This is a genomic window from Bacillus sp. LH1, assembly GCF_057924895.1.
The window spans coordinates 1321662-1552347 of sequence record NZ_CM175007.1; the positions used below are offsets into that span (position 1 = coordinate 1321662).

253 protein-coding genes, 1 pseudogene, 5 riboswitches and 3 other annotated features (2 of these 262 only partly in view) are annotated in these 230686 nt (G+C 35.5%); of the genes and pseudogenes, 192 read left to right on the forward strand and 62 right to left on the reverse strand.

Going from position 1 to position 230686, the window contains the following annotated elements; all coding sequences use genetic code 11:
* Positions 1–247, forward strand: the end of a protein-coding gene (locus ACX9TM_RS06930; RefSeq protein ID WP_006917704.1) for a DUF1648 domain-containing protein. 365 nt of this gene lie to the left of the window's left edge; only the last 247 of its 612 coding nucleotides appear in the window; its start codon lies beyond the left edge, outside the window; it ends in the stop codon at positions 245–247.
* 40 nt (positions 248–287) lie between these two features.
* On the opposite strand, the gene ACX9TM_RS06935 is transcribed toward ACX9TM_RS06930, so the two are convergent.
* The 4 genes from ACX9TM_RS06935 to ACX9TM_RS06950 all read right to left on the reverse strand — a co-directional run bounded on the left by ACX9TM_RS06935 (position 288) and on the right by ACX9TM_RS06950 (position 5541).
* Positions 288–1115, reverse strand: coding sequence for a CAP domain-containing protein (locus tag ACX9TM_RS06935; protein ID WP_000747596.1), 828 nt, complete (start codon positions 1113–1115; stop codon positions 288–290).
* 455 nt (positions 1116–1570) lie between these two features.
* Positions 1571–2899, reverse strand: coding sequence for a (Fe-S)-binding protein (locus ACX9TM_RS06940; protein WP_000209620.1), 1329 nt, complete (start codon positions 2897–2899; stop codon positions 1571–1573).
* Positions 2896–4308 carry a glycolate oxidase subunit GlcD gene (gene glcD / locus ACX9TM_RS06945; protein ID WP_000890755.1) on the reverse strand — a complete coding sequence of 471 codons (1413 nt, stop codon included), beginning with the start codon at positions 4306–4308 and terminating at the stop codon, positions 2896–2898. Before glcD ends, ACX9TM_RS06940 begins: the two co-directional genes overlap by 4 nt.
* Before the next feature lie 117 nt (positions 4309–4425).
* Entirely contained in the window at positions 4426–5541 is a 1116-nt protein-coding gene (locus ACX9TM_RS06950) for a CdaR family transcriptional regulator (protein WP_000898641.1), read from the reverse strand.
* 136 nt (positions 5542–5677) lie between these two features.
* Here ACX9TM_RS06950 and ACX9TM_RS06955 point away from each other — a divergent pair, with 136 nt between their 5' ends.
* The 9 genes from ACX9TM_RS06955 to ACX9TM_RS06995 all read left to right on the forward strand — a co-directional run bounded on the left by ACX9TM_RS06955 (position 5678) and on the right by ACX9TM_RS06995 (position 13989).
* On the forward strand, positions 5678–6652 hold the full coding sequence (locus tag ACX9TM_RS06955; protein WP_001234151.1) for a YncE family protein: 975 nt from the start codon (positions 5678–5680) through the stop codon (positions 6650–6652).
* On the forward strand, positions 6645–7316 hold the full coding sequence (locus ACX9TM_RS06960; RefSeq protein ID WP_001046398.1) for a response regulator transcription factor: 672 nt from the start codon (positions 6645–6647) through the stop codon (positions 7314–7316). Before ACX9TM_RS06955 ends, ACX9TM_RS06960 begins: the two co-directional genes overlap by 8 nt.
* Positions 7317–7319: 3 nt before the next feature.
* Positions 7320–8720, forward strand: a complete 1401-nt coding sequence (locus ACX9TM_RS06965; protein WP_000494796.1) for a sensor histidine kinase — start codon at positions 7320–7322, stop codon at positions 8718–8720.
* 381 nt (positions 8721–9101) lie between these two features.
* Positions 9102–9791, forward strand: coding sequence for a FadR/GntR family transcriptional regulator (locus ACX9TM_RS06970; protein ID WP_254904515.1), 690 nt, complete (start codon positions 9102–9104; stop codon positions 9789–9791).
* A 168-nt stretch (positions 9792–9959) separates the two neighbouring features.
* The gene (locus tag ACX9TM_RS06975; RefSeq protein WP_000869148.1) at positions 9960–10679 is read left to right on the forward strand and encodes a (Fe-S)-binding protein; all 720 of its coding nucleotides are present in this window, start codon (positions 9960–9962) and stop codon (positions 10677–10679) included.
* Between the two features lie 16 nt (positions 10680–10695).
* The gene (locus ACX9TM_RS06980) at positions 10696–12117 is read left to right on the forward strand and encodes a LutB/LldF family L-lactate oxidation iron-sulfur protein (RefSeq protein ID WP_000061930.1); all 1422 of its coding nucleotides are present in this window, start codon (positions 10696–10698) and stop codon (positions 12115–12117) included.
* A complete protein-coding gene (locus tag ACX9TM_RS06985; protein WP_000147187.1) occupies positions 12117–12827 on the forward strand; it encodes a LutC/YkgG family protein in 711 nt (236 codons plus the stop codon). The genes ACX9TM_RS06980 and ACX9TM_RS06985 overlap by 1 nt, the downstream gene beginning before the upstream one ends.
* Before the next feature lie 113 nt (positions 12828–12940).
* Positions 12941–13663 carry a prepilin peptidase gene (locus ACX9TM_RS06990; RefSeq protein WP_000495726.1) on the forward strand — a complete coding sequence of 241 codons (723 nt, stop codon included), beginning with the start codon at positions 12941–12943 and terminating at the stop codon, positions 13661–13663.
* 14 nt (positions 13664–13677) lie between these two features.
* Positions 13678–13989, forward strand: coding sequence for a cyclic-phosphate processing receiver domain-containing protein (locus tag ACX9TM_RS06995; RefSeq protein ID WP_001103770.1), 312 nt, complete (start codon positions 13678–13680; stop codon positions 13987–13989).
* Positions 13990–14016: 27 nt separating this feature from the next.
* On the opposite strand, the gene ACX9TM_RS07000 is transcribed toward ACX9TM_RS06995, so the two are convergent.
* The 7 genes from ACX9TM_RS07000 to phaQ all read right to left on the reverse strand — a co-directional run bounded on the left by ACX9TM_RS07000 (position 14017) and on the right by phaQ (position 19487).
* On the reverse strand, positions 14017–14868 hold the full coding sequence (locus tag ACX9TM_RS07000) for a formate/nitrite transporter family protein (RefSeq protein ID WP_000893025.1): 852 nt from the start codon (positions 14866–14868) through the stop codon (positions 14017–14019).
* Between the two features lie 202 nt (positions 14869–15070).
* On the reverse strand, positions 15071–15865 hold the full coding sequence (locus tag ACX9TM_RS07005) for a TerC family protein (RefSeq protein ID WP_000383314.1): 795 nt from the start codon (positions 15863–15865) through the stop codon (positions 15071–15073).
* 295 nt (positions 15866–16160) lie between these two features.
* Positions 16161–17480 carry a TrkH family potassium uptake protein gene (locus tag ACX9TM_RS07010; protein ID WP_000822360.1) on the reverse strand — a complete coding sequence of 440 codons (1320 nt, stop codon included), beginning with the start codon at positions 17478–17480 and terminating at the stop codon, positions 16161–16163.
* A 109-nt stretch (positions 17481–17589) separates the two neighbouring features.
* On the reverse strand, positions 17590–17775 hold the full coding sequence (locus tag ACX9TM_RS07015) for an alpha/beta-type small acid-soluble spore protein (protein WP_000241212.1): 186 nt from the start codon (positions 17773–17775) through the stop codon (positions 17590–17592).
* A 147-nt stretch (positions 17776–17922) separates the two neighbouring features.
* The gene (locus ACX9TM_RS07020; RefSeq protein WP_001067916.1) at positions 17923–18366 is read right to left on the reverse strand and encodes a MaoC family dehydratase; all 444 of its coding nucleotides are present in this window, start codon (positions 18364–18366) and stop codon (positions 17923–17925) included.
* 101 nt (positions 18367–18467) lie between these two features.
* Positions 18468–18992 carry a polyhydroxyalkanoic acid inclusion protein PhaP gene (phaP, locus tag ACX9TM_RS07025; protein ID WP_000448594.1) on the reverse strand — a complete coding sequence of 175 codons (525 nt, stop codon included), beginning with the start codon at positions 18990–18992 and terminating at the stop codon, positions 18468–18470.
* A 42-nt stretch (positions 18993–19034) separates the two neighbouring features.
* Complete coding sequence (gene phaQ / locus ACX9TM_RS07030; protein WP_000939955.1) at positions 19035–19487, reverse strand: poly-beta-hydroxybutyrate-responsive repressor; 453 nt, start codon at positions 19485–19487, stop codon at positions 19035–19037.
* A 198-nt stretch (positions 19488–19685) separates the two neighbouring features.
* Here phaQ and phaR point away from each other — a divergent pair, with 198 nt between their 5' ends.
* The 5 genes from phaR (at position 19686) to ACX9TM_RS07055 (ending at position 24896) form a co-directional block, all read left to right on the forward strand.
* A complete protein-coding gene (phaR, locus tag ACX9TM_RS07035; RefSeq protein ID WP_000566942.1) occupies positions 19686–20168 on the forward strand; it encodes a polyhydroxyalkanoic acid synthase subunit PhaR in 483 nt (160 codons plus the stop codon).
* Between the two features lie 150 nt (positions 20169–20318).
* Positions 20319–21062, forward strand: coding sequence for an acetoacetyl-CoA reductase (locus ACX9TM_RS07040; protein ID WP_000250409.1), 744 nt, complete (start codon positions 20319–20321; stop codon positions 21060–21062).
* A gap of 84 nt (positions 21063–21146) precedes the next feature.
* Complete coding sequence (gene phaC, locus ACX9TM_RS07045; protein ID WP_000206336.1) at positions 21147–22232, forward strand: class III poly(R)-hydroxyalkanoic acid synthase subunit PhaC; 1086 nt, start codon at positions 21147–21149, stop codon at positions 22230–22232.
* A gap of 94 nt (positions 22233–22326) precedes the next feature.
* Positions 22327–23523, forward strand: coding sequence for an NAD(P)/FAD-dependent oxidoreductase (locus tag ACX9TM_RS07050; protein ID WP_000772575.1), 1197 nt, complete (start codon positions 22327–22329; stop codon positions 23521–23523).
* 23 nt (positions 23524–23546) lie between these two features.
* Positions 23547–24896, forward strand: a complete 1350-nt coding sequence (locus tag ACX9TM_RS07055) for a TrkH family potassium uptake protein (RefSeq protein WP_001204705.1) — start codon at positions 23547–23549, stop codon at positions 24894–24896.
* A 38-nt stretch (positions 24897–24934) separates the two neighbouring features.
* Here ACX9TM_RS07055 and ACX9TM_RS07060 read toward each other — a convergent pair whose 3' ends face one another.
* Positions 24935–25270 carry a DUF3905 domain-containing protein gene (locus tag ACX9TM_RS07060; RefSeq protein WP_000726025.1) on the reverse strand — a complete coding sequence of 112 codons (336 nt, stop codon included), beginning with the start codon at positions 25268–25270 and terminating at the stop codon, positions 24935–24937.
* Positions 25271–25418: 148 nt separating this feature from the next.
* Here ACX9TM_RS07060 and ACX9TM_RS07065 point away from each other — a divergent pair, with 148 nt between their 5' ends.
* The 11 genes from ACX9TM_RS07065 to cbpA all read left to right on the forward strand — a co-directional run bounded on the left by ACX9TM_RS07065 (position 25419) and on the right by cbpA (position 38014).
* Positions 25419–25571 (forward strand): hypothetical protein, encoded by a 153-nt coding sequence (locus ACX9TM_RS07065; RefSeq protein ID WP_000240799.1) that lies wholly within the window; start codon positions 25419–25421, stop codon positions 25569–25571.
* A gap of 228 nt (positions 25572–25799) precedes the next feature.
* A complete protein-coding gene (locus ACX9TM_RS07070; protein ID WP_000750893.1) occupies positions 25800–26876 on the forward strand; it encodes a putative 2-aminoethylphosphonate ABC transporter substrate-binding protein in 1077 nt (358 codons plus the stop codon).
* A gap of 19 nt (positions 26877–26895) precedes the next feature.
* Complete coding sequence (locus ACX9TM_RS07075) at positions 26896–27897, forward strand: putative 2-aminoethylphosphonate ABC transporter ATP-binding protein (protein WP_065381899.1); 1002 nt, start codon at positions 26896–26898, stop codon at positions 27895–27897.
* Positions 27898–29655, forward strand: coding sequence for a putative 2-aminoethylphosphonate ABC transporter permease subunit (locus ACX9TM_RS07080; RefSeq protein ID WP_000425519.1), 1758 nt, complete (start codon positions 27898–27900; stop codon positions 29653–29655). It begins immediately after the preceding gene.
* A 21-nt stretch (positions 29656–29676) separates the two neighbouring features.
* Positions 29677–30471: a phosphonoacetaldehyde hydrolase gene (gene phnX / locus ACX9TM_RS07085; protein WP_000687397.1), complete on the forward strand. Its 795-nt coding sequence runs from the start codon at positions 29677–29679 to the stop codon at positions 30469–30471.
* A 15-nt stretch (positions 30472–30486) separates the two neighbouring features.
* The gene (gene phnW, locus ACX9TM_RS07090; protein ID WP_065381900.1) at positions 30487–31584 is read left to right on the forward strand and encodes a 2-aminoethylphosphonate--pyruvate transaminase; all 1098 of its coding nucleotides are present in this window, start codon (positions 30487–30489) and stop codon (positions 31582–31584) included.
* Positions 31581–32765, forward strand: coding sequence for a saccharopine dehydrogenase family protein (locus tag ACX9TM_RS07095; protein WP_000862128.1), 1185 nt, complete (start codon positions 31581–31583; stop codon positions 32763–32765). Before phnW ends, ACX9TM_RS07095 begins: the two co-directional genes overlap by 4 nt.
* Before the next feature lie 40 nt (positions 32766–32805).
* Positions 32806–33588 carry a DeoR/GlpR family DNA-binding transcription regulator gene (locus ACX9TM_RS07100; RefSeq protein ID WP_000117666.1) on the forward strand — a complete coding sequence of 261 codons (783 nt, stop codon included), beginning with the start codon at positions 32806–32808 and terminating at the stop codon, positions 33586–33588.
* 420 nt (positions 33589–34008) lie between these two features.
* Positions 34009–36309, forward strand: a complete 2301-nt coding sequence (locus ACX9TM_RS07105) for an NEAT domain-containing leucine-rich repeat protein (RefSeq protein ID WP_025921764.1) — start codon at positions 34009–34011, stop codon at positions 36307–36309.
* A gap of 325 nt (positions 36310–36634) precedes the next feature.
* Entirely contained in the window at positions 36635–37264 is a 630-nt protein-coding gene (locus tag ACX9TM_RS07110; RefSeq protein WP_000896006.1) for a class II aldolase/adducin family protein, read from the forward strand.
* 126 nt (positions 37265–37390) lie between these two features.
* Positions 37391–38014 (forward strand): cyclic di-AMP binding protein CbpA, encoded by a 624-nt coding sequence (cbpA, locus tag ACX9TM_RS07115; RefSeq protein ID WP_001264208.1) that lies wholly within the window; start codon positions 37391–37393, stop codon positions 38012–38014.
* Positions 38015–38197: 183 nt separating this feature from the next.
* Here cbpA and ACX9TM_RS07120 read toward each other — a convergent pair whose 3' ends face one another.
* Complete coding sequence (locus ACX9TM_RS07120; RefSeq protein WP_001234107.1) at positions 38198–38968, reverse strand: divergent polysaccharide deacetylase family protein; 771 nt, start codon at positions 38966–38968, stop codon at positions 38198–38200.
* A gap of 475 nt (positions 38969–39443) precedes the next feature.
* Between ACX9TM_RS07120 and ACX9TM_RS07125 the strand changes: the two genes are divergently transcribed.
* The gene (locus tag ACX9TM_RS07125; protein WP_000495536.1) at positions 39444–39725 is read left to right on the forward strand and encodes an aspartyl-phosphate phosphatase Spo0E family protein; all 282 of its coding nucleotides are present in this window, start codon (positions 39444–39446) and stop codon (positions 39723–39725) included.
* Between the two features lie 29 nt (positions 39726–39754).
* Here ACX9TM_RS07125 and ACX9TM_RS07130 read toward each other — a convergent pair whose 3' ends face one another.
* Positions 39755–41251, reverse strand: a complete 1497-nt coding sequence (locus ACX9TM_RS07130; RefSeq protein ID WP_065381901.1) for a DUF3149 domain-containing protein — start codon at positions 41249–41251, stop codon at positions 39755–39757.
* 195 nt (positions 41252–41446) lie between these two features.
* Between ACX9TM_RS07130 and ACX9TM_RS07135 the strand changes: the two genes are divergently transcribed.
* From ACX9TM_RS07135 to ACX9TM_RS07150, 4 genes are all read left to right on the forward strand, one after another.
* Complete coding sequence (locus ACX9TM_RS07135; protein WP_000203336.1) at positions 41447–41893, forward strand: MarR family winged helix-turn-helix transcriptional regulator; 447 nt, start codon at positions 41447–41449, stop codon at positions 41891–41893.
* Positions 41894–42049: 156 nt separating this feature from the next.
* Positions 42050–43744, forward strand: a complete 1695-nt coding sequence (locus ACX9TM_RS07140) for a M3 family oligoendopeptidase (RefSeq protein WP_065381902.1) — start codon at positions 42050–42052, stop codon at positions 43742–43744.
* Positions 43745–43881: 137 nt separating this feature from the next.
* Positions 43882–44415 carry a DinB family protein gene (locus ACX9TM_RS07145; RefSeq protein ID WP_000941961.1) on the forward strand — a complete coding sequence of 178 codons (534 nt, stop codon included), beginning with the start codon at positions 43882–43884 and terminating at the stop codon, positions 44413–44415.
* Between the two features lie 108 nt (positions 44416–44523).
* Positions 44524–44640, forward strand: a complete 117-nt coding sequence (locus ACX9TM_RS07150; protein WP_000038355.1) for a DUF6254 family protein — start codon at positions 44524–44526, stop codon at positions 44638–44640.
* 11 nt (positions 44641–44651) lie between these two features.
* Here ACX9TM_RS07150 and kinB read toward each other — a convergent pair whose 3' ends face one another.
* Positions 44652–45860 carry a sporulation sensor histidine kinase KinB gene (gene kinB / locus ACX9TM_RS07155; RefSeq protein ID WP_000964154.1) on the reverse strand — a complete coding sequence of 403 codons (1209 nt, stop codon included), beginning with the start codon at positions 45858–45860 and terminating at the stop codon, positions 44652–44654.
* Positions 45861–46066: 206 nt separating this feature from the next.
* Positions 46067–46110: riboswitch (PreQ1 riboswitch) on the forward strand.
* A gap of 93 nt (positions 46111–46203) precedes the next feature.
* Between kinB and queC the strand changes: the two genes are divergently transcribed.
* The 4 genes from queC to queF are packed head-to-tail and all read left to right on the forward strand — an operon-like array spanning position 46204 to position 48582.
* Positions 46204–46866 carry a 7-cyano-7-deazaguanine synthase QueC gene (gene queC / locus ACX9TM_RS07160; RefSeq protein WP_000711595.1) on the forward strand — a complete coding sequence of 221 codons (663 nt, stop codon included), beginning with the start codon at positions 46204–46206 and terminating at the stop codon, positions 46864–46866.
* The gene (queD, locus tag ACX9TM_RS07165; RefSeq protein ID WP_000368414.1) at positions 46866–47357 is read left to right on the forward strand and encodes a 6-carboxytetrahydropterin synthase QueD; all 492 of its coding nucleotides are present in this window, start codon (positions 46866–46868) and stop codon (positions 47355–47357) included. The genes queC and queD overlap by 1 nt, the downstream gene beginning before the upstream one ends.
* Positions 47350–48066, forward strand: coding sequence for a 7-carboxy-7-deazaguanine synthase QueE (gene queE / locus ACX9TM_RS07170; protein WP_000036294.1), 717 nt, complete (start codon positions 47350–47352; stop codon positions 48064–48066). The genes queD and queE overlap by 8 nt, the downstream gene beginning before the upstream one ends.
* Positions 48067–48084: 18 nt before the next feature.
* Entirely contained in the window at positions 48085–48582 is a 498-nt protein-coding gene (queF, locus tag ACX9TM_RS07175; RefSeq protein ID WP_001986050.1) for a preQ(1) synthase, read from the forward strand.
* Positions 48583–48630: 48 nt separating this feature from the next.
* On the opposite strand, the gene ACX9TM_RS07180 is transcribed toward queF, so the two are convergent.
* Positions 48631–48816, reverse strand: a complete 186-nt coding sequence (locus tag ACX9TM_RS07180; RefSeq protein ID WP_001165082.1) for a YkvS family protein — start codon at positions 48814–48816, stop codon at positions 48631–48633.
* Positions 48817–49076: 260 nt separating this feature from the next.
* Here ACX9TM_RS07180 and ACX9TM_RS07185 point away from each other — a divergent pair, with 260 nt between their 5' ends.
* Entirely contained in the window at positions 49077–49232 is a 156-nt protein-coding gene (locus ACX9TM_RS07185; RefSeq protein WP_000461432.1) for a hypothetical protein, read from the forward strand.
* Between the two features lie 88 nt (positions 49233–49320).
* A complete protein-coding gene (locus ACX9TM_RS07190) occupies positions 49321–49923 on the forward strand; it encodes a hypothetical protein (RefSeq protein ID WP_000703101.1) in 603 nt (200 codons plus the stop codon).
* A gap of 35 nt (positions 49924–49958) precedes the next feature.
* Here the strand turns inward: ACX9TM_RS07190 and ACX9TM_RS07195 are convergent, their stop codons facing one another.
* On the reverse strand, positions 49959–50537 hold the full coding sequence (locus ACX9TM_RS07195) for a GNAT family N-acetyltransferase (RefSeq protein ID WP_065212133.1): 579 nt from the start codon (positions 50535–50537) through the stop codon (positions 49959–49961).
* Between the two features lie 334 nt (positions 50538–50871).
* On the opposite strand from ACX9TM_RS07195, the gene ACX9TM_RS07200 reads away from it, so the two are divergent.
* The 11 genes from ACX9TM_RS07200 to ACX9TM_RS07250 all read left to right on the forward strand — a co-directional run bounded on the left by ACX9TM_RS07200 (position 50872) and on the right by ACX9TM_RS07250 (position 60431).
* Positions 50872–51066 carry a hypothetical protein gene (locus ACX9TM_RS07200; protein ID WP_000356684.1) on the forward strand — a complete coding sequence of 65 codons (195 nt, stop codon included), beginning with the start codon at positions 50872–50874 and terminating at the stop codon, positions 51064–51066.
* A 100-nt stretch (positions 51067–51166) separates the two neighbouring features.
* On the forward strand, positions 51167–51484 hold the full coding sequence (locus ACX9TM_RS07205; RefSeq protein ID WP_000502205.1) for a hypothetical protein: 318 nt from the start codon (positions 51167–51169) through the stop codon (positions 51482–51484).
* A 477-nt stretch (positions 51485–51961) separates the two neighbouring features.
* The gene (nrdI, locus tag ACX9TM_RS07210) at positions 51962–52321 is read left to right on the forward strand and encodes a class Ib ribonucleoside-diphosphate reductase assembly flavoprotein NrdI (RefSeq protein ID WP_000959447.1); all 360 of its coding nucleotides are present in this window, start codon (positions 51962–51964) and stop codon (positions 52319–52321) included.
* The gene (nrdE, locus tag ACX9TM_RS07215; RefSeq protein WP_001215839.1) at positions 52308–54392 is read left to right on the forward strand and encodes a class 1b ribonucleoside-diphosphate reductase subunit alpha; all 2085 of its coding nucleotides are present in this window, start codon (positions 52308–52310) and stop codon (positions 54390–54392) included. The genes nrdI and nrdE overlap by 14 nt, the downstream gene beginning before the upstream one ends.
* 81 nt (positions 54393–54473) lie before the next feature.
* Complete coding sequence (gene nrdF / locus ACX9TM_RS07220) at positions 54474–55442, forward strand: class 1b ribonucleoside-diphosphate reductase subunit beta (protein WP_001203029.1); 969 nt, start codon at positions 54474–54476, stop codon at positions 55440–55442.
* Between the two features lie 216 nt (positions 55443–55658).
* A complete protein-coding gene (locus tag ACX9TM_RS07225) occupies positions 55659–56039 on the forward strand; it encodes a GntR family transcriptional regulator (RefSeq protein ID WP_000687522.1) in 381 nt (126 codons plus the stop codon).
* A complete protein-coding gene (locus tag ACX9TM_RS07230; RefSeq protein WP_000137738.1) occupies positions 56036–56734 on the forward strand; it encodes an ABC transporter ATP-binding protein in 699 nt (232 codons plus the stop codon). Before ACX9TM_RS07225 ends, ACX9TM_RS07230 begins: the two co-directional genes overlap by 4 nt.
* Positions 56731–57522: an ABC transporter permease gene (locus tag ACX9TM_RS07235; RefSeq protein ID WP_000080432.1), complete on the forward strand. Its 792-nt coding sequence runs from the start codon at positions 56731–56733 to the stop codon at positions 57520–57522. The genes ACX9TM_RS07230 and ACX9TM_RS07235 overlap by 4 nt, the downstream gene beginning before the upstream one ends.
* A 14-nt stretch (positions 57523–57536) precedes the next feature.
* Complete coding sequence (locus tag ACX9TM_RS07240; RefSeq protein WP_000528788.1) at positions 57537–58439, forward strand: ABC transporter ATP-binding protein; 903 nt, start codon at positions 57537–57539, stop codon at positions 58437–58439.
* Complete coding sequence (locus ACX9TM_RS07245) at positions 58439–59215, forward strand: ABC transporter permease (RefSeq protein WP_000475456.1); 777 nt, start codon at positions 58439–58441, stop codon at positions 59213–59215. The genes ACX9TM_RS07240 and ACX9TM_RS07245 overlap by 1 nt, the downstream gene beginning before the upstream one ends.
* 202 nt (positions 59216–59417) lie before the next feature.
* Positions 59418–60431, forward strand: a complete 1014-nt coding sequence (locus tag ACX9TM_RS07250; protein WP_000558808.1) for a CPBP family intramembrane glutamic endopeptidase — start codon at positions 59418–59420, stop codon at positions 60429–60431.
* A 28-nt stretch (positions 60432–60459) separates the two neighbouring features.
* Here ACX9TM_RS07250 and ACX9TM_RS07255 read toward each other — a convergent pair whose 3' ends face one another.
* Positions 60460–60642, reverse strand: a complete 183-nt coding sequence (locus tag ACX9TM_RS07255; RefSeq protein ID WP_000707107.1) for a DUF3913 family protein — start codon at positions 60640–60642, stop codon at positions 60460–60462.
* A 100-nt stretch (positions 60643–60742) separates the two neighbouring features.
* A complete protein-coding gene (locus ACX9TM_RS07260) occupies positions 60743–61195 on the reverse strand; it encodes an Lrp/AsnC family transcriptional regulator (protein ID WP_001175498.1) in 453 nt (150 codons plus the stop codon).
* 126 nt (positions 61196–61321) lie between these two features.
* Here ACX9TM_RS07260 and ACX9TM_RS07265 point away from each other — a divergent pair, with 126 nt between their 5' ends.
* From ACX9TM_RS07265 to ACX9TM_RS07275, 3 genes are all read left to right on the forward strand, one after another.
* The gene (locus ACX9TM_RS07265) at positions 61322–61732 is read left to right on the forward strand and encodes a carboxymuconolactone decarboxylase family protein (RefSeq protein WP_000439756.1); all 411 of its coding nucleotides are present in this window, start codon (positions 61322–61324) and stop codon (positions 61730–61732) included.
* A 10-nt stretch (positions 61733–61742) separates the two neighbouring features.
* Positions 61743–62297 carry a cysteine hydrolase family protein gene (locus ACX9TM_RS07270; protein WP_000184427.1) on the forward strand — a complete coding sequence of 185 codons (555 nt, stop codon included), beginning with the start codon at positions 61743–61745 and terminating at the stop codon, positions 62295–62297.
* Between the two features lie 86 nt (positions 62298–62383).
* Positions 62384–62782: an SseB family protein gene (locus tag ACX9TM_RS07275; protein WP_000435265.1), complete on the forward strand. Its 399-nt coding sequence runs from the start codon at positions 62384–62386 to the stop codon at positions 62780–62782.
* 33 nt (positions 62783–62815) lie between these two features.
* Here the strand turns inward: ACX9TM_RS07275 and ACX9TM_RS07280 are convergent, their stop codons facing one another.
* On the reverse strand, positions 62816–63736 hold the full coding sequence (locus ACX9TM_RS07280) for a S66 peptidase family protein (RefSeq protein ID WP_000640079.1): 921 nt from the start codon (positions 63734–63736) through the stop codon (positions 62816–62818).
* 115 nt (positions 63737–63851) lie between these two features.
* On the opposite strand from ACX9TM_RS07280, the gene ACX9TM_RS07285 reads away from it, so the two are divergent.
* Positions 63852–64940 (forward strand): NAD(P)H-dependent flavin oxidoreductase, encoded by a 1089-nt coding sequence (locus tag ACX9TM_RS07285; RefSeq protein WP_000495279.1) that lies wholly within the window; start codon positions 63852–63854, stop codon positions 64938–64940.
* 21 nt (positions 64941–64961) lie between these two features.
* Here ACX9TM_RS07285 and dltD read toward each other — a convergent pair whose 3' ends face one another.
* From dltD to ACX9TM_RS07310, 5 genes are all read right to left on the reverse strand, one after another.
* Positions 64962–66137, reverse strand: coding sequence for a D-alanyl-lipoteichoic acid biosynthesis protein DltD (gene dltD / locus ACX9TM_RS07290; RefSeq protein WP_001030268.1), 1176 nt, complete (start codon positions 66135–66137; stop codon positions 64962–64964).
* Positions 66134–66373 carry a D-alanine--poly(phosphoribitol) ligase subunit DltC gene (gene dltC / locus ACX9TM_RS07295; RefSeq protein WP_000807310.1) on the reverse strand — a complete coding sequence of 80 codons (240 nt, stop codon included), beginning with the start codon at positions 66371–66373 and terminating at the stop codon, positions 66134–66136. The genes dltD and dltC overlap by 4 nt, the downstream gene beginning before the upstream one ends.
* A gap of 68 nt (positions 66374–66441) precedes the next feature.
* Positions 66442–67617 carry a D-alanyl-lipoteichoic acid biosynthesis protein DltB gene (dltB, locus tag ACX9TM_RS07300; protein WP_000127933.1) on the reverse strand — a complete coding sequence of 392 codons (1176 nt, stop codon included), beginning with the start codon at positions 67615–67617 and terminating at the stop codon, positions 66442–66444.
* Complete coding sequence (dltA, locus tag ACX9TM_RS07305) at positions 67614–69128, reverse strand: D-alanine--poly(phosphoribitol) ligase subunit DltA (RefSeq protein ID WP_000770505.1); 1515 nt, start codon at positions 69126–69128, stop codon at positions 67614–67616. Before dltA ends, dltB begins: the two co-directional genes overlap by 4 nt.
* Before the next feature lie 12 nt (positions 69129–69140).
* Positions 69141–69287, reverse strand: a complete 147-nt coding sequence (locus tag ACX9TM_RS07310; protein WP_000440293.1) for a teichoic acid D-Ala incorporation-associated protein DltX — start codon at positions 69285–69287, stop codon at positions 69141–69143.
* 337 nt (positions 69288–69624) lie between these two features.
* Here ACX9TM_RS07310 and amaA point away from each other — a divergent pair, with 337 nt between their 5' ends.
* The 5 genes from amaA (at position 69625) to ACX9TM_RS07335 (ending at position 72779) form a co-directional block, all read left to right on the forward strand.
* Positions 69625–70794: an N-acyl-aliphatic-L-amino acid amidohydrolase gene (gene amaA / locus ACX9TM_RS07315; RefSeq protein WP_001082783.1), complete on the forward strand. Its 1170-nt coding sequence runs from the start codon at positions 69625–69627 to the stop codon at positions 70792–70794.
* 230 nt (positions 70795–71024) lie between these two features.
* Complete coding sequence (locus ACX9TM_RS07320) at positions 71025–71195, forward strand: hypothetical protein (protein WP_162494647.1); 171 nt, start codon at positions 71025–71027, stop codon at positions 71193–71195.
* Positions 71188–71634: a flavodoxin gene (locus ACX9TM_RS07325; RefSeq protein ID WP_000041153.1), complete on the forward strand. Its 447-nt coding sequence runs from the start codon at positions 71188–71190 to the stop codon at positions 71632–71634. Before ACX9TM_RS07320 ends, ACX9TM_RS07325 begins: the two co-directional genes overlap by 8 nt.
* 24 nt (positions 71635–71658) lie before the next feature.
* Positions 71659–72432: a hypothetical protein gene (locus tag ACX9TM_RS07330; protein WP_063220225.1), complete on the forward strand. Its 774-nt coding sequence runs from the start codon at positions 71659–71661 to the stop codon at positions 72430–72432.
* A 185-nt stretch (positions 72433–72617) separates the two neighbouring features.
* The gene (locus ACX9TM_RS07335) at positions 72618–72779 is read left to right on the forward strand and encodes a hypothetical protein (protein ID WP_000651086.1); all 162 of its coding nucleotides are present in this window, start codon (positions 72618–72620) and stop codon (positions 72777–72779) included.
* Positions 72780–72781: 2 nt separating this feature from the next.
* On the opposite strand, the gene ACX9TM_RS07340 is transcribed toward ACX9TM_RS07335, so the two are convergent.
* Positions 72782–73684 carry an aminoglycoside phosphotransferase family protein gene (locus tag ACX9TM_RS07340; RefSeq protein WP_065382131.1) on the reverse strand — a complete coding sequence of 301 codons (903 nt, stop codon included), beginning with the start codon at positions 73682–73684 and terminating at the stop codon, positions 72782–72784.
* A gap of 83 nt (positions 73685–73767) precedes the next feature.
* Here ACX9TM_RS07340 and ACX9TM_RS07345 point away from each other — a divergent pair, with 83 nt between their 5' ends.
* Entirely contained in the window at positions 73768–74292 is a 525-nt protein-coding gene (locus ACX9TM_RS07345) for a hypothetical protein (protein ID WP_000715254.1), read from the forward strand.
* A gap of 81 nt (positions 74293–74373) precedes the next feature.
* Here the strand turns inward: ACX9TM_RS07345 and ACX9TM_RS07350 are convergent, their stop codons facing one another.
* From ACX9TM_RS07350 to ACX9TM_RS07360, 3 genes are all read right to left on the reverse strand, one after another.
* Positions 74374–74523, reverse strand: coding sequence for a hypothetical protein (locus ACX9TM_RS07350; RefSeq protein WP_000743742.1), 150 nt, complete (start codon positions 74521–74523; stop codon positions 74374–74376).
* Positions 74524–74541: 18 nt separating this feature from the next.
* The gene (locus ACX9TM_RS07355; protein WP_000341062.1) at positions 74542–74715 is read right to left on the reverse strand and encodes a hypothetical protein; all 174 of its coding nucleotides are present in this window, start codon (positions 74713–74715) and stop codon (positions 74542–74544) included.
* Between the two features lie 76 nt (positions 74716–74791).
* Complete coding sequence (locus tag ACX9TM_RS07360; RefSeq protein WP_000665546.1) at positions 74792–76150, reverse strand: MATE family efflux transporter; 1359 nt, start codon at positions 76148–76150, stop codon at positions 74792–74794.
* 186 nt (positions 76151–76336) lie between these two features.
* Here ACX9TM_RS07360 and uppP point away from each other — a divergent pair, with 186 nt between their 5' ends.
* A complete protein-coding gene (gene uppP, locus ACX9TM_RS07365) occupies positions 76337–77128 on the forward strand; it encodes a bacitracin resistance undecaprenyl-diphosphatase (protein WP_000796256.1) in 792 nt (263 codons plus the stop codon).
* Between the two features lie 29 nt (positions 77129–77157).
* Here the strand turns inward: uppP and ACX9TM_RS07370 are convergent, their stop codons facing one another.
* Together ACX9TM_RS07370 and ACX9TM_RS07375 are read right to left on the reverse strand one after the other, a co-directional pair.
* Complete coding sequence (locus ACX9TM_RS07370; RefSeq protein WP_002023667.1) at positions 77158–77745, reverse strand: thioredoxin family protein; 588 nt, start codon at positions 77743–77745, stop codon at positions 77158–77160.
* Between the two features lie 33 nt (positions 77746–77778).
* Positions 77779–78209, reverse strand: a pseudogene (locus tag ACX9TM_RS07375) (regulatory YrvL family protein).
* A 160-nt stretch (positions 78210–78369) separates the two neighbouring features.
* On the opposite strand from ACX9TM_RS07375, the gene ACX9TM_RS07380 reads away from it, so the two are divergent.
* A complete protein-coding gene (locus ACX9TM_RS07380; RefSeq protein WP_000081432.1) occupies positions 78370–78789 on the forward strand; it encodes a MarR family winged helix-turn-helix transcriptional regulator in 420 nt (139 codons plus the stop codon).
* A gap of 154 nt (positions 78790–78943) precedes the next feature.
* Positions 78944–79099 (forward strand): hypothetical protein, encoded by a 156-nt coding sequence (locus tag ACX9TM_RS07385; protein ID WP_000184928.1) that lies wholly within the window; start codon positions 78944–78946, stop codon positions 79097–79099.
* Between the two features lie 22 nt (positions 79100–79121).
* Here the strand turns inward: ACX9TM_RS07385 and ACX9TM_RS07390 are convergent, their stop codons facing one another.
* A complete protein-coding gene (locus tag ACX9TM_RS07390; protein ID WP_000814809.1) occupies positions 79122–80357 on the reverse strand; it encodes a dicarboxylate/amino acid:cation symporter in 1236 nt (411 codons plus the stop codon).
* Positions 80358–81543: 1186 nt separating this feature from the next.
* Here ACX9TM_RS07390 and ACX9TM_RS07395 point away from each other — a divergent pair.
* Positions 81544–82887 carry a TrkH family potassium uptake protein gene (locus ACX9TM_RS07395; protein ID WP_000383524.1) on the forward strand — a complete coding sequence of 448 codons (1344 nt, stop codon included), beginning with the start codon at positions 81544–81546 and terminating at the stop codon, positions 82885–82887.
* Positions 82888–82922: 35 nt separating this feature from the next.
* Here the strand turns inward: ACX9TM_RS07395 and ACX9TM_RS07400 are convergent, their stop codons facing one another.
* Positions 82923–83297 carry a hypothetical protein gene (locus ACX9TM_RS07400; RefSeq protein ID WP_000136542.1) on the reverse strand — a complete coding sequence of 125 codons (375 nt, stop codon included), beginning with the start codon at positions 83295–83297 and terminating at the stop codon, positions 82923–82925.
* A 188-nt stretch (positions 83298–83485) separates the two neighbouring features.
* On the opposite strand from ACX9TM_RS07400, the gene ytfJ reads away from it, so the two are divergent.
* Both ytfJ and ACX9TM_RS07410 read left to right on the forward strand, forming a co-directional pair.
* The gene (gene ytfJ, locus ACX9TM_RS07405) at positions 83486–83953 is read left to right on the forward strand and encodes a GerW family sporulation protein (protein WP_000204234.1); all 468 of its coding nucleotides are present in this window, start codon (positions 83486–83488) and stop codon (positions 83951–83953) included.
* Between the two features lie 108 nt (positions 83954–84061).
* A complete protein-coding gene (locus tag ACX9TM_RS07410; RefSeq protein WP_000608227.1) occupies positions 84062–84151 on the forward strand; it encodes a hypothetical protein in 90 nt (29 codons plus the stop codon).
* Positions 84152–84503: 352 nt separating this feature from the next.
* On the opposite strand, the gene ACX9TM_RS07415 is transcribed toward ACX9TM_RS07410, so the two are convergent.
* Complete coding sequence (locus ACX9TM_RS07415; protein ID WP_000101022.1) at positions 84504–84743, reverse strand: YkuS family protein; 240 nt, start codon at positions 84741–84743, stop codon at positions 84504–84506.
* Positions 84744–84825: 82 nt separating this feature from the next.
* A complete protein-coding gene (locus ACX9TM_RS07420) occupies positions 84826–85065 on the reverse strand; it encodes a DUF3911 family protein (RefSeq protein ID WP_000752514.1) in 240 nt (79 codons plus the stop codon).
* 413 nt (positions 85066–85478) lie between these two features.
* On the opposite strand from ACX9TM_RS07420, the gene ilvE reads away from it, so the two are divergent.
* From ilvE to ACX9TM_RS07520, 20 genes are all read left to right on the forward strand, one after another.
* The gene (ilvE, locus tag ACX9TM_RS07425; protein ID WP_001005486.1) at positions 85479–86375 is read left to right on the forward strand and encodes a branched-chain-amino-acid transaminase; all 897 of its coding nucleotides are present in this window, start codon (positions 85479–85481) and stop codon (positions 86373–86375) included.
* Between the two features lie 15 nt (positions 86376–86390).
* Positions 86391–86618 (forward strand) — a binding site (T-box leader).
* Between the two features lie 72 nt (positions 86619–86690).
* Positions 86691–88391 (forward strand): acetolactate synthase large subunit, encoded by a 1701-nt coding sequence (ilvB, locus tag ACX9TM_RS07430; protein ID WP_000095868.1) that lies wholly within the window; start codon positions 86691–86693, stop codon positions 88389–88391.
* The gene (gene ilvN / locus ACX9TM_RS07435) at positions 88388–88897 is read left to right on the forward strand and encodes an acetolactate synthase small subunit (protein WP_000822952.1); all 510 of its coding nucleotides are present in this window, start codon (positions 88388–88390) and stop codon (positions 88895–88897) included. The genes ilvB and ilvN overlap by 4 nt, the downstream gene beginning before the upstream one ends.
* Before the next feature lie 26 nt (positions 88898–88923).
* Positions 88924–89934 (forward strand): ketol-acid reductoisomerase, encoded by a 1011-nt coding sequence (gene ilvC / locus ACX9TM_RS07440; protein WP_001151740.1) that lies wholly within the window; start codon positions 88924–88926, stop codon positions 89932–89934.
* 1 nt (position 89935) lies between these two features.
* The gene (leuA, locus tag ACX9TM_RS07445; RefSeq protein ID WP_000809600.1) at positions 89936–91456 is read left to right on the forward strand and encodes a 2-isopropylmalate synthase; all 1521 of its coding nucleotides are present in this window, start codon (positions 89936–89938) and stop codon (positions 91454–91456) included.
* A 77-nt stretch (positions 91457–91533) separates the two neighbouring features.
* A complete protein-coding gene (gene leuB / locus ACX9TM_RS07450) occupies positions 91534–92598 on the forward strand; it encodes a 3-isopropylmalate dehydrogenase (protein ID WP_000415363.1) in 1065 nt (354 codons plus the stop codon).
* Positions 92598–93992 carry a 3-isopropylmalate dehydratase large subunit gene (leuC, locus tag ACX9TM_RS07455; RefSeq protein WP_063220220.1) on the forward strand — a complete coding sequence of 465 codons (1395 nt, stop codon included), beginning with the start codon at positions 92598–92600 and terminating at the stop codon, positions 93990–93992. The genes leuB and leuC overlap by 1 nt, the downstream gene beginning before the upstream one ends.
* Positions 93970–94551: a 3-isopropylmalate dehydratase small subunit gene (leuD, locus tag ACX9TM_RS07460; protein ID WP_000433187.1), complete on the forward strand. Its 582-nt coding sequence runs from the start codon at positions 93970–93972 to the stop codon at positions 94549–94551. Before leuC ends, leuD begins: the two co-directional genes overlap by 23 nt.
* A gap of 310 nt (positions 94552–94861) precedes the next feature.
* Positions 94862–96124, forward strand: a complete 1263-nt coding sequence (locus tag ACX9TM_RS07465; protein WP_000170300.1) for an ATP phosphoribosyltransferase regulatory subunit — start codon at positions 94862–94864, stop codon at positions 96122–96124.
* The gene (hisG, locus tag ACX9TM_RS07470; RefSeq protein WP_001244493.1) at positions 96100–96735 is read left to right on the forward strand and encodes an ATP phosphoribosyltransferase; all 636 of its coding nucleotides are present in this window, start codon (positions 96100–96102) and stop codon (positions 96733–96735) included. The genes ACX9TM_RS07465 and hisG overlap by 25 nt, the downstream gene beginning before the upstream one ends.
* Before the next feature lie 11 nt (positions 96736–96746).
* Positions 96747–98036 carry a histidinol dehydrogenase gene (gene hisD, locus ACX9TM_RS07475; protein WP_000402933.1) on the forward strand — a complete coding sequence of 430 codons (1290 nt, stop codon included), beginning with the start codon at positions 96747–96749 and terminating at the stop codon, positions 98034–98036.
* Positions 98036–98620, forward strand: coding sequence for an imidazoleglycerol-phosphate dehydratase HisB (gene hisB, locus ACX9TM_RS07480; protein ID WP_001249949.1), 585 nt, complete (start codon positions 98036–98038; stop codon positions 98618–98620). The genes hisD and hisB overlap by 1 nt, the downstream gene beginning before the upstream one ends.
* Entirely contained in the window at positions 98621–99250 is a 630-nt protein-coding gene (gene hisH / locus ACX9TM_RS07485) for an imidazole glycerol phosphate synthase subunit HisH (RefSeq protein WP_000560360.1), read from the forward strand.
* Positions 99223–99942 carry a 1-(5-phosphoribosyl)-5-[(5-phosphoribosylamino)methylideneamino]imidazole-4-carboxamide isomerase gene (gene hisA / locus ACX9TM_RS07490; protein ID WP_063220219.1) on the forward strand — a complete coding sequence of 240 codons (720 nt, stop codon included), beginning with the start codon at positions 99223–99225 and terminating at the stop codon, positions 99940–99942. The genes hisH and hisA overlap by 28 nt, the downstream gene beginning before the upstream one ends.
* A complete protein-coding gene (hisF, locus tag ACX9TM_RS07495) occupies positions 99936–100694 on the forward strand; it encodes an imidazoleglycerol phosphate synthase cyclase subunit (protein ID WP_000880108.1) in 759 nt (252 codons plus the stop codon). The genes hisA and hisF overlap by 7 nt, the downstream gene beginning before the upstream one ends.
* On the forward strand, positions 100691–100996 hold the full coding sequence (gene hisI / locus ACX9TM_RS07500; RefSeq protein ID WP_000803956.1) for a phosphoribosyl-AMP cyclohydrolase: 306 nt from the start codon (positions 100691–100693) through the stop codon (positions 100994–100996). Before hisF ends, hisI begins: the two co-directional genes overlap by 4 nt.
* Before the next feature lie 10 nt (positions 100997–101006).
* The gene (gene hisE, locus ACX9TM_RS07505) at positions 101007–101330 is read left to right on the forward strand and encodes a phosphoribosyl-ATP diphosphatase (protein WP_000426358.1); all 324 of its coding nucleotides are present in this window, start codon (positions 101007–101009) and stop codon (positions 101328–101330) included.
* 12 nt (positions 101331–101342) lie between these two features.
* Positions 101343–102359 carry a histidinol phosphate phosphatase domain-containing protein gene (locus ACX9TM_RS07510; RefSeq protein ID WP_000861839.1) on the forward strand — a complete coding sequence of 339 codons (1017 nt, stop codon included), beginning with the start codon at positions 101343–101345 and terminating at the stop codon, positions 102357–102359.
* A gap of 68 nt (positions 102360–102427) precedes the next feature.
* On the forward strand, positions 102428–102595 hold the full coding sequence (locus ACX9TM_RS07515) for a YozQ family protein (RefSeq protein ID WP_001118878.1): 168 nt from the start codon (positions 102428–102430) through the stop codon (positions 102593–102595).
* A 144-nt stretch (positions 102596–102739) separates the two neighbouring features.
* On the forward strand, positions 102740–103711 hold the full coding sequence (locus ACX9TM_RS07520; protein ID WP_001062858.1) for an NAD(P)-dependent oxidoreductase: 972 nt from the start codon (positions 102740–102742) through the stop codon (positions 103709–103711).
* Between the two features lie 30 nt (positions 103712–103741).
* Here ACX9TM_RS07520 and pssA read toward each other — a convergent pair whose 3' ends face one another.
* The gene (gene pssA / locus ACX9TM_RS07525) at positions 103742–104443 is read right to left on the reverse strand and encodes a CDP-diacylglycerol--serine O-phosphatidyltransferase (RefSeq protein WP_000285417.1); all 702 of its coding nucleotides are present in this window, start codon (positions 104441–104443) and stop codon (positions 103742–103744) included.
* Positions 104444–104631: 188 nt separating this feature from the next.
* Positions 104632–106518: an LTA synthase family protein gene (locus ACX9TM_RS07530; protein WP_000939078.1), complete on the reverse strand. Its 1887-nt coding sequence runs from the start codon at positions 106516–106518 to the stop codon at positions 104632–104634.
* Positions 106519–106772: 254 nt separating this feature from the next.
* On the opposite strand from ACX9TM_RS07530, the gene ACX9TM_RS07535 reads away from it, so the two are divergent.
* The 12 genes from ACX9TM_RS07535 to ACX9TM_RS07590 all read left to right on the forward strand — a co-directional run bounded on the left by ACX9TM_RS07535 (position 106773) and on the right by ACX9TM_RS07590 (position 117783).
* Positions 106773–107168, forward strand: a complete 396-nt coding sequence (locus tag ACX9TM_RS07535) for a DUF3888 domain-containing protein (protein ID WP_001228822.1) — start codon at positions 106773–106775, stop codon at positions 107166–107168.
* Between the two features lie 89 nt (positions 107169–107257).
* Positions 107258–107439, forward strand: a riboswitch (Lysine riboswitch).
* 180 nt (positions 107440–107619) lie between these two features.
* Positions 107620–108936 carry a diaminopimelate decarboxylase gene (lysA, locus tag ACX9TM_RS07540; protein WP_059303995.1) on the forward strand — a complete coding sequence of 439 codons (1317 nt, stop codon included), beginning with the start codon at positions 107620–107622 and terminating at the stop codon, positions 108934–108936.
* A gap of 115 nt (positions 108937–109051) precedes the next feature.
* Positions 109052–109160, forward strand: a riboswitch (SAM riboswitch).
* A 73-nt stretch (positions 109161–109233) separates the two neighbouring features.
* Positions 109234–109377, forward strand: a complete 144-nt coding sequence (locus ACX9TM_RS07545) for a YezD family protein (RefSeq protein ID WP_000116158.1) — start codon at positions 109234–109236, stop codon at positions 109375–109377.
* Positions 109378–109464: 87 nt separating this feature from the next.
* Entirely contained in the window at positions 109465–110169 is a 705-nt protein-coding gene (locus ACX9TM_RS07550; protein ID WP_000959022.1) for a phosphoadenylyl-sulfate reductase, read from the forward strand.
* Between the two features lie 39 nt (positions 110170–110208).
* Positions 110209–111345 (forward strand): sulfate adenylyltransferase, encoded by a 1137-nt coding sequence (gene sat, locus ACX9TM_RS07555; RefSeq protein WP_000029491.1) that lies wholly within the window; start codon positions 110209–110211, stop codon positions 111343–111345.
* A gap of 12 nt (positions 111346–111357) precedes the next feature.
* Entirely contained in the window at positions 111358–111951 is a 594-nt protein-coding gene (gene cysC, locus ACX9TM_RS07560; protein ID WP_000380499.1) for an adenylyl-sulfate kinase, read from the forward strand.
* A gap of 11 nt (positions 111952–111962) precedes the next feature.
* Positions 111963–113585 carry a nitrite/sulfite reductase gene (locus tag ACX9TM_RS07565; RefSeq protein ID WP_000119621.1) on the forward strand — a complete coding sequence of 541 codons (1623 nt, stop codon included), beginning with the start codon at positions 111963–111965 and terminating at the stop codon, positions 113583–113585.
* Positions 113586–113595: 10 nt separating this feature from the next.
* Positions 113596–113796 carry a DUF3906 family protein gene (locus ACX9TM_RS07570; RefSeq protein WP_000366914.1) on the forward strand — a complete coding sequence of 67 codons (201 nt, stop codon included), beginning with the start codon at positions 113596–113598 and terminating at the stop codon, positions 113794–113796.
* A gap of 84 nt (positions 113797–113880) precedes the next feature.
* Positions 113881–114657 carry a uroporphyrinogen-III C-methyltransferase gene (cobA, locus tag ACX9TM_RS07575; protein ID WP_000521262.1) on the forward strand — a complete coding sequence of 259 codons (777 nt, stop codon included), beginning with the start codon at positions 113881–113883 and terminating at the stop codon, positions 114655–114657.
* A 1-nt stretch (position 114658) separates the two neighbouring features.
* Positions 114659–115414: a sirohydrochlorin chelatase gene (locus ACX9TM_RS07580; protein ID WP_063220216.1), complete on the forward strand. Its 756-nt coding sequence runs from the start codon at positions 114659–114661 to the stop codon at positions 115412–115414.
* Entirely contained in the window at positions 115389–116003 is a 615-nt protein-coding gene (locus ACX9TM_RS07585; RefSeq protein WP_000283356.1) for an NAD(P)-binding protein, read from the forward strand. Before ACX9TM_RS07580 ends, ACX9TM_RS07585 begins: the two co-directional genes overlap by 26 nt.
* A 64-nt stretch (positions 116004–116067) precedes the next feature.
* Positions 116068–116316 (forward strand) — a binding site (T-box leader).
* A 111-nt stretch (positions 116317–116427) separates the two neighbouring features.
* Positions 116428–117783: a sodium-dependent transporter gene (locus ACX9TM_RS07590; RefSeq protein ID WP_000665430.1), complete on the forward strand. Its 1356-nt coding sequence runs from the start codon at positions 116428–116430 to the stop codon at positions 117781–117783.
* Between the two features lie 27 nt (positions 117784–117810).
* On the opposite strand, the gene ACX9TM_RS07595 is transcribed toward ACX9TM_RS07590, so the two are convergent.
* The gene (locus ACX9TM_RS07595; RefSeq protein WP_001096001.1) at positions 117811–117969 is read right to left on the reverse strand and encodes a hypothetical protein; all 159 of its coding nucleotides are present in this window, start codon (positions 117967–117969) and stop codon (positions 117811–117813) included.
* A gap of 101 nt (positions 117970–118070) precedes the next feature.
* Positions 118071–119336, reverse strand: a complete 1266-nt coding sequence (locus ACX9TM_RS07600) for a murein hydrolase activator EnvC family protein (RefSeq protein WP_000726086.1) — start codon at positions 119334–119336, stop codon at positions 118071–118073.
* Positions 119337–119831: 495 nt separating this feature from the next.
* Between ACX9TM_RS07600 and gltP the strand changes: the two genes are divergently transcribed.
* The 9 genes from gltP (at position 119832) to ACX9TM_RS07645 (ending at position 127611) form a co-directional block, all read left to right on the forward strand.
* Positions 119832–121106 carry a glutamate/aspartate:proton symporter GltP gene (gene gltP / locus ACX9TM_RS07605; RefSeq protein ID WP_000821134.1) on the forward strand — a complete coding sequence of 425 codons (1275 nt, stop codon included), beginning with the start codon at positions 119832–119834 and terminating at the stop codon, positions 121104–121106.
* A 68-nt stretch (positions 121107–121174) separates the two neighbouring features.
* Complete coding sequence (locus ACX9TM_RS07610; RefSeq protein ID WP_000824664.1) at positions 121175–121693, forward strand: ribonuclease FAU-1 family protein; 519 nt, start codon at positions 121175–121177, stop codon at positions 121691–121693.
* A gap of 120 nt (positions 121694–121813) precedes the next feature.
* A riboswitch (SAM riboswitch) is annotated at positions 121814–121919 on the forward strand.
* A 94-nt stretch (positions 121920–122013) separates the two neighbouring features.
* Positions 122014–123330, forward strand: coding sequence for a Na+/H+ antiporter NhaC family protein (locus ACX9TM_RS07615; RefSeq protein WP_000665496.1), 1317 nt, complete (start codon positions 122014–122016; stop codon positions 123328–123330).
* A 181-nt stretch (positions 123331–123511) separates the two neighbouring features.
* The gene (locus ACX9TM_RS07620) at positions 123512–123868 is read left to right on the forward strand and encodes a lmo0954 family membrane protein (protein WP_000808640.1); all 357 of its coding nucleotides are present in this window, start codon (positions 123512–123514) and stop codon (positions 123866–123868) included.
* A gap of 47 nt (positions 123869–123915) precedes the next feature.
* Positions 123916–124578 carry a PspA/IM30 family protein gene (locus ACX9TM_RS07625; protein ID WP_000814124.1) on the forward strand — a complete coding sequence of 221 codons (663 nt, stop codon included), beginning with the start codon at positions 123916–123918 and terminating at the stop codon, positions 124576–124578.
* A gap of 106 nt (positions 124579–124684) precedes the next feature.
* Positions 124685–125425 carry a cell wall-active antibiotics response protein LiaF gene (gene liaF, locus ACX9TM_RS07630; protein ID WP_000716095.1) on the forward strand — a complete coding sequence of 247 codons (741 nt, stop codon included), beginning with the start codon at positions 124685–124687 and terminating at the stop codon, positions 125423–125425.
* On the forward strand, positions 125425–126480 hold the full coding sequence (locus ACX9TM_RS07635) for a sensor histidine kinase (RefSeq protein ID WP_000744329.1): 1056 nt from the start codon (positions 125425–125427) through the stop codon (positions 126478–126480). Before liaF ends, ACX9TM_RS07635 begins: the two co-directional genes overlap by 1 nt.
* A complete protein-coding gene (locus ACX9TM_RS07640) occupies positions 126477–127109 on the forward strand; it encodes a response regulator (RefSeq protein WP_000598707.1) in 633 nt (210 codons plus the stop codon). Before ACX9TM_RS07635 ends, ACX9TM_RS07640 begins: the two co-directional genes overlap by 4 nt.
* Positions 127110–127272: 163 nt before the next feature.
* Complete coding sequence (locus tag ACX9TM_RS07645) at positions 127273–127611, forward strand: DUF3922 domain-containing protein (protein WP_119683145.1); 339 nt, start codon at positions 127273–127275, stop codon at positions 127609–127611.
* Positions 127612–127635: 24 nt separating this feature from the next.
* Here ACX9TM_RS07645 and brnQ3 read toward each other — a convergent pair whose 3' ends face one another.
* Positions 127636–128991 carry a branched-chain amino acid transport system II carrier protein BrnQ3 gene (gene brnQ3 / locus ACX9TM_RS07650; protein WP_001099135.1) on the reverse strand — a complete coding sequence of 452 codons (1356 nt, stop codon included), beginning with the start codon at positions 128989–128991 and terminating at the stop codon, positions 127636–127638.
* Between the two features lie 54 nt (positions 128992–129045).
* Positions 129046–129304 (reverse strand) — a binding site (T-box leader).
* Positions 129305–129576: 272 nt separating this feature from the next.
* Between brnQ3 and ACX9TM_RS07655 the strand changes: the two genes are divergently transcribed.
* On the forward strand, positions 129577–129786 hold the full coding sequence (locus ACX9TM_RS07655) for a hypothetical protein (protein ID WP_000880630.1): 210 nt from the start codon (positions 129577–129579) through the stop codon (positions 129784–129786).
* A 40-nt stretch (positions 129787–129826) separates the two neighbouring features.
* On the opposite strand, the gene ACX9TM_RS07660 is transcribed toward ACX9TM_RS07655, so the two are convergent.
* Entirely contained in the window at positions 129827–130603 is a 777-nt protein-coding gene (locus ACX9TM_RS07660) for a class I SAM-dependent methyltransferase (protein WP_065381882.1), read from the reverse strand.
* Between the two features lie 108 nt (positions 130604–130711).
* Here ACX9TM_RS07660 and ACX9TM_RS07665 point away from each other — a divergent pair, with 108 nt between their 5' ends.
* Positions 130712–131566 carry a YhfM domain-containing protein gene (locus tag ACX9TM_RS07665; protein ID WP_000677061.1) on the forward strand — a complete coding sequence of 285 codons (855 nt, stop codon included), beginning with the start codon at positions 130712–130714 and terminating at the stop codon, positions 131564–131566.
* Positions 131567–131673: 107 nt separating this feature from the next.
* On the opposite strand, the gene ACX9TM_RS07670 is transcribed toward ACX9TM_RS07665, so the two are convergent.
* Positions 131674–131871 carry a hypothetical protein gene (locus tag ACX9TM_RS07670; protein WP_001053356.1) on the reverse strand — a complete coding sequence of 66 codons (198 nt, stop codon included), beginning with the start codon at positions 131869–131871 and terminating at the stop codon, positions 131674–131676.
* A 151-nt stretch (positions 131872–132022) separates the two neighbouring features.
* Between ACX9TM_RS07670 and ACX9TM_RS07675 the strand changes: the two genes are divergently transcribed.
* The 3 genes from ACX9TM_RS07675 (at position 132023) to hmpA (ending at position 135121) form a co-directional block, all read left to right on the forward strand.
* A complete protein-coding gene (locus ACX9TM_RS07675; protein ID WP_000794503.1) occupies positions 132023–133120 on the forward strand; it encodes a site-2 protease family protein in 1098 nt (365 codons plus the stop codon).
* 114 nt (positions 133121–133234) lie between these two features.
* Positions 133235–133753, forward strand: a complete 519-nt coding sequence (locus ACX9TM_RS07680) for a hypothetical protein (RefSeq protein WP_000735227.1) — start codon at positions 133235–133237, stop codon at positions 133751–133753.
* Between the two features lie 159 nt (positions 133754–133912).
* Positions 133913–135121, forward strand: coding sequence for an NO-inducible flavohemoprotein (hmpA, locus tag ACX9TM_RS07685; RefSeq protein ID WP_000947336.1), 1209 nt, complete (start codon positions 133913–133915; stop codon positions 135119–135121).
* Between the two features lie 17 nt (positions 135122–135138).
* Here hmpA and ACX9TM_RS07690 read toward each other — a convergent pair whose 3' ends face one another.
* Positions 135139–135651 (reverse strand): Crp/Fnr family transcriptional regulator, encoded by a 513-nt coding sequence (locus tag ACX9TM_RS07690; protein WP_000600589.1) that lies wholly within the window; start codon positions 135649–135651, stop codon positions 135139–135141.
* Positions 135652–135821: 170 nt separating this feature from the next.
* Between ACX9TM_RS07690 and ACX9TM_RS07695 the strand changes: the two genes are divergently transcribed.
* Positions 135822–136049, forward strand: coding sequence for a hypothetical protein (locus ACX9TM_RS07695; protein ID WP_000883008.1), 228 nt, complete (start codon positions 135822–135824; stop codon positions 136047–136049).
* Between the two features lie 293 nt (positions 136050–136342).
* Here the strand turns inward: ACX9TM_RS07695 and ACX9TM_RS07700 are convergent, their stop codons facing one another.
* From ACX9TM_RS07700 to ACX9TM_RS07710, 3 genes are all read right to left on the reverse strand, one after another.
* On the reverse strand, positions 136343–137143 hold the full coding sequence (locus ACX9TM_RS07700; RefSeq protein ID WP_000455762.1) for a sulfite exporter TauE/SafE family protein: 801 nt from the start codon (positions 137141–137143) through the stop codon (positions 136343–136345).
* A 117-nt stretch (positions 137144–137260) separates the two neighbouring features.
* Positions 137261–138259 (reverse strand): inorganic phosphate transporter, encoded by a 999-nt coding sequence (locus ACX9TM_RS07705; RefSeq protein WP_000380272.1) that lies wholly within the window; start codon positions 138257–138259, stop codon positions 137261–137263.
* A gap of 11 nt (positions 138260–138270) precedes the next feature.
* Entirely contained in the window at positions 138271–138891 is a 621-nt protein-coding gene (locus ACX9TM_RS07710) for a DUF47 domain-containing protein (RefSeq protein WP_000231449.1), read from the reverse strand.
* A gap of 311 nt (positions 138892–139202) precedes the next feature.
* Between ACX9TM_RS07710 and ACX9TM_RS07715 the strand changes: the two genes are divergently transcribed.
* Positions 139203–141245: a transglycosylase domain-containing protein gene (locus ACX9TM_RS07715; RefSeq protein ID WP_000769242.1), complete on the forward strand. Its 2043-nt coding sequence runs from the start codon at positions 139203–139205 to the stop codon at positions 141243–141245.
* 124 nt (positions 141246–141369) lie between these two features.
* Here ACX9TM_RS07715 and ACX9TM_RS07720 read toward each other — a convergent pair whose 3' ends face one another.
* The 3 genes from ACX9TM_RS07720 to ACX9TM_RS07730 form a co-directional block, all read right to left on the reverse strand.
* Positions 141370–141798, reverse strand: coding sequence for a hypothetical protein (locus ACX9TM_RS07720; protein WP_001265569.1), 429 nt, complete (start codon positions 141796–141798; stop codon positions 141370–141372).
* Positions 141799–141993: 195 nt separating this feature from the next.
* Positions 141994–143898: a Gly-Xaa-Xaa repeat protein gene (locus tag ACX9TM_RS07725; RefSeq protein ID WP_148663864.1), complete on the reverse strand. Its 1905-nt coding sequence runs from the start codon at positions 143896–143898 to the stop codon at positions 141994–141996.
* 241 nt (positions 143899–144139) lie between these two features.
* The gene (locus ACX9TM_RS07730) at positions 144140–145411 is read right to left on the reverse strand and encodes an ATP-binding protein (RefSeq protein WP_065382303.1); all 1272 of its coding nucleotides are present in this window, start codon (positions 145409–145411) and stop codon (positions 144140–144142) included.
* A gap of 139 nt (positions 145412–145550) precedes the next feature.
* On the opposite strand from ACX9TM_RS07730, the gene ACX9TM_RS07735 reads away from it, so the two are divergent.
* Positions 145551–146396, forward strand: a complete 846-nt coding sequence (locus tag ACX9TM_RS07735) for a DUF72 domain-containing protein (RefSeq protein ID WP_065382302.1) — start codon at positions 145551–145553, stop codon at positions 146394–146396.
* Between the two features lie 214 nt (positions 146397–146610).
* Here ACX9TM_RS07735 and ACX9TM_RS07740 read toward each other — a convergent pair whose 3' ends face one another.
* The 4 genes from ACX9TM_RS07740 to deoD all read right to left on the reverse strand — a co-directional run bounded on the left by ACX9TM_RS07740 (position 146611) and on the right by deoD (position 150321).
* The gene (locus ACX9TM_RS07740) at positions 146611–146805 is read right to left on the reverse strand and encodes a DUF3924 domain-containing protein (protein ID WP_001094860.1); all 195 of its coding nucleotides are present in this window, start codon (positions 146803–146805) and stop codon (positions 146611–146613) included.
* Between the two features lie 121 nt (positions 146806–146926).
* Positions 146927–147457 carry a tyrosine-type recombinase/integrase gene (locus tag ACX9TM_RS07745; protein WP_000806236.1) on the reverse strand — a complete coding sequence of 177 codons (531 nt, stop codon included), beginning with the start codon at positions 147455–147457 and terminating at the stop codon, positions 146927–146929.
* A gap of 107 nt (positions 147458–147564) precedes the next feature.
* On the reverse strand, positions 147565–149379 hold the full coding sequence (locus ACX9TM_RS07750) for a sensor histidine kinase (protein ID WP_065382301.1): 1815 nt from the start codon (positions 149377–149379) through the stop codon (positions 147565–147567).
* 234 nt (positions 149380–149613) lie between these two features.
* A complete protein-coding gene (deoD, locus tag ACX9TM_RS07755) occupies positions 149614–150321 on the reverse strand; it encodes a purine-nucleoside phosphorylase (protein WP_000110703.1) in 708 nt (235 codons plus the stop codon).
* A gap of 177 nt (positions 150322–150498) precedes the next feature.
* Here deoD and ACX9TM_RS07760 point away from each other — a divergent pair, with 177 nt between their 5' ends.
* Positions 150499–151287 (forward strand): DUF8832 domain-containing protein, encoded by a 789-nt coding sequence (locus ACX9TM_RS07760; RefSeq protein ID WP_065382300.1) that lies wholly within the window; start codon positions 150499–150501, stop codon positions 151285–151287.
* 4 nt (positions 151288–151291) lie between these two features.
* Here ACX9TM_RS07760 and mprF read toward each other — a convergent pair whose 3' ends face one another.
* Positions 151292–153871, reverse strand: a complete 2580-nt coding sequence (gene mprF / locus ACX9TM_RS07765; protein WP_000010848.1) for a bifunctional lysylphosphatidylglycerol flippase/synthetase MprF — start codon at positions 153869–153871, stop codon at positions 151292–151294.
* A gap of 184 nt (positions 153872–154055) precedes the next feature.
* On the opposite strand from mprF, the gene ACX9TM_RS07770 reads away from it, so the two are divergent.
* The 14 genes from ACX9TM_RS07770 (at position 154056) to ACX9TM_RS07835 (ending at position 167109) form a co-directional block, all read left to right on the forward strand.
* Positions 154056–154445 (forward strand): hypothetical protein, encoded by a 390-nt coding sequence (locus ACX9TM_RS07770; protein ID WP_000584367.1) that lies wholly within the window; start codon positions 154056–154058, stop codon positions 154443–154445.
* Positions 154446–154467: 22 nt separating this feature from the next.
* Positions 154468–154959 (forward strand): YpuI family protein, encoded by a 492-nt coding sequence (locus ACX9TM_RS07775; protein WP_000064519.1) that lies wholly within the window; start codon positions 154468–154470, stop codon positions 154957–154959.
* 105 nt (positions 154960–155064) lie between these two features.
* Positions 155065–155979 carry a superoxide dismutase gene (locus ACX9TM_RS07780; protein ID WP_001075741.1) on the forward strand — a complete coding sequence of 305 codons (915 nt, stop codon included), beginning with the start codon at positions 155065–155067 and terminating at the stop codon, positions 155977–155979.
* 112 nt (positions 155980–156091) lie between these two features.
* Positions 156092–157216 (forward strand): D-alanyl-D-alanine carboxypeptidase family protein, encoded by a 1125-nt coding sequence (locus tag ACX9TM_RS07785; protein WP_001252635.1) that lies wholly within the window; start codon positions 156092–156094, stop codon positions 157214–157216.
* Complete coding sequence (gene spmA, locus ACX9TM_RS07790) at positions 157209–157805, forward strand: spore maturation protein SpmA (RefSeq protein WP_000247811.1); 597 nt, start codon at positions 157209–157211, stop codon at positions 157803–157805. Before ACX9TM_RS07785 ends, spmA begins: the two co-directional genes overlap by 8 nt.
* Positions 157802–158332, forward strand: coding sequence for a spore maturation protein SpmB (gene spmB, locus ACX9TM_RS07795; RefSeq protein WP_000029514.1), 531 nt, complete (start codon positions 157802–157804; stop codon positions 158330–158332). Before spmA ends, spmB begins: the two co-directional genes overlap by 4 nt.
* Positions 158333–158621: 289 nt before the next feature.
* Positions 158622–159350 (forward strand): 23S rRNA pseudouridine(2605) synthase RluB, encoded by a 729-nt coding sequence (gene rluB / locus ACX9TM_RS07800; protein WP_000440556.1) that lies wholly within the window; start codon positions 158622–158624, stop codon positions 159348–159350.
* Positions 159351–159456: 106 nt separating this feature from the next.
* Positions 159457–159978, forward strand: a complete 522-nt coding sequence (gene resA, locus ACX9TM_RS07805) for a thiol-disulfide oxidoreductase ResA (protein ID WP_000742192.1) — start codon at positions 159457–159459, stop codon at positions 159976–159978.
* A gap of 121 nt (positions 159979–160099) precedes the next feature.
* Positions 160100–161725: a cytochrome c biogenesis protein ResB gene (resB, locus tag ACX9TM_RS07810; RefSeq protein WP_000910522.1), complete on the forward strand. Its 1626-nt coding sequence runs from the start codon at positions 160100–160102 to the stop codon at positions 161723–161725.
* 14 nt (positions 161726–161739) lie between these two features.
* Positions 161740–162897 carry a cytochrome c biogenesis protein ResC gene (resC, locus tag ACX9TM_RS07815; RefSeq protein WP_000250083.1) on the forward strand — a complete coding sequence of 386 codons (1158 nt, stop codon included), beginning with the start codon at positions 161740–161742 and terminating at the stop codon, positions 162895–162897.
* 303 nt (positions 162898–163200) lie between these two features.
* On the forward strand, positions 163201–163917 hold the full coding sequence (gene resD, locus ACX9TM_RS07820) for a DNA-binding response regulator ResD (protein ID WP_000426861.1): 717 nt from the start codon (positions 163201–163203) through the stop codon (positions 163915–163917).
* Entirely contained in the window at positions 163917–165692 is a 1776-nt protein-coding gene (gene resE, locus ACX9TM_RS07825; protein WP_000964677.1) for a sensor histidine kinase ResE, read from the forward strand. Before resD ends, resE begins: the two co-directional genes overlap by 1 nt.
* A 136-nt stretch (positions 165693–165828) precedes the next feature.
* The gene (locus tag ACX9TM_RS07830) at positions 165829–166410 is read left to right on the forward strand and encodes a cob(I)yrinic acid a,c-diamide adenosyltransferase (protein ID WP_000781269.1); all 582 of its coding nucleotides are present in this window, start codon (positions 165829–165831) and stop codon (positions 166408–166410) included.
* Between the two features lie 84 nt (positions 166411–166494).
* A complete protein-coding gene (locus ACX9TM_RS07835; protein ID WP_000866117.1) occupies positions 166495–167109 on the forward strand; it encodes a peptidoglycan DD-metalloendopeptidase family protein in 615 nt (204 codons plus the stop codon).
* Positions 167110–167273: 164 nt separating this feature from the next.
* Here ACX9TM_RS07835 and ACX9TM_RS07840 read toward each other — a convergent pair whose 3' ends face one another.
* Positions 167274–167960: a hypothetical protein gene (locus ACX9TM_RS07840; RefSeq protein WP_000710837.1), complete on the reverse strand. Its 687-nt coding sequence runs from the start codon at positions 167958–167960 to the stop codon at positions 167274–167276.
* Between the two features lie 248 nt (positions 167961–168208).
* A riboswitch (FMN riboswitch) is annotated at positions 168209–168348 on the forward strand.
* A gap of 162 nt (positions 168349–168510) precedes the next feature.
* Between ACX9TM_RS07840 and ACX9TM_RS07845 the strand changes: the two genes are divergently transcribed.
* Positions 168511–169089, forward strand: coding sequence for an ECF transporter S component (locus tag ACX9TM_RS07845; protein WP_000810855.1), 579 nt, complete (start codon positions 168511–168513; stop codon positions 169087–169089).
* A 121-nt stretch (positions 169090–169210) separates the two neighbouring features.
* On the opposite strand, the gene ACX9TM_RS07850 is transcribed toward ACX9TM_RS07845, so the two are convergent.
* Positions 169211–169459 carry a ferredoxin gene (locus ACX9TM_RS07850; RefSeq protein ID WP_001151993.1) on the reverse strand — a complete coding sequence of 83 codons (249 nt, stop codon included), beginning with the start codon at positions 169457–169459 and terminating at the stop codon, positions 169211–169213.
* Positions 169460–169757: 298 nt separating this feature from the next.
* Between ACX9TM_RS07850 and ACX9TM_RS07855 the strand changes: the two genes are divergently transcribed.
* The 12 genes from ACX9TM_RS07855 to ACX9TM_RS07910 all read left to right on the forward strand — a co-directional run bounded on the left by ACX9TM_RS07855 (position 169758) and on the right by ACX9TM_RS07910 (position 179723).
* A complete protein-coding gene (locus tag ACX9TM_RS07855; RefSeq protein WP_065382313.1) occupies positions 169758–170819 on the forward strand; it encodes a YpbB family protein in 1062 nt (353 codons plus the stop codon).
* Complete coding sequence (gene recQ, locus ACX9TM_RS07860) at positions 170809–172338, forward strand: ATP-dependent DNA helicase RecQ (RefSeq protein WP_000762973.1); 1530 nt, start codon at positions 170809–170811, stop codon at positions 172336–172338. Before ACX9TM_RS07855 ends, recQ begins: the two co-directional genes overlap by 11 nt.
* Positions 172338–172901: a CPBP family intramembrane glutamic endopeptidase gene (locus ACX9TM_RS07865; RefSeq protein WP_001025780.1), complete on the forward strand. Its 564-nt coding sequence runs from the start codon at positions 172338–172340 to the stop codon at positions 172899–172901. Before recQ ends, ACX9TM_RS07865 begins: the two co-directional genes overlap by 1 nt.
* 22 nt (positions 172902–172923) lie before the next feature.
* Positions 172924–173403 carry a LysM peptidoglycan-binding domain-containing protein gene (locus ACX9TM_RS07870; protein WP_001231553.1) on the forward strand — a complete coding sequence of 160 codons (480 nt, stop codon included), beginning with the start codon at positions 172924–172926 and terminating at the stop codon, positions 173401–173403.
* 66 nt (positions 173404–173469) lie between these two features.
* Positions 173470–174246, forward strand: coding sequence for a metallophosphoesterase (locus tag ACX9TM_RS07875; protein WP_000637791.1), 777 nt, complete (start codon positions 173470–173472; stop codon positions 174244–174246).
* Positions 174246–175121 carry a MerR family transcriptional regulator gene (locus tag ACX9TM_RS07880; protein ID WP_001142718.1) on the forward strand — a complete coding sequence of 292 codons (876 nt, stop codon included), beginning with the start codon at positions 174246–174248 and terminating at the stop codon, positions 175119–175121. Before ACX9TM_RS07875 ends, ACX9TM_RS07880 begins: the two co-directional genes overlap by 1 nt.
* 77 nt (positions 175122–175198) lie before the next feature.
* Positions 175199–175807 (forward strand): genetic competence negative regulator, encoded by a 609-nt coding sequence (locus tag ACX9TM_RS07885; RefSeq protein WP_001235402.1) that lies wholly within the window; start codon positions 175199–175201, stop codon positions 175805–175807.
* A gap of 311 nt (positions 175808–176118) precedes the next feature.
* Positions 176119–177405: an NAD-specific glutamate dehydrogenase gene (gudB, locus tag ACX9TM_RS07890; RefSeq protein WP_000225173.1), complete on the forward strand. Its 1287-nt coding sequence runs from the start codon at positions 176119–176121 to the stop codon at positions 177403–177405.
* A gap of 80 nt (positions 177406–177485) precedes the next feature.
* Positions 177486–177695: a hypothetical protein gene (locus ACX9TM_RS07895; RefSeq protein WP_000426763.1), complete on the forward strand. Its 210-nt coding sequence runs from the start codon at positions 177486–177488 to the stop codon at positions 177693–177695.
* 92 nt (positions 177696–177787) lie between these two features.
* Positions 177788–178024: a DUF3961 domain-containing protein gene (locus ACX9TM_RS07900; RefSeq protein WP_001983018.1), complete on the forward strand. Its 237-nt coding sequence runs from the start codon at positions 177788–177790 to the stop codon at positions 178022–178024.
* Between the two features lie 79 nt (positions 178025–178103).
* Positions 178104–178634 (forward strand): peptidoglycan recognition protein family protein, encoded by a 531-nt coding sequence (locus ACX9TM_RS07905; protein ID WP_001240655.1) that lies wholly within the window; start codon positions 178104–178106, stop codon positions 178632–178634.
* A 108-nt stretch (positions 178635–178742) separates the two neighbouring features.
* The gene (locus ACX9TM_RS07910; RefSeq protein ID WP_001168522.1) at positions 178743–179723 is read left to right on the forward strand and encodes a YpdA family putative bacillithiol disulfide reductase; all 981 of its coding nucleotides are present in this window, start codon (positions 178743–178745) and stop codon (positions 179721–179723) included.
* Between the two features lie 35 nt (positions 179724–179758).
* Here ACX9TM_RS07910 and ansA read toward each other — a convergent pair whose 3' ends face one another.
* Positions 179759–180733 (reverse strand): asparaginase, encoded by a 975-nt coding sequence (ansA, locus tag ACX9TM_RS07915; RefSeq protein ID WP_000822010.1) that lies wholly within the window; start codon positions 180731–180733, stop codon positions 179759–179761.
* A gap of 180 nt (positions 180734–180913) precedes the next feature.
* On the opposite strand from ansA, the gene ACX9TM_RS07920 reads away from it, so the two are divergent.
* From ACX9TM_RS07920 to ACX9TM_RS07935, 4 genes are all read left to right on the forward strand, one after another.
* Positions 180914–181087, forward strand: a complete 174-nt coding sequence (locus tag ACX9TM_RS07920; RefSeq protein WP_000738057.1) for a YpfB family protein — start codon at positions 180914–180916, stop codon at positions 181085–181087.
* A gap of 129 nt (positions 181088–181216) precedes the next feature.
* Complete coding sequence (gene cmk / locus ACX9TM_RS07925; RefSeq protein ID WP_000361252.1) at positions 181217–181894, forward strand: (d)CMP kinase; 678 nt, start codon at positions 181217–181219, stop codon at positions 181892–181894.
* Between the two features lie 334 nt (positions 181895–182228).
* Positions 182229–183377: a 30S ribosomal protein S1 gene (gene rpsA, locus ACX9TM_RS07930; protein WP_000229559.1), complete on the forward strand. Its 1149-nt coding sequence runs from the start codon at positions 182229–182231 to the stop codon at positions 183375–183377.
* Positions 183378–183389: 12 nt separating this feature from the next.
* Positions 183390–184439 (forward strand): type 2 isopentenyl-diphosphate Delta-isomerase, encoded by a 1050-nt coding sequence (locus ACX9TM_RS07935; protein ID WP_000251036.1) that lies wholly within the window; start codon positions 183390–183392, stop codon positions 184437–184439.
* Between the two features lie 306 nt (positions 184440–184745).
* Here ACX9TM_RS07935 and ACX9TM_RS07940 read toward each other — a convergent pair whose 3' ends face one another.
* Positions 184746–184880: a YpzI family protein gene (locus ACX9TM_RS07940; protein ID WP_000513900.1), complete on the reverse strand. Its 135-nt coding sequence runs from the start codon at positions 184878–184880 to the stop codon at positions 184746–184748.
* Positions 184881–184997: 117 nt separating this feature from the next.
* Between ACX9TM_RS07940 and ACX9TM_RS07945 the strand changes: the two genes are divergently transcribed.
* The 29 genes from ACX9TM_RS07945 to ACX9TM_RS08085 all read left to right on the forward strand — a co-directional run bounded on the left by ACX9TM_RS07945 (position 184998) and on the right by ACX9TM_RS08085 (position 209551).
* A complete protein-coding gene (locus tag ACX9TM_RS07945; RefSeq protein ID WP_065382322.1) occupies positions 184998–185609 on the forward strand; it encodes a YphA family membrane protein in 612 nt (203 codons plus the stop codon).
* The gene (locus ACX9TM_RS07950; protein ID WP_000141596.1) at positions 185602–186495 is read left to right on the forward strand and encodes a YIEGIA family protein; all 894 of its coding nucleotides are present in this window, start codon (positions 185602–185604) and stop codon (positions 186493–186495) included. Before ACX9TM_RS07945 ends, ACX9TM_RS07950 begins: the two co-directional genes overlap by 8 nt.
* Positions 186492–186677 carry a capping complex subunit for YIEGIA gene (locus ACX9TM_RS07955; protein WP_000979059.1) on the forward strand — a complete coding sequence of 62 codons (186 nt, stop codon included), beginning with the start codon at positions 186492–186494 and terminating at the stop codon, positions 186675–186677. The genes ACX9TM_RS07950 and ACX9TM_RS07955 overlap by 4 nt, the downstream gene beginning before the upstream one ends.
* Before the next feature lie 124 nt (positions 186678–186801).
* The gene (gene der / locus ACX9TM_RS07960; protein WP_001125893.1) at positions 186802–188112 is read left to right on the forward strand and encodes a ribosome biogenesis GTPase Der; all 1311 of its coding nucleotides are present in this window, start codon (positions 186802–186804) and stop codon (positions 188110–188112) included.
* 18 nt (positions 188113–188130) lie between these two features.
* Positions 188131–189153 (forward strand): NAD(P)H-dependent glycerol-3-phosphate dehydrogenase, encoded by a 1023-nt coding sequence (locus ACX9TM_RS07965; protein WP_000161763.1) that lies wholly within the window; start codon positions 188131–188133, stop codon positions 189151–189153.
* A gap of 115 nt (positions 189154–189268) precedes the next feature.
* Entirely contained in the window at positions 189269–189520 is a 252-nt protein-coding gene (locus ACX9TM_RS07970) for a stage VI sporulation protein F (protein ID WP_000369754.1), read from the forward strand.
* Between the two features lie 267 nt (positions 189521–189787).
* Entirely contained in the window at positions 189788–189991 is a 204-nt protein-coding gene (locus tag ACX9TM_RS07975) for a DUF2768 domain-containing protein (RefSeq protein WP_001289008.1), read from the forward strand.
* A gap of 63 nt (positions 189992–190054) precedes the next feature.
* Positions 190055–190765, forward strand: a complete 711-nt coding sequence (locus tag ACX9TM_RS07980) for a hypothetical protein (RefSeq protein WP_000713407.1) — start codon at positions 190055–190057, stop codon at positions 190763–190765.
* 245 nt (positions 190766–191010) lie between these two features.
* Positions 191011–192489, forward strand: coding sequence for a stage IV sporulation protein A (gene spoIVA, locus ACX9TM_RS07985; protein ID WP_000416519.1), 1479 nt, complete (start codon positions 191011–191013; stop codon positions 192487–192489).
* Between the two features lie 299 nt (positions 192490–192788).
* Positions 192789–193061, forward strand: a complete 273-nt coding sequence (locus tag ACX9TM_RS07990; protein ID WP_001043860.1) for an HU family DNA-binding protein — start codon at positions 192789–192791, stop codon at positions 193059–193061.
* A 120-nt stretch (positions 193062–193181) separates the two neighbouring features.
* The gene (gene folE / locus ACX9TM_RS07995) at positions 193182–193751 is read left to right on the forward strand and encodes a GTP cyclohydrolase I FolE (protein ID WP_001151482.1); all 570 of its coding nucleotides are present in this window, start codon (positions 193182–193184) and stop codon (positions 193749–193751) included.
* Between the two features lie 183 nt (positions 193752–193934).
* On the forward strand, positions 193935–194669 hold the full coding sequence (locus ACX9TM_RS08000; protein ID WP_000332847.1) for a heptaprenyl diphosphate synthase component 1: 735 nt from the start codon (positions 193935–193937) through the stop codon (positions 194667–194669).
* Positions 194670–194707: 38 nt separating this feature from the next.
* Complete coding sequence (gene menG, locus ACX9TM_RS08005; protein ID WP_001187674.1) at positions 194708–195421, forward strand: 2-heptaprenyl-1,4-naphthoquinone methyltransferase; 714 nt, start codon at positions 194708–194710, stop codon at positions 195419–195421.
* A 31-nt stretch (positions 195422–195452) separates the two neighbouring features.
* Positions 195453–196415: a heptaprenyl diphosphate synthase component II gene (gene hepT / locus ACX9TM_RS08010; RefSeq protein ID WP_000776077.1), complete on the forward strand. Its 963-nt coding sequence runs from the start codon at positions 195453–195455 to the stop codon at positions 196413–196415.
* 124 nt (positions 196416–196539) lie between these two features.
* Positions 196540–196986, forward strand: a complete 447-nt coding sequence (gene ndk, locus ACX9TM_RS08015; protein ID WP_000415883.1) for a nucleoside-diphosphate kinase — start codon at positions 196540–196542, stop codon at positions 196984–196986.
* Between the two features lie 264 nt (positions 196987–197250).
* A complete protein-coding gene (aroC, locus tag ACX9TM_RS08020; RefSeq protein ID WP_001269384.1) occupies positions 197251–198423 on the forward strand; it encodes a chorismate synthase in 1173 nt (390 codons plus the stop codon).
* Entirely contained in the window at positions 198423–199508 is a 1086-nt protein-coding gene (aroB, locus tag ACX9TM_RS08025; RefSeq protein ID WP_000526819.1) for a 3-dehydroquinate synthase, read from the forward strand. Before aroC ends, aroB begins: the two co-directional genes overlap by 1 nt.
* Positions 199509–199640: 132 nt before the next feature.
* A complete protein-coding gene (hisC, locus tag ACX9TM_RS08030) occupies positions 199641–200753 on the forward strand; it encodes a histidinol-phosphate transaminase (protein ID WP_001264019.1) in 1113 nt (370 codons plus the stop codon).
* Positions 200754–201081: 328 nt separating this feature from the next.
* The gene (locus ACX9TM_RS08035) at positions 201082–202344 is read left to right on the forward strand and encodes a tetratricopeptide repeat protein (protein ID WP_001168671.1); all 1263 of its coding nucleotides are present in this window, start codon (positions 201082–201084) and stop codon (positions 202342–202344) included.
* Positions 202345–202417: 73 nt separating this feature from the next.
* Positions 202418–202954, forward strand: a complete 537-nt coding sequence (locus ACX9TM_RS08040; protein ID WP_001095925.1) for a ReoY family proteolytic degradation factor — start codon at positions 202418–202420, stop codon at positions 202952–202954.
* Positions 202955–203108: 154 nt separating this feature from the next.
* A complete protein-coding gene (locus ACX9TM_RS08045) occupies positions 203109–203567 on the forward strand; it encodes a YpiF family protein (RefSeq protein ID WP_000871313.1) in 459 nt (152 codons plus the stop codon).
* Positions 203568–203707: 140 nt separating this feature from the next.
* Positions 203708–204220, forward strand: a complete 513-nt coding sequence (gene qcrA, locus ACX9TM_RS08050) for a menaquinol-cytochrome c reductase iron-sulfur subunit (RefSeq protein WP_001290418.1) — start codon at positions 203708–203710, stop codon at positions 204218–204220.
* Complete coding sequence (gene qcrB / locus ACX9TM_RS08055) at positions 204221–204895, forward strand: menaquinol-cytochrome c reductase cytochrome b subunit (protein ID WP_000932700.1); 675 nt, start codon at positions 204221–204223, stop codon at positions 204893–204895. It begins immediately after the preceding gene.
* Between the two features lie 43 nt (positions 204896–204938).
* Positions 204939–205706, forward strand: a complete 768-nt coding sequence (gene qcrC / locus ACX9TM_RS08060; protein WP_000554603.1) for a menaquinol-cytochrome c reductase cytochrome b/c subunit — start codon at positions 204939–204941, stop codon at positions 205704–205706.
* Between the two features lie 119 nt (positions 205707–205825).
* Positions 205826–206416, forward strand: coding sequence for a lipoprotein heptaprenylglyceryl N-acetyltransferase LhaT (gene lhaT / locus ACX9TM_RS08065; RefSeq protein WP_025709269.1), 591 nt, complete (start codon positions 205826–205828; stop codon positions 206414–206416).
* Between the two features lie 25 nt (positions 206417–206441).
* Positions 206442–207128, forward strand: a complete 687-nt coding sequence (gene lit / locus ACX9TM_RS08070; RefSeq protein ID WP_000414378.1) for a lipoprotein intramolecular transacylase Lit — start codon at positions 206442–206444, stop codon at positions 207126–207128.
* 106 nt (positions 207129–207234) lie between these two features.
* Positions 207235–208023: a sporulation protein YpjB gene (gene ypjB / locus ACX9TM_RS08075; RefSeq protein ID WP_000831584.1), complete on the forward strand. Its 789-nt coding sequence runs from the start codon at positions 207235–207237 to the stop codon at positions 208021–208023.
* Positions 208024–208124: 101 nt separating this feature from the next.
* A complete protein-coding gene (locus tag ACX9TM_RS08080) occupies positions 208125–208808 on the forward strand; it encodes a zinc metallopeptidase (RefSeq protein WP_011109966.1) in 684 nt (227 codons plus the stop codon).
* 101 nt (positions 208809–208909) lie between these two features.
* Positions 208910–209551 (forward strand): uracil-DNA glycosylase, encoded by a 642-nt coding sequence (locus ACX9TM_RS08085; protein ID WP_065381957.1) that lies wholly within the window; start codon positions 208910–208912, stop codon positions 209549–209551.
* A gap of 28 nt (positions 209552–209579) precedes the next feature.
* On the opposite strand, the gene ACX9TM_RS08090 is transcribed toward ACX9TM_RS08085, so the two are convergent.
* A complete protein-coding gene (locus ACX9TM_RS08090) occupies positions 209580–210461 on the reverse strand; it encodes a YitT family protein (protein WP_000202121.1) in 882 nt (293 codons plus the stop codon).
* 492 nt (positions 210462–210953) lie between these two features.
* Here ACX9TM_RS08090 and ACX9TM_RS08095 point away from each other — a divergent pair, with 492 nt between their 5' ends.
* The 7 genes from ACX9TM_RS08095 to ACX9TM_RS08125 are packed head-to-tail and all read left to right on the forward strand — an operon-like array spanning position 210954 to position 216508.
* Positions 210954–211295 carry a nucleotide pyrophosphohydrolase gene (locus ACX9TM_RS08095; RefSeq protein ID WP_002108639.1) on the forward strand — a complete coding sequence of 114 codons (342 nt, stop codon included), beginning with the start codon at positions 210954–210956 and terminating at the stop codon, positions 211293–211295.
* Positions 211295–212095, forward strand: coding sequence for a dihydrodipicolinate reductase (dapB, locus tag ACX9TM_RS08100; protein ID WP_000658813.1), 801 nt, complete (start codon positions 211295–211297; stop codon positions 212093–212095). Before ACX9TM_RS08095 ends, dapB begins: the two co-directional genes overlap by 1 nt.
* A gap of 14 nt (positions 212096–212109) precedes the next feature.
* On the forward strand, positions 212110–212505 hold the full coding sequence (gene mgsA / locus ACX9TM_RS08105; protein WP_000684765.1) for a methylglyoxal synthase: 396 nt from the start codon (positions 212110–212112) through the stop codon (positions 212503–212505).
* An 11-nt stretch (positions 212506–212516) separates the two neighbouring features.
* The gene (bshB1, locus tag ACX9TM_RS08110) at positions 212517–213221 is read left to right on the forward strand and encodes a bacillithiol biosynthesis deacetylase BshB1 (protein WP_000015673.1); all 705 of its coding nucleotides are present in this window, start codon (positions 212517–212519) and stop codon (positions 213219–213221) included.
* Entirely contained in the window at positions 213218–214363 is a 1146-nt protein-coding gene (gene bshA, locus ACX9TM_RS08115) for an N-acetyl-alpha-D-glucosaminyl L-malate synthase BshA (RefSeq protein WP_000768305.1), read from the forward strand. Before bshB1 ends, bshA begins: the two co-directional genes overlap by 4 nt.
* Complete coding sequence (locus ACX9TM_RS08120) at positions 214350–215543, forward strand: CCA tRNA nucleotidyltransferase (protein ID WP_000439321.1); 1194 nt, start codon at positions 214350–214352, stop codon at positions 215541–215543. The genes bshA and ACX9TM_RS08120 overlap by 14 nt, the downstream gene beginning before the upstream one ends.
* Complete coding sequence (locus ACX9TM_RS08125; protein ID WP_001192063.1) at positions 215528–216508, forward strand: biotin--[acetyl-CoA-carboxylase] ligase; 981 nt, start codon at positions 215528–215530, stop codon at positions 216506–216508. The genes ACX9TM_RS08120 and ACX9TM_RS08125 overlap by 16 nt, the downstream gene beginning before the upstream one ends.
* A 127-nt stretch (positions 216509–216635) precedes the next feature.
* Here the strand turns inward: ACX9TM_RS08125 and ACX9TM_RS08130 are convergent, their stop codons facing one another.
* Positions 216636–217025 (reverse strand): cupredoxin domain-containing protein, encoded by a 390-nt coding sequence (locus ACX9TM_RS08130; RefSeq protein WP_065212122.1) that lies wholly within the window; start codon positions 217023–217025, stop codon positions 216636–216638.
* Positions 217026–217507: 482 nt separating this feature from the next.
* On the opposite strand from ACX9TM_RS08130, the gene panB reads away from it, so the two are divergent.
* The 10 genes from panB (at position 217508) to ACX9TM_RS08180 (ending at position 226675) form a co-directional block, all read left to right on the forward strand.
* On the forward strand, positions 217508–218344 hold the full coding sequence (gene panB / locus ACX9TM_RS08135; protein ID WP_000851108.1) for a 3-methyl-2-oxobutanoate hydroxymethyltransferase: 837 nt from the start codon (positions 217508–217510) through the stop codon (positions 218342–218344).
* Positions 218344–219192, forward strand: a complete 849-nt coding sequence (gene panC / locus ACX9TM_RS08140) for a pantoate--beta-alanine ligase (RefSeq protein WP_000707025.1) — start codon at positions 218344–218346, stop codon at positions 219190–219192. Before panB ends, panC begins: the two co-directional genes overlap by 1 nt.
* A 12-nt stretch (positions 219193–219204) precedes the next feature.
* Positions 219205–219588 (forward strand): aspartate 1-decarboxylase, encoded by a 384-nt coding sequence (gene panD / locus ACX9TM_RS08145; RefSeq protein ID WP_000490184.1) that lies wholly within the window; start codon positions 219205–219207, stop codon positions 219586–219588.
* Positions 219589–219719: 131 nt separating this feature from the next.
* The gene (dinG, locus tag ACX9TM_RS08150; protein WP_065381958.1) at positions 219720–222524 is read left to right on the forward strand and encodes an ATP-dependent DNA helicase DinG; all 2805 of its coding nucleotides are present in this window, start codon (positions 219720–219722) and stop codon (positions 222522–222524) included.
* 250 nt (positions 222525–222774) lie between these two features.
* Positions 222775–222945 carry a YpmA family protein gene (locus tag ACX9TM_RS08155; RefSeq protein WP_000412179.1) on the forward strand — a complete coding sequence of 57 codons (171 nt, stop codon included), beginning with the start codon at positions 222775–222777 and terminating at the stop codon, positions 222943–222945.
* 7 nt (positions 222946–222952) lie between these two features.
* A complete protein-coding gene (locus ACX9TM_RS08160; RefSeq protein WP_000758739.1) occupies positions 222953–223456 on the forward strand; it encodes a cell wall elongation regulator TseB-like domain-containing protein in 504 nt (167 codons plus the stop codon).
* A gap of 18 nt (positions 223457–223474) precedes the next feature.
* Positions 223475–224662, forward strand: coding sequence for an aspartate transaminase AspB (aspB, locus tag ACX9TM_RS08165; protein ID WP_000761560.1), 1188 nt, complete (start codon positions 223475–223477; stop codon positions 224660–224662).
* Between the two features lie 120 nt (positions 224663–224782).
* Positions 224783–225490, forward strand: a complete 708-nt coding sequence (gene dnaD, locus ACX9TM_RS08170) for a DNA replication protein DnaD (protein WP_000728542.1) — start codon at positions 224783–224785, stop codon at positions 225488–225490.
* Positions 225491–225505: 15 nt separating this feature from the next.
* The gene (gene nth / locus ACX9TM_RS08175; protein ID WP_000933030.1) at positions 225506–226153 is read left to right on the forward strand and encodes an endonuclease III; all 648 of its coding nucleotides are present in this window, start codon (positions 225506–225508) and stop codon (positions 226151–226153) included.
* A gap of 3 nt (positions 226154–226156) precedes the next feature.
* Positions 226157–226675, forward strand: a complete 519-nt coding sequence (locus ACX9TM_RS08180; RefSeq protein ID WP_000442650.1) for a YpoC family protein — start codon at positions 226157–226159, stop codon at positions 226673–226675.
* Between the two features lie 26 nt (positions 226676–226701).
* On the opposite strand, the gene ACX9TM_RS08185 is transcribed toward ACX9TM_RS08180, so the two are convergent.
* The gene (locus ACX9TM_RS08185; RefSeq protein ID WP_001283092.1) at positions 226702–229395 is read right to left on the reverse strand and encodes a PBP1A family penicillin-binding protein; all 2694 of its coding nucleotides are present in this window, start codon (positions 229393–229395) and stop codon (positions 226702–226704) included.
* A 66-nt stretch (positions 229396–229461) separates the two neighbouring features.
* Complete coding sequence (recU, locus tag ACX9TM_RS08190; RefSeq protein WP_000155598.1) at positions 229462–230064, reverse strand: Holliday junction resolvase RecU; 603 nt, start codon at positions 230062–230064, stop codon at positions 229462–229464.
* 103 nt (positions 230065–230167) lie between these two features.
* On the opposite strand from recU, the gene ACX9TM_RS08195 reads away from it, so the two are divergent.
* Positions 230168–230686: the 5' portion of a DUF2515 domain-containing protein gene (locus tag ACX9TM_RS08195; RefSeq protein WP_000495658.1), read on the forward strand. 507 nt of this gene lie beyond the right edge of the window; the window shows 519 of its 1026 coding nt (coding positions 1–519); its start codon is at positions 230168–230170; its stop codon lies off the right edge, out of view.

Genomic DNA, 230686 nt, shown 5'->3' on the forward strand with positions numbered 1-230686 from the left:
TTTTATGCTGAGTAAAGAATTTAAGAAAATAAAAGGCAAAGAAAAAGAAAAAGATCCAATTAAATTACAAAAAATTTGTTTAGTGAGTAGACGGATTTTTCAAGTGATGGCATGTGGCATATTGTTTTCATTGTTTTTGAACTTAGAGTGGGGATTTTATGTATTGCTTAGTGTAATAAGCTGTGGATCTATGTTGTTTATGTTATATATTTTCTATTCATACATAATAGAAAGCTATGAAACTTAAAAAAGAGTCTTCTCATTATGAGAAGACTCTTTTAATCTATTTACTTCGTAATAAATTGTTGTGTCCAGTAGTTGCCGCTTTCTACATAACCAACACCGATGTGAGTGAAGCCGTTATTTAAGATGTTTGCACGGTGTCCAGCGCTGTTCATCCAAGCTTGTACTACTTCTTCAGGTGTACGTTGACCTTGAGCGATGTTTTCGCCTGCAGATGTATAAGAAATACCAAATTTCTTCATCATGTCAAACGGAGACCCGTATGTAGGGCTGTTATGATCAAAGTAGTTGTTTTTTTGCATATCTTCAGACTTAATACGTGCTACTTTGCTTAATTCAGTATCGATTTTTAGTGCTGGTAAGCCTTGTTTTGCACGCTCAGCGTTTGTTAATTCAACAACACGTTGTTCAAACTCGCTTAAAGATTTTGCTTCTTCAGCAGGCTTTTGCTCAGCTGGTTTTTGTTCAGCAGGTTTTTGAGTATTGTTGTTTTCAGCAGGCTTTTGAGCTTCTGGTTTTTGAACTTCTTCAGCAGGCTTTTGCTCGGCAGGTTTTTGCTCAACTGGCTTTTGAGTTTCTGGCTTAGCTGTTGGTTGCTCAGTTACAACATTTTCAGTAGGTTGTTGACCAGGAATGAAGCAGTTTGGTTGGAAGTTTCCTTGTTGCCATTGTGCTAATGATTCAACTCCCATAGATTGTAAGAATGCTTGTAATTCTTGTTGACTCATTTGTTTCATCATTACTTTTGAATGCTGAATATTTTGAACCTTTACGTTAGATGGTTGTACTGTTGCAGCTTGTGCATCTAGAGAAGATACTCCTAAAGTAAGAGCTGTTGCAGCAGCTACAGATAATAAAACACGCTTTTTCATGATGTGTGTCCCCCTATATAAAGTTTTAATTTGTTTTCACACGATTTGTTTTTGACAGCCTGTCTGACTGACAAATTCATCGTAGCATACAATTTGCGAGAAAAAAGATGGAAAAAAATTCATAGACTTTAAAATTACCTAATTTATCCTAAGAGAAGAAGGGAGCAAAAATAAGAGAAATATAGAGTATAAAAGGAATTTATAGTGTTTTTATACTTGGTTTTAAGAGGGGGTTTTTGGATAAAGTTACCTAAATAGAAAATGAAGAATCCTATTGTATCAATGGTTTGAACGTTTTTTTGAGGAATATAATGGATTGATTTTTACAAAACTGTAATGTTTCTGTTGTTCTTTTTTATAATAAAGTAACATATTTTTAATGTTGTAGCAGACAAAAAAGCGGCTATCTCTTTACATAGACGAAGGAGATAGCCGTTTTCCTATTATTACGTATGTTACGAGTTAGTTTCAATTGCTTCTAATAATAAATCCACAATGTGAATTCCTCTCATTTTATGAGAAAGCCCTTCTCGCTCAATACCCAATTTCATTTGTAATAAACAACCTGGATTTGCAGTAACAATGGTTGCTGCTTCTGTTTCATGCACACGGTCCATTTTGTAATCTAGAAATTCCATTGATAACTCTGAATGAACAATATTGTAAATACCAGCAGAGCCACAGCAGCGGTCGGCATCTTTCATTTCTCGATATGTTGCACCTTGGATAGCCTCTAGTAACATACGAGGTTCAGAAGATGTGCGCATAACATTGCGTAAATGACAAGAGTCTTGATACGTAATAACTTGCGGCGTGAGTCGTAAGTCAGTTCGCTTATGGAAGTCTAGTTCTACTAGTATAGCAGTAATATCTTTAATTTTAGAAACAAACTGCTTAGCACGTTCAGCCCAATCCGGATCATCTTTTAAAAGATAATCATAGTCTACGAGATAAGCCCCGCAACCACCTGCATTCGTAATAATATAGTCGATGTTTAAATCTTCGAATGCTTTTATATTTCGCTTTGCTAATTCTTTTGCTCCACTCTTTTCACCAGCATGTCCATGCAATGCACCGCAGCAACTTTGTGTTTTTGGAATAACGATATCACAACCAGCTAATTGAAGAAGTTTCATCGTTGCGTTATTTGTTTCTAAAAACATCGTATCCATTAAGCAGCCTGTGAAGAATGCAACTTGTTTTTTCTTTGTACTTTCTGCAGGTAAAAATGAAGGACGATCTTTCATGGCTTTCATTTTAGGGACTTTTGGTAAAACGAGATCCATCGTTGCAAGTGTTTCAGGGAATAACTTCATAATCCCTGTTTTATGTGTTAGCGTTTGTAAACCAGAACGTTGATAAAATCCGATTAGTCCAGTTAATGTTCTCATTCGATTTTGATGGGGGAATAGTCCTTCAAAAACGACTTTTCGAACAGCTTTCACTGGCACTGAGAATTTTTTATTTTGATTAATAATATCACGAGCTTCTTCTAATAAATGTCCATAATTTACACCAGATGGACAAACAGGTTCACAAGCACGGCAACCAAGACAAACGTTTAATGTATGTTCAACATCTTCATCTGGTTCGATTAAACCATCAACGACTGCTTTCATTAATGCGATACGTCCGCGTGGTGAATGTGACTCTTTATATCCGGATTGAATGTAGGTAGGACAAGTAGGTAAACAAAAACCGCATCGCATACAGTTTAGTAATTCATCTTCACTTAATCGTTCTTTAAATTCTTTTTGAATATTTTCTTTATTTAATGTGGTCATTGCTCAACCACCACTCTTTTTCGAGTGTCTTTCGCGAACATTTTTCCAGGATTCATAATGTTATTTGGATCGAAAGCTTGCTTTATTCCTTGCATAGCTGCAATACCTTCTTTACCTAATTTCATTTCTAAATATGGAGCTTTCATTGCACCAACACCATGTTCACCAGTAATTGTGCCACCAAGTTCAATTGCTTTCGCAAATATTTCAGCAAAAGCTTGTTCAGCTCGGTGCATTTCTTCTGCATTACGAGCGTCTGTCATACAAGTTGGATGTAAATTACCATCACCAGCGTGTCCAAACGTACAAATAGGAATATTATATTTTTTTGCAATGGCATTAATAGCTTCAACCATCGGAGCGATTTGTGAACGTGGTACAGTCGCATCTTCTAATATTGTAGTAGGTTTTAATCGTGCGAGCGCTGATAGAGCACTACGGCGAGCGGTACGAAGCGCATCTGCTTCTGTTTCGTCTTTTGCAATACGAACATCAACTGCATTCATAGAGCGGCAAACATTAGCCATGTTTTCAATATCTCGATTGACTACTTCGGGAGGGCCGTCTTGTTCAATTAATAAAATTGCTTTTACATCTGTAGGTAAACCGATTTGCGCAAACTCTTCTACTACTTCAATTGTCGGTTGGTCTAAGAACTCCAGTGTTGCTGGAATGATTTTATTTGCAATAATAGAAGAAACAGCACGTGCAGCTTCATTAATATCTTCATATAGTGCAAGCATTGTTTTCTTTGTTTCAGGCATAGGAACGAGTTTTAATATAGCTTCTGTTACCACGCCAAGTGTTCCTTCAGAACCGATAAATAAACGAGTTAAATCGTAACCAGCTACATCTTTTGCTAATTTACCACCAGTGCGAATAATATCGCCATTTGGTAAGACAAGTTCAAGCCCCATTACATAATCACGTGTTACGCCGTATTTCAAACCGCGTAATCCACCTGAGTTTTCATTAATATTACCGCCGATTGTAGAAATTTTCATCGAGCTTGGATCTGGTGGATAAAATAAACCTTTTTCTTCTACCGCTTTAATAATATCAAGTGTAATGACACCAGCTTGTACAGTAATTGTTAAGTTTTCTTCATCAATTTCTAAAATATTGTTCATATGGCGGAAAATAAGGACGATACCGCCTTCAAGTGGACATGTTCCTGCGCAAAGATTTGTTCCAGACCCGCGCACATACACAGGAATTTTGTGAGTGTTACATACTTTTAACACTTCAGCTACTTCATTTGTATTACGAGGAGCAATGACTGCATCAGGCATTGCTTGGAAGTTTGGAGTGGCATCATAACTATAAGTTAAACGCCCCATATTGGATGTATCTACATTATCTTCGCCAACAATAGATACGAATGAATGAATAATTTGTTTTTCTAACATTGGAAATCCCCCTCAAACTGTTAACGTGTTTAGTTATAATAAACAACGTGGTAACAGTGCTTTCATTATAATGATAAAAAAGTCGAGGGATTCTTTCTATGTATAATCATCTAAAGATTAATCTGTTTTATCGTTCTTTTTTGTATGATCATCTAATAGGAGGAGTGCGAAGTATAAAACGTTTAAGTCTTTGAATTGTTTTGGATCAAGTCCTGTATGTTCTTCAATCTTTTTTAGCCTGTAATGTAATGTGTTAATGTGTATATGTAATTGTTTAGCCGTCTGTTTATAAGATTGGTTATAATCGATAAATAAGCGCAAAGTATGTATAAGCTCAGGAAATGATAATAAGTTTTCGATGGTACGCTCTAGAAATTGTTCACGCGTTTCGGCAGAAATATCTTGTAAACACATTTCTAAACGTAAATCTTCATTAAATACAATTTTTTTCGTTTCCAATGATACAGAAAGAGCGCGTAATGCTTGTTCGTAACATATGTTCATATTGTTTGAGGTAACTGTTTGTCCAATCCCGATATATAAAGAAATAGAAAATAAAGTTTCGCAGTCTTGTTTTAACCGTTTTAAAAATTGATAAGTTTGCTCTTTTGAGCTCGTTGCTGTAAATAAAATAAAACGATCATTTCCCCAACGAACAAATAGATGCTCTTTTGTTAAAATATTACGTATGTGTTGCCATATTTTACGCTGGAGCATCGTGTCATTTTTGCCAATAGAAAACAAAATAAGTTGTTTTTTCTTATATAAATCAATGCCAAGTGTTTTGGCGCGATCAAGAAAACTCGGGGACCACTCTGTATTTTGAAGCCAATCAAAGACAAAAGCTTCATAAGAACGGTGCTCAAGTTCTAGTTGCTCTAAAAAGTAGTTTTCATGAATTAATAATTCGGTCATCTTACGCAATATTTCTCCGTAGCGTGAAATATTTTCAGGTTCTCCTGTAATCCCAATGACACCAATTACTTCATCATGAAATAATAAAGGAAGATTCATCCCAGCCTTTACACCTTGCAATCGCCTTTCATCTTCTTTTGTAATGATGACGGTTTTCTTTTGTTTGGCGCAGCGGAGTGCACCTTCATGAAATTGACCAATTCTTTCTGTATCTGTACTTGCGATAATAACGCCTTCTATATTAATGATAATAATATTTTCTGTAATTAGTCTGCGTACTTCTCGTACAATTTTATTCGCTAAATCAGGAAATAGCATAATTGACACACCTCAAATTCTATTTGTTGTACATTATATATGTAAATTGAGTAAGAAAGAGAAATTTCACACTTTCCACACATTTATTTGTTATTTTACAATTATAACGAAATCATCCGAAGATGGAGGGAATCTTTTGAGAAAGTATGTTTTTCTTCTCTGTTTTTTATTTCTACTAGTAGGGTGTCAAGGAAGTTCATATACACCAATTGCTAAAGATAAAAATGTTATTATAACTACGAATATAAAAGAAGGCAGCATTAGTTTTATTGATAAAAAAGATAAAAAGTTAATTACGACATGGGAACTAAATGAGCCAATGGCCGGAATCACACTGCTTCCAAATGGCGATGAAATACTTGTATACGGTAAGCAATTAGAATATATGTATGTATATTCACTAGCGGAAGGAAGGCAAGTGGGAAAATATAAAACTGGAAAGGGCATTGTAAATGTGGTCGTATCAGCAGATAAAAAACAATTATTTGCTGCTGATCAAAATGTTCAAAAGGTAAGGTTCTTTACGATAAATGGGAAAGAGACAGGAAATGTTTCAACAGGAAAAGGGCCTATAACGATGGTAGAGTATCAGAATCGGTTATCTGTACTAAACTTTTATGATACGAAACTAACGACAATTGATACGAAGAAAAAAGAAGTTATTCAATCCTTTATGATTCCGCCAGCATCAACAGGAGCGACGATTAGTCCTGATGGGAAAGAAATATGGATTGGCGGACATGGTGATGGAAATCAAGTAAATGAGAAAGTGTTAGTGTATTCTTTACAGAGTGGAGAAATGGTGCGTTCTTTACACGCTCCATTCATGCCTGTGAATATAACGAAGGATAGTAAGTACGTATATGCACTCAGTCATGGGTCGAATACACTTAGAAAGTTTGATATTAGCACATATAAAGAAATAGCTTCTGTAGAAGTAGGGTCGAATCCATTTGCATTTTTTGAGAGCGGAGCAGAAGGGTATGTAGCCAGTTATGATAGTGATGAAGTGTGCGTTATAGATATGAAGAATTTGAAAATAAAACAAACAATTAAAGTCGGAAAAGGACCGTTTCAACTCATAGAGAGGGAAGGGAAGGACAATGAATAAATATAGAGTGCTAGTTGTAGATGATGAAAGTGATATGAGACAGCTTGTTGGAATGTATTTGGATAACTTTGGATATGAGTGGGGAGAAGCTGAGAATGGAAAAGAGGCTCTTAAAAAACTAGAAACGGATCATTATGATTTCGTTGTATTAGATATAATGATGCCAGAAATGGATGGACTTTCAGTTTGTAAAGAAATTAGAAAAACGTCAGATGTGCCGATTATATTTTTAACGGCAAAAGGTGAAGAGTGGAATAGGGTGAACGGCTTACGTATGGGAGCAGATGACTATATTGTAAAACCGTTTAGTCCTGGTGAATTGGTTGCCCGTATGGAAGCTGTGCTAAGAAGATATACAAAGCAAGAACAGCAAGAAGAGATTCAATTTGGACCAATTCTTATCAATGAAAAAAGTAGACGAATAGAGGCGGGTGGTGAGCCGATTTCTCTTACTGTAAAAGAGTTTGATTTATTATATTTTCTTTGCCAACATACAGGACAAGTATTTAGCCGGGAGCAATTACTTGAAAAGGTATGGGGATATGATTATGCCGGAAGTACAAGAACGGTAGATACGCATGTGAAAACGATGCGCTTGAAGCTTGGAGAAAGTGGAAACTACATTCAAACTGTTTGGGGTGTAGGCTATAAATTTGAGGTGTAACGTATGTTTACGATGGTACAAAAACTTTGGCTTACAGTAGTATGTGCAGTATGTGTAACAGTGTCCTTTCTTTATTTCGTATCTTTATACTCGTATGAAAAATTATACGTTGATAATTTAAAAGCTTCGTTAGTAATGGAAGGAAAAAGTCTTGCTGCTCAATATGATAAGCGTGAAGGAATATCAACTTTTGAAGAGAAAGTAAGATCGTTTGATCAAATATCTAGTTCAGACGTTATTTTCGTGTCTAATCCGCGTGATTTAAGCGCATGTTTGCCTTTTGATGTGCATCATCATTCTCTTATAAGTGAAGGAGATAGGCAAACGCTATTAGACGGGAAAACTGTGACAAAAATAGGATATGAAGAACATTTTGACCGTAATATTATGGGGGTTGTCATCCCTGTATTGGAAAATAAAAAATTAGTCGGAATTGTCTATTCGTATATTCCTTTAAAAAGTATAAAAGATTTAATCTATGATATGGGTCTTATTTTAGCACCGTTAGCAATTGCTATGATTTTAATTACGATATGGGTTGGAAGGAAAATTATAATTGCAATTACGAAGCCACTTTCGCAAATGGAGCGGGTTGCAAATCATTTGGCTACGGGAGATTTTTCGGAGCGGATTACAGTTTCTTCAGAGGATGAAATTGGACGATTAGGAAAAGCATTTAATAAAATGGCAAATTCATTAGAAACAGAAGATGTAAAGCGTAAGGAATTTTTAGCAAATGTTTCGCATGAACTTAGAACACCACTTAGTTATATAAAAGGGTATAGCGAGGCTATTTTAGATGGTGTTGCAAAGGGACCGCAGCAGGAAAAAGTAACGCAGCTAATTCATAAAGAAGCAGGTCGTATGCAGCGTCTCGTTCATGACTTGTTAGACTTAGCACAATTAGAAGGTGAGCACTTTCCGTTAAAGAAGCAACCTATCGTTTTTTCACAGCTGATTGAAGACGTATTAGATACGTATGAGATTAAGTTTATAGAAAAGGAAATTCATATTTCAACCAATTTAAATCCAGAGGTCATTGTCATGATTGATGAGGATCGTATGCAACAAGTGCTTCATAATGTGTTAGATAATGCGATACGGTATACAAATCAAAAAGGAAATATCGTTATAACTTTAGAGCAAATCGATGATTACTGTGAATTAAAAATAAAAGATACAGGAATTGGTATTGATATAGAACATTTGGAGAATCTTGGAGAACGCTTTTACCGAGTTGATAAAGCGAGAAGTCGTCAACACGGTGGAACAGGTTTAGGCCTTGCTATTGTGAAACAAATTGTTCATATACATGGTGGACAGTGGAAAATTGAAAGTGAAAAAGATAAGGGAACAACGGTTATTATTAAACTGAATGTACAGGATGAGGGGAGCATGTTCTAATTTTTAGGACATGTTCTTTATATTGAAGAAAATATTTATCCCGCTATTCGCCGGGCAGTAAGACCCTCACCTCAAAATTCAACGGAAGCAAAGAAGTTAGGTGGAGGCCCTGCTGCCCGTAAAAGCCCGATTGGTGAGAGCTAATAATCAGTGGGCGATGAACAAAACCCCACTGATTAAAGTTTCACTTTATACGTAAAAATATAAATTAATATGTAATAAATATCGAAAATTTGACTATTTTATGAACAAAACATTTGTACTTCTTATCAATTCGGTCTAAAATAGTTATGATGCAAAGTTCTTATAAATCGTTTCAATTGTTGTTTGGAAGATACTGAGGTGATTTAACTGGAGTACAAATCTATTAAACCGAAAAAAATTTACGAAGAAGTATCTGAAGCTATTTTAACAATGATTAAAAATGGTACGTTAAAACCTGGTGACAAACTACTCCCTGTGCATCAATTAGCTGAGCAGTTTCAAGTTGGCAGATCTGCTGTTCGTGAAGCGCTAAGTGCGCTAAGAGCGATGGGCTTAATTGAGATGAAACAAGGAGAAGGTACATATGTGAAGAACTTCGATTCTTCTTCATTAACGAAATCATTAAACAATAGATTATTAATGAAGAAAGAAGATATTTTGAATTTATTAGAAGTACGAAAGGTGCTTGAAGTGGGGGCAGTTCGAGTAGCGGCGGCAAAACGTACGGAAGATAACTTACAAAATATGAAACATTGGTTAGATGAAATGGCAAAGAGCATTGGAGATGAAAAGGCTGGCGAAAAAGCCGATTTTCAATTTCATATGGGAATTGCAGAGTCTTCGCATAATAACATTTTGCTTGAACTCATGAATCATGTTTCAGAGATGATTGCTGAAACAATTGGTGAATCAAGACGCATTATTTTATATGGTGAACAAACGACATCAGAACGACTTATAGAAGAGCATCAAGTTATATATGATGCGGTGTTAAAACAAGATGTAGAATTAGCGCAGCAAGCAATGCTAGATCATTTAACAAATGTAGAACATATTGTCACAGGTAAAAACGATATAAATTCGTAATTTAATCTTTTAAAAATTTAATTTTCTGATAAAATAGAGAAAGATTAAGTAAGCGTTTTCTTTAGAAGAGGGAGAGGATAGGCCATGGTTGAGCCTATTTCTTCTCTACTAAGTCATCTGATGACCATATGTTTGTTGGTGAAGTTGTAAAAAGGGGGAGTAATAGTTATGAAAGTTACTTTATTTGTTACTTGTTTAGTCGATATGTTTGAAACAAATGTCGGCAAAGCAACAGTTGAAGTGTTGGAGCGTTTAGGTTGTGAAATTGAATTTCCAGAAGCACAAGTTTGTTGTGGGCAGCCTGCTTATAATAGCGGCCATGTAGAAGCAGCAAAAGAAGCGATGAAACATATGATTGAAACTTTCGAAGATGCAGAATATATTGTTACGCCATCTGGTTCTTGTGCGACAATGTTTCATGAGTATCCGCATGTTTTCAAAGATGATCCAAAGTGGGCTAAACGTGCACAAAAAGTTGCTGATAAAACTTATGAATTTACACAGTTTATTGTAGATGTTTTAAAAGTTACAGATGTTGGTGCAAGTTTACCAGGGATAGCTACTATTCATAAATCATGTCATATGACGCGTATGCTTGGAGTAAAAGAAGCACCAGGAATTTTATTATCAAATGTAAAAGGATTAACTGTGAGAGATTTGCCAAACGTGCAAAATTGTTGCGGGTTTGGGGGAACGTTTTCAGTTAAGATGACTCCAATTTCTGAGCAAATGGTAGACGAAAAAGTAGATAGTGTCATGGAAACAGGTGCAGATTATTTAATCGGTGCAGATTGTGGGTGTTTGTTAAACATTGGCGGACGTATTGAGCGTTTAGGAAAAGAAGTAAAAGTAATGCATATTGCTGAGGTACTGAATAGTCGCTCATGAAGGGGGAACATAAGCTATGTCTATGAAAATCAGTGAGAAAAAATTTAATGATCGCGTTGGTGATGGAATTCAAGATTCGTTTATGCGCGGAGCAGTATCTTCTGCACAAACGCGTTTATATACGAATCGCTTAAAAGCTGCAGATGAATTAGGAAACTGGGAAGAGTGGCGTGAACTAGGTGAACAAATTCGTCAACATACGTTAGAAAATCTGGATTATTACTTAATGCAGTTAAGTGAAAATGTATCAAAAAGAGGCGGACACGTGTACTTTGCGAAGACGAAAGAGGAAGCTGCAAAGTATATTCAAGACGTTGCCAAAAAGAAACAAGCGAAAAAAGTAGTAAAATCAAAGTCGATGGTAACAGAAGAAATTAGTATGAACCATGCGCTTGAAGAGATTGGCTGTGAAGTATTAGAGAGTGACTTAGGAGAGTATATCTTGCAAGTAGATAATGATCCACCTTCACATATTATTGCACCTGCACTTCATAAAAATAGAACGCAAATTCGCGATGTATTTAAAGAAAAGCTAGGCTATGAAAATTCTGATGACCCATATGAAATGACAAAGTTTGTTCGTAAACAACTTCGTGAGAAATTTATGGATGCAGAAATTGGTGTAACTGGTTGTAACTTTGCTGTTGCCAATACTGGATCTCTTTGTTTAGTAACGAATGAAGGTAATGCAGATCTTGTTATGTCAATTCCTAAAACACAAATTGCGGTAATGGGTATGGAACGTATGGTTCCGACAATGGAAGAATTAGATGTTTTAGTTGGTTTACTATGTCGTAGTGCAGTAGGTCAAAAATTAACAAGTTATGTAACAGTAGCAGGACCAATTCAAGAAGAGGAAGTTGATGGACCTGAAGAATTCCATTTAGTGGTTGTTGATAATGGTCGCTCTCAAATTCTTGGATCTGAATTCCGTTCCGTATTACAATGTATTCGTTGCGCTGCTTGTGTTAACGTATGTCCTGTATATCGTCACGTTGGTGGACATTCATATGGATCGATTTACTCAGGACCAATCGGTGCGGTATTAACACCGCTTCTAGGTGGATATGATGATTACAAAGAGCTTCCTTATGCATCTAGTTTATGCGGAGCATGTACAGAAGCTTGTCCAGTAAAAATTCCATTGCATGATTTATTATTAAAACATCGTCAAGTCATCGTTGAGCAAGAAGGTCGTGCACCACTTGCAGAAAAACTAGCGATGAAAATGTTTAGTATGGGTGCTTCTTCAGCTGCTTTATATAAAATGGGTTCAAAAATGGCACCAGCGGCAATGAGTCCATTTACATCTGGTAATCGTGTATCAAAAGGTGTTGGACCACTTAAAAACTGGACGGATATTCGTGAATTCCCAGCTCCAAGTAAAGAACGATTCCGTGATTGGTATAAAGATCATAAGAAAGGCGGGGATAAATAATGACAGGATTAATTCAAAACCGTGATGCCTTTCTAGATAACATTGCAAAAGAACTTGGGCGCGCACGTAAAACAGAAGGTGTAGAGCGTCCAGTATGGAAAAGTAATGTGAATATAGAAACGTTAAAAGATTATTCACAAGAAGAATTACTAGAAGTGTTTAAAAAGCAATGTACAAACATTCATACAACTGTAGTAGAAACGACAAATGACCGTTTAGGTGAAGACCTTCAAAAAGTAATCATGGAAAACGGCGGGGGACCTATTTTATTATCAGCAGATGATCGTTTTGATGCATATGGTTTAACATCTTTATTTAAAGAAGAACTTCCAAAGCGAGACGTTGAAGTAAACGTATGGGATCCAGAGAGAAAAGACGAAAATATGCGTTTAGCTGAAAAAGCGAATATTGGTATTGCATTTAGTGATTATACATTAGCCGAATCCGGTACAATTGTTGTACAAAGTCATAAAGGGCAGGGACGTTCTTTACACTTTTTACCGACTGTATATTTTGCTATTATTCCACGTGAAACACTTGTGCCTCGTATTACACAAGCAGTTCAGGATATGAACTCACGCGTAGAAAATGGGGAGACAGCGGCATCTTGTATTAACTTTATTACAGGGCCAAGTAACTCGGCTGACATTGAGATGAATCTTGTTGTCGGAGTACATGGACCATTAAAAGCAGTATATTTCATCGTATAAAAGAGGGGAAAGCAGGCCGGAAAATGGCCTGCTTTTTTAGTAGAATAAAGGATAATATGAAGTAGAAGTTCTCTCCTTTTTTTGCTATGTTTTTTGGGAAAGGAGAGGAAGGGATGTTCACTTATTTATATGCACTGTTAGCAGGGATGGTGTTTGGTTCTTTTTTTATGTTAGTTGCGGTGAGGGTTCCATTAGGTGCGTCTATTATTACCCCGCGTTCACATTGTTATTATTGCAAATATGTGCTAAGGCCAAAAGAACTAATCCCCATCATTTCATTTTATATACAAAGAGGCTGTTGTACGAATTGTAAGAGGAAAATTCCAATTATATATGTAGCATTTGAATGTATAACAGGAAGTATATTTCTTCTTACCGTGTATATGATTGGAATAGAACGAGAACTTATTATCATTTTATCCCTTTTTTCGCTACTTCTTATTATTTCAGTTACAGATTACTTATATATGTTAATTCCTGATTGTATTTTAATTTCGTTTGCGGTTTTACTCATTCTCGAAAGTGTTTTTGTACAATTAGTTACTTGGACAGATAGTATAGTTGGTAGTGGTGTTATATTCCTTTTGTTATATTGCATGCAAAAGATATATCCAGAAGGGCTTGGCGGAGGAGATATAAAACTACTTTCGTTACTTGGTTTTATAGTAGGAGTGAAGGGAGTTTTTATCGTTTTATTTTTAGCATCTTGTTTTAGTCTTTGTTTTTTCGGGATTGGTATCGGATTAAAACGTATAGAAGTACGAAAGCCAATTCCATTTGGTCCTTTTATTAGTCTTGGGGCAATGTGCTATGTATTAGCTGTTTATTCAAATTAGAGAGGGAATCGAAAATGAACGTATATATGGATGATCAAAGAAGTTGCCCGTTCGGGTATGTGTCCGCAACTACAGTAGAATGTGCCTTGCAAATGGTTCGGGATTATGATGTGAATATTCTTTCCCTTGATTATAATATGGGCTGGGGAGCAAAAAATGGACTAGATTTTGTAGAAGCTTTTTGTACAGAGGGATTATATGTAAATGAAATTCACCTTCATACGAATGATGTCATCGGTATGCACAAGATGAAACAGAGAATGGATAAGGGAAAGGAAGAAGGAGAAATTAATCCTCACCTTGTTGTTAAATACGTGGGAAGCTAAAAACTCCAAAGTAAAACTTTGGAGTTTTTAGTGTTTCATATGTGCTTGTAAAGGAATAATCTCTTCTTGTTGAGCTACTGCGATTTCAGTTTCTTCCTGTTGAACTTCAGGTGTTTTCTTTGTTAAGTAGTGGTATACCATACCGACAAATACTGATCCGCCAATAATGTTACCGATTGTAACAGGAATTAAGTTATGAATAGCACCTGAAAAAGAAATTGTCTCAGGATGCGGTGAAACTAAAGATAAAGCAAAGAGTGATAAGTTTGCAATACTATGTTCGTAACCAGATAAGAAGAATGTGAAAACAAGTAGCATCATGACTATTATTTTTGCTGTGTCACCTTTAACCTGAGAAGGTAAGAAACAAGCAAGACATACGAGCCAGTTACATAAAATGGCTTTAAAGAATAACTGCATTGTAGGTGTGTTCATCTTTCCTTCAACGACTTTATTCATTAAGTGACCGTGATCAATTGCTTCAAAAATTCCAGTTGCGTAAAATAGTAAGGCAAAGAATAACGCGCCGGCTAAGTTACCTGCATAACAAGCAACCCAGTTACGTAGTGTATCAGAAATCGTTGTTTCTTTTCTTAAAGTTGCTACAGTAAAGTACATTGTGTTCCCAGTAAACAATTCAGCACCGCCATATATAATAAGTACGAGAGCAATCCCGAAAAACATAGAAGCAGCTAAATAAGTTGCTGGTGAATCTGCAATGTGAAAAAAGTTACCTAATTTAAAACATAGTACAATAATAAAACCGATATAAATACCCGCAAGTGCAGCACGAATGAAATATTGCATTGGGTTTGTATCTAGTATTTTCTTTTTGCTTTTAGCCAGTTTGACAACATAATCTAGTCCTTGTTCTAGCATGAGTAATACGCTCCTTTAGTAAATCTTCTATAAATACTCCTTATATGAATAAAGTACATGGAATTGTTCTCACTTTCAATAAGTTTGTGCAATGTTTCACAAAAAGGACATACATACATTAAGAAAACGTTTACAAAAGGTAGTATAATGGAATTTTTTCTGGACATTGAGAGGAAGAAAGAAAAAAGAAAAAGCGCTGTAATTACAGCGCTTTTTCGTCTAAATTCTTTTCTACTTTTACTTCTACTTCTTTTGAGAAGAACCAACCACCAACTGCGATTCCGACTAATACAATCCAGAATGTAAGCTTCCACGGAGTGGATTCTGGGAATGAATGTGGAATTACATTTAATGCAGGGTGTGCTAATGTATAAACTGCTAGCTTCACACCAACCCAACCTACAATTAAGAATGCTGCGGTTTCAAGTCCTGGTTTACGTTTTAAGATTTGTACGAAAGCAGTTGCTGCAAATCGCATAATGATTAATCCGATAAGTCCACCTACAAAGATAACAGCGAATTGCCCAGTATCAAGACTACCAATTGTACCTAATCCTGTTTTTGGTAAAGTCATTGCTAGTGCAACAGCAGCTAAAATTGAATCAACTGCGAAGGCGATATCAGCAACCTCAACTTTAAATACAGTCCACCAAAAGTTCTCTTGTTTTTTCTTTGCTTCTTTTTCTTCTGTTTCTTCATCTGTATTCTTTTTAACATATGTTTTAAATAAGTGATTACCAGCGATAAACATAAGGTAGATGGCACCAATTGCTTGCACTTGCCATACATCGACTAAGAACGAAATCATAAATAACGATCCAAATCGGAAAACAAATGCCCCCGCTAATCCATAAAATAGTGCTTTCTTTCGTTTTTCTTCTGGTAAATGTTTTACCATAATTGCAAGAACAAGAGCGTTATCAGCCGCTAAAATCCCTTCAAGTGCAATTAGGATGAGTAATACCCAACCATACTCCAATAATAATGATACATCCATGTACATTCTCCTCTCATTTCTATAAGTTCTAAATAAGTGAAGAATTTCCCCACTATTTAGTTTCCCCATACTCCTGCCTATTAACTTTGGAAAAATCTGGAAGTGAATGCAAAAAAGACCTCTGCCGTTAATAGGCAAAGGTCTTGCTAGACATATGTAATAAAAAATGCCAACAAAGCCGGAAGAACTAAGTTCTACGTAATGACGACTTTGTTTCCAAGAAATATTCTTGGACGCTACTCCCCTTTGGAGATATGTTATTGTATTCTCATTATATGGATAATTTATACGGTTGTCAACCTGTTAAAATATCTTCATTCGGATATTTTATTTTCAGGTTCTTTTTACGAGCAAATGAAAAAGCCAATGTTAAAGGACCCATTTTCCCGAAAAACATCATAAAGATAATAATAGCTTTTCCGATTATAGTTAAGTGGGGTGTTAAATTCATACTGAGGCCAACAGTCCCAAATGCTGAAAATACTTCGAAAGCACTCATCAATAGAGGAACTCGCTCAGTAATACTCAAAATTAAAATAGCAAAAAAGATAAATGAAATTGAAATAATAGTAATGGTTAATGATTTGACAATGAGAGTATCTTTAATGGATTTTTTAAATACGACAATATCCTCTTGTTCTTGTAAAAATTTAAATACGCCAAAAAATATGATTAAAAATGTTGTTAACTTAATCCCACCACCAGTTGAAGCGCTACCAGCACCAATAAACATAAGGAGCATCATTAATAGGAGAGAAGGTTTTGACAATGTAGAAATATCAACAGTATTAAACCCGGCAGTTCGCGTTGAAATTGCTTGAAAATAAGAGGCCAATCCTTCTTCAAATGGGGTAAAACCTCTCATAGAAAGGGAGTTATGGAACTCGAATATAAAAATAAAAAGGGTAGCAATAATGTTGACGATTAGAGTAGAAGAGAGCATAAGTTTTGAATGTAGTGTAAGGTTTTTAAAGTTTTTCTTTCTTTTTATGTCTACGATTACTGTAAAACCAATTCCACCTAAGATGATGAGAGAGGAAATGACGAGATTGACAAGAATGCTATGAGAATGGGACATTAAATTATCGCTCCACACAGAAAAGCCAGCATTGTTAAAGGCTGAGATTGAATGGAAAAAACTATAATAGATCCCTTTCATAACCCCATATTTTGGTACCCATTCAAAAGAAAGAATTATAGTAGCGATACATTCGACTGTAAAAGAGAATAAAAATAATGCTTTGGCAAGACGGATGATGCCGCCGATATTCGTTTGATTTAATGCTTGTTGCAGTAAAATTCGATTTTGAAGACCGATTTTTCTTCCGAGCATAATCGCAATTAAGACAGCAAAGCTCATAATGCCAAGCCCGCCAACTTGTATAAGCGTTAAAATGACACATTGTCCAAACAAAGTAAATACTTTTCCAGTATCTACAACACCAAGCCCAGTAACAGTACAAGCGGAAACGGTTGTAAATAAGGCATCGAGCCATGAAATGGACGTTGTCGTAGCAATGGGTAGTTTTAATAAACATGTGCCGACAACTGATAATACAAGAAAAGACAAAGTAAGAACGCGGGGAGGGCTCATGCTAATATTAATCCGTTTCATTTTACAGATCGCTCCTTTCGTTTTGATTAGTATGTGAAAAAGCACCATTATGTATGTTGAAAATAGAAAGAGGCAGAGAATATCTGCCTCTAAGCCATATGTTATATTATTATCCACGTAATTGTTGTTGAGCTAAAGCAACAAGACGTTTTGTTACTTCACCGCCAACTGAACCGTTAGAACGAGATGCTGTATTAGATCCTAAGCTTACACCAAATTCTTGTGCAATTTCATATTTAAATTGTTCAAGTGCTTGTTCTGCACCTGGAACTAATAATTTGTTTGTTTTTACCATGTTGATACACATCCTTATGAGTAGTCCAGTTCAGCTAAGTTCTTATCTAAACTGGTAACATTATTTTATGTGGAAACGACGTACTCATACGCGGAAGTAATCGGTGCGATTAGAAGTTCTTGGATAGAAAAAAGAGTAGCAAATTTGCTACTCTTTTTTTAGTATTGTCGCTGTTCCTTCCACGACAATATCATCTGATTGATTATATATGTTTGTTTGCAGCGTAATGATTTTTTTATCATCACGCTTTTTAATAACCTCTGCCACAACGCGAAGTGTATCACCGATTTTGACAGGGGCACGGAATGAAACATTTTGAGATAAATAAATCGTATTTTTGCCTGGGAGTTTCGTTCCAAGGATGGTAGAAATAAAACTCGAAACGAGCATACCGTGAGCAATACGTTCTTTAAACATTGTCGTTTTTGCAAAAGAATCTAAAATGTGAATAGGATTCACATCCCCAGTCAATTTTGCAAAATTGATAACATCTTCATCTGTAATTGTTTTTGTAAGGGATGCTTGATCACCGACTTGAATCTCATCATAGCGAAGCTCCGGAACAGTTTGTGCTTCTTGAAATGGATTCATTTTGTCCTCCTTCTTTTCCATATCGAAAAATGTTAGCCATCTTGATGTAGTAGGAGGAAGAAAGAGTTTTGTTTGTGCTGCGGTTAGCTCCCACATTTTTCTTACTTGATGGAAGTAAATAGATTTTTTGAGTTTTCCTCGAACTTTTTTGCGAGTTCCAACTGTTTTGACTTGAACTCTTCCAAAAAACCCTCTAACTGTTTTTGAGCCTCTTCACGTTGTAATTGTTGTTGCTCAATAAATTGTTTTGTTGTTTCTTCAAATTGGCCGCTTGTTTGGGTAAGAATTGACAATGATGTTTTTGTAGGAGAAACAGTAAGCTGATGCATATGAGCAGAAAGTTCCTTCCATTTGTCCTGCCACTCGTTAATTTGATCATTTAAGGAGTTTCCAGTTAATTGTTTCACGTAATCTGTATATTGGTTATTGAACTGAGCAGTGAGTTGTTGTAGTTCTTTTTCTAGTTCATCTACTCCTGATGTTAATTTATGCAAAGCGTCTTGTTGTTGTTTTAATGTTTCTAAAGTAAGTTGCTCTAATTGCTTCCCAGCTGAAGAGAAAAGGGAAAGTGATTGAGACCAGTTTTTCCAAAATGCATCGACTAATTCGTATGGTTTAGTTTCCATTGTTTGACCCCCAAATGTTTTTTTGCATATTGTGAACGCAGATTACTCTGCTGTACCACCAGGTGAAGATGAAGAATCCTTTTCATCCTTTTCTGGAGAAGTAGAAAATGGAAAGAATGCATTGGTGTATAACGTGAAAAACGTTCGCAACATATTTTGATAATGTTCAAAAGAAGTCGCACATGTTGTTAAATATTGCTCTCCATATTCAGTTAAAGAATAAATTCTTTTTGCCGGCCCTCCATCGCTTGTATCCCAAGTAGAAGAAATAAGGTTTTCTTTTTCTAATTTGCGTAGTGTTCTATAAACATTACCTTGGTCAACAGAAGAAAAGCCGATATCCATTAGCATTTGAATAAGTTTGTAACCATGAAGACTCCAGTCTTTTAGACAGAGAAGTAAGAAGGGAACTAAGAAGTTTTTTGGCATGGAGTTTGGTTGTTTCGCTTGGTTGCTCTCCAAACTTTCGCGTTGTTCTGGTTCATTTTGTAGCATGATTGTGCATCACCTCATGAATCAGTTAGATGGAATTTTTTGCTTATAAGTGCAATTTACACCTATCTGTTTTTAAAGTCAACACATTTGTTAGAAAATAGAAAAAAATAAAATATAGACTTGAAGTTTTATTCAGAATATTAGAAAATAGTGAATAGGTTGAATTGTTTCAAAAACGAAAAAGGGAGTGTAGGTAAAGTGATTGATCAAAAATTCGATCCACTACAAGCATGGAAAAATGCTTATGAACAAACCGAAACATTTTGGGGAAAAGCGCTCAATGAAACAATTAAAACAGAAGAATATTCTGCTTGGATGGGCAGCGTTCTAGATTTGAATTTGTTTTATCAAAAAGCATTAAATGATACGACAAAAAACTATTTAGAACAAGTAAATGTGCCGACGAAAGAGGATATCGCAAGAGTGGCTACGCTTGTTATTAACTTAGAAAATAAAGTAGATAACATTGAGGAGTTTCTAGAGGAGAAAGTAGATTCTTTAGGGCAAGCTCCTACATTAAAGCGTGATGTAACGAAAGTAAAACAAGATATTCGTACGCTTGAAACAAAAGTAGATCAAATTTTAGAATTGCTAGAAAAGCAAAATGCAGTACTAGCTAAACTACAAGTACCTGTAAAAGAAGAGGTAAAGCCTGCGAATAAACCAGAAAATAAAAAATGATAAAAGCGCTTGTTTATAACAGATAAAAGAGAGAGGGAGAATCTCTTTTCACGTATAAACAGCGAAACATAATTATATATGGACTCTATAGTATGAGTACCAAAATGATTCATAACAATCGTTCACAAATTCATTTAAGGGGGAAAAGAAATGGTTCAATTAAATGGAAAAGTAGCAATCGTAACAGGTGGAGCAAAAGGAATTGGAAAAGCAATTACAGTAGCATTAGCACAAGAGGGAGCGAAAGTAGTTATTAACTATAATAGCAGTAAAGAAGCAGCTGAAAATTTAGTAAATGAATTAGGAAAAGACGGACATGACGTTTATGCAGTGCAAGCGGATGTTTCTAAAGTAGAAGATGCAAACCGACTTGTAGAAGAAACTGTGAATCATTTTGGTAAAGTTGATATTCTTGTTAATAATGCTGGTATTACAAGAGACCGTACATTCAAAAAGTTAAATCGTGAAGATTGGGAGCGCGTAATTGACGTGAATTTAAGCAGCGTATTTAATACGACAAGTGCGGTTCTTCCATACATAACGGAAGCAGAAGAAGGAAGAATTATTAGCATTTCTTCTATTATTGGTCAAGCAGGTGGATTTGGCCAAACAAACTACTCAGCAGCAAAAGCGGGTATGTTAGGATTTACAAAATCATTAGCGTTAGAACTTGCAAAAACAAATGTCACTGTAAATGCTATTTGCCCAGGATTTATTGATACTGAAATGGTAGCAGAAGTACCAGAAGAAGTACGTCAAAAAATCGTTGCAAAAATCCCGAAAAAACGTTTTGGTCAAGCTGATGAAATTGCAAAAGGTGTAGTATACCTATGCCGTGACGGTGCGTATATCACAGGTCAACAATTAAACATTAACGGCGGATTATATATGTAATGAAGTAAGAAAAAAGTGCATATCCATAGCAGGAATGCACTTCTTTTTTTTAAGAAGGAAATCGACCAAAAAGGAGATAGAAAAATGACTACATTCGCAACAGAATGGGAAAAGCAATTAGAGCTATACCCAGAAGAGTACCGAAAAGCATACCGCCGAGTGAAAAGGGCGAGTGAAATTTTATTACGTGAACCAGAGCCGCAAGTCGGATTAACGCCGAAAGAGGTTATTTGGACGAAGAATAAGACGAAGCTTTATCGCTACATTCCAAAACAAGAAAAAACACAAAGAGTTCCAATTCTGTTAATATATGCTCTTATTAATAAACCATATATTATGGATTTAACTCCTGGAAATAGTTTAGTGGAATATCTAGTGGATCGTGGTTTTGATGTATATATGCTTGATTGGGGCACATTTGGTTTAGAAGATAGTCATTTGAAATTTGATGATTTCGTGTTTGATTATATTGCAAAAGCAGTAAAAAAAGTAATGCGAACTGCAAAATCGGACGAGATTTCTTTACTTGGTTATTGCATGGGTGGAACGCTAACTTCTATTTATGCAGCGCTTCATCCGCACATGCCAATTCGTAATTTAATTTTCATGACAAGTCCTTTTGATTTCTCTGAAACAGGATTGTATGGTCCTTTATTAGATGAGAAATACTTCAATTTAGATAAAGCGGTTGATACATTTGGAAATATTCCGCCAGAAATGATTGATTTCGGAAACAAAATGTTAAAGCCAATTACGAACTTTGTTGGTCCATATGTTGCTCTAGTAGATCGTTCAGAGAATGAACGCTTCGTCGAAAGCTGGAGATTGGTTCAAAAGTGGGTTGGTGATGGTATTCCGTTCCCAGGTGAATCATACAGACAGTGGATTCGTGATTTTTATCAAAATAATAAATTGGTTAAGGGTGAACTCGTTATTCGCGGACAAAAGGTAGATCTTGCAAATATTAAGGCGAATGTCTTAAATATTTCCGGGAAACGTGATCATATCGCTTTGCCATGTCAAGTAGAAGCATTACTAGACCATATTTCTAGCACAGATAAACAATATGTATGTTTACCAACAGGGCATATGTCTATCGTTTACGGTGGAACAGCTGTAAAACAAACATATCCGACGATTGGAAATTGGCTTGAAGAGCGTTCTAATTAAAAATAAAAAATCCAACTAGCCTATGTTAGTTGGATTTTTTTATGAAAAATAACAAAACATAGAAAGGAGAAATTTATATTTTAGGAGTATAATTATGAAACTTATGACAGGTAAGTTGTTTTGGAATACAGGAGTTTCAGTACCTTGTTATCCACCGTTAGGAAATGATATGATATGTGATGTGCTTGTAGTCGGAAGTGGCGAAGCAGGTGCCCATATAGCGTATTCTTTAGCGAAAATAGGTATGAGTGTAATGCTTATTGAAAAAAGAGAAATTGCATGTGGTAGTACATTTGCAAATGTAGGTGTATTACAGTTTCTTCATGATAAATCGTTAACCTCACTTATCCATACATTTGGTGAAGAAAAAGGGGTACGAGCATATAAACTGTGTTACGAAGCGTTACGGACAATGGAGAAAGTGGTACCTACTCTCGATATTGATCCCTATTTTATTCCGAGAAGTAGTTTATATTATGCAAGTAAAAGTGAGGATGTCTCATTTTTACAAGAGGAGTACAATACGTTACAGAATTATGGATTTCCTGTTGAGTATTTTACAGAATCTGATATTAAGAAACGTTATCCTTTCATAAAACAAGCGGCATTATATACACACGGTGATGCCGAGGTGAATCCGTATTTATTAGCGCACAGTCTTTTGCATAAAGCAAATCAAATGGGAGCTAATATATATGAACATACAGAGGCAATACATATAAAAAAACGTAAAAATGATTTAATTTGTTACACGAAAACAGGAAATCAAATTGTAGCAAAGAATATTATTATGGCGACAGGTTATGAAGCGCTTTTTGGAAAGAAAGAAAGAAAAAATACAACAGTAGACACCTCTTATGCAATTGTAACAAATGAAATAGATCAGTTTGAAGGCTGGCATGAGCGATCGTTAATTTGGGAAACGGCACGGCCCTACTTATATTTTCGAACGTATCGAAACCGCATTATTGTAGGCGGATTAGATGAAGCGCTGCAAATTCAAACAATTGGTGATACGAAATTATTGCATAAGCGTGATATCCTTATTAATATTGTAAAAGAGATGTTCCCGCAGTATAAAAATATACAGGCAGACTACTATTGGGCAGCCGCGTTTGGTGGTACTCATGATGGTCTCCCCATTTTAAAAGAAGACGAAAAGATACATAATTTGTTTTACGCATTGCCGTATGGAGGTAATGGAACTGTATATGGAATGGTCTTTGCCAAATTATTTGAGCAGTTATTTACAAATAAAGAAAGTAAAGATTTTTCTTTATTTAATCGATAGAAAAAAGGTAGCGAAGTGATGGAATGAGAGATATAAAAAAGTTTTTACAAAAATTACGTCCTGTACAACTCATCGTTTTGTTTTATTTGTTAGCAGTAGTTGTATCGGTGATATTGCTTAGTTTACCGTTTGTTACGAAGCCTGGTGTGAAATGGACATTTATAGATGCGCTTTTTACATCGGTTAGTGCGGTAAGCGTTACGGGACTGTCTGTTATTACGATTTCAGATACGTTTACTACAGCAGGAATTATTGTTTTAGCCCTTATTCTACAATTAGGCGGCTTAGGAATTATGGCGCTTGGTACATTTGTTTGGATCATTACGGGGAAAAAGATTGGTTTGCAAAGAAGAAGATTAATTATGGCAGACCATAATCAAGGGAATTTATCGGGTCTTGTAGAATTGATGCGTTCTATTTTGATTGTAATTATTTCAATAGAACTTATTGGAGCAATCCTATTAGGTACAAGATTTTTACTTTACTTTCCGACTTGGAAAGAAGCTTATTTTCACGGTTTCTTTGCAGCTGTTAGTGCGACTACGAACGGCGGATTTGATTTAACAGGACAATCATTAATTCCTTATAAAAAAGATTATATTGTTCAAATGATTCATATGTTACTAATTATTTTAGGAGCGATTGGTTTCCCTGTGCTAATGGAAGTGAAACAATTCCTTAGTAAAAGGAGACAACAATTATTCCGTTTTTCATTATTTACAAAATTGACGACAACAACATTTTTTGCACTCGTTGTTGTTGGTACAATTATGATTTTTTTACTGGAGAGAAATCATTTTTTAGTAGGAAAGTCATGGCATGAAACTGTATTTTATACATTATTCCAATCTGTGACGACGCGAAGTGGTGGACTTGCTACGATGGATATACGTGAATTGTCACAACCGACGCTTTTATTTATGAGTATATTAATGTTTATAGGGGCATCTCCAAGTTCGGTTGGGGGCGGAATACGTACAACAACATTTGCTGTTAGTATATTGTCACTATATACCTTTGCAAGGGGTGGTAGAACAGTTAGAGTCTTCAAACGTCAGCTACATGAAGAGGATGTACTGAAAGCATCTGTCGTTATGACGATGGGGATTTTGTTATGTGCTACTGCGCTATTCATTTTATCTATTACGGAAAATGTACCGCTTATGAGCTTAATTGTTGAAGTTTGTTCTGCTTTCGGAACGACGGGACTATCAACAGGTGTTACGCCTGATTTAACAACTGTTGGGAAACTTGTACTTATTGTGCTTATGTTTATCGGACGCGTTGGTATTTTAACATTTATTTTAGCTAGTGGTGGAAGGGAACAACCACCTCGCTATAAATACCCGAAAGAGCGGATTATTATTGGATAGTATGAAACCATTCTACCTACGTTAGGTAGAATGGTTTTTTAGTCGTTAATTCCAAATTGTGGATGCATAAAAGCTTCATTTTTATTATCCGCTTCGTTTTTTAGCAACTCTTGATTTTCTTCTGAAATCCACCCAATATCATTTGTAGGATGGATCCACTCATCGCCAGCCATAATGGCAGGATCTATTTTATCACTCCAATTGTTAAGTGGACTGTTCTCGGAATTATATTTACTGTCTCCAATTACAACATCATATTGATTCACAAAAGGTTGTTGCATCGTTTTTCCTGTTCCTTTAAAAGATGGAAAATTCATTTGATGCGGGAGCGTTTCGTCTAAAATTGGTGATTGAATCTTTTCTTTTTTCTTCAAAATTATCGCTCCTTTTTATAATGATTTCTTCATACGTAGTATTTCCATCTAACGCCTCTTATGTACTTGTTAACACTTGCCAGTAATAATTATTTTAAGTTGTTTCAAACTAGAGTAGAAAGTGATTTCTTGAGAGCAGGTGAATGTATTGGTAAAAAGAAAAGTGAAACAAAATGCGGCAATCAATAATAATAAAACTCCGAAAGAAAGCTTACCAGATGCAGAATTTGCATTAGAGTATGAAGGAGAAAATAGCGCAAAGTATGCTAATCGTAATTCAAAAAAAGGGAAACAAAAATGAGGCGTTTTTTACAAACGCCTCATTTTTTTGTGGGATTATAAAGGTTTTTTTAATTATTTGTAAATTTAGTGTTTTCTATTAGCAGAAAAATGCGAAAAAACATAGAAGTAGCAACGTATTACACAAAAACAAACAACAAACAAAAGATTAATGTTGGTTTAATACTGCTTTTACACTAGTTGTTTATATTTGAGTTGTACATAAGATTTGTAAAAGGAGAGAGAAACAGTGAAAAAAACAATCTTTAAAGCTGTAGCGACTGGAATGGTATTTTCGTTATTAATGGGGTGTGGTGCAAAGAAGGAAGAAAGTGCTGGAGCGAAAGTGAAAGATGACAAATTATCTGGATCATTAACTGTTTACACAGCAATTGAAGAAGAGCTTGTACCAATTTATCTTGATTCCTTTAAAAAGAAATATCCTGATGTGAAATTGAACATTGTACGTGATTCAACAGGAGTTATTACTGCGAAATTGCTAGCTGAAGGGAAAAATACACAAGCAGATGTTGTATGGGGAACTGCGGCATCAAGTCTATTAGCTTTAGATAAAAAAGATATGTTAAAAGGATACTCTCCAAAAGGAGCAGATCGTGTTCTTCCGCAATTTAAAGATGATAAGCAACCTGAAAAATGGGTAGGAAATACTGCATTTATGACGGGGATTGCTGTAAATAAAGAAGAGTTAAAGAAGAAAAATTTACCGATGCCAGAATCATATGAAGATTTAACGAAACCAGAGTATAAAGGAACACTTGTTATGCCACATCCAGCATCATCTGGAACAGGATTTTTAACAGTTTCTGCATGGCTACAAATCATGGGTGAAGATAAAGGCTGGGATTACATGAAGAAACTTCATGATAATATGGCAAGTTATACGCATTCAGGATCAAAACCAGCGAAATTAGCAGGAGCAGGTGAATATCCAGTCGGTGTATCAATGGTTTATAGTGCTTTAAAAGAGAAACAAAAAGGTGCACCAGTTGAAGTTGTACTGCCGAAAGAAGGATTAGGGTGGGAAGTAGAAGCGAACGCACTTATTAAGAAAGATAATGCGAAAAATGATAAATTAGCACAAGCATTTTTAGATTGGGCAATTACTGATGATGTAATGAAGTTATACTTTGAGAAAAATGGATTTGCGACAATTAAAAATGATTATAAACTTCCAGAGGGATTCCCGAAAGATGTTACTGAAAAATTATATAAAAAGAATGACTTTAAATGGGCAGCAGAAAATCGTGACAAAATTTTAGAAAAATGGGAAAAAGAGTTTGGCCAAAAAGCAGAACCGAAAAAGTAAGTGAGTGGGAGAGAGAAAAATGAGCGAATATTTATCAATTCAACACATTCAAAAACAGTTTGATGCATTTACAGCGTTAAAAGATATTTCTTTTACTGTGAACAAAAATGAGTTTGTTTGTTTATTAGGCCCGAGTGGCTGTGGGAAAACGACGTTGCTTCGCATTTTAGCGGGACTAGAGGAACCAACGACTGGCAGTATAGCTGTGAATGGAAAAGATATTACAGCATTGCCTCCTGGAAAGAGAAACTTCGGAATGGTTTTCCAATCGTATGCTTTATTTCCGAATTTAACAGCACTTGAAAATATTGAATACGGCTTAAAGACAAAAAAATATGGGAAAGCAGAAGTGAAAGAGAAAGCGCTAGATGCGTTAAAACTTGTAGATTTGCTGAATGTAAAAGATAAATATCCTGCTCAAATGTCTGGTGGACAACAGCAGCGAGTAGCACTTGCACGTGCGCTCGCTCTGTCTCCAGATATTTTGTTACTCGATGAGCCGTTATCAGCTTTAGATGCAAAAGTGCGTGAAAAATTACGTAGGGAAATGCGTGATATGCAAGAGAAAATAGGAGTAACGACGATTATGGTAACGCATGATCAAGAAGAGGCATTAACGATGGCTGATAAAATTGTTGTAATGAATCATGCGGAAATTATGCAGATTGGAACACCAGAGGAGATTTATCAAAGACCAGCCAATCCGTTTGTGGCAGATTTTATTGGTTCTATTAATTTCTTTTCGAAAAATAACGAAGAACATGCAATTCGTCCTGAACATGTAACAATTGTACAAAAGGACGGTATTAAAACAGTTGTGGAAAGTATGGAATTTCGCGGATCTGTATATCGGACGGAAGTGCGAGTCTTAGAAGAAAACACACACCTTTATAATGAGAAAATTGTAGTGGATATATTAGCATCAGAAGTAGAAGCAACGGCTATTAGAAAAGGAAAGCCGATTCAAATCTCTTTCTCAGAAAATCATATGTTGTCATATGGAAAGAAGGTCATTGTATAGATGGAGATGTTAGAAAACTATAAGGTAGAAAGTACGAAAAAAAAGATTAAGAGAAGTATAGGGAAAGAGGAATGGATCCAACGGCTCGTAATTATCGGTATGATTTTTTCTTTCCTTATCATACTTGTATTACCGCTATTACAACTATTTACACAGGCTTTTTATAATAAAGATGGAGTTTTCGTTGGTTTAGCGAATTTCAGTAAATATTTCACAACACCAACTTTAGTGCAGTCTTTACAAAATACAGTATGGATTTCGGGCGCAACAACAATTATTTCAGTTGCAATCGCATTCGTTTACGCATATGCAATTGCCCGTACGAATGTTTTTGGAAAGCGTGTATTTCAGTATGTAGCGTTATTACCATTGTTCGCACCAACGATGATGCACGGTATAGCACTTACATATTTATTTGGTAATCAAGGGCTAGTAACGAAAGGAATGTTTGGTTTATTTGAAGGTATACAAATCCCTTTATATGGACCAATAGGAATTGTAATAGCTGAAGTTATGTATACATTTCCACAAGCCTTTCTTATATTGCTAATTGCCTTCCAAGGATCTGATTATCGTTTATATGAAGCTTCTAATATGTTAGGGGCGAGTAAAACAAAGCAATTTTTCACGGTTACTTTACCTAGTGTAAAGTACGGATTAATTAGTGCAATGTTTGTTGTGTTTACACTTAGTTTTACTGATTTTGGGGCACCAAAAATTGTTGGTGGTCAATATAATGTGCTTGCTACTGACGTATACAAACAAGTAATTGGACAGCAAAATATGCCGATGGGTGCAACTGTCGGAATGATTTTATTAATCCCAGCTATATTCGCATTTGTAGTTGATCGTATTACGCAAAGAAAGCAGGCGAATTTCTTATCTTCAAAAGCAGTACCATACAGAATAATAGCTAATAAGAAAAGAGATGTAATCTCATTCATATATTGTAGTGTGATTACACTTATGATCATTCTATTATTTGTTGCAGTTGGTATTGCTGCAAGTGTGAAAGTATGGCCATATAATATGAGTTTTACATTTGAGCATTTTAATTTTTCAAGTTTAACAGGAGATGGACTTGAAGCATTTAAAAATAGCGTAATTGTTTCAGCAGTTACAGCAGTTATTGGGGCGATTTTAACATTTGTATTCGCATATGCAATTGAGAAAATAGACCAGCTACAATTTTTCAGAAAAACAGGTTACTTTTTCTCTATAGTGCCGTTAGCGATACCAGGTTTAGTACTCGGATTAGGATATGTCTTTTTCTTTAGTCAACCAACGATTCAAATTCTTGGACTATCAGTAACGAATCCGTTTCATTCTTTATACGGAACAATTGCTGTATTAGTACTAGTAAATATCATTCATTTTTATTCTGTAACATTTGTCACGGCAACGACTGCCTTAAAGAAATTAGACCGAGAGTTTGAGCTTGTTTCGCAGTCGATGGGTATTCCGTTTTATAAAACATTCTTCCGAGTAACAGTACCAATGTGTTTACCAGCAATTTTAGAAATGGTCATGTACTATTTCGTAAATTCGATGGTAACTGTGTCAGCGGTTGTATTCTTATACGCAGCTGACTTTAAACTAGCGGCCGTATCAATCGTAAATATGGATGATGCAGGAAATGTAGCGCCAGCAGCTGCAATGAGTGTACTTATTGTTGTTACAAATATTGTAGTAAGAGTTGTATATGAATGGGGAACGAAAGCACTTCGTAACCGAACGTCACAATGGCAAAAAAGATAAGTGAGAAGGGTGATGGATTGAATGAAAATAGAAGCAGTTATTTTTGATTGGGCAGGTACGACAGTTGATTACGGATGTTTTGCACCGCTAGAAGTATTCATGAAGATTTTTCAAAAACGTGGCGTTGAAATTACAGCAGCAGAAGCACGTAAGCCAATGGGATTATTAAAAATAGATCATGTAAGGGCACTAACAGAAATGCCTCGTATTGCGGATGAGTGGAAGCGTGTCTTCGGTCAATTACCAACAGAAGCAGACATCCATGAGATGTATGAAGAGTTTGAAGAAATTCTCTTTTCTATTTTACCAAGTTATGCTACGCCGATTGATGAGGTAAAAGAAGTAATCGCTTCTTTACGTGAGAGAGGCATTAAAATCGGTTCAACAACGGGCTATACGAGAGAAATGATGGAAATTGTAGCAAAGGAAGCAGCGTTACAAGGATATAAACCTGATTTTCTTGTTACGCCAGATGATGTTCCAGCAGGCCGCCCATACCCATGGATGTGCTATAAAAATGCAATGGAACTTGGTGTGTATCCGATGAACCATATGATAAAGGTAGGGGACACAGTATCAGATATGAAAGAAGGTAGAAATGCTGGAATGTGGACAGTTGGTGTAATTCTTGGAAGTAGTGAGCTCGGTTTAACGGAAGAGGAAGTGGAGAGTATGGATTCGGTAGAGCTTCGTGAAAAAATAGAAATAGTTCGTAATCGGTTTGTTGAAAATGGGGCTCATTTTACGATTGAAACGATGCAGGAGCTCGAAAACGTAATGGAACATATCGAGAAACAAGAACTTATTATTTCATAAAAGGGGTACGGGATCATGAATGAAAATCACTACTTATTATTAACACCAGGACCATTAACGACAACAAAATCAGTAAAAGAAGTTATGCTATACGATTGGTGTACGTGGGATGTTGAATATAATACGATGGTGCAAGAAGTAAGAGCTAAACTTGTATCGTTAGCGACGAAGGAAGAAGAGAAATATACAACAGTGTTAATGCAAGGAAGCGGTACGTTTTCAGTTGAAGCAGTAATTGGCTCTGTTATTCAGGGAAATGGGAAGCTTCTCGTTTGTACAAATGGTGCGTACGGTAAGCGCATTGTACAAATGGCAGAGATGTTACAGATTGATGTAGTGGTCAGCCAAACAGAAGAGTGGGAACCTACTAATATTGTAGAAGTAGAAAAGTTATTGGAAGAAGATAAAGAGATTACGCATATTGCAGTTGTTCATTGTGAAACAACGACAGGCATTATAAATCCAATTGTAGATGTATGTAAATTAGGAAAGCAGTATGGAAAGGTTACAATTGTTGATGCGATGAGTAGTTTCGGCGGGATTGAAATAGACATTGCTGATTTACAAATTGATTTTTTAATTAGTAGTGCGAATAAGTGTATTCAAGGGGTTCCTGGATTCGGATTTGTAATCGCAAAACGTGATGAATTATTGAAGTGTAAAGGGCAAGGACGCTCTTTATCTCTTGATTTATATGATCAGTGGGAAACGATGGAAAAACAAAATGGGAAATGGCGTTTTACTTCACCTACACATGTTGTACATGCTTTTTATCAAGCGCTACTTGAGTTAGAAAAAGAAGGTGGAGTAAGAGCACGTTACAATCGATATTACAACAATCAAAAACTACTAGTGAATAGAATGGGAGAAATCGGATTTAAGCCACTAGTAGATGAGAAATATCAATCTCCTATTATTACATCTTTCATTTATCCAAAAGGGGAGTTCGAGTTTCAACAGTTATATAACGAATTAAAATGCTATGGATTTGTTATTTACCCTGGGAAAATTTCGAAAGTAGATACGTTCCGGATTGGAAATATAGGTGATGTACATGAAGAAGATATTAATCGCTTAGTTGATAGTATTGCTAAAGGAGCTGTTATTGGGTGAAAGTATTTTGTTTAGGTGGAGCAGGTAAAATTTGTCGTGAAGCTATTTTGGATTTAATTCAATTTTCATCTTTTGAGACGATTACTGTAGCCGATTTTAACGAGGAAGAAGGCCGTAAAGTAGTAGAATGGCTCAACGATCCTCGTGTTGATTTTGTAAAAGTAGATGTAACGAATCACGAGGATACGGTTGCAAAAATGAAAGGTTATGACATTGTATTGGATGGTACGACGATAAAGCTAAACGGATTGTCGACTCGCTGTATTGCAGAAGCAGGCTGCCACGGTGTGAACTTAAATGGATTTGGTGAAGAAAATGAATCGCATGCTATATTTGTTCAAAATGAAAAAACATGTTTGCCTGGGTTTGGCATGACGCCAGGTGTAACGCAAATGATGGCAATGCATGCAGCAAATCAACTGGATACTGTAGAGTCTGTCCGCGTAAGTCACGGTTCGTATCGTCCGATTGCTTTTTCTGCTTCAATTACAGAGACAACGACATATGAATATGATCCACATTTACCATCGCGTACAGTGTATGAAGATGGTGAATTTAAACAAGTACTTCCGTTTGCGCGTCCGAGAGAAATAGAATTGCCAGCGCCTTATGGTAAGGAAACGCAGTATATCATTCCGCATTCTGAAACGATTACGTTAGCAAAGGCACTAGAAAATAAAGGTGTCAAACTGATAGAGACGAGAGGAACTTGGCCGAAGCAAAATATGCAACTTGTACGTGCTTTATATGATTACGGCATATTGCGTAATGATCAGATTGAAATAAACGGGAAAGAAATAGGCATTATGGATTGTATTTCGCAGTATTTATTGCAATCGAAAGAAGGACAAGAAACAGAGCTTTATGGTTATGCACTTCATGTAGAAGTAATAGGTATGAAAAATAATGAGAAGCAAAGACATGTGTTATATCATACACATCCGTTATCTGATGGTTCTGTTGTAGGATGGGAAAAATTAAGGGCGTATACGAGAAACGTCGGTATTCCATTTGGGATTGCTGCAGAGTTAATTGCAACTGGAAATGTAAGTAGGGTGGGTGTTGTTACGCCTGAAGAAGCTTTTGAAAATCCACAATTAATTTTTGATGAACTAGCAAAGCGCGGTATTCATATTCATGAAGAAGTTTCTACTTATAAAGAAAATTATAACTTTGTATAAGCAAGGAAGCTTATGAGGGAGATATAAATGAGGTGAATCTATGTCTGTAGTAGGAGAAGAAAGAAAGCGAACCATTCTTGAAAAGGTAGAATTTAAAGGAAAAGTAAAGGTTTCAGAATTAGCGAGAGAATTTGCTGTATCAACAGAAACGATTCGTCGATATTTAGAAGAATTAGATCGTGAAAAGAAGCTGAAAAAAGTGTATGGTGGAGCTGTTCAACTTCCAGGCGCTGGGGTAGAGGCGCCAATGTTAGAAAGAGAAATGTTACATATAGAAGAGAAGAAAAGAATTGGTTATAAAGCAGCGACATTTGTAGAAGATGGTGATGTCATTGCAATTGATGATGGAAGTACACCGCTTCAAATGGTTCCATACCTTGTTCATCGTAAAAACTTAACGATTGTAACAAGTTCATTTCCAGTCGCAACACAATTAATTTCTTCTATTAATAAAAAGATGTTTCACGGTGAAGTTTTATTTATAGGTGGAAAAGTATCTCCAAAGCATTCGCGTGTATCAGGGTCTATTTCTCAGCAAGTAATACAGCAATTCCATTTTCATAAAGCGTTCGTTTCGATTGATGGGTTATTACCTAGTTTTGGAGTTTCCAGCTTTGAATTAGAGAAAGCGAAATTGTCAGAGGCGATGATGAAATTAGCTGAGAAGACATATATTTTATGTGATCATACGAAGGTAGGCGTGAAAGGGAATTATCGTATAGCAGCATTTTCACGTATTCAACATGTAATTTGTGATAAAAAAATGCCATATAGTTTTGAAGAAGAACTTATGAAGCATAATATTCAGTGGACAGTTTGTTAAATAAAGTGAAAGTGCCTAAACTCCCGCCTAATTTTTAGGAGGGAGTTTTATTGTCTGCAAATCGTAAAATAAAAGATTTGCATTTATGCAAAAAGTGGACACATTTTCTCATCTCTTTCATATAATTTACCAATACAAAAAAAGTTGGTCGAAGGAAAGAAGGGAGAACATGTCAGAACGAATATATAATAAACTTGTATTGTACGCGAATATTTTGCAAAAAATTGGTGTCATCAATGAGAAGGAAAAAAGTGAAATTCTTCATACGATAGGTAAAAAAGCCCTTTGAATAAAGGGCTTTTTATTTTTTATCTTTAAAAATATAAATTTAATGTAATATTCTCATTGACAATGATAATGATATTCATTATCATTTATTTGTGGGTAATTGATAAGGGTTATCAATTATAAAAATTGTATATGATAGGGGATATTATTTTGAAAAAAAATTATATGAAGGCGCTAGTAGTAGCGACAACATTAGCAATTCCATTTGCTACGTATTCTACTCCAGCATTAGCGGCATTAAAAGTTGAAGCAAATCAATCGGTAGCAGCAGCGAGTGATCGCACGTATGATACTGAAATTAAAATATATAAGGACCAAAAAGACGAGCCATCTATGGTTTCTCAATATATAAAAGATCCTAAAGTAACGATTGCAGCTGGCAAAAAAATTGTCACTGTAACAATGCAAGATAGCGATTATTTTCAATATCTTAGAATAGAAGATAAAAACCAGCCTGGTGTATTTCATGATGTGAAGGTTTTGTCAGAAGATAAGAGGAAGAATGGAACGAAAGTAGTTCAATTTGAAATTGGCGAGTTTGAGAAGAAGCACAATATGCAAATGCATATACTTATTCCAGCTATTGGATATGATCACAAATATCAAGTTCAATTTGAAATTAAAGATCCAACTGTAGGTAACAAAGAAACAGAGAAACCAGATGATAACTCTAATTCAGGAAATACGGAAACGGATAATCCAGTTGATAATCAAAATATGATAACAGATAACAAATTAAGAGAGCTTGTTAATAAAAAAGTATTTAATAGAAAAGATTTAAATACACCAATTACGAAAGAAGATTTATTACAAGTAAAGGATTTGTTTTTAAATACAAATGAGATACTTGATTATAGTGCATTAAAATATATGCCAAATTTAAAATCTTTAACAGTTGCGAATGCGAAGATAAAAGACCCGTCGTTCTTTGCGAACTTAAAGCAATTAAATCATTTAGCTTTGCGTGGTAATGAATTTGCAGATGTAACGCCACTTGTTAAGATGGATAATTTAGAATCTCTTGATTTAAGTAATAATAAAATTACAAACGTTGCACCACTAACTGAAATGAAAAATGTAAAAAGTTTATATCTATCAGGCAACCAAATAGAAGATGTAACAGCATTAGCGAAAATGGAACAACTAGATTACTTGAATTTAGCAAATAATAAAATTAAGAACGTTGCTCCATTAAGCGCTTTAAAAAATGTAACATACTTAACTTTAGCAGGTAATCAAATTGAAGATATTAAAGCGTTATATTCATTACCTTTAACAGACTTAGTATTAACACGTAATAAAGTTAAAGATTTATCTGGCATTGAGCAAATGAAGCAATTAGAAGAATTGTGGATCGGGAAAAATGAAATAAAAGATGTTACTCCTCTAAGTAAGATGACACAGTTAAAACAATTACACTTACCTAACAATGAGTTAAAGGATATTACTCCATTATCAAGTTTAGTAAACTTACAAAAGCTTGATTTAGAAGCGAATTATATTTCAGACTTATCACCAGTTAGTAATTTAAAAAAATTAGTATTTCTAAGTTTTGTTGCAAATGAAATCCGTGATGTCCGACCAGTTATAGAACTAAGTAAGACGGCTTATATTAATGTCCAAAATCAAAAAGTATTTTTAGAGGAAACAGAAGTAAATAAAGAAGTAAAAGTACCTATATATGAAAAAGATGGTGAGATTTCTACGAAAATCCGTCTGAAGAGCGATAATGGTACGTATAGTAATGGTGTAGTGAAATGGAGTACACCAGGTGAGAAAGTATATGAATTTGGTGTGAAAGATCCATTCGCGGATACAGGAATCTTCTTTACAGGATCTGTTATTCAAAATGTAGTAGAAAGTAAAGACGGTAATACATCTAAAGAAGATGAGAAAACAGAAGTGGTAGAATTTAAAGATGTACCAAAGGGACATTGGTCAGAAGAAGCAATTAATTACTTAGCGAAAGAAAAATTATTTATAGGCTATGGAAATGGTGAATTTGGATTTGGTGATAACATTACTCGTGGACAAGTAGCACTTCTAATACAAAGGTATTTAAAATTAGAAAATAATCTAGAACAAAAAACGGCATTTACAGATACGAAAGGAAATATGTATGAAACGGCTATTGATGCAGTGGTTCAAGCTGGAATTATGACAGGCTATGGAAATGGTATGTTCCGTCCAGATGGAGTATTAACTCGATATGAAATGTCAGTAGTACTACAAAGAGTATTTCAGTTAAAAGAAAATGAAAATAGTGCAGAGAATTTTAAAGATGTACCAAATGGCCATTGGGCGAAAGGATATGTGAAAGCTTTAGTGGATAATAAAATATCAAAAGGCGACGGGGAAGGGAATTTTTTAGGAGATAATTTCGTAACACGTGAACAATACGCACAGTTTTTGTATAATGCAATAAAGAAATGAAGTGAAACTTTATTCAGTGGGGGTTTTGTTCATTCCCTACTGATTAGTAGCCCTCACCAATCGGGCTGCCCGTTAATGCGGAATAAAAAATGAGGAAAATACGCTATTCTTTAATTAAAGAATAGCGTATTTTTTATGTGCAAAATGAAATAGATAGGAGTATAGACATATGAATAGCCTATTTTAAAGAAGAACCACGAAACTATATTGACAAAAAAGCGTTCTCATGTGATAATTCAATTAAATTTTTAGAATAATCAAAAAATATTCCTTTTACATAGAAAGGATTCGAACCTTATATGAATATTATGTCGGGGGTGACGAAATGTTATTTTTTCTGAAGAAATGGAATGAATTAAAAGATGTGAAATCTGAATTGGCACTTCGTGATTGGTTTTATGGTACCAAAATTAGCTTATCGCTATGTACGTCAAAAGAGCCGTTAACATTTTTAGTAAATGTTGAGGGAAGAGATAAAGGGCTATTTTCGGAAGAAGATTTTATTGTCGTAAATTGCATGTGCGAGTCAGTATTTGAAAATGAAGAAAAACCAGCTGCAGAGTCATTTATGCATGCGGATATTTATAAAAAAAGTAGTGCAGGATGTATTTTACAAGTGCAGACTGTAGATAGTCATTTAATATCAGAGTTATATGGGGAAGAAGGAGAAGTAACGTTCGATAAACGCAGTGTGGAGCGTGTTTTCGGAAAAGAAGGTATAACAGAAATGACAATTCCAATTGTAGAAGATGAAAAAAAATTCGCTGATTTATTAGAAAGCAATGTTCCGAATTTCATTGAAGGTGGAGGAGTAGTTCTTGTTCATAATTACGGCATGATTGTGTGGGGAAAAACGCCAGAAGAAGCGAAAAAATGGCTAGAGGGTATAGAATATTTAATGAACTATCATGTAAAGTTATTAATGATTAAGGGTGCAAGGAGCTCTGTTATATAAAAATGGATGTGATATGGCTACAAGTTAATAAACAAATGAAAGCGTTTTAAAAATAATTTCACTCATAAAATATAGGTCTCCTTATTATATATAGATTACATGTTGACATGTAAGGAGGAACATATTTTGCGAGTTAAATATCATTTTCTGCCAAAGCAGCAAGTAACATTTTGCAAGATAAATGATTCTGGTGAAGAGGCACTGCAAATGATGAACGAAACGGGATTTCGAGCCATCCCGGTATTAGCAGAAGATGAGAAGAAATTCACGGGGATTATTTATAAAGTAGATTTATTAGAAAAAAAATGCAATAGCGGATTAGAGCATGTAAGTGCAGGGGATATGCTTGATGATTCCAATGCATTTATTTTTGAAAAGGATTCATTCTTCAGAGCTTTTTATGTAATTCGTCGGCTTCCGTTTTTAGCCGTGCTAAATGATTATAATGAATTTGTCGGTATGTTAACGCATTCGAATATATTTGATGTTATTGAAGATTCATTTGGTATGCGAACAGGTGGTTATATATTAACAATTGCAACACAAGATTGTAAGGGAACGATTAAAGAGCTTGGGACATTGTTAAAAGCATATAATATCGGTGGCCTATTTACGTTAGATAACGGTGATCAATATATCCGCCGCGTTATTGTAAATATATCAGATGAGTTAGATGAAACAAGATTAAAGCAATTAATCGGAAAAATAGAGAAAAAAGGATTCAGAGTGAGTCATGTAGATTATATTTAAGTTAAAAAAAGTACCTATCTGTTATATACAGATAGGTACTTTTTTGTCCCGCCATTTGTGGGCAGTAAAATCCGAGCCTCAAAATTCAGCGCAAGTAAAGAAGTTAAGTGGGGGGACGGATTGCCCATAAAAGCCCAATTGGTGAGGGCTGATTAAAGTTTCACTTTATGTGAGTAATGAACTTTATTTTGAAACAGGGGGCGGGGATAATGCTAGATCAGATAAGAAAATAAAGTCTGCATGCTCACGAATTTTAGGGATAGAAGTTTCAATAACGCGTGATGTAATTTCACCTGGAGGGCCCACATGCCCGATAGCTACCATAATAGGTTTTTCTTGAATTTTTTTGATGAGTAATTGGGCTTGTTTTGAAATATGTCCTGCTGTATACACATCATCAAAAAATAGTTGGTTTTCAATAATAGGAACTCCTAATTCTTTTCCGATTTTTGGGACGACACTATTAGGATTCGTTTTACTATCTAAGTAAAATAAACCGTGTTTTTTACAAGCAGCAAGTATAAGGCGAACAATTCTTTCATCCGCTGTTACTTTTGACCCCATATGATTGTTCATTCCAATTGCATGCGGTACTTCTTGAATCGCTTGTTCAAGTCGGTTGTTTATTTCTTCATCGCTTAAATCAGTTGTAATTGCTTTCGGCCCAAGCCATTCTTTTTTACCTTTTATAGGTTCCATTGGCATATGTATAATAACTTCATGGCCTTTCTTATGGGCAGCTATTGCATCTTCTTTTGTGGAAGGAAGAAAAGGCATAACAGCAACAGTGAGTGGAATGGGAAGTGATAACATTTGATTAGTCCCCTTCATATTATTTCCGAAATCATCAATGACAATAGCAACTTTATTCGTATGAGCATTTGCTTGAATAGGAAATAAGAAGGACGGTAAAAACAAAACAATGATGAATAATGCAATCGTATATTTTCGCATATAAATATTTCCTTTCTATTGTTATCCCGCTATTTGTGGGGAGTAAGACTCCCACCTCAACATTGGGCTGGATAGGTGGGAGATTCACTGCCTACCCGATTGGTGAATGCTAATAATCAGTGGGGGCTGAACAAAAAACACTGATTAAAGTTTCACTTTATCAATCATCATTATGTTTTGCTTTTTTATATAAATTAAACAAAAAATGTCGAAGAAAAGTAGGTGGAAAATTAAGAATCCACGGTTTACGTAGCATTTATAAAAAAACAAGATGAAAAAAATGTCTATTATTGCGAATGTATTTACAAAGATAGAATAATTTGTAATAATTCTCAAAGTGAGGGTAAAGATTTGTAAATTACAGGGAGAAAATGTTAAAATTTCTGATTCTTCAAATTTGCATATGATTAAGTAGTTAAAAAAGTCAATGGAGAAGTGAAGTTAAGAGCATGGAAGTATAATAAGGGGGATATGGATGTTTACTGTAAAAAGGAAGTACACATTAGAAAAGCTTTCACGTGATATTCATATGAAACGTGAAGAAATGATTCAACTAGGATTAACAAGTGGGCTAAATAGCAGGGAGACAATTCAAGTTAGTCAAGAATTGGACAAGCTTATTTTACAATATCAATGTTATAAAGAAAAACAAACACCGAAATGGTTTTCAATTATAAAAATACCTATTTTCCAAATCGGGTATGAAGGAAAATCAAATAATTTTTGGCGAATGCTTGTGGCTGGTTTTATGAAATAAGTATAATTACCCTTATAGGATAAGGATAATTATACTATGTGTAACGGAATTTCGATATGAACTGTTGTTCCTTCGTTTTCTGTACTGTCAATAAAAATATGCCCATTATACATCTCTACAATTCGTTTACATATGACAAGTCCAAGACCTGTTCCAGTATCTTTATTAGTAAAGAACGGATGAAAGAGGTGTTTTTGAATATGTTGCGGAATCCCTTTTCCAGTATCTATAATCTGCAATTGTGCGTGTGTTTCATTGTTTTTTACTACAATGGTTAGTGTATCACTAGAAGTCATGGCCTCAATTGCATTTTTTGTAATGTTTAAAACCACTTGTTTCATATGGTCTTTCGAACAACGGATATGAACAGGATGGTCTGGCAAATGTAAATGGAATACAATGTTATGTAAATTCGCCTCAGATTGAATAATTAATGCTACCTCATTTAGAATTTTTCTTACATCATACGTTTGTTCGATGATGGCGGTTGGCTTTCCGAGAATAAGAAATTCACTTACAATTTCATTGATTCGCTCTATTTCTTGTTCAATTACGGAAAAGTAGAACTGATCTTGCTCATCTTTATATTTCTCTTTTAATAGAGCGACGAGTCCTTTAATTCCAGTAAGAGGATTACGGATTTCGTGTGCTGTACTCGCTGCAAAAGTTCCAACTAATTCAATTTTTTGTAGTTCATTTTGTTGCCTTTCAATTTTTGTTTGACGTTTTAACAACATATATTGAGCAAGTAAAAATAAAATAGACATTAAAAATAAAGTAGCTATACACTCTATTGCAACCCACTGGTATAAGGTTTTTTGATGAATAGGTAATGGAGAAACAGAGACCTTCCAATTTAATCTTTGGAGTGGGGTAGTAAGCATATTAGAATGCGTATCACTTGTGTCGTTATTATCATCGGTTAGAAAAACTACATCATGTTTATCAGTTACCTCAAAATGGTATTGTGGTTTAATGGCATTTAAAGAAGATGAAATGTAATCAAAGCGTAAACTAGCTAATAATAATCCTGAGAGCTCCTTCTGTTTATTAAATATGGGGGCAGCAATCATAATAGCTTTATGTCCAAGAATGCGATCAGTAATGACTGATGATACAGTGGTTTTTTTAGTTTGGAGCGCGTCTTGAATATATTTACGGTCTGAAACATCTATAGGCTTTGATTCATCTTCAGATGCGATTGTAATGACTCCTTCTGGTGTAGCGTAATATAGACCAGAAAAGCGTGCATCGTTTCCATCTGTATCATGTACAATTTGTTTAATACCATTTATATTACCAGTCTCGGTGCCTACAACTTTTGCAAGCATGTCTAAAGCAGAAATTGCTTCACCAAGATGATGATCCAAATAATCTCTATATAAAAAGAGAACTGTATGAGCAGATAATTTGTTTTCCTGTTTCATTTTATATGTATGATACGAATAAAATGTAGCACCAATCCCTATTGTCGGTAGGATAACAAGCAATATATATACAATTATGCTTTGGAATTTGACTTTCAAATGTGGTACTCCTTCTTTTTTTATTATCATTATATATAAACTATGTTAAAATTGTCATGTTTTTATTCAAGAATGATTCTTAATATATTAGGGGAGAGGAAATGGATGAGTGAATGCTCATTCGGAATCCACAGGAAGTATGAACTGGCATTTTCTTTTTATTGCTGAGAATTTAAGTGAAGGGTTGAAAGTTGTATGACATCAAATAATGAACGAGAAGATATTTCTCAATCTTTAAAAGTATTTATTGCATTATCTCGTGTACATCGTTCTGTTATGGATACTACAAATAAATCTATACAAAGTAACGGGTTAAATCCAACTGAATTTGCTGTATTAGAACTGCTATATCATAAAGGCGGTCAACCACTTCAGCAAATTGGTGAGCGTATTTTAATAGCTAGTGGCAGCATTACATATGTTGTAGATAAGCTGGAGAAAAAGGGATTAGTAAAGAGAATTCCATGTCCGAATGACAGACGTGTTATTTACGCGCAATTAACTGAGTCTGGCGAGAACTTTATTGCTTCTATTTTTCCGGGGCATGAGAAAGTTATACATCAGTCTTTTGAAATGTTAACGAAAGATGAAAAAGATGAATTACTTGATTTATTAAAAAAAATTGGGAAGTATGAAAAATAATATGTTCCAAAGGAGCTTTGGATAAATAAATCCAAGGCTTTTTTATTTGTAATGAGCTCAGGGCAATCACTGCCGAAATTTGTTGAAAATTAAGAGGGAATTCAAGAATACGTATTGAATTATAATAAAGGTATGTAATGGAGAGGAGGCTCGTTCATGTCATTTAAAGACTATGAATATAAACGCCCAAATATTGAAGAGTTAAAAGAGAAATTTACTGTTGCTTTAGAGAAGTTTGATAACGCAAAAACTGTAGAAGAACAAAAACAAGTCATTCATTCAATTAATGAGATTCGCAACGATTTTGGTACAATGGGAAACCTTTGTTACATTCGCCATTCTGTTGATACGACGGATACTTTTTATAAGGAGGAGCAGGATTTCTTTGATGAATTCTCTCCAGTTGTACAAGGATATGGTACAAAATATTATAAGGCACTCATTAATTCTCCATTTCGTGAAGAATTAGAGGCGTATTATGGAAAACAATTATTTGCTCTAGCAGAATGTGATTTAAAAACATATTCAGATGAAGTCGTGAAAGATTTACAATTAGAAAATAAATTATCATCGCAATATACACAGTTATTAGCATCTGCAAAAATTGACTTTGCTGGAGAAGAAAGAACGTTATCGCAACTGATTCCGTTTATGCAAGGAAAAGAAAGAAGCGAACGTAAAGCAGCAAGTGAAGCATACTACGGATTTTTAGCTGGAAATGAGGAAGAACTAGATCGTATTTATGATGAGCTTGTTAAAGTGAGAACGAAAATCGCAAAATCTTTAGGTTTCAAAAACTTTGTTGAACTTGGATATGCAAGAATGTACCGTACAGATTATAATGCGGAGATGGTGGCTAATTACCGTCAGCAAGTGCTAGATTATATCGTTCCCGTTACAACGGAATTAAGAAAGCGACAACAAGCACGTATCGGTGTAGAGAAGTTAGCTTATTACGACGAAAACTTTGAGTTTGCTACAGGTAACCCAACTCCAAAAGGAGATGCGGATTGGATTGTTGATCATGGAAAGACAATGTATAAAGAGTTATCGGCTGAAACAGATGAATTTTTCAATTTCATGCTAGATAATGATTTATTAGATTTAGTTGCGAAAAAAGGAAAAGCTGGTGGCGGATATTGTACATATATTGAGAATTATAAAGCGCCATTTATTTTCTCAAACTTCAATGGAACATCTGGTGACATTGATGTATTAACACATGAAGCAGGTCATGCTTTCCAAGTATATGAAAGTCGTAAATTTGAAATTCCAGAATATAATTGGCCAACATATGAGGCGTGTGAAATCCACTCTATGAGTATGGAATTCTTTACATGGCCATGGATGAAGCTATTCTTTGAAGAAGATGCAAATAAATATTACTTCTCTCACTTAAGTTCAGCACTTCTGTTTTTACCTTATGGTGTATCTGTTGATGAATATCAACATTATGTATATGAAAATCCTGAAGCATCACCTGAAGAGCGTAAGACAGCATGGCGTAACATAGAGAAGAAATATTTACCACATCGTGATTATGAGGAGAATGATTATTTAGAGCGCGGTGGTTTTTGGCAACGTCAAGGGCATATTTATAGCTCACCGTTCTATTATATTGATTACACGCTTGCTCAAATTTGTGCGCTACAATTTTGGAAACGTGCAAGAGATAATAGACAAGAGGCGTGGGAAGATTATGTGAATCTGTGCCAACAAGGTGGAAGTAAATCGTTCTTAGAATTAGTAGAGGTTGCAAATTTAACATCACCATTTGCTGAAGGCTGTGTGAAAAGTGTTATTACAGAAATTGAAGCATGGTTACATGCGATTGACGACACAAAATTGTAAAAAACATGCGCTTTTTTTCACATGTTTAACATCGACATAATGGGAAAATGATGAGATAATAAAAGAAAATTCAGAATACTAAAGGGGTGTTTCTAATAAGGAGCACCTCTTTTCACCAACAAAAGGGGGGAACAAGTATGCTTCAATCTAATATGGATGTAAGTTTAGAAAGTTTAGTAAACTCATTACAGGCTACTCGAAGCACGCTATTATCAGAAATTGAAATGTTAAATGACACAGAAGTGAATGTAAAGCCACGCCGTGATAAATGGAGTATTATTCAAATTTTACACCACTTGCATTTAGTTGAACAATCTGTCACGTCTGCCCTTGTATATGCTTTACAAAAAAATGAAAGAAACATGACTCCATTTAAAGACCTCCAACTTACGCTTGATCGCACACATAAACGAGAAGCTCCTCAGCAAATGCAACCAACAGAAACTTTAATGAAAAAACAGCAAGGAATTCAATTGCTAGAACATTCACGCCAAGAACTATTACACGCGCTTCATAGTGTTATAGATGAAAAAGATCTATTTGAAAATGGATTAAAGCATCCTGTTTTTAATGATCTGAATTTGTATCAATGGGTTCAATTTCTTGATTTGCATGAACAAAGACATCTTACGCAGTTAAAAGAGGCGAAACATGCAATTTTGCAACGCTAAAGTGGAAGAAGTGGGAAACCACTTCTTTTTTGATACGTGCATAGTTTTCTTTCTTATTTTGGAATACTACATGGAGAAATAAGAAAGAAAAGAAGGAGTTGAAAAAACATGTCTAAGAAGAAGCGAGAAGAAGAGCGCGCCTGGAAAGCACGTAAAGAAAATCAACAACCGCACGGAAAAGTGAAAGCTTTTGCTGAATTAGTTGAAGGAACAGAAAAAACGTGATGAGTATTTCATCACGTTTTTTGTATGAGTGGAAAAGTTAATAAAAAGGTTGTACCGATTCCTTTTTCACTTATAATATCAATTTTTCCATTCATAGCTTGAACAACACTGAATACGACCATCATTCCAAGTCCAGTACCTTTTTCTTTCGTTGAATAAAAGGGCGAACCAAGACGTTTTACTTGTTCTGAATCCATACCGACTCCTGTATCTTTTATATATAACTGAATATGCTTATGATCAGGAACTAATGTGAAATAAAGATCACCGCCTTTTGGCATAGCCTCAATGCAATTTTTTAAAATATTTAATAAACATTGATTTAGTTTTTGCTTTTCTCCAGCGATAAAAAAAGAAGTGCTTTGCTTTATATAATGAGTACGTACATTTGTTAAATTAGCAAGCGGTGTAATTAGCGACAATGCATGTAGTAATTCTTCTTCTAACTGTAATATTTGTTCTTTTTCAATGCTTGGTTTAGCAAAGGTTAAATAATCTGTAAGAACATGATTTGCTTGTTCGATGCCATTAATGGCAATGTCGATATATAATTTTCGTTCCTGCTCAGTGCATGTATCTGATTGTAACAGTTGTAAAAAACCTTTCGTTGAAGTTAATGGATTGCGAATTTCATGAGAGATAGACGCTGCCATTTCACCAATTAAATGAAACTTTTCAGCATTTATAAGTTCATTTTGGAGACGAACCTGAGTTTGTAATATGTGTAGTAAATATAAAATTAGAATCGTACCAAGCATTGAACATAATTCATACACAATAATATGCGGTATATAATCAGTCTTATTTGTAACCTTTGAAAGGAAGAAGGGTATCCAACTAAATCCGTATGTGAGACTGTAGATAATAGCAAGTGTTATTTTTATACGATTAGAAGTTCGATTGAAAAATTTATATGTTAATAATAGAACAATAAATAGAAGAACAGAACCGATAAGAGATGGGAAAACACCTACCCCACCTAATAATAAGCGATATATGTTTAATACAACTAAGATAGAACCACCAGCAATAGGCCCTCCCGTTAATGTACCGACAATTAATACAATATGGCGCATATCAAATTGAAAACCATTATTTGTTTTTGCTGCAAATGTAATACAGAGTACGGTAGCGAGGCAACAGAGTACAATGAATATAGCTGAATTTAATTTAGGAGAGCGTTTCCCTTTTTGATTCCAAAATAAATGATATACGAGCATTGTAATCAGGATGAATAATATATTTAAAAAGAGATAAATAATAAAGGATTTCAGTGGGATGCCTCCTCTCTTCTTATATTAAATTAATCATACTATAAAATGAAAGAAATGAAATAATAAATAGCGGAAAAATCAGAAATTTTTACGCTAGTATACAATATGTTACAATAAGCTATGTCAATGAAAGAAGAAATTCCGTGCACCGTGCGGGAGAGGTTCGCGAACTCCCTCTATAAAAAACTATGGAAACAACAATATCCTTAGGTATTGTTTTGTTTTTTTATTGTGACAGTTCAAGAACGTTCTTTCTTCTTATTTATAGTAGAGAAGGAGAATGAGTGAAATGAAAAAAGAAAAAGCAGTTGTTGTTTTTAGTGGAGGACAAGATAGTACGACATGTTTATTTTGGGCAATAGAGCAGTTTGCAGAGGTAGAAGCTGTAACGTTTAATTACAATCAACGTCATAAGCTAGAAATTGATTGTGCAGCGGAAATTGCAAAAGAACTAGGAATAAAGCATACGGTATTAGATATGAGTCTATTAAATCAACTTGCTCCAAATGCGTTAACGAGAACGGATATGGAGATTACACATGAAGAAGGTGAATTGCCATCGACATTTGTAGATGGACGAAATTTACTCTTCTTATCATTTGCTGCTGTATTAGCAAAACAAGTTGGAGCACGTCATATTGTAACGGGTGTATGTGAAACTGATTTCAGTGGTTATCCAGACTGCCGTGACGTGTTTGTGAAATCGTTAAATGTTACTTTAAATTTATCTATGGATTACCCGTTTGTCATTCACACGCCACTTATGTGGATTGATAAGGCTGAAACATGGAAATTATCAGATGAACTTGGAGCATTTGAGTTTGTTCGAGAAAAAACATTAACATGTTATAACGGAATCATTGGTGATGGTTGCGGTGAATGTCCAGCATGTCAACTTCGTAAAGCAGGATTAGATACGTACCTACAAGAACGCGAAGGAGCGAACAACTAATGGATAACTTTTTTGGATTTCGCATCGTAGAGAATTTGCAAAAAATGGACAAGGATATTCAGCGTAAACAACTCAAATACCATAATAAAAGAGTAATGGTCAGCAAGGAATTTACATTTGATGCAGCACACCATTTACACTGTTATGAAGGGAAATGTAAAAACTTACATGGTCACACATATAAAGTTGTATTTGGAATTAGTGGATATGTAAATGAAATAGGTCTTGCAATTGACTTTGGAGATATAAAAGAAATTTGGAAGAATGAAATAGAAATTTATCTAGATCATCGTTATTTAAACGAAACGTTACCTGCAATGAATACGACTGCTGAAAATATGGTCGTTTGGATTTATGAAAAGATGGCAGAAGCACTAACAAAAGAGAATAGAGTGAACGAATATAAAGGAGCCCGCGTTGAATTTGTTCGTTTATTTGAGACGCCGACTAGTTATGCGGAAGTAAGACGGGAGTGGATGCTTGATGAGTAAAATCCCTGTCTTAGAAATATTCGGTCCGACTATTCAAGGTGAAGGAATGGTTGTAGGGCAAAAGACAATGTTTATCCGTACAGCTGGTTGTGATTATAGCTGTGCTTGGTGTGATTCTGCTTTTACGTGGGATGGATCAGCTAAAGATCAAATTAGACAGATGACACCAGAAGATATTTGGGATGAGCTTGTTGCAATTGGAGGAGAAAATTTTTCTCATGTTACGATTTCAGGTGGAAATCCGGCATTATTGAAAAATATTGAGTTTCTTCTTTCTATATTAAAAGAAAATGGAATGCGAACGGCAATTGAAACGCAAGGGAGTAAATGGCAAGATTGGTTACTTCAAATTGATGAGATAACAATTTCTCCAAAACCACCAAGTTCAACGATGAAAACAGATTTTCAGAGATTAGATGCTATTATTCAGAAACTAGCAGGAAAAGATATTAGTTTAAAAGTAGTAGTATTCGATGATCATGATTTTGAATATGCAGTTAAGATGCACGAACGTTATCCAAAGGTACCATTTTTCTTACAAGTAGGAAACGATGATACAAAAACAGTGGATGATGCGATGCTTATAAAAAAATTATTAGATAAGTATGAATGGCTGATTGATAAAGCTGTAAATTGTAAAGAGATGAATGATGCAAAAGTATTGCCTCAGCTTCATGCGTTAGTATGGGGAAATAAGCGCGGCGTATAACGAGAAGGGATGTTTAAAATGACAGGAAGATTAGATGAAGATTTAAAAGATGTAACATTACTAGGGAATCAAAATACAAAATATTTATTTGAATATAGCCCAGAAATATTAGAGGTATTTGATAATAATCATCCAAACCGTGATTATTTTGTAAAATTCAATTGTCCTGAATTTACAAGTTTATGCCCGAAAACAGGACAACCAGATTTTGCAACAATTTATATTAGCTATATTCCAGAGCAAAAAATGGTAGAGAGTAAATCTTTAAAGTTGTATTTATTTAGTTTCCGCAATCATGGTGATTTCCATGAAGATTGCATGAACGTTATTATGAACGATTTAATTAAATTAATGGATCCACGTTATATTGAGGTATGGGGGAAATTCACACCACGTGGTGGCATTTCAATTGATCCATACTGCAACTACGGGCGCCCAGGGACGAAGTATGAACAAATGGCTGATTACCGCATGATGAACCACGATCTATATCCGGAAACAATTGATAATCGTTAATAGAAAGAAAGGGCCTGTATACTATACAGGCCCTTTCTTTCTATTATATTATGCATTTTGATTAATGACAGTATAGTTTTTATGACTTACAACTGTAAGAGGTTCCATATCTAGTTCTCTAAAATTCTTCATAATTGTTATATCAACAATAACAGAGTTTTGATTTACTTTTTGAACACGGCCTTGCATTCCACCTTTAAATTCGATGATATCTCCAGTTTCTGCGATCTGCATAAGCAACTCTCCTTGTTACAGTTTTCCCAAAAAAAGAATAAATTTGGTTTTTTTTATTTCCTCCTATTTTGAACCATATTTCCTACTTTGTAAATGTTTCCAAAGTAAAAATTCGAAAAATATTCACTTTTTGTAAGAAAATATGTAGAAAATCCATGTTTTTTGAAAAAAATAGCAAAAATGCGAGAATCTTTATATCGAGGTATAATGAAAAAGTAGAATAACCTGCTGAAGTGGGAGAAATTAGAGGCGGTAAAATGATGTTTGAATTTGTGGGGAGTGTTATAGCTTTAATTTTATTTTTATTTTCTTATATGCATTTAAAAAAGATTCGTCAATATGATACGAGTACATATTTTGATGGGATGGATGGTATCCATGCTTCGATAACACATGATAGTGGTGGGGAGATGTAAAGGTATATAACTTTATTTTCTTGCGTGGTATGATGTTTAGAACTAGTGCATAATAGAGTTCATAAGTGATGAATGGAGAGTGAAAAGAATGAAGATTTCTTTTATTCGTCATGGTCGCTTAGATTGTACTATAGAACCAATGACGGTTACATCCTTTCATGAATGGATAAAAGGATATGACTTACATACTATAACAGAAAAACAACCTATACCATTGGAAACAAGAGAAGCGGTTGAAGTAGCGAAATTGATTGTAACGAGTGATCAAAAGTGTGCTGTACAGTCAGCAGCTGAATTAATGGATTCTTTATGTTTTATACAAAATTCTCTTTTTAGGGAAGCGGCAGTTCCGGCGAGCTTTTATGCGCCAAAATGGTTGAAGTGTAAACTTAACGTATGGATGTGTATTGGACGAGCATTATGGATACTTGGTTACCATAAAAATGTTGAATCTTATAAGGAAGTAAGAGAGAGGGCAAGGCAAGCAGCTTACGTATTACATCGTTATGCTCTCGTACATGGAAGTATTGCTCTTGTAGGTCATAATTATTTTAATTCGATGATTGGAACGGAGCTGAGGGCAATGGGATGGTCTGGTTCGCCTATTTTGCATAGAAAGCCATGGGGATGTACAACATATACGTTTCACGAGGCGATGGATGGAAATATATTAAATACGAATTTAACATAAAAGCACACGATTTATATAAATCGTGTGCTTTCTTTTTAAGATACAGAAATTTTGACGTTTAATGGTTTTACGAGATGAGCATAAGGTTCGCCTACTAGCATAACAATTTCATCTTTTTTATAACCTAACTTTTCGTATAGTGAATAGGCGCGTGTGTTTTCTAAATTAACAAGTAAAGCGATTTTTTCATGCCCTTTTTCAGTTGCATAGATTTCGGCAGCTTCAATTAATTTAGAACCGATACCTTTTCCGCCGTGTGCACTTGAAACTGATAGTGTATCAATGTAATACTCATCAAGCTCAGCTTCTTTTTCTAACGTAATTGATTCATCTTTATGTAATTTTCTTAAGTGATGTACAATTGGTGCGTCAAGCTGTGTTGCTTCACTACCGTGATAAGCGACAATAACTCCAACTGCACTCTCGTCTTGTTCATAGACAAAACAGTTTTCGTAGCTCAGACGGTTATTTTCTTTTGAGAACCATGTCTCAAGTCCTAGTAATACTTCTGCTTCATCTGTGCTACCTGTGATTTTTTCAGCAATTTCATGCAGAGCATTATACAATAAAGGAGCTATTGCCATTGCATCTGTCTTTTTTGCTTTCCGAATCATAGTATCCCTCCTAGTTCTATTTGTATATTGTAGCATAGTGGTATGGAACTTTGCATAATTGAATGCCGAAATGTTTGATATAGAGAAGTAGCTATGTTAGTATATGATATTTAGTGGACATATAGTAAAACGATATTGTTTGCGAAATAACGAAAATAAAATCATGACATAACAACGAGATAAAGTGAAACGTTAATCAGTAAGATTTTTTGTTCATTCCACGACTGATTAGTAGTCAACACCAATCGCACTACCTGCAAATAGCGGGATAAATTTACAGTTGTTGACCTATAGAATATACGATAAAATAAAATATTGCAGAGAGGTGAAATACATGGATAAAGAATTAGCAAATACAATTTTAGATCAGCTAAAAAATGGTGAAATAAAGGAGTATGTTGTTACGAAAGATGTATTTTATACGTTCAGAGAAGTTGTTGTAAATAGAGAAGACTTTAAGCATTTCATTGGTAACGCACAGCGAGGCGGGCAAGTGATTTATACATATTCAGAAACGCCACGTTCATAAAGAGGAATTTTGATCAGCAGGGCATCTCTCACTGATTAGTAGCCTTTCACCAATCGGACGTTTAATGCGGGATAAATAAAAGATAAAGGAGAGGGGAATTATGGGCGATTTTAAACAAGGCATTTTACCACATTGGGATTATATGTGGAAAGATAGAGCCGGCAATCGATTTATGGGAATGGTTATGTATCCAGAGAAACGAAAATGTTCAGCAAAAATGCTTCAGAAAATAAAAAGAGCATATGAAGAAGCAGTAGAAATTAAAGTAACTGTACAAGTTCGACATACATATCAGTACGTAGAAGGAATGATTGTATACTTTGATGAAGAGGCTCCGGTATGTACAATGATTGATAAAGATGAAAATCCGCATCATATATTTGTAAAAGATATTTTGCGCATTGAGCACTCTGAATAAACTTTTCATAAATAAATTGAAGTTCCATAATAATAATCTTTTTCTATAATAGTTATCTTTTAGTATGTAACGAGAAACGAAAGTATATGTATAATATATTTAATAAGGTAAATTTGATAAATGTAATCGTTTTTTAGAGCAGATTATAGTTTCATATCTGTTCTTTTTTGCGTGATGCTGGAGAAATATATTTCTTCAGCATCTAACGTTTTATGACAAAATATATTGTTAACTTTTTTAAAAATAAGGTTAAATTCGTTGACAACTTTTTTGAAAAGCACTTTATTGACATGAGTTTTAGAATGTTGTTTCATAGTCATTGTATTGAAAAAAAACGGCTATCATGTCGAAAAGTAAAAGTTAAAAAAAGAAAGAATTTATACATATATCTTGTGTCTTATTTTGAAACGTAATACAATATATAGAGAAATCAAGAACAACATATAGAGAATATAGATTTGAGAGGGAGGGTCGGAAATGTTAGTTGCATATGATTCTATGACAGGAAACGTGAAGCGTTTCATTCACAAATTAAATATGCCGGCCGTTCAAATTGATGAAGATCTAGTAATAGATGAAGACTTTATTCTTATTACGTATACAACAGGTTTTGGCAATGTACCAGAACGTGTTTTAGACTTTTTAGAGCGCAATAATGAAAAATTAAAAGGCGTATCTGCAAGCGGCAATCGTAACTGGGGAGACATGTTCGGTGCAAGTGCTGACAAGATTTCTACTAAATATGAAGTGCCTATTGTATCAAAATTTGAGTTATCTGGAACAAATAACGATGTAGAATATTTTAAGGAAAGGGTGCGGGAGATTGCGACACATTGAACTGAATAATGAAATCACGCAAATGCAGGACGGTTTTTATCAGCTTCATAAAGATAAAGAGGCATTAGAAGTCTTTATGGAAGAAGCTAGAGAGAATACCGTTCCTTTTAATAGCGTGGCAGAGCGAATGGAGTATATGAAAGAACATGATTACTATTACAACGTTCTGGACGAGTATAGCTTGGAGGAAGTAGAGGAAGTATATAACATCGCTTATGGTGAAAACTTCGAGTTCCAATCTTATATGGCAGCATCTAAGTTCTACAAAGATTATGCGTTAAAAACGAATGATCAAAAACAATACTTAGAAAGCTATGAAGATCGTGTAGCAATTGTTTCATTATACTTAGGACGCGGTGATGTTTCGAAGGCAAGACAATTCGCAAGCATGATTGTAAAACAAAACTACCAACCAGCGACACCAACCTTTTTAAATGCGGGAAGAAGCAGAAGAGGAGAAATGGTGTCTTGTTTCTTGTTAGAGATGGACGATAGCTTAAATTCGATCGGCTTTAACATTAATACTGCGATGCAATTATCGAAAATCGGCGGGGGAGTAGCTTTAAACTTATCTAAGCTACGCGCACGCGGTGAGCAAATTAAAGGTATCGACAACGCTGCAAGTGGCGTAGTACCTGTTATGAAATTGCTTGAAGATTCGTTTTCATATGCGAATCAGCTTGGCCAACGAAAAGGTGCCGGTGCAGTATATTTAAACATTTTCCATTGGGATATTATTGAATTCCTTGATACAAAAAAAATAAATGCCGATGAGAAGAGCCGTATTCAGTCTCTATCAATCGGAATTATCGTTCCAAGTAAGTTCTTTGAGCTTGCTGAGAAAAACGAACCTTTCCATGTTTTCGCGCCTTACACGGTGTATAAAGAATACGGAAAGCATTTAGATGACATTGATATCGATGAAATGTACGATGAATTAATGAGCAATCCGAAAGTGAAGAAGAAGCCACTAGATATTAGTGCACGTGATATGCTTATTAAAATCGCTATGATTCAGCTTGAGTCTGGTTACCCATACTTAATGTTTAAATCAAATGCAAATAATCAACATCCATTGAAGGATATTGGAACTGTGAAGATGTCGAACTTATGTACAGAAATCTTCCAGCTTCAAGAAACTTCAGAAATAAATGATTACGGTACAGATGACATTATCCGTCGTGATATTAACTGTAACTTAGGATCGTTAAATATCGTAAACGTAATGGAAAATAAAGAAATTCGTGAAGCAGTTCATGCGGGAATGGAAGCTTTAACAGCTGTTTCTGATATGACGATTATTCCGAATGCACCAACTGTGAAAAAAGCAAATGACGAGCTTCATTCAGTTGGACTTGGAGCAATGAACTTACACGGATATTTAGCAAAAAATAAAATCGCTTATGAAAGTGCAGAAGCGAAAGAATTCGCTCGTACATTCTTTATGATGTTAAATTACTACTCTATTGAGAAAAGTATGGAAATCGCTACAGAAAAAGGCGAGACATTTAAGGACTTCGATAAATCTGATTATGCGAATGGCACATACTTCGAAAAGTATGAAACGACAGATTACAGCCCAGTAACTGAAAAAGTTCAGCAACTATTTGAAGGAATTCATATTCCAACAAAAGAAGATTGGACAAGTTTAAAAGAGCAAGTGCAGAAGAATGGTTTATACAACTCATATCGTCTTGCCATTGCTCCAACACAATCAATCAGTTACGTTCAAAATGCAACTTCAAGCGTAATGCCGATCGTAAGTCAAATCGAATCAAGAACATATGCGAATGCGACAACATATTATCCAATGCCGTATTTATCAAAAGATACGTTCTGGTACTATAAATCTTCTTACGATATGAATCAGTTTAAATTAATTGATTTAATCGCAGAAATTCAAGAACATATTGACCAAGGAATTAGTACAATTCTTTACGTTAATAGTGATATTTCAACACGTGAATTAGCACGTTACTACATCTATGCACATAAAAAAGGCTTAAAGAGTCTGTATTATACGAGAACACGTAAATTAAGCGTGGAAGAGTGTGTGGCTTGTACCGTTTAATATAAAAAGTGAGACATGATGAGCAGGGTTTTCTGAACCCTGCTCATGCTTAGTTATCATATTTAGAGAAGGGGCGATTTAATGCGTGCGGTAAACTGGAACAAAAAAGAAGATGATTTTAGTTTAATGTTTTGGAAGCAAAACATCGCTCAGTTTTGGACAGAAGAAGAAATTGCGGTTTCGTCTGACAAAAATACTTGGGTGCAATTATCGAAAGAAGAGCAAATTGCTTATAAGCGTGTATTAGGTGGTTTAACACTTTTAGATACGAAACAAGGTGGCGAAGGAATGCCACTTGTACTGGTTCATCTTGAAAATTTACAAGCGAAAAGTGTATTAGCTTTCATGGGAGCTATGGAAGAAGTACATGCGAAAAGTTATAGTCACATTTTCACAACATTAGCTACAGAAGAAGAGATTGATGATATTTTTGACTGGGTAGACAATCATCCGTTACTTGAGAAAAAAGCTGGTATTATTACTAGTTACTATCGTCGTTTATTAAAGCCTGAAGTAACAAAAAAAGAGTTATACATGGCAATGGTAGCAAGTGTGTTCTTAGAAAGTTACTTATTCTATAGCGGATTCTTCTATCCACTTTACTTAGCTGGTCAAGGAAAACTAACAGCAAGTGGTGAGATTATCAACTTGATAATTCGTGATGAGTCAATTCACGGCGTATTCGTCGGTATTTTAGCACAACAAATCTTCGCAGAACTTTCTGCAGAAGAGCAACAAGAAGTGCAAAAAGAAACACAAGAGTTATTAATGGAACTATATGAAATTGAAATGGCCTATACAGAAGAAATTTACACTTCTATCGGTCTTGTAGAAGATGTAAATCGTTTCGTTCGTTACAATGCGAATAAAGGGCTTATGAACTTAGGACTTGAGCCGAAGTTTGAAGAAGAAGAAATTAACCCAATCGTTTTAAATGGTTTACGTACAGATACGAAAAACCATGATTTCTTCTCTGTAAAAGGAAATGGTTACGTAAAAGCAACGAACGTTGAAAAGTTAGCTGACGATGACTTCGTGTTTAACTTTTAATATAGGATTATAAAGAAAAACTGTCTTATTCATTGATAAGACAGTTTTTCTTTATAATTTTGTTTACATAACACTATTATTTTTGTATAGCGATTTATATTTGGGAAGTTCTATTCGTTTAACGGATAGAACTTTTTTGTAATTAAATGGGTATTTACAAACTTTTTGTATCGGTGTATTATTTAACTAGTACACTAATACAAAAGGAGGGAAGAAATGAAAATAGAGTTTTCTCCAAATACACCAATTTACATTCAGGTAATGGAATACATAAAAAATGAGATCGTAACAGGACATTTATTACCTGGTGATAAAATTCCCTCTGTCCGTGAATTAGCGAGTGAATTACAAGTGAATCCAAATACGATTCAGCGTACATTTCAAGAGCTAGAACGGGATGGAGTTGTTGTCACACGTAGAGGAATGGGACGGTATGTAACGAATGAAGGGGAGAAAATTATGGAGCTGCGAAAAGAGATGGCGAAAGAATTACTTCATTCTTTTATAGATGGAATGGACAATTTAGGTTTTTCAGAAGAAGAAATTCTTACAATTCTTCGTTCTTCATTACATGATAAGAGGGAGGAGAGCCAATGACAGAGCTATTGAAAATAGAAAACTTATGGAAGAGATACGGATTAAAAGCAGTGATCCGTGAATTAAACATAGAGATTACGGAAGGGAAAATCGTTGGGCTTGTTGGAGATAACGGGAGCGGGAAAACGACGTTATTGAAAATGATTGCAGGCTTGCAACACCCTTCTGAAGGTAGTATTACAATAGACGGTAAAAAGGTAGGGTTACAGACGAAAGAAATTGTTTCATTTATGTCCGATAAGCCAATCTTTGATGATTGGATGACTGTAAAAGACGCTTTATTTTTCTACCGAGATTTTTATAAAGACTTCGATATTCAAAAAGCGGTAGATACGATTGCAGAATTTAAAATACCGTTAGAAGAAAAAATTACAGCATTGTCAAAAGGTATGGTTGAGAAGCTGCAGATTATTTTAACGTTTTCTCGAAAAGCGAAGCTATATGTACTGGATGAGCCATTGGGCGGGATTGATCTTGTTTCTAGAGAACATGTACTTGAGTTAATACTTAAATTTTATCGTGAAGATTGTACGCTACTTATATCGACTCATTTAATAAGAGAAATCGAAAATATATTCGATGAAGTAATCTTTTTGAAAGATGGAGAAATAATATTGCATGAAAATGTGGAAGAACTACGATTTCAAAAGGGTAAAGCAGTACATGAGCTGTTTAAGGAGGCCTATGAGAAATGAGTCAGCTTTTTCTTTATCTATATAATTGTAATAAGAGAAAGATAGCCATTATTTACTTTGGTTTTATTACAGTTTCATTAATTCTTTTATTTAATATGAAAGGAGTTTCAGGAGTTAGAATTTCAGGTAGGCAAGATATAATTATTATTATATTCTTTATCGTACTAGGTATAAATGGATTTGCAATTCTTTTAACAGGTATATCGTCTTTTCGGAAAATGTTAAAAAACTCTATGCTACGTTATACTTCTATTTCAGCAAAAAAGTATATATGTGCAAATAGTTTATTCTGTGTACTACTCTTTATGATTTTGCTAGGAATAGGAATCATTTTTCTATACTATTTTTCTTTAAATATTTACAATGGAAAAACTAATTTAGGTATTCAGCAAGCAATACACAGTTTATATAATTATGGAATATTACATCATATGTTATCTATTTTCTTATGGGGACTAGATTTTCTTAATATGCTAGTTTCTATTTATTTCATTATAGTAATTGTAAAACTATTAAATGTGAAATCATCTATGAATAAAGTTGCTTGTTTAGTTTTATTCGTCATTTTTACCGCATTTAATGGAGGAATAACGTATATTTTTCAGCAAATAGAAAAGTATGTGTTTGCTATAAATAATATTGGATTTATAGATCAAAATGGTTTTTTAAATACATCATTTTATTCTGGTACAGAGGTTACAATTTTAAATCTATTTTTTAATTGTTTATTAACAATTATATTACTAGTAGTTACAGGTCACATAGTCGATAAAAAACTAGAAGTCTAAAGGAGGAATCAGCATTGGGAAACGTAGTAGTAAAGTTAGAGAATGTTCGAAAAAAGATTGGTGGAACGGAAATTATTCGTGGTTTATCATTTGAGGTTCGTGAAGGAGAAGTATACGGATTCCTTGGACCGAACGGTAGCGGTAAGACGACGACGATCCGTATGATGACAGGTCTTATTTCAATGACAGAGGGCGATATTACAATTTGTGGACATAGTATTCGCTCGGAGCGTGAAAAGGCACTAGAGCAAATTGGAGCGATTGTAGAAAATCCTGAACTATATGATTATATGACAGGAATGCAAAACTTAAAGCATTTTGCGAACATGGCCATTACACCAATTAGTAAAGAGCGCATTGCTGAGATTGTAAAGCTTGTTGAGTTAGAGCATGCGATTCATAAAAAGGTGAAAACATATTCACTTGGTATGAAACAACGTTTAGGAATTGCACAGGCATTACTGCATCAGCCGAAAATCTTAATTTTAGATGAACCGACAAATGGATTAGATCCAGCTGGTATTCGCCAAATTCGTGATTATTTACAACGTTTAGCGAAAGAAGAGAATATTGCTGTAATCGTATCAAGTCACTTATTGAGTGAAATTGAATTAATGTGTGATCGCGTCGTTATTATTAAACAAGGTGAGTTTGTACAAGAGTACAACTTACATGAAAAAGTGAAACATGATGAGGCAGTCGTTGTAGCGTTTGAAGTAGATGAAGTTCAGAAAGCAAATGAAATCATTAAAGGTAAAGCAAAAGGGAATGTAATTGTAGCATCTGTAACAAAAGACAACATTCCGCAACTTGTAAAAAAACTTGTTCATGCTGATGTGCTTGTATACGGAGTTACTGTTCAAAATAAAACGTTAGAGGATGAGTTCTTAGCGATTACTGGGGGAGTGAAAGCGTAATGTTTAAATTAATTCAAAATGAATTTTTAAAGTTGCATGCGAAAAAAGGTATGTATATTTTAATGGGTGTCATTGCGGCACTCGAAATTTTAGGTACTTTAGCAATGTTGAAGTGGGGAAAAGGTGATGAGTTTAAGGGATCATATTTAGATTATGCAAACTCAGAGATTGGCTTAATTGTTTTATTTACAACGATTTTTGGGATTACACTTGCTGCCCGTACTCTTACTGATGAGTTCCAAAAAGGTACAATTAAACAATTGTTAATCCGTCCAAGAAAAAGACTTGCAGTTTTATTTTCTAAATATATTACAGTGTTATTAGCAATGTTATTTATCGTATTAGCTGGTATGCTAATTGCAATGATTATTGGCGGTATTGTAATGGATGGTAGTAAAACAGAATTAACATTAGGAATCGTTATGAAGTCCACTTTATATCAACTACTTTCACCGTTCTTTTTTGCAACACTTGCATTTTTCCTAGCAAATGTCTTTAGAAAATCTGTATTACCATTAATTATTACGATGTTCCTATTCTTCTTACAAGGTGCAATTAATATGGTATTAATAATGTTTGCAAAAGGTGTAGCGAAGTTTGTAGTATTCAACCATTTGGATTTAAGAGCTTACGATAGTAATAAATTAATCAATGGTGGAATGGAACCAACATTTACAGAATTTACGTTTACAACTTCATTATTACTTGTAGCTGCATACTTTGTTGTGTTACTTGTAGCATCAAGTGCATTATTCCAAAAACGTGACGTATTATAATAAAAGAAATCCCCGCTTGTAAAAACGGGGATTTTTATTACATAAATTTCACTTGGATTGCAACTTGAAGAACAGCGATATGGTATTTTAAGAGCTATGTTGTTTGAAAGTAATTGAGAAAAATAGGAAGAGTTTCAACTATATTCATATTATAATGTAGTTATCCGACCATTTACTTTTACTATCTTTGGAGGTGTTCTATATGCACTATGCATTTTCACGTATAAGGCTACGTAGCTTTTTTGGATGGATGATTATAGGGGTGTTCCTTATAATGATACCATTAGGTCTAGCAAATGTTTCTGAGAATACGATGGAGGTTATTTCACAAATAACTGTATTTTTTGTATTTCCGTTACTTTGGCTATACGTAAAAACAAATAAAAATAATATTGTATTTAACAGTTTTTTTGATAAGCCAGGACGTTTATCTTGGGGATTAATTGTATTAGCAACGATAATGGGGATGATTTTTTCAGTTGGCATATCTCAGATTCAATTTTACATATTAGCACATACGTTACCGAATTTCTTAGTTACTATGCTAGAAGACGGAAATGTTATTAATACGAGTAACGTATATATGACGATATTTACTTTCATTTCAGCATGTGTGTTAGCACCTATTATGGAAGAGGTTATTTTTAGGGGATTTTTCTTACAGCGAATGGCTCATAAATGGGGAATTAAAAAAGCTGTAATTATATCTTCAATTATTTTTGGCCTAGGACATTTTGATGTTATTGGTGCGTTCATGTTTGGTGTCGTTATGTGTCTTTTATACATAAAGACAAAAAATATATGGACGAATATAGCTGTGCACGCTCTAAATAATTTGATTGCAACAAGTATGCAATTTTTCGGTGGAGAAGAAAGTGGTACAATCTCAATTACTGAATTACAAGCGCAAAGTAATTTATGGATTGGTATCGGTCTTACAGTTGTTGGATTACTATGGTTAATTCCGTATGTTTGGAAACAATGGCGTACAGTAAAAGAAGTTGGCGTGCCACCAGTACGTTTTATAAATGAGCAAAAAGTAGTGAATTCATCACAAGAAAATGAAGTGTATAGTCAAGTGATCGTAACCGATAGATTGATGGCCATAGAGTTACCAGATGAGGCTGTAAATAAGCTTCGGTTAGAAGAAAATGATTATGTAACAGTAGCTGTAGAAGAAGATAAAATCGTTATAAAGAAAGCACATAATAGATAATTAAAAAGTAGCTCTTAGGAGCTACTTTTTAATTTGTAATAATTTCTACACGAAAATTATTACCGTTCTTTACATATTTAATATCTGTAACAGTGCGGACTGTCTTTAAAATCTCCACTTTTTCACCAATTCGCGGGATGGTCGGAACATTGTCCCAAATACCAAGCAAGTCATCTAATTGTGCCGTTTTTTCATAAAACCAGATTTTCAATGTAAAGCCCCTTTCTCGAATATTATGTATTTTAATACATAATATATTATTTTTATTCTTATTGTAAGGGGTTTTTTTATAATTTATGAATAAAAATAAATTAATCTTCTGGGAAGATATGTTCAATATCAGGAGTAAGAGATACTTCTGATAATACGATATGAGAAACTGTCGTTGCATATGAAGAAACATCATTGATAAATTCTTCAAGTTCAACGAGTGAAGGAACAGAAATTTTTACAATGTAGCATAAGCTTCCTGTTACTCGGTAACAAAAACTTGCAGATGGATAAGACTGAATAAACTGTTGCATACGTGTTGTATCACCATTTTTTAAAGTGATTTCTAAAATACAATCTAAAACTAGTCCTGCTTTTTTATAGTCGATATCGATTGTATATTTTTGAATAACGCCTTCACTTTCAAGTTTACGAACACGTTCTGCAGTAGACGGAGCAGATAAGTTTACTCGTTTCGCCAATTCACGCATAGAAAGGCGACTATCATTATATAATTCATTTAAAATTTTTCGATCAACACGGTCTAGTTGCATTTGTAAATATACCTCCAGTAAAATAATGATTTTTGTAAAGGGAAAATATAAATTAAGATTCATATGAAATGTAAAGTGAACGTTATTTATTTTACAATAAAACAGAAGGAAATAGGAGGGGAAATGATGGAGAGAATTTCATTATCAAATGTAGGAGATACAAAGTTTCAAAAGTTATTAGGGCATAATTCGGATATATTACACTCGTGGAGTACGTTAGAAGATACACTGTACAATAAAGGAACTCTTTCAGCAGAGTTGAAGGAGCAAGTGAGAAGAACATTAGCGTATGGGAATGAATGTCCGTACTGTATGGCAAAGGGAAGACCTGATGATGTGCAAAAGGCAGAGGAGATTGGTGTAGCTGTTACTTTTGCGCATACATTTGTTCATGACCGAAAAGCAATAGATGATACTATGTTTCACGCTTTAAAACAATATTGGACAGAAAAAGAAATTGTAGAGCTTTGCGCCTATGTTTGCTTTATTACTGCGTCACAACAACTTGGTTTTCTATTTCAATTACAGCCAAATTAAGGGGGAAATGATGACAAATCAAATAGCACTTATCATAATCGATGTACAAAAGGCATTTCAATTACCAGATTGGGGCGAGAGAAATAATATTTTTGCTGAAGAAAACATGAGAATTTTGTTAGAAGAATGGAGAAAAAGGGAACGACCAGTTTTTCATATTCAACATGTAAATAAAGAAAATGCTCAGTCAATGTTTTATGAGAGAGCGGAAACGGTAAACTTTAAAGAAGAAGTGCAACCACTACTTGATGAAGTGGTTATTCAGAAATTCGTTAACAGCGCGTTCATTGGGACAAATTTAGAAGAGCAATTAAGAAAGAACAAATGTAATGCAGTAGTGGTTGTAGGATTAACGACAAATCATTGCGTGGAAACTACGACACGAATGGCAGGGAATTTAGGATTTACAACATATTTAGTGAGTGATGCAACGGCTACTTTTAACCGTAAAGGTTTAGATGGTAAGGAGTATAGTGCAGAGGATATTCACAATATGACACTTGTAAATTTACATGAAGAGTTTGCTACGATTGTGACGACAAAAGAAGTGTTAAAATTATTTTAAGAAAATAATTGCGAATTATGTAGAAAAAAATAAGAATATTTCGTATAATCTAAGTACAATCATTTTGAAAATAGGGGTGGCATCATATGGAGCAAATTTCAGTAAAGAAATTAGAAGAGGTACTTGTTGTAGCAGGGGATGATAAACAGAAGCAAAAGGAATTTTATGAATTGCTCTTATCTACTGAGTTTTATGTTGCTGGTTCACTAGAAGCAGAGGACGGGGCAACAGAAGGAATACTTCGTTTGCGTCATTTCCAAGGAGAAGGTAGATGGATTGTTCCGTTCTTTACACAAATGGAATTTGTAAAAGATGTGTTGCCAGAAGGAACGCCCCTTATTACGATACGTGGGAAAGAGTTATTTGGTAGCATTGAGAAAGATGCTACAGCTGTATTAAATGTTGGCACTGATATAAGTAAAACATTTATTCCAGAAGAAATTGCAGATATCGCATCTGGACGAATTTTTAATTATTATAAGTAAAAGGAAAAGCGTAATCGCTTTTCCTTTTACTTTTTAATTTGAATATGAAGTGGCTATACCAGAAGAAATAGAGACTGTTTTATTATTCGTGTTTATTGTCGCTGTAGCTCCAAGCGGAATACCGATGTTTGGACTTATATGTCCAATTGGTAAATCGAATAGGACAGGTATATGATATGGCGCGAAATATTCATATAATATTGTTTGCAAAGATTGAGAGGGCTTTGAAGGAGTGCAGTCGTGACAACTTGTGAAAATAACGCCCCTGCATTCATTAAACTTTCCAGATAAAAGTAGCTGATTTAACATACGGTCAATGCGGTACGGTTCTTCACCAATGTCTTCAAGTAATAAAAGTGTATTGTTCGTAATTATCTCGTAGGGCGAGCCAATTATACTTGTTAACACAGCTAAATTTCCTCCAACTAACGTACTTGTAACTGTACTGTGAGAGCTAGGTACGATACATTCTGATGCAGATAAAATGGTTGAATACGGATGGAATAGCTGATTAAAAGAGGATAAAGATAGGGAATCAATACCTTTTCCTAGTTCTTCAATCATCGGACCATGAAATGTTATAAGCTTTGCATAACGTGAAACAGCAGTATGTAAAGCTGTAATATCGCTATATCCCCAAAAGATTTTTGGATTTTGCCTAATAACTTCATATTGAATGTGAGGAAGAAGACGAGCACTTCCATAACCACCTCGTGCACAAAAAATTGCCTTCACTTCATTATTTGTAAATGCTTCATGTATATCGTCAAGCCGAACTTGATCACTTCCGGCTAAAAATCCATATTTCTCGTAAACACTCTTCCCGATTATTACGGATAACCCCATCTCTTGTAATACATTCACACCTTTTAATACACTTTCGATTGTAGGTGGACCAGATGGTGCAATAATCATTACTGTATCACCTTGTTTTAATGCATTTGGATAAATCATTAAGCTCAGCCTCCTTCTCTTTCAATATATTCGCTTCATATGAAGTTCAACCCTTGCAAAAGCAGGGGAAAGCTTATCAAATAAAGAAGATATAAAGGAAATAGGAGGGGAAATGATGTTTACAAGTCGAGTAACAGACATATTAAAAATTGAGTATCCCGTTGTTCAAGCCGGTATGGCAGGCGCGATTACGACGCCAGAACTTGTTGCAGCAGTAAGTAATAGTGGAGGATTAGGGACGCTTGGAGCCGGCTATATGAGCCCAGAACAAATTCGTGAAGCGATTTATAGAATAAGAGAACTAACAGATAAGCCTTTCGGTGTTAATTTACTTGTAACGAAAGAGATAGAAATAGAAGAAGAGAAGGTAAATGAGGCGAAAGTATTACTAAGCGGAGTGAATAGAGAATTAGGTATAGAAGTAGAAGGAACGTTAAAGCTTCCAAAAAGCTATAAGGAACAATTACAAGTGCTATTAGATGAAAAAGTACCGGTCGTTAGCTTTGCATTTCAAACGTTAGAAAAAGAAGAAATAAATGATTTAAAAAGAAGTGGAATAAAAGTTATCGGAACAGCTACCCATGTGAAGGAAGCGAAAGTACTTGCTGAACTAGGAGTAGATATTATTATTGGGCAAGGTAGCGAAGCAGGAGGGCATAGAGGAACGTTTATTGGGAAAGAACGAGATGCTATGATTGGTACTTTTGCGTTAATACCTCAGTTAGTAGGGGTTATTCCGCATATCCCAATTGTCGCAGCAGGTGGTGTAATGAACGGACAAGGGCTTGTTGCGGCATTGGCACTAGGAGCAGAAGGTGTTCAAATGGGATCAGCCTTTTTAACAAGTGAAGAGAGTATTACGCACGATGTGTATAAAGAAGCGGTTTTGCATAGTACAGATACGAGCACAACTGTAACTCGTGCGTTTTCCGGGAAATATGCACGCGGTATTCGGAATGAATTTATAGAAAGACATGAAGGAAAAGAAGAAGGGCTTCCGGTATATCCAGTGCAAAACGTATTAACTTCTAAAATACGCCAAGAGGCAGCGAAGCAAAATAAGGAAGAATATATGTCACTTTGGGCAGGACAGGCAGCATCATTGGCACGAATCGAATCAGCTCAGCATGTAGTGGAGCGAGTTATGAAAGAGGCGGCGAATGCAATCGAGCAATTACAAAATATATACAAAAAGACCACTTGAGTAATTCAAGCGGTCTTTTCGTTAGTTTGCTTTATAAAATTGTTGGATGGCTTCGTCGATGTAAACCCAGCCTTTCCAACCTAAGTGCATATGATCTTTTAAGAAGTATTTATCGTATTCATGATTTGAGAAGTCGGCAATTGGATAACCAGCTTTTTCAATTTGCTCATGAACTTTCTTATAGTATGCTTCGCGGCGTTCTTTCGGGAAGCCAGCGTAGTCGTACCAAGGACCTTTGACAGGAACAGAAATGAAGAGTGGTTTTGCACCAGATTGTTTTAATAAATCAAGTACAATTTGTAAATCTTCATATTCTGGCGATTGGTCATAAGCATCATTTTTTAAGTAACCTTCACGTTGCTTTAATTTTTTCTTAATTTTGCTATTGAAGTAACCATCTTCGATACCATATTCATTAGATCCAGATTCTGCTGCACCTGTTTGATCCGCATGTTTACGAGCCTCTTCCCAGTTCATTTGTTTTAATGAAGGATCGAGCTTCTCTTTGTGCGGTTTAATATTAAACATAGCTGTAAATAAATCTTTACGATCTAAAATGTTACGATAAATATAAGCGAAAGGTTTAGCAGCAAGTGCTTTTACTTTATACTTCGTATCATCATAAGCGATACCTTCAAGCGAAATTTTTAATAAAGTTTCTTTTTTTACAATCTCAAAGTTTAATAAACGCTTTGCAATTTGTTTTTTCATTTCAGGTTTTAAATCATTGTTGAAAATGAAGTGGTAACCTTGTTGTTTTGAAAAGTTAGGTGCAAAGTGCGTTTCGTCAATACCTTGTGGTACAAACCATTGCGGAGAAAGAACGAATACCATTTTCTTATCTTTCAATTGATCCATTGTAGATGCGAAGTTTAATACATGTACAAGGTCTTGTGTTCCGCCGCGTCCAAGAAGGAATGGCGTAAATCCTTCAGGCTTTACTTTAAAATAATTAGATGGATGGAAAGCATCCATACGTGCGAATTCCGATGAACCGTACATCGGAAGATATTTTGGATCTGCTAACATCTTTTGCTGTAAAATCATACTTTGAATTTTTTCTTCTTTTAAAGAAGTAGCAGCTTGTTCTACTTTTTCATCACTTAAAAGTGGAAGTAGGAAGCGCGTTGGAATAAGTAAGAATACAGCAAAAAGGGCCAATGCTAAAAGCATCGGACCAAATTTTGCTTTGTTCATCGGATTTCTTCCAACTTTTTAATAACCATGTTTGGTGTAGCCCACTCGTCACGGTCAAAATCAGAAATAGAAACTTCAATATCTAAACGCTCTTGGAATTCAACTAATAAAGATACTACAGCGAAAGAATCAAGGATACCTTCTTCAAATAATTGAACATCTAAGTTTTCTTTCACAATATCGTTTTCACATACTTCTTCTAAAATATCTAATACTTGCTCTTTGAATTCTGCCATTTTTAAAATCTCCTTTATATCCGAAATATATTATATGTGCAACTTCTTAATGGAATAAGAAGGGTGCATTAAAAGTATCTGTTAAGGTGTCCAGAGAAGATTAGGAAACCGAAACATACAACGTGGAACGTAATTACAATCGCAAGGATGTGTGTAAATTTATTGTTTGGCCAAAACTTATGCTTCTTGTTTTTTCGTTCAAAAATATCGAATAAAATAAACAGTGCGGCATGGTATAGACCATAAATAACATACTGCGCAACAGCGCTTCCTTGGATGTGCCAAATTCCCATAATGAAGAAGTTTAAAAATGCCCCGATATACGAAATAGTGTAACGGTTCTTAATTAACTTTTTCTTCGTTGCAAAAAAGACGAAACGCATGTAAATAAAATCACGGAACCAGAATGATAAACTCATGTGCCAGCGGTTCCAGAAGTCTTTAATATTACGACTAAGGAATGGCTTATTGAAGTTTTCTGGCGTTTTAATTCCCATCATATAACTTACACCAATTACAAAAGAGCTATAACCAGCAAAATCAAAGAATAGATATAAGCTATAGCTATACATGTAAATCATATTTGAAAATATTGTATCGTGTTGAGCGAATGCTGGATCCATACAATATTGCTTTATTAAGTAAGCAATAATAAATTTATACAAGAAACCTTGGAAAATACGATTTAGTCCTGTATATAGTAAATTTTGATATTCTTCAGCGCTAGGTGGCTTTTGAATATCTTTTTGGAATCTTCGGTAACGATCGATAGGTCCTGTTGAAATTGCAGGGAAGAATAAAACGAATTCCCAGAAGTTAAAGAAAGAAAGCTCTTTAATTAAACCATCACGAACTTCAAATACCATTTGAACTGCTCTGAATGTTACGTAAGATATACCTAGGAAAACAACAAGTTTTAACTCAGGTAAAAACGATGCAAACGGCGCGATTTTTGCCAAAATAAGAGGCAAAATCGATAAAATAACAGCTATGCAAAATGTGAATGTACTATTATTTTGTTTTCTTAAAATTAAGTAGCCTTTAATAAGGACATATTGCCAAATAATAAATGCAGCTAGCATCATTGCTTGCTTTGGTTTATCTGAGAAGATAATAGCAATCATGACTAATGTTAAAACGGCATTATATTTGCGCAACATTTTACCTTTTAATCCAGCTATGATAGTAGGTATTAATAAAATGCCCACTATAGCGAAAAAATAAAATGATCCATATGCGGTCATGCTGTAACCTCACTCAATAATTTTTTGCGATCTACCTTTCCATTTGGTGTCATTGGAATAGAAGATTGATACATGAATTTACGTGGAATCATGTAGTTTGGTAATCGCTCATTGAGTTCTTTTTTGATTGCAGATGTTAATTTGAATTCTTTTTCAAATGAATGTTCTCCAGGAACAACAACCGCTAATAAATAATCGTATTTCTCACCTTTTTTAATTGGAACGATAACTGCTCCTTCTACGTAAGAACACGCACGAAGGTGATGCTCAATTTCTTCTAATTCCATTCGATAACCATGCAGCTTAATTTGGAAATCAAGACGACCATTATAGAATAGAAGACCATTTTCAACATAGCCAGCATCGCCTGTTTTATAGGCGCGCTCACCGTCAATCATAGTAAATGCTTTTTCTGTTAATTCAGGGCTTCCTAAATATCCAACGCTTACGCTTGGACCGACAATTACGATTTCACCTTTTTCACCATCAGGTGCGATCGTGCCATCTTCTTTCATAATAAGAAGGCGACAGTCTGATTTACAATAGCCAACTGGAAGTGATTTGTATTGATCAAGCACTTCTTCTGTAACGTGAATACCTGTTACAGCGACAGTAGCTTCTGTTGGACCATACGTATTCATAATTGTTGCTTTAGGGAAACGTTCAATTAATTTTCTAGCCACTTCATTTGGTAACACTTCGCCGCAGAATAAGAATGTTTTCATGTTCGGTAGCATACTCTCAGAGAAAGATGCTTCCATTAAACACATTTCAGCGAAAGAAGGTGTGGAAGTCCATACTTGAATATCCGATTGCTCTAAAGAAGCAAACAAGTCTTTTGGACGCGCAATCATATCTTTATCGATTGCCCAAAGTGTACCACCTGTTACTAATGATGGGTAAATATCCATTACAGATAAATCGAATGAGAAAGGTGCTTGGTTTAAGAATACTTGCCCTGTTTGTAAGTTGAAATCTTCTACAGCCCATTTTGTAAAGCTAACAAGGCAGTTATAAGTAATCTGAACCCCCTTCGGATTACCTGTGCTTCCTGATGTGTAAATAATGTAGAAATTCTCATCACCTTTTACCGCATGTTCAGGATTTGGAGTGTTCCCTTTATGAGTAAAGAAAATATCTTTTAAGTTGTCTTCACTTACGATGCGAACTGGTAAATCAGTTACAGTTACTGCTGTTGCCGATAAAAGTAATTTCGCACCAGAATTTTCAGCAATACGTTGTACACGATCAGCTGGGATAGATAAATCTACAGGAATGTAAGCATGTCCAGCTTTTACACATCCTAAAAAGTTAATAATCATTTCAGGTTGCATATGGCCATACACCATAATTGGTGAACGATCGTCTGGATACTCAGAAGAAATCCAATGTGCTAACGCATCAGAATCTTCCTTTAATTGTTTGTACGTAATTTTCGCATCTCGCCAAACAAAAGCGGTTTGATCAGGCGTTTCTGCAGCCCACTTTTCAATTTGTTCTAATAACTTCATAACGTTCCCACCCTAGAATTCATTGTAAATAAATGTACTTGTGTTTGTATCATGGAATCCATACAACCAAAGCAATGCAAATAAAATTGCAAGATAATAAACCGTCTTTGCAACCCATTGTGTGAGTGGTCGAGACCATATCTCTTTTAATCTTTCCATGTCTTTCCCTCTCTTAATGAAATAATAGCTCTTTGTAGGTATCATGTCCTACATTATTGTGAAAAAAACAAAATCCCACATTTTAGGTAAAAATAAGTCAAAAGGCTCTTTTCTGATATTAGCACTAAATACTAAAAAAGAAAATCCCTAACTTAGCAATTATATTACATTCAGCATGAATTTGTAATGGGTTTGACATGTAAATAGAAAGTGGATTGTGTGAATACATAAAAGTGGACTATAAGAATACGTAAAAATACAGTGTTTGTTTTTATTAATCATTTAAGACGGAGTAAACTTTTAAATTTCTAGTTCTTTTGAAAAGGAGGAAATTATCATGAATAGAGTGTGGAAGAATCTAATTTCGGAAGAAAATATCGTGAAATGGAGAAGGCATTTCCATAAGTATCCGGAATTATCATTTCATGAAAAAGAAACTTCGCAATTTATATATGATACATTATGCTCATTTTCTTCTTTTGAAGTAACGAGACCGACGAAATATAGTGTACTAGCAATTAAAAGAGGTGTGAAGCAAGGGAAAGTAATTGCGATTCGAGCTGATATAGACGCTTTGCCAATTCAAGAGGAGACAAGTAAATCTTATACATCTGTGAATAAAGGAATGATGCATGCATGTGGGCACGATGCTCACGCAGCTATTTTATTAAGCACAGCAGAGGTGTTATCAAATATAAAGGAAGATTTTGCAGGTGAGATTCGTCTATTCTTTCAGCACGCAGAAGAGGTGTATCCAGGCGGGGGACAAGAAATGGTTGAGGCAGGTGTAATGGACGGTGTTGATTATGTAATAGGTTTACATGTTATGTCAGGACTTGAGAGTGGAAAGATAGGAATTGCATATGGACCGATGATGGCAGCTCCAGACGTATTTACAGTTGAGATTCAAGGCAAAGGAGGACATGCGGCGCGACCAGAAGAAACGATAGATCCTATTGCTATCGGAGCACAGATTATTACAAATCTACAACATATCGTATCAAGAAATACAAGTGCTTTTATGCAAAGGGTTGTTTCAGTTACACAATTTCATGGGGGAACGGCTGACAATATTATTCCTAGTACAGCAACTTTAATGGGAACTGTTCGTTCATTTAATCAAGCATTGAGGGTGGAAGCAGAAGGGAAAATCGAGAAAATTGTGAAAGGAATTACAGAAGCACATGGAGGATCGTATACATATACGTATCGATATGGATATGATCCGGTTATTAATGATGAATATATTACGAAAATAGTAGAAGAAAGTGCACTACATTTGTTTGGGAATGAGCGTGTTGTGAAGCTTGAACCTTCTATGGGTGGAGAAGATTTTTCAGCATATTTAAGAAAAGCACCTGGTTGTTTCATTAAATTAGGAACAGGTAATGAAAATATATATACTTGTTATCCACATCATCATCCGAAATTTGACTTGGATGAATCAGCATTAATTTGTGGAGTGGAGCTATTTTTAGAGACGACTATAAGATTACTAAAATCATAGAAAAACAAAAAAAGGCAACTGCACTCTATTGCAGTTGCTTTTATTTCTTTCCGTCAGAGAGGGCTGAGAAAGAACTATGCTCATTCATAGTATATGAATAGCTAACGGACAAGCTTGTACATTTTAATCATTTTTTTAAAAATAGTTATTGACATTGATAATCAATGTCAATTAATCTAAATATAGTTGGAATTGATAATTATTATCAATAGAATGGATGCGACATGTTAATGAGAAAGAATTTTCACCTTCTGCGGAGGGGATTAAAAGATAAAAATAAAGATGTTGATCAGCATATGAAATGGCAAAGAAATGTAATTCGGTCTGAATATGTAGATGAGAAGAAGAGCATTCAAACAGAAAAAGAGATACAAAGTAAAGGGAGAGGTTCAGTTGAGTAAGTTAGTAATGATTTTTGCAAGTATGAGTGGAAATACAGAGGAAATGGCTGACCATATTGCCGGCGTAATTCGTGAAACAGAAAATGAAATTGAAGTTATTGATATTATGGATTCACCAGAAGCTTCTATATTAGAACAGTATGATGGAATTATTTTAGGTGCATACACTTGGGGAGATGGCGATCTTCCTGATGATTTCTTAGATTTTTATGATGCAATGGATTCTATTGATTTAACTGGGAAAAAAGCGGCAGTATTCGGATCATGTGATTCGGCTTATCCGAAATACGGAGTGGCAGTTGACATTTTAATAGAAAAGCTACAAGAGCGCGGGGCAGCAGTTGTGTTAGAAGGACTAAAAGTAGAATTAACGCCAGAAGATGAAGATGTAGAAAAATGTTTACAGTTTGGAGCTGAATTTGTAAAACACCTTTCTTAATGGCAGAAGGGAGATGAAGAGCAAGTGCATGAGAAAATCTCAATCAAAACGATGACAGATTATCATTTGTATGATTTTATGCGTTGTCCGCATAAATTTTATTTTCGTCACATAAAAAGAAGAGAACCTTCTTCATTTGAATGGCAACAAATAGCACAAATGATTGTCAATCAAATTATTAACGAGTATTACACGCTACCTGCGGGTCAACAAACGAAAATTGTACTTTTAATATTAATAGAAAAGTATTGGAAAAAAGTAAGGATTGATATGTTTGCTTCGAAGACGGAGTACTATATTGTATTAGCGAAGCTAACGGATCACTTATTACAGTTCGTTGAAAAGGATGATAGTCAGACACCACCATTGTTTTTATACGAGAAGTTTCAAACATATATGGAAGAGTTAGGTGTCCACATGTCATTGACATTTGAAGTTGGTGAGTGGAGTGCTGAGTCGTTTGTAATTAAAAAGTATGTTGTCGATGCAGATGAGGAAATGCTTGCTCTTTGTCAGAAGCTAATGACAGTATTCAGTTATAAAGCTTTCGGAGTTCTTCCAGGAAAAATTGAAGTTGTTAATTTAATAGAAGGAACTAAGTATGAGTACATTCCGAAACAGGAAGATATTATAACTGGAATGGCTGATTTATCTAGAATGAAAGAAATGTTAGAGCAACCTGAGCATTATACAGAGCGTCATTTTCGTTCTGAGTGTATAAGTTGTGCGTTTCGTAGTGAATGCCAAGGGGAAGAAGTAAAGACAGAAGCGAAACAGAAGAAAAATATAGTTCATTAAAGGATGCAACTTTGCATCCTTTTTTGTTATTGACATGAAAAGCTTTTCATCATTTACGGTATATTTGTAGCAGATTTTAATAAAGTGAAACTTTAATCAGTGGGGGTTTTGTCAATCACCCACTGATTATCAGCCCTCATTAATCGGGCTACCCACAAATAGCAGAATAAAGGGAGGAATAATCAATGAAAGATGAAACAAAAGTATTTCAATGGTTAAAAGAACAAAATGCTCCTTTTGAAATTCAACTGCAAATTTTACAGGCGTTTCAATTGTATAAAGTTATTGTTGAAATGGATAAAAAGTTAATGATGTATGAGGAGAGAGTATATAGGGAGAGAATGTAATCTCATCCCTGTAATATCGTTTTTAGCTGTTCTGTGCCTGTAATGAATTCGAGTTCATTCTCTGACTCAAAGTTATAAATAATATTATGTAGTAAAGGACTGTATTGATAAAAGGTAGTAATACGATGAATGAGTAATGGATCATGATGAGAAATAAGTGTACTGTACTGTTCATATACAGATGTAGTAAACTCATCTCCGAAATCATAATATAGTCCTGCAAAATCAAAAGCAGGATCGCCAATTTGCGCATCACCAAAATCGATAACACCTGAAATGCGTTTGTTCTGCTTGTTAAATAAAATGTGATGATGTGTAAAATCAGCGTGAATGATTGTATTTTGAAATTTAGATGTAGCTAGACAGGCAAAGAAATTCTCGAATAAACGATTTAAGGCTGATTTCTGGAACGAAGTAAGATTGTTAGTAACATACTGATTTAATTTAGTTTGTAGCTCTTTCCAGTAGGTAAGTGTTTTTTCAATAGGGAATCCTAACGCTGTAACACTTTTTAGAGGAATACTATGTAGAGCAGCAAGGAAAGTAGCTAATTGTGTAATAATTGCTTTCAGCTTTGGATCCTCCAGCGTGGCAACTGTTTCTGTTTTTAATGGTTCACCATGAATGAGAGTATAGTAACTACAAAGAGGAACCTCATCAGATTCATTTTTATAAATTAGGTGATATTGTGGAACTTCGATTTCTTGTAGTGATTGAGTGAGAATTGCGCATAGTTCTTTTTCTAACGGAATTCGCATCGCATATTCCTGTTTTCGCGGGAAACGAAACAGTAGCTCATCATTTACTATAACTGCTACATTATCCCATCCTTCTTCATTTTGTTTATATGAATGTATAGAAAGATTAGGCAAAGCTTCTTTTATATAATGTTTGTAAGAGTCCATAATTGTTCCTCGTTTCTGAGTTAAGTTATTCTATTTTATGATATCAGAATTTTCTTTCTATATGTTAAAATATATCTATTATTATGAAGAAGGGCGGGAGTATTACGAAAAAAAGACTGTTAATCATTTCTCTATGTATCGCTTTTGTATTGTTTTGGTCATATAAAGAGGAGGTTTTTGCTACCTTTAAACCGATTGATCAGTACGAGTTAAATAAGGAGTTAAAGAACAAAAGTATAGAAAACTTAACTCATAATGAAATGAAAAAGGTAGGAGAGCATTTTGTGACCGAGCAACTATCAGTGTTTGGGTCTACTAATAAAGAAGATGTGAAACGAAAAGGTGAAGAACTATTTTTAAATAGAGGGTATGAACAATTAATGGGAAATTATTATCCAAATCGTTTTCAAGATTTAGAGTATAAATTTACAAACGAGGAGATACGTGAAGAGACCAATGAGAGTTTTCTTTATCAAGCTGTAGCGTACGTTGCGGGTACTGAAAATGGTAAGAGTAAGAGAAGCGAAATGAAATTGAATTATGAAGTGAAAATTGTAAAGGTTAATAATATATTTATGGTGCTAGAACAAAAGCAGCGCGTACAATAAAGGAAATTCATTGCTCAATAGAACATTTGAGGGTGTATTACTTAATGCGGAATAAAAAGACCCTTAAGGAATAAAGGGCCTTTAAAGATTTTCATTTTGTTGACCAAGTTCTTTTTGAGCAATATATAAATTCCCTTGCTCGACTTGTTTAAGAGTATGAACAGAATCTCCTGCATATCCTTTTTGTGTTTTAACAGTTCTTTTTGAACGATTGGAATCTTGTTTCTTCATATAATAGGCCACCTTTCATCAAAAATAAACGAAAATGATAAGTATGAGTAATACAGCAGCGAAAATGGTAATGCCCATTAAAAACGAAGTGTTTTTATATTTAGGTGGCTTATGTACATCTTGCCGATATCCAGGTGAAATTTCAGGGGCAAATTCTTCATCGAATGATTGCTTTTTTTCTTTGTCGTCCATATGTACCCACCTTTCTTTTTCATTATATTATACGTTACAAGAAAAAATATGCATAAAGAAAACAGCCGCTTTATTATTAGCGGCTGTTTTGTGTTGTATATTTTCGTTGTACTTGAAAGAGACGGATAAGTAGGAAGGCAGCGCCAAATGCTAGACCGATAATAAGACCGATCCAATAGCCTTTCGCGGCCCATTCTGTATACGTCGCTAATATGTAACCTAGTGGTAGACCTATTATCCAATAAGCAATTAAAGTCATAATTAGAGCAACATTTACATCTTTATAACCACGCAAAGCTCCTTGTACAGGGGTTGCAATTGCATCTGAAATTTGAAATAAAATTGCAAAGATAAGAAATTCTTTTGCTAAATGATGAACTTTTGCATCTGTCGTATAAATAGAAGCAATTTGATCATCAAAGAAGTAGAGAAGAATCGAATATAATAAAGCAAAGGCAAGGGCTAATCCAATTCCAATCAGTCCGTATTGTTTTGCATTATCGTAACGTTTTGCTCCAACTTCGAATCCAACCGCAATAGTCATTGCCATTGCTAAACTTAGCGGAGTCATATATAACAAGGAAGCAAAGTTCATAGCTGCTTGGTGAGCTGCAATAGTTGTCGTACTAAAATTACTCATCATGAGCGTTACCGCAGCGAAAATACTCGTTTCAAAAAAGATAGCAAATCCGATAGGGACGCCAAGTTTTAAGAATGCTATCCAACTCGAAAGAGAAGGTCGGTATAATTGTTTGAAAATGTTGAAAGAGGCAAAAGGCTCTTTCGTCTGAATAATAATGACTGTAATAATTAAAATGCACCAATATGTTGCAGTGGAAGCAATTGCTGCTCCGACACCACCGAGCTTTGGGAAACCGAAGTTACCAAAAATTAATAGGTAATTTAATATTACATTAATTGGTAATGATAATAATGTAATAATCATCGTTGTTCGAGTTTTTCCTAATGCATCAATAAATCCACGTAAAACAGTGTAAGTGAATAAAGGTATAATTCCTATTGCGATAATACTTAAAAATTGAGCTGCAATACGTTCCACAGGTTCTTCTAAGCGCATGCCATTTAAAATAGGTGAAACGACGAAAAAACCGATGAGGATAACAACGAAGCTAGCACAAATTGCTAAATAAACTGCTTGTATGACAACGTGGGGAACGTCCTCTTTTTTCTTGGATCCAACGAGCTGTGCAACAATGGGAGTAGTAGCCATTAAAATTCCTGTTAACCCCGTACTAACTGGAATCCATATACTTGTTCCAATTGCCACACCTGCTAAATCAGTTGGACTTGCATGTCCTGACATCGTTGTATCAAAAAAACTCATCGCAAATAATGACATTTGCGTTACGAAAATCGGAAAAAATAGTAATACAAATTGCTTTAACTTTTGTGAGAATGAAGTAGTTTCTTTCATAAAATCCCCTTTCCGTATAAAAAAACAAACTCTTACTATCATACAATTTAATCAAAGATTAGAAAAGAAATACGCGCCTATAACATATGAAGCCAATAAAAAAAGGATGCACTTTGAAAAGGGATAAGGTATTATGATAAGGTGTGAAAAAATTACATATTATTTGTTATTAAGGAGGCACTACTTGTGGCTGATTGGTTAATTGGTTTAATCATGGGTGCTGTTGAAGGGTTAACAGAGTTTCTACCAGTATCATCAACAGGACATATGATTTTAACAGGACATTTAATTGGATTTGACGATGAGAGAGCGAAAGTTTTTGAAGTTGTTATCCAATTGGGATCGATTTTAGCAGTTGTTGTTATATTTTGGAAGCGTCTATGGTCGTTAGTTGGAATAGGTAAAGTAACAGACGGACCATCGTTAAATTTATTACATATTATTATCGGGATGATTCCTGCCGGGGTACTTGGCGTATTATTCCATAGCACTATTAAAGAGGTTTTATTTGGTCCAGGACCAGTTGTTATTAGCTTAGTAGCCGGTGGTATTTTAATGATTGTTGCTGAGAAGTTTTCGAAACCAAGTACAGCAAGAACGTTAGATGAAATCACATATAAACAGGCATTTACAATTGGAATGTTCCAATGTTTAGCTCTTTGGCCAGGATTTTCTCGTTCTGGTTCTACAATAAGTGGTGGTTTATTAGCTCGCGTGTCGCATACAGCGGCAGCTGAATATACGTTCATTTTAGCGGTACCGATGATGGTAGCTGCAAGTGGCTTAGATTTAATTAAAAGCTGGGATGTATTAAGCTCAGCAGATATAACGCTATTTGTAACAGGATTTGTAACTGCATTCGTTGTTGCGATGCTTGCAATTGTTTCATTCTTGAAATTATTATCTCGTGTAAAACTAACACCGTTCGCTTATTATCGTTTCATTTTAGCTGCGGTATTCTATTTCTTCATTATGTAATAAAAAAACCTGCCGAGCTCGGCAGGTTTTTATTTTACTACTTTTTCCATCATGTTTTCCATTACATGTTCCCAAAGAGAAGTATCATCAGCTAATGTAGCACGGAAATTAGCATACATTTCTTTTTGTTTTTCTTCGAAAGTTGGATCTTCTTTTTCAGGTAATGTAGCGCGCATTGAAGTTACTAATTCTTGTACTTTTGGAGCGCGTGGTCCCCAAACAGCTTGTTCATTTCCATCTTTATCAATGAAAATAAAGATTGGAATCGCACGTGCTGTTCCATTTGTTAAATATTGATCCATTAATTCTAAGTTTTCATCGCGAATTAATAAACTCATATCAATATTTGCAACTTCAGAAATTCGTTTCATAACAGGTACGCATAAAAGAGCATCGCCACACCAATCAGCAGTTAATACGATAACACGCCAGCCATCATTTTGACGTTCTTCTAATACAGGAAGTAATTCATTTGGAATTAAAAAATTATTGTAAATGTGTAGTAGCTCGTATTGGTTTACTTGCATTTCATTCACATATGTATCAAAGGACATACCTTTATCAGCCCATTGTTGTAAGTTCATAATTAACACCTCTTTAGTAAGATTTGCTTTCATTGTACCAATTTTTATATAGAAAAGCTTGTATTCTTACTCTTTCTTGTCACTTAATAATTTATTTAATAGAAAAAAGAATAGTACGACACATAATTCAGTTAAGTTGGACATTTGTACGCTTTCTATCCAATCATCAGCAGTATGAATGACGAACCAATCTAGTGTAATTTCAATGAATGAGAAAAGAGTGAGAGAAATCCAATTTGACATGTTTTGAGTCAATGGATATAGCAGCGCTTTGAAGAAACTGAAAATAAATAATGTAATACCATCTAAGAAAGTGATTAATAAAAAAAAGAGAAGTAAAGCAGTACGTGAACTATACGCTATACCTGTAATTTGAAAGATTCCTACATATACAAAAAATATAAATGTAAAAACTATAATGAGAAAAGAGCAATAATACTAATGATAATTGTTTTATCTTTTAGGCTGAGATTTGAGAACCTATCCTCCTCATGCATTAAAATACCCCTTTTTCTGGAAGTTGACTTCATTTTATCATGAAATACATATTAAAAAACTACGAATTATGGGAAAATAAGGTGACAAAAAGTAAGATTTCATGTAAAATTATTAATAAGGTTTTTATTTAACTAAATGAAATAAAAGGAGCTGTCAATGTTGTCTCAAAATCGAGAGCAATTAATGGAAGAACTATCGACAAATGTGTTTGCTATGTTTCGCACGTTGCGTAATGATATCGGAAAAATATTTGGTGGTTACATACCGTGGAATGAATTCATCGTCCTAAGAATATTAAATCGTACGAATAAAGAAATGGTATCGCGTGTAGCAAATGAATTAAATGTGTCGAATAGTCATATTACAGCTGTTACAGAAAAATTAATTAATAAAGGTTTTGTAACTCGTTCACGTTCTACATCAGATCGCCGAGTTGTGTATTTAGAGATTACAGAACAAGGGAAAGATTTAGTTGCGAAAATGGAAGATGCGAAAAAACAATATTTACAAGAAAGATTCTCTGCACTTTCAGAAGATGAAATGAATGTAATGATTTCAATTTCCAAAAAACTTATTTAAGTGATTATAAACAAGAAAACGCTTACGTGATAAAATAGAAGGTCTTCCTTATAGATGGGAGATCTTCTTTCGTGTGTAATAGATGTTAATAAATAAAATGTGTATGAAAAAAGATAGAGCGCCATACTACTAATACAAGGAAGGAGGGAGAAATATGACGAATCGTAACGGTAGTAAAGGGAGCGGTAATCAAGGATCACCAAAGTCCGGCCAGTTTAATCAGGAATTTAGCACTGAATTTGAAACTGGTAATGATAATAAAGGGAAAGAATATCGTTCTAAAAAAGGGAGTAAATCAAAAAAGGAGTGAAATAATTCACTCCTTTTTTGATTTACGATGCTGCCGATTGATCCGTATTATATTTTTCTTCTGATTTTGCGACAATCATTGCGCAAATTGCATCACCAGAAATGTTTACAGCTGTTCTAGACATATCTAGAATACGGTCAATACCGATAATTAAAGCGATACCTTCTACTGGTAGATTTACTTGATTTAAAACCATTGTAAGCATTACAAGTCCAACACCAGGTACACCAGCAGTACCGATACTAGCTAGTACAGCAGTTAATACGACCATAGCTAATTGCGGTAATGTAAGTTCAACTCCGTATACTTGAGCGATAAATACAGTGGCTACTCCTTGCATAATGGCAGTACCATCCATATTAATAGTTGCCCCTAGTGGTTGTACAAATGAGCTTATCGCTTTTGGAACGCCAAGCTTATCTTGTGCTGTTTTCATTGCAAATGGAAGCGATGCATTAGAGCTAGATGTACTAAATCCAATTGCCATTACTGGTCCGAAATGTTTAAAGAAACGAACAATACTTTCTTTTGCTAATACCTTTAATAAGCCGCCATATACAAAGACCCCGTGAATAATGAGTACTAACATAACGACAATCATATACTTGAACATCGCAGCGACGCCTGCAAGCCCCATTTTACCAACGGATGAAGCGAGCAAACCGAATGTTCCAATTGGGGCTAATTTCATAACGAGATTAACAAGATACATCATTAATTCGTTGCCCTGTTCAAGTAATGAATGGATACCTTGAACTCGTTTTCCTAAAATAGCTATACCGAGTCCAATCAATACGGCAAAGGCAATGATTTGTAACATGTTTCCGTCAGCCATCGCTTTTGCTGGGTTATCTGGTACGATATTTAGCAATGTGTCGACGAAAGATGTTTCAGTTTTTGCACCTTCATACTTAAGACCTTCTGTTTTAAAATTACCGCCAGCTCCTGGTTTTATAATAAGTGCAAATGTAACCGCTATAGAGATGGCAACCGCAGTTGTTACGAGAAAGAATGAAATTGATTTTAAACCGATTCTTCCAAGTTGTTTCGGATCTCCAAGGCCGGCAGCACCAAGTACGATAGAAATGAACACAACAGGAACAACTAGCATTTTAATAAGTCGAATAAACAATTGACCAATTGGGTTGAACACATATTGATTTAGTGGCTCAAAGATAGATGGAGCAGCTAAATTTAGAGTGAGTCCAACAACTAGACCTAGAAATAATGCGATTAAGATTGCTTTTGTTTGTTTCAATAAAATCCCCCCTTTTGTTTTTGCGAAATTTCTTTCTAAAGTAATTATACCGAAAAAATACCTAATTTGACAATATTTTCTGAATTTTTCATTTTTGTTTAAGTGTAGATAGACCGATTTTGTGTTTGGAAAATAAAATAGACCATCACATAGGATGGTCAAGGGAAGGGGACAATTTATGTCAATTTAATTAGGGATGGAAGTTGCTTTAAGACACTGGGGAATGTCTTATAAATTAGGGAGGAACAACTTCGATACATATACTATAAAAGATAGGTGTGACTCTCATGTGAACATGGGGTGAAAGAGAGGGGGAGTTTTAAATAAAAGATAGAAAGACAAAAAAATAAGACCATCATATATAAGATGGTCAAGGAAGGGGACAATTTATGTCAATTTAATTAGGGATGGAAGCTGTTCAAAGACACTGGGGAATGTCTTATAAATTAGGGAGGAACAACTTCGATACATATACTATAAAAGGTAGATGTGACCTCTGTGTGAACATAGAGTGAAAGAGAGGGGGAGTTTTAAATAAAAGATAGAAAGACAAAAAAATAAGACCATCATATATAAGATGGTCAAGGAAGGGGACAATTTATGTCAATTTAATTAGGGATGGAAGCTGCTATAAGACACTGGGGAATGTCTTATAAATTAGGGAGGAACAGCTTCGATACATATACTATAAAAGGTGGATGTGACCTCTGTGTGAATATAGAGTGAAAGAGAGAGGGAGTTTTAAATAAAAGATAGAAAGACAAAAAAATAAGACCATCATATATAAGATGGTCAAGGAAGGGGACAATTTATGTCAATTTAATTAGGGATGGAAGCTATTCAAAGACACTGGGGAATGTCTTATAAATTAGGGAGGAACAGCTTCGATACATATACTATAAAAGGTGGATGTGACCTCTATGTGAACATAGAGTGAAAGATATGGGGATTTGAAAAATAGTACATATGAAATTGTTATTGCTAGCAATATTGAGTTAGGATATAGAGTTTTCCGGCATAAAACGAAAAGGAATCTGAATATAAATAAAAGTTGTAATCTATGAAAAAAAGGATTATGCTCAACTATATTATGAGAATATAAGGTTTGTCCCAATTATTTAAGGGCTTTTAAAAAGCTTTTTATTGTATGAGGGGAAAGCTTCACTTTAATAAGGGAGTTAGTGATATGGACGTAACAAAAAAACAAGGGCTGTATAATCGTCTTATACGATTAAACCCACCACAAATATTAGCATTAGGCTTTTTCTGCTTAATTGTGGTTGGCGGTTTGTTATTAAAATTACCATTCGCAACGAAAGTACATATTAGTTGGGTAGATGCTTTCTTTACAGCAACGTCAGCAGCGACCGTAACTGGTTTGGGAGTAGTGGATACAGCAAGTACATTTACGATGTTTGGCGAAATTGTTATTATGTTTTTAATTCAAACAGGTGGTCTAGGCCTTATGACAATTGCCATTTTAATTGTTTGGGTACTAGGTAAAAAAATCGGATTACGCCATCGTTTATTAATTGGAGAAGCATTTAATCAAACAAATATAGGTGGTCTTGTAAAATTAGTAAAGCGTGTCTTTATATTTTCGATTTGTATTGAACTTATTGGGGTCATCTTTTTATCGTTTCGCTTTATTCCAGAGTTTGGTTTTGGAAAAGGTTTATACTATAGTATTTTTCATGTAATTGCATCTTATAATAATGCAGGATTTGCTTTATGGCCAGATAATTTAACAAGATATGTAGGGGATCCCATTATTAATATTGGGATTTGCTCTTTAATTGTAATTGGGGGACTTGGTTTTACCGTATTAATTGATATATGGTATAGCCGCAGTTTTCGAAAATTATCACTTCACTCAAAAATAATGATTATTGGAACAGTAGTGCTAAATATTATAGCAATGATTGTGATTTTTGTATTGGAATATAATAATGTGAAGACGTTAGGGAATTTATCTTTAAATGAAAAACTATGGGCTTCCTTCTTTCAAGGTATTACTCCGCGGACAGCTGGATTTAATACGGTTGACTATGGAGGTATGGAAGAATCATCTATATTATTTACGATGATTTTGATGTTTATTGGTGCAGGAAGTGTATCGACAGGTGGAGGAATTAAATTAACGACGTTTGTTATCTTAATTACATCTGTCCTTTCTTTCTTTAGAAAAAAGGAGGAAATTGTTTTATTTCAGCGTACAATTAAAATGTCAACAGTAACGAGGGCCTTAGCGATTGCTGTTGCCAGTCAAATACTTATTTTAGCAGCGGTATTCATATTAATGCTTACAGAAAACTTCAGCTTTATTCAATTATTATTTGAGACAATATCAGCGTTTGGCACAGTCGGATTAACGATGGGAATTACTGCAAAGCTATCGGCATTCGGAAAATGTATTATTATGTTTGTTATGTTCTGCGGATTAATTGGACCATTAACACTTGTGTTCTCTTTAGCGCGACCAGCAAAACAAAAAATAAAATATCCATCGGAAGATGTGTTTACAGGATAAGGTATCCCGCGTTAAGCGAGATACCTTTTTCTTTTTTAGAACAGGGAGAACAATAGACCAATAAGTGCTACTCGGAATAAAATTGCGATAAGTGCAGCAATTCCACCGACAACTGCAGCGATACCACCAGTTACAGTAGCTCCGCGATTATAAGCGTAAATACCGAGTAAAACAGAAACAAGACCAAATAGTGTTGGAAATGTAAATAGCGATAAGATAGATAGCGCAAGAGCGATAAAACCAGCAGTTGATCCAGCAGCGGACGATTTTACAACATCTTTATCGTCTTTATCATTGTAATCATAATCAATGCGTTGTGGTGCAACCTCAGCGGCGTACTCTTCTTTATAGTCACTATAATCACTATCTATTCTATCTTTTCTTTTATAATCATCAAATTTCTCAGTCAAAGTCATGACTCCTTTCATAACAAGGTTCAATAGTAGTATGTATCTCTTTTTCTTTTTTATCCCGCTATTTGTGAGAGTCGAGCTACGTACACATCCCACTGATTAAAGTTTCACTATACCGGAGCATGTACAGGGAGTAGTATCTTTTAAAAGGAGGAAAATGTTTTCTTGAAATAGGAAAAGTTAGTATGACTTCCTCTATTTTGGAAAATATAAAAAGGAATAATGAGGAAAGGGTGCAATACATAATGGAACATCCAATTGAAAATTTAATGAAAACGGCAATGACAAATTTAAAAGAAATGGTAGATGTAAATACAATTGTTGGGAGCCCGGTTTCAACAGCTGACGGAAATGTAGTATTAACAGTATCTCAAGTGGCTTTTGGTTTTGGAGCTGGTGGAAGTGATTTTAAAGGGGATTTCATTACTGAAAAACATAACGGTGGGCAAAATCAGCATAAAGAGAACAAACAAGGGCATCCATTTGGAGGAGGAAGCGGGGCTGGGGTTTCCATTAGTCCAGTAGCTTTTTTAGTAGTTGGTTCTAATGGGGTGCAAGTATTACATCTCAACAGCAGTACACATTTAATTGAAAAGGCTTTAAATACTGTACCAAGCACTGTAGATAAATTTGTGAATGGTCGTCAAAAGTGAACTTGCATTTTTTAGGAATTATGATATATTAGAAAAAGTGCACTTTAGGATGATCGGAATAATTGAAATGTAAATATATATGATGTGTGGAATAAGGGAGAGGAATTTATGATTAATATCAAAAACTTAGTAGTTGGCTTATTTATGTTAGTAAGCGGCTTTGTTGTATATGTAATAAAAGAAAAAGCTCCATTCTAAAACAGACAAACCGTTAATGTCTGTTTTTAATTTGCGGAAAAATATTGACAAGTTATTGTATTGGTGTTAGAATTTTAATTCGTGTCTCGGTTACAGCTAGTGTAAAGTAAATATCTCTTATGAATGCAATACGAAAAGTTTGCGAAAGATCGGGTAATTTTATCAACAACTTTTGTGAACAAACCCTATAAATTGTATTTGTAAGCTATATATGTATACTAGTGAATCAAGGAGCGGTCAGTGGAACCGTAATGATGAGAGAGAGGTAGGGCTTTCATCCAGTATATGTTACTTTCCCGTTAGGTGAATATAAAAAAGAGGACTCCTTTTAAAAGGAGTCCTCTTTCATTTTTTAAGTGCGACTTTCAACTTGTTGACAAATTTCATCCGTTGTTAAACCGTGAGCTGTAATGACTGATCCTTTAATTGATGTATCTGCAATGCCCATCACATTAGAATCTTGCCCAGTTACAACGCAACAATCACAACCTTGTGCATCCTGTTCTGAGTTAAGTGTAACAACTTCATGACCTTGTTGCTGAAGAGCTTGTTGAACGTCTGTTAATGAGTTTTCAACGCCAATTCTAGCCATAATTCTCACCTCCTACCATCTAATTGCTAGTATGCTCAAGTTCACTGCATTTATGAAAAGACGGTAGGAAGTAAATCTTTGTTTAGTCGTTATATACGCCAGTAAGCATTTGACTAACGAATTGATCGTTTAATGTATCTTGGGCAGAAGAAGTATTTGAATGGATGTCGATTGAAGCAATAAAATGATTATGTTCTTGCGTATTTGGTTCTACCTCTACGTAATTATCGAATTTACAAAAACCTTTCGTATCCATTAGATCAAATAATTGCAGCATTTCTACTACCTCTTGTCTAGTTCCTTTAATTTGTACACACGCCATATTTATTTCCTCCTTCATTTTGACAAATTGTTTTTTAAAAATAGGATTATGATTACGAAATGAAAAATATGAATGTTATTTTTAGACAGCGCTATTTTTGTTATTTTCCCCCTTTTTCAGCAAAAGTCGTTATATATTCCCGGATTTATAAAATCGGACGTCCGTTTATTGAATACAATAGATTCGCATCAATTGATGAAAATCCTTCTTTTAAACAAATATTTTTTTAGTGGAAATTGGCGAAAAAAATTTTTGACTTTTTGTAAACGTTAACAATGTTGTTAAATCAATATAAGTAAAGAAGTACGTACGATTAAAAATTATAAATTTTCTAAAAATTCACTTGATTTATTTAGAAAGGAGAGTAAACTAGGAAACAATAAAAAATTCATAGAACATAGGAGGCGCTTCTAGTGAATGAGCAATGGATTTTCTTAAATGGAGAATTTGTTCCAAAAGATGAGGCAAAAGTTTCAGTATATGATCATGGCTATTTATATGGCGATGGAGTGTTTGAAGGAATTAGAGTTTATAGCGGTAATGTTTTCCGTTTGAGAGAGCACCTTGTCCGGTTGTATGAATCAGCAAAATCAATCCTTTTAGAAATTCCATATTCATTAGATGAAGTAACAAATATTGTTGTTGAGACGATTCGACAAAATAAATTATCTAATGGATACATTCGCCTTGTTGTATCAAGAGGAGCAGGAAATCTTGGATTGGATCCCGATTCATGTAAGAAGCCGAATGTAGTAGTAATTGCAGAACAATTATCTTTATTCCCACAAGAATATTATGAGAAAGGGATTCCAGTTGTAACAGTTGCAACGCGCCGAAATCGTCCCGATGTTTTATCCCCTCAAGTAAAATCTTTAAATTACTTAAACAATATTTTAGTTCGTATTGAAGCGAAATTAGCTGGAGTACAAGAAGCACTTATGTTAAATGATCAAGGATATGTAGCTGAAGGCTCAGGAGATAACGTGTTTATTGTTAAAGGAAATAAATTAATTACACCACCAAGTTCTGCTGGAGCGTTAGAAGGTATTACACGAAACGCCATTTTAGAAATCGGCGAAAAACTTGGATATGACGTAAGAGAAGAGTTATTTACAAGACATGATGTATATGTAGCTGATGAAGTGTTTTTAACAGGAACAGCTGCTGAAGTTATTGCTGTTACGACAGTAGATGGTAGAACGATTGGCTTAGGGCAAACAGGTCCACATACGAACCGTTTATTAGAAGAGTTTCGTAAGTTAGTTGTAGAAGATGGAGAGAAAATTTACGAAGAAAATAAAGTTGGATAAAAACTTTTTTAACATAAGAAAGCGTTGATAGGGAGGAGTAGTTGATTGTGAAGCCTCACAGAGAGTCGGTGGTTGCTGAAAACCGATGGTTCACGTCGACGAACATCGCCCTTGAGTGCTAAGCTAAAGCATTTGTCTAGGCTTAGACGGTAGCTCCGTTATTAGCTAGATCCATTTATGGATCACTGAGGCAAGAGTATTCTTGCAAAGAAGGGTGGTACCGCGAAATCTTTCGTCCCTTCAGCACATAGCTGGAGTGTGGACGTAGGATTTTTTTATTGTATAAAAGTTTGAAAAAGGGGGCTTATAAGAACAATGTCTTCAAAAACGGAAGAGAAACTGGCAACTGGTGCACAGCTATTGTTAGAAGCGCTAGAAAAGGAAGGCGTAAAAGTGATTTTCGGTTATCCGGGTGGTGCCGTTTTACCTCTCTATGATGCACTGTATGATTGTGAAATTCCGCATATTTTAACAAGGCATGAGCAAGGGGCAATTCACGCTGCTGAAGGGTATGCCAGAATTACAGGGAACCCAGGGGTTGTAATTGCAACGAGTGGACCAGGTGCTACAAATGTAATTACGGGTCTAGCGGATGCGATGATTGATTCATTGCCACTTGTTGTATTTACAGGCCAAGTAGCAACAACGTTAATTGGGAGCGATGCTTTTCAAGAGGCGGATATTATGGGACTTACGATGCCAGTGACAAAACATAACTATCAAGTGCGAAAGGCCTCAGATTTACCTCGAATTATTAAAGAAGCATTTCATATTGCTAAAACAGGAAGACCAGGACCAGTCGTTATTGACCTTCCGAAAGATATGGTAGTCGAGAAAGGTGAGCGATGTAGCAATGTACAAATGGATTTACCAGGATATAACCCTAATTATGAACCGAATCTACTTCAAATAAACAAATTACTACAAGCAATTGAAACCGCAAAAAAACCGTTAATTTTAGCTGGAGCAGGTATACTGCATGCGAAAGCTTCGAAAGAATTGACAAGTTTTGCCCGTAAATATGAAATCCCTGTTGTGCATACGTTACTTGGACTGGGTGGTTTTCCACCAGATGATGGGCTATTTCTAGGGATGGGGGGAATGCACGGTTCTTACACAGCCAATATGGCGTTATATGAATGCGACTTACTCATTAATATAGGTGCGAGATTTGACGATCGTCTTACTGGGAATTTAGCTTTTTTTGCTAAAGGGGCGACTGTTGCACATATCGATATTGATCCAGCAGAAATTGGGAAAAATGTGCCAACAGAGATTCCTATTGTTGCAAGTGCTAAGCGGGCGTTAGAAGTATTGCTTCAATCAGAAGGAAAGAAAGAAAATCATCATGAATGGCTCTCTTTATTAAAGAGTAGAAAAGAAAAGTATCCATTCTCTTATAAACGAAATTCTGAAAGTATTAAACCTCAATACGCGATTGATATGCTATATGAAATCACGAAAGGAGAAGCGATTGTAACAACAGACGTTGGGCAACATCAAATGTGGGCAGCACAATACTATCCGTTGAAAAATCCAGATAAATGGGTAACTTCTGGCGGATTAGGAACGATGGGGTTCGGATTTCCAGCAGCAATCGGTGCGCAAATTGCAAAGAGAGATGAACTAGTTATTGCAATTGTTGGTGATGCTGGGTTTCAAATGACTCTGCAAGAATTAAGTGTATTAAAAGAACACGCTTTACCCGTTAAAGTATTTATTTTAAATAATGAAGCTTTAGGAATGGTAAGACAATGGCAAGATGAATTTTACAATCAAAGATATTCACATTCTTTATTGCCATGCCAACCAGATTTCGTCGCTCTTGCGAATGCGTATGGTATAAAAGGTGTTCGTATTGACGATCCACTTCTTGCAAAGAAGCAAATCCAGCATGCGATCGAATTACAAGAGCCAGTCGTAATCGATTGTCGTGTACTTCAATCAGAGAAGGTTATGCCGATGGTTGCACCAGGAAAAGGTGTTCACCAAATGGAGGGAGTGGAAAAAGGGTGAAGAGAATTGTTACAGCGACAGTTCGAAATCAAAGTGGTGTGTTAAACCGAATTACAGGGGTTATGACACGAAGACATTTTAATATTGAAAGTATTTCAGTAGGTCATACAGAATCATCAGATATATCGCGAATGACGATTGTTGTACACGTTGAAAGTGAACAGCAAGTTGAGCAGTTAATTAAACAACTTCATAAGCAAATCGATGTTCTGAAAGTATCAGATATTACAGAAGAAGCAATGATTGCTAGAGAGCTTGCTCTTATTAAAGTAGCAACTTCTGTAGCGAGGGCAGAATTATATAGTTTAATTGAACCATTTCGAGCCGCTGTAATAGATGTTGGGAAGGATTCCATAGTTGTGCAAGTAACAGGTACGCAAGATAAAGTAGAAGCGTTAATTGAATTACTTCGTCCATACGGTTTAAAAGAAATTGCTAGAACAGGTGTAACAGCATTTACACGTAGTATGAAAAAACAAGATAAGCAAGTTATGTTAATTCAATAATCATTTAAATATAGGGGGAAATGAAAATGGCAAAAGTTTATTATGAGAAAGATGTAACAGTAAATGTATTAAAGGAAAAGAAAGTAGCAATCATCGGATATGGCTCGCAAGGTCATGCGCATGCGCAAAATTTACGTGATAACGGATTTGATGTAGTAGTAGGTTTAAGAAAAGGTAAGTCTTGGGATAAAGCGAATGAAGATGGGTTTTCTGTATATACAGTAGCAGAAGCAGCGGAAAAAGCTGATGTAGTAATGATTCTATTACCTGATGAATTACAACCAGAAGTATATGAAGCTGAAATTGCACCAAATTTACAGGCTGGAAACTCTCTCGTGTTCGCACATGGATTTAATGTTCACTTTGATCAAGTAAAACCACCAGCGAATGTAGATGTATTTCTAGTAGCGCCAAAAGGACCGGGGCATCTCGTACGCCGTACGTTCGCCGAGGGAGGGGCTGTTCCTGCATTATTTGCAGTATATCAAGATGCAACAGGAGTTGCGACTGAAAAAGCACTTTCTTATGCTGACGGAATTGGAGCAACGAGAGCTGGTGTATTAGAAACGACGTTTAAAGAAGAAACAGAAACAGATTTATTTGGAGAGCAAGCTGTACTCTGCGGCGGAGTAACTGCACTTGTAAAAGCAGGATTTGAAACGTTAGTTGATGCGGGATACCAGCCTGAACTTGCATATTTTGAATGTTTACATGAACTGAAGCTAATCGTTGACCTTATGTATGAAGGTGGACTTGAAAATATGAGATATTCAGTTTCAGATACAGCGCAGTGGGGAGACTTCGTATCAGGACCACGCGTTGTGACTGAAGATACGAAGAAAGCGATGGGGGCAGTATTAGCAGAAATTCAAGATGGTACATTTGCAAGAGGCTGGATTGCAGAGCATAAAGCAGGAAGACCAAATTTCCACGCGACAAATGAGAAAGAGAATGAACATGAAATCGAAGTAGTAGGACGTAAATTACGTGAAATGATGCCTTTCGTACAGCCGCGAGTAAAGGTAGGGATTAAATAATATGAAGCAGATTTTGTTCATGGATACAACGCTTCGTGATGGCGAACAATCACCAGGAGTAAATTTAAATGAACAAGAGAAGTTACAAATTGCTAGGCAATTAGAGAGGCTTGGTATTCATGTAATGGAAGCTGGATTCGCGGCAGCTTCCGAAGGTGACTTCCAATCGGTAAAACGCATCGCGAATACAATTCAAAACGCTACGGTTATGAGTTTAGCTAGAGCGAAAGAAAGTGACATTCGAAGAGCATATGAAGCTGTGAGAGGCGCTGTATCTCCTCGTCTACACGTATTTCTAGCTACGAGTGATATTCATATGAAATATAAACTTTGTATGTCAAAAGAAGATGTGTTAAATAGTATTCATCGCTCGGTTACGCTCGGAAAATCATTATTTCCGACAGTACAATTTTCTGCAGAAGATGCGACAAGAACATCGAGAGCATTTTTAGCTGAAGCAGTAGAAATTGCGATTCGAGCAGGAGCGAATGTAATTAATATTCCGGATACAGTTGGATATACAAATCCGGAAGAGTATTATTCTCTTTTTAAATACTTACAAGAATCCGTTCCATCATATGAAAAAGCGATTTTTTCTTGTCATTGTCACGATGATCTTGGTATGGCGGTAGCAAATTCGTTAGCTGCGGTTGAAGGGGGAGCAGTGCAAGTAGAAGGAACGATTAATGGCATTGGAGAAAGAGCAGGGAATGCAGCGTTAGAAGAAGTTGCAGTAGCTCTTCATATTAGAAAAGATTTTTATAAAGCAGAACCTTCGATGACTTTAAAAGAAATTAAGGCGACGAGTACATTAGTAAGCAGGTTAACGGGTATGGTTGTACCGAAAAATAAAGCAATCGTTGGAGCGAATGCATTTGCTCATGAATCAGGCATCCACCAAGATGGGGTTTTAAAAGAAGTAACAACTTATGAAATTATCGAACCAGCGCTTATAGGAGAATCTCAAAATCTCTTTGTACTTGGGAAACATTCTGGCCGTCATGCGTTTACGGAAAAAATGAAAGAGCTTGGTTATGAATTTACAAATGAAGAGCGAGATGCGGCATTCGAAGCATTTAAAAAATTGGCGGATCGTAAAAAGGAAATTACTGAGGAAGATTTACGCGCAATTATGCTTGGTGAAGCAGCATTTGCAGCCCAGCAATATAACATTACGCAATTACAAGTGCATTTCGTATCAAATAGTACACAATGCGCAACAGTTGTGCTGAAGGATGAGGAAGGAAATGTATATGAAGATGCAGCCACTGGTTCTGGTAGTATTGAAGCGATATACAATGCGATTCAAAGAATTTTAGGATTAGAATGTGAATTGGCAGATTATCGCATACAATCTATTACACAAGGTCAAGATGCACTTGCTCACGTTCATGTTGAATTAAAAGAAGGTAGTCACCAAATATCAGGTTTCGGAGTTGCGCAAGACGTATTGGAAGCGTCGGCGAGGGCTTATGTCCATGCAGCAGGGAAATTAAAATCTCTTATAGCGCTTGTGAAATAAATAATTGATAGGTGAGAGAAGCTTTCCTCACCTATCAAATTAAAGTTCTGAAAATTCAGTTAAAAGGAGTGTTAAAAATGGAAAAACGTATCGTTTGTTTAGCTGGTGATGGTGTCGGTCCAGAAGTAATGGAGAGTGCGAAGGAAGTATTGCATATGGTAGAAAGGCTATATGGACATCATTTTCATTTGCAAGATGAGTACTTTGGTGGTATTGCTATCGATTTAACTGGGCAACCATTACCACAGCGAACACTTGCCGCCTGTTTAGCGAGTGATGCGGTTTTACTTGGCGCAGTAGGTGGACCAAGGTGGGATAGTGCGAAAGAAAGGCCTGAGAAAGGATTATTAGCATTAAGAAAAGGACTCGGTGTATTTGCGAATGTTCGCCCTGTAACGGTAGAAAGTGCAACTGCACATTTATCACCATTAAAAAACGCTGATGAAATTGATTTCGTTGTCGTTCGTGAATTAACAGGCGGAATTTATTTTTCTTATCCGAAAGAGCGAACGGAAGAAGTGGCGACAGATACACTTACGTATCATCGCCATGAAATTGAACGTATCGTTTCGTATGCTTTTCAATTAGCAAATAAGCGGAAGAAAAAAGTAACATCTATTGATAAAGCGAATGTTTTAGAGTCTAGTAAATTATGGAGAACTGTGACAGAAGAAGTAGCACTTCGCTACCCAAATGTGGAAGTAGAACACATTTTAGTAGATGCAGCAGCTATGGAATTAATTCGGAATCCAGGAAGATTTGACGTTATTGTAACGGAAAATTTATTTGGTGATATTTTAAGTGATGAGGCTTCAGTATTAGCTGGATCATTAGGAATGCTTCCATCAGCAAGTCACGCTGAAAAGGGACCTTCATTATATGAGCCTATTCACGGATCAGCACCGGATATTGCGGGGAAAAATAAGGCGAATCCAATTGCGATGATGCGTTCTGTTGCAATGATGCTTGGGCAATCGTTCGGATTAACGAGAGAAGGAGATGCAATTGAAGAAGCAGTTTCTGCAGTCCTTAAATCAGGGAAATGTACAGCAGATATCGGGGGGACTGAAACGACAACTTCATTTACAAAGGCAGTTATTCAAGAAATGGAAGAGCAAGCGTTAGTAGGGAGAGGAAGATAATGGGAAAAAGGTTACTAGATAAGCTTTGGGAAAGACATGTAGTTGCGACTAATGAAAATGGATTGGATTTATTATATATCGATCTACATCTTGTTCATGAAGTAACGTCACCGCAAGCCTTTGAAGGCTTGCGGCTTACAAATCGAACAGTCCGCAGACCAGATTTAACATTTGCAACGATGGATCATAATATTCCAACGAAAGATGTTTGGAATATTACCGACCGCATTGCGAAGCAGCAACTAGATACACTTCGGCAAAACTGTAAACAATTTCAGGTGCCATTAGCGGATATCGGAGATGAAGAGCAAGGGATCGTTCATGTAATAGGACCAGAACTTGGACTCACACAGCCAGGAAAAACGATTGTTTGTGGTGATAGTCATACAGCAACACACGGTGCTTTTGGCGCACTAGCGTTTGGTATTGGTACGAGTGAAGTGGAACATGTATTGGCAACGCAAACGTTATGGCAACGAAAGCCGAAAGCGATGGGCATTGAGTTAAAAGGAAAGTTACCGCAAGGTGTCTATGCGAAAGATATTATTTTACACCTTCTTTCAAAGTACGGAGTAGCAGTTGGAACAGGTTACGTAATGGAATTTTACGGAGAGGCCATTCATGCTATGGATATGGAAGAGAGGATGACGCTTTGCAATATGGCAATTGAAGGGGGAGCAAAGGCTGGCATTATTGCACCAGATGAAAAAACGTTTGCTTACGTAAAAGGGCGTAAATATGCACCGAAAGACTATGAATCTATTAAGGAAAAATGGTCAGAACTTTATACAGATTTAGATGCAGTTTATGATTTACATATTCTAGTAGATGTTACGAATTTAGCGCCGTACGTTACGTGGGGAACAAATCCTAGTATGGGTGTTCGGATCGATGAGAAATTGCCAGAAAAGCATGATGCAAATGATGAAAGAGCGTTTTCTTATATGGGATTGAGTCCCGGACAAAGTACGTATGACATTCCAGTTCAACATGTTTTCATTGGCTCTTGTACAAATTCCAGGCTTTCTGACTTAGAAATTGCTGCATCTGTCGTGAAAGGTAAAAAAGTAAAAGAAGGTGTGCGAGCACTTGTTGTACCTGGATCTCAAAGGGTAAGAGAAGCAGCGATGCATAAAGGATTACATCGCATATTTGAAGAAGCTGGATTTGAATGGAGAGAGCCCGGATGCTCAATGTGTCTAGGTATGAATCCAGATCAAGTGCCTGAAGGAGAACATTGTGCCTCTACGTCCAATCGCAATTTTGAAGGAAGACAAGGAAAGGGAGCACGAACGCATTTAGTTAGCCCGGCAATGGCGGCAGCGGCTGCGTTATATGGTCATTTTGTTGATATTAGAAAGGAGAGTTATGATGGAGCCATTTCGTATTCATAAAGGTACTGCCGCAGTACTGATGAATGATAACATTGATACAGATCAAATTATTCCGAAGCAATATTTAAAGAGAATTGAAAGAACTGGGTTTGGGAAGTTTTTATTTGATGAGTGGCGATATGATAATAATCGCCAAGAAAACCCTAATTTCCCGCTTAATGCACAAGAAAGAAAAGGAGCCAGCATATTAATCACAGGTGATAATTTTGGATGTGGCTCGTCTAGAGAACATGCTCCATGGGCACTTGCTGATTATGGTTTCCGCGTTATTATCGCTGGAGGATTTGCCGATATCTTTTATATGAATTGTATGAAGAATGGCATGTTACCGATTGTAATGGATAAAGATATGCGTGAACAACTTGCAAAAACAGATGCGAGGGAACAAATTACAGTTGATTTAGAAAATGAAATAATTATAACGAATATGCATAGATTCCATTTTACAATCGAGAAAATGTGGAAAGAGAAGTTATTGAATGGTTTAGATGAAATTAGTATTACAATGCAATATGAACAAGAAATAAAAGAGTATGAAAGAAAAGTGGCTTTACATTAAAAAAAGTGACGGAATATTAAAAATGTATTTACATTCAAAATTAACTGTTATATACTATGTGAAAATCAGAGGAGAAAGGGAGTAAGTATTATGAATACAATAAAATCTATTACAATGCTTACACAACTACATCATCATACATGAAACCCTTGAACCTAGCGTGAAAACGTGTAGGTACAAGGGTTATTCCCGTTGTACCTACACTCTACTGAAGAGCCTTGTAGGTATTTTGTCTACAAGGCTCTTTTTATTTTCGGCTTAGGGGAATGAAATAGGCATACATTAGAAGGGGAAAGGTGTGAAAATTTAGATGACAAAATGGAAACGAGCAAACCCGAATGGAACGAGAGATTATTTATTCGAAGAATGTACGTTAATTGAAGAAGTGGAGCAAAAATTAAGGCTTACTTTTTTAGAGAGAGGTTATGAGGAAATAAGAACACCTACAATTGAATTTTATGATGTTTTTGCATTTCAAAATAGACCGATAGATGAAGAGAAGATGTATAAATTTTTTGATGAAAAGGGAAGGATTATCGTTTTACGTCCAGATATGACAATTCCTTTAGCAAGAGTGATTGGAACACAGAGATGGGATACGCCACTTAAAGTGACGTATAGCGGGAATGTATTTCGAGCGAATGAATCCCATTCTGGAAAATATAATGAAATCGTACAAAGTGGTATTGAAGTTATCGGGATTGATAATGTAAGAGCTGAAATTGAATGTGTAATAAGTGTCATTCAAGCACTTCAAAAGTTGAATGTGCAATCTTTTACAATTGAGATTGGGCAAGTACAGTTATATAAATGTATTGTAAAAAAGCTCTCCATCCATGATGAAGAAGAAAGAGTACTTAGAACGTATATAGAAAGTAAAAATTATGCTGCCCTCTCAAATTTTATCGGAGAAAAGAAATTAGATCGATGCGATGAGACAGTAAGATTACTTGAGAAATTACCAAGGCTATTTGGAAATTTAGAAGTTATTGAGGAGGCAGAAAAGCTTGCTTCAAGTAATGAAATGAAAATGGCAATTGCAAGAGTAAAAGAAATGTATGAAACAATTGAAACGTTAGGATATGGTTCTTACATATCAATTGATTTGGGCATGATTCAACACTTAGATTACTATACGGGTGTTATTTTCAAAGGATATATATATGAAATTGGAGAAGAAATCGTTAGTGGCGGAAGATACGATGAGCTAATTGGGAATTTTGGAGAAATGCTGCCAGCTGTTGGACTCGCGGTACAAGTAAATCAAATTGTGAAGGCGCTGCAAGAGCAGCAAGAACCATATGAACGAAATCAAATTGATATTGTGATTCATTATGAGTTAAATAGATTAGCGGAAGCAGAAAGGTTACGAAATTTACTTCGAAAGGATGGGAAAAATGCTTGGTTATCTCTATTCTCTAATTTAAGCGATACCTTTCAATTTGCAAGAAAAAATAAAATAGGAACGGTCGTTGAGGCAAAGAATGAATACTTAGTGGAATATGTATGGAATGAGAAATGGGTAGTCCAGAAAGAAGGAGAGGCTTCATGCGTAACATTCAAATTGCGTTAACGAAAGGAAGATTAGAAAAACATGTCATTCCACTTTTTGAGCAGATTGGAATTGATTGTTCCGAGCTCAAAAATAAAGGTCGGAAGCTTGTATTTCAAAGTAAAAATACAAATGTTTCATTTATTTTAGTAAAAGCGGTTGATGTTGCTACTTATGTAGAACATGGGGTAGCTGATATTGGCATCGTTGGAAAAGATATTTTAATGGAAAACGAGAAAGATATTTATGAAATGCTGGATTTAGGAGTGGGAATTTGTAAGTTTTGTGTTGCTTCTATTCCTACGTATAATCCGAAGAGTTACCGGAAGAAAAGAATCGCTACGAAATACCCCCATATTACTTCTACTTATTTTCATGATAAGGGAGAGGATGTAGAAATTATTAAGATAGAAGGTTCTGTAGAAATCGCTCCTCTTCTTGGATTGGCAGATGCGATTGTAGATATTGTTGAAACAGGAAAAACATTACAAGAGAATGGACTCATTGTATTTGAGGAAATGTACTTTATATCGGCTCGGATGATTGTAAATAAGGCAGCCTTAAAAACTAAAAAAGACGAAATATTCAGCATTATAAATATGATGGAGCAAGAAATCTTATCAGGGAAATAGGAGGATTTAAAATGGAAATCATTTATGAAGAATTTAAGGAGGCATTATCTAAAATAAAAGTGCTAAGAGAAAACGCTAATATAATAGAAGAAACTGTTCAAAGAAGTGTAAGAGAAATCATTAGACATGTAAGGGAAGGGAAAGATGAGGCTTTATCTTTCTATACAAAAAAGTTTGATGGTGTAGAGATGAAAAATTTTCGTGTAAGTGAAGAAGAAATACAGCAAGCGAGTATGTTTGTAGAGAATTCATTTTTAGAAGCTTTAAAAGAGGCGAAGAAAAACGTTGTTTCGTATCACGAAAAGCAAAAGAAGCACTCAATATTCGATTGTGAAAGTAAAGGGATAATTAGAGGGCAACTCATTCGGCCGTTAGAAAATGTAGGTGTATATGTACCGGGTGGGACAGCCTCATATCCTTCTTCAGTATTAATGAATGTATTGCCGGCGAAACTCGCAGGTGTGAAAAAGATTGTAATGGTAACACCGCCGAGGAAAGGAGGAATTGATCCACATATATTAGCTGCTGCAGATCTTGCGGGAGTAGATGAAATTTATACGATAGGTGGCGCACAAGCAATTGCTGCTTTAGCATACGGGACGGAATCGATTCCGAAAGTGGATAAAATAGTTGGACCGGGAAATTTGTACGTCGCTCTAGCGAAACGAGAAGTATACGGAATAGTAAATATCGATATGATTGCTGGTCCATCAGAAATTGTAGTTGTCGCGGATGAAACAGGTAATGCAAAATATATCGCAGCGGATTTATTATCGCAAGCAGAGCATGATGAGAGAGCAACGGCGATTTGTATTACAACGAATATGGAACTAGCTAAAGAAGTAGAAAAAGAGGTAGAAAGACAGTTAGAAACGTTACCAAGAAGTGAAATTGCACGTGAATCAATAAATAGAAATGGAGCCATCTTTATCGTTCCTTCTTTAGAGGAGGCGCTAAAGTTATCAAATGAAATTGCTCCAGAACATTTAGAGTTACATATAAAAGAACCAATGAATGCTCTAGATTATGTGAAACATGCAGGCTCTATTTTCCTTGGGCCATATTCACCTGAACCGCTCGGGGATTATTTAGCGGGACCGAATCATGTATTACCAACGAGCGGAACGGCAAGATTTTTTTCTCCGTTATCAGTCGATGATTTCGTGAAAAAATCAAGTTTTATTTCTTATACGGAGGAAGCATTAAAAAATGTACAGCATCATATTGTAGAGCTTGCAAATAAAGAAGGGTTACATGCACATGCGAGAGCAATCCAAATAAGGTTTGAGGAGGAAAAATAATGCGTCAGTCCAGTCAAGCACGTGAGACGACAGAAACAAAAATTAAATTAAATTTGCAGCTTGATGAAAGTACAAATGTATCTATTCAAACAGGAGTTGGTTTTTTCGATCATATGCTTACTTTATTTGCTAGACATGGAAGATTTGGATTGCAGGTTGAAGCAGAAGGTGATGTATTTGTCGATGCACATCACACCGTTGAAGATGTTGGAATTGTACTCGGAAATTGCTTGAAAGAAGCATTGCAAAACAAAGAGGGAATTAATCGTTACGGTTCTGCGTATGTACCGATGGATGAATCTTTAGGATTTGTCGCAATTGATATAAGTGGACGCTCATATTGTGTATTTCAAGGGGAATTAACAAATCCGAAGCTCGGGGATTTTGATACAGAATTGACGGAAGAATTTTTTAGAGCAGTTGCACATGCTGCCAATATTACATTACATGCGCGCGTTCTATACGGAAGTAATACACATCACAAAATTGAAGCATTATTTAAAGCTTTTGGTAGAGCGCTTAGAGAAGCGGTCGAAAAAAATGCCAACATTACTGGTGTAAATTCAACGAAAGGAATGTTGTAATTGATTGCCATTATAGATTATGGAATGGGGAATATTCGCAGTGTAGAGCAAGCATTAAAATATATTGGCGCAGAGTACATTGTAACGAGTGATAAAAAAGAGATATTGAGAAGCGATGGCGTGATTTTACCGGGAGTAGGTGCATTTCCGAAAGCGATGGACGTATTAGAAGAAAGAGATTTAGTGTGTGTACTAAAAGAGGTTTGTGATATAGGAAAACCACTCCTCGGTATATGTTTGGGCATGCAGCTTTTATTTGAACGAAGTGAGGAACTAAAAGATTGTAGCGGGTTAGGTTTACTACCAGGGGAAATTCGTAAGTTAAAAGTTTCGTATAAAATTCCTCATATGGGATGGAATGAATTAAGGAAGGAAAGAGAATTTCCGCTTTGGAATGGATTAGTGGATGGTTCTTTCGTGTATTATGTTCACTCATATTACGCGGATTGTCCAGATGAAATTGTATGCGGAGTAAGTGATTATGGAATGCAAGTACCAGGGTTTGTCGCGAAAGGAAATGTATTTGGTGCACAGTTTCATCCAGAAAAAAGTGGCGAAATTGGCATGCAAATATTAAAAAATTTTCAAGGGGTGGTAGAAGCATGGAAATCTTCCCAGCTATCGATTTAAAAGAAGGACGATGCGTTAGACTTTATCAAGGAGAGTTTAGTAAAGAAACGGTGATGAATGAAGATCCAGTAGCGCAGGCGATCATATTTGAAAAGCTTGGAGCGGAAATACTACACATTGTTGATTTAGACGGTGCAATTGCTGGCGAGTCTTTAAATTTGCCCGTCATTGAAAAAATCTGCAAGGCGGTACGTATTCCTGTGCAAGTGGGAGGAGGAATTCGTTCACTTGTAACGGTGGAGAAGTTATTGTCAGCAGGTGTAGAAAAAGTGATTTTAGGAACAGCAGCTCTTTATGATAAGTCATTTTTAGAGGAAGCAGTTCGTCTATATAAAGAGAAAATCATTGTTGGAATTGATGCGAAAAATGGTTTCGTAGCAACGAGAGGTTGGCTTGATCTATCTGAAATTTCTTACGTTAGTTTAGCGAAACAAGTGGAAAGTTTAGGTGTTCAAACGATTGTGTTTACAGACATTTCGAAAGACGGGACGCTTGCAGGTCCAAATTTTGAACAATTAGCGATACTTCAAAAAAGTGTGGGCATTCGTCTCATCGCCTCTGGAGGAGTGGCATCTATTCAAGATGTGAAAAAGTTAAATGATATGAATATATATGGTGTCATAATTGGAAAGGCGCTTTACGAGAAAACGATTGATTTAGAAGAAGTATTACAGGTAACGAAGTTATGTTAGCGAAACGAATTATTCCATGTCTAGATGTGAAAGAAGGGCGAGTCGTAAAGGGTGTAAATTTTATAGGATTACAAGATGTCGGTGATCCGGTTGAAATAGCTGAAGCATATAACGAGGCAGGGGCAGATGAAATCGTATTTTTAGATATTACGGCGACTCATGAAGGAAGAAAAACGATTATAGATGTTGTAGAAAAAACAGCAGCAAAAGTATTTATTCCTCTTACGGTTGGCGGGGGGATATCAAGTGTGAAAGATATGTACAATTTACTAAGAGCTGGGGCAGACAAAGTTTCAATAAATTCAGCGGCAGTGCGAAACCCGAAGTTAATAGAAGAAGGGGCAGAACACTTTGGATCACAATGTATTGTCGTGGCAATTGATGCTAGAAAAGTAGCAGAAGGTAAATGGAACGTATATGTCAACGGCGGAAGAGTTGACACAGGAATGGATGCCATAGAATGGGCGAAGCGTGTTGTTAAACTTGGGGCAGGTGAAATTTTGTTAACGAGTATGGATGCAGATGGAACGAAAAGCGGATATGACCTTCGTTTAACAGAAGAAATTTCAAAAAGTGTTTCTATTCCAGTCATCGCATCAGGAGGCTGTGGTCATACGGATCATATTATAGAAGTTTTTCAAAAGACAACGGTTGATGCAGCGTTAGCGGCATCCATCTTTCATTATGGTGAGGCGACAGTGCAGAGTGTAAAGCGAAAATTAAGAGATGCAAATATTGAGGTGCGGTTATGAAACCTAATTTTTCAAAAGGATTAATACCGGCAATTGTCATCGAAGAAGGTACGAAAGACGTTTTAATGCTAGCTTATATGAATGAAGAAGCATATAAAAAAACGTTAGAGACGAAAAGAACATGGTTTTATTCTCGTTCGAGGCAGTCGTTATGGAATAAGGGGGAAACATCAGGGAATGTTCAATATGTGCAATCTTTATATTTAGATTGTGATCAAGATTCAATTGTTGTGAATGTGAAACAAGTAGGACCTGCTTGTCATACGGGAGAGAAGACATGTTTTCACTATCAAATTATATAGGGGGATACATATGGAAAATGCCTTTAAGTTGCTGTATAAAACAATTGAAGAACGAAAGGGAAGCCCACTTCCTGAATCGTATACAAATTATTTATTTTCAAAAGGAGAAGATAAAATTTTAAAGAAGATTGGTGAAGAGTGTGCTGAAGTAATTATCGCATGTAAAAATAATGATAAAGAAGAAGTAGTGAAAGAAATGGTTGATGTATTTTATCACTGTTTCGTTTTATTAGCTGAAAAAAATATTGCATTGGAAGATGTGATGCGAGAGGTGAAAGAACGAAATGGAAAGCTTTCGAGAGTTGGGGATAGAAGGGAAATAGATACATTATAAGGGGGAATGTATATGAAAGTAGATTATCATCTTCACTTAGAAGAAGGACCGTATTCAATAGGATGGCTTGCTAAAATAAATGAAGCGTTGGAATGTTATGAACCGCTTCAAGAAAGACATTCTATTGATTGGCTTATGAAAACACAAGAGCGTTTGCAAAAGCGTGTGAAGGAAGGGCCATTTACAACAGAATGGATAGATCTATATTTAGAAGAAGCTGTGCGAAAAGGAATAAAAGAAGTGGGAATTGTTGATCATCTATATCGTTTTCATGAAGCAAAAGGATATTATGAAAAATATGTAGATATTAGTGATTCTAAGCTCGGTCGTATACAGAAAGAATGGTTAGATCAAGTAAGGGTAGTTTCACTGTATGATTTTACAAAGGCAATTGAAGAGGCGAAAGAACGATGGGGGAAAAGAGGTGTCACACTTAAACTTGGAATTGAAGCGGATTATTTTATTGGTTGTGAAGGAGAGTTAAAAGAATTATTAGAGCTAGGAGACTTTGATTATGTAATTGGTTCCGTTCATTTTCTAAATGGCTGGGGATTTGATAATCCAGATACGAAAGAATATTTTGAGGTGCATGACCTACGCGCATTATATGATATGTTTTTTAAAACAGTTGAGAGTGCGATTCGTACCGAGTTATTTGATATTATCGCTCATCTTGATAATATAAAGGTATTTAATTATCGATTGGATGAGAATGAACAGCTTTCTTATTATGAGGAAATTGCCTGTGCATTAGTAGAAACGAATACGGCAACAGAAATAAATGCAGGATTATACTATCGTTATCCTGTTCGTGAAATGTGCCCAAGTCCACTATATTTACAAGTATTAGCTAAGTATGGTGTTCCAATTACGATTTCTTCGGATGCCCATTACCCAAATGATTTAGGGAATTATGTACAAGAAAATGTACAAACATTACGAGCTCACGGTGTTACTCAGGTTGCAACATTTACGAAGCGAGCAAGAGTAATGAGGTCGCTTGAAGAAGAAGTAACAAATTCAAAATGAAACGCAATTTTTTGATGAAAACTGTCCTTTTTGTTCAAAATAAGAAAGAATGAAAAGGAGGGTAAGAAATGGCGAAACAACAAAACAAACAAAATGTACAAGGTGCACAGCAACAAGCTTATACTTCTGAAACGAATGCTGCATCTCAATCGGTTATTGAGGAGCAAATTAGCGATACGGTTGCAGAAGGAACTATTGATGTGAAGCTTGGAAAAGAATCGCAGGAAAAAGCGTAAGAAGAGGGGAGAGTTGCATCTCCTCTTTTTTCATGGAAAAGTGTCGATTTTCAAAACTATAATCAAATTCCTTGGTTTTTATATGTGGATTTCTTACAATGAAATATAAGAGATGTCTTATTTTCTATAGAAGAGGTGTTAGTAGTGGCAAAAATATTAGTAGCGGGAAAAATTCCGGAAATTGGATTAGAACTATTAAAAGATCATAATGTAGAAATGTACAATAAAGAGGAGTTAATTTCTATAGATGAATTAACAGAGCGTGTAAAAGATAAAGATGCATTGTTAAGTTTACTTTCGACAAAGGTGCCAAAAGAAGTTATTGATGCAGCGCCTCATTTAAAGATTGTTGCAAACTATGGTGCTGGTTACGACAATATTGATTACACGTATGCGGGCGAAAAAGGAATTGCAGTTACGAATACACCGAAAGTATCAACGGAAGCGACTGCAGAATTAACATTTGCACTTCTTTTAGCAGCGGCGCGTAGAATTCCTGAAGGGGATACGTTATGTCGTACGACTGGATTTAACGGATGGGCACCGTTATTTTTCTTAGGACGAGAAGTCCATGGTAAGACAATCGGAATTATAGGTCTTGGAGAAATCGGGAAGGCTGTTGCAAAACGTGCGAAAGCATTTGGAATGGATGTTTTATATACAGGGCCAAATCGTAAGCTTGAAGCTGAAAGTGAACTGGGAGCAACGTATGTGACGTTGGAAGAATTATTACAAACAGCAGACTTTATTACAATTAACTGTGCTTATAATCCGAAATTACATCATATGATTGATGAAGAGCAGTTTAAAATGATGAAGAAAACAGCGTATATTGTAAATGCTTCACGTGGACCAATTATGAATGAAGCAGCACTTGCTCATGCATTAAAAACGAATGAAATTGAAGGAGCAGCTCTTGACGTGTTTGAATTTGAACCGAAAATTACAGAAGAGCTAAAAGAATTAAAGAATGTAGTACTTGCTCCACACGTAGGGAATGCAACATTTGAAACTCGTGATGCGATGGCTGAAATGGCTGTCAGAAATATTTTAGCTGTATTAAACGGCGAAGAGCCAGTAACACCTGTAAATCAAAAGGTATTAGTTACAAAATAAAAAGAAACCTTCCGGACTCGGAAGGTTTTCTTATTTTTCTTTATTCGCTTTTTTAGACGGTCTTTGTCTAATGAATTGAGATAACATGTACAAAATATATAGTGGAATGGCAATGAATAAGAAAACAGAAAAATTTCCAAATCCTGTTTGATACATTGTAATAATGATTCCAACTAAAAATAGTGTAATAATGATGCTATATCGTGGAATTGGTACATCTTTTAAACTTGGGATACGAATGCGGCTCACCATTAAAAATGCGAACGTTACAAATACGGTAATAAGAACGATTTTTGGAATGGTATGTGAAAATAATGTTAAGAAAGCAACAAGCCCTCCCGCTGCTGTAATCGGTACTCCAGTGAAATATTTCATTGAAGTAGAAGATGGTGTTACATTAAATCGTGCTAAACGATATGCTCCGAAAAGAGGGAATAATCCCGCTATGTATAATCCGATGATTCCGTAGTTTGAGAAAGATGTGTAATACATTAAAACAGCTGGTGCTGCACCAAATGTTACGACATCTGCAAGCGAGTCGAGCTCTTTTCCCATTTGTGAATCAACACGTAATAAACGAGCAACACGACCATCAAGACTATCTAACATCATCCCGATAAGTACTAAAATAGCAGCTGATTTATAATATCCTAAAGATGCATAGCCGATTGATAAAAATCCGCTATATAAATTTCCGAGCGTAAATAAGTTTGGAATAGCTGCTCTATACAAAATCTGATCCCTTGCTTTCTGTAATAAATTCTTAATTAGTGTATGAAAGTTTACTTATTTTATCATACCATAAATTTATTCCTCATACGAAAGAAATTACCAATTTGTGAAAGATTTCATAGAAGGATGGTTCGAAAATTAAGTGAAAATAAAAAGAGGAAGCAACTTGTATAAAGTTGCTTCCTTTACTATTCAAATTTCGTTGTCATCGTTCCGGTTTTATATCGATTATTAGGATCGAAGCGTAATAAATCTCCATAAATTAATTTATCGGAGAGTTTTAATTCTGTTTTTGCTTTTTCAATATACGGCTGACATAACGTCATGTCAGCTTCTTCACCCGTACTTCTTTTGTAGCACATATTTTTTGTATAAACATACTCTTCAGAAACAAAGCTACCATCACGCATTACCATAAGCGGGTCTTTCTCTTTAATAAATAAGTCAGTTCCAAATTCAACGGATTTATTTGTTTTAATACCAAGTAAATGAAGGAGCGTTGGCTTAATATCAATTTGACCGGATACTTTAGAAACAACTTTTCCTTCTTGGCCAGGCACATGAATAATAAGAGGGACTCGTTGTAATTGCATAGAATCGAATGGTGTAATAGTATCTTTTCCTAGGAACTGTGCCATAGCTGCGTTATGGTTTTCGGAAATACCGTAATGATCACCATAAATGACAATAACGGAATTATCATATAATCCTTCTTCTTTTAATTGTTGAATAAATAATTTAAGAGCTTCATCTGTGTAACGAACAGTTGGGAAGTAGCGGTTTACAACACCACTTTCCGAGTTGAATTCATCAACATATTGATCTTCCGGATTTAGAAGAAATGGAAAATGATTTGTTAATGTAATAAATTTTGTATAGAACGGTTGCGGTAAAGATTTTAACTTTGGAATAGATTGTTCAAAGAACTCTTTATCTTTTAATCCCCAACCGACAGACATTTGCTCCGTTCCTGCGTAATCATTTAAATTAAAATAACGATCATATCCAAGCGCAGGATACATTACATCCCGATTCCAAAACGTTTTATCGTTTGAATGGAAGACGGCAGAAGAATATCCGTATTTCTTTAATTGTTCTGGTGTCGCTGTGTATTCATTTGTTGCATGAGTAAAGAATACAGAACCACGATCTAGCGGATAAAGTGAGTTTTCAACGATAAATTCAGCATCAGAAGTTTTGCCTTGTCCAGTTTGGTGATAGAAGTTATCGAAATAGAAACTATCCTTAATAAATTCATTTAAAAATGGTGTAATTTCTTTTCCATTTATTTTTTTATTAATAACAAAGTTTTGTGTAGATTCCATTGAAATTAAAATTACATTTTTACCTTTTGCAGCTCCAAATAAGTTTTTATCAACTTGTTTGTCTTTTGAGTCTGTATAGTTTTTAATTTCAGAAAACCCATCCCCACTTGCAAATACACGCTCAGCTGAAGACTTGGATTGAAGCGTAATGTCAAATAGATGGTATGTGTATAAACCTAAATTCTTCACGACAGTTTGACGGTCAAATGAGCGCGAGAACATTTGTGGTTTATAAATAACTGATACAACAATTTGTAGTGCTAATAAAGCTGTTACACCGCTAAAGAAAGTTCGCTTCTCTGAGCGGGAAAGTGGTGTTTTGTCGCCAAATGATGGGAATTTACGTGAAATAAACATTAAAATAATTGCATCTGCAAATAAAAGTAATGTTTTGTACGTAAAGAGTTCTTTTATACTTGTCCCTAAATCAGCCATATTGTTTGTTTGGAATAAAACCGGGAAAGTAACGAAATCGTTATAGAACCCATAAAACATTGCGTTTCCAAATAAAATAAATGACAGTATAAAACTGATTCCAATTATAATTCGGTTTCGGTGCTTAGATGCAAGTAAAGCTAAGCCGAAAAATAAAAGTAACGCAGCTAGTGGATTGATAAAAAGCATGAATTCTTCAAAGAAATTATCAATTTTAATATCAAATGCTAGCTTGTACACAATATATGTTTTAATCCATAGTAAAACGACTGCAACGAGTGCAAATCGCAGTTTTGGAAACAGATGTTGTAGCATAATATACTCCTCTCCTAAAAAGCATGACAGTTCTTGTGAGTCAGTTTGCTTAACGACTCATTTTATATATACGAACAGTCCTTTGTTATTATGATTATTATACTATGAGTATCATTATACGAAAATAAAAGAAGGTTGTGGGCTTTTTTATAATAATCGAGTAGAAAAAGAGTGGTGGGAGACAATAAAACAGAATTTCTATGTATGATAATTATCGTACGCAGAAAGAATCGCGTGATAATACGGAGGTTATAATGCGAAAATTATTATATTTTATAGCATGCAGTAGTGTTATACTTTTTACTTCACCGAGTGTGTCGGTAGCCCAATATGATGCACCTCTTATGGAAGATGCACTTTATTCTGTTTTATTTCCAAAAATAAATAAAGCAATTGAAAAACAATATGGAAGTTTGAAACCTTATCAATGTCCTAAAATTATTAGTTTAAAAAAAGTGTATAGCGGTACATATTTATTTCAAGCAAGTATTGAAGTGACAAAGTATGAACGTGTTGCTGGGAAAATTGCTCCACCATTTGAGAAGGTAACGATTACATTTAATAACGAAGAAGGCGAATGGGAAGTGACAAAGATTTCAGTAAAGCGCTTACCAAATGATACGAAACTAAACTGTGAAAAAACAATATAAAAAATTGTTTGACAAATAAAATGGTCCTTTGGTATTGTTAATAGCAACAATTAGATGTTTGAAAATTAAATAGACTTACCTCATCTACTCTCAAAGGTAGAGGCCGCGATAGGAAAGAGTAAGCTATGGGAGATTTAATGGAATCTGTGATCATAGGTTGAAAGGGACTATTGCCGAAATATAAGAATAACCATCTTATTCATATATTGGGACTGCATTGAATAAATGTAGTACTGTCATAAGATTTATTTTATGGAGAGCTATTTGGAGATGTTGATGCGGTTTCTTATTTTGAGGAGATAACAACTCGTTTATTTTTTCAATATATATTTTTCCTAATAAGAAACGCGTGTGAACATTGTTCCGCGCGTTTTTTGTCTATCTAAAAGCGTGCTGCAATGAATAGAAGATTGGGGTTATGAGTTTTAGAGGAAATAAGGGAGGAATTTAAATGTATTTACACGGCACAAGCCGAATTAATGGGCAAGGACACTTAGAAATTGGAGGGTGCGATACGACGCAGCTAGCAAAGCAATACGGAACACCACTTTATGTATACGATGAAGAGTCTATTCGAGGAAAATGCCGAGCATTTCATCGTGCTTTTAAAGAAAGTGGTTTCTCTTATCAAGTAGCATATGCAAGCAAGGCGTTCTTGTGCATGGAGATGTGCCGAGTAGCTCGTGAAGAGAATATGTCATTAGACGTTGTTTCTGGGGGAGAATTATATACTGCGCTCCAAGCAGGATTTCCGGCATCACGTATTCATTTTCATGGAAATAATAAAACAGAAGAAGAAGTAGTGATGGCTCTTCAGGCGAATATCGGTTGTTTTGTCGTAGATAATTTCTTTGAATTAGAAGTTTTACACGATTTAGCGATGCAACATGGGAAATTTGTGAACATATTAATTCGTGTAACGCCTGGAGTAGAGGCGCACACACATGAATATATTACAACAGGTCAAGATGATTCGAAATTTGGATTTGGTGTTTCAAATGGTCAAGCAATGCAGGCAATTGGATTGGCTTTACAAAAATCCAATTATAATGTGCTAGGGATCCATTCACATATTGGGTCGCAAATATTTGAAACAGCTGGTTTTGTTCGAGCAATTGAAGTTCTTCGCCAATTTTTAGAAGAAGTGAGAGAGCAAACAAACTATGTAGTAAAAGTGTTAAATGTAGGCGGGGGATTTGGAATACGTTACACAGAGTCAGATACACCATTAACTCTTGAGACATATGTGCGAGCTGTAACAAGTGCAGTGAGAGAACAATTTACTGTATGTGAATATCCATTGCCAGAAATATGGATTGAGCCAGGCCGTAGCATTGTAGGTGATGCTGGGACAACAATTTATACAGTTGGATCTGTGAAAGATATTCCTGGTATTCGGAAATATGTATCAGTCGATGGTGGAATGACAGATAATTTAAGACCTGCTTTATATAATGCGCGTTATGAAGCGATGTTAGCGAATCGAGCGAATGATGAGAATGAGGAACTCGTTTCGATTGCCGGGAAATGCTGTGAGAGTGGAGACATGTTGATTTGGGATATTCATTTACCGAAAGTCGCTGCTTCTGATTTACTAGCAGTTTCCTGTACAGGAGCATACGGGTACTCGATGGCGAATAATTACAATCGGATTCGAAGACCAGCCGTTGTCTTTGCAAAAGGCGGAACATCGCAAGTAGTTGTGGAACGCGAAACATATGAAAATATTATTGGGAACGATCGCATACGTATTAAAGAGCTTGTCTAAATAGGAAAAGGAGTTGTTCGAATGGGCAATTCCTTTTTTATAAAATAAAATAATTAAAATATATCGGAAAACTAGGATTGAAAAAAATCAGAATTGTGATAAAATACAAATACAAAGCTTATCAAGAGAAGCGGAGGGAACTGGCCCGAAGAAGCTCGGCAACCTGCTTATAGAAAGCAAGGTGCTAAATCCAGCAAAATGGGATCCATTTTGAAAGATAAGGTAAAATATATTACCGAACAGTCTTTTCGAAATGGGAAAGATTTTTTTTATGAATAAAAAAGGGGGGCTGTTCGCGTGAGTGTACGGGAACATTTTGATGAAGTATCCGAGAAGATTGAAGCGATGCTTGCTGATATGAAATATGGTTCAATTACAATTGTTGTGCAAGATGGAAAAGTAATTCAGTTAGAGAAAAGTGAAAAAGTACGTTTAAAGTGAAAAGCGCTGACTAGAAAAACTAGAGGCGGTTTTAACCTATTTTCATTAGGTTAAAACCGTCTTTTTGCTTTTACAGGGGGAAAAAACATGTTGACGTATGAAACGTGGGAAGAAAATGTTGTTTCGTTTTCGGAAGAAGATGAAACAAAAGGTGCGTTATCAGTATTAAATTGGGCTTATAAAGAATATAAAGATGAGGTTGTCTACGCATGTAGCTTTGGGGTGGAAGGTATGGTATTGCTGCACATTATAAACCAAGTAAATCCATCTGCTAAAGTTGTATTTTTGGATACAAATGTTCATTTTCAAGAAACGTATGAATTAATTCGAAAAGTGCGGGAACGATTTCCTTCATTGAATATTATAGAAAAACAGCCAGAACTTACACTTGATGAACAGGCGAAGTTGCATGGTGAAAAACTGTGGGAGAGCAATCCGAATCTTTGTTGTAAGATTAGAAAAATTTTACCTTTAGAAAAATCATTAGTCGTGGAAAAAGCATGGATATCGGGCTTAAGAAGGGAACAATCAGAAACACGTAAGCATACAAAGTTTATAAATCAAGATCATCGTTTTCAATCTATTAAAGTTTGTCCACTCATTCATTGGACGTGGAAAGAAGTTTGGCGATATGTATACAAACATAGCTTGCCGTATAACCCGTTGCATGATGTTGGCTATCCAAGTATTGGGTGTGAGAAATGTACGTTACCTGTAGGGGATGGTGGCGATTCAAGAGATGGTAGATGGGCTGGAAAAGTGAAAACTGAATGTGGTCTTCATTACCAATAAGATGAATCTTGAAATAAAGCTAAGAGAGGATATAGAAAAATGAGCATAGTAAACGAATTAGTAAACCGTATAGATGAGACATATGACGTATCACAAATTGAAAAAGAAATTAAATTAGACAATATTGCGTTAAGTGATTTAGAACTATTGGCGACAGGTGGATATAGCCCCCTTACTGGTTTTTTAGGGAAGGAAGATTATGATTCTGTTGTAGAAACGCTTCGTTTAGCAAATGGTAGTGTGTGGAGTATACCAATTACATTACCGGTAACAGAAAAAGTCGCAGAAAGCCTGAAGGCTGGAGAGGAAGTAAAGCTTGTCAACAATGGAAATATATACGGTGTCATTCAAATAGAAGATATTTTTGTACCAGATAAAGAAAAAGAAGCGTTACTTGTATATAAAACAACGGATGAGGCTCATCCAGGAGTGAAAAAATTATATGAACGACCAAACGTTTACGTTGGAGGAACTATTATTCTAACAAAACGCTTTGAAAATAATCAATTTCCTTCTTATCATTTAGACCCAATTGAAACGAGGGAAGCATTTAAAAAACGTGGGTGGAAAACAGTGGTCGGATTTCAAACGAGAAACCCGGTACATCGTGCCCATGAGTATATTCAAAAATCTGCTCTTGAAATTGTAGATGGTCTCTTTTTAAATCCGCTCGTTGGAGAAACGAAATCGGATGATATTCCTGCTGATGTAAGAATGGAAAGCTATGAAGTACTTCTTCAAAACTATTATCCGAAAAATCGTGTCTTTTTAAGTGTATTTCCTGCTGCCATGCGTTACGCAGGACCAAGGGAAGCGATATTTCATGCGTTAGTAAGAAAGAATTTTGGATGTACCCACTTTATAGTAGGGCGTGATCATGCTGGAGTAGGAGATTATTACGGAACGTATGAAGCGCAAGAAATCTTCACAAATTTTACGATAGAAGAGTTAGGAATTACACCACTATTCTTTGAGCATAGTTTTTACTGCACGAAATGTGAAGCGATGGCTTCAACGAAAACATGTCCGCACGGAAAAGAAGATCATGTTATTTTATCGGGTACAAAAGTAAGAGAATTATTAAGAAACGGTGAGATTCCGCCAAGTACATTTAGTCGTAAAGAAGTAGTGGAAGTGCTAATTAAAGGCTTGAAAAAAGAAGTAGTAACAGAATAGGGAGAGAACGAGATGGATACGAATATTACTTGGCATACAGCTTCGGTTTCAAAAGATGAGAGAAGAGTGAAGAATGGACATCATAGTTTTGTAATTTGGTTTACTGGTTTATCAGCTTCGGGTAAATCTACAGTAGCGAATGCGGTCGCTCGTAAACTGTTTGAAAAGAATATTGGAAATTATGTGCTGGATGGGGATAACATTCGCCACGGTTTAAATAAAGACTTAGGATTTTCTGAAAGTGATCGCATGGAAAATATAAGACGTATTGGCGAAGTGGCAAAGTTATTTGTAGACCAAGGAGCAGTTGTCCTTACAGCATTTATTTCACCATTTCGAGTAGACCGCAAACAAGTAAGAGATTTATTAGCGGCAGATGAATTTATTGAAATTTTTGTGAAGTGTCCGATTGAAGAGTGTGAGAAACGTGATCCGAAAGGACTTTATAAAAAGGCAAGAAAAGGTGATATTAAGGATTTCACAGGTATTGATTCGCCTTATGAAGAGCCAGAGCAAGCGGAATTAATTGTAGAAACGCACAAATATTCTATTGAAGAATGTGCAGAACAAATCGTGAAGTACTTACAAGAGCGTAGTTTTATATAGGGGGATAAACAATGAGTTATGAAAAAGTATGGGCTAACAATGAAAAATTAAATCAGACCGAGAAAAATAAATTAGAAAAAGATGGCTTAGAAATTTTTAATGATATTCCTTACTATGCGGAAAATGGTTTCGAATCTATTCCGAAAGAAGAGTGGGATGCCTTTAAATGGGCAGGCTTGTATTTACAAAGACCGAAAGAAGCTGGTTATTTTATGATGCGGGTAAATATTCCGTCAGGGATTATTACAAATGCACAGGCAGAAGTACTTGCTTCTATCGCTGAAGATTATGGACGTAATGTAATAGATATTACGACGAGACAGGCGATTCAGTTTCACTGGTTAGAAATTCAGCAAATTCCAGATATTTTTAAAAGATTAGCAAGAGTTGGGTTATCTTCAGCGGGGGCTTGTGGTGATATAACGCGGAATATTACAGGTAATCCGCTTGCTGGCATTGATGCAAATGAACTATTCGATACAACGCATATTGTAAAAGAAGTATATGATTACTTCCAACATAATGAAGAGTTTTCTAACTTGCCACGTAAATTTAAAATGTCTATTAGTTCTAATATTTATAATTCAGCAAACGCAGAAATTAACTGTGTTGCATTTACGCCTGCAACGAAAGAAATAGATGGTGAGAAAAAAGTTGGTTTTCATATAAAAGTAGGTGGAGGATTATCAGCTCGACCGTATTTAGCTGATGAATTAGATGTATTCGTTTTACCAGAAGAAGTGAAGGCGGTGGCGATTGCGATTGCTACTATATTCCGTGATTTTGGATATCGTGAAAAACGTCATTTAGCTCGGTTGAAATTTCTTGTTGCGGACTGGGGAGCAGAGAAATTTAAAGAGAAACTAATAGAGTATACAGGGCCTTTACAAAGTAAAGGGGAAAGTGCACTCAAAGGATGGAATGCAGGCTATTTTTATGGTGTTCAAGACCAAAAACAAAAGGGATTAAAATATGTAGGTTTTAATGTACCGGTAGGTCGTTTACATGCAGAAGAAATGTTTGAGATTGCAAGAATCGCAAAGCAATATGGAAATGGACAAATTCGTACATGTAACTCGCAAAACTTCATTATTCCGAACGTTCCTCCGGAAAATGTAAAAGGATTACTTAGTGAACCGCTGTTTGAAGCGATATCTGCTAGCCCGAAATCATTTATTGGTCATGCGGTTTCATGTACCGGTATTGAATATTGTAATCTTGCACTAGTAGAAACGAAAGAAAGATTACGAAAAATTGCAGAATACTTAGATACACAAATTGCACTCGATGTTCCAGTTCGAATTCATATGGTAGGCTGCCCGAATTCATGTGGTCAACGTCAAATTGCTGACATTGGGCTACAAGGGGTGAAAATGAAAACGAAGGAAAAAGGTATTGTTGAAGCGTTTGAAATATACGTAGGTGGAACATTGTTAGATGGCGGTGCCTACAATCAAAAGTTAAAAGGAAAAATAGATGGCGAGGATCTACCTGATGTACTCGCATCATTTATAAGTTATTTCAAAGAGAATAAATTACCAGCCGAAACATTTTATGATTTTGTAGGTCGTGTTGGTGTAGATACATTACAAATAGCGTTAAATAACGTGCTAGAAGAAGTAATAGCGTCTTAGGAGGGACGATATGGATTTATATCGATTTGAAGCTGTGTTAGTAAATAGTATTGTTCCGATTGTTGTTGTTGCTCAAAGTGAAGAACAGGCATTTAAGCTTGCGGAGATTGAGCTTGAAAAGCATTTTTTACCGTTGCCAGAGGTAAAAGAGATTTCTTTGTTTGAAAAAAAGAAGATTCGAAAAGGTGGGGCATTTGTTATCCATGAGTAGAGATCAGTAATACGAAAAAATAAAAACTTCCATTCTTATATACGAATGGAAGTTTCATTTTAATAGAAGAAATGAGGAGAGATGATGGGGAAGGTTTATATTGTTGGAGCGGGTCCTGGCGATCCAGATTTAATTACTGTTAAAGGGTTGAAATGTATTGAGAAGGCAGATGTTATTTTATACGACCGACTTGTGAATAAAGAGCTGCTTTCATACGCAAAGCCTGACGCGGATTTAATTTATTGTGGAAAACTCCCGAATTATCACACGATGAAGCAAGAGACAATTAACACGTTTCTTATTAAGTATGCGAAAAAAGGAAAAGTTGTAACGAGGCTTAAGGGTGGCGATCCATTTGTGTTTGGTAGAGGGGGAGAAGAAGCTGAAGCATTAGCAAAGCAAGGTGTACCATTTGAAATCATTCCTGGTATTTCAGCTGGAATAGCTGCTCCTGCTTATGCGGGCATTCCAGTGACGCACCGTGATGCAAGTGCAAGTTTTGCTATTGTGACTGGGCATAGGAAAGAAGGTGCTGAAGAAGAAGTGAAATGGGAAAGTTTAGCGAAAGGTGTAGAGACTTTAGCGGTATATATGGGGGTTAGTAATTTGCCCTACATATGTGAGCAACTTATGAAGCATGGAAAAGATAAAAGTACGCCAGCTGCTATTATTGAGCAGGGGACGACGTCTATGCAACGCACAGTTGTTGGAACGTTAGGGACAATTGTAGATGTTGCGAAAAAAGAGCAAATTCAAAATCCGAGTATGATTGTAATTGGAGAGGTTGTCCGTTTTAGAGAAAAAATTCATTGGTTTGAGAAGCAGACAGAAAATGCTTATCAAGTAAGTGGAGTGTTGTAAAATGAAAGCCGTCTTATATATATGTCATGGAAGTCGTTTGAAGACAGCGAAAGAAGAGGCGATTCAATTTATTACATCGTGCATGAGCCGTATAGAAGCGACTATTCAAGAAGTTTGTTTTTTAGAGTTAGCGAATCCTTCTATTGAAGATGGTTTTCGTACATGTGTGAAGCGTGGGGCCACTGAGATTATTGCTATCCCTGTTTTTTTATTAGCGGCAGGTCATGTAAAAAAAGATATCCCTTTTGAATTGGAAAAGTTAACTAATCAATTTTCGGATGTTAAAGTTACCTATGGTAATCCGTTTGGTGTATCAGAAACACTTGTTAAATCGGTGTATAGCGGAAGTGGCATCAAACAGGAAGATAAAAATGAAGTGACGTTACTTCTTGTTGCAAGAGGGAGCAGTGATCCTGAAGTATTAAGAGATATAAACTGGATTGCTTCTTTATTTCAAACAAAAGAGAAGGTTAAAAAAGTAGAAGTTTGTTATTTAGCGGCTGCAGAGCCAAAATTTGAGGAGAAGTTAAAGGAAGTTGTAGAACGAAAAGAAAAGAACATCGTTGTACTGCCTTACTTGTTATTTACAGGTTTACTTATGAAACATATTGAGAAAGAAGTGCGCCAATATGAAGTGGAAGAGATAAAAATTAGTCCATATTTAGGGAAGAATGAAGCGTTTCAAGATATGTTAATTCAGAAAACGACGGAGTTATTGAAAGGAGATCAGTATGTATCCACTTACAGTGCGAGTTAATGAGAAACGCGTTGTTGTTATTGGCGGGGGAAAAGTTGCAGGATTTAAAATTATTCCTTTACTCAAACAGGGTGCGGATATAGTTGTGATAAGTCCAGAATTAGATGCGAATTTAGTAAAACTTGTGGAAGAAAAGAAAATTCGTTGGTACCAAAGAGAATATGAAAAAAGTGATATTAAAAGTGCTTTTTTAGTTGTTGCAGCGAGTAGTGATTCAATATTAAATGAACAAGTTGCTGAAGATGCCGCTGAGAATCAATTAGTAAATGTTATTACAAATCCGGAAAGTGGTAATGTTCATTTTCCGGCAGCGATTCATCGTGGTTTACTTAATATAGCAGTTTCTACTGGGGGAGCGAGCCCGAAGCTCGCAAAAAAAATTCGAGATGATATTGCAAATAAATATGATGAGACATATGAATCGTATTTAGATTTTTTATATGAAGTAAGGTTGAAGTTAAAAGATTTACAGTTAGAAAAGAGGGAACGAAATATATTGCTCCAAGAAGTGTTGAAATCAGTATATGTGCAAAATGAGGGGAAAAGAGAAAGTTTTTTACGTGAGTTAGAGGAAAAGGTTTTAAAATAATAAAAGATAAAGTGCGCTTTACAAATATAAAAATATAATTTATAATCACAAGTAACTTCAATAGATGAAATCGATGAGCAAGAAGAGTACGTATATTTGATGCGTTCAGAGAGCTGGGGTTAGGTGGGAGCCCGGTACGATAAAATATACAGAATGGGCTTGCGAGAGGTATGTTGAACATTGTAGTAGGCAACCCGGGTTCCGCCGTTAAAAGGATAGAGTATCGGAATTATTCCTGTACTTGAACAAGTGGGATTTATCAATCCAATTGAGGTGGTACCACGGTATTTACATTACATATATCGTCCTCTACATGCATATTTGCGTGTAGGGGACTTTTTTATTTTCTAAAGGAGGTGTGCGAGTATGAAATGAAAGTGTATAATTAACAAAAGTTTAAATATTCAGAAAAGGAGAAATTATGATGAAAGAAACACAGCAATGGACGTCGAAAATAGGCTTTGTACTCGCAGCAGCCGGAGCCGCAGTAGGTCTTGGTGCGATATGGAAATTTCCATATGTTGCAGGTAATGGCGGGGGAGGCGCATTCTTCCTTGTATTTTTACTATTAACTTTATTTATAGGTATGCCTCTTCTAATAGCGGAGTTTGTTATTGGACGTAGCACGCAAAAAGAGGCGGTTACAGCTTATAAAGTACTAGTGCCAAATAGCAAATTATATCCTTGGATTGGTCGTATGGGAGTTGTTACTTGTTTTAGTGTACTATCTTTTTATAGTGTTGTAGGTGGATGGATTTTACTTTATTTATATTATAGTGTGACAGGAAGTTTCTGGAATGGTGCAGCTGATTATGGACAATTGTTCGGTGAAACGATTTCAAATCCATTAAGTGCGATTGGAGCACAATTTATCTTTATGCTTTGTACGATTTTTGTTGTAAGTAAAGGTGTAGAGAAAGGTATAGAAAAGGCAAGTAAGTACATGATGCCGCTATTATTTATTTTATTTATTGCGATTATTGTTCGTGCGTTAACACTCGATGGTGCTTTTGCTGGAGTAGAGTTCTTCTTAAAACCAGATTTTTCAAAGCTTACAGCAGATACAATTTTATATGCGATGGGACAATCTTTCTTCTCGCTAACTGTAGGTGCCTCGGTAATGGTAACGTATAGTTCGTATTTAAAGAAAGAGGAACATTTAGCGAAATCGGCAACATCTATTGTAAGTTTAACTGTTTTTGTTACAGTACTTGCAGGATTAGCAATTTTCCCAGCGATTTTCGCATTAGGAGTTAAACCGACTGAAGGACCGGGATTACTGTTTATCGTCCTTCCAGCAGTATTTGCAAAAATACCATTTGGTCAATTTTTCTTTATTATGTTTTTAATTTTATTCTTCTTTGCGACTTTAACATCAGCAATTTCAATGCTTGAAATTGTAGTAGCATCTGTTGCGAAAGGTAATGAGAAGAAGCGTCCGTCAGCATCATTATTAATTGGTATTCTTATTTTTGCAGTCGGTATTCCATCAGCGTTATCATTTGGGATTATGAGTGACGTGAAAATATTTGGGAAAACATTCTTTGATTTAGTCGACTTTTCGGTAAGTAACGTATTGCTGCCGTTAGGAGTACTAGCTATTTCATTATTTGTACCAAATAAAATGAGTAAAGAGTTGTTGATGAAAGAATTAGAAGTGACGGAAACGAAAGGGAAAACGTTATTTAACATTTGGTTCTTCTTACTTCGTTATGTTATTCCGGTAACTGTAATAATTGTATTTTTAAATGCGATAGGTGTATTTAAAATGTTTGCATAAAAAAAGGCGGGGATCTCCCGTCTTTTTTTATGTTGATGAATGTAATAGACGATTATACGCTTTATAGGCTGTGGTGACTGCGAGGAATGAACCGATTAAAAATAAAACTGAGCCGCCAAATGTAAATATCCGGCCAATATACGTTTCTCTAGCTTCTTCTATTTTTTGTTGTAATTGCGTATTCATATGGATCACCTCGTAAACTATAGGCATTTAGTTATAGTCTATGTAGAATGCCTATAGTGTGTGAAGTGTAAATGAAAAACCTCGGTAGGCACCGAGGTTTTTTATAATCCGATATAAGGAGATGGGTCAACTGCGTTTGTCTTGCCGACATTCCATTCTCCAAGATGAAGTTCGAAGTGTAAATGTTGTCCGTATGATTGGCCCGTATTCCCCATAAATCCAAGCTGATCGCCTTGTTTTACAGTTTGTCCATTCGATACAGAACGACTATTCATATGAGCATATACTGTCGTATATGTTTTTCCGTTTATACGGTGAGATAAATACACTACGTTTCCGTAACTAGATGATAATTCTGAGCGAATAACAACGCCATCTGCAGCAGCGATAATTGGAACCGTTCCCGAAGCAGCGATGTCAATTCCTTTATGGTTATCTAAAGAACGTACACCAAATCCGGAAGTTTTTGATCCAGCTGCTGGTTTGATAAAACCACCGATATTTGTATCATGTGGTGTTGGGGCCGCTTGAGCAGATTTAGTAGCTTGTTGTTTGCGAGCCTCTTCTGCCTGGCGGGCTTCTTCCGCTTTACGAGCTTCTTCCGCCCGTTTTTCTTCTTCAATTGCTTTTTGAACAGCTTGACGTTGATTTTCTAAAATGCCCTTGGATTCTTCTAATCCTTCAATCTCTGAATCTACTTTTGCTACTTTCGTATGTAGATCGTTAATAAGAGTTTGTTGCTGCTGTTGGTTATTTTGTAATTCTTGTTGTTTTTGTTCTAGTTTTTGTTCAGAGTCTTTCAGTTGTTGTTCTTTTTTCTCAACAGCCTCTTTTTCTGTCGTTACAGCATTTTGATCAGATGTTTGTTTTTTTACAATATCTGTATCGTTGTTTAATATTAAACTTACGGAGTACATATTATCAACAAGATCAGCAATGTTTGTAGAGTTTGTTAATACTTCTGTAATGATATTTGTACGCGGTTTTTCTTGCATAGATTGTAATCGTTGTTTAATAACTTCCTGACGTGTATCTATGTTTGTTTGTAATTGTTCTATATGTTTCTTTTTGTCAGTAATTACTTGTTGTGTTTTGCTAATTTCTTTTTTTGTATCGTTTAATTCAGTCTCATTTTTATTAATGGAAGTAGTTAATTCATCGATTTTCTTCTGTAATTCTTGAATTTCTTTTTCTATTTGTTCTTTCTCGACTGATTTATTTTGTAAGTCACTTTGTTTGCCTTCTAATTCAGATTGAATGTTAGATAATTTATCTTGATTCGTTTCAGCGTATACGGGTGAAAGTAACGGGGAAGCAAAAATCGTTCCTGCTGCTAAAACACTAAACGCTGCAAATTTCTTTTTCATTGTTGTCTGACTCCTTTCCCTATGAATGTTATATATCATAAGAAGAAGGGTGTCTATCGTTGTAATCATAATGTAAAGAAAATTTTATAAAATTGCTAAGTTTTGTCGGAATTTATCATTTTTCAACTGTATTTGTCATAGTGCTTACATTTTATTCATATGTGTAACAAAGGTATATTTTGGAATTTTCCTGTAAAATGAAGGAGGAAAGTAATCGTTTTTATGAGGTGAAATATTACTTGGAAAGCTAATAAAACACTAGTGAGGAATCGTTCTCATGTGAGGTTTTCTGACATGGGTCTACTTTTTGTCAAGAAAATTATTTGCGTTCGGGCAAAGTTATTTTGTTGTCAGATTTAAATTTTTGATTTATGATTTTTAACAGGGACAAAATGTAGTGAATTGTCGAATAATATGTAATACTCTTAATTTCTTAGTTTTATAGAGATAGAATGAGAGATAGAGTGACACATCGAAGAGGGGGTTACAACAAATATGAAAAGAATAGGACTAGCATGGCAAATATTAATAGGACTTGCGCTTGGTATTGCGGTTGGGGCGATTTTCTTTGGCAATCCAGCAGTGGTGAGTTATTTACAACCAATTGGTGATATTTTCATCCGATTAATTAAAATGATCGTTGTGCCAATTGTTGTAGCAAGTATTGTTGTTGGGGTTGCTGGTGTTGGCGATGTTAAAAAATTAGGTCGACTAGGCGGAAAAACAATTATTTACTTTGAAATCATTACAACAATTGCAATTATTGTCGGTCTATTAATAGCGAATATTTTCCAACCAGGAAAAGGCGTAAATATGGAGCAGTTAACAAAGACAGATATTTCGAAATATACACATACGACAGAGCAAGTACAAAGTCATTCATTTGCAGATACATTTGTAAATATTGTTCCAACGAACATTATGAAGTCGTTAGCTGACGGAGATATGCTAGCTATTATCTTCTTCTCTGTACTATTTGGTTTAGGTGTAGCAGCAATTGGTGAAAGAGGAAGACCAGTTCTTCAATTTTTCCAAGGTGTGGCTGACGCAATGTTTTACGTAACAAACCAAGTTATGAAATTTGCACCATTTGGTGTATTTGCACTAATTGGTGTTACAGTTTCTACATTTGGTCTTGCTTCATTAATTCCATTAGGGAAATTACTAATTGTCGTATATGGAGCAATGATCTTCTTCGTCGTAGTTGTCTTAGGACTTACAGCGAAAATATTTGGAATTAACATTTTCCAATTCTTTAAGATTTTAAAAGACGAGCTGATCTTAGCGTATTCTACAGCAAGCTCAGAAACAGTTTTACCAAAAATCATGGAGAAAATGGAGAAATTCGGTTGTCCGAAAGCAATTACATCTTTCGTTATTCCGACTGGTTATTCATTTAACTTAGATGGATCAACTTTATATCAAGCAATTGCGGCTATTTTCTTGGCGCAAATGTACGGTATTGATTTATCTATTACACAACAAATTACATTATTACTTGTATTAATGGTTACATCAAAAGGTATCGCAGGTGTACCGGGCGTATCATTCGTTGTATTATTAGCGACACTTGGTACAGTAGGTATTCCACCTGAAGGCTTAGCGTTCATTGCTGGTATTGACCGTATTTTAGATATGGCTCGTACAGCAGTTAACGTTGTAGGAAACTCTTTAGCAGCTGTAGTTATGTCTAAGTGGGAAGGTCAATATGACGCTGAAAAAGGACAAGCTTATTTAAAAGAGATTTCTGAAAAGGGTCAAGCGGCTTAATTATAATATGAACAAGCTCTCACATAATATGTGGGAGCTTTTCTGTATATAGAAGAGGAGCAGACATAATGAAACGAAAATATGGTGACGGTTCTTCGTGGAAGAGACTAATAGAAAAGAGTTATACGGTTAAGCAAGTGGAAGAGGGAATGCTCGGAATACTGGATATAAAAAAGGTGAGAGAGCCTAGTTGTAAAGAATATGATGGTGAAGAACTTTGTATTGCAGCAGATCAGTATACGTGGATTCAATATTTCATAGACGGGAAAAACTTTGCGATTACCGCTATGTTAGATGATCAGAAAAAATTAGTGCAATATTATATCGATGTGGCGAAAGAATATAAAATAGACGATCGTGGTTTACCGTATTTTGATGATTTATATTTAGATGTAGTATTATTATCTAGCGGTAAGGTGTATGTATTAGATGAAGAGGAGCTAGAGGATGCTTATAAAAGTGGTGATGTCACGAAGGAAGAGTATGAGCTAGCATGGCACACTACGAAATGGATATTAGCAACAATAAAAAATAGTGAATTTTATTGGATTTCAATATTGGAAGAAGAAATCGAAAAGTTAAAATGATTGTTGTATTCAAATTTTTGTATAATTACCAAAAAAATCTATACAAAAAATAATTGACTTTTGTTTTGTAAGCGAGTAAAGTTAGGGAAGAAATTATTATTAAAAAATAAATATGAAACCTTCTTATAAAGAGAGGCGGAGGGACTGGCCCTACGATGCCTCGGCAGCGGACTCGATTTCAGAGTGCTGTGCCAAATCCAGCAAGCGTGTGCTTGAAAGATGAGAAGAGTGTTTCTTATAGATGTATAAGACCTCTTCTCATCGGAAGAGGTCTTTTGTTATTCATTAGAAAAAGGTTGAAACTAGGGAGAGATGGTACTTTGAAAGAAACGAGAGGAAATGGTTTAGCTTTATTACCACTTGGAATATTTTTGGCGCTATTTATTGGTTCTGGAATTATTACAGGTGATTTCTATAAATTGCCGATACTTGTAGCGATTTCAATTGCTGTAGGAGTCGCTTTAGTGATGAATCGTAAAGAAAGTTTTAATGTGAAAGTAGAGCGGTTCGCTAAAGGTGCAGGAAATCCGGATATTATGATTATGGTATTAATTTTTGTGCTTGCAGGTGCGTTTTCTGAAACTGCTAAAGGAATGGGCGGAGTAGACTCAACTGTTAATTTAGCGTTAACTATTTTACCGCCAGGATTTATCGTAGCTGGAATCTTTGTTATTGGTGCATTTATTTCATTAGCGATGGGAACTTCAATGGGAACAATTGCAGCATTAGCGCCGATTGCTGTAGGTATTAGTGGTCAAACTGATATCTCAATTGCGCTTGCAATGGCTACTGTTGTTGGCGGAGCGATGTTTGGTGATAATTTATCATTTATTTCAGATACAACAATCGCAGCTGTTCGTTCACAAGGAACAGAAATGAAAGATAAGTTTAAAACGAACTTTTTAATTGTGTTACCAGCGGCTATTATTACAATTGTACTATTAGTAATAGTTACTTCAGGAAGTGACACGCAGATTAAAGCACATAGCTTTGATTGGATAAAGATTTTACCGTACGCAGGAGTACTTATTACAGCGCTACTTGGCTGGAATGTACTTATTGTATTAACTGGTGGAACTGTACTATCTGGTGTTATCGGCCTTATAGATGGAAGTTACACGTTAGAAAGTTTCTTTAAAAGTGTAACGACTGGAATGGGCGGTATGATGGAGTTAGTATTACTTGCTATATTAATTGGCGGTATGGTTGAATTAATCCAATATAATGGTGGTATTCAATATTTAATGAATGTATTAACACGTAATATTCGTTCGAAAAAAGGAGCGGAATTTGGTATTGCTGGTTTAGTGAGTATGACGAATATGTGTACAGCGAATAATACGATTTCAATTATCTTTACAGGCCCGCTTGCAAAAAATATTGCAGATCAATATGAAATAGATCCTCGTAAATCAGCGAGTGTATTAGATCTTTTCTCATGTTGTGTGCAAGGATTAATTCCGTACGGTGCCCAAATGTTAACGGCAGCAGGATTTGCAGCGTTATCTCCGGTTGAATTGTTGCCATATGCATTTTATCCAATCTTAGTTGGAGTATGTGGGATTGTTTCTATTTTAATTGGGTTTCCAAGGTTTTCGAAAGTAGCTGAGAAAAAAGAGTATCATAAAACAGCTTAATTTAATATGAATGTTAGTAATTAAAAAACGTGCAGAGAATAGACTCTGCACGTTTTTTTGCGTAAAGGGCTGAATATGACTCGGTCTTAAGTCTGAGTTAAAAACGGTTCTTAAGCTCGTTATGGAAAGATGAAAAAATAGTTAAGATAAGAGTATCAAATCGAAGGGAGGCAAGCACAAGATGAAACAATTTCTAGCGTTTATCGCAGCCGGTATTTTGGCTTTAATTGCTCTTGGTAGTCTTGCTGGTATTGTAGGATTCGCAATCGGAGCAGGAGTTGTATATTGGAGCTATAAATCATTTGTGCGAGCTAAATCATTTTTTGGAAAGTTAGCTTGGGGTATTGTTGGTTTAATCGGTTTATCCATTGCACTTTCTCATTCGCCAGCATTAATCGGTATCGCTGCTTTAGTGGTTTTATACTACGGATACCGTGAGTGGAAAAAAGAAAAAGATGTAGTTGTTGAATCTGCTCCAGAAAGTTCTAAACCATATAGTAACTTTGAAGATGAGTGGAACAAATTAATGAAAAACTAAAACAATAAATCAAATTATAAATAAAGTAGAAGAGAGGAAGATTTATAATGAAACAATCTTTATTCGGACGTGTACGCGATGCAATTTTAGCTGATTTTCATAACGTGTTAGATGAGAAGGAAAGAAAAAATCCAATTGCGATGTTAAACCAATATTTACGTGATAGTGAGCGTGAAATAACAAAAATTGAGAAGTTAATTGAGCGTCATAAAACATTAAAATCTAATTTTGCTCGTGAGCTTGAGCAAGCACGTTATTTCGTTAATAAAAGATCAAAGCAAGCTATCATTGCTCAAGAAGCAGACGAATTACAATTGCACGAACGTGCGTTAGAAGAGGTAGCTTATTATGAAGGGCAAGTAACTCGATTAGAAGAAATGTATGCAGGTGTTGTAGAGCAAATTGATGAGTTAGAGCGTCGTCTTTCTGAAATGAAAAATAAATTAAAAGAAATGCACGCAAAGCGCATGGAACTAATGGCACGTGAAAATATGGCACATGCAAATCGTCGTATGAATACTGCGATGCATAAAATGGATGAAAATAATCCGTTCTTACGATTTGAAGAGATTGAAGATCATATTCGTGACTTAGAAACTCGTATGAATGAAGAGCATGAGCGTGACACGTTTGATATGAAAATTGCAAAACTTGAGCGTGAAATGAAAGAAAAGAATGATGTATCGTTAACGAAAGAGTTAACAAAATAATAGTAGTATATTATAAAACAGGCTTATGATATAGTGATAGGAGAAAAGGTGTTGGAAAGCAATGCCTTTTCTTCTATGTATATGTGACAAGAAGGGGGGAGCTGAAATGAAGAAACATTTTTCAAAGACACAATTAATGGGGATGCTCCTCATCATATTTGGATTCGGTCTTTTTCTTGATATGATACTTGGACATTTTGAACCAGGTGGTCTCATTTTTGCATTTATTATGCTTATGTTTGGAAGGCATTATCGTAAAAAGAATCGTTATGTACGGGGAAATGTATTTTTATTTGTTGGTGGTATCGTATTTTTATTTTTCTTATTTTCATCAGCAGCATTTGTTCTTGTCGTATTTGCTTGTTTAGCTTTAATTGGTTATCAATTGATTCAACAAGGACATCAGCAAAAAGCAATGAAGGTTGAAATTAAAGAAAAAGGGATTATAGACGAAGAGAAGCAAATATATCGTACAGAAACATATTTGAAAAATATGTTTGTAGGCAATGTACGAATGATGGATCATATTTATGAACTTGAGGATATTAATGTTCAATATGGTGCTTGTGATGTGGAAATAGATTTAACAACTGCTATGATTCCAGAAGGGGAAACGGTAATTGTTATTCGGGGTGTCGTTGGTAATATTCGTTTATATGTGCCATATGATATTGAACTTTCTTTAAATCATTCTGTTATTGTCGGACGTGTGCTCTTGCCAGGTCATGAAGAGACAGGGTTTAACCGCAATGTTACATTTAGAACAGAGCAGTATAAAGAGGCTCCTCGTCGTATTAAAATTATTTCTTCGCTTGTCGTAGGCGACACGGAAGTGAGGAAAGTATAATGAAGAAACAAAAAAATATTTCGTGGATGTATATTCGTTATTCTATGTTGTCCTCAGTTAGTATCGCACTCATTTGTACAATTGTATATGTATGGAAAAGCGAGCAACAAGTGTATGATTTATTATGGAAGGAATCCATCGCTTCTGTTCCAATTGGCTTGTTTATTATGACTACAAGTTTACTTATCGGGGGAATTGTAGGATATGCAATCGGTTATTATATAGAGCAGCGTATACAAGGATTAAATACTTTTCTATTTGAAGTAGAGCGAGGGAATTTTCCGAGCGATGTTTCGTTTACTGCAGATGATGAATTTCATGAAGTGGAACGAAAAGTAATCGTTCTGGCTCGTCGATTAGAGGAGCAAGCTGGACTCTTTCAAAAAGTAACGAATGAACGAGCTCATTGGAATGAAGAGATGAGACAAGAAGCGATTTCTCAAGAAAGGCATCGTTTAGCAAGGGAGTTGCATGATTCAGTAAGTCAGCAGCTTTTCGCAATGTCGATGATGATGTCAGCGATTAATGAACAAATAACTGAATTTCCAGAGGTGACAAAAAAACAATTGCAACTTGTTGAAAATATGGTTGTAAATGCTCAATCAGAAATGAGAGCATTGCTCCTTCATTTACGTCCTGTACAATTGGAAGGTAAGAAACTGACAGAAGGTATAGAGGAATTATTAACGGAATTATCGCGAAAACAACATATGAAAATTGAATGGCTTATTGAGCCAATAGAATTAAAAAAAGGTGTAGAAGATCATTTATTCCGTATTGTGCAAGAAGCGTTATCAAACACGTTGCGACACGCGAAGGCAAAGAAAACAGAAGTGCGCCTTCGAAAAATTGATCAATATGCGATTTTAAAAATTATTGATGACGGCGTTGGGTTTGAAGTAGGCGTTAATAAGGCAGGTTCATATGGCCTAAGATCGATGCAAGAGCGTGTTCATGAAATTGGTGGGACACTCAAGGTGCTTAGTTTCCCGGCCAAAGGTACACAAATAGAAGTAAAAGTACCGATTATGATTGAGAGAGGGGGAGAAGTATGATAAAAGTATTGCTTGTCGATGATCATGAAATGGTTCGTATGGGTGTATCGGCATATTTATCTACACAGCCAGATATTGAAGTAGTAGGGGAAGCTGAGAATGGACGAAAAGGATCAGAATTAGCATTGCAATTAAGACCGGATATTATTTTAATGGACCTTGTTATGGATGAGATGGATGGTGTCGAAGCAACACGTGCTATTATTCAAGAATGGCCAGAAGCAAAAATTGTAGTTGTAACAAGCTTTTTAGATGACGAAAAATTGTATCCTGTTATTGAGGCTGGGGCGACCAGTTACTTATTAAAAACATCAAGAGCAAGTGATATTGCTGATGCTGTACGAGCTACTTATGATGGAGAAACAGTATTAGAGCCGAAAGTTACCGGGAAAATGATGTCCCGTATGCGTCAAAAGAAAGAGCAACCTTTGCATGATGATTTAACGGAAAGAGAGTTTGAGATTTTGTTATTAATTGCAGAGGGAAAAAGTAATCAAGAGATTGCGGACGAGTTATTTATTGCACTGAAAACGGTAAAGACACATGTGAGTAATATATTAAATAAATTGAATGTAAGTGACCGTACTCAGGCGGTTATTTATGCATTTAGGCATCAATTAACGAAGTGATAAAGTGAAACTTTAATCAGTGGGGAGGTTGTTCCTCTCCCACTGATTATCAGCCCTCACCAATCGGGCTTTTACGGGCAGTTAATGCGAAGCTTTAATTGGAGGGGAATTCCTCGCTGATTATTGGCTCGATACAATATAGATTTGGCATTAAAACAATTGAATGTTTTTATTGACGATAAATAATGTAAGCGTTATCATTGAGGTGTTAACAGTACATATAAAGGGGAGAATGTATATGTTAGTTCAAACTATATTCGGAATGGATAAGTCTAAAAAATTAGGGGATTATGTGAACGCATTACAAGCGCTTTGTGAACAATATAATGTTGAAACAGATAAAATTGCGATTATTGAGGCAACAGAGGAATACTATTTATTTTTAGTAAAGCAAGAAGAGCGCTATGATGTTGTCAAGGTAGAAACAGTTGATACAAATATTGAATATTATACGAAGGCTTATAAAATAAGCAGTTTTAATCATGCTGCGTATCAAATGTAAAAAAACTCCCTTTTGGGAGTTTTTTTAGGAGGCTTTTACTTCGTGAGATTCGGTTACTAATGGAACTTTTTTCGTACCGCTTAACCTAGCCGTTGCAAGACCAATAAGACCTCCTACTAATGCTGGTATTAGCCAGCCGATTCCTTCATTATATAAAGGGATAAATTCAAAATATGGTGTGATAAATGAAACTGAAATACCACCTTGTTTTAATCCATCAAATACGCTCACTACAGCTGCTCCAATTAAAGCACCTACATAAACAGAGCGATATCCACCGAAGTATTTATGAAGTAATGATAGTAGTACGAGTACAATCGCAATTGGATACACAACAAGTAGAATTGGAACAGAGATTGCGATAATTTTCGTTAAACCTAAGTTGGCAACTAGTAATCCTAATGCGCAAATGATACTCGCGAACGTTTTGTATGAAAATGTAGTCAATAATGTTGAAAAATATTGGCTGCACGCAGATACGAGTCCAACGCATGTCGTTAAACAAGCGAGTGTAACGATAAGAGATAATAGGAGCAAACCGTATGGACCGAATAATTGTTGTACGATAACAGTAAGTAGCTGTCCGCCATTTTTTGCATATCCGAGCGAGACGCTAGTTGCCCCAAGCCAGCCGAGTGCACCGTATACAAGTACGAGCCCTGTAGCGGCAATAAGCCCTGCTTTTGCTGTGGCGATGGCAATGGACTTACGATCATTCACACCTTTAGAGCGAATTGCATTTACAACGATAATTCCGAATGCAAGTGCTGAAATAGTGTCCATTGTTAAGTAGCCTTCCATAAAGCCTTTGAAGATTGGAGAAGTTTGATACTCTTGCATCGCTGGTCCTGATTGCCCAAGTGGTGTAAATACACTTTTAACAAATAATAAGAAAATAGAGAGTAATAAAATAGGTGTTAATACATTCCCAATACGATCAACAAGTTTAGATGGATTCAAACTCAGCCAAAATACGATAGTAAAGAAGATGATTGTATATACAAATAGCACTAGGCTGCTAGAGCGGATTGTTTCTGGCAAGAAAGAACTAACCCCCATTTCATAAGCGACATTTGCAACACGTGGGATGCCCATGGATGGACCGATGGCAATGTATACAACTACTGTAAAGAAAATTCCGAATAATGGATGGGCATGACTTGCAAGTTGCTGCATTCCATTTCCTGATAGAGAAATTGCGATAACAGTAAGTAGTGGTAAGCCAACTCCTGTTAGTAAAAATCCAATCATTGCTGGCCAAAAGTTTTCACCTGCGTTTTGCCCAAGCATGGGAGGGAAAATTAAATTACCTGCCCCAAAAAATAAAGAAAATAGCATAAGACCCGTGAAAAAAATATGTTTTTTTGATACAGTGTTCATTGTTTTTCCTCCTTTTTCATTCATTTGTAAGAACACAAAAAACTCGTCCCTAAAGAAAGGGACGAGTTATATTTACCCGCGATACGACCCTAATTTACACATGTAGAAATAAATCTATATGTATACGGCTTTGCAACGTACAACATGATACGTGTTCCTTGTAACGGGGGACGGCCGGTAAGAACTTACTGTAACATTCGGTTCTACTTCTCGGAGATGATTTTCGGTTACGCACTGAACGTTGGCTTTCAGCAAATCGCCAACTCTCTGGGGAACAGTTCTATAACGTACTCGTTCTCGTCAATGAATTTTTATTCAAGTATTCTGACAGTATTGTTGCATGTTTTTTTTAGAAAGTCAATATGTTTTTTGGAAGATATATTTATATATGGAAATATCGAAAGTGATATTCGTTGTTGCAAAAGGAATAATGAATTGTAAAATAGGAGTAAAAATTTGCGGAGAATTGTAAAATTTATAGAGAAAGTTGATATTTATAGGAGTAAAGAAGGGATTGTTTGAATTTACAGAGAATAATACAACAATCCACTTGCTGGAAAGAACAAACCAAAAGAGGTGACTGAAATGCTTGCGATGGGAGTATTATTTGGCATTATTGCTATAATTGGTTTTATGTGGTTATATTATTCGCGTTCGTTTAAACAAGCAGAAGTTTTACTCTTTCAAAAAGGTAGTTTATTGACAAATCAGTCTAGATATTTAGTATGTCCGAAGTGTGGAAGTGCACAGGCCAGAAGTGGAGGATATCAAGAGTGTTGCAAAATTAGATTATGAAAGAAAGGAAGCCTCACATTATTTTGTGAGGCTTCCTTCCTTACAACTTCATGGCGCTCCAAATTGTCCATCGATCTCTTTCAATAATAGGAGAGACGTTTTGTAATGCGGTCTGTATATGTTGTAGAAGTTGAGAAAGTTCATCATCTGTTAACTCATATAGAATGGATCGACCTGTTCGAGGAGATAAATCTTGCAATAATGCTTCTACAGAATCATGTATTTTTCGTATTTCCCATTGTGTTTGTGCGGGAAGTACATGAAGAGAATGTTTTTGTAATTCTGTCTGTATAGTGTTGGTTTTTAGACGTCTTTTTGACTCTATTTCAATAAGTTTTGGAAATAGAGAGAAAAAATATCCGCGAATGTGTTCGGGACTTCCTGGAATTGTACAATCTTCAATTGTTCGATCTTGTAAAATAAGTACACCGTTTTTATTTAATATACGAGAAACTTCACGTAAAAATGTAGGAATGTCTTGTAAATGATGAATAACTGCACGCGAAATAACTATGTCGAATGTTTCATTAGGGTATGGGATATTATGTGCATCACCATGGATGAATGAAATGTTTGAAAAGTTGTTACAATTTTCTTTTGCAGCTTGTAATATTTCTTTTGAAAAATCAAGTCCCACAACATTTTTGGCTCCCATAAGAGCGAGTTCTTTCGTATAAATCCCACCACCACAGCCGATATCAATTATTTGCTTGTTTTGTATTTCTGTAATGTTTTTTACCATTTCAGCCCAAGAAATATGAGCGTTTCTTGTTGCATATGTGTACTTATTATTTTCATCATGAAAATTAATGGACATGATAAAGACCTCCTTTCAATGATTAGTATAGCGTATTTAATAGGATGTCACGTTTTTGTTTTATGTATGAAGATTATAAGGATTTCTTATCGTAAGAGGAGGATTAATTTGAAAGGGAAATATGTATTGGTGTTGTTGTTTGTTATGTTACTAGCAGCTTGTGGTCAAGTTGAGCCGAAAAAAGAAACAAAAAAAGTAGAAGAGACGGTGAATGAAGTGAAAGAAACAATAGGGGTAACCGTTATACAAAAAAAACATAAAGAGAAAAAGTTGCAGGAATCAGAAGCGAAGTTAGTAATAGACATTTTGAATAAAGCTGAGAAACAAGAAATAACAGGAAGCTTCGGTGAACCTGAATATGAAATACAAATTAGTAGAGATGGGAAAAAAGAAACTTATTATGCATGGTTAAGAGGAGAAGATAGACGAGGATGGGTGCAATATAAGAAAGCTATGTATATGTTGAATGAAAAAGATACGGAAAAGCTTTTGGATATATTTCCAAATGTCTCAGAACAAAAAGAAGATGAGATGCAGGTAAGCCCTTTAACAGAAGTAACAAAAAAAGATTTACAGATTACCGCATTTCATATTAAAACAGGCGATCAAAACGTGAATTATACGGTACGGTATACGATTTCACAATCACTATACAATAAGTTAGTGAAGGAGCAAGAATATTATTTGCAACTCAATTTTCCAGAAAAAGTTCAAAAATTAATTGGAGCAAAAGAGAGTGAAATAATTTTAGGTGAAAAAGTAAAGGAAGGGTATAAGCAATATGAATTGCATGCTACTGTTCTGATAAAAAGCGCTTCACAATCACAATTAAAATCATTAGAAACATATTACGAAAATTATGATTTGAAAATATTAAACAGTGAAAAAGAAAAAATAGGTGTGTTTCAAAATATAATTCAGATTGTTAAAGATTATGGTGAAAAAATGAATTTTCAAAGATAAAGTGAGCCTTTAATTAGCCCTTACGGATTGGAATGAATGTAAACTCGTCAAATCTATATGGCCTTTCCTAGGAAATGATAATAGAGAGGGGAAAGCACCCCTCTCTATTACTTTGCTTTTGCAGATGGCTCATTCATTGATTTTCGTGTAATAAGAAAAGAAATCATAAGAGCGGAAAGGATGACAAGGGCAATAAATACGTGATTGGGCAACAAATCTAATAATAATACGTAACTAACGGTATAAAAAATAAGAGTTGAAGCTAAAAACGATAGAGCACCTATTATAAGAGATTGTAAATTCATTTGTGTACACCTCCTTTTATTTATATTTTTGGCTGAAAATGGATTATATAAACATTATTTCTAACAATAGAAAAAAATATGTCATAATAGAGAAAAGAACAAGCTTTGATGAATGAATATGATTCATTAATGAGAGATAAAGGAGAGGAATATGAAAAATAATAAAAAAGGATTATGGGGAATTATTGTTGCGGTAGGTCTATTTTTACTGTCTAAGTTAAAGTGGGTATTTGCAATTTTTAAATTAGCAAAGTTTTCAACGGTATTTAGTATGTTTCTATCGCTTGGCGCATACGCAGTTCTATATGGTTGGAAATTTGGAGTAGCGCTCATTTATTTGTTGTTTGTTCATGAAATGGGCCATTTATGGGCTGCGAAAAGAAAGGGGATCCCGACATCGCCAGCAATCTTTATTCCATTTATGGGGGCCCTTATTGGAATGAAAGAGATGCCGAAAAATGCGAAAGATGAAGCTTACATTGCCTATATGGGGCCGCTTTTCGGACTTCTGTCATTTTTACCGGCGATACCGCTTTATATAATGACGAAAGAGCCATTTTGGGCGCTTGTTATTTTGCTTGGAAGTATGATTAATTTCTTTAATTTAATTCCCGTTTCGCCGCTAGATGGTGGGAGAATTATTTCAGTTGTCAGTACTAAAATTTGGGGAGCAGGCCTTATTTTATTACTTGGCTATTCAATTTACTTTAAAAGTATTTTGGGAGGATTTATTGTTATTATCGGTTGTATGGAGTTATATAGAGTAATAAAGAGAGATGAGCCGATTAAGGAATTAGGGCATAAAATTGATGGGATGAAAGAATATGTTACTAGGCTTGAAGAGGAATTAAAAGAAACGGGTGCTGTACATCGGACTATATACGTGATGCATCATGAGATGAATGCATTAAGACAAAGAGAACGAGAAAAAGAGTTACAAATAGGTGAACTTCAAAAAATGGAAGTGTTAGAGTATCTTTTACCGAAGTTCGAACCGTTAGATTATGTTCCATATGAAGATGAAAAAGATGAGTATACAATTCACATAAGGGAAGCATTTGAAGCGTCAGAAAGAAAATTAAATGAATGGAAAACAGAAAAGGAACAACAAGAAAACTATTATAAAGTGGATGCGAAAACGAAATGGACAGTATTTGCTTGTTATATCGGATTAATGGTTATACTCGGTTACACAGCTTATGAAGGATATATTGTTTTACAAGAACATTTGCCAACGAGAAATGTATAGAAAAATATTGTCGAAATGATAGGAAGAATTAATACAGGAATTATATTTCTACGAGAGAATGTTACAAGTATAGTCATACGTTGCAATATTTTTAGTAGAGAAGGAGTTCTGTGTATGAAGAAATTGTTAAATGTATTAGGTATTATTATCGTGATGATCATTGCGAGTTATAGTCTTATGAAAGTGCTGTTACATTATGCGAATAAGCCTGCTGAGGTAAATACAATAGCTCAAATAGAAGATGTGCAAGAAGAGACAAAAGTGCTAGATTTTATTCGAATGACACATGAAAGCTATAATAATTTCTTAAATTATGGTAAAGCAGAGAATTATACAGACGGGGATTGGAATCAATTTAAGCAATGGTTTCAACAACAAGAACAATCTTTAAAAAATATACATACGGAAATAAAGAATGAAAAAATAAAACGCGATGTAAATAGAAGCTATGAAATTGTAAAAAAAGGTGTGGAACTTCAAAATATTGAGTATGTAGTGTATGCCCACCGTGTATATCATGACTTGGATATTATCGTAAATAAATATAGAGGTGAAACGAATATCTGGGGGTATACGGAGTTTGGCGATGGGAAAGATATAAAAGTAATCGAACAAGCTATACAAACAAAATAATAAGCTAGCTAGAATTCTAGTTAGCTTATTTTCTTTTGTAAATGCAATGTTCATATATTATTCACAAAAACACCGTGTTAATAGTGATTAAAATCACAATCTGCATTATAAGATTCAGTTAAACTAAAAACAGTTAAGGAAATAGAGGAGTGGGATACAATGTTAAGTGCAAAAACAATTGAAATCGTAAAGTCAACAGTACCATTATTACAAGAAAAAGGTGTTGAAATTACAACGAGATTCTATCAAATTTTATTTTCGGAACATCCGGAATTGTTGAATATTTTCAACCATACGAATCAGAAAAAGGGAAGACAACAACAAGCGTTAGCGAATGCTGTTTATGCAGCTGCAACGTACATTGATAATTTAGAAGCAATTATTCCAGTTGTAAAACAAATTGGTCATAAGCATAGAAGTTTAGGGATTAAAGCTGAGCATTATCCGATTGTAGGTACATGTTTACTACGTGCCATTAAAGAGGTCGCAGGTGCACCTGATGAAGTTTTAAATGCATGGGGAGAAGCATATGGTGTAATTGCTGATGCATTCATTAGCATTGAAGCAGAGATGTATGAAGAAGCTGCACATAAAGAAGGTGGATGGAAAGACTTCCGCAACTTTGTGATTGTAAAAAAAGTGAAGGAAAGCGATGTTATTACGTCATTTTATTTGAAACCTGAAGATGGAGGGAAAGTTTCTTCATTCATCCCAGGTCAATATGTAACGATTCAAATCAATATTGAAGGTGAGACATATACACATAATCGTCAATACAGTTTATCCGATGCTCCTGGGAAAGAATATTATCGTATTAGTGTAAAAAAAGAAAAAGGTGTAGATACACCAGACGGTAAAGTGTCTAATTACTTACATGGACATGTAAAAGAAGGAGATGTTTTACCAGTAAGTGCACCAGCGGGAGATTTCGTGTTAAATATGGATTCAACATTACCAGTTGTACTAATTAGTGGTGGAGTGGGGATTACACCGATGATGAGTATGTTAAATACGTTAATTGAACAAGACTCAAAACGTAATGTATATTTTGTTCATGCAGCAATAAATAGTAATACACATGCAATGAAAGAACACGTTAAGGCAGTAGAAAATGAATATGAACAAGTTAAAGCATATACTTGTTATTCTGCACCGACTGAAAAAGATTTAGAAATGAAGAACTTTGATAAAGAAGGTTTCATTGAAAGTGAATGGTTAAAAACTATTATTCCGACAACTGAAGCAGAGTTCTATTTCTGTGGTCCAGTAGCATTTATGAAGCATATAAATGCTGCACTAACTGATTTAAGTGTGAAACAAGAGCATATTCATTATGAATTTTTCGGCCCAGCAACAAGCTTACAATAAGCAAAAAAACGAGGTATTTATTTTACCTCGTTTTTTATTTGTTCTCGTAATAAACGGTTTACTGTTTCACGGCGTATACCTATCAGTTGGCCAATTTCGGTTTGTGTTAATATTTCATATATAGGAATGTCACCTAAATATAGGGTGAACCATTCTTGTAAACGATGAAGACGTTCTTTCGGGGAGACGGTTGTCAATTGATCAATTCGTTGTTGCATCATTCTTAATTTAGATTGCAATTGCATAGCAATGTTAGCATACGATTCGGGATTTGCTTGAAGTCTCTCATACCATTCACTACTAGTGATCGGTTCCACTTCTGTTTTTATTAAAGCGATAGCTGTACCGTGATATTCTTTCGGTGAAATTAAAGAATGATGAGGTATCGTTTCACCTGGAACGATAATGTTGAATAAAAATGGTGTTCCGTTTTCTTCTAGCCGAACTACTTTTAATAAGCCTGTTTTTATAAAGTATAAAGGACCGTCCTCGCCTTGACGGAATAGTACATCTCCTTTGTGTAGAATCAATGTTAGCCCCCCATTAATATGTTTCTATTTCTTCTATTTTAGCGTATATGTATATAGACAATATGCTATTTCAACAGCAATTTCATTGACGAAATGTATGCTATTACAGTAGTATACTATTTAGTGTGTAATAGTACTAGCAATGAATACGCTGTAGGGGGTTTAGTATATTGTTAGATGCGATGAGAATGACGGATATGAGAATTCCGGCGAATGCTATCATTCATGTAGAAGAGATGAAAGGTGGAGTCGTTTTATCCGTTGAAGTAGACGGCCAAATTATTTATACGATGGCTTATGATGAAGAAACAGATAGTTATGCTGAATTATATGATCGAAAGGATAAGAGGGCGTGCCAAGTACATGAAGACTTCATGGGATGGTCACTTCTTCACTAAAAAAGATGTCAATATGACATCTTTTTTTATTAAATCGATAGAATATACAAAGAAATGAAATATAAGGATAAAATTTGTAATAATTGATTTTGCATTGTTAGCACTCTGTAACTGCAAGTGAACTATTTTTTCGCTATCATAAAGATAACAGTCGCAGTTATAGGAGTGGTCAACTTGAAGAAAGTACATATTTCAAATTATATGTTATTATGTGTTTGTTTAATTTTATTTGTTCTCCTCGGAGGATTTTTATATTCATGTGTATAAGAAAAACGCATTCTAAAAAGAATACGTTATAAAAGGGAAATAATGATTAATCTAGTTCCAAGAATAATTAACGTAATACGCAATAAATTAATTACGGCGTTACCACTTAGTTTTGTATTAATGTAAGCCCCGATTTTTCCGCCAATCCATGCACCCGGAATCAGGATTAATGCATAAATCCAGCTGACATTTCCAAGTGAGATGTGAGTTGCAGAACTTACAATTGCTGATAGAAATACGATGAACATTGAAGTTGCTACTGCAATATGTGCTGGGAATGCAAAAAGAAGCATCATTGCTGGAACAAGTAAGGCACCGCCACCAATTCCAAATAATCCAGATATAAACCCAACTATAAAAGCGATAAAGATAGCAAGAAACGGTGGGAATTGGTAGTGTACAGTATTTCCATCATTATCTGTAAAAGAACGCTTAATTACAGACGTATTTGAGAGGGAAAGAGGTTTTAATTTGTCTCGAAGCATAAGTAGAATTGAGACGAATATAAGGAAAATCCCAAAGTATAAAGAAAATGTGTCTTGGTTTAAAAATTTATTTGCCCATGATCCGATAATACCACCAGGGCCGCTTCCGATAAATAAAATAAGTCCACTTTTATAATCTACTCGCTTATGCTTCATGTAAGTAAGGGTGGAAGATAGTCCTGTGAAAACGACTGTTACCATAGAAGTCCCTACTGCAAGTTGTGGTGATAAACTGTGTAATCCAATTAATAACGGAACAATAATAATTCCGCCTCCAAGCCCAACTAGGCTGCCGACTGTTCCGGCGATTAGTCCGATGAAAAGTAACATGATGTATTCCAAAATTGCCAACTCCTCTAAATAACTTATCCATCAATTATTATACACGCTTTTTAATGAGAAATAGGCTTGTTCACAAAAAAGTCGTCTTCCTAGAAAAATAAGGAAGACGACTTTTGATTAGAAAACAAAATGTAATAGGTAGTAAAACAGAGCAGCTAAAGAAGCTGAAATAGGAAGTGTAATAACCCATGTAATTAACATACGTTTTGCAGTTCCCCATTTTACCCCTTTCACACGGTGAGAAGCACCAACCCCTAAAATAGAAGAAGAGATAACGTGCGTCGTACTAACCGGTAAGTGAATGAATGTTGCACCGAAAATAACAAGTGATGATGATAAATCGGCAGCTACACCATTTACAGGACGAATTTTCATAATTTGTCCACCGACAGTTTTAATAATTTTCCATCCACCGACAGAAGTACCAAGCCCCATTGCGATAGCACAAGATAATTGTACCCAGAACGGGATATCGCTAGAAGTATGATAGTTATTAGCCATAAGAGCCATCGTAATGATTCCCATTGCTTTTTGTGCATCATTCGTACCGTGTGTGTAGGCTTGTAATGCTGCAGTGAAAATCTGGAATATACGGAAGTTCTTATTCGTTTTTGTTAAGTTAAAGTTTTTAAATACTACTTTAAAAATACTGTATACGATATAACCAATAACGAAAGCGATAATCGGTGAAATGATTAAAGCTTCAATAATTTTAATAAATCCTTTAAGATTTAGCGAGCTAATCCCAGCGGCCGCAATTGCTGCACCTGCGATTGAGCCGATAATTGCATGCGAAGAACTACTTGGAATACCGTAGTACCAAGTAATTAAGTTCCAAGCTATCGCCGCAAGCAAAGCAGCTAAAATTACAAGAGAACCATTTTGTAAGGCGAATGGATCAACGATATCTTTTGTAATCGTTTTTGCTACACCTGTAAATGTCATTGCGCCTAAAAAGTTCATAATAGCCGCCATAATAATGGCATGTCTAGGCTTTAGAGCTTTCGTTGAAACAGCCGTTGCAATAGCGTTTGCTGTATCGTGAAATCCATTGATAAAGTCAAAAGCTAAAGCGCAAATGACTACTAAAACGGTCAGTATCAAGAGTGTATCCATGATCAAACTCCTTACGCGTTCTTCATAATAATTGTTTCTAATACGTTTGCAACGCTTTGACAGCTATCAGCTACTTCTTCAAGCTCTTCGTAAATCTCTTTAAATTGAATAATCTTAATCGGATCTTTTTCACGAGAGAATAAGTTCTTAATCGCATGACGGCGAATATCATCACACTGTGATTCATAATCCTTAATTTTAATCGCATTTGTACGAATGTCGACTAATTTTTTGTTAGACATTAATTCAACAGAGTTTGCAATCTCAATCGCACATTGATTAATTGCTTCTACGAATTTAATCATGTATTCATCAGCTTCTGTAATAGAATACATTTCGAACAGACCAGCACTGTGATCTAATCCGTCTAATACATCATCCATACTCATTGCAAGTTGTAGGATGTCCTCACGCTCAATCGGAGTGATAAACGCTTTGTTTAACTCCATAATGATTTCGTGAATAAATGAGTCACCTTTTGACTCATACTCTTTCATGCGCATAGAAAACTCTTTTAAATCGCTAGCATTTTTAATTTTATACTCCACGAAAAACTGCGCGCCTTCTTTTAAATTTTCGGAAACATTCATTAACATTTCAGAAAATTTATCTTTTTTTGATTTAAAGACCATTATTGTTACCCCCACAAAAGTAATATATGTAAAATATATTGGCTAATCAATTCTAACAAAAAACTGTCGTTTTTTAAAACATTTTATCGAAAAGTTTACAAAAACTTAACATAACTCTCGTTGTTCTATTAATAATATTAATATCCAATAGTGAATATCTTACTTGTAGAATGTCCTTTTCTTGCAAAAAGTATGAATGCAAAAGAAAAGCTTTACACTATAGGAATGACTACGTTATTATAATAAATTTAAAAGGCGGTATATTCTTCCTTTTAAAAAGAAGAGTGTAAATAAATGAAGGAAGTGAACGAATGAAATTGAAGAACACTCATTTTAAAAAAATGCTTGAGTGGTTCAATAAGAGGAAGAAACTTCGTAATTCATTAATTGTATTGGGAAGTGTATTCGTTACTCTATTTATTGCTGTAAATATAATAATTTCCATTCAAGACATATCTGAATTAAAACAAGCTGTTCCACAACCGACTTTAATTTATGATGCAAATAATGAGGTCGCAACTAAATTAGCTTCTTCGAAAACAGAAGGTGTTAAAAGAAAAGATATTCCTGATATTATGGTTCAGGCAATTGTTGCAGTAGAAGATAAGGAATTTTTTAACCATCATGGTATTTATTATAGTGGAATTATAAGTGCGGTTTTTAAAAATATTACAGCAGGAGAAGTTGTAGCAGGGGGAAGTACAATAACACAACAACTTGCGAAAAATGTATTTCTGACACAAGACCGCACATACTCCCGAAAAATAAAGGAATATTTTTTAACGAAAAAAATAGAGCGCACGTATACGAAAGATGAAATCATTGAAATGTATATGAACCAAATTTATTTTGGTGAAGGTGCTTGGGGTATAAAAAGGGCAGCTAAATCTTATTTTGATAAAGATGTAAAAGATTTAACAATTTCAGAAGCTGCAACGATTGCGGGCTTGATTAAAGCACCATCTGCGTATTCACCTTATAAAAACTTTAACAAGTCAATTGAAAGACGTAATGTCGTATTAAGTTTAATGAAAGAGCAAGGGTATATTTCTGACGAGCAGTATAATAAAGAAAAAGAGAGCGGACTTGTGTTAAAACGTGGCGTTGATGATAAATACAAGGGAAAATACTCTCAATATGTAGACTATATTGTTAGAGAGGCGATGGAAAAGTACGAATTAACACAAAATGAAATTTTAGCGGGTGGTTATCGTATTTATACAGAGCTTGACCCGAAAAAACAACAGGCTGTAGAAGACGTTGTGAATAATGATAGTTATTTCAAAGATAGTGGCTCAGACCAACTTATGCAAACGGGTGTAGTTCTTATGAACCCCAAAACAGGTGGTGTACCAGCTCTAGTTGGAGGCAGAGGGCCGTATCAGTTTTTACAGTTTAACCATGCAACCCAATTAAAAAGACAACCTGGCTCAACGTTAAAGCCTTTGGCTGTATATGTACCAGCGTTAGAACAAGGATATGAAGTATACGATATATTAAAAGATGAACCATTTAACATTAAAGAATATAAACCACAAAATAGCGATCATACTTTTCACGGTGATGTGACAATGTATGAAGCTGTGGCAAAGTCGTACAATGTTTCAGCTGTGTGGCTATTAGAACAAATTGGATTAGATAAAGGATTGAAATCTTTAGAGCGATTTGGTATCCCATTAGTGCCAGAAGATCGTACGTATCCGATTGCTTTAGGCGGTATGCATGTGGGGACATCTCCATTTGTAATGGCTCAAGCATACAGTACATTTGCAAATGATGGAGTCCAAGTGGAAGCTCATGCAATTAGGGAGGTACAAAATGCTGAAGGTGAAACGCTTGGAAAGTGGTATAAGAAAGAGACACGAGTGACGAGCGAGAAAATTTCTCAAAAGATGACATATTTATTAAAAGGTGTTGTCGAAAAGGGAACGGGCGAAAAGGCGAAAGTTAATAATGTTGATACGGCAGGTAAGACAGGAACTACTCAAATTGTAAATGGCCCGAGCACCGGTGCAAAGGATTCATGGTTTGTTGGATACACGCCAGATTTGGTAGGTGCGATTTGGGTAGGATATGATAAAACAGATAGCGATCATTATGTTCCGGGGGGTAGTCAAATTACGACGACAATGTTCCGGGATATTATGAAAAAAGCAAACGCAAATCCAGCTCAAAAAGCATTCCAGTTATCGCTCATATCTGAGGCTGATTATAAAAAACAATTGACTACAATAGAAGAGGAAAAACGAAGAAAAGAAGAAGAGAAGAGAAGGAAAGAAGAGGAACAACAACGAAAACAAGAGCAACAAGAGTGGCTTGATAAAGTGAAAGAATGGATTCCTTCATTTTGGTAAAAGAAAGAGGCGAATAAAAAAATTCGCCTCTTTTTTTGGATGAAAACAAAATAAAATTTTAATCGGTAGAGATTTTTGTCTATCTTAATTAGCTATTAATCCATATCCGTTGAGATACATGATATTACTCATTAAGTACAATATTCGTACTGCCAAAGGATTCGGAATCGTATGTGACGATTATTTTGCCTTTACTAATAGGTTCGTAAGGCAATTCTTCTTCGTAATTACCATTATTTTCATTGTGGATAGAAAGTGTAATTTCATCGATTTTTTTATTTGTATACTGATCTTTAATCGTTTCAGCAATTTGGAGTAACGCCTCGGAACTAGAAGCTTTCGTAATAAGCATTCCTTTTATAACTTTTTTTTCATTATTTGTTGCATTGGAATAAGGGATGTTGCTTTGTTTTGTATACAAAAGTTTGTATGGAACAGTTTTTCTCTCTGCTTTTGATATAGTGGAATATTTTAGAGTTAAAAAAAATCCTACACATAAAATAATGCATACCATAAGAGCAAACCAAATGCGTATTAGTGACATAACTCTCATTTTCATCCCTCTTTCATATCTTTGACTTCATTATTTATCATACAAAAAGAGGATTAAGATAGAGTAAATTTGAGGTAAAGAAACGTAAAGAAGGAGCACTTATCCTCCCAAATAAGTGCTCCTTTCTATATAAAGAGAGATTTAATGCACGGTTAAACGATACATATTATTATAAATATATTTTTCAAGTGAAAATTAGTAAATTCGGAATACAGATAGTGTTGCAGTTGTATCGCCCGTGTTTGGAATAGAAATAGTGTTTGCTGTAGGTTGTACAGAAATTGTTGTACCAGCTTGTAAAGTAACGATTGTAGAGAACGATACAGCACTACCGATAACGTTAGTTGAGAAATTACGAGTAGGTGGTTGGCCGTTGAATGAAATACCGAATCCAAACGGTGAAGATCCTGGGAAAGTTGTAGATGCTGAGAAACTAATATCATATACGCCTGTTTCTAAAACTGTTAGAGTATCTGTAGTGTCATTGAAATCGATATTATTTATTTCGAAAACTTGGTTGAATTGGATATTCATTCCAGGTGATATTGTTTGAGCATTGGAGTTTCCGATTGCTGCGATCGTTACAGGAATTGGCGTACCCGCTGGTCCAGTAGCGCCAGTAGCACCTGCTGGTCCTTGGATACCTTGAGGTCCAGTAGCGCCAGTAGCACCCGCTGGTCCTTGAATACCTTGAGGCCCAGTAGCACCAGTAGCACCTGCTGGTCCTTGGATACCTTGAGGTCCAGTAGCGCCAGTAGCACCCGCTGGTCCTTGAATACCTTGAGGCCCAGTAGCGCCAGTAGCACCTGCTGGTCCTTGGATACCTTGAGGTCCAGTAGCGCCAGTAGCACCCGCTGGTCCTTGGATACCTTGAGGTCCAGTAGCGCCAGTAGCACCCGCTGGTCCTTGAGCACCTTGCGCACCAGTAGCGCCAGTAGCACCCGCTGGTCCTTGGATACCTTGAGGTCCTTGAGGTCCAGTAGCGCCAGTAGCACCAGTAGCACCTTGCGCACCAGTAGCACCAGTAGCACCAGTAGCACCAGTAGCACCTGCTGGTCCTTGGATACCTTGAGGTCCTTGAGGTCCAGTAGCGCCAGTAGCACCCGCTGGTCCTTGGATACCTTGAGGTCCTTGAGGTCCAGTAGCGCCAGTAGCACCCGCTGGTCCTTGAGCACCTTGCGCACCAGTAGCGCCAGTAGCACCTGCTGGTCCTTGGATACCTTGAGGTCCAGTAGCGCCAGTAGCACCCGCTGGTCCTTGAGCACCTTGCGCACCAGTAGCGCCAGTAGCACCTGCTGGTCCTTGGATACCTTGAGGTCCAGTAGCGCCAGTAGCACCCGCTGGTCCTTGAATACCTTGAGGTCCTTGAGGTCCAGTAGCACCTGCTGGTCCTTGAGCACCTTGCGCACCAGTAGCGCCAGTAGCACCCGCTGGTCCTTGAATACCTTGAGGCCCTTGAGGTCCAGTAGCACCTTGAACACCTGCTGGTCCTTGAGCACCTTGAGGTCCTTGAGGTCCAGTAGCACCTTGCGCACCCGCCGGTCCTTGAGGCCCGGTAGCACCCGTAGCACCCGCCGGTCCTTGAGGCCCAGTAGCACCCGTAGCACCAGTAGCGCCAGTAGCGCCAGTTGCTCCTCCACCTCCAAGACAACCTGATCCGTATTGAACTAGGATAGTTTGGATCTCTGTTATGAGTCTAACTAGTTTGTCAATCGTACAACAATCTACTTTGAATAACTTAGCGATATACAATAAATAATTAAGCAAGCTTTGTAGCTCAACGTACAATGCTCCGCACGAGAAAGGTGTTGTTCTTAAAATAGTTAATAGATTAGCAATAATAGAATTTCCAATTTGTTTTTGTGCTGGAGATAAATCTAAGCAATTGAGGAATTTTTGTAAGTTATTTAGGGCAGCGATCAAGTTATTGATATTATTTTGAGAAGGGTTTTGAAAGACAGCTTGAATAGCTTGGCCAAGAGCTTGAAGAAGTCTAACGAATTCTGTAAGTTCGGACTTAGAGATGTTAATGTGACTGCAAGTTCTGACTTCACAACAATCATTACCATAAAATACTTTTCCTTTATTTTTATTGTTCATCTTTTCATTCCTTTCTTTCATAGAATCAATAGTCATTACTATATATTAAAATGAAATTTCTACTAAATCCGTGCTGGACAAACTACCATTTCTAAAAAAATAAGAAATCGGCCCAGCTAGCAAAAAATAAGTAAAATATAGAGAAGGTTTTATATAATGTAAAGAAGAAAAGTTCAACATAAAAACTGCATGTCAATTGTTGAAGGATGTAACAATTGACATGCAGTTCGTGGATTGGATTTTATTTGTATTGATTTAATCTTTCAAGGGCTGTTTTAGGTAAGATTGGAATTGAAATAGTAAAAGTAGTACCATCTTCATTACTAGTCATTTTTAATGTACCGTTATGATTTTGAATAATTTTTTTCGTTACTGACAAGCCCAAACCTGTGCCGGAATCTTTTGTTGAGAAGAATGGATCAAAGATATAGTCTTGAATCGCTGGTGGAATACCAGTCCCATTATCAGTGAAAGTAATACGAACAAAATTATCTAGGCGGTAACTAGTGATTTGGATAGAAAGTTTTTTTTCTCCTTGAGCATCGACAGCGTTCTGGAATAAGTTTAAAAAAACTTGCACAAGTTCATGACGATCAATATGAACTAATATATCATCTAATTCGGTAGAAAAATTATAATCAATTGAAATGTTATGTAAAAAGACTTCGCTAGCTAGTAACTGTTGAATATACTCACGTAAAAATGTATTAATGGGAAAGGGTTCTCTTTTAAATTCACGTGTTTTTGAAAGAGATAAAAATTTTGTAATGATACTATTTGCTCGATCTAATTCAGGAATAAGTAAATTTTTAAATAGTTCTTTATTAGATGGAGAAACACTTTCTTGTAAAAATTGTAAGTATCCTCGTACTGTTGTAAGAGGATTTCGTACTTCGTGTGCAATTCCAGCTGCGATTCGCCCTGCTAACGAAAACTTCTCTGCATCACGTTCTGTATTTAAATAATGAAAGACACTAATAACTCTAAAAATCTCCCCGTTATAATCACGAATAATTCGGTTATTTATAATGCCATAGTTTTTGTCTAAAACTTCTTCATTATATAGTTCTGTTCCCGTTTTTAATGTTTCAATCGCTTTAATTTTTTCTTCCGGCAAGTTTAGTAATTGTTGAATCGGTTTTCCGATAATATCATTTCGTATTACACCGAAATCATCTGCAGCAACTTGATTACATAAAGTAATATTCCCTTTATTATCGACAAAAGTTACATGATGTGAAAAGGCATCAAAAATATGTACAAAGTGTTTTTCGAGTTGTTCAAATAAAAATAATGAATCACAAGTAAGTTGAAAATGAGCCTCTTTATTCTCTTTTGGTATTTCTTGAATGGAATGGGTTGTTCTAGTTTTCTTTATTCGTAAACCAATATGTGGATTTTTGTATGTGAAATGATGTGGTAATTGATTCACAAGTTCTTCATAAAAACGTACTTTAGTTTCTAGTTCTTCAATTCGTTTTTCATGAGATACAGTAGCATCGTTTGGAAGCATAAATAAATAACCCCTCATTTTAAAAATTCTTCCATATAGTATATCATATTTTTATAAGGATACTCTTAAAGAAAAGGCTACATGATGCAAAGTGTTTGGAAAGTGAATAGAAGATGAAGTTAAAAAGGGAGGGGTATATGTGCTGTTTATTGGAGTGACAGGATGGGGAGATCATGATTCTTTATACATAAATCCCTATGAAAATAGAAATAAATTACGAACATACAGCGAGTATTTTCCTATAGTAGAAGTGGATAGCTCATTTTATGCGATGCAACCTGCACGAAACTATACAAAATGGGCAATGGAAACACCGAAAGATTTTTCTTTTATCGTAAAAGCATATCAAGGAATGACAGGACATATGAAAGGTGAAATTCCTTTTTCTACGTTCGATGAGATGTTTGATGTATATAAACAATCTATTCTTCCTTTAATTGAAGCTGGTAAATTAAAAACGATTTTATTTCAATATCCACCATGGTTTGATTGTAAAAAGAAAAATGTAGATTTTCTTCGATATACGAAAGAAAAAATGGAAGGTTTACCATGTGCAATAGAATTTCGAAATCAAACATGGTTTTATCCAGAAATGAGAGATAGGACGTTACAGTTTCTAGAACAAGAGAAATGGATTCATACAATTTGTGATGAACCACAGGCTGGGATAGGTTCTGTGCCACTCGTGTTAGAGGTTACGAATTCAGACATGGCATTAATACGTTTTCACGGTCGAAATGTTCATGGTTGGCTTGATAAAGGGGAAAACTGGAGAGCAGTTCGCTGTTTATATCGCTACAACAATAAAGAACTGGAAGAATGGGGTGAACGATTAGAGCAATTAAAAAAGAAAACAAAGGATATATACGTACTGTTTAACAACAATTCAGGTGGGGATGCAGCAGATAATGCGAAACAGCTTATGAAAATGATGAACATTACATATGGTGAGCCGAAGCCGGAGCAATTAAATTTTTTTGAATGATAATAAACAAGAAAGGCACTGTACAAACAGGGGGAATGTACAGTGCCTTTCTATATGAAAAAGAGGGGTAACAATGTTACTGAGCGTTTGGTTGATTCATCAATTGTTGGCTTCATAATAAATGATAATGGTTATCATTATCATTGTCAATGGTTTTTCTAAAAATATATAAAAAACTTTGTATATTTTAAATAGAGATAAAAAAAGAACAGCATTAATGCTGTTCTTTTCCGTTGACGAATTGTTGCAAATCAAAAGGAGTTATCGCCTGGATAAATTCTTTTGAGATAAGTGTTTGAACGAGAGTGCTCTCAGAGATAGAAGCACCTGTTTTCTTTTCATAAGCTTGTTTTAATAAATCAAGTTTTTCAGCCGTTTCTTTTGGTAATTCAATTGTAAGTGTGTTCATAATTTCTCCCCCTTATTATTAGAGTACCACTACAGTATAGGAGAGACAAGAAAAGAGAATATGAAATATAAAAAAGGTTACCAAATTTTCAAATGGTAACCTTTTTTATGTATAAGAGTTATTAAGCAATACCGATATACTTTAAAGTTTTTGATGGAGTACTGTGATCAAAGAAGTGTTGTAAAAATGCAATATCAACACCTGATTTGTATGCACAATAACCCCAAGTTTTTCGAAGTGTATGTGAGCTAATCCCTTCTAATCCAACTTCTTTTGCAGCTTTGTTTAAAATGTACCATGCATGTTGTCTCGTAATAGATTTTGTTCCTTTTTGAGATTTTAATAATGGTTCATTACGTTTCCAAGTTTTACGTTCTTTCATGTAGTCTTCGATTGCGTGCTGTAAGTCTTCATTTACAGCAAACCATTTATGTTTCTTCACTTTTTCATTGTAAAATAAAATGGAATGGCGAACATTTTCATTTTCATCAATTACATCACTAACTTTTAATTGTAAGATTTCACTTACTTTTAAGCCAGAATTTACAGCTAATACGAATAATAAGCCATCACGTTTCGAAGATTGTAAAAGTATATTTTTGATAGTTTCTAATTGTTTTTCATTTTGAATAGGTTGTCCTGCTTGTTTCATTTCACGCACTCTCCTCTTTTATATGTGTAAAGGAAAGGATTAACTTGTTTCTTACTATAAAGGGAGAGTGTGAATTTCATGTGAACTCCTAGTGAAATTAAGACAAATTATTTGACTTCTTTTACTTTTTGTAAATTGAAATAGAATACAACACTGTTAGTCGTATTATACACACCGTATTCGGCATGATGGAGGTCTAAAATGTTTTTTACAATAGATAATCCGAGACCGGTACCTCCAGTGTGACGGCTACGTGATGCATCTAGACGATAGAAGCGATCCCAAATTTTTTCAAGACTTTCTTCAGGGATAGGGTTTCCTGTATTCTCGATTTCGACTTTTACGGTATCTTCTGCTTCTATAATGGAGACTTGTATTTTTTCTCCCTCTGGCGTATAACGGATTGCATTACTTAGTAAGTTCACAACTACTTGCTCAATGCGACTGCGATTTGCTTTAACAAGTATAGAAGGGTCTGCATCGATGTTCACTTGTAAATGTTTTTCTTCCATGCTAAATAATAATTTTGTGTAGACTTGTTGCGTTAATTCACCGATTGAGAACGTCGTCATATCTAGTTTGTAAGTACCAGATTCCAACTTTGCTAATTCTAACATTTCAACAATCAGCCTGTTCATATTTTCTGTTTCTTCTAAAATAACATCAGTATAATACGAAGTATCCTTACTAACACCATCTTTAATTCCTTCTGCAAAACTTCTAATTACACTTAGCGGTGTTTTTAATTCGTGTGATACGCCAGAAATGAATTCTTTTCTTGTTTTTTCTAATTGACGTTCACGTTCAATATCTTGTTGTAACTTTGTATTAGCAACATTTAATCGATCGATTCGATCTTTTAAATTTACAGATAATGTATTGATACTGCCAGAAAGCCCGCCAATTTCATCGTCAGCTGTAACAGGTAATTTCTCGCTGAAATCAAAATTAGCCATTTTTTTTGTAACACGATTTATTTTAATTAATGGCTTAACAATGATTTTTGAGTAGTAGAAGGATAACAAAATAATTACGAGAAACACGATGATTAAGGCATAGACATAATAATCTTTTAAAACGAGCATCGCTTCATTAACAGGCTGCAAAGATGCTATCGCAAAAGCGTATTCTGTAATCCTTCCATTTTCTATAATCGGTTTTACAAAGATACTATTTTTTATATTTTCTCCGCCATCTAATATGAAAGTACTTAATTGGTTCGAGTTAGAAGTTCCCTCTCTAATCATATCTGCAAAATATTGAACGGCTTGTAATGTTTCAATATCATTTGCAAGACGAACCTCCGCTTTGGATGGGAGCTGTAACTTAGTTATAACACCTGTAAAGACGATTCGAGTTGTAGATTTGTATCGGCTTGCAAGTCTGTTCTTAGAAGGGTTACCATTAATTGACTGAAAATCCGAATAGAAATGTTCGTTCTGCCATTGATTATAATTCGTTCCTAATTTTTGTGGTGTGATTATATTATTCTCTTGTACGACTCCATCAACATTGATCATTACATCTTTTTTTAAACCTAAATTTTCGAATTTATTATATTCTTCTGGTGTTAAAAGATTGTTGAGTGGAATGGAATACTGTTTATTATTATTGGGATTAAATACATCGATATAGTAATTGTTATCACTTTTAATAATACCGTTAGAATCCAAAAACTGCATATCGGCATTTGTTTTATCATGAAATTCTTGTTTTAGTTTTCTAACCTGCTCATAACTTTTATCACTTTTATCATAATTATCTACGAATTTTTCAAAAGCAGTTTGGACTGTTTTTACTTTCTTATTAATATAAAATTTCTCTAAAAATAGAGATTGTCCTAGGAAAAAAAGTAGGAATATGATTGTAAATAAAGTGGATGTTAATAAAAATAGTTTAAAGACAATACTTCTGTTTTTCACTGCGTCACCTCTTATGAGAAATACTGTAAATGATTTCTTTATCCCGTTAAATTCGATTGGTTCAACTAATAATCAGTGGGGGATGGAAAAAACCTCCACTGATTAAAGTTTCACTTCATTATAACAAACGTTACAAGAAAGTAGAGGGGAGAAATCTGTCTCTTTATAAAGTAGTTATTTATAAAAAGTCACATAAAAAGAACTCGCCAGACGTATGACAAGTTCTTTAGTGTATTATTGTTGAATTGCTGCATCTAAAGCGATTTCAATCATTTCGTTAAATGTAGTTTGACGCTCTTCAGATGTTGTTTCTTCGCCAGTGAAGATGTGATCGCTAACTGTTAATACAGATAATGCATTTACACCGTATTTCGCTGCTAATGTGTAAAGAGCAGTTGTTTCCATTTCTACTGCTAATACACCGTAATCTCCAAGTTTTTTAACTATGTCCATGCTTTCACGATAAAACACATCTGCTGTTAAAACGTTACCGACACGAACGTGTAATCCTTTTTCAGTTCCAGCATCATAAGCTTTCTTTAAAAGGTCAAAGTTTGCAGCTGGTGCAAAATCAAATCCTGGGAATGTTAAACGGTTCATATTAGAATCAGTACAAGCCGTCATTGCGATAATAACATCACGAACTTTTACATCTTTTTGAATTGCACCGCAAGTTCCAACGCGAATTAAATTTTTAACTCCGTAGCTTTGGATTAATTCGTTTACATAAATAGAAATAGAAGGAACACCCATACCTGTACCTTGAACAGATACACGTTTTCCTTTATAAGTTCCAGTGAAACCTAACATACCACGCACATTATTATAGCAAGTAACGTCCTCTAGAAATGTTTCAGCGATATATTTTGCACGTAATGGATCACCAGGTAATAGAATAGATTCAGCGATTTCGCCTTGTTTTGCTTCGATATGTACACTCATAAAAAAGTCCTCCTTATAATGTATTGATAGAAATCAATATCATTTGCATTATACACTACGAATCCTTTCAATTAAAATCTTTTTATTATTTGTAATATGTGCAAAATAGGAGGATTTCATAAATCATAATCTAGAATATATATCTTAAGAAGTTTTGTATGAATAGAGACAATAAAAATGGTAGGTGATGTTTTGAAAAATCTTGTCATTGGGCTTATTGCGTTAGTACTTATTGTGGCAGGAGGATTTTACATAAAAAAATATCAAGAAAACGAAGAGACTGTAGGAGATGTTCAGGAAGTAAAGTGGGATGTTTCAAATGGAAAGGGAAATGAGAAAGTAGATATTGTATTTCAGTTGTTAAACAACAAGAATAATGAAATTCGTGGTGTAAATGATCAAATGCGGGCAGTGATTGTAGATGGACAGTTAAAAAACATACAACAAATTAAACCCACATTTGCAGGGAACGGGTCATATAAGTTATCTTCCAAAATAGCAAAAGACGAAGAATATACAATATTTTTATACGAAGACAAAAATAAGTCCGTAGAGTCATTCGCTAGGAAGAATTTTGGTAGAACGAAAGAGGAGAACAATAAGAAAAAAGTGAAATTTCCAATCGACAGTGTACTTACAAAAAAAATAGGAGAGTATGAAGTTTCTCTTTTATTTGGCGCATTACATCCGAATGAACCAGTTACGTTAACATTTCAGTTTCAAGCGAAAAAGGGTGAAAAATTGAAATTGCATTCAGAGAGAGGAGAAGTAGAGTCACTCTATATAGTGGATGAAACGAAGGAGAATTTTTTATACGCTATGCCTGTAGATACGGATGAGCAATTACAATACCGAATTACATTTCCTGCCGAGGGCACGTATAAAATGTGGGGGAATTTCTATATAAATGGTAAGAAGTATGAAAAAGAATTTATTGTACAAGTTCAAAAAAGAAAAAGCAGCTAAGAATTTAGCTGTTTTTTCTTTTTCCTATTAATTTTGTTACAGAGAGCATTGTAATTGGTAAAGAATGATTCTTCCTAAATGCTAAATATTTACCGCTCCATGCTGGTTTATATTTTTCTTTAAAATGTCGTAATCCGCTGAAACTATACGTATAACGAACGTTATTAAAGATTGCAGCAGCCACTCGTTCAGACCAGAAAGACTGTGTGGATAAACCAACATTTGAAAGTGGTGCCATACCGATATTAAAGGAGTGGTATTCATTTTCTTTTGCCCACTGGAATAAGTGGATGAAAATTGCGTCCATAATGCCGCTAGGCGCATCTGGATAATATCGCATTAAATCGACAGATAATGATCCGTTTTGATATACAGGCATGAATGTTGTGAATGCAATAATTTTTCCATCCGCATCAGATAATGTTGCGATAGGAGCGCGACTAATATATTCACGATCGAAGTATCCGAGTGAAAAACCTTTCTCTTTTTTTCCACCAAGCCATGCATCTGAAACTTTTCTTAACTCTTCATATAATTCGTCGGAGAAAGGTGGCTCATGAATAGAGAATGTATAGCCTTCTCTTTCAAAACGGTTGAAAGTAGCTCGCATGCCAGCGCGTTTCTTTCCTGTTATTGTAAAGGTATTTAAATCAACAACAGCTTCTTCACCAAGCTTAAAGAAGTTATAACCAAAATCGTGGTATAAACTCATCCATTTACTTTCAATTTGATAGAATACACAAATGTATCCAAATCGATCAGCCTCAGCTAAAAACTCTTGCAATACAGTACGATAGGAGGAAGGGTCCCCAATTGGATCACCCAGTACAATAAGTCGTTTTCCAGTTATTGAGAAGAGAATGAGTGCTTTTCCATCACTACTGAAAAAGAACTGTTTATCTCCTAAAAAACCTAAATGACTAAGTACATTTCCACCATGTTCATCTAAGAAGTTTTGTAATCGTTTATCATTAGCTGGTTGCCCGGGAAATTCATTTCGATAACGATTTGCAATGAGTGAACCAATTAGTAAAAAAGTAGGAACAAAAAAGGCAGCTGCTAATGCACTTCGTTTTACTTGTGTAATATTACGAACGACAAAATCAGGTTTGAAAGCTTCTTTTGCACCTGCAAATAAAATACCTAAGTTTTTATATAAATATAACGTTACAAGTAGGAATATAAAAACTTTTACAATATCGGAAAGTGAGACTTCCATTTTCTCACGTACAAACCTTTTACGAAGCATATACAATACAGCGAGTACGATTAATAAAATAAAAGTTTCTTCAACATCAATTCCTTTTAGTGTGTTAAAAATAGCCGCTCCAATTAAAGATACAATCGTCATATAATAAGAACGTTTTGTTCCGTAATATATCCCCCGCGAAAGAATGAGGAGGAGAATACCGAATGTTAGCGATAAGCTAAAAGAAAATTGAATAAGATGTTTTGGAGCTAGAATATGTAAGGCGTGTGCCCGATTTATACTTGTCGGTAGAATGGTTGATAAAATAACCATTAAGCCAGCAAATACTGTTAAAGCAGCAGATGCCCAAGAACCTAACTTTCCTAGAAAGTCACGCTGCAAAGTCCATATAACACCAGTTGTCTCTAATGCAGGCGCAATAAAAGGTTTATCTTCAAACTTTTTAATGGCTACTCCTGTCATTTCAAAAGCTGCAAAAATGAGACCAAGGCAGAAGGGCAAGATGTAATAGACGAGACGATATAATAACATAGCAGGGAGTAAAACACCTGTATCGATGCCGTATTGCCCAAGCCCAGTTAAGAAGACAAGATCAAATGATCCAAGGCCACCAGGAACAAGACTAACGACACCAGCTAAAGCAGCAATAACATATACGCCTAAAAACTTTTGGAATTCGATTTCAATGCCAAATAATAGTAATATGACGTACATAACAATACCAGCAGATACCCATTCGACTAATGAAACTAATGAGTATAAAACAGTTGGGTTTTTCTCCTCTTCTTCTTGTTCCTCTGTTTGCGTCGCTTTTCTATTTTTTAATTTAGAAAATCCGATATATATAGGGACGAAAAGAGCGAAGAAGATAAGAACAGGCCATAGCCATGGTTTTTCATGCAAAATAAATCTCGTGTCTAATATTCCGATAAGACCAAGAAATGAAAGAATGGCTAATCCATTAATAAAGGCAGTTGTCATCCAAGCGATACTTTTAATAAGTTTTCCATTTTCTTTTATATATGGACGATAAAGCATTGTGCGTACGCCGGCTCCAACAAGACCACCAAACCCGATAAATCCATTTAAAGTATTAGCAATCCACGAGATACGGAAAATCTTTTGGACAGGAATGTCAGCTTTTAAGTAACGAAGCATAACATAGTCATAAAAGAACATTGTTGATACAGCGAATGCACCAAGTGTAATTGCTAAAAAGACTCCTCCAGTTGGAATGTTTTTAATTGTATCAATCGCTTCTAAAAAAGAAATGCCCGCTAATTCTTTTTTTGCTTGAAAGAATACAATTGTTAATACAACAAATGGGAAGATAATTTTCCCGATTTGTAAGAAACGTTTCCATGAAAACGACATAAATACAACTCTCCTTGTATAAGAAAACTGAGACAATAATATTATTATGACAAACTTCAAGAAAAATAAAAAGGTAATTTCCTGTATAGGGGAGCTATTTTTTATATAGGTATATTTAAAAGAATATTTTGTTTATCAGAAAATTAAGTTAGAATAAGGTGAAAGAAGGTTGAGGGGGGAGTATATGATTATAAAAGGTTACGTAGGATATGAGTTAGAAAAAGAGAAACCTAATACATCAGAAGATTTTTTTAACAGATCTGAAGTGACATATATATTAAATGGTAAAGAGAAAACTTTTTCGGTTTTATACGTTCGATATTTTGAAGAAGTTTTACAAGAAATTACTCCTTTTGAAGGAAATCCAGTGTATAAAGTAGAAGAACAAAACATATATTTGCGCGATATTGTAGCGATATGTTGTTTAATGAAAGATAAGGAGCTTCGTGCGCAAAAACGTTTGTATTTAAATAATATGGAAGAATTTCAACAATATTTTGATGAGGGAACGGTGTCGAAAGTACAAGAAATATTGGCTGAATTACATAAAAATAAAAGAGTAGAAATAGCGTGAAATGGCAAAGGAGAGAGAAAAAATGTCTAATTTTATGGTTGAAAATCAAACAGAACAAGTTTCTATATTTTTAGAAGATGCTATTAATTTAATAACCAATTATGTAAATTATCATACGTTACCTTCTTTATTAGAGGAAACACCAGCAGGGAATGAGCGATATTATAAAGGGTTATTAGCATCAATGAGACGACTTCTCGTTTTTTGCGAAGAAGGACAGGATGCATGTTTTGTTTTGTTGAATAGCCAGCCATTTCGAAAAACAGCAGCTGAAAAAATTTTATATAAGATTTACCATCAAGTAATTGCAGAGTTTTTTTCACCGAAGAGTGATCATTGGTATGAAAATAGTCGGTCTGCATATACAGGGAAAAATTCTATCGTTTTTCAACAAACACCACCTGCATCTTTAGAGCAAGTGATGAAGAGTTTAGAAGGTAAATTTCAATTGATGCGTGAAGAACTAGAATATTATGAGACGGATTATCAGACAAAGATGTTACACAAATATTGATTGAGGAAAAGAAGCTAAGGTGACTTAGCTTCTTTTCCTTTTGTACAGTTATATAAGGGATTTTCATTGAATATAGTTAAGTGGATAGCATTAGGGAGGTGCAACATGAATCAGCAAGGTGTATTTACAGATTACTTTCATGAAGTAGAAAATTGGTGTGAAAGTGTTCTTCACGTATTAGATAGTCGCGCAATGGAAGTGTATGATGTCCATATGCTTGCTTATAAAATTCAGACGTTATTAGAGCGTATGAAAGAGCATGAGTATGAAACAGATGCAGAGTTTATGTATGAAATAAGCGATGATGTAGAACATATTCAGCATCACTTGCAGGAAGTATTTATGCAAGAAGAAGAGGAATATGAATTATATGAAAGAGGGGATAGTGAACGAGCTGTCCCAATTGGAGGACATACACTCCCGCCATTACCTTATCCATATAATGCGTTAGAACCGTATATTTCTAAAGAAATTATGATGTTACATCATGATAAACATCATCGGAGTTACGTGGAAGGATTAAATAAAGCAGAGAAGATGATGGAAGAAGCGAGAAAAACAAATAAATTTGATTTAATTAAGCATTGGGAAAGGGAAGCGGCTTTTCATGGGTCAGGTCATTACTTACACACGATATTTTGGAATAACATGAAAAAAGACGGTGGTGGAAGTCCAAGAGGAACTTTTTCACAACAAATTGAACAAGATTTTGGGAGCTTTTTACGTTTCCAAAAACATTTTACAGAAGCAGCCTCTAAAGTAGAAGGTTCAGGCTGGGCAATTCTCGTTTGGGTACCCCGGTCTGGAAGGTTAGAAATTTTGCAAAGTACACTTCATCAATTATTTACACAATGGGATACGATACCGCTCCTTGTACTAGATGTCTGGGAACATGCGTATTATTTACAATACCAAAATCGAAAAGATGAATATATTAAAAACTGGTGGAATGTTGTAAATTGGCCTGATGTAGAAAAAAGGTTTGAAACTGCGAAACAAATTGAATGGACACCATATTAGACGCAAATTCTCTGCGTCTTTTTTAATGGAAGTAGAAGGAAGATTTCGTTCATATTTTAAAAGGCCAAGCATACACTTGTACAAAAAGTGCCAAAAGGACGTGGGGGGAAATATGAGACGAATTTGTGTAATCATTACGCTTCTTATGATGTATGCAAGCGTTATGCCGATTCCTACATATGCAAAGATAAACAGCAATGTTAGTGCTCGAAATGCTGTATTAATGGAGCAACAGTCTGGTCGTGTATTATACGGAAAGGCAGAACATGAGCCTCAAAAAATTGCTAGTATAACAAAAATTATGACCGCCTTATTAGCTGCTGAATCAGGGAAGATGAAAGAAATGGTATCAGTTAGTAATGAAGCGGTGAGGGTGGAAGGATCGGCAATCTATTTAAAGCCTGGACAAAAAGTGAAGTTAGAAGATTTAGTATACGGACTCATGCTTAGATCTGGTAATGACGCAGCGCAAGTAATTGCTGAAAGTGTGGGTGGGAGTATAGATGGATTCGTATATTTAATGAATCAAAAAGCGAAAGAAATTGGAATGAAAGATACGCACTTCTCAAACCCTCATGGCTTAGATGGAGATGGATCACATTATTCGTCGGCTTACGATATGGCATTATTAACGAAATATGCAATGGGAAACGAGACATTTAAGAAAATCTTTGGAACCAAAACATATAAATCAGATTCTTGGGATTACCCGTGGAAAAATAAACATAAGCTGGTAACGTCTTATTATGAATTTGCAACAGGGGGAAAAACAGGCTTTACGAAGAAAGCTGGGCGAACGCTTGTTACAACGGCATCAAAAGGTGGACTAGATTTAATTGTCGTAACTTTGAGTGCCTCTAGTGATTGGGATGATCATATGAATTTGTTTGATAAAGGTTTTGACCGTTTCAAACAAACGAAAGTTTTAGGACAAGGAGCAATTGCTGAAATAAATGAAAAGAAGTATGCCAACCATGTTTATACGAAAAATAGTTTTTCGGTACCGTTAACTGAAGAAGAAAAAAAGAACGTAGTATTAAAAGTTGAACTCGATAAAAGTACAAAACTTACGGATGGAGTAAAGGTTGGGAAGACAGACATTTATGTTGGTAATGAAAAAGTTGGAGAACGGAATTTATTTTATAGTAAACGAAAGTTAGTAGCTACAACGGGACTTTACTGGAATAATGTGAAAGAAATTTTTTCTTACATGATAGGTGTTGGGAACGATGGTTAATCTCGTATGGGTAGCGATGGCTGTCATTGGGATTGTATACGCCATGATAAATGGAACGATGGAAGAAGTGAATAAAGCTGTATTTGACGGAGCAAAAGATGCGGTAACGATTTGTATAGGACTTATTAGTGTTTTAGTATTTTGGCTCGGTTTAATGAAAATTGCAGAGGAAGCTGGATTGTTAAAAAAATTAGTTACACTTTTTATGCCGATAGTAAAAAGGTTGTTTCCAGAAATACCAAAGGATCATCCGTCTATGGGATTTATTCTATCAAATATGATGGCAAACTTTTTTGGTCTAGGTAATGCAGCGACCCCTCTTGGTATTAAAGCGATGGAACAACTGAAAGAGTTAAATGGAGGAAAGGATTCGGCGAGCCGTTCTATGGTGACGTTTCTAGCATTAAATACATCAGCTATTACATTAATTCCTACGACAGTCATTTCCATTCGAATGACGTATGAATCAGCGAATCCTACTGAAATTGTTGGGGTAACATTTATTGCACAAGTACTTTCTATGATTGGAGCAATTTGGATTGACCGCTATTTTTACCGAAGAAGGAGTAGAAAGGGGCGGAAAAAATGAGCATTGTAAATACAATTTCCTTATGGGTAATCCCTTGTGTAATTGGTTTTATCCTTTTATATGGCACAATAAAGAAAGTGCCGACGTATGAATCGTTCGTTGAGGGAGGAAAAGAAGGGATTCAAATTGCAATTTCCATCTTACCGTTTATGGTTGGAATGCTTGTGTCTATTTCTATATTCCGGTCTTCAGGTGCGTTAGATGCAATGATATCGGTAATGAAGCCAATGTTAGATTTGATCCATGTTCCAGCAGAAATTGTACCCTTAGCACTTATACGCCCTATTTCAGGCTCTGCTGGTTTAAGTATTACGACCGATTTAATTGCAACATATGGGCCAGATTCGTTTATTGGGAGATTGGCTTCTACGATGCAAGGGAGCACAGATACGACTTTCTATATTTTAACTGTATATTTTGGAGCGGTTGGGATTAGAAAAATGGGGGATGCACTAAAAGTAGGACTTTTTGCAGATTTAATCGGAATTATATGCTCAATTGTGTTCGTTTCTTTATTGTTTCAGTAATACTATTCATTTTTTACGCTATTTCGCTTATAATACGTATACGACCACTATTAAGGTGTAGCTTAATAGTGGTTTTTTTATGTGGTATTTTTGACAAAATGATGAACTTTTATTGTGAGAAATATGAAAAATATGGACAATAATAAAGGGTAAAAACATGATTTGACCTTTATATGTTTATTATCATCGCTATGTTGTTTAAGTAAGATGAAGCGAATAGCCGTAAAGCGTATGCGGTTGCCAAGTCTTTCTAATGTAAGGTAAGATAAATTCGAGGTGAAAAAAAGAAATGGAACGATTACAAAAAGTGATTGCGCAAGCAGGTATTGCATCGAGAAGAAAGGCTGAGGAATTAATTCAGCAAGGAAAAGTGAAAGTTAATGGAAAAATAGTGAAAGAGTTAGGGACAAAAGTAACTCCTCAAGATAAAGTAGAAGTAAATAATATCCCTCTTGAAAAAGAAGAACCTGTTTATTTTTTACTATATAAACCAACTGGCGTAATTTCAAGTGTATCAGACGATAAAGGAAGAAGTGTTGTAACGGACTTTTTCCCGGAAATTACACAACGTTTATTCCCAATCGGACGCTTAGATTATGATACGTCTGGCGTATTATTAATGACAAACGATGGGGACTTCGCAAACGTATTAATGCATCCTAGATATAAAGTTGAAAAAACATATGTTGCAAAAATAAAAGGGCCATTAACAGGTGAGAAAATTCGCATGTTAGAACGCGGTGTTACGTTAGAAGACGGTAAAACAGCACCAGCACGTGTGAAAATTATTTCTTGGGACAAGCGTAAAGAGATGGCTATTGTACAATTAACAATTCATGAAGGACGTAATCGTCAAGTACGTCGTATGTTTGAAGCGTTAGACTGTAAAGTAGTGAAATTAAAACGTGAACGTTATGCTTTCTTAGAAGTAGGAAGCCTGCGACCTGGTGATGCGAGAGAATTGACACCACATGAGGTGAAACAATTACGCGCGCTTGCTTCTACAAAGCCAAGATAAGCTATAGAGTTAAAAATTCACCAGTGGAGTGCTCTGCTGGTGATTTATTCAATACAACATTTACAGAAGATAATACATAACATTTACCGAGGAGAGGAGAGATAATATGAAGAAAAATCGCTTATTATTTCGCGTTATTATTCTACTCATTTTATGTGGTGCTGTAGGATTTACCCTTTATCAAGGATTCTTTGCTAATAAAGAGAAAATGCAAATCGGAAAAGAAGCACCTAACTTTATTGTGACGGATTTAGAAGGAAAGAAAATTGAACTAAAAGATTTAAAGGGAAAAGGTGTATTTTTAAACTTTTGGGGCACGTGGTGTAAACCTTGTGAAAAAGAAATGCCTTATATGAATGAATTATATCCAAAGTATAAAGAAAAAGGCGTTGAAATCATAGCGTTAGATGCAGATGAAACGGATATTGCAGTAAAGAACTTTGTGAACCAATATGGTTTGAAATTCCCAGTTGCCATTGATAAAGGACAAAAGATTATAGGAACATATGGAGTAGGTCCTTTACCGACAAGCTTTTTGATTGATAAAGATGGAAAAGTAGTGGAGCAAATTATAGGGGAACAAACGAAAGAACAGTTAGAAGGGTATTTAAAGAAAATTACTCCGTAATAAAGAAAGCCTTTACATAAGGGGTGCGTGTTTATAGTGCCTCTGGTTTAAAAATTCTGAGTATTGCGGTAACTTGAGGTTAGAATATACAATAGTACATATAGATACAGGGGCGGTGAGAGTGTTGAAAGAAATTAAATGTGAATGTGGACATGTTAATCCGATAGGAACCGTTTTTTGTGAAGCTTGCGGGAAACCATTTGAAAGCAATGAAAATGCAAAACTATTGGATATGCGCTATGAGGGGAGTGCACGGAGATCTCTCACGCAGACAAAAACGATAGTCGATAAAATTTGGAGCTTTTTCTCTTCTGTAAAAGTAGGTGTATGGCTAATCGTAATAACTTTAGCTGCATCAGCGATAGGAACTATATTTCCGCAAGAAATGTACATAACTCCAGGTATTGCACCAGCTGAATATTATAAACAAGAATATGGATTTTTAGGACAATTATACTATCAATTAGGGTTTAATAATTTATACGGTTCATGGTGGTATATGATTTTGATTGCTTCTATCGGTATTTCACTTGTGATATGTAGTTTAGACCGCGTTATTCCACTTTATAAAGCTTTAAAAAAGCAAGGCGTAAAAAGACATCCTAGTTTTTTAAAGAGACAGAGATTATATGGGACTGGTACACCGCAAGAAGGTGACCTGGAAAGAGTGCAAGAGAATTTAAAGAAAAGAAACTATAACGTGAAAGTGGAAGACGGAAACGTTTTAGCAGAAAAGGGACGCTTCTCGCGTTGGGGTCCATATGTAAATCATATCGGTCTTATTATCTTTTTATTCGGTGCGATGCTTCGTTTTTTACCGAGTATGTACGTAGACGAAGCACTTTGGTTACGTGACGGTGAAACGAAAGAAATACCAGGGACGGATGGACAATACTACTTAAAAAACGAGAAATTTATAAAAGAAGTTTATGATAAAAGTAAGGACAAGGAAGTTTTTGATGAAGCGATTGATCGTGTAGGCGATAAAATGATTGCGAAAAACTTCCAAACGAATGCCGTATTATATAAAGCAGTAGGAGAAAATATAGCAGGACAAAAACCGAAATTAGAAAAAGTAAAAGAAGCGGAAATTCGAGTGAATGAACCACTGAAATTTGATCAATTTGCAGTGTATCAAGTGGATTATAAAGAAAGTGAATTTAAAAGTATGTCCTTTAACTTGCAAAATAAAGAAAATAATCAAAAGTGGGGACCAATTAAAGTAGATTTAACGAATCCTAAGGAAAAATATGATTTAGGAAATGGTTATTCTCTAGAACTATTAAGCTATTTTCCTGATTTTTATTTTGATGAGAATGGAAAACCAAATACAAAAACGAAATTACCAAACAATCCTGCATTTGTATTTAAAATGTTTACACCTGAAACACCAGATGGTGAAGTGAGTTTTGTTGGTATTCAGCAAAATATAGAACCAGATGGAAACAACAAATATAAAATGTCGTTTGCAGGTGTTGAAATGCAAAATGCCACAGCACTTACTGTAAGAAAAGATTTAACGCTTTGGATTCTCGGCATTGGAGGATTTATATTTATGGTTGGTGTCATTCAAGGTATGTATTGGAATCATCGCCGTATTTGGATACAACGTGTTAATGATGAATGGTGGATTGCAGGGCATACAAATAAAAATTGGTTCGGTTTAAAGAAAGATATTGAAAGAGTACTAGAAGGTACAGCAATTCCACAGCCAAATGATAAAGTAATTGATAAAAAAATTAGTTAAGGTGGGGAAACGATATGGTGCAAATAAGTAGTAACTTTCTCTTTACCGCATTTATTTTATATTTAATTGCCACTCTATTTTTCGGGGGAGCAATTAAAGAAAAGGGTCATAAATGGGCAAATGTAGGAATAACGATTACAATTTTAGGGTTTATTGCACAAACAGTATATTTTGTTACAAGGTGGATTGCATCAGGACATGCGCCAGTTAGTAACTTTTTTGAATTCGGTACATTTTTCGGCATGATGCTTGTAGGAGCATTTATTGTCATGTATTTTATGTACCGTGTAAGCATAATCGGACTATTTGCATTACCAGTTGCGCTTTTATTAATTGCCTATGCAAGTATGTTTCCGAGGGAAATATCTCCGCTTATTCCATCTTTAAAAAGTAATTGGTTACATATTCACGTGACGACGGCAGCAGCAGGACAAGCCATTTTAGCGATTAGTTTTATTACAGGTGTTATGTATTTATTGAAAAATGTAGATCAATCGACGAGAAGTAAACGTACATTTTGGCTAGAGACGGTAGTATTTACACTTGTTTGTACAGTTGGATTTATTGGAGTAACAACGGTATTTTCTAGTATGAAATATGAAGCGAAGTTTCAATGGATTGATAAAAATGAACAACAAGTGGAAATGAAATACAATCTTCCGGCTTTAGTTGGACCGCACGAAGGGAAGTTACTGACAGAAAATAAATTAGAACCGGCAGTTGAAGTTCCAGCGATTGTAAATGCGAAAAAATTAAATACTGTTATTTGGTCAGTGTTAGTTGGAACATTACTGTATATTGTATTAAGACTTGTTTTACGGAAGCGAGTATCGGCGGCACTTCAGCCGTTAGTAAAGAATACGAATAGTGATTTACTAGATGAAATCGGATATCGATCTATTGCAATTGGATTCCCAGTGTTCACATTAGGTGCATTAATTTTTGCGATGATTTGGGCACAAATAGCGTGGACACGTTTTTGGGGCTGGGATCCAAAAGAGGTTTGGGCACTTATCACTTGGCTCTTTTATGCGGCAGTATTACATTTACGCCTATCAAAAGGATGGCATGGAGAGAAGTCAGCTTGGCTTGCAGTAATTGGTTTTGCAATCATTATGTTTAACTTTATTGTAGTAAACTTAATTATTGCCGGTTTACATTCATATGCATAGAGAAATAAAATAGGGGAGTGCATGTCACTTTCCTATTTTATTTTTGTCAACTTTTCTTCTTTTTTGAGAAAAACATGACAAAGTAGCGGTTGATTTTGTAAAATGATGTCGAGGACATTATATGCTGTTCAAAAAAAATACATAGTTTTGGAAAAAAATTGAACAAAATTTATTATTCTTGTGAAGCATAATGTGGGAAGTGAAACATTTAGAAGATTGCTTAAATAAACGAGAATAGCGCAACATAATAGTTAAAGAAGGGTAGGTGTGAACCGCTGAGGTGAGAGTGCGCAGCGGGTAGAGATGGAAAATGAATCAAGAATTTTAATTGTAGATGATGAGGATCGTATTCGTCGTTTATTGAAAATGTACTTAGAAAGAGAACAATATACGATTGAAGAAGCAGATAATGGTGATACAGCTTTAGAAATGGCGTTGCAAAATGATTACGATTTAATCTTATTAGATCTTATGATGCCTGGTAAAGATGGCATTGAAGTATGTAAAGGGGTTCGTGAGAAGAAAGCGACACCAATTATTATGCTGACAGCAAAAGGTGAAGAAGTAAATAGAGTACAAGGATTTGAAGTTGGAACAGATGATTATATTGTAAAGCCATTTAGTCCACGTGAGGTCGTACTACGTGTGAAAGCGGTATTACGTCGTGCTGTACCAACAACATTCTTTACACAAGATACAACGACAAAAGATGTTACTGTATTCCCGCACTTAACAATTGATAACGATGCACACCGTGTTACTGCAGATGGTAATGAAGTAAACTTAACGCCGAAAGAATATGAGTTACTATTATTTTTAGCGAAAGCTCCTGATAAAGTATTCGATCGTGAGCAACTGTTAAAAGAAGTATGGCAATATGAATTCTTCGGAGATTTACGTACAGTTGATACACATGTAAAGCGTTTACGTGAGAAGTTAAGCAAAAAATCACCAGATGCAGCGAAAATGATCGTTACTGTTTGGGGTGTAGGTTACAAATTTGAGGTTGTGAACGACTGATGCTTTGGAGAAGTGTAGTAGGGAAGTTATGGATGACCATATTACTTCTCGTTTCGTTTGTTCTTGGATTTGTTGCGATTTTACTTTCACAGTTTTTTAGAACGTATTATGTTGATATGAGTGAAGCTAGGCTTCAAAAAGTTGCAACAAGTGTTTCAGAGTTAATTGAAGAAGGTGCCGATGTAAAAACGATTGAGAATATCGCTTACAAATTCTCTGACCCACTTTCAAGGATTATTATTGTAGAAGATGGTAAAGAAATCTCTTCTTCACCGAAACAAGAAGGGTTAGTCACTCTTACAATGGATGACTTAAAAGAAGATAAAGAATTAGCGGCTGTGTTTACAGACAAAAAAGAAATTAAGAATAATATTAGAAAAGCGTCTAATAGTAGGAAGAATAAAAACACCGAAAATGATATTATGATCGTCGGAAAACCAGTGCAATCAAAAAATCAAAGTGCAGTGTTCGTATATGAATCTTTACAAGTACCGATACAAGGTATGGAAAGAACAACTGATTTTATTTTCTTATCGGCTGGAATTGCGATTATATTAACAACTTTCTTTGCGTTCTTCTTATCTACTCGGATTACAGCACCGCTTCGTAAAATGCGTGAGGTTGCTTTTGAAGTGTCACGTGGGAAGTTTGATGCAAAGGCTCCTATGGTATCTCAGGATGAGATTGGTGAGCTTGCAACGGCCTTAAATCAAATGGGAAAACAGTTGAAGTTTAATATGAACGCCTTGCAACAAGAAAAAGAGCAGTTAGCAAGTATTTTGAGTAGTATGGCAGATGGGGTTATTACGTTAAATCAAGAAGGTGAAGTCGTTGTAATCAATCCGCCGGCCGAACATTTCTTACAAGTTTGGCAAGAAGAAAAAGAGATAGAGCTCAGTAAAAAACTACCTTCTGAACTTGTGGAATTATTCCATCTCGTTGTAGAAAGCGAACAACAACAAGTTGTTGAAATTAATTTACAAAAAGGAAACTATGTAGTTCTTATGACGCCGCTTTACAATCAAACAAAAATTCGTGGAGCTGTAGCAGTGCTGCGAGATATGACGGAAGAACGTCGTCTTGAAAAGATGCGTCAAGATTTTATTGCGAATGTATCACATGAACTTCGTACACCAATGGTCATGCTGCAAGGGTATAGTGAAGCGATTTTAGATGATATTGTGCAAACGAAAGAGGAAATAGATGAGTTTGTTCAAATTATTTATGATGAATCTGTTCGTTTAGGTAAACTTGTAAATGAATTGTTAGATTTAGCTCGTATGGAAAGCGGTCATGTAGAGTTACATATTGGTGAAGTGGATATACATCCGTTTGTTGAAAAAATTGGTCGTAAATTCCAAGGGATTGCAAAGGATAAAGAGGTCGCGTTAACGGTTGATTTCAAAGGTCCAATTGAACAATACCCGTTTGATGCAGATCGTATGGAACAAGTATTGACGAATTTAATTGATAACGCAATACGTCATACGAATGCAGGCGGACATGTAACGCTTGTAATTGATACGAAAAATAACGGTCTTATTTTTGAAGTACAAGATTCGGGTGCAGGCATTCCAGAAGAAGATATTCCATTTTTATTTGATCGTTTCTATAAAGCTGATAAAGCAAGAACACGTGGGAAAAAGGGTGGAACAGGACTCGGGCTTGCGATTGCGAAAAATATTGTTCAAGGCCATGATGGTAAAATTTCTGTATCAAGTGTTGTTGGAGAAGGAACTACATTCTCTGTATATTTACCGAATCGTATAATTTAGATATGCGTTTTTAAAGTTGATAATGAATAAAGTTCTGCTGTTTTTTATTTTTTTGTAAACTCAATTAAATAAAGAATGGTAGAACTTTTTTCTATGTTGCTCGAATAAAGAATAACAAGAGAGGTGCTGTGAAGAAATGAAATTATATACAAAAACAGGAGATAAAGGAACGACAAGTGTAATAGGTGGCAGGGTTGATAAAGATGATATCCGTGTGGAAGCGTATGGAACAATAGACGAGGCAAATTCTCATATTGGATATGCAATGACTAAGCTTCAAGGCGGGGCTTTTATAGATATTTACAATGAGCTCGAAAATATTCAACATGAACTATTTGATTGCGGAGGAGACTTGGCAATAGTGGAACAAAAAATTCCTTATAAAGTGACAATTGTGATGGTTGAAAGTTTAGAAAGAAAGATTGATTTATATATAGAAGAAGCCCCGCCACTAGAACGCTTTATTTTGCCAGGTGGTAGCGAGGCAGCGGCTACTATTCATATTGCACGTACTGTTGTAAGGAGAGCAGAACGCTCTATAGTATCATTGCAAAAAGAAGTGAAAATAAATGAAGTTGTATTAAAGTATGTAAATAGATTATCTGATTATTTGTTTGCGATAGCTCGAGTAATAAATGCCCGATTACAAGTGAAAGATGTGGAGTATAACCGTAGTGCAGTAGTTTTTCGTGATAAGAAAGAGAAGGAAGTGGAGTAATTCACTTTCTTTTTTTGTATACTTTTTTCTGTAATATACCAAAATAGAGAAGGTATGGTGGTAATTAGAAAACGGAGGATGTATATGAAAGTTTTAAAATGCGGTGTCATGTTATTGAGTATACTGTTTGTATCTCAATTACATGTTTATGCAGAAGAAAATCGATGGACATGGCCTGTTGAAGGTCAGATAAGTGATTATTTTGGGACAAGGCATGGAAAACACTATGGTATTGATGTAGCTGCGCCGATTGGAACGCCTGTGGCAGCTATCCAAGATGGTAAGGTAACGAGGTCTTATTATTCAAGTAGTTATGGAAATGTTGTATTTATTAAACACGGAGAATATGAGGCTGTATATGCACATTTAAATAAGAGATATGTGGATCAAGGAGATTATATTTCCAAAGGAGAAAAAATTGGAGAAGTAGGGAACACGGGAGAATCGCGAGGTGCGCACTTACATCTAGAACTTCATCAAGGAAGATGGACGATGGCGAAAAAGAATGCGATGAACCCATTGCTTGTTTTAAGTGAACAAAGAAATGAAGTTGTTTCTTCGTCATTATATGTCGTACAAAAAGGGGATACTTTAGTTAGTATTGCACGGAAATTTAGTATGACACTTAAGGAAATTAAAGAAAAAAATGGATTGCAGCAAGAGCTAATTTATCCTAATCAACAATTATATGTTAAGTAAAGGAAACGCTTCAAAAATTAAACTTTGAACAAATTTATGTTCTTCTTAAATAAGATTCAATGTAAATGAAATTATATGGGCGCTTTTGCTAGAACTATTGAGTGAATCAGAGCATCTATATCTAAAAGAAAACCGTCCCAAAATTTATTTTGGGACGGCTTCTTTTACCAAAAAATAAAGACACATATAAATCCAGAAATAGCTAAATAGCTATATAAGTAAAAAACTTTTGTTCTTGTTTTCTCTTTTGTTCGAAACAGTACGATAGTCGGTTCAATTAAACCGATTGTCAAACAAAGTAGGCCAAGAAGCATACAACCAATCGAGATAGAATACAGGGCGATTTGTGGTGCTTGAAATGGAATCATCCATTTTAATAAAAATGCAATAAGTGCAGTGTAACAAATACTACCGATGTATTTATTCAGTGGTGTATTAGAACGAAAACCAGGAAGTTTTTTTAAGAAAGAGCGGGAAACAACTTCTGTTTGTAAAGATGTATGCTCTTCAATAATTTTTTGAGCTTCTTTTCCTTTTTGAAAAAGAGATAAGATCCAATTTCGCTCACCCTGAAAAATAAATTGAGAAGTTGTCAAATAGTGATCAATCTTCACTTTATTCCAACTCTTCCACGGATGACGCTCACACAATTTTAATTTACTTTCTGTTTTTTTATCATACTGATAAATACTGATGCCATCTTCATCGAAAGTAGCATAGTATGTCTCGTTTGAGAATGTGCCTAAATCAATTGGGCAGTAGAAAAGTAATTCTTTTTTTAAGTAAAAGTATTCTTTTCTTAAGTTTTTTTTCATTGCTTCTCGAATAGAATGTCTCTTGTCTTTTTTCATGACATTTCCTCCATAACTCAGAAAATGTTCTTATCTTAACAATTCAATATCTTATCACTTTTAATTATATATGACTAGGTAATTCAAAAGAGAAATGCCGAATAATAAAAAATATGGATTGTATTGTAAAATATCTCGCAATTTATTTGTTGTTACGAAAAATAAATAACTAATTTTAAATAAGTTACAATTTTTTAGTTCACAATGTTATGAGGTTGTTGTATAATGAAGGGGAAAATAGAATATCGGTCTATCTTCGGGGCAGGGTGAAAATCCCGACCGGCGGTGATGAACTATTTATGATTTTGTTCTAAGCCCGCGAGCCGTTAAGGCAGGATTTGGTGTGATTCCAAAGCCGACAGTATAGTCTGGATGGGAGAAGATGGAGGTTCAAGCGTTCAAAAAAGATATGGATTTGAACGTCTGTTTGATGTGCCTTAAATTCTCCCTTTGTGTAAAACACAAAGGGTTTTTTCGTTCTATGAAAAAATAGGCATAGCAGAACCTTTCCACTTTCCATGAGATGATCGATGGAAAAGGAGAGAGAAAGATGAAACAAAAAAACAGTGTAGTGCAGATGGTGAGTGTAGCGATGCTAAGTAGTATTGCATATTTACTAATGATGTTGGATTTCCCGTTCCCAGGGCTTCCGCCATTTTTGAAAATTGATTTTAGTGATGTACCAGCTCTAATTGCGGCAATTATCTTTGGACCAGTAGCAGGAGTGATTGTAGAGGCGATAAAGAACATTTTACATTACGGGATTCAAGGAAGTTTAACGGGAGTACCAGTTGGAGAAATTGCAAACTTTATTGCAGGATGTTTATTTATTGGGCCAGCAGCTTTCTTATTTAGAAAGTATCGTACTGTGAAGAGTTTAACTACAGGATTAATGCTAGGGACAATTACAATGGCACTTATTATGAGTGTATTAAACTACATCATCATATTCCCGGCGTACACTTGGTTTTTAAATTCACCAGCTATGTCTAGCGAAGCTATAAAAACAACGGTTGTAACGGCAATCTTACCATTTAATTTAATTAAAGGGATTGTTGTAACAATTGTATTTGTAGCATTATTCTCACGCCTGAAAGTATGGGTGTTTGCAAAAATGAAAAATGCATAATATATACTAAAACCATTAGTAGTGTGAAACTACTAATGGTTTTTTATTAAGGAAAATAAAATTTAGATACAAAAAACGCCCCTCATCAATAGGAGGGGCGTTTTTTGAAGTTAATAAAAGACTATTCGAATTTTAAAGCGTCTCCGTCGAATGATTCGTCAGCAACTTTAATTGAGTCAGTTGGACAGCCTTCGAATGCATCCATCATATCTTCAATTAATACATCTGGAATTTCAACGATACCTTGGTTATCATCTAATGTTACAAATGCAATACCTTCATCATCATAGTCATAAATGTCTGGTGCAGCAGCGCCACAAGCACCACATGCAATACAAGTATCTTTATCAACGATTGTATATTTTGCCATCTTTTTTCCCTCCTGATAATATGTATGTGAAAAGCTCGCCATAAAAATTATAACCTTATTGTAAAACGGTTTGTAAAACTTTTCAACATAAAATTATAATGATAATGCTTATCAATTAGAGTGTCAACTTATTTTTGAATTATGTCATAAGATTTTCAAAATACGTAAATATGATTTCGTTTGATACAATAGAATATATACAAGTATATAGTTCTTATATGATAAGTTTAATGAGCGACAGTAGATAGTGTAATTGTACTGAAAAGAATGAAGTTAAGATTGGAAGGTGGAAGCGGTCATGCAAATACAATATACTTTGTTGCATTGTTTAAAACAATTGAATGGTGAAAGAACCGTTTCTTCTATTTATTATTTACTAAAGGGCAAACGTTCTTCGCAAACTTTACAAGATGGAAATATGTTCCGAATTTCTTTTTTGTTCGGAATATATAAATCATTAAATAGAAATGACTATGATGGTGAAGTTGCAAAGTTGTTGCAAGCGGATTTTATTCAAGAAATACATGAAAATACATATGTGTTAACACCTACGGGTAAAATGCAGTTACATAAATGGGAGGAAGTTTATGCTTTTCCGGCGCATTTGCATGGTTTACATTATGGTGAATTAGGTGAAACATTTTGGAAAAGATTATCATTAATTATTCAAACCATATCAAATTTACAACAGAATAATACGAGATTTATTCCAATTCAGCAAGATACAGAAATAATGATGTGGGTGAAACGTTTTCTAACAGGAAGGCCATATAAGAGAAGTGAGTTGGCGAGAAAACTATGGACGGAAGTACATAATCTTTTAGAAAAGAGTAATACGATAGAAGCGACGATTGTAACATATCGATTAACGGGTTATGAACGCATTGGTTGTACATTGCAACAATTAGCAGAAATTACGAAACAAGATATATTCAGGGTGTATTTTTTATTTTGGGGTACAATACATTTCTTTATACAAGAAGTTCGTGATAAAGAAAATGAATTTCCACTATTAGCTGAAATTATATCTTATCCAAATGAGAGAGCTGAATTATTTAGTTTATCCACGAAAAAAACATATAATTTTTGGAGACAAGGACGTTCTTTAGAAGAAATAGCGACGATTCGGAATTTAAAGGTTGCAACGATAGAAGATCATTTTGTTGAAATTGCTTTGCGAGAAAAAGATTTTTCTATTGAAATGTTTATGGAAAAAGAAAAGATAGACAAAGTAATAAAAGTAATTGAAGCATTGCAAACGCGGAAGTTACGTGTTTTGAAACAAGCGGTTGGAGAAGATATCTCTTATTTTGAAGTTCGTCTTGTATTAGCGCGGATGGAGGGTGTAAATGAAACTTGAAGAATATTTATATAAGTGGTTTGGATATTCTGAATTTCGTCCAGGTCAAAAAGGAGTAATTACAGATTTATTAGAAGGAAAAGATGTGATAGCAATGCTTCCGACTGGAAGAGGGAAATCTATGTGCTATCAGTTTCCGGGGCTTATGCGAGAAGGAACAGTGCTTGTTGTATCACCGTTATTATCTTTAATGGAAGATCAAGTGACACAATTAAAGTATGTTGTGAAAAACCGAGTGATAGCATTTAATAGTTTTCGGACATTAAATGAAAAAAGAGAAGCGATGAAAAAATTATCTTCATATAAATTTATTTTTGTTTCACCAGAGATGTTGCAGTCGGAGTTATTAATTAGGGAATTGAAGAAAATTCATATTTCATTATTTGTTGTTGATGAGGCTCATTGTATTTCTCAATGGGGTTATGATTTTAGACCGGACTATAAAAAACTAAATGTAGTTATTGAAAATATTGGTTCTCCTACAGTATTAGCATTGACAGCCACAGCGACAAAAGGGGTACTGCAGGATATCGCAGATAGTTTAAATTTAAAGGGTGCCGCGGAACATGTATACTCTATTGATCGTCCTAATATTGCAATGGATGTGCAATTTGTAGAGACGATAGAAGAAAAGAAAGAGGCGCTTTTAGAGCAGGTGATGTATTTACAAGGGCCGGGGATTGTATATTGCTCAAGTAGAGCGTGGACAGAAAGGTTAACGGAATACTTGAGAGGGAAAGGTGTTACTGGTGTAGCTTTTTATCATGGTGGTATGGAACATGAAGAGCGTATGTTAATTCAACAGCAGTTTATGAACGATCAATTGCAACTTGTAATATGCACAAGTGCATTTGGTATGGGGGTAAATAAGGCGAATACGCGATATATTATTCATTTTCATTATCCAACTAATATAGCCTCTTACTTACAAGAAATCGGAAGAGCTGGAAGAGATGGCGAACCGAGTATAGCTATTTTATTATGTAGTCCGTTGGATCATGATTTACCAATTTCAATCATTGAGGATGAATTGCCAAGTAAGTCACAAATAAAATTTTTATTTTCTTTACTACAAGAAAGAATATTTCAAACGAAGGAATTACCAATAGAAGATGTAGAAGAAATTTGTTATAATGCAGCAAGATTTAATGAGCAATATTGGCGTTTCGTTCGTTATCATCTCGAACAGGTTGGAATTATACAACAACGAAGATTATTATTAGAAGGTTTGTCAGATGAAATCATGAACCGATTAATAGCTGAAGTAGAAATAAGGTTGCGTAATAAATATAGTGAGCTAGAAAATATGAAGTCATGGATACAAGTTAAAGGGTGTAGACGTGAATATGTGCTGCAACAGTTCGGTTATAGGAAAGAGCAAGAGTTAATTAATTGCTGCGATTATTGCGGTATTACCAAAGAAGATTATAAAAAAAGACGAGCGCAACAATCGGATTTCGACTATAATTGGGAAACAGAGTTACAAAAGCTTTTCGGCCTAGAAAAGATGGAGGAATGATGAACATTCAAAGGCATAATGTTGAAGATATGAGTCCGCAGGAAATAAGGCTGAATCTATATATAACACAGTTAATTATTATCGGTATTGGCTGTTTACTGGCATATATATTATTTCAAGATGTAAAAGAAGTCTTTAATTTATGGAAATGGGAACCAGTATCTATACTTATTATAGGTGGTTTGTTAGCGATTGGTATTGTGTTATTAGATTATGTTGCAATGCGAGTGTTTCCGGAGTCATGGTTTGATGATGGTGGTATTAACGATAAGATGTTTCGAGGAATGTCCGTTCTACACTTACTCGTTATTACGTTCTTGATTGGTTTTGCAGAAGAATTTTTATTTAGAGGTGTAGTACAGACTCATTTTGGAATTGTAATTGCGAGCTTCGTATTTGCAGTGTTACATATTCGTTATATAACAAAGCCATTTTTATTTTGTTTCGTCTGTTTTATTAGTTTTGTCTTTGGTTATGTATTTGAATGGACAGGAAATTTGTTTATAACAATCTTTGCACACTTTCTTGTTGATTTTATAATGGGACTCCAATTAAGAAAATAAATGGAAGGTGGTGGTGAACAACATGAGGAAACGAATTCCTGATTTTGAAGAGGAATTAGAAGTTGAGCGAGTGGAAGAAAAAGAAAGTTTACCGCCGCGTAGTGAAATTCATAGAAATAAAGAGAAAAAACAAAAGTTTAAAATAAATCACATTTTCGTCCGGGTTTTAACATTTCTATTCATTCTTCTGCCGATTAGTATTTTGTGGTACACGGATAAATATATTCAGGTGAAGGGTGATAGTAATAATGCTGGAAAAAGTGCGTTTGAAGTAATCTTCTTTGATTCAGCTAAATCTGAGTCGCAGAAACATTCTGAAAAAGTAATAACGCATACTGTGAAAGAGGGAGAAACTTTAGAAAGTATAGCGAAGCAATATTTTTCAGATGGAAATGGAATTGAAGTAATTAAAAAGTATAATAACTTGCAGGAAGATGAAGTGAGTGCAGGTCAAGAATTAAAAATTCCGATAAAAGATAAGTCCACAAAGCAAGAAAGCTAGCGAGTTAAGCGATCACAGTTTGTTATAAAAGCCTAGGATTATCTTTATGAGGAGGGAGTCAAAAATATGATATGGATTATATTATTCAGTACTCTCATAGGCATGGGGATTTTATTACTTTTTGTGATGTATAAAGAAGCGATGCGTAATACGGTGTTGGAACATACTTTAGTATTTAAAGAATTTCCGAAAAGTTTTCAAAAAGTAAATGTGTTTTTTATTTCTGATATTCATAGAAGGGTCATTTCGAATTTGTTAATTGAACAAGTAAAAGGAAAAGTAGATCTCGTAATTATCGGAGGAGATTTAGCAGAGAAAGGTGTCTCTTTATCAAAAATCTCTGCGAATATTCAAAAGTTAAGAGAGATAGGTCCTGTATATTTTGTGTGGGGAAACAATGATTATGAGATAGAATATCATGAATTAGATGCGTTATTATTAGAAAATAACGTAAAAGTTTTAGATAATACAAGAGTGGTATTTGAGTCTGAATTAGGAGAGAAAATTTGTTTGCTCGGTATAGATGATGTTGGATTGCACCGTGATCGTCTAGATTTGGCATTGGCGGATTGTAAAGAAGATGGTTTTCGTATCCTAGTTAGTCACAACCCTGATATAATAAAAAAAATGTCTGGAAATGAACAGATTTCACTTGTGTTAAGTGGACATACGCATGGAGGACAAATCCGATTATTCCCATCTAAAAAATATTTAAAAGGTGGCGTATATAACCATTTGAATACGATTCTCTTTGTTAGTAATGGGTATGGAACAACATTGATACCACTTCGTTTCCGAGCACCTGCTCAAACACATATCATTACATTGTGCGGAGGGAAATGATGCCAACTCTTAGTGGGAAATATAATATAAAAGCCGTTTCGAATATAATTGGAGTTCAGCCGAGTACGCTTCGTGCATGGGAAAGACGATATCAAATTATTGCCCCAAAGCGGAATCAAGCTGGGCATCGCTTATATACAGAAGAGCATATTCAAATTTTAAAATGGTTAATGGAAAAAGTTTCTTCCGGTATGATGATTGGACAAGCAGTTCAGTTATTAGAAGAGAATCGTTTGCAGAGTACAGTTCAAAAAGAGATACATTTCGATAAAGAAGTTGTTTTAGTGGACGATTTGCTACAAGCTTTGTTAAAATTTGATGAAATTACAATTGCTGCATTATTAAACGAAGCTTTTAGTATATATTCAACAGAAAAGGTTGTTGCCAGTATCGTTCTTCGAGTGACAGACAAATTATTAACGTCAAAAAATAATAATGAGATTTCAATGGTGCAATTTCAATATGCACTATCATTTTTACAAACGCGTCTAGGGATGGTGTATCACAATGCCTCAATGTTTTCCTCTTTACACAAAGTTATTGTGTTAGAAAAGGATGCATTGAAAGGATTTATTTTTTCAACTTATTTACGCTTAAAAGGATATGAGGCGATATATATTAGGACAAGCTTAGCTGAAGATGGTATGTTATCAGCGGTAGAGGAAATACAGCCGAAATATGTATTTATATCTTTTGCTGACGAACAAGAAATGAAAAAGACGATGAACTTTATAAATTTATTACAAGAAAAAAGGGAATCTCTTTCTGTTGGATTTATCGGAAAGCTAGGCGTTCTAAACCAGTTGGACATTGAAACAATCTTAATTGGTGATACGAAAGAAGAATGGGATGGATGGTTAAAAATGTCGGAATAGTTGTTCGAAAAGAACCATCTATTTTCTATTTCATATAATAAAAATTAGATGCATTGGTTACGTAGGGAGGGTATGAGATGAGGCTGGAACGATTAAATTACAATAAGATAAAAATTTTTCTAACATTTGATGATTTATCTGAACGAGGATTAACGAAAGAAGATTTATGGAGAAATGCACCGAAAGTACAGCAATTATTTCGTGATATGATGCAAGAAGCAAATAAGGAATTAGGGTTTGAAGCAGATGGTCCGATTGCAGTTGAAGTGTTTTCTCTACAAGCACAAGGGATGGTTGTAATTGTAACGAAAGAAAATCAAGAAATGGATACAGATGATGAGTTCCGTGACGAGTTTATTGAAATGCAAGTGACTCTAGATGAAAGTGAGCATATATTATATGAGTTTGCTACGCTAGATGACGTAATTAACCTGTCGAATCGCTTATATAACCTTGGTGTAACTGGCGGAAAGCTATATACGTGGGATGAGCGCTTCTATCTTTGGGTGGAAGAAGAGGAACAAATTCAATTGTTAAAGGCGGATTTTATAGCTATTTTAGCGGAATACGGTAATCCGTCTACAGCAACCATTTACCGCATCATGGAGTACGGTAAAGAATTAATGGATGTTAACGCGATAGAACAAATACACAATTACTTTGTGAAAAAACAAAACCTCAGCTAATACAACATAGCTGAGGTTTTGTTTTTATTTGGAGAAGGGAAGGGATGATTGTAAATACTCGAACATACTTTTTGAAAATAAAATATGCAGTTTTATGGGAGGGTGGTTGATGAAAATAAAAAATATTTAAATATTTAAGTATTTTACTTTTCTAAAAGTAATAAAAGGACTATAATAATAGTGAAAACGCTTGCAACAGAAAATAGTTTGTATATATTTGTTAGCGTTTTCTATTGCATTCCAAATTTAAGGGTGTATACTAGGCAATGAAGGTTTACTAAACAAGTGAAATTACAGGGGGTTTACTTACTATGGTAGCCGAAAAGGGAACTCAAACAAAAACACAACAACAAAGGGAACAACATTTTGAACTATTGAATTCAACACAAATTGTTATTAGTGAAGCGTTAGAAAAATTGGGTTATCCAAACGAAGTATATGAATTATTAAAAGAACCAATTCGTATGATGACAGTGAAAATACCAGTTCGTATGGATGACGGGACTGTTAAAATATTTACAGGATATCGTGCGCAACATAATGATGCTGTTGGTCCAACGAAAGGTGGAATTCGCTTCCATCCGAATGTAACAGAAAATGAAGTGAAAGCACTTTCAATCTGGATGAGTTTAAAATGTGGTATTGTTGATTTACCATATGGTGGAGGTAAGGGTGGAATTATCTGTGATCCACGTGAAATGTCATTCCGTGAGTTAGAAAGATTAAGCCGCGGTTATGTACGAGCAATTAGCCAAATCGTAGGTCCGACGAAAGATATTCCAGCTCCAGATGTATTCACAAACTCTCAAATTATGGCGTGGATGATGGATGAGTATAGCCGTATTGATGAATTTAATTCACCAGGATTTATTACAGGTAAACCGCTTGTATTAGGTGGATCACATGGACGTGAAACAGCAACAGCGAAAGGTGTAACAATTTGTATTCGCGAAGCTGCTAAAAAACGTGGCATTGATATTAAGGGTGCACGCGTTGTTGTTCAAGGATTCGGTAATGCTGGTAGCTTCTTAGCTAAATTTATGCATGATGCAGGTGCGAAAGTTATTGCAATCTCAGATGCTTACGGCGCGTTACATGATCCAAACGGATTAGATATTGATTATTTATTAGACCGTCGTGATAGCTTCGGTACAGTAACAAAGCTATTTAACAATACAATTTCAAACAAAGAATTGTTAGAACTTGATTGCGATATTTTAGTACCAGCTGCAATTGAGAACCAAATTACAGAAGAAAATGCTAATGATATTAAAGCGAAAATCGTTGTTGAAGCTGCAAATGGTCCAACAACATTAGAAGCGACTAAAATTTTAACAGATCGCGGAATTTTGCTTGTTCCAGACGTGTTAGCAAGTGCTGGTGGTGTAACAGTATCTTACTTTGAGTGGGTACAAAACAACCAAGGTTACTACTGGACTGAAGAAGAAGTAGAACAACGTTTAGAAAAAGTAATGGTAAGATCATTTGATTCTATTTATGAAACAGCACAAGTTCGTAAAGTGAACATGCGCTTAGCAGCGTACATGGTTGGTGTTCGTAAAATGGCTGAAGCAAGCCGCTTCAGAGGTTGGGTATAAAATATTATATCTTGAGAAAACGTGATTTCCTTTCGAGGGAATCACGTTTTTTTGTTGAAGTATTAAATGAGGTGTTGTATATGGAGAATGAAATGCTGGAACGAGTAGAACAATTAGAAGAGAAGGTTAAGAGGTTAGAGGGAGAACTTGCAAGAACGATGAAAGCTCGAAAAATAAGTACCGTTCGGATGTTCGGGGAAGGGTTACTGTTTTTGGTATTTGGTGTGGTTGTAGTAGGGCCGATTATTGCCGTTGTAATCTCGATTTTTACTTGGCTTGCTGAAAAATAAAATAAAAATAAAAAGAACGCTTGTTCTATACGAACAAACGTGCTATACTCTCCTTAGATAAACAAAACGGAAATGATTTTAAGGAGAGATAAATGATGAAAATGACAGTAGACCAAAGATTTATGATGCCAGCAGATGTTGTAGAGCGAGTGGAAGTATTACGAAACAAACAAAGCAAGCGTGGCACATTATTACAATCGGTAAATAAATTTTTCGGTTTAGATACGAAAGAAGATTGTGTTTGGTTTTACGGTTTTTATGGAGTGGCTGTAAGTATCTTGTTGTTTATGGTGTTCACTTCAAATATTTTCGATTTTCTCTTCGCGTAAGAAATATGCGATAAGGACATTGCTACCGAATACATATATAAGGAAGTAAGGTAATCTTCTAGAGCGGGAGTTGGTAGCAATGGCGATGTTTCCTATAGAGCGCAACTATATTGGATATGGAAGTTCACGACCGGGGATTCCTCTGACTAAAGTGAGATTTATTGTAAGCCATGATACGGGGAATCCTGGAAGCAATGCGATAGGGAATCGAGATTACTTTAATGAATTACAACCGAAAGCTTCGGCGCATACATTTATAGATGATAAAACAATATTGGAGATTATTCCTATAAATGAAGTTGCGTATCATGTTCGATATGGTGTGCCGACGGATAATGACTTATATGGCTATGACGCGAATAAGGCGGCCATTGGAGTGGAACTTTGTTATGGTGGTGATGTTAACTTTTGGGAAGCATATAATCGTTTTACATGGTATCATGCGTATTTATGCCAAAACTTTGGCTTAAATCCGAAAAAAGATATCGTGTCACATAAAACGCTTGATCCAGCTAGAAAGATTGATCCTGAGAATGTATTAGGGAAACAAGGTATTAAATTTCAGCAGTTTTTAGCAGATGTCTATCGGATGTACGTTTCGTTTAGATGACAAATATATGAAAAATGAATACAATAAAGATAGGTGCCTACTGCTGTAAGTAGGTTTTTTCTTGTTTTTATAAATAGTGTATTGGTAGAAGACTAGGAGTGGACGAGTATGCAGAAAGAAACAGTTATTATAATCGGAGGCGGTCCGTGCGGATTAGCGGCTGCAATTTCGTTGCAAAAGGTAGGGATAAATCCGTTAGTAATTGAAAAAGGAAACATTGTAAATGCCATTTATAATTATCCAACTCATCAAACATTTTTCTCTTCTAGTGAAAAATTAGAAATTGGTGATGTAGCTTTTATTACAGAAAATCGTAAGCCAGTTCGAAATCAAGCGCTTGCGTATTATCGTGAAGTAGTAAGACGTAAATCTGTACGTGTAAATGCTTTTGAGCGAGTGGAGAAAGTTCAAAAAGATGGAGAAGCTTTTCAGGTTGAGACGACAAAGCGTGACGGAAGTAAGGAAATATATATAGCGAAATATATTGTTGTAGCAACTGGATATTATGATAATCCAAATTATATGAATGTTCCAGGTGAGGAATTGAAGAAAGTAGCTCACTATTTTAAAGAGGGGCATCCTTATTTTGATCGAGATGTAGTAGTTATAGGTGGGAAAAACTCGAGTGTAGATGCCGCGTTAGAACTTGTTAAATCGGGTGCACGTGTAACGGTACTGTATCGTGGAAGTGAGTATTCACCAAGCATAAAGCCTTGGATTTTGCCGGAATTTGAGGCGTTAGTACGAAATGGTACAATTCAAATGCATTTTGGGGCTCATGTGAAAGAAATTACTGAGCATACATTAACGTTTACAGTTGATGGTGAAGCTCTTACAATCAAAAACGATTTTGTATTTGCGATGACTGGTTATCATCCTGATCATAGCTTCTTAACGAAGATGGGTGTTCAGATTGATGAAGAAACAGGACGTCCAATTTATACAGAGGATAGAATGGAAACGAATGCTGAAAATATTTTCATTGCAGGTGTCATTGCTGCTGGAAATAATGCAAATGAAATATTTATCGAGAACGGAAGATTTCATGGAGATGCGATTGCGCAAACCATTGCATCAAGAGAAAAATAAAAAGGAGCTGTCGGGAAAACCTCGACAGCTCCTTTTTATTCGTGCATAAACATATTTTGAATGGATTCATGAGAATTTGTATTCTCTAATGCAACAAGTAATTTAATGCGTGCTTTTTGTGCATTTAAGCCGTATGTGAATACAATGCCCATATCTTTTAAGTGTTTACCGCCACCTTCATACGAATATACGTCTTGAACGATACCGTTGAAACAGCGAGAAACTAATACGACAGGAATACCTCTATTTAATAATCTTTCTAGACTAGGTAGTGTTCTTGGAGGGAGATTACCTTGTCCAAGAGCTTCGATAACAATGCCGTCTACAGGAAGATTTTCGATTGCTGCTAATAATGTATCATCCATGCCAGCATATGCTTTTAGAACAACTACATTTTTAGACACTTTGTTTATCGTATATGTTTCGTGATGTACTAAAGCGTGATGGAAGACAACGCCGCGTTTTGTTACCATTCCAATTGGTCCGTATTGTGGGCTTTGGAATGTTGCAACATTACTTGTATGTGTTTTCGTTACATTTGTAGCGCAATGAATTTCGTCGTTTAATACGACTAAAACACCTTTTTCTGCAGCTTCATCACAACTAGCAACTTTTACAGCTGATAAGAAGTTATATAGACCATCAGCACCTAACTCATTGCTAGAGCGCATTGCACCTGTCACTACGATCGGAATAGTTGCTTGTACTGTTAAATCTAAGAAATAAGCTGTTTCTTCTAATGTATCCGTGCCATGCGTAATGACTACGCCATGAATGTTGTCTTGTTTTACTCTTTCATCAATGATGACTTGTAATTGTAACATTTCGCTCGGTGTCATATGAGGAGATGGTAGGTGGAACACATCTTCAACGATTAAATCAACATCGCCTTCTAAATCAGGAATGAATTTTAAAAGAGGATTTTTTTCACCTGGTTGTACGACCCCAGTTTCTTTATCTTCCTCCATTGCAATTGTTCCACCTGTGTGTAAAACTAGGATTCTTTTCAATGCTTATACCCCTTTCAAGTAAAAAAATACATTTAGAACATAACATGTTTTGAGTAAATTCGACAATGGAAATGTATAAAAGTATGCCTCGAAAATGACAATAAAATTAACTGCTATATGTACGATGTATAAAATCATGAAACGAAATGTGCAAATATAGTATAGGAGGGAAGAATTCCGGTGAAAAAGATGGAGAGAATTTTTATTCGTATATTAATAATACAATTCATTTGTCTTTCTGTTGTGCAATTGTTATTTATACATAAGTCATCAGTGAAATATTTATCTAAAATTGTTTATTATGAGGGTGTCATGGTAAAAAACAAAGTGGAAATCTTGCAGGTGAATAGGTAGTTTTCATTTTCTTCTATGAAGGATTATGCTACAATAATTGAGGATTTAATGACGTGAAGCAAATGAGAAGAAGCAGGGTGAACACCTGCTTTTCGTTTTGTTTTATAAGTGAAAAAATGAGGTGTTACAATGGATAAACGAATTTCAATTGCTATAGATGGTCCAGCAGCTGCTGGAAAAAGTACAGTGGCAAAAGTTGTTGCGAAGGAACTTTCTTACGTTTATATTGATACAGGCGCAATGTACCGTACGCTTACATATGCAGCCCTTGAACAAAAAGTAGACATTGAAAATGAAGAGCAGTTAATGGAAGTTGTAAAGAATGTAAATATTGAGTTTCAGCAAGGAGAAAATACACAGCTTGTATTTTTAAATGGACAAGATGTTTCTGAAGTAATTCGTACACCTGATGTGACGAATCGAGTATCTATTGTAGCGAAACATCGCCTTGTTCGTGAAGAAATGGTACGTCGTCAGCAAGAGTTAGCGAAAAAAGGCGGCGTTGTAATGGACGGCCGTGATATTGGTACACATGTATTACCGGATGCTGAAGTGAAAATCTTTATGCTTGCTTCTGTTGAAGAAAGAGCGGAAAGAAGACATTTAGAAAATTTAAATAAAGGTTTCGATTCTAATTTAGAGCAGCTAAAAGAAGAAATTGCTCAGCGTGATAAATTAGATTCAGAACGCGAAGTTTCTCCACTAAAAAAGGCTGATGATGCATTGGAATTAGATACGACTTCTTTATCAATTGAAGAAGTTGTCCAAAAAATTATGAGCATTGTTTCTGGAGTGTTTGCGAAATAAAGAAAGGGGATAGTCCTCTTTCTTTTTTTGTTTAAATAGAAATGTAAAGGATACGTGAATTGTGAGTCTCTTTCCTTGACAAATGAGCTGATTTGTAAGAAGTTAGTTAAAGAGGAATAAAACTGTCAGAATATATTCGCTATTATATTTCAAAACATACTTTTTTCAAGCTGGTTTTGCTGTATACTATTTATATAGGTTTAATATATTTTCTTGTGAATGGTATTGAAAAAGAGTATGTGATGAGAAATTCTTAAACATGCAAATGAAAACTTTGTTTTCATTTCGTATATACATAAAAAATGCTTTGTCAATTCTGTAGGGAGGTATTTCCATGGTAGAGAAAATGAATGAAGAAGTTATGGATTCAAAAGAATTACAAGTTGGTGACGTTGTTACAGGTTCTGTAACGAAGGTTGAAGAGAAACAAGTGCTTGTAAATGTTGGATACAAAACAGATGGCGTAATTCCAATTAGTGAATTAGCTAACGTTCATATTGAAAAAGCAAGCGATGTTGTAGAATTAGATCAAACACTAGAGTTGAAAATTATTAAATTAGAAGAAGATGATCTTGTCTTATCTAAACGTGCTGTTGATGCAGAAAAAGCATGGGTAGAACTACAAGAGAAATTTACTTCTGGTCATGTATTTGATGTTACTGTAAAAGATATTGTGAATGGCGGATTAGTTGTGGACCTTGGTGTTCGCGGTTTTATTCCAGCTTCACTTGTAGAAGTACATTATGTAGAAGACTTTACTGACTATAAAGGTAAAACATTAGCGGTGAAAATTGTTGAATTAGACCGTGAAAAAAATCGTGTAATCCTTTCGCATAAAGCGGTAGTAGAATTAGAACTAGATTCTAAGAAAAAAGAAGCAATTTCTTCATTAAAAGAAGGGGACGTTGTTGAAGGAACAGTACAACGATTAACTGACTTTGGCGCATTCGTTAACGTTGGTGGAGTGGACGGTTTAGTTCACATTTCACAAATTTCACACGAACGTGTAGAGCAACCTTCTGAAGTGTTAGAGCAAGGTCAAAAGGTTAAGGTAAAGGTGTTATCTGTTGATGCTGATACACAACGTATTTCTTTATCAATTAAAGCAGCTCAACCAGGACCTTGGGAAAACGTTGCTGGCGAAATAAAAGCTGGAGATATTCGTGAGGGAGTAGTAAAACGCCTTGTTACATTTGGTGCATTCGTTGAGATTTTACCGGGCGTTGAAGGGCTTGTACACGTATCTCAAATTGCAAATCGTCACGTGAAAAATCCGAATGAAGTATTGGAAATGGGACAAGAAGTAAAAGTGAAAGTACTTGAAGTTCACGTAGCAGAGAAACGTATTTCTTTAAGTATAAAAGAAGCGCTTGAGGAAAATAATGTAACTGAAGATTATAGTCAGTATGAGCCAAATGCTGATTCTGCTACTTTCCAATTAAGTGATATTATTGGTGAACAACTGAAAAAATTAAAGAAATAATGAGGGGTACAAGTGGTAAGGGCAAAACGTAAATTAGATCATATTGAATACGCTCTTTCTACTGGTCAGTCTCGTACGCATGGCTTTCATGATATTGATTTTGTGCATCAAAGCTTGCCAAATTCAAATTATGACACAATAACATGTGAAACAAAAATCGGCGAACTTTCACTAAGTTCGCCGATTTTTATCAATGCGATGACTGGTGGTGGAGGAGAGAAAACGTTACATATTAATGAGCAATTAGCATATGTAGCGAAACATCATAACCTTGCTATGGCTGTAGGTTCGCAAATGGCGGCGTTAAAAGATGAAAGTGAAGCTGCTTCTTATAAGGTGATTAGAAAGGTAAACCCAAATGGTATTTTCTTTGCTAATTTAGGTAGTGAGGCAACTATCGAGCAGGCAGAGCGCGCCGTTGATATGATTGAAGCGAATGCATTACAAATTCATTTAAATGTCATACAAGAGTTAACGATGCCAGAAGGAGACCGTGATTTTACTGGAGTACTTCAGCGCATTGAGAAAATTGTTTTAAATAGTAAAGTTCCTATCATTGTAAAAGAAGTTGGATTTGGGATGAGTAAGGAAACAATGCAACAGTTAGTGAACGTAGGTGTAACAGCAATTGATATTGGTGGGCAAGGTGGTACGAATTTTGCTGCTGTTGAAAACGAAAGAAGACAGCGAATGCTTTCTTATTTTAATAACTGGGGCATACAAACAGCAACCTCGATTATTGAAGCAACCTCTACAAATAATAACCTCTCTTTTATTGCATCTGGGGGTATACAAACAGCGCTTGACGTAGCGAAAGCAATCGCATTAGGGGCGAATACAACTGCGTTTGCTGGTTATTTTTTACGTATTTTAATGCAAGATGGTATCGAGAAGTTAGTAGATGAAATTGAGCTTCTACATACAGATTTGAAATTTATAATGACAGCTCTTGGTGCGAAGACGATAGAAGAGTTGCAATCTGTACCTCTTGTTGTAAAGGGTGAAACATATCATTGGTTAATGCAGCGTGGTATTGATACTGCGCATTATAGTAGGAGATAAAAAATCAACCATTCGGTTGATTTTTTTTGTTCTATTCTTTTTCGTAATATAAAGTGGAGAATGGAATTAGTATTATATAAAAATATCATTTCGTAAAAATTGTAATTGAAAAAGGGTTGAAAAATGTAGATGGTGTGTTGTCGAATTACTGGAGAGAACTTAATTTTTAATGGGAATAGGTGAAGGTAAAAAGAAGTAATGGGAGGATATAGTATGCGAAATATTATTTTGATATAAATAAAAATCATTAAACTGATTATGTAAAAGACGGTTTCGTACAATATAGAAACCGTCTTTTTGTATTAATTAGTGCTGGTTTTGTTTTCGAGCCTGTTCTGGTGTATCAAGTCCAGTTGCACCTGGATATTGTAGTGATTGATCACGATCGGATTCAACGCGGCGTGATTCTCGTAGTTTTCGTTCTTGGCGATCTTTACCCATAATGAATAACACCTCCTTGTTAAAAGTGTTGCTGTTATAAGAAAAAACTATGCGTAAATAAAGTGGATTAACTTTCATAAAAAGTTCCCATAATGGAAAACATAGGAGGTGAAGTTGATGGATGGAAGTACTTTTTATTTTGTAGCTTGGATAGGGTGGATCATTGTAACCTTTTTTATGAAAAAGGACCCTATCCGGTGGAAGTTAGGCGCTTGTATACTGTTTTTTATAATTTGCTCTCCGTTACATGTAACGATTGCCTCATTCGTGGTATCAGTAAATGCTCTTTTACTTTGTATTATTTCTTTTATAGGGATCACGCTATATTCCGTCTGGAAAAAATTGTATAGCTTACTTTCGGCACTTATTATTGCAATGTTATATACGAGTTTTCATCTGTTAGAAATATATGATCCGATTTGGATTGTGGTGGATAGAGTGTTTCTGCTAAGTAGTGCTCTTGTGTATGCATCGGTGTTATTGCATGGGGATCGCATATTACGATTATGTTCTCTATATGTAGGGATGTTACAAGGAGAGCTGCTAGTGACATTTATTTTTAGGAAATTGAATTTTCCATATGATTACGGTAGTTTAGCATTTTTTGATATCGTCGCCATTTCTACATTATTCATGGCAATATTGTTTTGGATTGCAAAAGCATCAGTATACATGGAACGGTTTAAGAGAAAAACACGTAAAAGAAAGGCGAGGGTAATACATGACTGAATATACACCAGCCATTTTATGCGGCGTAATAGCAGGGACAGTTACAAGGGTGCTAATGCTTCGGACGGATACGCGGCAATATCCGACGAGGCTACATGGGAAAATTATTCATATTGCAATGGGGTTAATTGCAGCTGCTTTAGGAGCGATTGCAATCCCGTCTATTTTGAAAAAAGATTTTTCTGCCATTACATTTCTTACATTAGCAGCGACACAATTTCGTGATGTACGTAATATGGAAAGAAATACGCTTCAACAATTAGATGGGTATGAGCTCGTACCGCGTGGAAATACATACATTGAAGGAATTGCATTGGTTTTTGAAAGTCGCAACTATTTGGCAATGTTAACGTCGTTTGCAACGACGTTTGCGTATATAGGATTCCGTTCATGGATTGCAGGAGTAATTATGGCTATAATCGCATTTTTTATCGCGAAAAAATTAATGTCTGGTAAAAGGCTACATGATCTTGTTGAAATTGAGCACGTTCCGCTTCGTTTTGAAGGAGCAGGGCTTTATATTGACAATATTTACATTATGAATATTGGATTGCCAGCAAGACAAGAAGAAATTATGAAATATGGTATGGGTTTTATTTTAAAGCCGAAATCAATTGATGCGATGGTTACAATCTCAAATTTAGGGCAACGACAAGCTATTTTACACGATGTTTCAGTAGCGTTAGGGATTTATAGAGATTCTGGTACACCAGCGCTTGTACCGTTAGCAAAGCGTGATTTAGAGGATGGCAGGGTTGGGATTTTTGTCCTGCCGCAAGATCAAGATGCAGAGAAAGCGATAGGTGTCATAGGAAATGTACCAACGTTAGAAAGTGCTGTCCATATGTCATCGGAAGCCCCAAAAGGAAGGGGAGATAAGAGATGATGTTAGAAAGTGTTATTCTGGCAGTTATAACAACGACTCCAGAAAAATTTGCAGGTGGTGCTCCTTTATTCGTTTGCGAATCGACGGAGGAACTAGAATTTGTTGCAAATAATTTAGAAGCAATTTTAGATGGTATTGCACATCGCTTACAAGAGAATGTATATATTATTGTGAAACATTAGCAACGTATGTTATAATGTGAGGTGTTTTGATACGTTGAGAAATATTCTGGAATGCAAATCCCTTCTTGCACAAAGAAGGGTTTTTTACATAATAAACAGAAGCAAGTTGAAAGGATGAAAGTATATGCCGAAACCAGTAATAGCGATAGTAGGTCGCCCGAACGTAGGGAAATCTACTATTTTCAATAGAATTGTTGGAGAAAGAGTTTCAATCGTAGAAGATATTCCAGGTGTAACGCGCGATCGTATTTATAGCGCTGGAGAATGGTTAAATCATGAATTTAACATTATTGATACGGGCGGAATTGATATTGGAGACGAGCCGTTTTTGACACAAATTCGTCAACAAGCTGAAGTAGCAATTGATGAAGCGGATGTTATCATTTTTATGACAAACGGTCGTGACGGTGTAACAGCAGCTGATGAAGAAGTTGCAAAAATTTTATATCGTTCAAATAAACCGGTTGTACTTGCAGTAAATAAAGTGGACAATCCGGAAATGCGCAGTGACATTTATGACTTTTATGCATTAGGATTTGGCGAACCATTCCCAATTTCAGGTACACACGGATTAGGGTTAGGTGACTTGCTAGACGAAGCTGCACAACATTTTCCAAAGATTGAAGAAGACGGATATGATGAAGACACAATTCGTTTCTCTTTAATTGGACGTCCAAACGTAGGGAAATCATCACTTGTAAATGCTCTTCTTGGTCAAGAGCGTGTAATTGTTAGTAATGTAGCAGGAACAACTCGTGATGCTGTCGATACACCATATAGTAAAGATGGAAAAGATTATGTAATTATTGATACAGCTGGTATGCGTAAAAAAGGAAAAGTGTATGAAAGTACAGAAAAATATAGTGTACTTCGTGCGCTAAGAGCGATTGAACGTTCTGACGTTGTTTTAGTCGTTTTAGATGGTGAAGAAGGAATTATTGAGCAAGATAAAAAAATCGCTGGATATGCTCATGATTCAGGGCGAGCTGTTGTTATCGTTGTAAATAAATGGGATGCAGTGAAAAAAGACGAAAAAACAATGAAAGCATTTGAAGAAAATATCCGTGCTCATTTCCAATTCTTAGAATACGCACCAATTGTTTTCTTATCTGCAAAAACGAGAAAACGTACACAAACATTAATACCGGTTATCGATGAGGTAAATGAAAGTCATAGTATCCGTATTCAAACGAACGTATTAAACGATGTAATTATGGATGCGGTAGCGATGAATCCGACGCCAACTCATAATGGTAGCCGTCTGAAAATTTTCTATGCAACACAAGTTGCGGTAAAACCACCGACATTTGTTGTGTTTGTAAACGATCCAGAATTATTGCACTTCTCATATGAGCGTTTCTTAAAGAATCGCTTACGTGAATCATTTGGCTTCGTAGGAACGCCGATTCACATTATCGCTAGAGCAAGAGACTAATGGAGAGGATGTGATTTTATGACAAAAATCACAGTAGTAGGAGCAGGTAGCTGGGGAACAGCGTTAGCGATGGTATTAGCTGACAATGGACATGATGTACGTATTTGGGGAAATCGCCCAGAACTTATGGATGAAATTAATACGAAACATGAGAATAGTCGATATCTCCCAGGCATTACATTGCCAAGCACAATCGTAGCCTACTCTTCTTTAGAAGAAGCATTAGTAGATGTAAATACAGTACTGCTAGTAGTACCAACGAAAGCGTACAGAGATGTATTACAAGAGATGAAAGAAATTGTTACTGAACCAATTACTTGGATTCATGCGAGCAAAGGAATTGAACCTGGTACGTCAAAACGTATTTCGGAAGTGATTGAGGAAGAAATTCCAGAGCACTTAATTAAAGATGTTGTTGTACTGTCTGGACCGAGTCATGCTGAAGAAGTCGGTTTACGACAAGCGACAACAGTTACGTCTGCAGCAAAGCGTATGGAAGCGGCTGAGGAAGTACAAGATTTATTTATGAATAGTTATTTTCGTGTATACACAAATCCAGATATCGTTGGAGTTGAACTTGGTGGTGCGTTAAAAAATATTATCGCATTAGCTGCTGGTATAACTGATGGTCTTGGATTAGGTGATAATGCAAAGGCGGCATTGATGACACGTGGTTTAACAGAGATTGCTCGTTTAGGAAGAAAAATGGGCGGGAATCCGTTAACGTTTGCTGGTCTAACTGGTATGGGAGACTTAATTGTAACTTGTACAAGTGTTCATAGCCGAAATTGGCGCGCTGGAAATATGCTTGGAAAAGGACACTCTTTAGAAGAAGTGTTAGAAAGCATGGGTATGGTTGTGGAAGGTGTAAGAACAACGAAAGCTGCTCATGAATTGGCAGAGAAAATGGAAGTTGAAATGCCGATTACAGCTGCTTTATATGACGTGCTGTTCAATGGGAATAACGTAAAAGATGCAGTAGGCTCATTGATGGGACGTGTTCGAAAACATGAAGTGGAAGCTATACCTGATTTACTGTAAAGAAAAGCGACAGAAGTACATTTGTACTTCTGTCGCTTTTTTATTTTTTGGGTCTTTTCACCATTTTTTCATTTTTGCATAGGATGAAGAGTAACTTGAGGAGAGGGTGAAAAGAATGGATAATAATATTTTTAATAATATTGAGAAGGAAGCGAAAGTAAATAAAGAGGATATTTTTAAATTAGCATCATCCGTGCAAAATGCGAATTTACGTGATGAAACTGTACTTCGTCAATTAATTCATCAAGTGGCTCTTATGGCGGGACGTGAAGTGCCGAAAGAGCAAGAGGATCAAATTGTAAAAGCGATTATTAATAATAATATGCCAACAGATTTTGGTTCGTTAAGCAAAATGTTTAAAAAATAAATTATGAGAAACAAAGAGTTTGGAGATTGCATATGATAGCCATGAAAGAATGGGAATAGAGCTGTTTTTGGGCATATTTGGTCAACCGAAGCGAGAGATACAATCGCTTCGGTTTTATTTTTGCCTAGATTGGTGAGAAATGCTGGAAAACCTATTGATTAAAGTTACATACTCGCGATTTGTAGTAAAATGTTCTTTTTGTATTTGTTTAAAGATTTTAATTTGTTAAAATAGTATAAAAATAGATTAATAAAAAGGGGTGTGTATATGTCAGAAGGGCTTATGAAAATGTGGCTGGCTTTAGGGGCAATTGGATTTATGTTTTTTGCAGTAAGTTTTATTTTATTAAGTAGACATAGAATAAAGAATAAATTTTTGAAAGGGATTACAGCGTTAGTAGCGTACACCCTTATGATTGTGTCAGGAATTGTTATTTTTCTTGTTGTATTTAGTGGACCTGTACAGCAGTAAATGGAATGGTCTCGAAAATACTACATACGGAGCAAATTAGATTAGTATGAAAAGGTGATGCTAGTGAAAAAATTCCATATTATTTTAATATTTTGTTGTATGAGCCTTTTAACGGGGTGTCTGTATCCGAAAGAAAATATGAAGCAAAATGCGGTTCCTTATGAAGATCAGCTACAGGTTGTTCAAAAAGCTGTTGTGACATTTAAGGAGCAAAATGATGGGATATTGCCAATTAAGACGAGGGATATGAGTACACCTATTTATCAAAAGTATCCAATCGATTTTCAACAGATTGCCCCGCGTTACATACAAGAAGCGCCAGGGAATGCGTATGAAAGTGGAGGAGTATATCAATACGTATTAATAGACGTTGAAACAAATCCGACAGTAAAGTTAATTGATGTTAGGATGGCTGAACAAATTCAGGAACTATCTTTAAAGCTTAGGATGTATCGTGATGAACATCAATATCCACCTTTTAAAAAAGTAATTTCAGATGGTGTATATGAATTGGATTTCAAAAAACTAGGATATAAAGATGTGCCACAAGTGACAAGTCCATATTCTGGTAAAGGACTTCCTTTTGTAATTAATGAAAAAGGAGAAGTTTTTGTTGATTATAGAATCGACCTATATGACGCTTTGAAAAAAAATGAAGGGCAGTTTACAGAGGGAGAAGATATTCGAAATATACTTTCGAAAGGTTCCCCGTTTGTACCAGCTTATTCTTTACCGTACACAGTAAAGGACGGAGAACCAATTTTTTTAAAATGATAAGTCATGAACCTTTCTTTTAGTGAATAAGTTCTAGAAGAAAGGTTTTTTATGTTATACAACTTACGATGCAAACAAAAGATATTTTTTAATAGTCATATGAAATTGGACAAAATTATATGATATATTGTCCGAACTTCTAGAATACCATTATATTATATCAGATATTATAGGCAACGTTAGAGAAGGTATTAGTTGACTATAAACGCGGAATTATTCCCAAAAATTTTGAGGGAGGGAATCACTTGGAAAAGGTAGATATTTTTAAAGATATTGCAGAACGAACAGGCGGTGATATTTATTTTGGAGTTGTAGGAGCTGTTCGAACAGGGAAATCAACATTCATTAAAAAATTTATGGAACTTGTAGTTATTCCAAATATTGAGAATGAGTCTGACCGTCAAAGAGCGCAGGATGAATTGCCTCAAAGTGCTGCTGGTCGTACAATTATGACGACGGAACCGAAGTTTGTTCCAAACCAAGCGGTTTCTATCGAAGTAGATGAAGGACTTGAAGTGAATATTCGATTAGTAGATTGTGTTGGATATACGGTTCCTGGAGCGAAGGGCTATGAAGATGAGAATGGCCCGCGTATGATTAATACCCCTTGGTATGAAGAACCTATTCCATTCCATGAAGCTGCAGAAATCGGCACGCGTAAAGTAATTCAAGAACATTCAACAATTGGTGTTGTAATTACAACAGATGGAACAATTGGTGAAATTCCAAGAAGAGATTATATAGAGGCAGAAGAACGCGTTGTAAATGAGTTGAAAGAAGTAGGAAAACCTTTCATTATGATAATTAATACGGTACAGCCGTATCATCCAGATACAGAGCAATTACGCCAAAGTTTATCAGAAGAATATGATATCCCGGTTATTGCAATGAGTGTGGAGAGTTTAAGAGAAACAGATGTATATAATGTACTTCGTGAAGCGCTATTTGAATTCCCTGTATTAGAAGTGAATGTGAACCTTCCGAGTTGGGTAATGGTGCTAAATGAAGGGCATTGGTTGCGTCAAAGTTATCAAGAAGCAGTTCAAGAAACTGTGAAGGATATAAAACGTCTTCGTGATGTGGATCGCGTTGTTTGGCAGTTTAGTCAATATGAATTTATTGATCGAGCGAGCCTAGCTGGCATTGATATGGGGCAAGGTGTGGCGGAGATTGATTTATATGCGCCAGATGAATTATATGATCAGATTTTAAAAGAAGTAGTAGGAGTAGAAATTCGAGGGAAAGATCATTTGTTAAAGCTTATGCTCGATTTATCTCATGCGAAAATAGAGTACGATCAAGTGGCGGATGCACTGCGTATGGTTAAGCAAACAGGATATGGTGTAGCAGCACCTGCATTAGCGGATATGAGCTTAGATGAGCCAGAAATTATTCGTCACGGTTCAAGGTTTGGTGTGAAGTTAAAAGCGGTAGCGCCATCTATTCATATGATTAAAGTAGATGTAGAGTCAACGTTTGAGCCGATTATTGGTACTGAAAAGCAAAGTGAAGAATTAGTTCGTTATTTAATGCAAGATTTTGAAGATGACCCGTTATCAATTTGGAATTCTGATATATTTGGACGTTCACTTAGCTCGATTGTTCGAGAAGGAATTCAGGCGAAATTATCTTTAATGCCAGAAAATGCTAGATATAAATTAAAAGAAACGCTAGAAAGAATTATTAATGAAGGATCTGGCGGATTAATTGCGATTATACTATAAGAAAAAATCCCTCTCATTGTAGAGGGATTTTTTGTTTTTTTTGATTATAAAATAGAAAAATAAACAGTCATTATCTAATACATTGTTGTAAATTGTCAAGTTTCATCAGATTTTCACATTTTAAGAGTAACAATTTCCTTAAAAATATTGAATTATAAAGGAGAATCGTATAATATAGGCGTTGATAATGATTTATCTACATCTTTGTAGTATAGAATTTGCAAAAATTGCCTACAAATGAAAGTAAGACTCATTTTATGATCATTATACAGTCTTATCTTTGGGAGGAGGTGAATGGCATGAACAAGACAGATTTAATCAATGCTGTTGCAGAAGCAAGTTCCCTTTCTAAAAAGGACGCAACAAAAGCAGTAGACGCTGTTTTTGATTCTATCTTAGAAGCTTTAAAACAAGGTGATAAAGTACAACTGATCGGATTCGGTAACTTCGAAGTTCGTGAGCGTGCGGCTCGTAAAGGTCGTAACCCACAAACAGGTGAGGAGATTGAAATCGCTGCAAGTAAAGTACCTGCATTCAAACCTGGTAAAGCGTTAAAAGATGCGGTTAAATAATCCTTACATATTAACAGGGAAGAAGAGTTTCCTTTTTGGGAACTCTTCTTTTTGCTTTTAAAAACATAAATATGCTAGAATGTGTTCGTATCACTTTTAGGTTTTCGGGAGGGCTAGCGGATGGCAAAAGTTAATTTAGAACAAATTGAACATGCAGTACGCCTTATTTTAGAGGCGATTGGGGATGACCCAAATCGTGAGGGAGTACTTGATACACCAAAGCGTGTTGCAAAAATGTACGCAGAAGTGTTCTCAGGTATGCATGAAGATCCGAAAGAGCATTTGCATAAAGTATTCGGAGAAGATCACGAAGAGCTTGTACTAGTAAAAGATATACCATTTTATTCGATGTGTGAGCATCATTTAGTACCATTCTATGGAGTTGCTCACGTTGCATATATTCCGCAAGGTGGAAAGGTAACAGGGTTAAGTAAATTAGCTCGTACCGTAGATACAATTGCACGTCGCCCACAACTGCAAGAACGTATTACATCAACAGTAGCGAACTCTATTATGGAAGTACTAGAGCCTCATGGTGTAATGGTAGTAGTAGAAGCAGAACATATGTGTATGACGATGCGTGGTGTGAAAAAACCAGGTGCGAAAACAGTAACGACAGCAGTGCGTGGTGTGCTTGAAAATGATGCTGCAGCGCGCAGTGAAATTTTATCGTTTATTAAAACGAAGTAAAGAAAAGCGGGAAACTGCTTTTCTTTTTTTTTTTAGTAAATAAATGATATAGTTTTAACTAGACAGAGTGAGATTAGAAAGATTGCTTACATGAATGGTAGGTGTAGCCAAGTTTTGGTTATAGAAAATAGAGTGTATGTGTTATAATAAGTTTTATGAATTAGAAAACAAGGGTGATTTTTTGTGTGTGACATCTACGGAGGGTATGCGGGTATAAAAGAAAAATTGATGGAGAAATTACGCCATCCTTATTTTATAAACTATATTGAAGAACCATTTATTGATGAAGAAAAGATAGCATTGTTATATGGTGCTTTAAAGAGTGCAAACTTACATATAGAACAAATTGAGCATTACGTAGTAACAATTATGCTCGTACAAATTGCGCTTGATACGCATGAAAGGGTATCAAATAAAGCAGGCGAGGAAGAGATTGAATTCCATAAATGTCGTCAATTAACAGTACTTGCAGGCGATTACTATAGTGGACTATATTATTATTTATTGTCTATGAATCGTGATATTGTTTTAATTCGTGCACTTGCTGAAGGAATTAAAGAGATAAATGAACACAAAATTATGTTATACCAAAAAGCGCATGAAACGACGGATGACATAATGAAAAGCATAGTAACGATTGAGTCTGCGCTCCTTCAAAAAACATGTGATCATTTTCAGTTATCACATTGGAAGCCATTTATCACATACGTATTAGGTGGAAATCGCCTTCAAAAAGAAATTCAATTGTATGCTGATAAGCAACATTCACCTGTTTTTCAAGCTATGCAAGATGCTTTAGGGGATAAAGCAGAAGTAGTGATTAATGGTTGGATGAAGGAATTGAGAAAGAAAGAAAAACAATTTTTAGAAAATCACACAGACATAAATGAAATAAATTCTGTGTTAAGGAATAAATAGAAGACATAAGCAATTTTACATTGGAAGAAGGTACGAGCATGCAACAATCAAAAGAAGAAAGAGTACATGACGTATTTGAAAAGATTTCTGATAAATACGATGTGATGAATTCTGTAATTAGTTTTCAAAGACATAAAGCGTGGCGGAAAGAAACGATGCGAATTATGGATGTACAACCAGGCAGTCAAGCGCTTGATGTATGCTGTGGAACCGCAGATTGGACAATTGCGCTAGCTGGAGCCGTAGGTGAGCAAGGAAAGGTTGTTGGCTTAGACTTCAGTGAAAATATGTTATCTGTTGGTAAGCAAAAGGTAGAGGCGTTACAATTAAAACAAGTAGAACTTCTACATGGGAATGCAATGGAACTTCCGTTTGAAGATAATACGTTTGATTATGTGACGATTGGGTTTGGTTTACGTAACGTACCGGATTATATGCACGTATTAAAAGAAATGACGCGTGTAGTAAAACCAGGTGGAAAAGTAATCTGTTTAGAAACATCTCAACCAACAATGATTGGTTTTCGACAAGGGTATATTTTATACTTTAAATATATCATGCCGTTATTTGGAAAGATGTTTGCGAAAAGTTATAAAGAATATTCATGGCTTCAAGAATCTGCTAGTACGTTCCCAGGGATGAAAGAATTGGCTCAAATGTTTGAGCAAGCTGGACTTGAACGTGTGCAAGTGAAACCATTTACTTTTGGGGTAGCAGCAATGCATTTAGGAATTAAACCAGAATCAAAATAGAAAAAAGAAGTTTTAGGTTAAGGTGAACAATATGAAGTTACAACTTATGTACTCTTTTTTACGATCGGATATTAATGTGATAGAAAAAGAATTAAAAAAGACAGTCGCTTCTGAACAGCCATTAGTAGAAGAGGCAGCATTACAGCTTATTGAAGCTGGTGGGAAACGAATTCGTCCTGTATTTGTGTTGCTTGCAGGAAAATTTGGAGATTATAAGTTAGATGCGATTAAGCATGTTGCTGTTGCGTTAGAACTTATTCATATGGCTTCTCTTGTTCACGATGATGTTATTGATGCTGCATTTTTACGACGCGGCAGTGCGACTGTGAATGCGAAATGGGGAGATCGTATTGCGATGTATACAGGGGACTATCTGTTCGCTAAGTCTCTTGAATGTATAACCAATATCGAAATTCCAGAGGCACATCAAGCGTTATCACATACTATTTTAGAAGTCTGTAAAGGTGAAATTGAACAAATTAAAGATAAATACAATTATGACCAAAATTTAAGAACGTATTTAAGAAGAATAAAGCGAAAAACAGCATTATTAATTGCCGCGAGTTGTCAATTGGGAGCGATTGCTGCTGGTGCTAATCGTGATACGGTAAATCGTCTATTTTGGTATGGGTATTTTGTAGGAATGTCTTATCAAATTATTGATGACATTTTAGACTTCGTTTCTACAGAAGAGAAACTTGGAAAACCTGCTGGTGGGGATTTACTACAAGGGAATATTACACTTCCTGCTTTATATGCGATGGAAGATCCCGTACTTCGTCAGAAAATCACATCTGTACATGAAAATTCAACAGCAAGTGAAATGCAAGAAATTATTGATGCTGTAAAAAATAGTACAGCAATTGATCAAGCATTTGCGTTTAGTGAACGTTATTTACATAAAGCTTTAGAAATAATAAAACCACTCCCACGTGGAAAAGCAAAGTACGCATTACAAAATGTTGCAAAGTATATTGGAAAACGAAAATTTTAAGGTTTATTCTAAAAAATAAAATAATCTCTCTATTTCAAAACTATTGCACAATTGTGATAAGGGTGATAATATGTGTGTGGGGATATACAATTACATACATAATTCAGAAGTGGAGAGATTTTTTATGGAAAAAACATTTCTAATGGTAAAACCAGACGGTGTACAACGTGCCTTCATTGGGGAAATTGTAGCTCGTTTTGAGAAAAAAGGCTTTCAATTAGTTGGTGCAAAATTAATGCAAGTCACTCCAGAAATTGCTGGACAACACTACGCTGAGCATAAGGAAAAACCTTTCTTTGGTGAGTTAGTAGACTTTATTACATCTGGACCTGTATTCGCAATGGTATGGCAAGGTGAAGGTGTAGTAGATACAGCTCGTAACATGATGGGGAAAACAAGACCACATGAAGCAGCTCCTGGAACAATTCGTGGAGATTTCGGTGTAACTGTTGCGAAAAACATTATCCATGGTTCTGATTCTTTAGAAAGCGCAGAGCGCGAGATTGCTATTTTCTTTAAAGAAGAAGAATTAGTTGACTACTCAAAATTAATGAATGAATGGATTTACTAATTATTTTGAAATAATTTGTAAACGCTTTAATCACTGTGATAATAGTAAAAAGTGCAAGGAGAATAGGGGTATTCTTCTTGCACTTTTTTTATTTTCAGTTAGTTACGAAGTTTGAACTGTTATGATATATTGATATTTAAATTAGGACTATCGGAAATATAGAATAAGAAAATGGTCGATTTATGATATAATTTCTTTAATATTTTTAGAATGATAAAAGTTAATATAGTGAGATAAATACATATACGAAAAGAGGAATAATGTATGCGATATATTACAGCTGGTGAATCTCATGGTCCACAACTTACAACGATTATAGAAGGTGTTCCGGCAGGATTGTCTTTAGTAGCAGATGATATAAACGAAGAGTTAGCTAGAAGGCAAAAGGGATATGGGCGCGGTAGACGCATGCAAATTGAAACGGATCAAGTGCAAATTTTAAGTGGTGTTAGACATGGAGAAACATTAGGTTCCCCTATTGCACTTGTTGTTGAAAATCGTGATTTTGCACACTGGACAAAAATTATGGGGGCGGAGCCTTTAACTGAGCAAGAAGAAAAAGAGATGAAAAGGAAAGTGACAAAACCAAGGCCTGGGCATGCTGATTTAAATGGTGCGATTAAATATGGTCATAGAGATATGAGGAATGTACTGGAACGTTCGTCAGCGCGCGAAACGACGGTGCGTGTTGCTGCTGGTGCGGTTGCTAAAAAGGTGTTAGCAGAACTTGGTATTAAAGTAGCGGGCCATGTAATTGAAATTGGCGGTGTACAAGCTAAGGAGATTACGTATAGTTCAATTGAAGAATTAAAGAGTATTACCGAAGCATCTCCTGTACGTTGCTTAGATGACGAAGCTGGTAACCAAATGATGAAAGCGATTGATGATGCGAAAGCAAATGGTGATTCAATTGGTGGAATCGTTGAAGTAATTGTGGAAGGGATGCCAATTGGAGTAGGTAGCTACGTGCATTATGATCGAAAACTGGATGCGAAATTAGCAGCTGCAATTATGAGTATTAATGCTTTTAAAGGTGTCGAGATTGGAATTGGTTTTGAAGCAGCGCATAGACCAGGAAGTGAAGTTCATGATGAAATTCTGTGGAATGAGGAGCATGGATATACACGAAGAACAAATAATGCAGGTGGATTAGAAGGCGGTATGACGACTGGAATGCCAATTGTTGTGCGCGGTGTGATGAAACCGATACCTACACTTTATAAACCTCTTCAAAGTGTAGATATTGATACGAAAGAGCCTTTTACAGCGAGCATTGAACGTTCAGATAGTTGTGCAGTGCCAGCAGCTAGTGTCGTTGCAGAAGCGGTTGTGGCTTGGGAATTAGCGACAGCTTTAATAGAACAATTCGGATTAGATCGTATGGAACTAATTCGTGAAAATATTGAGAAACATAATGAATATGCGAGGGGATTTTAATGGGAAACATACATATTCAAACGAAATCAAAAGAATATGATGTACATGTTGGTAAAGAAGTGTTGTCAAACTTAACAACGATCGTTCAGAATATGCAGCCAGCGGTATCTAACGTAATGATTATTTCAGATGAAGCTGTTGCATCACTACATTTACAGACAGTTATCGATGCATTACAAGTAGAGCAGCACGTGTTTTCGTTTGTTGTACCAAGTGGCGAAAAAGAGAAGTCTTTCGAAAATTTCTATGCGGCTCATACGTCAGCTCTTGAAAATAAATTAGATAGAAATTCTTTAATTCTTGCACTTGGAGGCGGAATGATTGGAGATTTAGCTGGTTTTGTTGCTGCATCGTTTATGCGTGGTATTCGCTTTGTGCAGGTTCCGACAACTTTATTAGCGCACGATAGCGCAGTGGGTGGGAAAGTAGCGATTAACCATCCGTTAGGTAAAAATATGATTGGTGCATTCCATCAGCCAGAAGCAGTTGTATATCATACACCGTTTTTACAGTCTCTTCCTGAAAAAGAGTGGCGTTCAGGTTATGCAGAGGTGATAAAGCATGCTCTTATCGGTGATGTGGAGCTATACCATTGGTTAAAAGAAGAAGTGCAAACATTAGCGGATCTTCATGATGAGAAGTTAATCCATATATTAACGAAGGCGATTCCTGTAAAGGCAAATGTTGTGTCACAAGATGAAACAGAGAAGGGTGTACGTGCTCATTTGAATTTTGGACATACGTTAGGACATGCTCTTGAAAAAGAGCTAGGGTATGGAAATATTACTCACGGTGACGGTGTAGCGGTTGGAATGTTATTCGCCATATTTTTAAGTGAGCAAGTGTACAAGGTTGATCTTGCTTATGAAGATATGAAGCAGTGGTTCTTGAAATACGGCTATCCAAAAATGCCAGGAGATTTGAATGTAGAGCGCCTCGTTCAATTGATGAAACAAGATAAGAAAGCAAATGCAGGAGCAATTCATATGGTGCTTATGCAGGAATATGGGGTAGTGAATGTCGTATCTATTTCAGATGAGACTGTTCATATTGCGTTAGAGGCATTTCAAAAAGATATGGTTTAAAATGATAGCGAAGTGCTGTGAAGTGCTCATTTAGAGGTATTCTCGTAATAGTGACGGTTATGACAAAAGATTACAGTAAGGGGCTATAACCGTATTGTAATCAAATTGAATGAAATGACTGGGGGAAGAAAAATGAGAGTGAAAGAGCAATTGTTAACTTTGAGAGCGTATGTGCCTGGGAAAAACATTGAAGAAGTAAAACGAGAATATGGTTTATCAAAAATTGTGAAATTAGCATCCAACGAAAATCCATTCGGTTGCTCAGCACGTGTGACAGAAGCATTAACTTCTTTAGCGAGCCAATATGCCCTTTATCCAGATGGATATGCCTTTGAACTTCGGACAAAAATAGCGGAACATTTAGGTGTAAAAGCAGAACAACTACTATTTGGTAGTGGATTAGATGAAGTCATTCAAATGATTAGCCGAGCGTTACTACATGAAGGAACAAACGTTGTAATGGCGAATCCTACGTTTTCACAATATCATCACCATGCTGTTATTGAAGGAGCAGAAGTTCGTGAAGTATCACTTAAAGATGGTATTCACGATTTAGATGCAATGCTAGAGCAAGTAGATGAGAAAACGAAAATTGTATGGATTTGTAATCCGAATAATCCAACAGGTACATATGTTGAGAAACAAAAATTACTTTCATTTTTAGAATCAGTTCCTAAGTCGGCTCTCGTTATTATGGACGAAGCATATTATGAATACGCGGAAGCAGAAGACTATCCGCAAACATTACCACTTCTTGAAAAGTATGAAAATCTTATGGTTTTACGCACGTTTTCAAAAGCATATGGTTTAGCTGCTTTTCGTATCGGATATGCGATTGGGGATGCGAAGTTAATCGGACAGCTAGAAGTAGCTAGGTTACCATTCAATACATCAACTGTAGCCCAATCTGTAGCACTCGCTGCATTAGAAGATCAAGCTTTTTTACAAGATTGTGTGCAAAAGAATGCTGAAGGTTTAAATCAGTATTATGCATTTTGTAAAGAATATAACGTATTCTATTATCCATCTCAAACAAATTTCATTTTCTTAAAACTCGGTATACCAGGTAATGAAGCTTTCGAACGATTAATGAAAAAAGGATATATCGTTCGTTCTGGTGCTGCATTTGGTATCGATGATGGTATTCGTATTACTGTCGGTTTGAAGGAAGAAAATGATGAAATTATAGAGTTACTGAAAGAGCTTGTAAATGAGCAAGTACAGAAAGAAGAAACATATTCTTAAGAGATTGTGAAGGCTCCTATTATAGGAGCCTTTTTTATCGCATTCAAAATAAAGGTTGAAGACTGCTAATTAAGTTATTCTGTAAACCACGGTTTGTATGGCTTGATAATTAGTGAGAGAAGTTATTTGCACGGTCATAAAAGAAAGCGGTACAATAGAAGATGATGATAAGGTATCGGTGTCATATCCGAACCTTTTGAACAATTAACTACTCTGTAGGAAGAAGTATAAGAAGAAGCATGCTCATTCTAAAGGTTGCGTTCTAACAGTGAGTTGCTTATGATAAATGAACAGAAAAGAATATTTTTTAGAATTAAAGGAGACGTTTATGCAAAAGTTTGAACAAGCTGTTTCATATATTGAAAATGGTGAAGCAGAAAAAGGATTACAATTATTAAAAGAACAATTAAAAATTGCGAATGATGAAGAGAAGTATGATATCGCTCGTTACTATCATACACTTGGATTTACAGATGAGGCATTAGCAATTACTGAAGACTTACGTTTACTGTATCCAGAAGAAAGTGAATTCACTGTATTTTTAGCAGAATTATATATTGATCTAGATAAAGAAGATGAAGCGATTGAAGTGCTTCATGATATTCCAGAAAATGACGATTTATATGTTCAATCGTTATTACTTGTTGCAGATTTATTCCAAATGCAAGGTTTTGATGATGTAGCAGAGCAAAAACTATTAAAGGCGAAAGAAATGATGCCTGATGAACCTGTTATTACGTTTGGGTTAGCAGAATTATATAGTAGTAAAGGTGAAGAACAAAAGGCAATTACTTATTATGAATCGCTATTAGCGGAACATAAAGTAATGGGTGGTGTCGTGATCGCACTTCGCCTCGCAGAAACGTTAAGCGCGATCGGAAACTGGGAAGAAGCGATTTCTTATTATGAAGCAGGCCTAGAGGAACAAAAAGATATTCACTCATTATTTGGATATGCCTTCACATTATACCAAGGTGAAGAATATCAGAGAGCAATTGGTGCTTGGCAGGAATTAAAAGAATTAGACCCTGAGTACGCATCACTGTACATGTATTTAGCGAAAAGCTATGAAAAAGAAGGAATGCTTCAAGAAAGCTATGAAACGCTTCATGAAGGAATTAAAGTAGATGAGCTTTCAGTTCCATTTTATGTAGAGTTAGCGAACATTGCGGCGAAATTAGGAAAAATAGTAGAAGCAGAGGAAGTTCTTCAAAAAGCGCTTGAGTTAGATCCAGGGCATTTAGGTGCAACATTAAAATATGCATATATCTTAAAAGAACAAGAAAAGTACGAAGAGTTAATTGCAATTGTAGAGCGTGCTATTGATAGTGGAGAACCAGATACACAACTACTTTGGGATCTTGCGTATGCAAAAAAACAATTAGAAATGTATTCGGATGCATTAAAACACTATGAAAGTGCATATACTTCTTTTAAGAATCATCCAGACTTCTTAGAAGAGTACGGTTATTTCTTATTGGAAGAAGGAAAACGAAAAGAGGCGAAAGAAGTATTTACCCAGTTATTACAACTAGACCCGACACAAATTCATATTGAAGAGTTGTTATATAATTTAGAGGATTTTTCATAAGTTGGAAGGAAACTGAATGCCGCTTCTTGAATCTAAAAAGAAAAGAGAAAGACAGAGGAGGGACTTAATTGCTATGAATACCCCTGTTTCTGTAAACGAGAAGAAGGATTTTGTAAAATGGTTTTTGAATAATTACCAACTGAAACAGCGTGAATGTGTATGGATTCTGAATTATTTAATGAGTCACGACCAATTGATGCATAAAGTCCACTTCGTAGAGCATGCAAAATATTGTCCGCGTGGCTTAGTGATGTCAGCGAATTGTGTGAAAGACACACCGTTTCACTTTTTTAAACAAAATGTTATGACAACAGATGCTGAAAAATCGTTTCATGATATTCGTTTAAATCGAGATGAGGATATTTATATTCAACTCAACTTTAAATCATCGTTTCAAAATGCGAATTATGTAGCTGTATTAGAAGAAAACCCATATCTACCAAAGCATATTGAAGTAAATGAAAAAGATCGTTTACTTGCAGAAAGGTTTTTGGAAGAAAGTGTATTTTCGTTTAGGAGAGAACGCCTTTTGAAACAAATTGATGAAGCGTTAGATAAGCAAGATAAGGAAGCGTTTCATAGATTAACGGCAGAGTTAAAAACTTTATAGAATTTATTTGGATTAATAAATTTTTACAAATTTCAGACTTTCATCAAGAAAAACTACCTATATTGGGTAGTTTTTCTTTTTTTACCTCTTTTAGTATGGTTTAATATATATAAAGTGAAAGTTCTGTCATTTGTAAGTGAAGGAGGGAAGGAATTTGAAGTGGATTGTAAAAGATGTGGAACAGTTTGAGCAAGCAAGAGAGTATGTTGATACAGGAGTAATACCGCTGTTATCAATTTCGGCAGCAAAAGAAATGAAAATGGTTGTAGAACAAGGTGAATTTATCGAATTGTTGAGCACGGAATTGGAAAGAGAGTATAAGGGAAGAGTGCTTTTACTGCCTGCGTTTACGTATTTGGTAGAAAGTCAAAAGAATGAAAAAGGTCGTTTGCAAGAATGGACAAATCATTTACGAAGTGAAGGTTTTAAGCATATTGCTTATGTTACAAGTGATTTTTCATGGAAAGAGGATATGCAAGAGTTACAGGGAGATTTGTTTTGGTTTCCTTCATTAGCATTAGAACAATTTAGTGATCAAGCAAAAAGAGAAGTTATTCATGCACATATAAAAAATATAATGGTGATGTTGGAAGAGAAATGGGGAAACTCATAATAAACAGAAAGTTCTTATTATTATGAGTAGTATGATATTGACCTGTGCATGAGCGTATTATATCATGATAGTGTCCTAGTTTTTATTTTTTATATAATTTATCACGAGGGGACAATTTCTGATAGAGGGGGGAAATTTTCGTGAGCGAGAAAGAACATCGCGTGTCAAGAAGACAATTTTTAAATTACACACTCACAGGGGTAGGAGGCTTTATGGCTGCCGGTATTTTAATGCCGATGACGCGATTTGCGCTTGATCCGGTGTTAAGAAAAGAAGCGGGAACGGATATGGTTGCTGTTGCGCAAGTAAAGGATATTACAACAGAGCCGAAGCGTTTCGATTTTAAAGTGAAGCAGGTTGATGGTTGGTACAAGTCTGAAGAACCAAAATCAGCTTGGGTTCATAAAGATGAAAGCGGAGACATTGTTGCGTTCTCTCCAGTATGTAAACATTTAGGATGTACAGTTAACTGGAATTCGGACAAAGCACATCCGAATCAATTCTTTTGCCCATGTCACGGGGGTCGTTATACAAAAGATGGGATTAACATTAAAGGTACGCCACCCCTTGCTCCGCTTGATGTGTACGAGTCTAAAGTGAAAGATGGAACGCTGTATCTAGGAAAAGCGAAGCCAAGAGGGGGTGCAAAGTAGATGTTAAATAAAATTTATGATTGGGTGGATGAAAGATTAGATATTACACCAATATGGCGTGATATCGCTGATCATGAAGTACCTGAACATGTAAACCCGGCACATCACTTTTCTGCATTCGTCTATTGCTTTGGAGGACTTACCTTTTTCGTTACTGTAATTCAAATTTTATCTGGAATGTTTTTGACGATGTATTATGTGCCTGATATTAAAAATGCTTGGGAATCAGTTTACTATTTACAAAATGAAGTTGCTTATGGGCAAATTGTTCGTGGTATGCACCACTGGGGTGCTAGTCTCGTAATTGTAATGATGTTTTTACATACACTCAGAGTTTTCTTCCAAGGTGCGTATAAAAAGCCCCGTGAGTTAAACTGGATTGTTGGTGTTCTTATTTTCTTTGTTATGTTAGGTCTTGGTTTTACCGGATATTTATTACCGTGGGATATGAAAGCTTTATTTGCTACAAAAGTAGGGATTCAAATTGCAGAGCAAACACCGCTCATTGGTCCTTATATTAAAACATTACTCGCTGGTCATTCCGAAATTGTTGGCGCTCAAACATTAACTCGCTTCTTTGCTATTCACGTCTTCTTCTTACCAGCAGCACTTCTAGGTTTAATGGCCTTCCACTTCATCATGATTCGCAAACAAGGTATTTCCGGTCCACTATAAGAGATTGCTAAATTAAAGGGGAAAGAACTAAAGGAGGGAGATTATGCATCGCGGCAAAGGGATGAAGTTTGTAGGAGATTCTCGGGTACCAGTAGCTCGGAAACCAAATATTCCAAAAGACTATTCTGAATACCCAGGGAAAACAGAAGCATTTTGGCCGAACTTCTTGTTAAAAGAATGGATGGTTGGTGCAGTTTTTTTAATCGGTTATTTATGTTTAACAGTGGCGCATCCGTCGCCGCTTGAGAGAATGGCGGACCCAACAGATGCTGGATATATACCACTTCCAGATTGGTATTTCTTATTCTTGTATCAGTTATTAAAGTATTCGTATGCTTCCGGTTCATTTACTGTAATTGGAGCATTTATTATGCCAGGGATTGCGTTTGGAGCATTACTGTTAGCTCCATTTCTTGATCGAGGTCCAGAAAGACGTCCATTGAAGCGTCCTGTGGCAACTGGATTTATGCTTTTAGCAATTGCATCGATTATCTTTTTAACTTGGGAATCTGTAGCACACCACGACTGGGAAGCTGCAAAAAAACAAGGAGCAATTGTAAAAACAGCGCCAGTTGATAAAAATGATGATGGCTATAAATTAATGCAAAAAAATACTTGTTTAACATGTCATGGTGACAATTTACAAGGCGGGGCAGCAGCACCGGCACTGCAAAACTTAACTTTAAAGCCAGAAGAAATTGCTAAAATTGCGAAAGAGGGAAAAGGTTCAATGCCTAAAGGTGTATTTAAAGGTACGGATGAGGAACTGAAGAAGCTTTCGGAATTCGTTGCAAAGTATAATAAAAAATAATAAAAAAGCTGACTACAAAATTTGTAGTCAGCTTTTCTATTTAGTTGGATGAAGTTTGTTATAATAGAGTAGGATTTAGTGAATGAATTACTTTGCTTGAAAGGTGTTGGACATACGGATTGGTGTACTTGTATGCAATGTTAAGACAACGCTCGGTATTATTATTTTTATTAATTGTTAACTTATTAGGTACAATTTATGGATTTATATGGTACGGAAATCAATTGAAAGAAACGTCACCTATATTTTGGCCGTTTGTACCAGATAGTCCTATGGCGACTCTCTTTTTTGTCTTTGTTTTAATTGCTTTTTTGGCAAAGAGAAACTGGGGATTAATAGAAGCGTTAGCGATTGTAACTTTAATAAAATATGGTATTTGGGCTGTTGTTGTAAACGCGATTATGATTTACGTAAAAGGGCCTATAGGCCTTATGGGCTACATGTTAATGCTTTCGCACTTCGCGATGGCAATACAAGGATTTTTATATGCTCCATTCTATCGTATAAAAAAATGGCATTTTATAGTAGCAGCTGTGTGGACGTTGCATAACGATGCAATTGATTATTTATTTTGGCAAATGCCGCGATATGGAATTATGCATTTGTTTGTAGAGGAAATTGGTTATTTTACGTTTTGGTTAAGTATTGCTGTACTATGTATTACATATTATTGTTGCTTACGTGAGCAAAGAAAACAATTTTCTTTATGATGGTTAGAACATTTAGGGGGAGAACATGGAGAAAAATAAGAGTGGTACAAAAATATTGGATCGATTGATTACTTTAGTTGTTTCATATAGCATAGCATTTTCTATTTTTGCACTCGCAACAACGGCAGTTGTATATGGAAAATGGTTGTATTATTTTGAAATTGATTTTTTAAATATTCCTGATTTAGCGGATATGACGAAGGATGAAATTAAAAGAAATTACGATGTGCTTATTACATATTTATCCCCGTTTTATGACGGAGCATTACATTTGCCCACATTAGATATGTCCACAAATGGCCGTATTCATTTTGTAGATGTTAAAAATATTTTAGTAAAGATTCAATATGTGATGTATGCGACAATTATGATTGCAGTGATAGGCGGAATTTATTTATTAAAAAAGAAAAATGAAAAGTTTTTACTGCACGGATCGATTTTAACAATCATTTTTCCGATAGCGCTTATGTTACCAATTGCTATTAATTTTGAAAAGAGTTTTGTATTATTCCATAAACTTTTATTTAGTAATGATTATTGGGTTTTTGATCCTGAAAAGGATCCAATTATATTAATGTTACCAGAAGAGTTCTTTATGCATGCTGCGTGTGCTATTTTATTATTCATTTTAGGTGGGAGTATACTTTGTTACAGCTTATATAGATATCTCGTAAAAAAGAAAAGGATGTCACAGAAAAAATTCTCTGCTTAAAGAGAATTTTTTTCTTTGTAAAACGATAATATATTTTTCGGTCTAGTTCTGTTCTATTCTTGTCCAAATTAACATATTTTGTACTAGTAGTTAAGGGGGGACCGGGATGAAGAGAACATTAATTGGATTGATAGCATTTCTAATTATAATGTTTCCGTTACGTATATATGCTGAAGAGTGGAATGAGCTAACAGGGTTGTTAGACGACTCGTTACAGTTAGTGAAGCGTAATGAAGATGAAAAAGCGGTACAAGTATTACAACATTTCTCGGAGCAGTTTTTAATAAAGGGGAATGAAAAGAAGCAGGAAGTAACACCAGATCAAGTTAGAGTTATTTCTTTAGCTTACGATAAGGCGCAACAATCGCTCTCTGAAGAAGGTTTAGGTAAGCAAGCTAAAATTGATAATGTGCTGGCATTACAACTTGCTGTTGATGCACAAGTATCGAAATATCAACCACTTTGGATGGAAAGAGAAAGGAAAGTAATGGATGCCTTTTCTCAAATGGAAAAAGCGATGGAAAAAGAAGATGCTGGGCAGTTTCAACAAACGTTAAATACGTTTTTAAATGAATTCAATATTATTTATCCAAGCTTAATGATTGCTTTGCCAGAAAACGAGGTCCAGCGTGTAAATGTTCATTTATCTTATTTAGATGAATTTCGTAACGTTATGTTAAAAACGAAAGGCGGCCAAATGCAATTAGGGATTATTAAAGGGGATTTGCAAAAGATATTTCACACAGTAAAAAAAGATGAAATTGCACCCTCTCTCATTTGGTTTATGACAATTACTGGGGGACTTATTTTATTCACATTAACTTATGTTGGATGGAGAAAGTATAAAGGAGAGAGAGAAAAAAGAAAAAGTAATGTACATTCTAAAAATAGATAATGCAATAAATAAAGATATGGATTGTAAGGTTTATTCATTGACAATAGTGGCAGAAGAAAATAGAATGAGAAGTACTATAATTAAAACTTCAATGGAGGTTCATGATGTTTTATTTAATTTACTTCGCGATCATAATGATCATACCGTTGTATGCACAGTCAAGAGTACGTAGTGCCTATAGCAAGTATTCACAAGTTTATTCAACATCAGGTATGACAGGAGCGGAAGTGGCTCGAAAAATTTTAGATGAAAATGGATTATACAACGTAGCTGTAGAAGAAACACCAGGTCATTTATCAGACCATTATGATCCAACCGCTAAGACGGTTCGATTATCAACAGATAACTATTATGGACATTCAGTTGCTGGTACAGCAGTTGCAGCACACGAAGTAGGACACGCAATTCAAGATGCACAAGATTATAACTTTATGCGTATTCGTCATTCGTTAGTTCCTGTGGCTAATTTTGGATCGAATATATCATGGGTATTTATTATGATTGGTATATTTGCGACAATGTCAAAACTATTGTTATTAGGTATCATTTTAATGGCAGCAGGTGTTGTGTTCCAGCTCGTTACATTGCCAGTTGAGTTTGATGCGTCAAAGCGCGCAATGCAACAAATTGAAGCGTTAGGTATTGTATCAACAGATGAATATGGGCAAGCTCGTAAAGTATTAAATGCGGCAGCATTAACATATGTAGCAGCTGCAGCTGTAGCGGTATTTGAATTATTACGTCTCGTATTAATGTATACTGGTATGCAGCGTAGCGACGACTAAAGACTATCAATTTTGATAGTCTTTTTTTGTTGTGTGGATTGAATTATATAATGTATTGCAAATAGAAATAATAGAAGTAATGCGGAAAGGTGGTGGGGGAAATGAAATATCCAGACCATTTAGTAAAACAAGTACAAGAGCGTAGTGCTCCTTATCAACTAGAAGGTTTTTTAAGTGGACAAGGTCCTGAAAATCCCAAATTTATGTTGTTAGGAGAAGCACCTGGTGAAACAGAAATTCATAATGGGATTCCGTTTAGCGGGAGGGCGGGAAAACAATTAATGGTTTTTTTAGAGCATATCCACGTTACAAGGGAAGAAGTATATATTACGAGCGCTGTTCGGAGTAGACCTTATAAATGGCGAGAGAAAAAAGAACGAAATGGTGAAATCATACAAAAAAAGTATAATAGAACGCCAAATCAGGGAGAAATAGTTGCCCATGCGCCTTTGTTAGATTATGAATTAGAGAAAATACATCCGAAGCTTATCGTCACGCTTGGAAATATCGGTCTTCAACGTTTAACAGGAAAAAATAAAAAAATCACAGATGTACACGGGCAATTATTAAAACAGCCCATTCAAAAATTAAAGGATATGCAAAGTGCAGAGTTTACATGGTCAGAGAAAGAATATCATGTTTTTCCGACTTTTCATCCAGCTTCCATTTTTTATAATCGGAGTTTATTGGAGCTTATTCATGAGGATTTTGAGAAGCTTAAAAGACTTGTAATAAAAAACTAGAAAAGCTAAGGCGCTTTTCTAGTTATATTTAATTATGTAAAGGGTTTTTATTTTCATCTAACGTAAACCCTTCACCAACTACATCATGTACATCACTTACAGCGACAAAAGCATGAGGATCTACAGAAGTAATGATATTCTTTAATTTCACGATTTCATTTTTAGCAACAACGCAATACAATACATTACGTTCCACTTTTGTATACGATCCAACAGCTTTTAAAAAGGTTGCTCCGCGCTCCATTTCAGATAAAATTTTGGCAGCAATTTCATCGTTTTTTTCTGAGATAATAGTCGCTCCTTTGGCAGCATAAGCTCCTTCTTGCATAAAATCAATGACTTTAGCACCGATAAAAACAGCAACTAGCGTATACATGCCCTCACGGTATGATAAATAGGTAAGAATAGAGACGACGATAACGACAGCATCAAACATAAACATTGTTTTCCCCATACTCCAGCCAACATATTTGTGCGCTAGTCGTGCGATAATATCTACACCGCCAGTAGTCCCGCCATATTTAAATATTATTCCAAGGCCGATACCGATAAATGCCCCGGCGAATAAAGCTGCGAGTGTCATATCATTTTGCAAGTTTAAATGTAAGTTGAGTACTTCGTAACGCTGGAAAATCCATAGAAATAAAGATACGCTAAAGGTTCCAATTAATGTATATAAAAATGTCGTTCTGCCAAGTAACCTCCAGCCAATAAAAAATATAGGGATATTTAAAATTAAGTTTGAGTAGGAAGGATCAAACTTAAATAAAAAATACAATAATAGTGTAATACCAGTAAACCCACCCTCTGCAAGGTGGTTTTCAATATTGATATTGACAATACCGAAAGAAAATATAGCGGAACCAATTAAAATAAAAATAATATTTCGCATCTTCAATTTTGATGTCATATAGAAATCCCCCTAATTATGTAATGATTGCATTGCTCCGCTGAAACGGTAAAACATAATAATAAGTAATTTCTAGTTGCTAGTGAAAATAGTAAGAACCTGATTGATGTGGGCTGATTTTTTGTGAAAAGTGCAAAAGAAAGTTTCACTTTATCCCGCTCTAAAGGCTGATAGGAGATGAAGCAAAGAAGAGGGGCAAACCAGCCGTAGAAACCCGATTGGTGTGGGCTGATCTTTTGCAAAAATCGCAAAAGAAGTTTCACTTTACCCCGTACCAACGGCTGGTAGGAGATAAACCTCTGAAGAAAGGCAAACCAGCCGTAGGAACCCGATTAGTTCAACTAATCTTTTGCAAAAAAATCACAAAAGAAGTTTCACTTTATTATAGTCTATCCAAAAATGGGTCGCAAATAGGTGTTTGGCGGGGAATAATATTTGTCAAATCGCGATGAATTGGCTAACATGAAAGAGGAAGGATTAGAGGTGAATAGTATGGAAGCAAAAACGATGAAAGATATGCAGAAAGAAGTAGATGCATATATTGGTCAGTTTAAAGAAGGTTATTTCAGTCCGCTTGCAATGATGGCTCGTTTAACGGAAGAAATGGGAGAGCTTGCAAGAGAGGTAAATCATTATTATGGTGAGAAACCGAAGAAAACAACTGAAAAAGAAAGAAGTATTGAAGAAGAGCTTGGAGATGTATTATTTGTTATGATTTGTATGGCAAATAGTTTAAATATTGATTTAGAGACAGCACATAACATTGTAATGAATAAATTTAATACACGTGATAAAGATCGCTGGACACGTATTGATGAGGGAGAGAAAGAATAATGAAAGAAATTAAAGTAATTATCGCCGGACCAAGAGGACGTATGGGACATGAAGCAGTCCTTCTTATGGAAAGAACGGAACATTTTAATTTAGTAGCAGCAGTGGATTATAAGCATGGTGGTGAGAAGATTTCTGATTTACCTGGCATGCCAGCATTACATGCGCCGATTTACGCTGATTTACATACTTGTTTAGATGAAGTAGAAGCAGATGTGTTGTTAGATTTAACAACACCAGAAGTGGGGAAACAACACGTTACACTTGCAGTTGAGCGTGGACTTCGTTCGGTTATTGGTACAACTGGATTTACAGAAGAAGAATTGACACGTTTAACAGAGAATGCAAAAGAAAAAGCAGTAGGAACAATTATTGCTCCAAACTTTGCAATTGGTGCAGTTCTTATGATGAAATTCTCACAAATGGCAGCGAAATATTTCCAAGATGTTGAGGTAATTGAATTACATCATGATCAAAAATTAGACGCACCATCTGGTACAGCTGTAAAAACGGTAGAGTTAATTCGCCAAAATCGTGAATCAAAGCAGCAAGGTCATCCAAATGAAGTAGAGCAACTAGCAGGTGCACGAGGTGCAAATGTAGACGGTATTCACATTCATAGTGTACGTTTGCCAGGGCTTATTGCACACCAAGAAGTAATGTTTGGTGGAGATGGACAAATGTTAACAGTTCGTCATGATTCATTCAATCGTGCATCATTTATGTCAGGTGTAAAACTATCAATTGAGACAGTAATGAACCTTGATCATCTTGTGTACGGTTTAGAAAATATTATCGACTAAAGGGGAGACAACGGATGAAAATTGCCTTAATCGCACATGACAAAAAGAAAAATGATATGGTTTCGTTTGCATACGCATATAAACCAATTTTTGAACAACATGAATTATTTGCAACAGGAACGACAGGGCTTCGCATTATGGAAGCGACTGGATTAGTTGTAACAAGATATCAATCTGGCCCTCTTGGTGGAGATCAAGAAATTGGTGCAATGATTGCAAAGAACGATTTAGATATGGTGATTTTCTTCCGCGATCCATTAACAGCACAGCCGCATGAACCGGATGTGAATGCATTACTTCGTTTATGTGATGTATATGCGATTCCACTTGCAACGAATATGGCAAGTGCTGAAATGTTAATGCACGCATTAGAGCGAGGAGATTTAGATTATCGTAAGTTAAGAAAATGAGGGGAACAATTATGAGTGGATTACATATATTAGCGTTTGGTGCTCATGCCGATGATGTTGAAATCGGCATGGCTGGTACCATCGCTAAATATACAAAGCAAGGGTATGAAGTAGGTATTTGTGATTTAACAGAAGCTGATCTTTCTTCAAATGGAACGATAGAGTTGAGAAAAGAAGAAGCGAAGGTCGCAGCTCGTATAATGGGAGTAAAAACGAGGCTGAATTTAGCGATGCCAGACCGTGGTTTGTATATGAAAGAAGAGTATATACGTGAAATTGTCAAGGTGATCCGTACATATAAACCAAAACTAGTTTTTGCGCCGTACTATGAAGATCGCCATCCAGATCATGCAAATTGTGCAAAGCTTGTGGAAGAGGCTATTTTTTCAGCAGGAATCCGTAAATATATGCCGGAACTTTCACCACATCGTGTGGAGTCTTTTTATAATTATATGATTAATGGTTTTCATAAACCGAATTTTTGTATAGATATAAGTGAGTACCTCTCTATAAAGGTGGAAGCATTAGAAGCGTATGAAAGTCAGTTTTCAACAGGGAGTGATGGTGTTAAGACACCGTTAACAGAAGGTTACGTTGAAACTGTGATTGCTCGTGAGAAGATGTTTGGAAAAGAAGTTGGAGTCTTGTATGCCGAAGGATTTATGAGTAAGAAACCGGTTTTATTACATGCTGATTTATTAGGGGGATGTAAATGAAATTAAAAATAGGTATTACATGTTATCCTTCTGTAGGTGGTTCTGGAGTTGTTGGAACAGAATTAGGAAAGCAATTGGCGGAACGTGGGCATGAAATTCACTTTATTACATCGGGTTTACCATTCCGGTTAAATAAAGTATATCCAAACATTTATTTTCATGAAGTGACGGTAAATCAATACTCTGTATTTCAATATCCACCATACGATTTAGCGTTAGCAAGTAAAATGGCCGAGGTTGCACAAAGAGAAAACTTAGACATTTTACATGTGCATTACGCAATACCACATGCAATTTGTGCATATTTAGCAAAACAAATGATCGGAGAGCGTATTAAAATTGTTACAACCTTACATGGAACAGATATTACTGTGTTAGGTTCCGACCCTTCGTTAAATAATTTAATTCGTTTTGGTATTGAGCAATCGGATGTTGTTACTGCTGTCTCGCATTCATTAATTAACGAAACACATGAGCTTGTAAAACCAAGTAAAGAAATTCAAACGGTATATAACTTTATAGACGAACGTGTATATTTCAAGCGTAATATGTCTCAATTAAAGAAAGAATATGGTATAAGTGAGAGTGAAAAAGTACTTATTCATATTTCGAATTTCCGTAAAGTGAAACGTGTGCAGGATGTTGTTCAGGCATTTGCTAAAATTGTTAAAGAAGTAGATGCGAAGTTGCTTCTTGTTGGAGACGGACCAGAATTCTGTACGATTTTACAGATAGTGAAGAATTTACATATTGAAGATCGCGTTTTATTCCTAGGGAAGCAAGATAATGTTGCAGAACTACTTGCGATGAGTGATTTAATGTTGCTTCTATCAGAGAAGGAAAGTTTTGGTCTTGTTTTATTAGAAGCAATGGCGTGTGGTGTACCTTGTATCGGAACACGGGTTGGAGGTATTCCAGAGGTTATTCAACACGGGGAAACAGGATATTTATGTGAAGTTGGCGATACAACAGGAGTGGCAAATCAAGCTATTCAGCTATTAAAGGACGAGGAACTTCACCGTAATATGGGAGAACGAGCAAGAGAAAGTGTTTATGAGCAATTTCGCTCAGAAAAAATTGTTTCACAATATGAAACGATTTACTATGACGTACTAAGGGATGACAAAAATGGAAAGATTTAAAAAAGCTAGTTCTATTATTGAGACATTAAAGCAACAAGGACATGAGGCTTACTTTGTTGGTGGGAGCGTACGAGATCTTATTATCGATAGGCCGATTGGAGATATTGATATTGCGACATCTGCTCTACCAGAAGAAGTGATGGCTATATTCCCAAGAAATGTTCCTGTTGGTCTTGAGCATGGAACTGTAATTGTTGTAGAAAATGGTGAGCCCTATGAGGTAACTACTTTTCGAACAGAAAGCGAATATGAAGATTTTCGAAGACCTAGTAGTGTTCAATTTGTTCGTTCATTAGAAGAGGATTTAAAACGTCGTGATTTCACGATGAATGCAATTGCTATGACAGAAGAAGGCAAAATGGTCGATTTATTTGCTGGACAGGAAGCCATTCAACAGAGAGAAATTGTGACAGTTGGAAATGCTGCGGATCGTTTTCAAGAAGATGCCCTGCGAATGATGCGTGGTATTCGGTTTGTAAGCACGTTAGGTTTTTCATTAGAAATGAAAACGAAGCAAGCGATTGAAACGTATGGGCATTTGCTAGAACATATAGCAATTGAGCGTATTACAGTAGAGTTTGAGAAACTGTTAACTGGTACATATTGTGTGAAAGGTCTCAAAGAATTAGTAGAGACGAAGCTATTTTCTCATTTGCCATATTTACAAATGTCAGAAGAGAGACTGTTAAAAGCTACGCAGTATAAATGGGATTCTTTCGAAACGGATATTGAGGCGTGGGCATTTTTCTTATATTGTATCGGAGAAGAACATCCATCTGTCTTTTTACGTCAATGGAAGTTTTCGAATAAAAAAATAAAAGATATTGTTGCAGTTTTATTGACAATCCGTACTAGAAAGGAGAAGGATTGGGATACAGTCCTTCTTTATAAAACGGGAATTCATATCGCTGAAATGGCAGAGAGAGTATATGAAGCGATGATTGAACGCTATGACCCTACATCTGTTGAACGAGTACAATCAATGTTTCATGCATTGCCAATCCAGGAGCGTCAAGAAATGAATGTGACTGGTAATGATTTATTAAACTGGGCAAACAAAAAGCCTGGTCCGTGGGTTGCTGAGATGCTTCAGAAAATCGAAGAAGCAATCGTACAAGGAAACGTAGTTAATGAGAAAGAGCGTATAAGGGAGTGGCTACAAGGATGCAATCTACTATAAGAAAGCAGTTATTGCAAGTTTTTTCTGAAGCGGATGGCGAGTTTGTATCCGGCCAAACAATTAGTGATAAACTTGGTTGTTCAAGAACTGCTGTGTGGAAACATATGGAGGATCTGCGGAGTGAGGGATATGAACTTGAAGCTGTGCGTCGATTAGGTTACCGAATTGCAAGTAAGCCAGACAAAGTGACCGCTAATGAAATTCAGTTAGGGCTACAAACGAAGCGGATTGGTAGAACAGTGTATTTTGAAGAAACTGTTGAATCAACGCAGCACATTGCAGCAAAACTTGCTTATGAAGGTGCAGAAGAAGGAACAGTCGTTGTAGCAGAAGAACAAACAGCGGGAAGAGGTCGTTTAAGCAGAAAATGGCATTCACCAAAAGGAACAGGGATTTGGATGAGTATTATTTTACGCCCATCAATCCCAGTTCATCATGCACCGCAACTTACTTTGTTAGCGGCCGTTAGTGTTGCACAGGCAATTGAAAAATGCACGGGTGTAAACGTAGGAATAAAATGGCCAAATGATATTTTAATTCAAGGTAAAAAGGCTGTAGGTATATTAACAGAAATGCAAGCGGATCCTGATAAAATTAATGCTGTCATTATGGGCATCGGTATTAATGCGAATCAAAAGCAAGAACATTTTGATGAAGAAATTCAGCACATTGCTACTTCATTAGCGATTGAATCAGGTAAGCCGATTGTTCGTGCAGAACTTATGCAACAAATCTATTTACAACTAGAAAAATTATATGAAGAGTATTTACAAAATGGTTTCTCTGTCATTAAAATTCTTTGGGAAAGTTACGCTGTGAGCATCGGGAAAGAAATTACCGCTCGAACGATGAGAGAGACAATTACGGGGTTAGCAAAAGGAATCACAGAGGATGGTGTATTACTTCTGGAGGATCATGAGGGGAAAGTACATCATATTCATTCTGCAGATATTGAAATTAAGTAAAAGAAGTTCCTCTTTTGGAACTTCTTTTTATTTCAATAGTTTTGAGTTGAATTTGTAACATGATAATAAATTTTTTTCATATTTAAAGATCATTTCAAAATATCTTCCGCCTAGTTGGCAGGGCATGTTATTTGACGATTACTTTGCCTGCCATTCCTTTAAGAAGATGGTATCGACATATTAATTCATATGTACCAGTATTTTTAGGTTTCACGGTAATATGCTTTTCTTTTCCTGACTCGATTACGACGTCAATGCCGAGTTTTTTCACTGTAAAGGTGTGCTCGTTTTTACCTTTATTTTTCAATAGTAATGTTGTTGATCCTTCAAGCGGAATCGTGATAACATTTGGATTAAAGTAATCATCATTTAGTTCAACCTCAATCACTTTCGTTAAATCGGTGGGGGGTGTTACGACAGTAACTGAGGCAAATACATGGGAGGATCCTAAAGACATCCACCATACAATCATTACAAGCAAACTGCTGAATCGAAATAACCACCTGTTCATAGACATCTGCAATTCTCCTTTGTTAAGTACTTTCCTCAATTAACCTGCATCATTAGTTTAAGAGTTATACTATACAGTTAAATGGATTACAGAAAAAATTAACTTGGACTTTTTTAGCATGCGTTGAAAAAACATGTATCTTTTCAGGATTGAATTCTCCATAAAAACTGTATAGCATATATACTCTCGTGTTAAATTTCATATACCGTAATAAGAATAAAAAATTATTTTTTCAAAAAAATGTAGTAATTCCTTTTTGTAGTTTGCTATAATTAGTTCGAATGTGGGCAGTATCAGAGCGAACTGCACCATGATTCGAAGTCATACGAAAAATAATAACTTGGATTCTGCCTTGATCCAATAACGGACTGGGACAGAGGGATGAATAATGCCGACTAACACACAACCCTTCTGCCCTTTTATGGTCAGAGGGGTTTTTTATATGATTTCGGCCATCTCCTCTCTCCTGCATAAAGGAGGAGTAGTTTTTGAAAACAAAAACAGATTTTTTGAAGATGAAAGAGCAAGGTGAGCCGATTACAATGCTAACGGCGTATGATTATCCATCTGCTAAATTAGCAGAAGAAGCTGAAGTTGATATGATTCTAGTTGGAGATTCTCTTGGAATGGTTGTACTCGGATACGATTCAACAGTACCTGTAACAGTAGAGGATATGATTCATCATACGAAAGCTGTACGCCGTGGAGCGAAAGAGACGTTTATTGTAACTGATATGCCATTTATGTCGTATCACGTATCATTACAAGAAACGATGGTGAATGCACGTCGCATCGTTCAAGAGAGCGGGGCACACGCACTGAAGGTAGAAGGTGCTGGAGAAGTTATATCGACGATTCAATATTTGACGAACGCAGGAATTCCTGTTGTAGCGCATTTAGGTTTAACCCCTCAATCTGTAGGAGTGTTGGGTGGATATAAAGTGCAAGGAAAAGATGCGGAGAGTGCAAAAAAATTAATAGAAGATGCAAAGAAATGTGAAGAAGCTGGTGCAATAGCGCTTGTGTTAGAATGTGTACCAATGCAGTTAGCAGAACTTATTTCAGAGCAACTAACAATACCAACAATTGGGATTGGTGCAGGACAAAAAGTAGATGGGCAAGTGCTTGTTTATCATGATCTTATCTCATACGGCGTAAATCGTGTTCCGAAATTTGTGAAGCAATATACGTCTGTTCAAGAGGAGATTGTGCGTGGGATTTCACAATATGTTACTGAAGTAAAGACAAGGCAATTTCCTGAAGAAAAACATTCGTTCACAATGAAAGAGGAAGAATGCTTAGCGTTATACGGAGGAAAACAATAATGAAAATCGTAACTACAGTGCAAGAGATGCAGCAAATTACAAGCGAACTTCGTGCAAGTGGAAAGAGTATTGGTTTTGTTCCAACAATGGGTTATTTACATGAAGGCCATGCTACTTTATTACGTAAGGCAAGAGAAGAAAATGAAATTGTAGTTTTAAGTGTATTTGTAAACCCGCTACAATTCGGCCCAAATGAAGATTTAGATCGATATCCTCGTGATATTGATAGAGATGAAAATGTAGCAAAAGAAAACGGTGTAGATTATTTATTTTATCCGAGTGTAGAAGAAATGTATCCAGCAGAACAAACAACAACAGTAGAAGTTGTGAAGCGCACGGACGTATTATGCGGTCAACAAAGACCTGGTCATTTCGCTGGTGTTGCAACTGTACTGATGAAACTATTTAATATTACGGTGCCAACGCGTGCTTATTTCGGTATGAAAGATGCTCAACAAGTTGCAGTAATTGAAGGATTTGTAACTGATTTCAATATTCCAGTTACAATCGTACCAGTTGATATTGTAAGGGAAGAAGATGGTTTAGCGAAAAGTTCTCGTAACGTGTACCTATCACAAGATGAACGTGAAGAAGCTCTTCATTTATACCGCAGCCTATGTATAGCGAAAGAAAGAATTGAGGCAGGTGAACGTAATCCGGAAATCATTACAAATCTTGTGAAAGATTATATTGAGACGCATACGAAAGGCACTGTAGATTATGCGGATTTATATGCATATCCGTCATTAACAATGGTAGAGAAAGTCGAAGGAAGAATCATTTTAGCTATTGCAGTTAAGTTTGAAAATGTAAGATTAATTGACAATATAACATTAACGGTTAAATAAGGGGGAGCATCTATGTTTCGCACAATGATGAGAGCAAAGTTACATCGTGCAACTGTAACGGAGGCAAATTTAAATTATGTAGGTAGTATTACAATTGATGAAGACTTAATGGATGCAGTAAATATTGTAGAAAACGAAAAAGTCCAAATTGTAAATAATAATAATGGTGCTCGCTTAGAGACATACGTTATTAAAGGGGAACGCGGTAGTGGTGTTGTTTGTTTAAACGGTGCGGCGGCAAGACTTGTACAACCAGGGGACAAAGTAATTATTATTTGTTATGGGCTAGTTACGGAAGAAGAGATTCATACACAAGAACCAAAAATTGCAGTACTAGACGATAATAATCAAATTATTGAAATGTTAGGTGCTGAAAAAGCGGGTACGATATTATAAGTAGAAAGGCTATCTCCATTGCGGAGATAGCTTTTTTGTGCATCTTTTCATTAAGATGAGATAAAACGTGGTATAGTAACATTATATAAATTATTGTTGTTTGAAAGGTAAGAAATTGAGGTGTTACATATATGAGTAAGCGTTATGTCGTTGTTGATTTAGAGACGACAGGGAACTCCTGGAAAGATGGGAAGGATAAAATTACCCAAATTGCAGCTGTTGTAGTAGAAGATGGAGAGATATTGGAGATTTTTTCGTCTTTTGTTAATCCAAAGAGAGAGATCCCACCATTTATTACAGAATTAACAGGGATTGATGAAAGTCTTGTAAAACAAGCCCCGTTATTTCAAGATGTAGCCCCGATGATTGTTGAGCTATTACAAGGTGCGGCTTTCGTTGCGCATAATGTTCACTTTGATTGGAATTTTTTAAATGAAGAATTAAGGCAAGCTGGATATACAGAAATACATTGTCCGAAAATCGACACGGTTGAATTGGCTCAAATTCTTTTGCCGACAGCCGATAGTTATAAATTACGTGATTTAGCTAAAAAGCATGAACTAGAGCACGATCAACCACATCGTGCGGATAGTGATGCTCTTGCAACAGCGGAATTATTTTTACAATTTTTAAATGAAATTGAAAAGTTACCACTTGTCACGTTGCAATCGCTTTATGAATTAAGTGATGTGTTCCAAAGCGATATAGCTGATGTGCTTTCTGAAAATATTTTAAAGAAAGTAATGCACGGTAAAGAAGATATAGCGGAGTATGAAATACATCGAAATATTGCGCTGAAAAAGCGGAACTATTCCTTAAACCTTGGAGAAACGTGTTCATCAAAGTTTGATGCTTTCTTGAATAAAACGATGGATAAATTGGAATCACATATGCCAAAGTTTGAAAGAAGAGAAAGTCAACAACTGATGATGAAAGAGATATATACGGCGTTAAGAGATTCTCGTTTTTCACTAATTGAAGCCGGTACAGGAACAGGAAAGACTCTCGCTTATTTGCTTCCTAGTCTTTATTTTGCAAAGAGAAAAGAAGAACCTGTCATTATAAGTACACAAACGGTACAACTCCAACAACAAATATTAGAAAAAGAAATTCCGTTATTACAAAAAATAATGCCATTTTCATTTGAGGCAGCTCTTCTAAAAGGAAGAAAGCATTATTTATGCTTACATAAATTTGAGTATGCTTTGCAAGAGGAAGAAAAAAATTATGATATGGCACTTACAAAGGCGAAGATTTTAGTTTGGCTATTGCAAACTGAAACAGGTGATCGAGACGAATTAAATATTCCTGAGGGCGGAAAGTTACTTTGGAATCGTATTTGTAGCGATGCGTATAGTCCAGGCGGTATGCAAAGTAATTGGTTTAGTCGTTGTTTTTACCAGCGAGCGAAGAATAAAGCTTTATTTGCAGATATCGTTATTACAAATCATGCGTTATTATTTCAAGATTTTTCAAGTGAAGAACCGTTGTTTGCTTCATGCGAACATATTATTTTTGATGAAGCTCACCATATTGAAGAAGCCGCGAGTAGAACATTGGGTGAACAGTTCTCTTGTATGTATTTTCAATTGGTTATATCTCGTCTTGGGACACTAGAAACAGAAGATGTACTCTCCAAAGTATATAAAATGATGAAAAAATCAGAGCAAGCATCTCGTTCAACTTTCCGTATGATAAGTTATAGTTTGAAGGAACTTAAGTTTGATGCGGATGAACTCTTCCAAATGTTACGTACTTTTATATTTAAACAAACAAAGCAAGAGCAAGGAACGAATAATATGCCGCTCATCTATAGGTATAACGCAGAACTAGAAAAAGGTAAGTTGTGGGATAGTATCGTCGAATTAACAAATCGTTTTATATATGAATTAAGAAGGGTAGTAACTGCTCTTGAGAAGCAAGTGGATATATTGCAAAGTAAGTTAGAATGGGAGATGCATGTTGTAACAGGTGAATTTATGCATTTAATTGAGTTGCTGAGAAAGATGGCAGAATCATTACAGTTACTCGTATTAGAAAAGAATTCGTATGTAACTTGGATGGAGACTGAAACGAAAGGGACGATTCATTCAACAGTTCTATATGCACAGCCTGTTCATATTGGTGAAAGATTTGCTGATGAATTTTTAACAGAAAAAAAGAGTGTTATTTTTACATCCGCAACACTAACAGTTAACGATACGTTTGATTATATAAAAGAGGAACTTGGTTTACATGATTTCGCTCCAAATACTTTAAAGGTTCCGTCGCCATTTCGTTATGATGAACAGATGAAATTAATGGTGTCAACGGATGTACCTTTTATTAAGCAAGTAAGTAATGAGCGATATATTGAATCTATATCGGAACATATTGCAAAGATAGCGAAAGCCACAAAAGGCAGAATGCTCGTTTTATTCACTTCGTATGAAATGTTAAAAGAAGCGTATGCGAATTTAAAAAATAATGATGAATTAGAGGGGTATTTATTACTGACCCAAAGTGTGAATAATAGAAGTCGAAGCCGCTTAATTCGAAAGTTTCAAGAATTCGACAAATCAATTTTATTAGGGACGAGCAGTTTCTGGGAAGGAATAGATATTCCAGGAGATGCCTTAAGTTGTCTTGTTATAGTCCGTCTACCATTTACACCTCCTCATCAGCCGATGATGGAAGCGAAAGGTGAGTGGCTAAAAAATCAAGGTGAAGATGTATTTGCTAAATTAGCGCTTCCACAAGCAATATTACGTTTCAAACAAGGATTCGGCCGCTTAATTCGAACGAATACAGATACAGGAACGGTAGTAGTGTTAGATCGTCGTTTGACGAGTTCTTCCTATGGAAAACGATTTCTACAATCGATTCCTAACGTACCTCTTTATGAAGGGCCATTAGAAGAATTGTTAGTACAATTAGAAGAACCACCAAATGAATAAAAATGGAAGAAAAATACGCCTGAAGTACTTATAAACTTCAGGCGTAAAAAATGTGGGTAGGAGGAATTTTATTTTTCTTACTTCTTGTATACAAAATGTGTTGGTTTTCGACTTGAAACCTTTTTTTGCTGTACATGTCCTGCTATAATAGATGGGTGATGAAGCAGGGGTTGTAAAGAATGTACTCTTATTGTAACCGCATTGCGTTCTTCTATAATTAGAAATTTTTGTGTAACGGAGGAGTTTTTTCATGGAGAAGAAAATCGAAGTACTATCAACGACGCGTATTAAATATTCGTCGGATTTGTATAAAATTGTTGATAGTTTAAATCGTACGTTAAAAGAGCAGGACCTCATGTTCGGACTAGCATTAGACGAAAAAGATAAAGAAACAGCTGTATTTACGATTTACAGAACGTAGTGATACAATGAAAAAGTGGATCTTTGCAATCATTATTGTTATCGTTGCTAGCGGAATATATGGGGCGTATGTTTATAATAAAGCGATGGGAAAGAAAATTCCAAAAGAGTCGAAATTTGTAGAAATTGCTAAAGAAAAAGCAAAGCTTACAAAGGTGAAATCTGTTGATTATTACAACGGAAAATCTGCATATATAGTCGTGCAAGGTACAGATGAAAAGGGAGAACAACTTATCGTTTGGGTGCCTGAGAAAAAAGGGGATACTGTAGTAAGGAAAAAGAGCGAAGGTATTTCTGAAAAAGAGGCTATACAAAGAACAATAGAGCAAGTCGGCAATGAAAGTAAGGAATCAAAAAGTAAGCCGAAAGAGATTATGAAAGTGAAATTAGGCTTTGAAAATGATGTACCACTATGGGAAGTTACATATATTGATGATGACAATCGTTATAGTTATTACTATCTTGAATTTAAAGATGGAAAATTTTTAAGACGATATAGCATTGAAAAATAGATGTAGGGGGAACTACAAATGAAATTAGCAAAGCGAGTAGCTGCTTTAACACCGTCTTCAACTTTAGAAATTACAGCAAAGGCACAAGCATTAAAAGCAGAGGGTCATGATGTAATTGCATTAGGGGCAGGGGAACCTGACTTTAATACACCAGAGCATATTATGGATGCTGCACATAAAGCGATGTTAGAAGGGCATACGAAGTATACACCAACAGGTGGATTACAATCGTTAAAACAAGAAATTGTGAAGAAATTTACTCGCGATCAAGGTATTGCGTATGATCCATCTGAAATTATTGTATGTAATGGTGCAAAGCATGCATTGTATACATTATTCCAAGTATTACTTGATGAGGGAGATGAAGTTATCATCCCAACTCCTTACTGGGTAAGCTATCCAGAGCAAGTAAAGCTTGCTGGCGGTAAGCCGGTTTATGTAGAAGGTTTAGAAGACAATGAGTACAAAATTACAGCAAAGCAGCTGCGTGAGGCAATTACAGAGAAAACGAAAGCAGTTATTATTAATTCACCGAGCAATCCAACAGGAATGATTTATAGCAAAGAAGAATTACAACAGCTTGGAGAAGTATGTTTAGAACATGATATTTTAATCGTTTCTGATGAAATTTATGAAAAATTAATTTATGGTGGCGTAGAATATACTTCAATTGCCCAGCTTTCTAATGCATTAAAAGAACAAACACTTATTATTAATGGTGTATCTAAATCTCATTCTATGACAGGATGGCGTATTGGATATGCTGCAGGAAATAAGCAGCTTATTAAAGCGATGACGAACTTAGCGAGTCATAGTACGTCAAACCCTACTTCAATCGCTCAATACGGCGCAATTGCGGCATATGCAGGCTCACAAGAACCTGTGGAAACAATGCGTCAAGCCTTTGAAGAGAGATTAAACATCATTTATGATAAATTAATTCAAATCCCTGGCTTTACTTGCATTAAACCGCAAGGTGCATTTTACTTATTCCCTAACGTAAAAGAAGCTGTAGCTTTATCAGGATATGCAACAGTTGATGATTGGGCAAAAGCTCTATTAGAAGAGGAAAAAGTGGCTCTTGTACCAGGTACAGGATTTGGTGCTCCAAATAATGTTCGCTTATCATATGCGACATCTCTTGAACAAGTAGAGAAAGCATTAGAGCGTATCCATACATTTATGAAAAGTAAAGTGCAAGCTTAATTTTATATTTCATTCATGTAATATAAAAAACCTCCCCATTAATAGGGAGGTTTTTTTGACGAATTGTGGCAAAAAGAAATAGCTAAAGGTGTGTTATACTAGAGAGCGAGGTGTTTGGTGATGAAAAAGAAAATGATGTTACAGTGGTTTGAGCAGGGAAGCATTGCAATTCCAAAATTACTTATGATGCATTATAAAAAATTAGGTTTAAATGAGACGGAATTTATGGTCGTACTTCATGTACACACATTTTTAGAATCAGGTAATTCGTTTCCGACTCCATCAGAGATTTCTGAACGGATGACGATAACGGAAATGAAATGTATGGAAGTAATTCAAGCATTGATTCAAAAAGGGTTTTTATCGCTAGAAGGTGGACAAAGATCAGAAGCGATGATGTGCGAAAGTTATTCTTTACAACCGTTATGGGAAAAAATATTACATTTCTTAATGGATGAATCAATAGAGGAAGAGCAAAAAGAAAAAAAACAGCTGCAAGTAAATTTATATACAGTATTTGAAAAAGAATTTGGAAGACCACTTTCGCCGTTCGAATGTGAAACGTTAGGAATGTGGGAGGACCAAGATCAACATCATCCAAATTTAATTCAAGCGGCTCTTAGAGAAGCTGTAATGAGTGGAAAACTAAATTTCCGATATATTGATCGTATTTTATTTGAGTGGAAAAAGAATGGAATTAAAACGGTAGATCAGGCTCAAAATCAAGGTCAAAAATTTAGAGCGAATCAACAAAGAGCACAACAAATGACAAAACAAGAGACGAAATTTACTGGAAAAGTGCCTTTTTATAATTGGTTGGAGCAGTAATATAGGAGGAAGTATATGTTAAATAAAACGCAAATTCGCTATTGTTTAGACACAATGGCGGATATGTATCCAGAAGCACATTGTGAATTAATTCATGAGAATCCTTTTGAATTAGTAATCGCGGTGGCACTATCTGCACAATGTACAGATGCACTTGTAAATAAAGTGACGAAAAATTTATTTCAAAAATATAAAACACCAGAAGATTATTTAAGTGTATCTTTGGAAGAGTTACAACAAGATATACGTTCTATTGGGTTGTATAGAAATAAAGCAAAAAACATTCAAAAATTGTGTCAGATGTTGCTGGATGATTACAATGGAAAAGTTCCAGAAGACCGTGACGAGTTGACGAAATTACCAGGAGTAGGGAGAAAAACAGCAAATGTAGTTGTTTCGGTAGCGTATGGCATCCCGGCAATTGCTGTTGATACGCATGTAGAAAGAGTGAGTAAACGGTTAGCGATTTGTAGATGGAAAGATTCGGTGTTAGAAGTAGAAAAAACATTAATGAAGAAAGTACCGATGGATGAGTGGGGAGTTACACATCATCGGATGATTTTCTTTGGACGTTATCACTGTAAAGCACAACGACCGCAATGTGAGGAGTGCAGACTGTTAGAAGTATGTCGTGAAGGAAAGAAGCGAATGAAGGTGAAATAAAGGATGGAGCGAGTTATAGAAATACCGAAAGAATTTCACTGTTTACCGTTTTTTAAAGAAAGTGTAAATTTAATTAAGTATCATACAGACAATTCTTTTGAAGAGATAATACAAAATACTTACTTTATATTTGATATTGAAAGACAGTATGAGCCGTGGAAGGAAATTGAAAACAGCATTCCAGCGATGTTGAATGTATGGAAAAATAAGCATGAAGACATTGCTATACTGTTTCGAAATAGAAATAAGCAAGAGGCTGAGGGACCAATGATTCTTTTTGCAGCTCACTTGTTATCGGTTGTCTATTGGCTAAATGAACAACCTGTTCATAGTTTGAATGAAATGCAAATAAATACGAATAAATTAAAAGTGCAACCTGTTAATTTTATGGAAAGATATTCATTCATTATAAAGAAACCGAGTAATTATCATTCTTATATTCAATTAGCGCAGTTGTATATCGAAATAGAAAAGCTGTATGTAAAGAAAATGATAACAAAAAAGAAGTCCGCTTCTCGTTAAGAGAAACGGACTTCTTTTTTTGTATATTAGGACTCTGTTGTAACAACAGCACCGTCTGCGTGAGGTGTATCTCCTCCGGTATTTTGGTGTTGCTGTTCTTGTTGTTTCTTAGCCTCTTCTTCAGCTTTTTTCTTGGCCTCTTCTTCAGCTTTCTTCTTAGCTTCTTCTTCAGCTTTTTTCTTAGCTTCTTCTTCAGCTTTCCTTCTAGCTTCCTCATCAGCTTTCTTTTGAGCTTCTTCTTGCTGTTTACGTTGTTGTTCTTGCTGTTGTTCTTGTTGTTTCTTAGCCTCTTCTTCAGCCTTTTTCTTAGCTTCGTCTTGTTTTACTTTATCTTCATTAGCCTTTTTCTGGGCTTCCTCATCAGCTTTTTTCTTAGCTTCTTCATCGGCCTTTTTCTTAGCCTCTTCTTCAGCTTTTTTTGCATCTGGAGTTCCGCCAGGCGCAGTGAAGGATGCACCAACTGCTGGGCTTGTGCCAGTACCTTTTTTCGCTACTACAGAGAAGCTGTAAGTAACACCTGGTTTAATACCACCAAGAGTAGCTGTCGTACCACTTATTGATAGGCTACCACTTGAACCGTCAGTTGCTTTATAGCTGGCTGCATATGCATCAACTTCTGCTGGTCCAGACCAGTTTAGTGTAACTGTGCTAGCGCCATCAAAAGTGACATTCAGACCACTAGGGGCATCTACTTTAATTTGTTTAATTGCATCTTTTTTCGCACCTTTTACGTATAACTCTCCGTTTATTTCTTGTACAGAAGAAGGACGTTCAAAGCGTGATTTATCTGTAGCGAATTTGCTCATCATTACTTGGAACATTTGCTGTGCAATTTTAGTATAACGATCACTAATGTAGTTTTCTGGACCATTCTTTACGTAACCAGTCCATACAGCCATCGTATATTGTGGTGTATATCCAGCGAACCAGCTATCCCTGTTTGCATCAGCTGGAATGCCGTATTTCTTTAAATCTTTTGCATCAAAGTTTTGCGTTCCAGTTTTACCCGCTACGTCAACACCTGAAACATATGCTGTTGGTCCTGTACCACCAGAACCAGGTTTTACTACGTCACGAAGAACGTCAGTTACCATGTAAGCTGTATAGTCTTGCATAGCGCGTTGTTCTTTCGGTTTAAAGCTTTTCTTTTTCCCGTCCGGGAAGGTTACTTCTTTTACGAAGTGTGGTTTATTATAGTTACCACTATTACCGAAGGTTGCGTATGCACCTGCTACTGCTAATGGAGAACTATCGTTACTACCAATTGCAGTAGATTCATGTACTCCATTTTCAAATGTCATGCCTAAACCTTCAGCAAACTCTTTTGATTTATTAAGTCCAACTGTTTGAGCTGTCTTTAAAGCCGGGATATTTAATGACTTCTTCAATGCTTCACGAAGTGAAACGTCACCTTTAAAACTCCCTGTAGCATTTTTAATCTTTGTGCCATCCGAATAAGTATATTCAGAGTCATTTAATTGATGGTAAGTAGACCATTGAAGATTCTCAATCGCTGGACCGTAGTCGAAAATTGGTTTCATTGTTGAACCAACTTGGCGTTTTAAATCAGTTGCCATATTATGACCTTTGAAAGTGGACTTATTTTCTTTACGTCCAGCACCAATTGCTCGAACTTCTCCAGATTGTGTATCCATAAATACGAATGATCCTTGGAATTGATCGTTTGGATACTTAATAAGATTACCATCCATAATTTTTTCAGCGTAATCTTGAGCATCTTGATCAAGTGTTGTATGAATCGTTAAACCATCTGAACCGATATTTACATCAGGATATTCTTTTTCAACTTCTTTTACAACCGCATCTAAAAATGCTTGATACTTCATCTCAGTTACTTCTGAAGACGGTTGAAGGCCCTCAGTTACTGGGATCTTAACGGCGTTATTCATTTCTTCTTTTGTTATATAACCATGTCGATTCATTAATGATAATACGACATTACGACGATTTGTTGCTCGTTCAACATTTTCCTTTTTTGTTGGATCATAAATGTTTGGACCTTGGGGTAAACCAGCGAGCATAGCAGCTTCATGTAATTGCAAGTCTTTTAAATCTTTACCATAATATTTTTGCGCTGCTGTCGCAATACCGTATGAACGGTTACCTAAATTAATCTTATTTAAGTACATTTCTAAAATCTCATGTTTAGAGTATTGTTGCTCTAATTTGTAAGATAAGTACCATTCTTGTACTTTTCTTTTAGCAGTTTTGTCCATCGTTAGAAAGTAGTTTTTAACGACTTGCTGTGTAATCGTACTACCACCTTGGGAACCGAAACCACCAGTGACATTTTCCATAACTGCTTTTGTAGTTCGTTTAAAATCAATTCCATTATGATCATAGAAACGCGAATCCTCAGTTGCAAGGAATGCATTTTCAACTACTTTTGGAATTTGATCATAAGTAACGTGTGTTCGTTTTTCAGCACCGTATTCATAGAAGAAATTCCCGTTTTTATCAAGAAACTTTGTTGATAAAGGATTAACAAGTTTGGCTTTGTCTAATTTTGGAGCATCCTTTACCATAACAAAGAAAGCGGAAACGCCGGCTACAAGACCAACGATACCAAGAAGTAGACAACCTATAAGAAATTTCTTGAAAAAGGAGCCTTTTTTCTTTGGTTTTTCTTCTTTATGTGTTTTTTTCTCTTGATTTTTCACATGATTTCGTTCTGTACGAGAACGATAATTATCTGACATTATACTTTCTCCTACCTTTCATTCTCTCCCCCAAAAGTCGAAAAAAGAGCCTTAGTGATGACTCTATCACGAAAAATAAACCATGTCTAGTACACGGATATAGTCAATCCGAGGGTGATAACCGCATGATAATAAGGATCCATGCTCTTCTATTTCTTCTTTCGTAATCGACTTGCGTCCACCAGTATTTTGACGATTCCAAAATGCAATAATATGTTTTGCATCTAGTAAATAAAATTCATCAAAAAGTGTAAATTTAATAATAACAAATGCAATTCCATTATGAGCAACCACTTGCTTCATATGTTCAATTTGATGAAGGTGGAAGTTTTGAAGTGGGAAACTAGTTTTATTTTTTGTTTCCTTTGCTTCAAAATCGATGTATTTCCCTTTGTATACACCGTTGTAATCTGTTGTAGAAGGTTGTTTAAAATACGCTTCTTTTACCACTGCAGCACTTCGAGCGGGGTAATCTACTTTTACAATTTGAAGAGGTGTAGGCTTTTTATGTACACATGCAATATTATGGGTTAAGTAATATTGATTTGTTTCATTCAATTCCTCTTCAAGGGACATACCTCTATTACTATAAGTATGTGTTTTTATAGGTGTTTTTTGAGGTTGTGAAGCTTGATTATACCTTTTTCCATTTGGGTAACGAATGGTCATAGTGTGTCCACCCCCAACTTGCTAAGAATTACTTACAAAGGTGATTATATCAAAAAATGAAAAAAGATGTGACCTTTTTGATGAAAGGTATGATGACTTATTTATGTTTACATGGAATGATTATATGAAAATGAAACAAAATCGAGAAAAAAATTTTTGTACAGAGGAAGAAAAAGCAATCATTCACAATATTAAAAAGAAAACAGAAATAGCTAATGTGGACAATATTTCTCGGACACAATCTTATCAAGAATATTATTTAAGAAATAGTGAAATCAGGTGGGCCTTTTTAGCGAGTATGGTTTCGAGAAATGCGGGCTGGAATATGACTGATTTAGAAGGGAGATATTATGCTACTGTTTTACCTAGAACGGTAAAAAAACATTTATTTATTCTGTACGAACAGGCTAATTGGATTATTTTTTTAGATGCATTTCCTCAGCTATTATTGTATGAGGAAAGTAAGAAGAGACGTGCACCTCTCTTTCATTTGTTGCAATATTTCAACGTATCAATTTTTATGGAAAAAGAATGGTTACTTTTCTGGGAAAGAAGAGATATGAATAGGCTTATGACAGCGCTTATTATAAATGAACAAAATAAAATTCAAAAACCAGTCATT

Excerpts from the sequence above, each read along its gene's own strand:
- ytfJ (WP_000204234.1), top strand. The coding sequence starts at position 83,486 with ATGACTTCCTCTATTTTGGAAAATATAAAAAGGAATAATGAGGAAAGG.
- resE (WP_000964677.1), top strand. The coding sequence starts at position 163,917 with ATGCTTTGGAGAAGTGTAGTAGGGAAGTTATGGATGACCATATTACTT.
- ACX9TM_RS07195 (WP_065212133.1), bottom strand. The coding sequence starts at position 50,537 with ATGATTCGGAAAGCAAAAAAGACAGATGCAATGGCAATAGCTCCTTTA.
- hepT (WP_000776077.1), top strand. The coding sequence starts at position 195,453 with ATGAAGTTACAACTTATGTACTCTTTTTTACGATCGGATATTAATGTG.
- ACX9TM_RS06950 (WP_000898641.1), bottom strand. The coding sequence starts at position 5,541 with ATGCTATTTCCTGATTTAGCGAATAAAATTGTACGAGAAGTACGCAGA.
- cmk (WP_000361252.1), top strand. The coding sequence starts at position 181,217 with ATGGATAAACGAATTTCAATTGCTATAGATGGTCCAGCAGCTGCTGGA.
- ACX9TM_RS07395 (WP_000383524.1), top strand. The coding sequence starts at position 81,544 with ATGGACGTAACAAAAAAACAAGGGCTGTATAATCGTCTTATACGATTA.
- menG (WP_001187674.1), top strand. The coding sequence starts at position 194,708 with ATGCAACAATCAAAAGAAGAAAGAGTACATGACGTATTTGAAAAGATT.
- ACX9TM_RS07730 (WP_065382303.1), bottom strand. The coding sequence starts at position 145,411 with ATGCTTCCAAACGATGCTACTGTATCTCATGAAAAACGAATTGAAGAA.
- ACX9TM_RS07020 (WP_001067916.1), bottom strand. The coding sequence starts at position 18,366 with ATGAATCCATTTCAAGAAGCACAAACTGTTCCGGAGCTTCGCTATGAT.
- dltC (WP_000807310.1), bottom strand. The coding sequence starts at position 66,373 with ATGGCAGAATTCAAAGAGCAAGTATTAGATATTTTAGAAGAAGTATGT.
- ACX9TM_RS07310 (WP_000440293.1), bottom strand. The coding sequence starts at position 69,287 with ATGGAAAGATTAAAAGAGATATGGTCTCGACCACTCACACAATGGGTT.
- ACX9TM_RS07235 (WP_000080432.1), top strand. The coding sequence starts at position 56,731 with ATGAGTCAGCTTTTTCTTTATCTATATAATTGTAATAAGAGAAAGATA.
- ACX9TM_RS07200 (WP_000356684.1), top strand. The coding sequence starts at position 50,872 with ATGGATAAAGAATTAGCAAATACAATTTTAGATCAGCTAAAAAATGGT.
- ACX9TM_RS07270 (WP_000184427.1), top strand. The coding sequence starts at position 61,743 with ATGACAAATCAAATAGCACTTATCATAATCGATGTACAAAAGGCATTT.
- resD (WP_000426861.1), top strand. The coding sequence starts at position 163,201 with ATGGAAAATGAATCAAGAATTTTAATTGTAGATGATGAGGATCGTATT.
- ACX9TM_RS07420 (WP_000752514.1), bottom strand. The coding sequence starts at position 85,065 with ATGGCGTGTGTACAAATTAAAGGAACTAGACAAGAGGTAGTAGAAATG.
- dinG (WP_065381958.1), top strand. The coding sequence starts at position 219,720 with ATGAGTAAGCGTTATGTCGTTGTTGATTTAGAGACGACAGGGAACTCC.
- ACX9TM_RS07580 (WP_063220216.1), top strand. The coding sequence starts at position 114,659 with ATGAAAGCCGTCTTATATATATGTCATGGAAGTCGTTTGAAGACAGCG.
- ACX9TM_RS07370 (WP_002023667.1), bottom strand. The coding sequence starts at position 77,745 with ATGAAAGCAAATCTTACTAAAGAGGTGTTAATTATGAACTTACAACAA.
- ACX9TM_RS08085 (WP_065381957.1), top strand. The coding sequence starts at position 208,910 with ATGAAATATCCAGACCATTTAGTAAAACAAGTACAAGAGCGTAGTGCT.
- spmA (WP_000247811.1), top strand. The coding sequence starts at position 157,209 with ATGGTTAATCTCGTATGGGTAGCGATGGCTGTCATTGGGATTGTATAC.
- ACX9TM_RS07775 (WP_000064519.1), top strand. The coding sequence starts at position 154,468 with ATGTCTAATTTTATGGTTGAAAATCAAACAGAACAAGTTTCTATATTT.
- ACX9TM_RS07610 (WP_000824664.1), top strand. The coding sequence starts at position 121,175 with ATGAAACGAAAATATGGTGACGGTTCTTCGTGGAAGAGACTAATAGAA.
- ACX9TM_RS07855 (WP_065382313.1), top strand. The coding sequence starts at position 169,758 with ATGCAAATACAATATACTTTGTTGCATTGTTTAAAACAATTGAATGGT.
- ACX9TM_RS07900 (WP_001983018.1), top strand. The coding sequence starts at position 177,788 with ATGATGAAAATGACAGTAGACCAAAGATTTATGATGCCAGCAGATGTT.
- ACX9TM_RS07080 (WP_000425519.1), top strand. The coding sequence starts at position 27,898 with ATGGAGATGTTAGAAAACTATAAGGTAGAAAGTACGAAAAAAAAGATT.
- ACX9TM_RS07010 (WP_000822360.1), bottom strand. The coding sequence starts at position 17,480 with ATGAAACGGATTAATATTAGCATGAGCCCTCCCCGCGTTCTTACTTTG.
- hisA (WP_063220219.1), top strand. The coding sequence starts at position 99,223 with ATGGAAATCTTCCCAGCTATCGATTTAAAAGAAGGACGATGCGTTAGA.
- ACX9TM_RS07355 (WP_000341062.1), bottom strand. The coding sequence starts at position 74,715 with ATGGACGACAAAGAAAAAAAGCAATCATTCGATGAAGAATTTGCCCCT.
- cobA (WP_000521262.1), top strand. The coding sequence starts at position 113,881 with ATGGGGAAGGTTTATATTGTTGGAGCGGGTCCTGGCGATCCAGATTTA.
- ACX9TM_RS07625 (WP_000814124.1), top strand. The coding sequence starts at position 123,916 with ATGAAACAATCTTTATTCGGACGTGTACGCGATGCAATTTTAGCTGAT.
- hisE (WP_000426358.1), top strand. The coding sequence starts at position 101,007 with ATGGAAAATGCCTTTAAGTTGCTGTATAAAACAATTGAAGAACGAAAG.
- kinB (WP_000964154.1), bottom strand. The coding sequence starts at position 45,860 with ATGCTCGTATATCATTTATTTTGGAATCAAAAAGGGAAACGCTCTCCT.
- dltD (WP_001030268.1), bottom strand. The coding sequence starts at position 66,137 with ATGAACAAAGCAAAATTTGGTCCGATGCTTTTAGCATTGGCCCTTTTT.
- ACX9TM_RS07225 (WP_000687522.1), top strand. The coding sequence starts at position 55,659 with ATGAAAATAGAGTTTTCTCCAAATACACCAATTTACATTCAGGTAATG.
- bshA (WP_000768305.1), top strand. The coding sequence starts at position 213,218 with ATGAAATTAAAAATAGGTATTACATGTTATCCTTCTGTAGGTGGTTCT.
- ACX9TM_RS07145 (WP_000941961.1), top strand. The coding sequence starts at position 43,882 with ATGCTTCAATCTAATATGGATGTAAGTTTAGAAAGTTTAGTAAACTCA.
- brnQ3 (WP_001099135.1), bottom strand. The coding sequence starts at position 128,991 with ATGAACACTGTATCAAAAAAACATATTTTTTTCACGGGTCTTATGCTA.
- ACX9TM_RS07835 (WP_000866117.1), top strand. The coding sequence starts at position 166,495 with ATGAAAGTTTTAAAATGCGGTGTCATGTTATTGAGTATACTGTTTGTA.
- ACX9TM_RS07320 (WP_162494647.1), top strand. The coding sequence starts at position 71,025 with ATGAGAAAGAATTTTCACCTTCTGCGGAGGGGATTAAAAGATAAAAAT.
- ypjB (WP_000831584.1), top strand. The coding sequence starts at position 207,235 with ATGAAGAGAACATTAATTGGATTGATAGCATTTCTAATTATAATGTTT.
- queF (WP_001986050.1), top strand. The coding sequence starts at position 48,085 with ATGACAGGAAGATTAGATGAAGATTTAAAAGATGTAACATTACTAGGG.
- ACX9TM_RS07645 (WP_119683145.1), top strand. The coding sequence starts at position 127,273 with ATGTTTTTATTGACGATAAATAATGTAAGCGTTATCATTGAGGTGTTA.
- ACX9TM_RS08040 (WP_001095925.1), top strand. The coding sequence starts at position 202,418 with ATGAATACCCCTGTTTCTGTAAACGAGAAGAAGGATTTTGTAAAATGG.
- leuD (WP_000433187.1), top strand. The coding sequence starts at position 93,970 with ATGGAGCCATTTCGTATTCATAAAGGTACTGCCGCAGTACTGATGAAT.
- spmB (WP_000029514.1), top strand. The coding sequence starts at position 157,802 with ATGAGCATTGTAAATACAATTTCCTTATGGGTAATCCCTTGTGTAATT.
- ACX9TM_RS07205 (WP_000502205.1), top strand. The coding sequence starts at position 51,167 with ATGGGCGATTTTAAACAAGGCATTTTACCACATTGGGATTATATGTGG.
- rpsA (WP_000229559.1), top strand. The coding sequence starts at position 182,229 with ATGGTAGAGAAAATGAATGAAGAAGTTATGGATTCAAAAGAATTACAA.
- ACX9TM_RS08155 (WP_000412179.1), top strand. The coding sequence starts at position 222,775 with ATGGAGAAGAAAATCGAAGTACTATCAACGACGCGTATTAAATATTCG.
- ACX9TM_RS07250 (WP_000558808.1), top strand. The coding sequence starts at position 59,418 with ATGCACTATGCATTTTCACGTATAAGGCTACGTAGCTTTTTTGGATGG.
- recU (WP_000155598.1), bottom strand. The coding sequence starts at position 230,064 with ATGACCATTCGTTACCCAAATGGAAAAAGGTATAATCAAGCTTCACAA.
- queC (WP_000711595.1), top strand. The coding sequence starts at position 46,204 with ATGAAAAAAGAAAAAGCAGTTGTTGTTTTTAGTGGAGGACAAGATAGT.
- ACX9TM_RS06985 (WP_000147187.1), top strand. The coding sequence starts at position 12,117 with ATGACAGGATTAATTCAAAACCGTGATGCCTTTCTAGATAACATTGCA.
- ACX9TM_RS07585 (WP_000283356.1), top strand. The coding sequence starts at position 115,389 with ATGTATCCACTTACAGTGCGAGTTAATGAGAAACGCGTTGTTGTTATT.
- gudB (WP_000225173.1), top strand. The coding sequence starts at position 176,119 with ATGGTAGCCGAAAAGGGAACTCAAACAAAAACACAACAACAAAGGGAA.
- ACX9TM_RS07955 (WP_000979059.1), top strand. The coding sequence starts at position 186,492 with ATGATGTTAGAAAGTGTTATTCTGGCAGTTATAACAACGACTCCAGAA.
- ACX9TM_RS07910 (WP_001168522.1), top strand. The coding sequence starts at position 178,743 with ATGCAGAAAGAAACAGTTATTATAATCGGAGGCGGTCCGTGCGGATTA.
- ACX9TM_RS07535 (WP_001228822.1), top strand. The coding sequence starts at position 106,773 with ATGCGAAAATTATTATATTTTATAGCATGCAGTAGTGTTATACTTTTT.
- ACX9TM_RS07120 (WP_001234107.1), bottom strand. The coding sequence starts at position 38,968 with ATGCGAAAATATACGATTGCATTATTCATCATTGTTTTGTTTTTACCG.
- lysA (WP_059303995.1), top strand. The coding sequence starts at position 107,620 with ATGTATTTACACGGCACAAGCCGAATTAATGGGCAAGGACACTTAGAA.
- ACX9TM_RS07410 (WP_000608227.1), top strand. The coding sequence starts at position 84,062 with ATGATTAATATCAAAAACTTAGTAGTTGGCTTATTTATGTTAGTAAGC.
- ACX9TM_RS07780 (WP_001075741.1), top strand. The coding sequence starts at position 155,065 with ATGAATCAGCAAGGTGTATTTACAGATTACTTTCATGAAGTAGAAAAT.
- dltA (WP_000770505.1), bottom strand. The coding sequence starts at position 69,128 with ATGAAGTTATTAGAACAAATTGAAAAGTGGGCTGCAGAAACGCCTGAT.
- glcD (WP_000890755.1), bottom strand. The coding sequence starts at position 4,308 with ATGTTAGAAAAACAAATTATTCATTCATTCGTATCTATTGTTGGCGAA.
- dapB (WP_000658813.1), top strand. The coding sequence starts at position 211,295 with ATGAAAGAAATTAAAGTAATTATCGCCGGACCAAGAGGACGTATGGGA.
- ACX9TM_RS07005 (WP_000383314.1), bottom strand. The coding sequence starts at position 15,865 with ATGGATGTATCATTATTATTGGAGTATGGTTGGGTATTACTCATCCTA.
- ACX9TM_RS07280 (WP_000640079.1), bottom strand. The coding sequence starts at position 63,736 with ATGATTTATCCAAATGCATTAAAACAAGGTGATACAGTAATGATTATT.
- ACX9TM_RS07345 (WP_000715254.1), top strand. The coding sequence starts at position 73,768 with ATGAAGAAGGGCGGGAGTATTACGAAAAAAAGACTGTTAATCATTTCT.
- ACX9TM_RS07135 (WP_000203336.1), top strand. The coding sequence starts at position 41,447 with ATGACATCAAATAATGAACGAGAAGATATTTCTCAATCTTTAAAAGTA.
- leuB (WP_000415363.1), top strand. The coding sequence starts at position 91,534 with ATGGAAAAACGTATCGTTTGTTTAGCTGGTGATGGTGTCGGTCCAGAA.
- ACX9TM_RS07870 (WP_001231553.1), top strand. The coding sequence starts at position 172,924 with ATGAGGAAACGAATTCCTGATTTTGAAGAGGAATTAGAAGTTGAGCGA.
- ACX9TM_RS07360 (WP_000665546.1), bottom strand. The coding sequence starts at position 76,150 with ATGAAAGAAACTACTTCATTCTCACAAAAGTTAAAGCAATTTGTATTA.
- ACX9TM_RS07150 (WP_000038355.1), top strand. The coding sequence starts at position 44,524 with ATGTCTAAGAAGAAGCGAGAAGAAGAGCGCGCCTGGAAAGCACGTAAA.
- ACX9TM_RS07415 (WP_000101022.1), bottom strand. The coding sequence starts at position 84,743 with ATGGCTAGAATTGGCGTTGAAAACTCATTAACAGACGTTCAACAAGCT.
- ACX9TM_RS07510 (WP_000861839.1), top strand. The coding sequence starts at position 101,343 with ATGAAAGTAGATTATCATCTTCACTTAGAAGAAGGACCGTATTCAATA.
- hisI (WP_000803956.1), top strand. The coding sequence starts at position 100,691 with ATGAAACCTAATTTTTCAAAAGGATTAATACCGGCAATTGTCATCGAA.
- ACX9TM_RS07785 (WP_001252635.1), top strand. The coding sequence starts at position 156,092 with ATGAGACGAATTTGTGTAATCATTACGCTTCTTATGATGTATGCAAGC.
- ACX9TM_RS08095 (WP_002108639.1), top strand. The coding sequence starts at position 210,954 with ATGGAAGCAAAAACGATGAAAGATATGCAGAAAGAAGTAGATGCATAT.
- ACX9TM_RS07265 (WP_000439756.1), top strand. The coding sequence starts at position 61,322 with ATGGAGAGAATTTCATTATCAAATGTAGGAGATACAAAGTTTCAAAAG.
- deoD (WP_000110703.1), bottom strand. The coding sequence starts at position 150,321 with ATGAGTGTACATATCGAAGCAAAACAAGGCGAAATCGCTGAATCTATT.
- rluB (WP_000440556.1), top strand. The coding sequence starts at position 158,622 with ATGGAACGATTACAAAAAGTGATTGCGCAAGCAGGTATTGCATCGAGA.
- ACX9TM_RS07595 (WP_001096001.1), bottom strand. The coding sequence starts at position 117,969 with ATGAATACGCAATTACAACAAAAAATAGAAGAAGCTAGAGAAACGTAT.
- queE (WP_000036294.1), top strand. The coding sequence starts at position 47,350 with ATGAGTAAAATCCCTGTCTTAGAAATATTCGGTCCGACTATTCAAGGT.
- ACX9TM_RS07100 (WP_000117666.1), top strand. The coding sequence starts at position 32,806 with ATGTCTGTAGTAGGAGAAGAAAGAAAGCGAACCATTCTTGAAAAGGTA.
- ACX9TM_RS07895 (WP_000426763.1), top strand. The coding sequence starts at position 177,486 with ATGGAGAATGAAATGCTGGAACGAGTAGAACAATTAGAAGAGAAGGTT.
- ACX9TM_RS08185 (WP_001283092.1), bottom strand. The coding sequence starts at position 229,395 with ATGTCAGATAATTATCGTTCTCGTACAGAACGAAATCATGTGAAAAAT.
- ilvB (WP_000095868.1), top strand. The coding sequence starts at position 86,691 with ATGTCTTCAAAAACGGAAGAGAAACTGGCAACTGGTGCACAGCTATTG.
- ACX9TM_RS06935 (WP_000747596.1), bottom strand. The coding sequence starts at position 1,115 with ATGAAAAAGCGTGTTTTATTATCTGTAGCTGCTGCAACAGCTCTTACT.
- ACX9TM_RS07275 (WP_000435265.1), top strand. The coding sequence starts at position 62,384 with ATGGAGCAAATTTCAGTAAAGAAATTAGAAGAGGTACTTGTTGTAGCA.
- liaF (WP_000716095.1), top strand. The coding sequence starts at position 124,685 with ATGAAGAAACATTTTTCAAAGACACAATTAATGGGGATGCTCCTCATC.
- folE (WP_001151482.1), top strand. The coding sequence starts at position 193,182 with ATGGCAAAAGTTAATTTAGAACAAATTGAACATGCAGTACGCCTTATT.
- ACX9TM_RS07180 (WP_001165082.1), bottom strand. The coding sequence starts at position 48,816 with ATGCAGATCGCAGAAACTGGAGATATCATCGAATTTAAAGGTGGAATG.
- ACX9TM_RS06960 (WP_001046398.1), top strand. The coding sequence starts at position 6,645 with ATGAATAAATATAGAGTGCTAGTTGTAGATGATGAAAGTGATATGAGA.
- dnaD (WP_000728542.1), top strand. The coding sequence starts at position 224,783 with ATGAAAAAGAAAATGATGTTACAGTGGTTTGAGCAGGGAAGCATTGCA.
- ACX9TM_RS07865 (WP_001025780.1), top strand. The coding sequence starts at position 172,338 with ATGAACATTCAAAGGCATAATGTTGAAGATATGAGTCCGCAGGAAATA.
- ACX9TM_RS07885 (WP_001235402.1), top strand. The coding sequence starts at position 175,199 with ATGAGGCTGGAACGATTAAATTACAATAAGATAAAAATTTTTCTAACA.
- ACX9TM_RS08090 (WP_000202121.1), bottom strand. The coding sequence starts at position 210,461 with ATGACATCAAAATTGAAGATGCGAAATATTATTTTTATTTTAATTGGT.
- gltP (WP_000821134.1), top strand. The coding sequence starts at position 119,832 with ATGAAAAGAATAGGACTAGCATGGCAAATATTAATAGGACTTGCGCTT.
- ACX9TM_RS07140 (WP_065381902.1), top strand. The coding sequence starts at position 42,050 with ATGTCATTTAAAGACTATGAATATAAACGCCCAAATATTGAAGAGTTA.
- ndk (WP_000415883.1), top strand. The coding sequence starts at position 196,540 with ATGGAAAAAACATTTCTAATGGTAAAACCAGACGGTGTACAACGTGCC.
- ACX9TM_RS08080 (WP_011109966.1), top strand. The coding sequence starts at position 208,125 with ATGATGTTTTATTTAATTTACTTCGCGATCATAATGATCATACCGTTG.
- panD (WP_000490184.1), top strand. The coding sequence starts at position 219,205 with ATGTTTCGCACAATGATGAGAGCAAAGTTACATCGTGCAACTGTAACG.
- nth (WP_000933030.1), top strand. The coding sequence starts at position 225,506 with ATGTTAAATAAAACGCAAATTCGCTATTGTTTAGACACAATGGCGGAT.
- ACX9TM_RS07245 (WP_000475456.1), top strand. The coding sequence starts at position 58,439 with ATGTTTAAATTAATTCAAAATGAATTTTTAAAGTTGCATGCGAAAAAA.
- ACX9TM_RS07845 (WP_000810855.1), top strand. The coding sequence starts at position 168,511 with ATGAAACAAAAAAACAGTGTAGTGCAGATGGTGAGTGTAGCGATGCTA.
- mprF (WP_000010848.1), bottom strand. The coding sequence starts at position 153,871 with ATGTCGTTTTCATGGAAACGTTTCTTACAAATCGGGAAAATTATCTTC.
- leuC (WP_063220220.1), top strand. The coding sequence starts at position 92,598 with ATGGGAAAAAGGTTACTAGATAAGCTTTGGGAAAGACATGTAGTTGCG.
- ACX9TM_RS07620 (WP_000808640.1), top strand. The coding sequence starts at position 123,512 with ATGAAACAATTTCTAGCGTTTATCGCAGCCGGTATTTTGGCTTTAATT.
- ACX9TM_RS08130 (WP_065212122.1), bottom strand. The coding sequence starts at position 217,025 with ATGTCTATGAACAGGTGGTTATTTCGATTCAGCAGTTTGCTTGTAATG.
- ACX9TM_RS07125 (WP_000495536.1), top strand. The coding sequence starts at position 39,444 with ATGTTTACTGTAAAAAGGAAGTACACATTAGAAAAGCTTTCACGTGAT.
- ACX9TM_RS07465 (WP_000170300.1), top strand. The coding sequence starts at position 94,862 with ATGACAAAATGGAAACGAGCAAACCCGAATGGAACGAGAGATTATTTA.
- ACX9TM_RS07040 (WP_000250409.1), top strand. The coding sequence starts at position 20,319 with ATGGTTCAATTAAATGGAAAAGTAGCAATCGTAACAGGTGGAGCAAAA.
- qcrB (WP_000932700.1), top strand. The coding sequence starts at position 204,221 with ATGTTAAATAAAATTTATGATTGGGTGGATGAAAGATTAGATATTACA.
- ACX9TM_RS06965 (WP_000494796.1), top strand. The coding sequence starts at position 7,320 with ATGTTTACGATGGTACAAAAACTTTGGCTTACAGTAGTATGTGCAGTA.
- resA (WP_000742192.1), top strand. The coding sequence starts at position 159,457 with ATGAAGAAAAATCGCTTATTATTTCGCGTTATTATTCTACTCATTTTA.
- cysC (WP_000380499.1), top strand. The coding sequence starts at position 111,358 with ATGGATACGAATATTACTTGGCATACAGCTTCGGTTTCAAAAGATGAG.
- ACX9TM_RS07940 (WP_000513900.1), bottom strand. The coding sequence starts at position 184,880 with ATGGGTAAAGATCGCCAAGAACGAAAACTACGAGAATCACGCCGCGTT.
- phaQ (WP_000939955.1), bottom strand. The coding sequence starts at position 19,487 with ATGCTACAAAATGAACCAGAACAACGCGAAAGTTTGGAGAGCAACCAA.
- ACX9TM_RS07880 (WP_001142718.1), top strand. The coding sequence starts at position 174,246 with ATGCCAACTCTTAGTGGGAAATATAATATAAAAGCCGTTTCGAATATA.
- ACX9TM_RS07000 (WP_000893025.1), bottom strand. The coding sequence starts at position 14,868 with ATGCTAGAACAAGGACTAGATTATGTTGTCAAACTGGCTAAAAGCAAA.
- ACX9TM_RS07110 (WP_000896006.1), top strand. The coding sequence starts at position 36,635 with ATGTTATTTTTTCTGAAGAAATGGAATGAATTAAAAGATGTGAAATCT.
- ilvC (WP_001151740.1), top strand. The coding sequence starts at position 88,924 with ATGGCAAAAGTTTATTATGAGAAAGATGTAACAGTAAATGTATTAAAG.
- ACX9TM_RS07840 (WP_000710837.1), bottom strand. The coding sequence starts at position 167,960 with ATGAAAAAAGACAAGAGACATTCTATTCGAGAAGCAATGAAAAAAAAC.
- recQ (WP_000762973.1), top strand. The coding sequence starts at position 170,809 with ATGAAACTTGAAGAATATTTATATAAGTGGTTTGGATATTCTGAATTT.
- aroB (WP_000526819.1), top strand. The coding sequence starts at position 198,423 with ATGGGAAACATACATATTCAAACGAAATCAAAAGAATATGATGTACAT.
- ACX9TM_RS08180 (WP_000442650.1), top strand. The coding sequence starts at position 226,157 with ATGGAGCGAGTTATAGAAATACCGAAAGAATTTCACTGTTTACCGTTT.
- ACX9TM_RS06980 (WP_000061930.1), top strand. The coding sequence starts at position 10,696 with ATGTCTATGAAAATCAGTGAGAAAAAATTTAATGATCGCGTTGGTGAT.
- der (WP_001125893.1), top strand. The coding sequence starts at position 186,802 with ATGCCGAAACCAGTAATAGCGATAGTAGGTCGCCCGAACGTAGGGAAA.
- ACX9TM_RS07950 (WP_000141596.1), top strand. The coding sequence starts at position 185,602 with ATGACTGAATATACACCAGCCATTTTATGCGGCGTAATAGCAGGGACA.
- ACX9TM_RS07715 (WP_000769242.1), top strand. The coding sequence starts at position 139,203 with ATGAAATTGAAGAACACTCATTTTAAAAAAATGCTTGAGTGGTTCAAT.
- phaP (WP_000448594.1), bottom strand. The coding sequence starts at position 18,992 with ATGGAAACTAAACCATACGAATTAGTCGATGCATTTTGGAAAAACTGG.
- ACX9TM_RS07185 (WP_000461432.1), top strand. The coding sequence starts at position 49,077 with ATGTTTGAATTTGTGGGGAGTGTTATAGCTTTAATTTTATTTTTATTT.
- ACX9TM_RS06995 (WP_001103770.1), top strand. The coding sequence starts at position 13,678 with ATGAACGTATATATGGATGATCAAAGAAGTTGCCCGTTCGGGTATGTG.
- ACX9TM_RS07570 (WP_000366914.1), top strand. The coding sequence starts at position 113,596 with ATGGATTTATATCGATTTGAAGCTGTGTTAGTAAATAGTATTGTTCCG.
- ACX9TM_RS07945 (WP_065382322.1), top strand. The coding sequence starts at position 184,998 with ATGGATGGAAGTACTTTTTATTTTGTAGCTTGGATAGGGTGGATCATT.
- ACX9TM_RS07720 (WP_001265569.1), bottom strand. The coding sequence starts at position 141,798 with ATGAGAGTTATGTCACTAATACGCATTTGGTTTGCTCTTATGGTATGC.
- ACX9TM_RS07285 (WP_000495279.1), top strand. The coding sequence starts at position 63,852 with ATGTTTACAAGTCGAGTAACAGACATATTAAAAATTGAGTATCCCGTT.
- ACX9TM_RS07335 (WP_000651086.1), top strand. The coding sequence starts at position 72,618 with ATGAAAGATGAAACAAAAGTATTTCAATGGTTAAAAGAACAAAATGCT.
- ACX9TM_RS06990 (WP_000495726.1), top strand. The coding sequence starts at position 12,941 with ATGTTCACTTATTTATATGCACTGTTAGCAGGGATGGTGTTTGGTTCT.
- ACX9TM_RS07600 (WP_000726086.1), bottom strand. The coding sequence starts at position 119,336 with ATGAAAAAGAAATTTGCAGCGTTTAGTGTTTTAGCAGCAGGAACGATT.
- ACX9TM_RS07745 (WP_000806236.1), bottom strand. The coding sequence starts at position 147,457 with ATGAAACAAGCAGGACAACCTATTCAAAATGAAAAACAATTAGAAACT.
- hisB (WP_001249949.1), top strand. The coding sequence starts at position 98,036 with ATGCGTCAGTCCAGTCAAGCACGTGAGACGACAGAAACAAAAATTAAA.
- leuA (WP_000809600.1), top strand. The coding sequence starts at position 89,936 with ATGAAGCAGATTTTGTTCATGGATACAACGCTTCGTGATGGCGAACAA.
- ACX9TM_RS08125 (WP_001192063.1), top strand. The coding sequence starts at position 215,528 with ATGCAATCTACTATAAGAAAGCAGTTATTGCAAGTTTTTTCTGAAGCG.
- ACX9TM_RS07830 (WP_000781269.1), top strand. The coding sequence starts at position 165,829 with ATGAAATTATATACAAAAACAGGAGATAAAGGAACGACAAGTGTAATA.
- ACX9TM_RS07105 (WP_025921764.1), top strand. The coding sequence starts at position 34,009 with ATGATAGGGGATATTATTTTGAAAAAAAATTATATGAAGGCGCTAGTA.
- ACX9TM_RS07660 (WP_065381882.1), bottom strand. The coding sequence starts at position 130,603 with ATGTCCATTAATTTTCATGATGAAAATAATAAGTACACATATGCAACA.
- ACX9TM_RS07635 (WP_000744329.1), top strand. The coding sequence starts at position 125,425 with ATGAAGAAACAAAAAAATATTTCGTGGATGTATATTCGTTATTCTATG.
- ACX9TM_RS07260 (WP_001175498.1), bottom strand. The coding sequence starts at position 61,195 with ATGCAACTAGACCGTGTTGATCGAAAAATTTTAAATGAATTATATAAT.
- ACX9TM_RS07230 (WP_000137738.1), top strand. The coding sequence starts at position 56,036 with ATGACAGAGCTATTGAAAATAGAAAACTTATGGAAGAGATACGGATTA.
- nrdI (WP_000959447.1), top strand. The coding sequence starts at position 51,962 with ATGTTAGTTGCATATGATTCTATGACAGGAAACGTGAAGCGTTTCATT.
- ACX9TM_RS07550 (WP_000959022.1), top strand. The coding sequence starts at position 109,465 with ATGTTGACGTATGAAACGTGGGAAGAAAATGTTGTTTCGTTTTCGGAA.
- ACX9TM_RS08035 (WP_001168671.1), top strand. The coding sequence starts at position 201,082 with ATGCAAAAGTTTGAACAAGCTGTTTCATATATTGAAAATGGTGAAGCA.
- phnW (WP_065381900.1), top strand. The coding sequence starts at position 30,487 with ATGAATGAAAATCACTACTTATTATTAACACCAGGACCATTAACGACA.
- hisD (WP_000402933.1), top strand. The coding sequence starts at position 96,747 with ATGGAAATCATTTATGAAGAATTTAAGGAGGCATTATCTAAAATAAAA.
- ACX9TM_RS07340 (WP_065382131.1), bottom strand. The coding sequence starts at position 73,684 with ATGGACTCTTACAAACATTATATAAAAGAAGCTTTGCCTAATCTTTCT.
- ACX9TM_RS07565 (WP_000119621.1), top strand. The coding sequence starts at position 111,963 with ATGAGTTATGAAAAAGTATGGGCTAACAATGAAAAATTAAATCAGACC.
- hisC (WP_001264019.1), top strand. The coding sequence starts at position 199,641 with ATGAGAGTGAAAGAGCAATTGTTAACTTTGAGAGCGTATGTGCCTGGG.
- ACX9TM_RS07675 (WP_000794503.1), top strand. The coding sequence starts at position 132,023 with ATGAAAAATAATAAAAAAGGATTATGGGGAATTATTGTTGCGGTAGGT.
- ACX9TM_RS07530 (WP_000939078.1), bottom strand. The coding sequence starts at position 106,518 with ATGCTACAACATCTGTTTCCAAAACTGCGATTTGCACTCGTTGCAGTC.
- aroC (WP_001269384.1), top strand. The coding sequence starts at position 197,251 with ATGCGATATATTACAGCTGGTGAATCTCATGGTCCACAACTTACAACG.
- ACX9TM_RS07590 (WP_000665430.1), top strand. The coding sequence starts at position 116,428 with ATGAAAGAAACACAGCAATGGACGTCGAAAATAGGCTTTGTACTCGCA.
- ACX9TM_RS07385 (WP_000184928.1), top strand. The coding sequence starts at position 78,944 with ATGACGAATCGTAACGGTAGTAAAGGGAGCGGTAATCAAGGATCACCA.
- ACX9TM_RS07190 (WP_000703101.1), top strand. The coding sequence starts at position 49,321 with ATGAAGATTTCTTTTATTCGTCATGGTCGCTTAGATTGTACTATAGAA.
- amaA (WP_001082783.1), top strand. The coding sequence starts at position 69,625 with ATGAATAGAGTGTGGAAGAATCTAATTTCGGAAGAAAATATCGTGAAA.
- mgsA (WP_000684765.1), top strand. The coding sequence starts at position 212,110 with ATGAAAATTGCCTTAATCGCACATGACAAAAAGAAAAATGATATGGTT.
- lit (WP_000414378.1), top strand. The coding sequence starts at position 206,442 with ATGGAGAAAAATAAGAGTGGTACAAAAATATTGGATCGATTGATTACT.
- ACX9TM_RS07515 (WP_001118878.1), top strand. The coding sequence starts at position 102,428 with ATGGCGAAACAACAAAACAAACAAAATGTACAAGGTGCACAGCAACAA.
- ACX9TM_RS07770 (WP_000584367.1), top strand. The coding sequence starts at position 154,056 with ATGATTATAAAAGGTTACGTAGGATATGAGTTAGAAAAAGAGAAACCT.
- ACX9TM_RS07050 (WP_000772575.1), top strand. The coding sequence starts at position 22,327 with ATGAAACTTATGACAGGTAAGTTGTTTTGGAATACAGGAGTTTCAGTA.
- hisG (WP_001244493.1), top strand. The coding sequence starts at position 96,100 with ATGCGTAACATTCAAATTGCGTTAACGAAAGGAAGATTAGAAAAACAT.
- ACX9TM_RS07705 (WP_000380272.1), bottom strand. The coding sequence starts at position 138,259 with ATGGATACACTCTTGATACTGACCGTTTTAGTAGTCATTTGCGCTTTA.
- hisF (WP_000880108.1), top strand. The coding sequence starts at position 99,936 with ATGTTAGCGAAACGAATTATTCCATGTCTAGATGTGAAAGAAGGGCGA.
- ACX9TM_RS07975 (WP_001289008.1), top strand. The coding sequence starts at position 189,788 with ATGTCAGAAGGGCTTATGAAAATGTGGCTGGCTTTAGGGGCAATTGGA.
- ACX9TM_RS07970 (WP_000369754.1), top strand. The coding sequence starts at position 189,269 with ATGGATAATAATATTTTTAATAATATTGAGAAGGAAGCGAAAGTAAAT.
- qcrC (WP_000554603.1), top strand. The coding sequence starts at position 204,939 with ATGCATCGCGGCAAAGGGATGAAGTTTGTAGGAGATTCTCGGGTACCA.
- ACX9TM_RS07965 (WP_000161763.1), top strand. The coding sequence starts at position 188,131 with ATGACAAAAATCACAGTAGTAGGAGCAGGTAGCTGGGGAACAGCGTTA.
- nrdF (WP_001203029.1), top strand. The coding sequence starts at position 54,474 with ATGCGTGCGGTAAACTGGAACAAAAAAGAAGATGATTTTAGTTTAATG.
- ACX9TM_RS07850 (WP_001151993.1), bottom strand. The coding sequence starts at position 169,459 with ATGGCAAAATATACAATCGTTGATAAAGATACTTGTATTGCATGTGGT.
- ACX9TM_RS07740 (WP_001094860.1), bottom strand. The coding sequence starts at position 146,805 with ATGAACACACTTACAATTGAATTACCAAAAGAAACGGCTGAAAAACTT.
- ACX9TM_RS07055 (WP_001204705.1), top strand. The coding sequence starts at position 23,547 with ATGAGAGATATAAAAAAGTTTTTACAAAAATTACGTCCTGTACAACTC.
- ACX9TM_RS07015 (WP_000241212.1), bottom strand. The coding sequence starts at position 17,775 with ATGGTAAAAACAAACAAATTATTAGTTCCAGGTGCAGAACAAGCACTT.
- dltB (WP_000127933.1), bottom strand. The coding sequence starts at position 67,617 with ATGACCGCATATGGATCATTTTATTTTTTCGCTATAGTGGGCATTTTA.
- ACX9TM_RS07670 (WP_001053356.1), bottom strand. The coding sequence starts at position 131,871 with ATGAATTTACAATCTCTTATAATAGGTGCTCTATCGTTTTTAGCTTCA.
- resC (WP_000250083.1), top strand. The coding sequence starts at position 161,740 with ATGGTGCAAATAAGTAGTAACTTTCTCTTTACCGCATTTATTTTATAT.
- ACX9TM_RS07655 (WP_000880630.1), top strand. The coding sequence starts at position 129,577 with ATGCTTGCGATGGGAGTATTATTTGGCATTATTGCTATAATTGGTTTT.
- ACX9TM_RS07710 (WP_000231449.1), bottom strand. The coding sequence starts at position 138,891 with ATGGTCTTTAAATCAAAAAAAGATAAATTTTCTGAAATGTTAATGAAT.
- sat (WP_000029491.1), top strand. The coding sequence starts at position 110,209 with ATGAGCATAGTAAACGAATTAGTAAACCGTATAGATGAGACATATGAC.
- ACX9TM_RS07760 (WP_065382300.1), top strand. The coding sequence starts at position 150,499 with ATGGTAGGTGATGTTTTGAAAAATCTTGTCATTGGGCTTATTGCGTTA.
- ACX9TM_RS07640 (WP_000598707.1), top strand. The coding sequence starts at position 126,477 with ATGATAAAAGTATTGCTTGTCGATGATCATGAAATGGTTCGTATGGGT.
- phnX (WP_000687397.1), top strand. The coding sequence starts at position 29,677 with ATGAAAATAGAAGCAGTTATTTTTGATTGGGCAGGTACGACAGTTGAT.
- phaC (WP_000206336.1), top strand. The coding sequence starts at position 21,147 with ATGACTACATTCGCAACAGAATGGGAAAAGCAATTAGAGCTATACCCA.
- ACX9TM_RS07875 (WP_000637791.1), top strand. The coding sequence starts at position 173,470 with ATGATATGGATTATATTATTCAGTACTCTCATAGGCATGGGGATTTTA.
- ACX9TM_RS08120 (WP_000439321.1), top strand. The coding sequence starts at position 214,350 with ATGGAAAGATTTAAAAAAGCTAGTTCTATTATTGAGACATTAAAGCAA.
- ACX9TM_RS07075 (WP_065381899.1), top strand. The coding sequence starts at position 26,896 with ATGAGCGAATATTTATCAATTCAACACATTCAAAAACAGTTTGATGCA.
- queD (WP_000368414.1), top strand. The coding sequence starts at position 46,866 with ATGGATAACTTTTTTGGATTTCGCATCGTAGAGAATTTGCAAAAAATG.
- ACX9TM_RS06975 (WP_000869148.1), top strand. The coding sequence starts at position 9,960 with ATGAAAGTTACTTTATTTGTTACTTGTTTAGTCGATATGTTTGAAACA.
- ACX9TM_RS07350 (WP_000743742.1), bottom strand. The coding sequence starts at position 74,523 with ATGAAGAAACAAGATTCCAATCGTTCAAAAAGAACTGTTAAAACACAA.
- ACX9TM_RS07680 (WP_000735227.1), top strand. The coding sequence starts at position 133,235 with ATGAAGAAATTGTTAAATGTATTAGGTATTATTATCGTGATGATCATT.
- ACX9TM_RS07990 (WP_001043860.1), top strand. The coding sequence starts at position 192,789 with ATGAACAAGACAGATTTAATCAATGCTGTTGCAGAAGCAAGTTCCCTT.
- panC (WP_000707025.1), top strand. The coding sequence starts at position 218,344 with ATGAAAATCGTAACTACAGTGCAAGAGATGCAGCAAATTACAAGCGAA.
- ACX9TM_RS08160 (WP_000758739.1), top strand. The coding sequence starts at position 222,953 with ATGAAAAAGTGGATCTTTGCAATCATTATTGTTATCGTTGCTAGCGGA.
- ACX9TM_RS07905 (WP_001240655.1), top strand. The coding sequence starts at position 178,104 with ATGGCGATGTTTCCTATAGAGCGCAACTATATTGGATATGGAAGTTCA.
- ACX9TM_RS06940 (WP_000209620.1), bottom strand. The coding sequence starts at position 2,899 with ATGACCACATTAAATAAAGAAAATATTCAAAAAGAATTTAAAGAACGA.
- ACX9TM_RS07725 (WP_148663864.1), bottom strand. The coding sequence starts at position 143,898 with ATGAACAATAAAAATAAAGGAAAAGTATTTTATGGTAATGATTGTTGT.
- bshB1 (WP_000015673.1), top strand. The coding sequence starts at position 212,517 with ATGAGTGGATTACATATATTAGCGTTTGGTGCTCATGCCGATGATGTT.
- hmpA (WP_000947336.1), top strand. The coding sequence starts at position 133,913 with ATGTTAAGTGCAAAAACAATTGAAATCGTAAAGTCAACAGTACCATTA.
- aspB (WP_000761560.1), top strand. The coding sequence starts at position 223,475 with ATGAAATTAGCAAAGCGAGTAGCTGCTTTAACACCGTCTTCAACTTTA.